This is a genomic window from Flavobacterium sp. MEB061 (assembly GCF_000834715.1).
Lineage (GTDB): Bacteria > Bacteroidota > Bacteroidia > Flavobacteriales > Flavobacteriaceae > Flavobacterium > Flavobacterium pectinovorum.
This window is the reverse complement of sequence record NZ_JXQR01000074.1, coordinates 173,014-403,699: the sequence shown is the minus strand read 5'-3', so window position 1 is coordinate 403,699 and position 230,686 is coordinate 173,014. Positions and strand designations below refer to the sequence as shown.

Sequence of the window (230,686 nt, the reverse complement as noted above, 5' to 3'; positions counted from 1 at the left end):
AGTAATTTAAATGTGTTGGGACTAATTAATTTGGTAGAGTTTGATTGTTCCGACAATCAATTGATGAGTTTAGATCTAAAGGGTTTGAATGTTTTGCAAAGTTTAATGTGTGCAGACAATCCATTAACAAAATTAGAATTTACTGCCACTTCCACTTTATTGGCTATTGATTGCTCAAATGCCAAATTAACAAATTTAGATGTTAAAAACTCTACAAATCTGATTGGGCTTTATTGTTCAAATAACGAATTAAGTTCTTTGGATTTGAAAGGTATGGTTAATTTAGAACAAATATTTTGCAGTTCGAATAAGTTAACAAATTTGGATTTAACCGATCAAATAAATCTAAGCTGGATTTTATGCATGAATAATCTTCTAACTAACATAAAACTACCTAAAAAGGTAGATGTAGTCAATCTAGACACCAATCCTCTTACAAATTTGGACTTAACTAACTCAAATATTAAATTTATAGTGATTTCTAATACTCTATTAAAATCAATAGATTTAAGTAGCTCTCCATCTAAATTTTTCATAGATAATAATCCTTTTTTAGAATCTTTATTCATTAAAAATGGTGATATAACTGTTAGGGATGGTAATAGTTCTATATGGGGAAATCAGAATCTAAAATATATTTGTGCAGATGAAGAAGAGATATCACTAATTGAACAGTTGATGGATGAAGAAGATTTGAAATGTATTATAAATTCGTATTGTTCTTTTATTTCGGGAGGAGAAAATTTTACAATTACAGGAAAAAGTATTGTTGATGCCAATAATAATGGTTGTGATATTTTAGATAATCTTGCTCCAAACATTAAGTTTACAGTAAATGATGGTGTTAAAAGCGGAAGTATAATCGATGATTCAGGAAATTATTCACTTAAACTGCCAGCGGGAAATTATACTATTACGCCAACGATCGAAAAATCAGCTTATTTTAGCATTTCACCAACCTTTGTTCAGGTCGAATTGCCTAATACTGTAAATCCTTATGTTCAGAATTTTTGCATTACGCCATTAGGTATTCATAAAGATTTAGAAGTTACCATAATTCCTATTCAAAATGCGATACCAGGCTTTGATACACAATATAAATTAGTTTATAAAAACAAAGGAAATAGTATAGAATCCGGAACAGTAAACCTTAGTTTTAATGATGCTGTTTTAGATTTTTTAAACTCAAATCCAGTGATTTCTTCTCAATCTTTAAACAGTTTATCATGGGAATTTATCGACTTAAAACCTTTTGAAACCAGAGAAATTTCATTTGTATTCAATTTGAATTCCCCTACAGAAACTCCTGCCGTAAATATCAGCGACATTTTAAAATATAAAGCTTCTGTAAATTTTTCAGGAACTGATGAAACACCAGTTGATAACACTTTTAGCCTCAACCAAACAGTTGTAGGTTCTTATGATCCAAACGATAAAACGTGTCTGGAAGGAAATGTGATTAAACCGGAATTAATTGGACAATATGTTCATTATATGATTCGTTTTGAAAATACCGGAAATTATCCTGCTGAAAATATTGTGGTAAAAGATATGATCGATTTATCAAAATTTGATATTGCAACTTTGGTTCCCACAAGTTCAAGTCATTCGTACACCACTAAAATTTCTGATGGAAATAAAGTAGAATTCATTTTCGAAAAAATAAAACTTCCATTCGACGATGCTAATAATGATGGTTATATTGCTTTTAAAATTAAAACATTACCAACGTTATCTGTAGGTGATTCGTTTACAAATGAGGCGAATATTTATTTTGATTATAATTTTCCAATCTTAACTAATAAAGCAACTTCTACATTCAAAACTCTTGGCACTAAGGATTTCGATTTTTCTAATTATTTTAATATATATCCAAATCCTGCAAAAGACGTTTTGAATATTTCCTTAAAAAATAATATTGAAATAAATTCGGTGTCAGTTTATGATGTATTAGGACAATTGATAATTGCTGTTCCAAATGGTAAAAACGTTTCTACCATTGATGTTTCAAGATTGAGAGCAGGAAATTATTTATTGAAAATTAAAACAGACAAAGGATCTTCTGTTGCAAAATTTATTAAGGAATAAACTTATAGAACTATCTGTAAAATCTCACAATTGTAAGGTTCTTCAAATAAAAATATTTTTTAACATTTATTTAAGAACCCTGATATAATCAAAGGTAAGGAGCGGTTTCTAGATTAAGAAACCGCTCCTTTTTTGTAAATAAATTGCTTTTATATTTTTGCTTTTATATATTTATCGAACAATACGAAAGAATAATGTTAAAATACTATTCTGTTTGTATTAAGAAAAGCCTGTTTTGATAATTCCCACGCCTCGATAAATATGAAAAGCCAAACTTTAAACAATAAGTTTTTAGATGATAATACTCTTTGGAGTAATTTAAAAGCCGGTGATGAAAAATCTTTTTCCCAACTTTTTGAAAGATATTATAAGGATTTAGTTAGTTATGGAAATTCTCTTTCTCCTTTTGAAGAAAAGGTGCAGGACTGCGTTCAGGATGTTTTTGCAGACGTCTGGGTATATAGGACTACATTGCAGGAAAATGTTGTTGTAAAGGCGTATTTATTATCGAGCGTAAGAAAAAGAATTGCCCGTTTATTTCAAAGAGATCATATTTTTCGCAAAACAACTTCGACGGAAGCAATCGAATTTCTTTTTGACTTTTCTATAGAAAATGAACTCGTTGAAGATGAAGTGACTGCAGAACGTGTTTTATATTTAAATAAATTACTTAACGATTTGCCCCCTCGTCAAAAAGAAGCTTTATATCTGCGATATCATCAGGGATTTGTTGTAGAACAAATTGCAGAATTATTAGATGTTAATTATCAATCGGCAAATAACTTATTATACCGCGGATTATTGAGCCTCCGTAAGGAATGGAAAGGCAATTTGTCCTATATTTTACTGCTATCTTCAGGGCTTTTTTAAATTTCTTAAAAAAAACTTAAAAAAAATCATAATTAAGTGAGTATACAATAAGAAAAGTGTCCTCTATGTTTTTGTAACCCTAATTCTAAGATGCAAAAACGTAATACTTATACCGAAATCGAAGATCTTTTAGCTGATCAGTCATTTCAATTGTGGATTTTATCGAAAATTGATGAACAAGGCTGGGAGGAATGGACTTTAGAAAATCGTCAACGAGCCAAATTAGTTGAAGATGCCAGACTTTTATTGTTAGCAATGAAAGTTACCGATGTTAATTTGTCTCAAAATGAGATTCATGAGGCATTGGAATCTACCTGGAAAAAAATCGAAGAAAAAGAAGATTTTAATAATACGAGATCAAAAATTTTCTATCTAAGAAAATATTGGCTAAGCGGCGTAGCTGCTCTTTTAATCATTTCATTATCATCAGTTTTGGCTTTTAGAAATAACAGCCTGATTAACAATACTGTTGTTACATATAATGAATTAATAGAAGAAAATAATGAGGGATTAGTGGAACAGACTAATAATTCATATATTTCTCAAACTATCACATTATCTGATGGAAGTTCGGTTTTATTACAGCCAAAAAGTAAATTAAGTTATCCTAAAATCTTTACCGGGAATGAAAGAAAGGTCTATTTATCCGGCGAAGGTTTCTTTGAAATTAGTAAAAATCCCAAAAAGCCTTTTTTTGTTTACGCAAACGAAATTGTAACAAGAGTTGTTGGTACTAGTTTTAGAATTAAAGCTTATCAGGACCAGCAAAATGTTGAAGTTCTTGTTCGCACCGGTAAAGTAAGGGTAAAATCAAATAGTTTAATTTCGAATGCTACAGATCATGAAGTCGTACTTCTTCCAAATCAGGCACTTCGGTTTATTCGTAAAGATTTGGTTTTTAATAAAATAACCAATATTACAAAAGATGAAGCTTTGGTTCGTAGTGTAGGAAACATTGAACAATTAAGTTTTGAGTTTAACGATATTCCGATTGCTCAAATTTTCGAAACTATAGAACAAGCCTATTTAGTTGATATTGATTATCCTAAAGATAAATTAAATGATTGCCATTTGACTACATCACTTAGCGATCAGCCACTGCCGGAGAAACTTAAAATTATTTGTAAAAGCATTGGTAACGATACGAGTTTTGAAATGAATGGAAATCAAATTACCATAATATCAAAAGGCTGTAACTAAAAAATATTATTCAAGAAATTTAATTAAAACCCCTTAAACTAAAAATTTATAAATGCCTATGTAAGAATAAAATACATAAAAAAAGTGCCGAAATGCTGTAACATTATCGACACTTAAATTAATTGAATTGCTTTCTGTAAAAAGTAATTCACAGTGTTTCTTAAAATACACTCGAACAGTATTAATCAAAACAAACCAAAATTATGAAAAAACCAGTTGTTAAACAACGATTACTCCACCGAATCATGAAAATAACGCTATTTCAGTTTGTCTTAGCACTTGTATTTTCAAGTGTTACAATGGCGAACAGTGTAAATGGACAAAGAAAACTAGATACAAAAGTTACGATTACTGTTTCAGATTTAACTTTAGATAATGCTTTATCTAAATTGCAAAAATCTGCACATGTAAAGTTTTCGTACAATTCAAGATTGCCGCAATTAAACCAAAAAGTTACAATTGAGGCCAATCAGGAAGTTTTGTCTAGTGTACTTAATCGAATTTTAAAACCCTTTAATATTACTTTCTCTGAGGTAAGTAATCAGATTATTTTACAGAAGGACAATTCATTAGAACCTTTTTCGAACTTAGATAGTAATAATTCTTTATTTGATGTGCTAATGGCAGGGCCTATCATTAAAGGAAAAGTTACTGATCCGTCTGGTGTGCCGCTTCCTGGCGCAACAGTTATGGCTAAAGGAACTAAAATTGCTGTATTAACAGATTTTGACGGAAATTTTTCTATCGAAATGCCTGCAAATAGTACTGCTTTGGTGATTTCTTATGTTGGAATGGAAACTAAAGAAATTGGTATTGAAAATACTTCGCCTACAGTAATTTTGAACGAATCAGGCCAAAACCTGAAAGAAGTGATAGTTACAACAGGTTACGAAAAAACTTCAAAAAGAACTTTTACAGGAGCAATCAGTAAAATTTCGGGAGCAGAATTAAAAGTAGACGGGGTTGTAGATGTAAGCAGAATGATTGAAGGTAAAGCTGCCGGTGTAACAGTACAAAACGTAACGGGTACATTTGGTACAGCTCCAAAAATCACAGTTCGTGGATCTTCTTCAATTTTTGGAGATACAAAACCTTTATGGGTAATTGACGGGGTTGTGCAGGAAGATATTATCAATATCTCATTTGCTGACTTAGCTTCCGGGAATTCATCTACTTTATTAAGTTCTTCTGTAGCTGGTTTAAATTCTAATGATATCCAAAGTATTGAGGTTCTTAAAGATGCATCGGCTACCTCAATTTATGGTTCAAGATCGTTAAACGGAGTTGTGGTTGTTACTACAAAACAAGGACGTAGAGATGCACCTTTAAAAGTAACTTATTCTGTAGAAAACACAGTAAGAACAGTTCCGAGTTATACACAATATGATATCTTGAATTCTCAGGAATCAATGAGTGTTTTTCAGGAAATGAAAGCTAAAGGTTACCTTGACTTAAGCTCATCTTATACAGGAAGATTTGGTGGAGCATATAATATTTTGGCTAAAGAAATTAACCGCTATAATGATTCAAACGGTCAGTTTGGTGTTAAAAACGAGCAGCCTTATATCAACAATTTTCTAAAAAAATATGAATTAGCCAATACAGATTGGTTCAGTGTTTTATTTAGACCATCTATTACTCAAAACCACTCATTAAGTTTTTCCGGGGGTGGTAAAAATAATACTTTTTATGCTTCTTTGGGTTATTATACAGATCCGGGATGGACTATTGCTGATAATGTTAAACAATTATCATCTAACATTAAAGGAACTTTTTATGTTAATGACAGATTAAATATTACTTTATCAACACTGGGTTCTATTCGTAATCAAATGGCTCCTGGAGCTTATGAAAGTAAAGAAGATGTAGTTTTTGGAAAAACTACCAGAGATTTTGATATCAATCCATTTAATTATGTTTTAAGTACAAGTAGAACTTTAAGACCTTATGATGATAATGGAAATTTAGAATATTATCAAAATAACTGGGCACCAATGAATATTATCAATGAATTAGAGAATAATACTCTGGACATTAAAGTAAATGATATTCGTTTTCAATTGGACTTAGATTATAAAATCAATAAAAATTTAACTTATAATCTTACTGGTTCTGCACGTTATGCAAATACTTCAAGAGAGCACAAAATATATGAAGGATCAAATGTAGTTGGAGCTTACAATGCCGGTGTGGGAGATAATGTAAATACTCAAATACAAGAAGATAACGTGTTTTTATATCAAAATCCAAATGATTTAACGGCACCAAAAGTTTCTGTATTGCCAAGTGGTGGATTTTTGAGAAAATATACCAACGACATGACTTCTTATAATATTAGAAATAGTGTTACTTACAGAAATACAATTAATGAAAAGCATGAATTAGAAGGCTTTTTTGGTACAGAACTTAGATCGGTAGACAGAAACAACGATAATTTTACTGCCGTAGGTCTTCAATATGATAAAGGTCTTACTTCTTTTATAGATCCTAGAATTATTGAGAAAATTGTAAATGGGGGAGATTCTTATTATGAATTTGGAGAAGAAAGAGAAAGAACAGTTGGTTTCTTTGGAAAAGTAGGATATACTTACGATCGTCGTTATACAGGATCTATAACAGGCCGTTATGATGGATCAAACAGACAAGGAAACAGTGGTTCGTCAAGATGGCTGCCTACTTATACTTTTAGTGGAAAATGGAATGTTAAGGAAGAAAGCTTTATGCAAAATGTTGAGTCTGTAAATAATTTGGCTTTAAGAGCTTCTTATGGACTTACTGCAACAGCTGGACCTGCAACAAATTCATTGGCAATTTATAAAAGTTTTATAACAGATCGTTTTAATCTTTCTGATAGAGAAAATGCAATTAGAATTGAAGATTTACAAAATCAGGACTTAACATGGGAAAAACAATTTGAGACTAACATTGGTATAGACTTAGGTTTGTTTAACAATAGAGTGCAATTAACTACTGATGTTTATAGCCGTAAAGCATTTGATTTAATTGATTATGTAATTACTTCGGGTGTTGGCGGTGAATCTGTTAAACAAGGTAATAATGCAGATATGGAAACAAAAGGTATCGAACTTGGGTTTACAACTCAAAACATTGTTACTGATAGTTTTAAATGGTCAACAACATTGAATTTTTCAGTTTATGATCAAAAAGTAACAAAATTGCAAAATAAACCATCAGCTTTTGATTTGGTTGACTCAAATGGAGGTAACACAGTTGGACATCCTAGAAATTCAATTTATTCATACCAATTTCAAGGATTGAACAATCAGGGACTACCAACGTTTCTTTTACAAGACGGGGCAAGCAGCAACATAACAGGAGCTGATTTTCAGGATACAAACGATGTTACCAAATATTTGAAATATGAAGGATCTATTGAACCAAATAAATCAATTGGTTTAGCCAATACATTTACTTATAAAAGTTGGTCATTGTACGTTTTTGTTGTAGGATCAGGAGGAAACAAAGTTCGTTTAAATCCGGTTTACAGTAATCAATATAATGATTTAACGGTTTTTACAAAAGAATTTACAAACAGATGGATCAATCCTGGAGATGAAAATGTTACTAATGTGCCTGTAATTGCAGATAGATTATTAAACCGAAATTATGGTGAAAGTGATCTTCAAATTGCGTACAACACTTATAATTTCTCTGATGTGAGAGTTGCAGATGGTGATTTTGTAAGATTGAAAAATGTATCTCTTAGCTGGGAATTTCCTAAAGATTATAAAAGAAAATTAGGACTTAGCGCTTTTACTTTAAAAGGATCAGCTGTAAACCCATGGTTGATCTATTCAGACAAGGCTTTACATGGTCAGGATCCTGAATTTCGTAATACAGGAGGTGTAGCTTTCCCAATTACGTCACAATATACTTTTGCAATAAATATTTCATTTTAATATAAATTGATCATGAAAAATATAAAAATAACACTCGCATTATTAGTACTGATTAGTACAAGTAGCTGTGATGAATTTCTTTCAGAAATACCAGATAATAGAACTCAAATTGATACACCCGAAAAAATATCAGAACTATTAGTTACTGCTTATCCTAACAGAACTTACATGGTGATTGCAGAAACAATGTCTGATAATGTATTTGATAGCCAGATGCAGGATTCGAATATTGATAACAGACAGAGTTTTAACTGGGAAATGCAAACTCAGTTTGGAATTGATACAGAAGCAGATTTTTGGAACGCATCTTACGAAGCTATTGCTGCGGCAAATCAGGCTCTGGTAGCAATTGAAGAATTAGGTAATCCTGCAAGTTTAAATCCTCAAAAAGGAGAAGCACTGTTTGCAAGAGCTTATTCTCATTTTATGCTGGTTCAATTTTGGTCAAACCGATACAATCCTGCAACTGCTGCGACAGATTTAGGTATACCATACGTAACAAAACCTGAAGGGGCTTTATTGCAGCAATACAAACGTAATACTGTTAAAGAAGTATTTGATTTTATTGAACAGGATATTACAGAAGGAATGAAATATGTAACAAATGACTTTAAAGAACCAAAATATCATTTTAACATTGATGCAGCAAAAGCTTTTGCAAGTCGTTTTTATTTAATAAAAGGAGATTGGGATAAAGTAATTGAATATTCAGAAGCATTAGGATCTAAACCAACCACAATTAGAGATTATGTTGCTTTTAATGCAGCAACTTCTGCTCAAAAACCTTTAGAATATTCAAAAGTAGAGCAGCCGGCAAATTTATTGGTAGACTATCCAAACTCAATTGCCCGAAGAGGATATGTAAACAGATATTATCTTTCGGCTAATAGAGAGGATGAGATTTTAGGATCTGAAACTAATATTTTTGGTAAAAGCTGGTTAATCTTTACATCATCTTTTTATGAAAATAACGTGTTGATTCCTAAATTTTATGAATACTTTAAATATACCAATGTAACAGCAGGTATTGGTGAACCATACACAGGAACAGTTCTTTTAAGTAACGATGAGTTTTTCTTAAACAGAATTGAAGCTCATGTTATGAACAACCAAATTGCTGAAGCTACTGAAGAATTAGAATATTTTCTAGGATCAAGAACATCAGGATATAATCCTGCAACAGATCATTTGACAGAGCAGGACATAGTTGATTTTTACCCTGTAATTGCAGATGAGTTTACACCATTTTATGCTTTAACACCTGTACAGACTTCTTATATCAAAGCTATTGCAGAGGCAAGAAGAAGAGAATTTGTCCATGAAGGAATGAGATGGTTTGACATTAAGCGTTTTAATCTTGTGGTAGAACATGATACTTACGAATTTGGTCAAGTAGTAAGAAATAATGTTTTAGTTAAAGATGATAAACGAAGAGCGCTTCAAATACCACAAAGAGCATCAGATAACGGAATCGAAAAAAATCCTAGATAAAAATTTAATTTTAAATAGTATGAAAACATTAAAAATATATAAAATGATAGTAATGCTTACAGGGGTGATTTTATTTACCGCCTGTGCTCATGAAGATCAGCCTGCAGAAAGTCAATTAGATTATACAGTTCCTAACAGAACAGAATTAGATACATGGCTAGCTACAAGTTTTTTAGATCCATACAATATAAAAGTTTATTATGAATGGAATCAGAATCTTGTAGATAACAACCGTTATTTATATCCGCCAGCTGTTGAAAATGTAGAATCGGCAATGGAAGTTGTAAAATCAATCTGGATCGATAGCTATTCTACCATTGGTGGAAAAGATTTCGTTAAGAAAATTGCCCCGAGAGAATTTGTTTTGGTAGGAGGTACAAACCTAAATACAACAGGAACTCAAACACTTGGATTGGCAGAAGGCGGACAAAGAGTTACACTTTTTAAAATAGATTATTTAAATAGAAATAGCAGAGCGGCTGTAACAGAATTTATTCATACAATTCAGCACGAATATGTTCATATTTTAAATCAGACAAAACCTTTTGACGTACAGGCCTGGGCCAAATTAACGCCATCTGGTTATACATCAAGCTGGTACATTCAACAAACAGCAACTTCAAGATCATTAGGTTTCATAACAAATTATGCAAGGCTAAATGTATATGAAGATTTTGCAGAAACTGCAGCAACAATATTAACAAGTTCAAAAGCAGAATACGATGCAATTTTGGCCAGCGTAACAGATGCAACAGGAAAAGCAAATCTTAAAAAGAAAGAAGCCATTGTAGTTCAATATTATAAAGATGCGTTTAATATAAATTTTTATGCTTTAAGAGATGAAGCACAAAAAAATACAACTGACGTTGTTAACAACTAAAAACCATCAATAATAATGAGCGTTAATTAATGTAAAAGTCAATATTATGAAAATAAAAAATATATTTAAGTACCTGATTGTTGTTTTTGCAGCAATACTTTGGGGTGCATGTACAAGTACAGAAGCTGAAGATAAATTTGATCAGACTCCGGCAGAGCGATTAAATACTCAGAAAAAAGAATTGAACGATTTACTTCTGTCATCAGAATTTGGATGGAAAGCCGTTTATTATACAGATAGTACACAATTAGGTGGCTGGACACATGTTTTTAAATTTTTGCCCGATGGAAAAGTAGACATGGCATCTGATTATGATGCAGATACTGATATTTACAGAAGCCAGTATGAAATTCAATTAGGCAGTGCAGTAAGTTTAGTTTTTACAACAGCCAATAGAATCCATCTTTTATCCGAATCTGATAATTATCCTACCGCAGCTCTTGTTGGTAAAGGACATCTCGGTGACTTTCAGTTTTTTTACTACGGACAGGAAAACGGAGAAATTATTTTTAGAACTAACAGAAATTTTCAGGAACTACGATTCGTAAAAGCAACTGCCGCAGACTGGACAGATTTGGCTGGAAATATAGAAACTATAGACCATCTTTCTGGAGGAATAAACACTCCTTTGTTTAAAATTTTAGAAATAAATGATGGTTCAGCAATACATCAGTATGACTTTGATTACAACATATATGCACGTTTTGGTGTCGCAACTCCGCTAGACGGAACATCTACGCAAAGCTATAATATGGCGCTTTCTTTTACGCCTACAAGTGCTATTGTAAAACCTGCAATAGATGTTAAAGGTCAAAAATTATCAGACTTTGTTTATGATAGCGTAAGTGATAGTTTTATAGCAACAGGAACCGGCGGAGTTAGCGCTGCCATTAAGTTTACGTTCCAGCCTTCTATAATAACAAATGATTTTATACGTCTATTATCTCCTACGGCAAACGTAGTGTATGGACACGACAGATCTATTTTAACAGCTGCGCCTACAAATTCACGTTTGTTTGTTCAACTATTTAGAGATATAGAAGCTGCTTTACCTGCAGGTACAACACTGGCAAGAGTTCAGCCTTATTTTAACACACCAACAGGTAGTTATATTGAGTACAGGCTTCTAGCTGCAAATGGTGCTGTAACAAGAGTGTATCACTTTTTTACTTTAACTGTAGACCAGCAAACAGGTATTATTTATTTAAACCCTACAGCTTCATGGAAGGCAGGAAGCACATTTGCAAATGCTGTGGCTATTGCACCGCCTGCATTTTTAAAGGATATGGATGATCAGTTAACGAACCCGGATGGTTTATATTTTAAAAGAGAAGACTTTACAGTAGGAGCTTCAAACACCGTATTTACTTTTACAGCGGTATCAAGTCCTTTTAGAATGACAACCTGGGCTTTCCAATAATAGTTTTAGTTTTGAATTTTATTTTGAAGAGGAGCAGCTCAAATTTTGAGCTGCTTTTTTTAAACGATATGAATAACATAAATAATTTCTACAAATGAAAAAATATATTACACCAATAAATATTGCAATGTTCTTATGGGGATTAATCCTTATAACGATATCAGAAGTTTACAGAGATTATACAAGATACTTTTTATATCTCTCCATAATTATAGTTATTCCGCTAATAATTGTGAATATGATAAAGCAGAGAAAAGAAGATAAAATCAATAATACAAAAGAGCTTCAGGCATCAATTTATAGAATGTTGATTATGGCAGTAATGCTGGCAGTTTTCTTTTTTATTACAAAACAATATTATATTTAAGCATTTTGTTTTTATTTTATTTAAAGAACACAGCTCAAATTGAATTGCTTTTTTTGGATTAAATCTTACGTTTATTGCTTTAAAACAGAATATTATTCCTATATTTAGTTCCTGAAAAACAGATGATTAACTTATTTTGATGTCTGAAACTCAACGGACACAAAACGATTGAGGAACCAAAAAAACAAACAACCTAATTATTATGTTAAAATCACTTTTAAATTTTAGAGGAGTAGAAGTTCTTGGAAAAGAAGAGCAAAAAAACATTATTGGAAAAGGACCAATTAAACCTCAATGCAAAACCTGGGCTCCAATTGGTGCAAATGCAGCTAATTATCCTAATTATCCATGTGCAGAAATATATGCTCCAGTACCAGAACCTTGTTGGCCAACATTGTTAGAAGATGGTACTGTTCTTGAATGTTAATAAAAATATTAAAAGCATAAAAATAGCCTTTTCATTCTGAGAAGGTTTTTTTATGCTTTAAGTTATACAATAGATTTGAAAATTTGCAGATTCTAATTTTTATTGAAGCTTGAAATGTTTTTCATTTTTAAACACTTTTTAAACTTCAAACTTACTGTCCCGAAACCTTTGTTGCTATGAACCTTTGCAACTTTGTACCTTTTTTGCAATTGTTATTTTTTTAAAAAGGGAATTATCATATATTTGACGTATCATTCAAAGACCCCGAATGATTCAGATTTTTCTGTAATATATAATTACAGAAATAACTAAAATAAATATTAATATTAATTTTGAATATGAAATTACTAGAAGGAAAAGTTGCCATCATTACAGGCGCTAGTCGTGGAATTGGAAAAGGAATTGCAGAAGTTTTCGCTAAACATGGTGCAAACGTCGCTTTTACATACAGTTCATCTGTAGAGTCAGCTCAGGCTTTAGAAGCAGAATTGAACGGTTTAGGAGTTAAAGCAAAAGGTTACCAATCAAATGCAGCTGATTTTAATGAAGCGCAAACTTTTGTTGACGCTGTTTTGGCAGATTTTGGAACAGTTGATATTTTAATTAACAACGCCGGAATCACAAAAGATAATTTATTGATGCGTATGTCAGAAGCTGATTTTGATCAGGTTATAGCTGTAAATCTAAAGTCAGTATTTAATATGACAAAGGCAATTCAAAAAACATTCTTAAAACAACGCGCAGGTTCTATTATCAATATTAGTTCAGTAGTTGGAGTTTCTGGAAACGCGGGACAAACAAATTATGCAGCCTCAAAAGCCGGTGCAATTGGTTTTACAAAATCTGTAGCATTAGAGTTGGGTTCACGTAACATTCGTTGCAATGCAATTGCTCCGGGATTTATCGAAACCGAAATGACTGCAAAATTACCTGAAGATGTAGTAAAAGGATGGAGAGACGGAATTCCGTTAAAACGTGGCGGAACTACAGAAGATGTAGCAAACGCATGTCTTTTCTTAGCTTCAGATTTAAGTGCTTATGTTACAGGACAAGTACTTAATGTTTGTGGAGGAATGCTTACTTAATATGTTAATTGTTAATGGTTTGTTGTTTATTGTTCTTCAACCAAAAACTATAAACTCAAAACTATAAACTTAAAATATATATGACTACAAATACGATTCTATTAATATTGCTATCTTTAGTAATGGCTGGTGGCTTGTCGTATTTTCAATATTTTTTCAAAGCCAAAAACAAATCCAATGTGATTTGGTTTTTGGCTTTTTTACGTTTTTTAGCCATTTTCGGATTATTGCTTTTATTAATAAATCCAATAATGACCAAGAATTCCCTTGAAATTACCAAAACACCTTTGGCAATTGCTGTTGATAATTCAAGTTCGATAGTTGCCTTAAAATCAGACGAAAAAACTGCCGAATTATATAAAGCCTTGATTTCGAATCCGGCGCTTAAAGAAAAATTTGAAATTCAGTCCTATCAATTCGACGCAGATTTTAAACCTTCAGATAAATTTGATTTTAAAGGAAAACAAACCAACTTAGATGAAGTTGCCAAAAACTTAAAAAGCATCAACAAAAACCTGATTTTTCCAACCGTTATAATTACTGACGGAAATCAAACTACAGGAAACGATTATGTATATCGTTTTGATCCTGTCAATAAAGTTTATCCTTTGGTTGTGGGAGATACAACCACATTTTTAGATTTAAAAATCAATCAGTTAAACGTAAACAAATACGCTTTTCACAAAAATAAATTTCCGGTTGAAGTTTTTCTGCAATATGCCGGAGATAAAACAATAAATGCAGATTTTACCATTTCGCAAGGAAATTCGGTTGTAGCAAAAGAAAAAGTTTCTTTTTCACCATCTAAAAAAACAGCCACTTTAAATTTACTTTTACCAGCAGATAAAGTGGGCTTGCAAATTTTTAAAGCAACCGTTTCTGCCAATACAAAAGAGAAAAACAGTTACAATAACGTCAAGAATTTTGCTGTTGAAATTATCGATCAAAAGTCAACAATTGCAATAGTTTCCGCTATAAATCATCCTGATATTGCAGCTTTAAAACGTTCGATAGAAGTTAATGCACAGCGTAAAGTGATTTTGGTTAAACCAAATGATATTAATCAGTTACAAGATGTTTCTGTTTTAGTTTTGTACCAGCCAACAACAGCTTTTAAGGCGATTTTCGACAACAATAAATTAGCCGGAACAAATACCTTTATCATCACCGGAAACAATACCGATTTTAATTTTTTAAACCAACAACAAAACAATTTGGTTTTTAAAATGAGCAATCAAAGAGAAGATTATTTAAACGAATTTCAATCGCAATTTAATTTATTTGCAATAGATAATATCGGATTCGAAAATTTTCCGCCGTTGCAAAATCCATTCGGGACGATTACAACAAACGGAAATGTTTCAGTTTTACTTTCGTCTAAAATTAGAAACGTATCTACAAATGCTCCTTTATTAGCTTTCGCCGAAAATCAGGGAAAACGAACCGCTTTTCTTTTAGGAGAAAATAGCTGGAAATGGCGTATGCAAAGTCATATTGATAATCAATCCTTTGATAAATATGATGTTTTTGTAGATAAGATAATTCAGTTTTTGGCAACATCAACTTCAAGAAAGTCATTAGTTGTAACACATGAAAGTTTTTACAATTCAGGAGAAGCCATTGTGATCAACGCGCAATATTTCAATAAAAACTACGAGTTTGACGAAAAAGCAAGATTAACAATCACCGTTACAAATGCCGAAACCAAACAAGTTAAGAACTACGATTTATTAAAAGGAAATACTTCTTTCTCAGCAAATCTGGCCGGTTTACAAGCCGGTAAATATAATTTTACAGTAAAAGAATTAAACTCAAATACTGTTTATTCAAGTCATTTTGAGATTTTAGATTTTGATATCGAAAAACAATTTGTAAATCCAGATGTTGTAAAACTAAAACAATTAGCGCTACAAACCAACGGAACAGCATTTTTCCAAAACCAGGTTGATGATTTGATTAAAACTTTAATAGAAAACAAAGAATACAAATCAATCGAAAAAAATATCTCAACAAAAACACCGCTTATTGATTGGGTTTGGTTGTTGATTTTGATTGCTGCTTTATTGACAACAGAATGGTTTATTAGGAAATATAATGGGTTGCTTTAATAGTTACAAAATTTCAAAGTTACAAGGAAACAAAGTTTTACTTAACTCCAAACATAATTAAAATGAATGATGTTCAAAGTATTTTAGATGAAATGTTGCCATTTGTGGAGACTTTACTAAAAGAATATGGAGAATTTTATCCAGTATCAGCCGTTGTAAATATTGAACAAAAAGTTGAACATGTTATTCTTGAAGAAGATGAAGAAAATGACAATCCAAAATCAAATTCAGTAATAGCAGAACTAAAAAAAGAATTACGTTGGAGAAAAGATGAATTTCTGGCTATAGCAATTTTTTATGATGTTAAAGTAAAAGAACAACAAACTGATGCTATTGCTGTTTTTGTTGAGCATAAAAAAGAAATGGAAGCTTTTACATTTTATTATCCTTATGAATTGGTAGATAATGATTTAATATTTGGAAAATCTTGGAAAACGATCGAAAAAATGCAAATTTTTGAAAATTAGAAAAGTAATATTTAAAAAGATCAAGTTATTTTTTTGTTTGTAACTGCTTTTTAAAATCATAATGGATTGTTGTAGCTTCGATAAACATTTAAATTAAGTAAAATCTAAAATTTTTAATATATGTTAGATTCATTCAAAAGTAATAGTAAAGAAGATGTTGTTTTTAATAAGTTTAAAATACAACTTGAAAACAAAGGCTTAACTATTGATTCTATTGATAAAGATGGATTTATTCTTATAAATGTAGAAGAATCTGAATTAAAAGTAAGTTTAGATAATATTAGGCGCAATTACGAAAGAGATAATGATGATAGTTATATTACCGATTTAGTTAATACAATTGTTTCACATTCATCAAAAAAAGAAGATTGGGAGAATATAAAAGATAAAATTTACGTACAATTTTTCCCTAATGACTTTGAGTTTGAAAACCTGATATATGAAAAGGTAACAAATGAATTTAGTAAAGTTTTTATGCTAAATACTAATAATAATTTTTCATTTATTTCTGATGATGATTTGATAGATTGGAACTTAGACTTAGAAGAACTAAAAAATCAAGTTGATTTAAATTTAGATACTTTTTTAGATAAAGTTCAGATAGAGATTGAAGATGTTGATAATCATAAACTAGGAATGATTCATATTGAAGAAGTTTGGCTTAAAAGCGCTTGTCTCTTTTCATCAAAAATTAAGGATTTAGTTAAAAATAATATTGGTTTCCCATTTTATGCTGTTATTCCTGTGAGAGATTTTTGTTATATTTTTGGAGAACAAGATTTTGGGTATTTTTCTGAACGTCTTGGTTCTGTCGTAGTTGAAGAATATGAGAAATCAGGATATCCAATTACAACTGAAATTTTGAAATTTTCAGAAACTGGAGTTGAAGCAATGGGAAAATATTAAATAACATGGATTTCCGCCTAAAAGTATTTTACACCGTTGCACTCCGCCTTAATTTTACTAAAGCGGCAACAGAACTGTATATTACACAGCCGGCAGTTTCGAAACACATTCAGGAACTCGAAGAAACCTACAAAACCAAACTCTTTGAACGCAACGGTTCTAAAATAGCGTTAACTCCAGCCGGAGAAATTTTGCTAAAACATACCAAAAATATTTTCGAAGTTTATCGTAAAATCGACTTTGACATGAGTTCGTTTAGTAGCGAACGTCAGGGATTACTGAGGTTAGGAGCAAGTACAACCATTTCACAATATATTATTTCTCCCGTTTTAGCGCGATTTCATCAAAAACAGCAAGACATAAAAGTCAATTTGCTAAACGGAAATACCGAACAAATTGAAAATGCTTTAATCAACAAAGAAATAGAAATTGGCATTGTAGAAGGACAATCAAAAAATCAGTCTATAAAGTATATTCCGTTTTTAAAAGACGAATTGGTTTTGGTTTGCAGTAGTAAAAATCCTTTAGTAAAACAAAATGAAATTACTGTAGATGATTTAAAATCAATGAAATTCATAACCAGAGAACGTGGATCAGGAACACTTGAAGTTATAGAATTTGCTTTAAAACAAGTTGGGGTAAAATTAACTGACTTACAAATCGAAATGCAGTTAGGAAGTACAGAAAGTATCAAATCTTATCTTTTAAATTCAGATTGTTTTGCTTTTATGTCAATTCATGCAGTAGATAAGGAGTTGAAAAATAAAGAGTTGATTGTTTTGGATGTTGAAAAATTATCTGTTGAAAGATATTTTTATATCATCACATTACTCGGAAAATCAGATGCCTTGTCTGAATTATTCATTCAAAATATTTCTTCTTACTATAACCTGAAGTTATAGCCGATTGTATTTTACGATTGGCGTTTTCAATATAAAGGGCAGACCTTTGTAAGGTAAAATATCAAGTACCTTATTTTGAAAACGAAACAACATACAGCAGCACATTTATTTGAAGTTAACCTTTATATCCAACAAGCCGTTTTTGCCTTGGTGATTATTTTGTGTTTGTTTTCGATTATTTCTCCGGCAATTGCTTTGCTGTTGGGCGTTTTGATCGTAAATGTTTTCGGAAATCCATTTATTGCCTTCAATCATAAAGCGATTACTTATTTATTGCAATTTTCTGTGGTTGGTTTAGGTTTCGGGATGAATGCAGCATCTGCCATTTCAGCCGGAAAAGAAGGTTTTTTATTGACTATACTTTCTATTTTCAGCACTTTAGTTTTTGGAACGCTCTTAGGGAAATGGTTAAAAACAGATAGAAAAACATCACATCTAATTTCATGCGGAACTGCAATTTGTGGCGGAAGTGCCATCGCAGCAATTTCTCCGGTAATTAAATCAAACGAAAATCAGACTTCAATTGCGCTCGGCGTTATTTTTATTCTGAATTCTATTGCGTTATTTGCCTTCCCATTTATTGGACATCAGCTGGATTTGTCACAAAAAGAATTTGGTTTATGGTGTGCGATTGCCATTCATGACACAAGTTCTGTAGTTGGTGCTGCCAATAAATATGGCATTGAAGCTTTACAAATTGCAACAACTGTAAAGTTAGCCAGAGCCTTATGGATTATTCCAATTTCGCTTTTGACAGCTTTACTTTTTAACAAAAAATCTGAAAATAGCGGAACAAAAATCAAGATTCCTTATTTTATTGGTTTGTTTATTCTGGCAATGCTTTTTAATACTTATGTACCCGCAACAGGAATCATTGCGCCTCAAATTGTGGGTATTGCTAAAATTGGTTTAACAATAACTTTGTTTCTAATAGGTGCAACATTAAATATAAACACATTAAAATCAGTAGGAGTGAAGCCTTTATTTCAGGGGATATTTTTATGGATTTTTATTGCAGGTTTAAGTTTAACCGCAATTCTATATCTGAATTAATTTTTTATTTCACCATATAAGTTATATAAGTTCATTTAATATATTATTATTTACTGCTTTTATTAAAAAAAGAATTCAAAAAACAAATAAAGCTTTAATATGAACTTATATAACTTATATGGTAAAAAAAGATTATTTTATTTTCACAACAGGTTTACCAACAACCTTATAACGTTTGCCGCTAAAAGTATATCGTTTTTCGATAGTAAATGTAAATTGCTTTTTTGTTTTAGCCATTTGTGCCACTTCTTCCGGTAAACTCACTTCAAATTCAGCGTCAGCTCCCGGTTTATGATAGGTACCATTTGTAGTGATAAGAATATCTCTGAAATATTTTTTATTGTTATCATTTATAACCTTATACGAACTTGACCAGCTTATGTCTTCAACATTTGTAAGCTGATATTGGAAAGCTTCCATGATGGGTTGGTATTTCCCATCCAAACCAACAACGAGATACAAAGTTCCGTCAAACGGACCACCGCCGCCGCCATTTACATGCAACAACGTAAAAGCGTATTGATCTTCTCCAATTTCTAAAAGTTTAGGTTTAGGAGATTGTGCAAAAGCCCCGAATGCAGCAACAGCCGGTTGAAAAGATCTCATTTCCCACAGTTTATCATTTTTGGCAAATTTAGCAACGCCTAAAAGACCACCAGTAAATCTGCTGGTTTGTAAACCATCTTCATCATAAACAGAATGATTAAAAAACAATAATTTAAATTGATTTCCTTTAGAATCCGTATAATCAATATCAGAAAGAAGCCTGGTCGCAACACCTTGGCTATAAGGGAATAATGGATCGGCTTCTTCACCATTAACATCGATATAAGACGTAGGTTTACAGTTTTTGCATTTCCAGCTTAAAAAAGTATTATGATCAGAAAGATTGTATAGTTTTCCGGGAAATAATTTTTGCATTGCTTTTGCAGGATCCAGCGGATCAGCAATAGACAAAGTTCTTTTGGGATTTAAAATGGTATCGCTAACACTTTTCAATTGCACAATATCATCTTGTGCCGAACAAATAGAGGTAAATATCAAAAAAAGAAAACTCAGGCGAATAAGGCGCATATATTTAATTTAGAATAAAAAGAAAACGAAGTTACAAAGAAACTTTTAATATGAACTTATATCATTTATAGGGTTCAAAAAATTATAAAAATTAAATTTACACAATATTTGCAAGTATTCTTTTGAATTATATTTAAATGAGATAAATTTGCCCCCTCAAACAAATTTACAAATGAAAAACTTTAAAATGAAATCAAAACTAATCGCTTTTTTTGCATTAGGGATTGGATTTTTGACATTATCATGGGGAATCGTTGGCCATGAACGTATTAACAAAGCTGCAGTTATGGCTTTGCCTCATCCACTGCAAGTATTCTTTTATAATCATATTGATTTTATTACACAGGAAGCTTCGGTTCCGGACATTCGTAAATACGCCCTGAATTATAAAGACGAGAATCCGAGACATTATTTTGATATGGAAAATTTTGGTTCGGCTGATACCTGGCCACAAACTATGGAAGAGGCAAAGAAAAAATACGATGCCAAATTCCTGAACGACAACGGAATATTGCCTTGGTATATTGAAGATTTAATGGTTAAATTAACCAAAGCTTTTAAAGATAAAAACAGAGCAGAAATTTTATTTCTTGCTGCAGATTTAGGTCATTATGTAGGTGATGCACACATGCCATTACACACATCTGCAAATCACGACGGACAATTGAGTGACCAAAAAGGGATTCATTCACTTTGGGAAAGCAGATTGCCGGAATTGTTCGCAAAAAATTATAAATTAAATGTTCCTCAGGCGCAATATTATGAAGATGTTCATAAAGCAACCTGGGATATGATTAATGATACACATAGTCTAGCTCAGCCTTTATTGGATATTGATAAAAAACTAAGAACTGCAACTCCTGAAAATGAAGTTTTTAAAATGGATGCAGATGGAAAAGTATTGAAAACCAAATACAATACGGCTGTTTTTTCTGATGAATATGCTAAGAAACTGCATAAAGATTTAAACGGAATGGTTGAAAGCCAAATGAGAAAAGCCATCACAGCAACTGCAAGTTATTGGTATACGGCTTGGGTAAACGCCGGAAAACCAGATTTAAGCGATTTAGATTCACCAGCGGTTACACAAAGAAATAATCAGGCATTAAAAGACGATTTAAAACTATATCAACAAGGAGATCTTTTTGGTATGAAAAATCAGAACGACTAAAAAAAAAATTTTTTAGTTTCAGGTTTCAGGTTGAAATGCGAATAATAAATGCTGAAAATTCTATCTAATAAAAAGAGCCTCAAATTCATTAGAATTTGAGGCTCTTTGTTTTAACTCTCTTTCCGTTTGTCAGAAATGACAAAATTATACGGTTAAATTGGAATTTGGAATTTTAAAAAATTGGAATTTAAAATTTTTGATATTTTTTATTCTTCAACAGGTAGGATGCCGATTGATAAAAAGAAACCGCATTATTTACTAAATCAGTTCTTTCTGTTTTCAACGGAATTTCGTCATAATAAATTTGATAATCATCCTGAACACCAGCTTTTGGCTTTAATTTTAAATTGAATTGCCTTACTACTTTTTTCGGAGATAAAATGGTCAGAACATTATCTTTTATCAAACCTAAATCCTGATAAGTTGCAATAAATGCACGTGGTTTATAATCAGGTTTTAAAACATCCTGACCGAAAAATTCACTTTCATAATTAAAATGTAAAAGTCCGAAAAGCGTTGGCATTAAATCAATCTGCGACATTAGTTTATTGCATTTTTCCGGTTTTATATCAGCATTGTATATAAAAGCCGGAATTCTGTATTTGTCTAACGGAAGTTGTGTTTTTCCGGCACTTGAAGCACAATGATCTGCAACAATTACAAAAACGGTATTCTTAAACCACGGTTGCTTACTGGCCATTTCAAAGAATTTTTTCAAAGCAAAATCTGTATATTTTACACCACCATCACGCGATTTAATATCACCCGGAATATCAATTTTATTATTCGGATAAGTAAACGGCCTGTGATTACTCACCGTCATAATATGATTGAAGAAAGGCTTATTTTCTTTCGCCTCGGCATTCATTACTTTTACAGCCTTATTGTACATGTCTTCATCACAAACGCCCCAAACGTTTGAAAATGTGATTTCTTCGGGTAAAAAACTCGATTGATCTACAATTGTATAACCATTTCCGGAATAGAAATCCTGCATATTATCAAAAAAAGCATCTCCACCGTACATGAATTTTACGTCGTATCCTTTTTGTTTAAAAATAGAACCTGTAGAAAATTTATTTTTATTGTCTTCTCTTTTTACAACACTTTCGCCGGCGGTAGGTGGTAAACATAAAGTGACAGCCTCAAGTCCTCGTACAGTTCTGTTTCCGGCTGCATACAAATTCGTAAACTGTAAACTTTTTTGGGATAAACTATCCAAAAATGGTGTTATATTTTGTTCATTTCCATATGATTTCATGAAATCGGCACTCAAACTTTCTATTGTAATTAATACTACATTTTTATGATTTTCAATAGAATCACTGCTTATGGTTTGCTTTGTGTTTTCTTCGATAATATTAGGAAATTGCTGTTTTAAAACAGAAAAAGCTTCTTTTTCGGGAAGTGTTTTATAAAATTTAAAATAATCTAATTTGTTATTCTCAAATGCGAGATAAAATTTATATAACCCATTTGCTTGTAATTCATTAACAAAAATATTTTTTGAATTTTCAGTTTTGGCGAAAGTGGGAATAGCAATTAGTGAAAGTGAAAACAAACCAAAATAAAGGACTGTAAGTTTTATTTTTTCGTTTAATGTTGGAATCTCATTGATGAAATTTTTAGAATTTTTGAGAATGAAATAGGTAACAATTCCAGTAATCAGAAATAAAGCTGAAAATAGAGGAATGACAGGATAAGACTGCATAATATTTCCAATAACTTCATTGGTATAGATAAGATAATTTACAGCAATGAAATTGTATTTTACTCCAAATTCGTTCCAAAAGAAATATTCGCTTAAACCATTTTGAAGAATCAGAAAAACATATAAAAAGATCACAAAAGCAAAGAGACAAAATCTTATTTTTGCTCTTAGTTTTGGCAAAAAAAGCAAAAGGGCAAAAAGTATTGTTTTAATTCCGATAAAAATTAAAACAATTTTAGGCAAGGCACCTCCATATTCATCAAAAATACTTTTGCCCGAAGCCACATATAGAAATAATGCAATAAAAATTCCAAGAATAATATATCCAGAAGGTTTGTTGTATTTTAAATTTGAGATAAAAATCAAATACATCCATAAAAATATACTGGCAACAATAAAAACAAAAACATCAGATATTAATCCTAAAGTAAAGATTTTCAGGCTTTCAAAAATTGTAAATGAGCTTTGTGTTATCGGATGGAAAAACAAAACAATTCGCAACACAAAACTAATAATGAAATAAAACAAAGCAAGGCTGCAAAAGGGAGAAAGCTTCTTATATAAAGTCATGATACTATAATTTGTGCAAAATTAATTTCGGTAAATTAATTCAGGATTAAGCTGGCTTTTACCTTACTTAGTATTATCTTAATATTTGCTTAAGATCATTGAATTTGGTGTATCAGGGTGAATTTTAGGTATTTCTGAATTATCTTTGGTTATAAAAAAAGGAATACATTATAATCTTAATTAAAAATTGGATGCATATTTTAATAGTTGAAGATGAGTTAGGAATTGTTCAGTTCCTGCAACAGGGTTTACAAGAAGAAGGCTATCAGATTACTACGGCAAATGATGGCTCAAAAGGCTTTGAATTAGTTCAAAATCAAAAGTTTGATTTAATTCTTCTTGATTGGATGCTGCCCAAAATTAATGGTCTGGATTTATGCAAAGCCATTCGATTTAAAGATCAAAAAACACCCATTATTTTTCTGACCGCAAAAGATACTGTTCAGGAAACAATAGAAGGTTTAAAAGCCGGTGCCAACGATTATATTAAAAAACCTTTTAGTTTTGAAGAATTGGTAGAACGAATTAAAATTCATTTTAGAAATCCTAAAGAAGCTGAAATTCTGACTTTAGGCACAATAAAAATCGATTTATCAAAACATATTGTTTTTAAAAATGAAGAAGAAATTTCGCTAACCCAAAGAGAATTTGAGTTACTGACTTATTTAATTAGGAATAAAGGAAAAGTTTGTAGCAGAAATCAGATTTTGAAAGATGTTTGGGATATTAATTTTGAATATGACACTGGTGTAATTGATGTTTTTATGAATGCTATTCGCAAAAAACTCAATTTAAAAATTGAAGAAGATTATATAAAAACAATTCGCGGTATTGGTTATATCGCCAACGATTTGTAAATGAAACAACTTTCTTTTAAAAATAGAATAGCATTAAATTATATTATTACAACTGGTTTGCTGATTTTAGTAGTTTTCTCAGTCATTTATTCTATTGTAAAACATACTGTTTACAGCGATATTGATGAAAATCTAAAAGCTGAAATTAAAAACCATCTAGCTGAAATTAAAGTCGAAGGAAACAAAGTAATCCTAATTGATAAAGAAGAGTGGGATGAACGTGAACACAATAGTGTTGATGTAAATCCTGTTTTTGTTGAATTTCTGGATTTAAATAAAAAAATTATTGAAAAAGCACCCAATTTAAAGTCTCAGGCACTTGAATTTAATGATTCTGTAGAAGATTACGAACTTTTTGATACCAAAATGGGAGATCACGCGATCAGGCAAATTCAGGTTCCGCTACATGTAAAAAACAAAAAAATAGGATATATAATTGTAGCTATGTCATTGGCCGATTCAAAATCGGTGCTTAATAACTTGTTTGACATTATGTGCTTGTCGTTTCTGGCAATTTTATTATTGCTGTTTTTTATAGCGAGATTCTTCGCTGGCAGAAGTATAAAACCCATAAATTCGATAATTAATACTTCGAGAATTATTACAAAAGATAATTTAAAAATACGAATTCCGCTGCCTAAAACGCGGGATGAATTATATACACTTTCAGGAACCATAAACAATTTATTAGAGCGGATTGAAGACACAATTGAACGCGAAAAACAATTCACATCTGATGCTTCACATGAATTAAGAACGCCTTTAACTGTTATTAAAGGAACACTTGAGGTATTAATTCGTAAACCTCGTGATAATAAAGAATACGAAGAGAAAATAAACTATTGTATTAAAGAAGTAGATCATTTAAATACGCTCGTAGATCAGCTTTTATTGATGGCTCGTTACGAAAATCAAAAGCAGAATATACAAACAGAATCGGTATATCTGAATGCTCTTATTCTGGATGTTTTAACCTTAAATGCAGAGAAAATAAAGGTTAAAAATCTCAACATTAAATTTGATGCCCAACAGGATTTTTATGTAAAATCAGATAATTTTTTAGTAATTACTATTTTAAGAAACTTATTATCGAATGCTTTAAAATATACGAATGATGATGGCGAAGTTTCGATTTTACTTTCGGAACAGAATAACAAAACAGTTTGTAAAATTTCTGATAACGGAATTGGGATTGAAAAAACAGATTTAGAATCGGTCTTTAGTCCTTTCTTTAGATCTGGTTCTACTGAACATCCGGAAATTAAGGGAACTGGATTGGGACTGTCTATCGTAAAAAGAATTACAGAATTGCTTCAGGTAGAGTTTAAAATTGATAGTAAAATAGGAGAGGGAACCACGGTAATTTTGATATTCAGCTAAATTTTGAAAACGTTATAGTAAATTGAAAAAATGTAATAAAACTAGTAGCTGTGAACTTTTTTAACAATAAACTATCGTTAAGTTAAATTAAAAATTGCTTTTTTATGAAATTATCTTTTATATTTGCAACCGAATCAAAGAATAAAACAAAACACAAATCATGATTTCAATTCAATTACATCATCATCATTTTCATTATTGCTCTCAGGCGATGTGTTAATGGTATGCATGTAAATCATCATATTTTAAAACCCGTTTGAGTACATCAAACGGGTTTTTTAATTCTTATCCTTTGTACTCAAACTATTAATTCAACAAAAACTAAAAAAATGAGTACTTTAAAAATTGCAATTCAAAAATCAGGTCGTTTAAACGAAGACAGCATTCAGATTCTAAAAGATTGCGGAATTTCGATCAATAACGGAAACGATCAGTTAAAAGCAGAAGCTTCCAATTTTCCTTTAGAAGTTTTATACTTGAGAAACTCAGACATTCCTCAGTATTTAATTGATGGAGTAGTAGATCTTGCCATTGTTGGTGATAATTTATTAGTAGAAAAAGGAAAACATATTGAAGTAATCCAAAAACTGGGATTCTCAAAATGTAAAGTTTCTGTAGCTGTTCCTAAAACTTTTGAGTACAATTCGATTCAGGATTTAGCAGGTTTACGTATTGCAACTTCCTATCCAAATACGGTAAACGAATACTTTAATTCTTTTGGTTTAAGTGTTGATATTCACCAAATTTCAGGTTCTGTAGAAATCGCACCAAACATTGGTCTTGCAGATGCTATTGTTGATATTGTTTCAAGCGGAAGCACTTTATTCAAAAATAATTTGAGAGAAGTCGAAGTGATTTTGAAAAGTGAAGCTGTTTTAGCCGTTTCACCAAAAGTTTCTCCTGAGATTCAAAAACACATCGATACTTTAAAATTCAGAATACAATCTGTTTTAAGAGCCCGAAATTCAAAATACATTTTAATGAACGTACCAAACGATAAAATCGATGAAATTGGAAAAATTTTACCGGTTTTACGAAGCTTAACCGTTCTGCCATTGGCACAAGAAGGCTGGAGCAGTGTACATTCTGTAATTGATAAAGACACTTTTTGGGACGTAATTGATAAATTAAAAGAAGCCGGAGCCGAAGGAATTTTAGTTTGCCCAATTGAGAAAATGGTTCTTTAGGGCTTTGCCCGCTTTAGGCTTTAGGCAATATGCTTTAAGCCAAAAAAATATAAAGTTAATAAAGCTTAAAGCCTACAGCTTATAGCTTAAAGCAAAAAATAAATGAATAAAATAGACAATCCAAAACCAGAAACCTGGTCAGAAATATTAAAAAGACCAACCAAAACAATCGATGATATCGAAGTTACGGTAAAAGAAATCTTCAAAGAAGTACAGAAAAAAGGCGATGAAGCTGTTGCAAAATACACTTCAATTTTCGACGGAATTACTTTGGAAAACTACGCAGTTACTCCGGCAGAAATTGAAGAAGCTATTAGTTTAATTTCAAACGAATTAAAAGAAGCGATTCAGTTAGCAAAAGACAATATTTATAAATTTCATGCGGCTCAAAAAACAGACAGAATTTCTATTGAAACAATTGAAGGAGTAAATTGCTGGCAGGAAAAACGTCCAATTCAGAAAATAGGATTGTATATTCCGGGTGGAACGGCGCCTTTGTTTTCGACCGTTTTAATGCTTGCCGTTCCTGCAGAAATTGCAGGTTCTAAAGAAATTGTATTATGTTCGCCACCGGATAAAAACGGAAAAATTAATCCGGCAATTTTATACGCAGCCAATTTGTGCGGCGTTACCAAAATATTAAAAGTAGGCGGGATTCAGGCGATTGCCGGAATGACATTTGGAACGAAATCAATCCCAAAAGTATACAAGATTTTTGGACCGGGAAATCAGTTTGTAACCGTGGCAAAACAATTGGCAACCCAGTTTGGTGTTGCGATTGATATGCCTGCAGGGCCATCAGAATTGTTAGTTGTGGCCGATGATACTGCCGTTCCTGCATTTGTGGCTTCAGATTTATTATCTCAGGCAGAACACGGAACAGACAGTCAGGTTATTTTGGTTTCGACTTCGAAAAGATTAATTGATGCTGTCGAAAACGAAATTCAAATTCAAATTGAAGAACTTCCCAGAAAAGAAATTGCCAAAAAAGCAATTGAAAATTCAAAATTGATTTATGTGCAAAACGATCAGATCGCTTTGGATTTAATCAACGAATATGGACCGGAACACTTTATTATTTGTTCAGAATTTGATGATTTCTATTGCAACGGAATCGTAAATGCCGGTTCGGTTTTTATTGGGAATTATACGCCTGAAAGTGCAGGAGATTATGCTTCCGGAACGAATCATACTTTGCCAACAAACGGATATGCAAAGAATTACAGCGGTGTTAATCTGGATAGTTTTATGAAATCAATGACTTTTCAGAAAATAACAGAAAAAGGAATTCAAAATATCGGGAAAGCCATTGAAGTTATGGCAGAAGCCGAAGGTTTGCAGGCGCATAAAAATGCTGTTACCTTGAGATTACAATCGTTGAAGTAATCGTTATCCTGCAAGGTTTTCAAAACCTTGTAGGTATAGCATACCAGACTTATAATTTTGATTCCTATAATAAACATACCTACAAGGTTTGAGCAACCTTGCAGGAGTAAAACTTAAAATATGAGCACTTTTGATATAAATACAATAACACGTGAAAACGTAAAAACATTAAAACCGTATTCTTCTGCGCGAGATGAGTTTGAAGACTTTGATACGGCACAAATGATTTTTTTGGACGCCAATGAAAATCCGTTTCAAAATGGTGTAAACCGCTATCCTGATCCGCAGCAGAGTTCTGTTAAGGCGATTTTGGCAAAGAATAAAATGGTAAAATCAAGTCAGATTTTATTAGGAAACGGAAGTGATGAAGTTTTAGATTTACTTTTCAGAGCTTTTTGTGAGCCAAAAACAGATAATATTATCTCACTACCGCCAACTTACGGAATGTACAGTGTTTTGGCAAATATTAATGCGGTAGAAAATAGAGAAATTTTGCTTTCGACAGATTTTCAGCCACAAGTAGAGAAAATTTTAGAAGCTGTAGATGAAAATACAAAAATCATTTTTTTATGTTCGCCAAATAACCCAACAGGAAATTCTTTTTCTGATGAAAGCGTGGTAAAATTGCTTCAGAATTTTAAAGGTTTGGTTGTAATTGATGAAGCTTATATTGATTTTTCGGGCAAGGAAAGCTGGTTAACAGAAATTGATGAATATCCAAATTTGGTCATTACACAAACGCTTTCAAAAGCATACGGTTTGGCAGGAATTCGTCTGGGAATTTGTTATGCATCAGAAGCTGTAATTGCAGTTTTAAACAAAATAAAACCGCCGTATAATGTAAACGAATTAACGCAGCAAAGAGCAATTGAGCGTTTAAAATATTCAGATAAAATAAAAAAAGAAATAGCTTCTATTATTGAGCAAAGAGAAGAGTTGCTTAAAGTTTTACTTGAAGTAAGTTTTGTTGAAAAAGTGTACCCAACAGAAGCTAATTTTGTCTTGGTGAAAGTAGACAATGCCAACAAAAGATACGATGAATTAATTGCAAAAGGAATTGTAATTCGTAACAGAACTACACAGCCTTTATGCGAAAACTGTCTGCGTTTTACGATTGGAATTCCTGAGGAAAATGCTATTTTGATTAAAGAATTAAAGTTATTAAGCTAGAAAAAATATTAGCCACAGATTTCACAGATTAAAATGATTTTTTTTCACGCAGATTTGGCAGATTAAAGTAGATTTATTTTGATCTTTAATTATAAATAATCTGTGTGCATCTGCTCAAATCTTTTAAAATGTGCGTGAAATAAAATTTTGCGTAATTAGTGGTAAAAAAATTGAATTGATAAATATCCCGAAAACCGTTTTGCGTGAGGGATAGAGGCGGTATCCTTTTGTGAAGTGGAACGGAACAAAAGATATAGCCGAAAGCCCGACCCGGAGGGACACGCCCAAAATAATAAAATATGAAAAAAGTACTTTTTATCGATCGTGATGGAACGATTGTTTTAGAACCAGAAAATTATCAGTTAGATGCTTTGGATAAACTAGAATTTTATCCAAAAGCTTTTCAATATTTGGCTAAAATTGCCAATGAATTAGATTACGAATTGGCAATGGTAACCAATCAGGACGGTTTGGGAACGGATAGTTTTCCGGAAGATACGTTTTGGCCGACACAAAATTTTATTTTAAAAGCCTTTGAAAATGAAGGAGTTTTGTTTGATGAGATTTTTGTAGACCGATCTTTTCCGGAAGATAACTTGCCAACACGCAAGCCAAGAACGGGAATGTTGACAAAATATCTTAATAATCCGCAATACGATTTGGCGAATTCTTTTGTTTTGGGAGACCGTTTAACGGATGTTGAATTGGCGAAAAACCTTGGCGCAAAAGCGATTTTCATGAATATGACTGACGGAATTGGAAGTAATGAAATTTCGTTGAAAAGAGAGGAACTGAACGATACAATTATCTTGCAGACAACAGATTGGAAGAGAATTTATGAGTTTTTGAAACTAGAAGCGCGTTCAGCATCGATTACGCGTAAAACCAATGAAACGGATATTTTTATCGATTTGAATCTGGACGGAACCGGAAAAAGTAAAATCGAAACCGGAATCGCTTTTTTTGATCATATGTTAGATCAGATTTCGCGTCACGGTCAAATGGATTTGGAAATTTTGGTAAAAGGTGATTTGGAGGTTGATGAACACCACACGATTGAAGATACCGCAATTGCTTTAGGCGAAGTTTTTGCCAAAGCATTAGGGAATAAATTAGGAATCGAACGTTACGGATTTTGCCTTCCGATGGATGATTGTTTAGCGCAGGTTGCGATTGATTTTGGCGGTAGAAACTGGCTGGTTTGGGAAACGGAATTTAAACGCGAAATGGTAGGTAAAATGCCAACAGAGATGTTCTATCACTTCTTTAAGTCCTTCTCTGACGGTGCAAAAGCAAACATCAACATCAAAGCCGAAGGAACAAACGAACATCACAAAATTGAAGCGATTTTTAAAGCTTTTGCGAAAGCGATAAAAGTAGCGGTGAAAAGAGATACAGAAAAAATGATTTTGCCTTCGACAAAGGGAATGCTTTAGGTTAAAAATTGTTTCAAGTTTCAAGTTTCAAGTTCTGCAGAGCAACCTGAAACCTGAAACTTGAAACCTGAAACAAAAGATAATGAAAATAGTAATTATAAATTACGGGGCAGGAAATATTCAGAGCATTATGTTTGCTATTGAAAGACTGGGTTTTAAGGCGGTTTTGAGTAATAATCCCGAAGAAATTCTGGCCGCTGATAAAGTTATTTTTCCTGGTGTTGGTGAGGCAAGTTCGGCTATGGCTAAACTTAGAGAAAGCGGTTTGGATAATTTGATTCCGAAATTGACACAACCGGTTTTGGGAATCTGTCTTGGCATGCAATTGATGTGTAATTCGTCTGAAGAAGGAAATACCAAAGGTCTGGGGATTTTTGATGTTGATGTTATTAAATTTACTTCAAAAGTAAAAGTGCCACAAATGGGATGGAACCAGATTTATGATTTAAAATCGGATTTATTTAAAGGAATTTCTGAGAATGAATTCATGTATTTGGTGCATAGTTTTTACGCCCCAAATTGCGATGAAGCCATTGCTACTACGGATTATGAACTGGAATATGCTTCGGCTTTGCAAAAAGATAATTTCTACGGAACTCAGTTTCACCCGGAAAAAAGCGGAGCGGTTGGGGAGAAAATACTTGATAATTTTCTTAAGTTGTAAGTTATGGCTAAATCATTTATTGATAATTCAACAAAAAAACTAAAAGAATTAATACTCGAATATGAAGATTTTCTGAAAGACGATTTGATCGAATATAAAGCAAATAATTTATGTACTAATGCTTGGCATATTTTTGATTGGATCCTTGTCGAATTTAGAAATATTCATGGCTATTATAATATTGGAGATTTAAGAAATTCATTATATCCAAGATGCAACTCTTTGAAAATCATGCATGATATCGCAAATGCTTCAAAACATAATAACCTTGATAGACCTAAAGCATCAATACGAACAACTAATATGCATGAAGGTGATTTTTGTAAAGCTGACTTTTCAAGTGATGATTTTGATGTTTCAAGATTAGAAATAGAATTGGAAGATGGAATGATATTGAATTTCAATGAAGAAATTAAAAATGTTATTGAATTTTGGAAAAGTTACTTCAATAATGATTTAGAAATAGATTTGAATTAAAAAAGAATAAAAAAAACAATAGTTTTCAGAAAATCTAAAATCTGAACTCTAAAATCTAAAATATCAAAAATGAGAATAATACCAGCCATAGATATCATCGACGGAAAATGTGTTCGCTTATCAAAAGGGGATTACGATACCAAAATAATTTACAATGAAAATCCGCTTGAAGTAGCGAAATCATTTGAAGCGCACGGAATAGAATATTTACATTTAGTAGATCTTGACGGAGCAAAATCGAGCAAAATTGTTAATTATAAAATATTAGAACAAATTGCGAATCAAACCAGTTTGAAAATTGATTTTGGCGGAGGCTTAAAATCAGATGACGATTTGAGAATTGCTTTTGAAAGCGGAGCAAATCAAATAACCGGTGGAAGTATTGCCGTAAAAAACAGAGCGATTTTCGAAAAATGGATTTCAGAATACGGATCGGATAAAATTATTTTGGGCGCTGATGCAAAAGACGAAAAAATAGCGGTTTCAGGTTGGTTAGAAGATTCAAATGAAGATTTGATTCCGTTTATTCAGGATTATCAGACTAAAGGAATTCAGTACGTTATTTGTACCGATATTGCAAAAGACGGAATGCTGGAAGGCCCAAGTTTTGATTTGTACGAGAAAATTTTAGCAGAAGCCAAAGGTGTAAAACTAATCGCTTCGGGTGGAATTTCAACTTTTGACGAATTGCCTAAATTAGCTGAATTAGGATGTGAAGGAACAATCATTGGGAAAGCAATTTATGAAGGTAGAATTACTCTTAAACAATTGGAGAACTACATAATTAGAAAATGAGAATTAATTAGATAATTAGTCAATTAGATAATTATTTAAATACGCTTAAAATTATCTAATTGACTAATTATCTCATTGTCACATTAAAAATATATTATGATAACTTGTCACTTAAAATACGTTATAGATCCTTATCAATTAGAAGCTTTTGAGGATTACGGCAAAAGATGGATTAAGATTGTAAATCGTTTGGGAGGGCAGCATCATGGTTATTTTATGCCTTCGGAAGGAGCAAATAATATTGCTTATGCATTGTTTTCTTTTCCGAGTTTAACAGCTTATGAAAATTACCGAAAGCAAATGTTTTCAAAAGATGATAAAGAATGCGTAGAAGCTTTTAAACTTGCAGAAGATACCAGATGTATTATCAGTTACGAGAGAACTTTCTTGAGTCCTGTATTCGAGTAAAGAAAATTAGATAATGAGAAAATTAGATAATTAGATAATTTTATGCGTTTCGTGAAAAATTATCTAATTATCTAATTCTCAAATTAACACATTAAATTAATGTTAGCAAAAAGAATCATTCCTTGTTTGGATATAAAAAACGGAAGAACCGTAAAAGGCGTTAATTTCGTTGACCTGCGCGATGCAGGAGATCCTGTAGAACTGGCAGAAATTTATTCGGCTGAAGGAGCCGATGAATTGGTTTTTCTCGATATTTCTGCAACAGAAGAACGTCGAAAAACGTTGGTGAATATGGTGCGAAGTGTGGCCGAAAAAATTAATATTCCGTTTACGGTTGGCGGTGGAATTTCATCTGTTGAAGATGTTGAAATCCTGCTAAATAACGGTGCTGATAAAGTCTCTATTAATTCATCGGCAGTAAAAAATCCGCAATTGATTAATGATTTGGCTCAGAAGTTTGGAAGCCAATGTGTTGTCGTCGCTATAGATGCTAAACAAATTGACGGACAATGGATTGTGCATTTGGTTGGCGGAAAAGTTCCAACTGAATTAAATCTATTCGATTGGGCGGTAGAAGTGGCAGAACGTGGTGCAGGTGAAATTTTATTCACTTCAATGGATAATGACGGCACTAAAAACGGTTTTGCAAACGAAGCTTTGGCTAAATTATCAACTTTAATTAATATCCCGATTATTGCTTCTGGCGGAGCAGGAAATATTCAGCATTTTGTTGATTCTTTTAAAGAAGGAAAAGCAGATGCGGCTTTGGCGGCGAGTGTTTTTCACTTTAAGGAGATTGAAATTAAGGCGTTGAAAGAAGAACTTAGGAAGAATGATATTGAGGTAAGGATTTAGAAGCAAGAAGCAAGAGAATAAAATAAAGAGAATAGAATAAAGAATTTAGCTGGGAGATTTAAAGCCGAAAGTCGAATTCTAAAAGAAATAATCATAGAGTGTAGAAATCTAAAATCTGAACTCTAAAATCTAAAATAATTATGAACATAGATATAAAAAGCTCACACGGATTGATTCCGGCAATTATCCAGGATTCTGAAACAAAGAATGTTTTGATGCTGGGTTATATGAACGAAGAATCGATTCAAAAAACAATTGAAACTCAAAAAGTAACTTTCTTTAGCCGTTCTAAGCAAAGACTTTGGACAAAAGGCGAGGAGAGTGGCAATTTTTTGAATCTGGTAAGTATCAAAAATGACTGTGACGGCGACACACTTTTAATTCAGGCAAAACCTGTTGGACCAACCTGTCACACTGGCGCTGATACTTGTTGGCAGGAAGAAAACAAAGAAAACTACGGTTTTATTTCTCAATTAGAAGACACAATTAAAATTAGAAGAGAAAACGCTGATTCAGAGAAAAGTTATGTAGCTTCCTTATTCGAAAAAGGAATCAATAAAATTGCTCAAAAAGTGGGCGAAGAAGCTGTAGAAGTTGTGATTGAAGCCAAAGATGATAACGACGATTTATTTCTTAGCGAAAGTGCTGATTTATTGTTTCACTATTTGATTTTATTGCAGGCCAAAGGTTTTCAGTTGAATGATGTTGTGGATGTTTTGAAAAAGCGTCAGAAGTAGTTTAAAGAAAGTAATTAATCTTTGTCATGGTACGCAGATTACACGGATTTGCTATGCAAAGACGCGGATTCATACGGATTTTTTATTTTAATTGTCATTGGTAGCGAAGTTGAGTATCAGACTGAGCGAAAAGTCGAAGCCCGTTTGCTGAATAACTTTGCGGGACTTCGACTCCGCTCAGTCTGACAATAATAAAAAGAAAAATCCGTGTTAATCTGCGTTTTCGCTTTAGCGAATCCGCGTCATCCGCGTCCCATTTCATCGCTATTCCACAAACTCAAAAACCGCAAATTCCTGCGGTTGATGAAAACCAAATTTTAAACTCTTATAATATTGTAATGCAAGATATTCTGTTGTGTTACCGTAATCAATTCTAAAAGTATTTCCTTTCCACTTTGTGCCGATTTTCGGTTGAATAAAATTGCCGTTTTTTATCTTTTCTAAACTCGAAAAGGGAATTTTAATTTCGGTACAAAAACCTTCGGGAGTTGTTTTACTTACAGCTTCCATTTCTGAAATATCAAAAGCCATTGAAGCTTTCCAGCCACCACAATTTGATGATGGGCATTTGATTAGCATATCGTAATTTGCAGAAAAAGCGTTTACTCCAATTTCCAGATAATTTTGCCCGTTTCCGTCGGGATCCAGAAAAATTTCAACCAAATCATCCGTTTCATATATTTTAGAATCTTTCTTTTGTGAACTTCCAATTATTTTAGAATCTTCAGTACGATAGGCAATATAAAGGTTTTCGTCATTCCACGAAAGTGAAACCATTGTGTTTTGAGTAGCTTTTTCTCCGGAATTATGAATTACAAAAGGCCCTAGAAATGGGGTTTTCCAATCAATTAAATCACCGTCAATTGTTATTTTATCATTTTTTTTATGAATAGGAAATGTCTGGGAATAATTATTTACTGAATATAGGAATGTTAAAAGGTATAAAAATGAGCTAAATTTCATAAAACTGGTAAATTTTAGCTAAAATAAAAAACAATACTGTATATGAATACAAATCTGTAACATAAATTAAAAAAATATACTAATATTATAACTAATTCAAAAACTTAATTTATAATGAAAAAATACGTTGGGAGTGTTATAATAGCTTTTCTAATTGGTTTTGCTGCCAATGCTCAAGGACTTATGAATAAGTCCGAAACGATTTTCACACATCAGGATACTTTACGCGGAAGCATCACAAAAGAAAGAGCCTGGTGGGATTTGAAATATTATCATCTTGATATTAAAGTAAATCCGGCTGAGAAAGCCATTACAGGATCTAACACAGTTCGTTATACGGTTTTAGCAGAAAATAGTACGATGCAGATTGATTTGCAGGAACCAATGGAAATTTATAAAGTGCTTCAAAATGGAAAAGAATTAAAATTTGAAAGAAATGGAAATGCATTTTTCATCAATTTAATTGAAAATCAAAAAGTTGGAGAAACAAAAGAGGTTGTAATATTTTACGGAGGAAAACCAAAAGAAGCCGTTCGCCCGCCGTGGGATGGAGGACTTACGTGGAAAAAAGATAAAAACGGAAAAGATTTTATTGCTTCAACTTGTCAGGGATTGGGCGCGAGTGTTTGGTGGCCGTGCAAAGACCATATGTATGATGAAGTGGAAAATATGCTGATTAGCGTAAATGTTCCCGGAGATTTAACGGATGTTTCTAACGGAAGATTACAAAGTGTGAAAAAACAAAAAGACGGAACTAAAACTTTTAATTGGTATGTTTCGAACCCGATTAATAATTATGGTGTAAACATTAATATTGGAGATTACGTAAATTTTTCTGAAAAATATAAAGGCGAAAAAGGCGATTTAGACTGTAGTTATTATGTTTTACGTGATAATTTGGCTGTAGCCAAAGAACATTTTAAGGATGCGCCAAGAATGCTAAAAGCCTTTGAAAACTGGTTTGGGCCTTATCCTTTTTATGAAGACAGTTACAAGTTGGTAGAAGCGCCGTATTTAGGAATGGAGCACCAAAGTAGTGTGACTTATGGAAACAACTTTACAAAAGGATATAATGGCAACGATATGAGCGGAAGCGGCTGGGGATTGAAGTATGATTATATCATTATTCACGAATCCGGTCATGAATGGTTTGCCAATAATATTACGTATAAAGATATTGCTGATATGTGGATTCATGAGAGTTTTACAACTTATTCTGAAGCGCTTTTTGTGGAATATTATTATGGAAAAGAAGCTGCGAATGAGTATATAAGAGGAATCAGGAAAATAATAACCAATAAAAAACCAATTATTGGTTATTATGATGTCAACGTCGAAGGATCTGGAGATATGTACCCAAAAGGAGCAAATATGATTCATACGATACGTCAGGTCATAAACGATGATGCAAAATGGAAATCGATTTTAAGAGGCCTGAATAGTACATTTTATCACCAAACGGTTACTACAAAACAAATTGAAGATTACATTAGTACACAAGCAGGAATTGATTTTAGTAATGTCTTTAATCAATATTTAAGAACGCCAAATGTGCCTACTTTTGAATATTATTTTAAAGATCAAAAACTAGTTTATCATTGGATAAACTGTGTCGAAAACTTTGATTTACCATTAAAAGTAACTTTAAACGGAGTTGAAACCTGGCTAAAACCAACATCAGACTGGAATGTAGTGGATGCAAAAGGAGATAAACCAACTTTAGTCGCTGATAAAAACTTTTATATCACAGAATTTAATATTACAAATTAGGTTTCTAATATATTTAGAAAGAAACCCAACAAATATTAAACTTATTGGGTTTCTTTTTTATCCCTAAATCATAAAATTTGAGAAAACTTAATTCGAATGTTTACTTTTGTGAAGATTAAGTTCTATAAATACGTTATTATTTCAATTTCTACCATTATGAAAAATTACTTTGGAGGCTTTTTTATTGCCTTTTTGGTTTGTTTTACTACAAATGCACAAGGGCTTTTAAACAAGTCTGAAACGGTTTTTACACATCAGGATACACTTCGCGGAAGCATTACAAAAGAAAGAGCCTGGTGGGATTTAAAATACTATCATCTTGATGTTAAGGTAAATCCTTCTGAAAAAACGATTACAGGTTCAAATACCGTTCGTTATACAGTTTTGACTTCCTACAACAAAATGCAGATTGATTTGCAGGAACCAATGCAAATTTACAAAGTAACGCAGGATGGAAAAGAATTGAAGTTTAAAAGAGACGGAAATGCTTTTTTTATAGATTTAGTAGCTGCTCAAAAAGTAGGTGAAACGAAAGAAATCGTAATTTCATTTGGCGGAAAACCTAAAGAAGCCATTAAACCACCTTGGGATGGAGGAATTACATGGAAAAAAGATAAAAATGGAAAAGATTTTATCGCTTCATCTTGTCAGGGTTTAGGCGCAAGTATTTGGTGGCCAAACAAAGATCATATGTATGATGAAGTCGAAAATATGTTGATTAGCGTAAATGTTCCGGGAGATTTAACGGATGTTTCTAATGGAAGATTACAAAGCGTTAAAAAACAAAAAGACGGAACTAAAACCTTTAATTGGTATGTTTCGAACCCAATTAATAACTATGGTGTAAACATCAATATCGGTGATTACGTTAATTTTTCTGAGAAATATAAAGGCGAAAAAGGTGATTTAGATTGTAATTATTATGTTTTGCGTGATAATTTGGCTGTAGCCAAAGAACAATTTAAAGATGCACCAAGAATGCTAAAAGCGTTTGAAAACTGGTTTGGACCTTATCCGTTTTACGAAGACAGTTACAAGTTGGTAGAAGCGCCCTATTTAGGTATGGAGCACCAAAGTAGCGTAACTTACGGAAATGAATATAAAAACGGTTATTTAGGTCGTGATTTAAGCGGAACAGGCTGGGGATTAAAATTTGATTTTATCATTATTCACGAATCAGGTCACGAATGGTTTGCGAACAATATTACGTATAAAGACATTGCTGATATGTGGATTCACGAGAGTTTCACAAACTATTCTGAAAGTCTTTTTGTGGAATATTATTATGGTAAAGAAGCCGGAGCTGAATATGTAAGAGGATGCAGAAAAAACATTCATAACGACACGCCAATTATTGGACATTATGATGTAAATAATGAAGGATCTGGCGATATGTATCCAAAAGGTGCAAATATGCTGCACACGATTCGTCAGATTATAAATGATGATGCAAAATGGAAATCGATTTTGAGAGGTTTAAACAGTACGTTTTATCATCAAACGGTAACTTCTAAACAAATTGAAGATTATATCAATACACAATCTGGAATTAATTTCAACAGAGTTTTTGCACAATATTTGACTACAACTCAAATTCCGGTTTTTGAATATATTTTTAAGAATGGAACATTGGGCTATCATTGGACAAATTGTGTTTCGAAGTTTGATATGCCAGTAAAAGTGAAAATTAACGGCGTAGAAACATGGTTGAAACCAACTACAGAATGGCAATCTGAGAAAACTACTAATGAAAACAGAACTTTAGAAGTTGATAAAGATTTTTATGTAACGAGTTCTAATATAGTGGAATAAACTTTTTTTAAATTCCAATATTTCAAAATCCCAAATTCCAATTGATGGAGTTTGGGATTTTTTATGCAATAATTTTGCGCAAAGACCTTTGCGCAAATCATTTGGAATTTGGGATTTAAATATTGGAATTTTTATTAAGATTTCTTCATTGTGTTAATTATATTATTTGTACGAATATTACCGTTTTATTTTTCTACTTTAGATTGTAATAATCTGAAAATGAATAAATAAAGCGTAATCCGAAAAGCTTAAGAGTAGGAAATCAAAATCAAATCAAACAAATTATGAAAACTTTAAAAAACCTAAAAAACATTGAAATTTTAAGTAAAAATGCTCAAAAATCTATTTCTGGAGGAATTCCTTTATGCGTTATATTATGCGGCGAAGCGGGAGGAGTTATTTCGAATACGCCGGGCAGAGGAGATGTATGTCAGCCTGGAACTACGGTTTGTTGCTATTGCAGATAAAACGCCTTAAAAGTTAAACCCGACAGGTTTTAAAACCTGTCGGGTTTCTCATATGCGTTGGAATTTGGAATTTAAAAAATTGGAATTTTATGGATCAACGGCTATTCAACTTCGCCTTTTCCTTAATAATATCAGCAATTTTTCTATTCTCGATTTTGCTTTCCAGCCAGGAAATAATGTCTAAATAAAGGAAAGCCCTTTTTTCGTAAGTATTTTTTTCAAGTTCTACAAAACGGGTATGCATTTTTTTGAATTCCTTTTTAATATCGGCAGGATAAAGGTTATTTAGACTTCTCAGGAACTTAATAATCTCTTTTTGAACTTCGTGTAAGTCGTTCATTTTTATTAGAAACTTATAAGTGTTTTTTATATTATTTTCTAAATAATAATCTTTTCCTAATTCATAATGTGCGATCAACGACAAAAGTCTGGCGAAACACATTAAGTCTTCGCGCATGGTTAAGTTTTTGTTATTGATGATTTTATCTAAATAATAAATGCATTCTGTGTATTTCTCGTTTCCAAAATAAATAGAAGCAATTTTATAGAAAAACAACATTTCGTGATGTTCATCGAGATGTTCGCTGTGAATTTTTAATTTTTCTAAAATCTCCGGAATCAAATATTCGCTTTCGGCAAAAGTACCTTCGAGAATATGTAAATTGAGCTTGTTATTGTAAATATATAAAAATGATAGTGACGCAATGTTGTCATTTACAGGAAATTTAGGATCCTCAATGGTTTCTTCCATAAGAGTTAAATATTTCTTGAAATTCGATTTGTATTTCAACATATATAAAGACTCTAAAAAGTAATGATTTCCTTTTAGAAAGAATACCGGATTTTGATAAATCATATTCGGATTATCATAAAACAAGGTAACCCATTTATAAGCGTATTTGTAACTCGCCAGAAAATCCTGAACAAGGAAACTGCGCCAAAGATTGGCATTGTAAAACCAGTATTTCTCACGGAAACCGAATTTGCTTTCGTCAAGTTTTGCAATATGTTTATTGAAATAATCGTCAATATATTTATATTCTTCATCGCTTTTTACGTAACCAGTTTTCAGCATGATTCCGTACAATTGCAGTGATAAATTTGATAATTTGCTTGAGATTGTATTTCTGTAATTCAATTCTTTTGCCTGAATCACCAATTCATCGGCGCGACCCTGAATACTTCGTGTAATATATTGAGATTCTATTAGTTTTTCGAATTCAACAATTTCATACGCCATATATTTTTCATCATTTTCAAGCGCAATGATTTTTGTTTTATCCAGAATTTTCAAACTCTGTTTGTATAATCCTTTATTATAAAGAATAACGGCAAAATCTATTTGTTCACGCAATTGATACCGAATATTCTGGCTGGGAATATTCAGTCGAATACTGACTAAAATTTGTTTGTACAAATATGATTTTAAGTTAGATAGCTGTACTTTTTTGATGATTCCGCTTTTTAAAATAAGCTTTTCATCGTAGGTTTCAGATTTATCTAAAATGTTGAATAATTCGATGAATTTGGTGTTCGAACTTGTTTCTAATCGGCTTGCAAAAATTTTAAACTGTCTTTTTTCAGATTTCGAAAGCGATTTTATTAATACAAATAAGAAATCTTTTTGATGGTTAGCCATTGTAAAATATAATAGTGTAACTTATTGGTTTTTAGTTATTTAATGCGTTATAAATTGTGTTATAAACAGTATAATTTCATTAAAATGAATTTCGTACTGTAGAAGTACAATATATATTTGTTATCAAGATGTGAAATTACATTAAATAAATGAATATGAATAGAGAGAAAGTTCAAATTTTTGACACCACTTTGCGCGATGGTGAACAAGTTCCAGGATGTAAGTTAGATACTAAACAAAAATTAGTTATCGCAGAACGACTTGACAAAATGGGAGTTGACGTTATCGAAGCGGGTTTTCCTGTGTCAAGTCCGGGCGATTTTTTATCGGTCTCTGAGATTTGTAAAATTGTAGAAAATGCAACCGTCTGCGGACTAACAAGAGCCGTAAAAAACGACATTGATGTTGCTGCAGCAGCTTTAAAGCATGCTAAAAGACCTAGAATCCACACCGGAATCGGAACATCGCAATCTCATATACTCCACAAATTAAATACCACACCAGAAGATATTATTGCAAGAGCAAAATATGCTGTAGCACACGCAAAATCTTATGTAGAAGATGTTGAGTTTTATGCAGAAGATGCCGGAAGGACAGATAATGCTTTCCTTGCAAAGGTTTGTGAAGAAGTAATTAAATCGGGTGCAACCGTATTAAATATTCCTGATACCACAGGATATTGCTTACCTGAAGAATACGGTGCAAAGATTAAATATTTAAAAGAAAACGTAAAAGGAATCGAAAACGTAATCCTTTCCTGTCACTGTCATAATGATTTAGGAATGGCAACTGCAAACTCTATTGCAGGTGCGATAAATGGAGCTAGACAAATAGAATGTACTATTAATGGTATTGGTGAAAGAGCCGGAAACACTGCACTTGAAGAAGTGGTAATGATTTTCAAACAGCATCCTTACCTTAATTTAGATACAAACATCAATACAAGAGAATTGAACGAAATGAGTCGTTTGGTTTCTGAAAGTATGGGAATGATCGTTCAGCCAAACAAAGCAATTGTTGGTGCAAATGCTTTTGCACATAGTTCAGGAATTCATCAGGATGGTGTTATTAAAAACAGAGCAACTTACGAAATCATGGACCCGCTTGATGTGGGTGTAAATGAATCGTCAATTATCCTTACAGCAAGAAGTGGAAGAGCTGCTTTGGCTTACCGCGCTAAAAAAGTAGGTTACGAGCTTACAAAAGTACAATTAGACATTGTATACATCGAGTTTTTGAAATTTGCCGATATCAAAAAAGAAGTTTTAGATGCTGATATTCATCAGATTATCGAAGCTGCTAAGATTCAGGATGAATTAGTTAGAAGCTAGTTGGGAAGAATATAGAATATAGAAGAAAGAGAATAGAAGAAAGAGAATAGAAGAAAGAGAATAGAAGAAAGAGAATAGAAGAAAGACGAAAGAACAAAGACAAAAAAATAAAAAATTTAAATACATAAAGAACGAGGCGTTATGAATTTGAAAATAGCTGTTTTACCTGGAGACGGAATTGGACCGGAAGTAATTTTACAAGCCAAAAAAGCATTATACGCTATTGGCGAGGTGTACAATCATGAATTTGTTTTTGAAGAAGCGCTCATGGGAGCAATCGCAATTGATAAAACAGGAAATCCGTTGCCGGAGCAAACGCTAAATCTTTGTTTAAATACTGATGCTGTTTTATTTGGCGCTATTGGCGATCCTAAATATGACAATAATCCAAATGCAAAAGTTCGTCCGGAGCAGGGATTATTAAAGCTTCGTAAAGAATTGGGGTTGTTTGCCAACATTCGTCCTATAAAACCTTATAAATCATTACTTGATGCTTCTCCTTTAAAAAGAGAAATTATCGAAGGAGCTGATTTTACTATTTTCAGAGAATTAACAGGTGGAGCTTATTTTGGAGCAAAAACATTAAATGAAGAAGGAACACACGCTTCAGATTTATGTGAATATTCAGAAGAAGAAATCACAAGAATTGCACATTTAGCTTTTAAATCGGCACAAAACCGACGCAAAAAGCTGACAATGGTAGACAAAGCGAATGTTTTGGAAACCTCAAGATTATGGAGAAAAGTGGTTCAAAAAGTGAGCGCGAATTATCCTGATGTTGCTTTAGACTTTTTATTTGTGGATAACGCAGCCATGCAGATTATTTTAAATCCGAGACAATTTGATGTGATTTTGACAGAGAATTTATTTGGAGATATTTTATCAGATGAAGCCAGCGTTATTACAGGTTCTATTGGCTTATTGGCTTCGGCATCTTTAGGAGAAAAAAATGCTTTGTTTGAGCCAATTCATGGTTCTTATCCTCAGGCAAAAGGAAAAAATATTGCCAATCCAATTGCTTCTATTTTATCAGCAGCGATGTTGTTAGAGCATTTCGGATTATTTAAAGAAGCTAATGTGATTTATAAAGCTATTGAAAAAGCAATTGAATATAAAGTAGTTACTGTTGATTTAAAACCAGATTCAAAATTCGGCACAAATGAAGTAGGGGAGTTTGTTTCTAATTTTATTTTCAGCAAGGATGATCTGTTATATTTTAGAAATGACAACGTTCATATCGGACAATCGACGATTGTTTAATTTTTTTATTAAAAAATTGAAATAAATAACAAGAAGTACTGTAAATGTTGAGATTTTATTTTTTTAGTTCTTAAAGTTTTCATACTTTTGTAACACTAAAAAATAAATGATGCAAATCTCAATTATTATTACTTCTGTCATTGTTGTCAATGTGTTTAGCACATCTGCATCGGGAATGGTATAAATATAATTGAAAAACTATATTAGAAACCTTCCAAATACTGGAAGGTTTTTTTTTGAATAAAAATTAAAAAAATAATACAATAATGGAATTAAATAAGTACAGCAAAACCATCACTCAAGATCAAACACAACCTGCAGCGCAAGCCATGTTGTACGGGATTGGTTTAACTGAAGAAGATTTGAAAAAAGCACAAGTTGGTATTGTTAGCATGGGCTACGATGGAAATACTTGTAACATGCACCTGAATGATTTGGCAAAAGATGTCAAAAAAGGTGTCTGGGATGCAGATCTGGTCGGACTTATTTTTAATACCATTGGTGTAAGTGACGGAATTTCAAACGGTACCGAAGGAATGCGTTATTCATTGGTTTCTCGTGATGTTATTGCAGATTCTATTGAAACTGTTGTGGGAGCGCAATGGTACGATGGTGTAATTGCAATTCCGGGTTGTGATAAAAATATGCCAGGAGCCTTAATCGCAATGGGAAGATTAAATCGCCCGGCAATGATGGTTTACGGAGGATCAATTCACTCTGGAAAATGGAAAGGTGAATCTTTGAATATTGTATCTGCTTTTGAGGCATTAGGAAAAAGAGTGAAAAACGAAATTACTCCCGAAGATTTTAAAGGAGTTATTCAAAATGCATGCCCTGGTGCTGGTGCTTGCGGCGGAATGTATACAGCAAATACTATGTCTTCTGCAATTGAAGCATTAGGAATGAGTTTGCCTTACAGTTCTTCAAACCCGGCTTTGAGTCAGGAAAAAAGAGACGAGTGTCTAGCTGCAGGAGAAGCAATCAAAATTTTATTAGAAAAAGATATTAAGCCAAGAGATATCATGACTCGTAAGGCTTTTGAAAATGCTATTACAATTGTAGCAGTTTTAGGAGGTTCTACAAATGCAGTTATGCACTTAATTGCAATGGCGCATGCGGTTGATATCAAAATTACTTTGGATGATTTTCAGGCAATTAACGACAGAACACCAGTTCTGGCTGATATGAAACCAAGTGGTAAATATATGATGGAAGATATTCATGAGGTTGGAGGAATTCCTTCTGTAATGAAATATTTATTGAAAGTAGGATTGATTCATGGAGATTGTTTAACAGTAACCGGAAAAACAGTTGCTGAAAATTTAGCTTCAACTCCGGATTTACAAGATGGACAAGAAGTAATTCACGAAATTCAAAAAGCATTAAAACCAACAGGAAATATTCAGATTTTATACGGAAATCTTGCTTCTGAAGGTGCTGTAGCAAAAATCAGCGGAAAAGAAGGAGAATATTTTGAAGGTCCGGCTGTAGTTTTTGAAGGAGAATTTGAAGTAATTCCAGGTTTACAAGCCGGAAAAATAAAACCGGGTAATGTAGTCGTCATCAGGTATTGTGGACCAAAAGGTGGTCCGGGGATGCCTGAGATGCTAAAACCAACATCGGCAATTATTGGTGCCGGATTAGGAAGCAGCTGCGCTCTTATTACAGACGGCAGGTTCTCTGGAGGTTCACATGGCTTTGTCGTAGGACACGTTACACCAGAAGCTTTTGATGGTGGTGGTATTGCACTTGTAAAAGATGGTGATTTGATTGCGATCGATGCAGTAAAAAATACTATCGACCTGAAAATATCTGACGAAGAATTTGCAGCGAGAAAAGCGGCTTGGGTACAACCGCCGTTAAAAGTTACAAAAGGAGTTTTACTTAAATATGCCAGATCGGTTTCAAGCGCTTCAACAGGTTGCGTTACCGATAATTAATTAAATAACAATATCAAATCAATGACAATTACAATATCAAAAATCAAATAGCAATAAATCAAAAATCAATTTAAAATTTATAATTAAAATTGAATTTTGCCATTGCCATTGAATTTTGAAATTGATTTTTGACATTGATAAAACAAAATATACTATGAAAATATCAGGGGCAGAAGCCGTTATAAGATGTTTATTAGCAGAAGGAGTAGACTTGGTTTATGGATATCCGGGAGGAGCAATCATGCCGGTTTACGACGAATTATATAAATTTCAGGACCAATTACACCACGTATTGGTTCGTCACGAACAAGGCGCAACACACGCAGCTCAGGGATTTGCAAGAGCTACAGGAAAAGTAGGAGTAGCAATTGCGACTTCTGGTCCGGGAGCTACAAATTTAGTAACCGGAATTGCAGATGCGCAAATCGATTCTACACCAATGGTTTGTATTACAGGTCAGGTAGGGAAACATTTATTGGGTTCTGATGCTTTTCAGGAAACGGATATTATCGGAATTTCAACTCCGGTAACCAAATGGAATTACCAAATTACGGAGGCTTCAGAAATTCCGGAAATCATTGCAAAAGCATTTTACATAGCACGTTCTGGACGCCCAGGACCAGTTTTGATTGATATTACTAAAAATGCTCAATTTGATGAGTTTGAATTTAGTTACGAAAAATGTACTTCAATCAGAAGCTATATTCCGGTTCCGAAATTGAAATTAGATAAAGTTGCCGAAGCTGCAGCCATAATCAATAGTGCAAAAAAACCTTTTATTGTTTTTGGTCAGGGAATTATTTTGGGTCAGGCCGAAGAACAATTAAAAGCTTTTATTGAGAAATCAGGAATTCCGGCAGGATGGACAATTTTAGGACTTTCGGCTTTGCCAACAGATCATCCTTTAAACGTAGGGATGTTGGGAATGCACGGAAATTACGGCCCAAATTTATTGACTAACGAATGTGATGTTTTAATCGCTTTGGGAATGCGTTTTGACGATCGTGTAACTGGAAATTTAAAAACATATGCAAAACAGGCCAAGGTAATTCACTTTGAAATTGATCCTGCAGAAGTTGATAAAAATGTAAAAACAGAAGTTGCTGTTTTAGGAGATGTAAAAGAAGCTTTAAATGCTTTATTACCTTTAATTGATGCGAAATCTCATGATTTATGGCATAATGAATTTAAGGAATTACATAAAATAGAAGTTGAAACGGTTATTAACGAAGAGTTAAATCCAACGAATAACAAAGGAATTTCTATGGGAGAAGCCATGGAAATGATTAACAAACACTCAAAAGGTGACGCAATTATTGTTTCAGATGTTGGTCAGCACCAGATGTTTGCCTGTCGTTATGCTAAATTCAATACTACTAAAAGTAATATTACTTCAGGTGGATTAGGAACAATGGGATTTGCACTTCCGGCTGCAATTGGAGCCAAAATGGGAAGACCAGATCGTGAAGTTGTAGCGATTATTGGCGATGGAGGATTCCAGATGACGATTCAGGAACTAGGAACGATTTTCCAGACTAAAGTTCCGGTAAAAATTGTGGTTCTAAACAACGAGTTTTTAGGAATGGTACGTCAATGGCAGGAATTGTTTTTTGATAACCGATATGCATCAACAAATATGATTAATCCAAATTTTGTTGCTATTGCTGAAGGATATTATATCAAATCTAAAAAAGTAACCCAAAGAGAAGATCTTGACGCAGCCGTTGCAGAAATGCTGGCGTCAAAAGATTCTTATTTCCTTGAAGTCATGGTAGAAAAAGAAAACAACGTTTTCCCAATGATTCCAACAGGAGCTTGTGTTTCAGAAATTAGATTAAGCTAGGAAAAAGTTTCAGGTTTCAGGTTTTTTTTGTTTCAGGTTGTAGAACTTGAAACCTGAAACCTGAAACAAAAAAAACTAAAAAACAACATGGAAGATAAAACATTTACCATATCGGTATATTCAGAAAATAACGTGGGTTTGTTGAATAGAATATCAGGAATATTCTTAAAGCGTCACATTAATATATTAAGTCTAAACGTTTCAGAATCAGAAATAGAGAATGTTTCAAGATTTATCATTGTAGTAAATACAACAGAAAAATGGGTTCAGAATATTGTTGGGCAAATTGAAAAACAAATTGAGGTTATAAAAGCATTTTATCATACAGATGAAGAGACTATTTATTTAGAAAATGCTTTATTTAAAATCGCTTCAAGTTTGTTGTTTGATGAGAAACAGATTCAGAATATAATTAAAGACAGTCAGTCTACAATTGTAACGGTTTCGCGAGATTTCTTCGTGATTTCAAAATCCGGAAGACGTTCTGAAATTGAAGAATTATACGAAAAATTCAAACCTTACGGAATCATGCAATTTGTGCGTTCGGGAAGAATATCTGTTTCGAAAGAAAAAATGGAAATTTCAACATTATTAGAAGCCCTAAAATAGTATCAATTATAAATTACACTTATTAAATATTTAAAAGAAAATGGCAAATTATTTCAACACACTACCACTTAGATTACAATTAGAACAATTAGGCGTTTGCGAATTTATGGAGCAATCAGAATTTGCAGACGGAATTGCTGCATTAGCCGGAAAAAAAGTTGTTATTGTAGGTTGTGGTGCACAAGGTTTGAACCAGGGATTGAACATGAGAGACTCTGGTTTGGATATTTCATATGCATTACGTGCAGATGCAATTGCTGAAAAAAGAGCATCTTACAAAAACGCTACAGAAAACGGATTTAAAGTGGGGACTTATGAAGAATTAATTCCAACTGCTGATTTAGTTTGTAACTTAACTCCTGATAAACAACATACTGCAGTTGTTACTGCAATTATGCCATTAATGAAACAAGGTTCGACTTTAGCTTATTCTCACGGATTTAATATTGTTGAAGAAGGAATGCAGATTCGTAAAGATATTACTGTAATTATGTGTGCTCCTAAATGTCCTGGTTCTGAAGTTCGTGAAGAATACAAAAGAGGATTTGGTGTACCAACTTTAATTGCAGTTCACCCTGAAAATGATCCAAATGGTGCTGGTTTAGATCAGGCAAAAGCATATGCTGTTGCAACTGGGGGACATAAAGCCGGAGTTTTAAAATCATCTTTCGTAGCAGAAGTAAAATCAGATTTAATGGGTGAGCAAACTATCCTTTGCGGATTGTTGCAAACTGGATCTATTTTATGTTTTGATAAAATGGTAGAAAAAGGAATCGAACCTGGATATGCTTCAAAATTAATTCAATACGGATGGGAAACTATCACAGAAGCTTTAAAACATGGTGGTATTACAAATATGATGGATCGTTTGTCTAATCCTGCAAAAATTGAAGCTTACGAAATTGCTGAGGAATTAAAAGACATTATGCGTCCGTTATTTCAAAAACACCAGGACGATATCATTTCTGGAGAATTCTCTAGAACAATGATGATTGACTGGGCTAATGACGATAAAAATTTATTGACATGGAGAGCTGCAACCGGAGAAACTAACTTCGAAAAAACACCTCCAACTGATGCTCAAATATCTGAACAAGAGTATTTTGACAATGGAGTTTTAATGATTGCAATGGTAAAAGCCGGAGTTGAATTGGCTTTTGAAACAATGACAGAAGCTGGAATTATCGAAGAATCAGCTTATTATGAATCATTACACGAATTACCTTTGATTGCTAATACAATTGCAAGAAAGAAATTGTTTGAAATGAACCGCGTTATTTCGGATACAGCTGAGTACGGATGTTATTTGTTCGATCACGCTTGTAAACCGTTATTGGCTGAATACATGAAAAATGTTGAAACAAACATAATTGGAAAACCATTTTCAACTTCAAACGGAGTAGATAATGCTATTTTAATTGCTGTAAACAAAGAAATCCGCCAACACCCTATCGAAGAAGTAGGAGCATGGTTGAGAGAGTCTATGACAGCAATGAAAAAAATTGGATAATAAATTGGGAATTACCACACAGTCGAATGTGATGGGATTTGCACTGTATCATTATTTTATGTAATATTTTGAATTAGTAAGCACTTATTAAAGAAAATTAGATATAGATGCATATTGCATTCACTTAACTTCGGTGAGAAAGTTAAGTGAGGCTAATCCCTAAATGAAGGGGCATGTTTAAAACTAAATATGCTTGTTGAAATTTCTGTTTTAATTAATAAAGCTGCTGCTATTTTCAAAATGAAGCAGAGTATTGTAATACAGAATTACAAAATTAATTGTTATTGAAATTGTTAAAATCAAAAGGCATGATATTTATTTATCGTGCCTTTTTTGTAAAATGCATTTTTAGTTCAAAACACATATTTTTATATTAAACACATAAAAAAGCTCTATTTTTTTTAATATGTGTTTTTAATTGATAAAATTTATGAATTAAATAATTTTAAGAATACGTCGATATTTAATACATTTATAAAAAAATTCCAAAAACATATGAGTTATTATAAAATTGAAAATTTAGAACAATATTTTAAACATTACAATAAGTCAATAAGGGAGCCGAGGAAGTTTTGGGGAAAAATAGCTGAAGAAAATTTTACCTGGTACCAACAATGGGATAAAGTAGTAGATTTTAATATGGCCGAAGCCGAAGTAAAGTGGTTTACTGAAGCTAAAGTTAACATTACCAAAAACTGTATTGACAGACATTTAAGCAAAAGAGGTGAAAAAACGGCAATTATATTTGAACCAAATGATCCCTCAGAAACTGCTTTACATATAACGTATAACGAATTATACGAAAGAGTATCAAGAATGGCGAATGTTTTGCGCGAGCAAGGTGTTCGTAAAGGAGATCGTGTTTGTATTTATTTACCAATGATTCCTGAATTGGCAGTTGCCGTATTGGCTTGTGCCAGAATTGGCGCAATTCATTCTGTTATTTTTGCAGGTTTTTCAGCATCTGCTGTTACTGCAAGAATTAATGATTGCGAATGTAAAATGGTAATTACTTCTGACGGTGGATACAGAGGAAACAAAACAATTGATCTTAAAGGAATTGTAGATGAAGCATTAGATACTTGTCCTACGGTTGAAAAAGTTTTGGTTGTAAAAAGAACCCAGACCGAAGTTAAAATGAAAGACGGTCGTGATGTTTGGTTACAGCCATTATTGGATGCAGCTATTGATAATAGTGTTGCAGAAATTATGGATGCCGAAGATCCTTTATTTATTTTGTATACTTCAGGATCTACAGGAAAACCAAAAGGTATGGTTCATACTACAGCTGGTTATATGGTTTATACAGCTTATACCTTTAAAAACGTATTTAGCCACGAAGAAAATGATATTTTCTGGTGTACTGCAGATATTGGATGGATCACAGGTCACTCATACATTTTGTACGGACCTTTATTAAACGGAGGAACAACCGTAATTTTTGAAGGAGTACCATCTTATCCTGATTTCAGCCGTTTTTGGGATATTATCGAAAAACATAAAATCACACAATTCTATACTGCACCAACTGCAATACGTTCATTAGCAAAAGAAAGTTTAGATTATATTCAAAAATATCCTCTAAAATCACTTAAAGTTATTGGATCTGTTGGAGAGCCTATCAACGAAGAAGCCTGGCACTGGTTTAATGACCACGTTGGAGATAAAAGATGTCCGGTTGTTGATACCTGGTGGCAAACTGAAACCGGTGGAATCATGATTTCTCCGATTGCTTTTGTAACACCAACAAAACCAACATACGCAACTTTGCCATTACCGGGAATTCAGCCAGTTTTGATGGATGAAAAACGTAACGAAATTGAAGGAAATCAAGTTGTTGGTAGTTTATGTATTAAATTTCCGTGGCCGGGAATCGCCAGAACAATCTGGGGAGATCACCAGCGATACAAAGACACTTATTTCTCTTCTTTCCCTGGAAAATATTTTACAGGAGACGGAGCATTAAGAGACGAAGTTGGATATTACAGAATTACAGGTAGAGTTGATGATGTAGTAATTGTTTCAGGTCATAATTTAGGAACAGCTCCTATCGAAGATGCAATCAACGAGCATCCTGCAGTTGCCGAATCTGCAATTGTTGGTTTCCCTCACGATATAAAAGGAAATGCGTTGTATGGTTATGTAATTTTGAAAGAAACCGGAGAAGTTAGAAATAAAGAGAATCTGTCTAGAGAAATCAACCAATATATTTCAGACCATATTGGACCAATTGCGAAGCTAGATAAAATTCAGTTTGTTTCTGGTTTACCAAAAACACGTTCAGGAAAAATTATGCGTAGAATTTTACGTAAAATTGCAGAAGGAGATTTCTCTAATTTCGGAGATACTTCAACATTATTGAATCCTGAAATTGTAGAAGAAATTTCAAAAGAAAGAATTTCTTAATTCTGATCTTACTATAAAATAAAAAATGCCTCTTAAATTTAAGAGGCATTTTTTATGTGTATATTTTTTGTTAGACTGAGTAAAGTCGATGTTCAAAACTTTGATAAAGATTAAAGTAAAAAAAAAGTAAACTATACCTTTTTTGTCAGACTGAGCGGAGTCGAAGTCCCGCAAAGTGATTCTGCATGACAGGCTTCGACTCCGCTCAGGCTGACAATCTTATAACAGCTAAGTTTGTATTTTCAAAACTTATATTTTCTTATATAAACTTATATGGTTCAAAAAAAAACTACTTAATTCCCAATCGAGATTTCAGCTTCAAAAACAAAAGTGCAATTCGATAAGCATCTTCAGAAGAAGAATTTCTGTCGCTTTTCGGAATTTTAAAAATTTCGCCTAAATCGTCTAAAGAAAATTGTTTGTCATTAATGTCCGTTAATTTACGATACATCATATCAACATCTAGTGCTTCATTTTTTAATCTTCCACAATCCAAACGTTCAAGAGCGCTGTTAAGCATTTCGATATCAAAATTAATATGATGGCCAACTAAAACAGCATTGCCTATAAAATTAATAAAAGCTTCGAGAGCAGCAGGCTCTTCCATTTTTATCATTTTACTGTCAATAATAAATTCATTAGAAAGACCATTATCATGCAGGAATTTATATTGCAGCAAAACAGATTCAAAACTGTCCTTGATGACAACACCGTCGTCAACAACCGCAAAAGCTCCCAAAGACAGAATTACATCCTTATTCGGATTTAAGCCTGAGGTTTCAGTAGATAAAACTACAAAACGGTTAGGCTTTGTTTCGAATTTGGTTAAATAATCCTTCCAGAAATCAGGATATTCTTTATTAATATTTTTAATCCAGTCTAACATACTTTATGAAAATTGCGTAAGTTGAAATTTGCTCTTGATTAATTCTTCAAGATCTTTCATTGGTGTTAGAGCATTTTTTAATTTCTCTCTATCCGTTTTTGACATTTCTTTTATATTGATATATTGCCCAGAATCATCATTTTTTAATCCTTCAACAGTTCTAAATTTTGATAAAGTTAGAAAAGCTTCGGCACAGCTTAAATATATTTCTGCATTTTTAGAATCTGTGATTGCTAATTGCTTGAATCTTAAATAAGTATTTTGAATTCCTTTTATGTTAGAATTTAAAATAAGTAAACGCGCGCCATCAATTAAAGGCATTAAAGCACGGGTTTTAATATCAAATTTTCCTTTTTGCGGACCTTCTTCTTCAACAATGAATTTTTTGAAGAAACTCAAAGGAGAATTTCTTTTTAAAGCATCATTTCCTAAGAAATCAAAGAATAAAGTATTGTTAACTGCATTTTTGAAAATTACACCTTCAATGGCTTCTTCAATTTTTGGTTCACCAAAAACGATCTCATAATCAAAGAAAATACTACTCAAGTCATTACTGTTTTCACCTGGAGTATTCATCCAACTGTTGTATTGTTTTGTCCAGTCAGTCAATGATTTACACCATAACATGTTGCTTCCCATATGTCCGTTAGGGCAAAGTTCATAACCCACTTTTTCAAGTATCGCAGTTGTTCTTTTCGCCAGTCTTAAAAAATAATCTTTTACATCTCTGTATTTCTCAGGCGTTACATCCTCAAAAACTAGAATACTATCCTGATCTGTTAGTAAAAGTTGCTCTTTACGTCCTTGACTACCAATACTTAACCACGCAAATCGAGCAGGAGGTGAGCCTAAATCTAAAATAGACAATTCTACCGCACGTTTAATTATTGCTAAATTAATTTCGCTGGCAATATTGCTGACATGTGAAAGCGGAATATTTTTTTGAATCGAATTCTGAATCAAATCAGACAAACGATCACGAATTTGTTTTAAATCTTTTGGAAGCTGCGAACGTTTGATTTCTTTAATCAAAACCCCTGGATTACTGGCTTGAGCTACAATTAAATCATGTTCAGAAATAATTCCCTTAACGGCAGATTTACTCGTTCCGTCTTTGGTAACGCATAAATGGGTTACATTATGTTTTAGCATAAGTAATTGTGCCTCAGCAAGAGACACGTTTTCTAAAACTGTAACAACCGGCGACGACATGATTTTGTCGATAGTTTCAGTAATAGGATAGCGGCCTGTAGCAATTTTCGAAGATAAATCGGCATCAGTAACAATACCAATTGGGTTATTTTTTTCAGTAACTACAATATTATCTACCATAGATTCTGTCATTAAAATAGCCACATCTTTTACAATGCGGTTTGCTTCTGTTTTTAATGGCGAATTATTATAGGTAAGTGTCTGCAAATATTGCATTTCTGATTGCTGATCAACATAAAATGAAGTTTCAGAAGTCATTTTTCCGTTAGAACCCGAACTTTCTTTTGTATGTCTGGAATTTACAGCAAAATTTTCAAGTAAGAAATTTAGAACATCAGAATTATTGGCCACAAAAGGTCTGAAAACAGCGATTGGAATAGCATAAATAATACTTTCTTCACGTGCTTTTGCAGTCATCATGTAGTTATTTTTGGCAAAAAACGGACGTAATCCAAAAATATTTCCCTCATGGCATTTATTAATAATAGTTTCCTCGGCATCTGCAATTGTAGTCAGATTTATAACGCCCGAAGCGACAACATAAAAACTATCATGCAAAGGATCGTTATTTTCAAACAATACTGCGTGTTTCTCTAAATTGATAACGCGAATATTACTTGCAATATCAGCTAATTCCTGAAAAGTTAAGTTGTTAAATGGCGGGTATTCTTTTAAAAAATCTGCAATATGCTCAGCAATTGTATTCATATGTTTGATAATTTTTTTAAAGTATCGAATGTAAAAATAATAAAATAAAACCTTACAATGAAAGCATCTGGATTAGAATATATTAAATATTAAAAATATGTTAATTTTTATTGATTTAAAGGGTTTTAAACGGTATTTTTTGTTTTTAATCGATAAAATTTAATGAGATTTTTTGGGCAGTATTGAAAAGAAAATAATGCGCCAAAATTTAAATTGTAATTTTTGAAGTTTTAAAACCTTGAAATGGTTTTTGTAATTTCTGATTTGTTTTAAATCTAATTTTAAAAACTTACATTATTGTGAATTTACAAGAAGCAGAGTTTTTTTATGCAAAGAAGTTTCTATAATAATTTGATATAGAGTGGTTCTTGAAAAAGTCTATTTTACATAATATAAATTATAGGTCAAAATGGATTAAGGCAATAATAGCCTTTAATCGTATAATTTGCTTAAAATCAATTCTCTTGGAACTAAGTCAGATCCGCCTCTTTTTGCGAATTGAATACGTTCTTCACTCACAAAAAGAACTGCACTGGCCGATGAACCATTTTTAGTTTTCATACTAATTTGAGCTTTTTCACCAAGCACATAAACATATCCGGTAACTTCCATAACGCCGCTACTCAAATTTGCATCATCACTAATCACTTCGGCAGTTCCATAAATCTTGTTATTAGATTGCGCCAGATTAATTTTAAAAATATATTTTTTGCTGCAGTCTTTGCAATTTTCAGTGCTCCAGGTTCCGGTGAATTGATTTGATTGTGAAAATGCTGAAAAAGAAATAAATAATATAAAAAGGATAATTTTTTTCATAAGAATAAAAACTTTTAAATAATCATTTTCAAATATATAAAAAAAGCATCCACAATTGTGGATGCTTTAGATTGTTGTGAAGAAAAATTTTATTTAAGCTTTTTCAAATAAACTGATTTTCCGTTTAAAGAAACTTCAATTTGATTCGTTTTTTCAGAAAAAGTTGTTCTTAAAGCATTTCCTTTAAAAATTTGAACATCACCATAAACTTTTCCGGTTTCATCAGAAATGTATTCAAATAATAATTTTTTATTATCTGGCTCAATTCCTAATCTGTAGCTTGAAAATTTAGATGTTGTTAAATTGAATTCTTGTTGTGTATCAATAATTTTTCCATCAGCATAAAAATTGGTAACTGATTTATTTAAAGTGATATCAGGATAATATTTATTTACTTGTTCAAGTAATGCATACTGCGCTGGATTTGCATCTTCAATTTTTGTTGTAATAGATTGTGCAAATGACATTGTTGTAAAAATTAAAGCAAATAATAAGGAGATTTTTTTCATAATTTTAGTTTTTAATAGTTATTGTTTCAAAACAATTTTGAAACCTTACATAATAACCACTTTTTTCATAAAAAGTAATTAATATCTATAACAAGGTAGTAAATATTTATCTTTGCACGAAATTAAAAGCAACATTTTAAGAAAATGACAACAAAAAAATATATTAAGCTCATTCTGATTTTAGGTTCTCTAACTGCACTTGGTCCTTTTTCGATCGATATGTATTTACCTGGATTTTCAGGTATTGCAAAAGACTTACATACAACTGTAGCTAAAGTTTCAATGAGTTTATCCAGTTATTTTATTGGAATTTCTGCCGGACAATTGCTTTACGGTCCATTATTGGATCGTTTTGGGCGTAAAAAGCCTTTATTTATTGGTTTACTCGTTTATATTATAGCTTCTTTAGGATGCGTTTATGTAACAGATATTGATGCTTTTATATTTTTACGTTTTATTCAGGCAATTGGTAGTTGTGCTGCAACTGTGGCTTCAGTTGCTATGGTGCGCGATTTGTTTCCTGTAAAAGACATTCCAAAGGTTTTTTCATTATTAATGTTAGTTCTCGGGCTTTCGCCGATGTTAGCGCCAACAATTGGAGGTTATGTTACCGAAGATTATGGCTGGCATACTGTATTTTTTATCCTAATGTGTATGGGAATTGCTATTTTAATAGCTGCACAAGTTGGTTTACCAAATAGTTTTAAACCAGATACTTCGATTTCATTAAAACCTAAACCAATTATAAATAACTTTTTAAAAGTGCTTAAAGAACCGCAATTTTATACTTACGCATTTACAGGTTCCATCGCTTTTTCGGGCTTATTTACTTATGTAGCGGCCTCTCCTATAATTTTTATGGATATTTATCATGTGGACGCTAAAACATACGGATGGATTTTTGCTTTTATGTCAGTAAGTTTTATTGGTTCAAGTCAATTGAATTCTGTTTTATTAAAGAGATTTTCGAGCGAACAAATGATTTTTGGAGCTTTAATTGCTCAATCTGTAATAAGTATTGTTTTCCTGATACTGGCATTAAATAATCTTTTAGGGCTTTATGAAACTAGTATAATGTTATTTTTATTCTTGGGTTGTCTGGGAATTTCAAACCCAAATACTGCCGGACTTACAATGGCGCCATTTGCCAAAAATGCCGGAAGCGCTTCAGCCTTAATGGGTGCTATTCAATTAGGATTGGGAGCTTTAGCTTCTTTTGCAGTTGGTGTTTTTGTAAAAAATTCTGTTGCACCAATGGTTATTATCATGACTGCAACTACAATTATAGCCTTTATCGTTTTAAATATAGGAAAACGTTTTATAAAAGAAAAAGTACAAGTTTCTACTGAAGATGATATTGTTGTTGGACATTAAATTTTTTAAAATTCCAATTTTAAAATTCCAAATTCCAATTGTAGGTGTGATAAAAATGACAAAATGAAACTAAATAAAAAGGCCAGAATCTTAGATTCTGACCTTTTTATTGGGATTTGGAATTTCAAAAATTTGGAATTTAATTCAAATTTATTGTCTTTTCTCTGGTCTGATAATCATTCTAAGAGATTGATCTCTTGCAAAATAAGCTACCATCCAATTCCAAAATGTATTAATTCTGTTTCTGTAAGTTATCAAAGAAATTAAATGGATAAACAACCAAATAACCCAGGCAAAAAATCCATTGAAATGCCATTTCGGACTTGGTAAATCTACCACGGCTTTGTTTTTTCCAATAATTGCCATAGAACCTTTATCATTGTAAACAAACGGTTTAAGCGGTTTATTTTTAACTGTTGCTTTAAAATTCTTGGCTAAATTTAAACCTTGCTGAATCGCAACCTGCGCCACTTGCGGATGTCCGTCAGGGAAATTTTTATCTCCGGCCAAAATTGCGGTATCACCAATAGCATAAATATTTTCGAGTCCGTTTACTTTATTGTATTGATCTGTGGCCATACGACGACCACGTCCATAACTTTCTTTCGGAATTCCGTCAAAAATTTTAGCAGAAACTCCCGCTGCCCAAATTAAATTTTTGGTTTTGATGGTGTCTCCATTTTCAAAATGAACCGTGTCATCCACATAATCAACAACTCGGGTGTTTAGTTTTACTACAACGCCTAGTTTTGTAAGTGCTTCAAGAGTATCTTTTTGAGAATCTTTACTCATTGGCGCCAACAAAGCATCTCCTCCATCAACTAAATAAACATTACTGGCAGAAGTCTCTAATTCAGGGTATTCCTTAAGCAGGATGTTTTTTCGCATTTCGGCAAACATTCCCGAAACCTCTACTCCTGTAGGTCCTCCTCCGGCAACCACAATTGTTAATAATTTACGACGCTTGCGAATATCTTTGGTAATAGCAGCTTTTTCAAGATTTTTAAGCAATGCATTTCGCATTTCGATGGCATCATTTAAGGTTTTCATCGGAATGGCATTTTTCATTACGTTTTCCATACCAAAATAACTTGTTTCAGCGCCTGTGGCAAAAACCAGATAATCGTATGTTAATTCGCCATTATTTAAAATTATTTTATTTTCGGCAGGAACTACAGAAAGCAGTTCTCCCAAACGAAATTGTAGATTTTTTTTACCGGCAAAAAACTTTCTGAAAGGATAACTAATACTTGATGGTTCTAAAAAAGCAGTAGCAACCTGATATATTAATGGTGGAAAAAAATTATAGTTATTTTTATCTACAAGCGTTACTTGTATTTCAGGCTGATTAACAAGTTCTTTTGCAAGATTTATCCCTGCAAAACCGCCTCCTATTATGACTATATTCATATGTATTTTTATTTAAGTAGGATTTATGAGTAAAACTGTTTCTGCTTATAGCAGTTATATAAATTTAACATTATAATTCCAAATACAAAAACCAATTTTGAGTTTTCTGTTAAAAAAATATGGAATTAATTGGTCAATTTAAGTTTCATCATAAGGTCGGTTTGCTCATCATCACCTAGTTTAAAAATGTGTTTGTCAAATTCTACAAAACCATTTTTTTGGTAAAAATTTAAGGCTCTCCCGTTTTCCTCCCAAACGCCAAGCCACACGTATTCAGCGCTTTTTTCTTTTGCAATTTCAATGGCTTTGTCGTAAAGTATTTGTCCGACTTTTTTTCCGTGAAATTCTTTTGAAACATAGATTCTCTCAATTTCAAGAGCTTTGTTATCTTTCAATTCTGTTTGAGAATCTCCAAAGTTGACTTTTAAATAGCCAATTACTTCATTTTCAAGTATAGCGAAGTAAAATTCAGAATCTTCATTGGTAAGTTCGGCAGTTAGTTTTTCATATGAAAACCCTTCATCCAAATAGGCTTCTAAGTTTTCTTTAGAATTATGTTCAGAAAATGTTTCCTCAAAAGTTTGTCGGCCAATCTTTTGTAAATCATCAATTTCGCTAATCGAAATTTTTTTTATAATAATATTTACTGCCATTTCCAGTCGTATTTAAAGTTCAAATTGTCATTTGCTCATAAAAATACAACATAAAATGGCTAAATCAAGTTATCGAAATATTACTTTTTGAATTTTTTAACAGGTTTTTCTGCGACTTCAACTTTGTTCTGTAAAACGTAATTTGCCATTAGTTTTTCAATTAATTCATCCTTAGTAAGATGGTGAAAAACTGTTTTTACATTCGTTTTTAAATCTGCTGAAAGATCGTGATTTGGTTTTGTTTTGAAGATTTGTTTTGCCCACAAAAGCATGTTATTTTCTTCTAAACTTACTGCTGAAGGTTTTTGGAATTTAGTAAATTTAATTCCTAATTCTTTTTCAAATTCCGGAATTTCAACTGTTTCTTCCTCTTGTAAAACGGTTAAAGAAAGTCCCTTTGCTCCTGCCCTTGCGGTTCTTCCACTTCTGTGAACGTAGTTTTCATAAGTATCAGGCAAGTGGTAATTTACCACATAAGAGATTTCTTTTACATCTATTCCTCTCGCAGCCAAATCGGTAGCAACCAGGATATTAATATGTCCTTCACGAAATTGTTCCATAATTCTATCACGAATTCCCTGAGATAAACTACCGTGAAGCGCTCCGGATGAAAAACGATTTATAGCCAGATTTTTAGCTAATTTATTTACTGCAGCTTTGGTTTTACAGAAAATGATTCCGCGCTCACCATCTTTTGAGTTTAAAAAATGCATTAAAACATCTAATTTTTCAATTGGGTCAACCACAATATATTCGTGATCAATTCCTTGGTTACCAACAGTCTCCATATTGGCACTAACCTGAACTACATTTTTATTTAAGTAATTCTGAACCAATTGTTTGATTGTTCCCGGTAAAGTTGCTGAAAACAATAAAGTGCGGTGTTTTTTAGGAAGTTCAGCAACAATTTCATCTAAACTTTCTTTTAAGATTGAAACCATTTCATCGGCTTCATCCAAAACTAAATATTCTGTTTGTTTTAAATCAATTGCTTTACGCTGAATCAAATCGATTAAACGTCCCGGTGTTGCAACAACAATATGTGTTGGTTTTGTAAGGCGTTCAATTTGTGGCTTAATGGGGATTCCACCACAAGTTGAAGCTATAGAGATATTCGGAATATGTTTTCCGAAATCTTCTAAATTTCTAAAAATCTGTTGTCCAAGTTCTCTGGTTGGCACCAAAATAACAGCCTGGACAATTGGTAATTCTGTATTGATTAATTGCAACAAAGGCAATCCGAATGCGGCTGTTTTCCCCGTTCCGGTTTTGGCTAAACCTACAACATCGTGAATTTCATTTAAAAGAAGCGGAATTGTTTTTTGTTGAATTTCTGTTGGTTCAACAATGTTCAACTCGTTTAGAGCTTTTAAAATTGGTGCTGAAACTCCTAATGATGAGAATTGTTTAGACATTTTTTATTTTAGATTTTAGAGTTCTGATTTTAGATTTTCTGCCACAGATTACTCATATTAAAATGATTTTTTATTTTTTTGTTTCAAGTTTACTTAACCGCAAAGTTCGCAAAGATTTATGCTAGGAGCGCAAAGTTAATCCTTGCGTGCTTTGCGAAAAAACTTTGCGAACTTTGCGGTAAAAATTATGTTCAAAGTTAACAACCTGAAACTTGAAACCTGAAACTTTTTTTAAACCTTTTCCAGATCAATCCGGTTCGTTCATGATTTTTTCACGGTATTTTTTACCGATTAATAAAGTCATATTCTTTTTGTAATCTTCAACCAGCCATTCGCGGTAGTTTTTACTGCATTGGCTTAAGCATTTTGCATAACGTTTGATACGGCATTCAATATCATCATCCAATTCTTTTCCTAAAGATTTTGCTTCTTGTAAAGTTTCGGTATTATCAACACACATCGCCGCATGTTGTTCTAACGATTTGTCTAATACTACTTTAGAACGTAAATTTTGTTTGATAATAAGTTTATGTTCTTCATCAACATCAAAAGTAACTTCAGCAGTTTTACTGAATTTAGCTCTTAATTCAGGAGGCATTGTATATTTAAAATATAATTCGATTTCTGTATCGTCACGTAAATTCTCTAAATAAAATTCAGGTGATTTAAAGATATGCTGCCAGTTTACCGGTTCGCTCCACAAACCAAAACGCGCTGCATTATTTCCCAGATCAATAACCGTAAATTCATCTTTACCAGGTAATTTACGAGATCCACGACCAATCATCTGGTAGTATAAAGTCAACGATTTTGTTGCTCTGTTTAATATAATAGTTTCTACAGTTGGCTCATCAAAACCAGTTGTTAAAATTCCAACCGAAGTTAAAATTGCATCCGGAGTTTTCTTAAACCAGGCCAAAATATCTTTACGTTCTTCAGAACTGCTTGTATTATCAAGGTGTCTGATGTCGTAGCCTGCTTCTCTAAAAGTTTCATATACATATAATGAAGTATGAATACCATTGTTGAAAATCAGGGTTTTTTTACCTAATGAACGCTCTGTATAAGCGTGCAGTAATTTTTCCTGCATGATCGTATTGGTATACAAATCATCAGACGATTTTACGGTATAATCTCCATTAATACCTACTTTTAATGATGTTAATCCCACATCATAGCTGTAAGTAGTAGCGCGCGCCAAAAATCCTTTGTCAATTAATGAGCTAATTGTGTCTCCCACAATAAGTTCATCATAACTCTGGTGCATTGGTAATTTTATATTCGAACTCAAAGGAGTTGCTGTTACTCCAAGAATAAAAGCATTTTTGAATGAGTTTAATAATTTTCTAAATGAGTTGTAATGCGCCTCGTCAATAATAACCAAACCAATATTGTCAAGATGTAATTTCTCGTCATTGATACGGTTTTTTAAAGTTTCAACCATCGCCACAAAACATGAATAATCGTTTTGATCAGGCAGTTCTTTTACTTTACTATTGATGATTTTATTAGAAACACCAAAGCCTTTCAACATTTTTGAAGTTTGCTTACAAAGTTCTATACGGTGCGTTAAAACAACTACTTTTTTATCATTATTCGCTAAATAACGACGAACGATTTCAGAAAAAATTACAGTTTTTCCTCCACCTGTTGGCAGTTGATACAATAAATGATGTTGAGCTGGAGCATTGTCTAAACGTTCAAAAATGGCGTCGATATCGCCTTTTTGGTATGCATAAAGTTCTTTTTTCTCTTCTCTTTCTATTTCTAAAGTGTTTTGAGACATTGTTTATTTTTGGATTTTTGCAAAAATACATCTAAAAAACAGTTATCCATCCTATTTTAATTTAAAATAAATGATTTTTTTTAATAAGATTTTTTATGAGAAGTGTTTTTATAAGTCGATTTTGTCTAAAATTATCTCAAAATCGTATTTGTTTTTCCATTTTTGTTGAATAGTTTGCTGTTGGATCGCAATTATTCTTGTTTTAAATTCATTCAAAATTCCATTCGAAATAACAAAATTTAACGCTTGCTCAAAAGAATTAAACATACTTTTGTAAAACAATTCCTGCTTAATAAAGTTATTAGATGAGAAAGTTTGCGCTATTTCGATATTATACAACATCAAATCGGCAATAATAAACGAATCAACACCCAAAGAAATGAAATGTTTGATGATTTTTTGCGCAACAGATCGCCTCATTTTTGCTTTAGGACGCCATTTTGCATTTGGCTTTTTTACAGGGAAATATTCGTGCGAAATTTTGACCTTGCTTTCCTGCAATAATTTGTCTTCTTTTGGATTAAAAGCAAAATCATAATAGACTTTTACCGGACTAAATTTCTCGTACAATTCGATGATTTGTTCCTCAAGTTGTTCTTTATTTAAATCTGCTAAATATTTTTTTAAATCGCGCTTGCTCATTATCAAAGTTTAAGGTTACAAAGTTAAATTACTTTTAGCATTCATGCTCTAATAATCAACCATAATACTTAATTTTGACGGATTAAATTTAAAAACCAAATATATGCTCAAGATTTTTAAGGTTACCGCAATTTTAGAAGGAATTTCCTATTTAGTTTTATTCGCCAATATGCTTATCATTAAAACAAACAATCCTGAACTTTATCATACATTATTACGTCCTTTAGGAATGACTCACGGCGTATTATTTATCGGATATATAGTGTTGGCTTTTTTACTGAAAAAATCTCAAAACTGGGATTTAAAAACTTTCGGAATTATATTGATTGCTTCACTTATTCCGTTTGGAACTTTCTATATCGAGAAAAAATATTTAGCAAATAATGCATAAACCTTTGGATAAAATATTTAACTTTTTATATCCGCTTTTTCGAGATTGGGGAATGAGCCGCAATTTTGCGTCCTACACCAGTCTTGTTTTTAATATTGCCATTATGGTGGCTTTGGCGTATGCCATATATTATCTTGCCAAGTTCGTTTTGGTTACGCTTACGGCGGTTTTTGCCCAGCGTACCAAAACCAAGTTTGATGATTATTTGGTTCACAATAAAACCACAAAATATACCGCTTATTTAATTCCGTTTTTCTTTATTTATAAAGCTGTTCCGATTATTTTAGATAAATACGATTATTGGGAAGGTCTTTTTGGAAAAATAGTTGGTGTTTACATCGTTTTGATCACTTTATGGATTATCAGAACGATTTTTAATTCGTTACGGGATTATTTAAAACAAAAACCGGAATACAGCGATAAACCTATCGACAGTTTTGTACAGGTTATCATGATTGTGCTCTGGATTTTTGGTGTTGCGCTTATTATTTCGACTTTATTCGGAATTAAAAAAGGCGAATTACTGACTATTTTAGGGACACTTTCGGCAATTATTATCTTGATTTTCAGAGATACTATTTTAGGATTTGTTTCCAGTGTTCAGGTTGCTATAAACGACATGGTTCGTATTGGCGACTGGATTACGATGGATAAATTTGGAGCAGATGGTGATGTAATCGAAATTAATTTAACGACTGTAAAAGTCCGAAATTTTGATAATACCATTACCACGATTCCAACATATGCCTTGAGTTCAGATTCGTTTCAGAACTGGCGAGGCATGCAAAAATCTGACGGAAGACGTATTAAAAGGCATATTTTGATAAAAAGCAGCAGCATTCGTTTTGTTCATAATGAAGATTTGAATCAGATGAAAAAAGTACAGCTCATTTCATCTTATATAGAAACCAGACAGGCCGAAATTGAGAAATACAATGCTTTGCACGGTGTTGATAAAAGCCTTGCGCTAAACGGTAGAAACATGACTAATTTAGGTTTGTTCCGAAAATACATCATGCAATATCTGGTAACGCATCCTGGTTTAAACAAAGACATGCATATTATGTGTCGCCAATTACAATCGAGTGCGCATGGAGTTCCGTTAGAAATTTATGCTTTTTCGAGCGACAAACGCTGGGCAAATTACGAATATATTATGGCCGATATTTTTGATCACATTATGGCTTCGGTCATTTATTTTGATTTGGAAATTTTTGAATTGCCATCGCAGATTGGACCTTTAGATTAAATAAAAGTTTCAGGTTTCAAGTTTCAGGTTGCTTTACTTTGAACTAAGGTCTATACGTATATAGTAAACCCGACAGGTTTTTAAAACCTGTCGGGTTTGTCATTTATAGAACTTGAAACCTGAAACGTGACACCTGAAACTACTCTTTTTTCACTTCTTCAAAAACAAATTTTGGATCATTAAAACTCAGGGTTCCCTGAATAAAGCAAGGAAGATTCATGAAAGTGCCAATGACACCATTTCCAAGTAGTAATTTATTTTCTTTTTTAAGCAAAGCCAATGGAACTCTTTTCCAGCTTCCTCCGTTAGAAATATAATGAAAATCACCGGTTAAGGTATTTCCTTTTATATCTCCCCTTACATCGCCGGAATCTTTCCCTGTTTTGTAATATGATATTTCATAACGTCCGTAAAAACGTTTATCACTTATATTAACGTCTAAAATTGCCGTATCCTTGTTGTTGACAGCGCGATAAATAAGATGATTGTATTTGTCCTTTTGTTCTTTAGAATTACAGGAAATTAGAAAAGCGAACAATAAGAAAACAATTAAAAGTTTTTGAAACATTTTGAGTATTCTTTTTTTTGGTTAAAAATCCTATAACAAGTTAAAGTTAAGCTTAAATAAACTTATGTGACTTATATGGTAAAAATTTAATTATAATGAGTTTCGTGTTTTATTTTTTTCTAAATTTAAAGAAAAAACATGGCAGATAGAGACACTTTTTTAAAAGAATTAAGAGGCGAAACTTTAGGAACTGTAAGTGCTCAATCTTCGGCAGATGAGTTGTTTCAAAATCAAACGATTAGACCTATTTTAAAACTTCAAAACGATTTGTTTGTAGCCGTTTTTATCAACTACGTAAACAAAAACAAAGCTGATTTTTATTCGTATACAGTCGAAAAGAAATTACAAACCATTGAAAATTCCATTCAAAAAGATATTAAGTTCCGTAATTCTTTAAAAGGAATTGTAATGGCACTTTTTACGATTGAAGAATACGATACTTACATTCAAAATTCATCGAGTTTAAACAAAAGAATGATGAATTTATTAATTGACCGATTGAAAAGTCAGGTGCAATTGTTTGAGTTAGAATCGAATTCGAAGTAATTACTATTTATTATGACCTTAACAGATAAGCATATCGCTTATGAGAACGATTGTCGAAAAATGTTTCTTGGAGAGACAATTAGTGGAATCATTTACGGAGAAATAAACTATCATAATTTTGAAGATGTAAATATAATAGTTTCTCTTGAGCCTTTTTATAAAACAAAATACCCAGATATAGATACTTTAGATTATTCAATATATTTTAAAACAAATAATAAAACCATTTATGTTTTTTGGGATAGTACATTTTTTAGTTATGGACTTTTATCGCAAGAAATTGATTTTAACGAAACAACCAATGATTATGAACAAAAATGGGACGTTTCTAACGATGAAAAATGGATCAAAGTGATTGGAAGTGAAATTATTGATTTTAAAATCAATTGGGAGAAGCTTGTTGATTCTGATATTATATATCCACAATCTTTTACTTTAAAAATAGAAAATAACATAACTATAATTTTAAGCGCGTCAGAATTTAAAGGATCTGAAGAAGATAATATTTATGGTATGAGCGATAACCTACTTGTTACAACAAATGTTGATTTAGCAAAAGAACTTAAAATGATATAAAGACTTTAAAATTCAAACTAAATTTTCAATGTTCACCAAATTCCGAAATAAATTCCCAATAAGCGACGAACGCTGGATCGAATACACCAATTATTTCAATCGTATTGAAGTTCCTGCAAAAACAACACTTTTGGAAGAAGGTGAAGTTTCAAAGAAGCTTTTTATAATTGAAAAAGGTTGTGTCAGAGTTTGGTTTAACAATAACGGAAAAGATCTTACGACGCAGTTTTTCTTTGAAAATCAAAGTGTAGCTTCAATTGAAAGTTTCATAAAACAATTCCCAAGTCCGGTTGTTATCGAAACCATTGAGCCATCTGTAATTTGGTGGATATCTAAAAACGATATGGATAAAATTCTGGAAGAAGTAAAAGAAATTCCGGAGTTAAGAGATCGTTTCATCGATATGATTTTTCAGCGTACATTTGATTATATCAGACATTTTGTTTCATTTATAAAAGACTCCCCTACTCAGCGTTACCTTACTTTAATTGAAGAAAAACCTCAAATTATACAACGCGTTCCTCAACATTATATAGCTTCTTATCTTGGTGTAACTACGGTTCATTTAAGCCGAATAAAAAGCAAATTGGTTCATAAAAAATAGAGAATTTCAACATATCATTTTACCATATAAGTTATATAAGTTCATTTAAGCTTGACTTATAATTACTTATATAACTTATATGGTTTAAAAACATAGCACTTGTATTTATTTGATAACAAATGTTATCGTCGGCACATAAACTGCTGTCTAATTTTGCATCATAAAATTAAATAATTATGAAAGCAGCAGTAGTTTATAAAAAAGGCGAAATGCCAAAATATGCAGAAATTGCAAAGCCAATTGTACAAAATGAAAATCAAATTCTAATGTCGGTTAAAGCCGTTGCAATTACCAATCTTGATAAAGGAAAAGCTAGCGGAGCACATTATTCATCTGAAAATGAGAGTCAAAACGGTTTTGTAGTTGGTAGTGACGCAATTGGTTTACTGGAAGACGGAACAAGAGTTTATGCCCGTGGAATTAGCGGTACAATGGCTGAAAAGGCTATTATTGATAAAAATTTATCTGTGCCTCTACCGGACGGAATTAGTAATGCAATTGCGGCTTCAATGCCTAATGCGGTTGCAGGTTCAGCAATGGCCTTAAAATTTAGAGCTCAAATTAAACAAGGAGAAACGGTTTTGATAAACGGCGCAACCGGATTTACTGGTCAAATGGCAATTCAGATTGCGAAACATTATGGAGCGAAAAAAATTATTGTTACCGGTAGAAATGAAAAAACACTTCAAAGTCTTTTAGAATTAGGCGCTGACGAAGCTATTTCGCTTAAACAAAATGATGAAAATTTTATTGCTCAGCTAAAAGCAATTCACTTAAATACGCCTATAGATATCATTCTGGATTATTTGTGGGGACATCCGGCAGAATTAATTCTTTCTATTTTAAAAGGAAATGGAGCATTCACAAACAAAGTAAGATATGTAACTATTGGAGGAATGGCCGGTGATACAATTCAACTCTCATCAGGAATTTTAAGAAGCGTCGATCTACAGTTATCAGGTTCAGGCTTAGGAAGCTGGGCAAAAGAAGAAATCAAATTATTGTTTTCAGAAATTCTTCCGGAAATGTTTCTTCTGGCAGCTCAAAATAAACTTAAAGTAAATATTGAAGAAGTAAGTTTGGTTGATATTGAGAAAATATGGAATGCAGAAAATATTGATGGCCAGCGATTTGTAGTTATTGTTTAAAGGTTCTGAGATGCTAAGTAGCTAAGGTTCTAAGGTTTTTTTAGAAGGTTAATAAAGGGACTAAGGTTCTGAGATACTAGTTTTTTTAAACCTTAGTACCTCAGAACCTTAGCAGCTTAGAAACTTAATATCTTAGAAGCTCAATTAAAACCTCTTCAAAACGATTTTTAGGTAAAAATTGATCTTCAAGTGCTTTTGTAAACGGAATTGGAGAATCTAAACTTGCTACTCTTTTTACCGGAGCGTCAAGATATTCAAAACATTCTTCCATGATTAAGGCCGAAATATCGCTGGCAATTCCACCAAACAAGGTATCTTCCTGATATATAATCACTTTTCCGGTCTTTTTAACCGATGCAAAAATAGTTTCTGTGTCTAAAGGCTGTAAAGTTCTTAAATCAATTAAATCAGCTTCAATTTCAGGATTATTTGCCAAAGTTTCCAAAGCCCAGTGAACAGGCGCTCCAAAAGAGATAATCGTAACTGATTTTCCTTCTTTTAAAAGAGCCGCTTTTCCTAACGGAATTGTATAATAATCTATTGGAACATCCTGATAAACACTTCTATATAATTGTTTGTGTTCAAAAAATAATATCGGATTCGGATCGTTAATAGAAGTATTTAATAATCCTTTTGCATCATACGGAAAAGCTGGATAAACCACTTTTAACCCCGGAGTTTTTGTAAACCAGGCTTCGTTTGTCTGCGAATGAAAAGGTCCCGCCTGAGTCCCGCCGCCGCAAGGCATACGAATTACAACATCGGCTTTTTCGCCCCAGCGGTAATGTGATTTTGCCAATAAGTTTACAATTGGATTAAATCCTGTTGAAACGAAATCAGCAAACTGCATCTCGACAACAGCTTTATAGCCATTAATTGACAATCCCATTCCGGCAGAAACTACTGCGCTTTCGCAAATTGGAGTGTTGCGTATTCTGTCTTTTCCAAAAAGATCAACAAAACCTTCTGTTATTTTAAATGCACCACCATATTCTGCAATATCCTGCCCCATTAAAATAAGACGATAATGTTGTTGTAATGATTGTTCAAGACTGTTTCTGATGGCATCTATAAAACGAATATTTCTGGTTTCAGATTTTGATTTAACTTCTTCATATTCAAATGGTGCGTAAACATCATTTAATTCTCCGCTGTAAGTAGGCACAATCTCAGGTTCAGCATTTGCAATAGCCAATTGCTCGTCAATTTCCTGCTTAATTTCGGCTCTCAATGTGTTATCATATTCTTCCGTTAGAACTCCTTCATCCAATAAAAACATTCTGTAATTATCTACAGGATCTTTTGTAGCCCATTCCTTCATCATTTCTTCAGGCACATATTTAGTTCCGCTTGCCTCTTCATGACCACGCATTCTAAAGGTTTTAAACTCTAATAAAACCGGATGCGGATCTTCCTGCATTTCTTTTTTTAACTGTGTTATTTTGTTATAAACTTCAATAATATTATTTCCGTCAATAATATGGCTCTCTATACCATAGCCAATACCTTTATCGGCCAGATTTTCGCATAAATACTGCTCATTTGTTGGAGTCGAAAGTCCGTAGCCATTATTTTCGATAACAAACATTACAGGCAATTTCCAGACAGCGGCAATATTCAGCGCTTCGTGAAAATCACCTTCACTTGTTGCGCCTTCACCAGTAAATACAGCTGTTACTTTTTTATTTTTTTGAAGTTTATCTGCAAGGGCAATTCCATCTGCAATTCCTAACTGCGGCCCCAAATGCGAAATCATTCCTATTATATTATATTCCTGGGTTCCAAAATGAAAACTACGATCCCTTCCTTTTGTAAAACCATTTGCTTTTCCCTGCCATTGCGAAAAAAGTCTGTGCAACGGAATATTTCTTGTAGTAAAAACTCCAAGATTCCTGTGCATTGGTAATACATATTCTGTTTCATCCAAAGCCGCAGTAATCCCTACAGAGATTGCTTCCTGCCCTATTCCTGAAAACCATTTGGATACTTTTCCCTGTCGGATTAAGATTAGCATCTTCTCCTCGATTAATCTGGGTTTTAGTATTTTTTTGTATAAATCAAGTAATTGAGGATTGGTGAGATTTTGTCTGTAAAAAATCATTTAGGTTTTGTTTTTGTAGTTGCTTTTGAATTTATAAAAATATAAAAAAATTAACATTATTAGTTAAATAATTAAATGCTATGAATGTAATTTTTTTGACCGGTCAAAAGTAGGAAAATTATTCATAATAATTATTTGCATTAAAATAAAATTTAAAGGGCAAAATAAGGCGCTAATATATCTTCAAAATTAAATAAACCTTCTTTTTTGTCGGTTAGATTTTCGGCAACAAAGACAACGCCGCTTCCAAAAGCTTCGCGCGAAATACTTTCATGAATTAGTCTGACAGTTTGAAAAGGAAATCCGAAAACCACTTCATGTTTACCCACAATTCCACCGGCTCTTACAGAGTTAATATCTTCTTTTTCCAGATCCAGAGTTTCTGCAATTTTAAGGGCAGTTCCTGAAATTCCGTCTTTACCTTTAAAATGTTCTTCAATGATTTCAATATCAACCCAGGGAGCAATTTTCTTTAGAAATTTAGAAGCAAATAAGAGATAATTTACGCCAAGAGTAATGTTCGGACTCCAGAATACGGTTGTAAGTTTTGAAAGCGATTTTAAAAAATCCTTCTCTTTATTACTATAATGAGAAATAGCTGAAATTATTTTGATTTTTCGCTCACTTGCCGCTTCTCCGTAAGTATAAATTCCTGATGCAGACGAAAAGTCAATTATGACATCAACAGGCTGATTATCCAAAAGTTCTGGTATTGAAGTTGTCGAACTCGAATATATTTTTCCTGCTTGATCAGAATCAATTCCGAGATATTCAGCTGTATTGCGATTTTCTAAAGCGGTATTTCTTTTTAAAACCCATTCGAGAGAAAATTTTTTGTTTTGCAATAATACTGATGCCACTGCTTTTCCTGTTTTTCCAAATCCTATTAATCCTATTTTCATAATATTATTTTTTATAAAAATAGATTTTTTAATTAGAAAATACAGGTATTATCTCTATTATTAACATGTTTTTATCGTCTAAAGACGGTTAAAATGCATTATAATCAAAAATAGATTTTACTGTTTAATGGTTAAATTATTACGTTTAAATTCAATTTTATATTAATTTTTAAAATTCAAATCTAAAATATTATCTACCTTTGTTATTGTAAGGAATTACCGTTCCTTATTCTTTTTAAATAAAAAATGTAAAGTATGCAAAACATTCCTAGTGTAGACTTACGTGATTTCCTTTCGGACGACCCGAAACGTAAACAAAAATTTGTAAATGAAATCGGCAGTGCATTTGAAAACATTGGCTTCGTAGCCCTAAAAGGTCATTTCTTAGATGATCAGTTGGTAGACGAACTTTATGGCGAGATTAGAAAATTTTTCGCTTTGCCAATAGAAACTAAGCATAATTATGAAATTCCCGGAATAGGCGGACAAAGAGGTTATGTTTCTTTTGGAAAAGAACATGCTAAAGGACGTAAAGAGGGAGATTTAAAAGAGTTTTGGCATTTTGGGCAGTATGTTGATGCAGCTTCAAAATATGCTGCAGAATACCCTGACAATGTTGAAGTTAAAGAGTTACCACGTTTTAATGCTGTTGGTAAAGAGGCCTATCAAATGCTTGAAAAAACAGGCGTTTATGTATTAAGAGCCCTTGCTCTGCATTTAGGTTTAGATGAGTTTTATTTTGATCAATATGCAAAAGAAGGAAACTCTATTTTAAGACCAATACATTATCCACCAATTACTTCTGAGCCAGAAAACGCAATTCGTGCAGCAGCTCACGGAGATATTAACCTGATTACGCTTTTAATGGGAGCGCAGGGAAAAGGATTACAGGTTCAAAATCATGATGGCGAATGGATTGACGCCATTGCACAAGATGATGAATTAGTAATTAATGTGGGTGATATGTTGTCAAGACATACCAATAATAAATTAAAATCAACGATACATCAAGTAGTTAACCCGCCAAGAGAATTATGGGGAACTTCTCGTTATTCTATCCCGTTTTTTATGCATCCCGTAAGCGATATGCGTCTGGATTGTTTAGAGAATTGTATTGATGCAGAGAACCCTAAGAAATTTGAGGATATCACTGCAGGAGATTATTTATACGAACGTTTAGTTGACTTAGGTTTAATTAAAAAATAACATTTTTAAATCTCAATTTTTAAATTCCAAATTCCAAAAATAGTAATCTATTGGAATTTGGAATTTAATTTTTAAAAACTATAATTTGGAATTTAATAAAGTATGGACTTACAAGACCAATTAAAAAATTTATTTCCGGATCACGTACAATCAAATGAACCTGAAGAAGTTCAGCAGGAAGATCATGTTCTTTACGTTCAGAAAGAACCTATGATTTGTAAATTTGAAAAACGAAAAGGAAAAGCAACTACCATAATTGAAGGCTACGAAGGAAGCGATGAAGATTTTAAAATCCTGGCCAAGGAAATTAAAACAAAGCTTAGCGTAGGCGGAACTTTTAAAGACGATTCAATCATCATTCAAGGCGATTATCGGGATAAAATTATGGCAATTTTAAAAGAAAAAGGATTTAAAACAAAAAGAGTTGGGGGATAAAATTAAATTCCATTTTTTTTAAATCCCAAATTCCAATAATTTAAGCGTGAAAATTTAACCGCAAAGTTCGCTAGGAATATTTCTAAGCTTTGTAAAAAGGCAAAGATCGCAAAGCTTTGTCATGAATATTTAGATTTTTAAAAATTGGAATTTGGAATTTGAAAATTGAAAATTGGTATTTTAGAAAAAACCTAGAACCTTAGCCACTCAGAACCTTAGTACCTCAAAAAAAATGATAAAATCATCAGAATTAATACTTAATCCAGACGGAAGCGTTTATCACTTAAACCTTCTTCCTGAACATATTGCACACGATATAATATTTGTTGGAGACCAAAACAGAGTAGAAAAAATTACTCAGTTTTTTGATTCGATTGAATATTCAACCCAAAAAAGAGAATTTAAAACCCAAACGGGAATTTATAAAGGAAAAAGAATCTCAGTAATGTCAACAGGAATCGGCCCTGACAATATTGATATTGTTTTAAACGAATTGGATGCTTTGGTAAACATCGATTTAAAAACGCGTTTGCCAAAAGAAAATCTAACTTCTTTAAATATCATCAGAATTGGAACTTCGGGTTCGCTGCAGGCTGATATTCCGGTGGATAGTTTTGTAATGTCAAAATTCGCACTTGGATTAGACAACATGCTTCGCTCCTATTTAATTGATGATGTTTCAAACATTGCTCTTGAAGATGCTTTTGTAACGCATACCAATTGGGACATTCGCAAAGGAAAACCATATGCGATTGCCTGTTCAGAAAAACTGGAAAAAGTAATTGAATCTGATAAAATTTTTAAAGGAATTACAGCAACTGCCGGAGGATTTTACGGTCCGCAAGGACGTGTTTTACGTTTGAATATTCAGGACGAAGAATTAAATAATAAAATGGATAATTTTACTTTTAATGAGGAAAGAATCACTAATTTAGAGATGGAAACTGCGGCTATTTACGGACTTTCGGCTCTTTTAGGTCATAATGCTTTGTCATTGAATGCTATTATTGCCAATCGTGCGTCGGGAACTTTTAGTGAAGATCCGTATAAAGCTGTTGACGAGCTAATTACTTATACATTAAACAAATTAGCTCAGAAATAATTAGATAATTTATGGAAGAAGCTATTTCTAGATTTGAGAAATTATTGGACGAAAATGCACCTTATTTTCCAACAATTGATCGGGGTATTTTAGAAGAAAAAAAAACCGGAAAATGGTCTAAAAAAGAAATATTAGGGCATTTGGTTGATTCTGCAATTCATAATTTGGTTCGTTTTACAGAGATTAATTATGTAGAAAAACCTTATCGTCACAGGCCATATAATCAGATAGATTTAGTAAATTTAAATCAATATCAAATAATGGATATTCATGATTTAACAGAGCTCTGGCTTTCAATAAACAAACAAATTCTAAGACTTATGAAATCTGTAGATGAAAAGGCTTTAGATTATAAAATTATCCTAAGTGATGAATCTGTAATTGATCTAAGGTTTTTAATGACAGATTATGTCGATCATTTAGAGCATCATATCAGGCAATTACGATCTTAAAATTAGAGAATTAGAAAATTAGATAATGCTTGAATTTTTGAATTATCTAATTTTCTAATTGACACATTTTCTAATTATAAACGGTTACAACATTAATAATGACAGAAACACATAAAAAAATACTATTCAAATATTACAGCACTTACTTAGAAGAAATTGTTTCAGAAACCATGTGGGCTGAAATTATTGATTCTGAAAAAGGGTATTACAAACTGGATAACATTCCGTTTTTTGGACCTTTGATTGCAACAGATGATATTTTTCGTGCTGAATATGATGAGGATGAAAAATGTTTTATCCATAAAGAAACTATAGAAAATTCAGGAAATTCAATTATTCAGATTTTAATTTTACAAGAAGGTTTTGACAAAGAAATCATCAGAGAGAAATTAAAAACGATTAATTGTGTTTCAGAAGCTTTAAACGATACGTTTCTGGCTGCGGAAATTGTAAAAAGTGTAGATTATTCTATTGTAAAAAGCCTTTTGGATGAATACGAATCGCTTTCGGTAATAGAATACGCAGAACCTTGTATATCAGAGAAACACAGAGCAGATTTAATGAAAAACTAATAAACGACAAACAAACTTATAATACGCATACCAAACAACTTAACTTAAACTTAAACCTAATGAAAACTGTAAAAATTGTAGGTGTTCCTGAACACTTCAATTTGCCATGGCGTATATGCATCGAAAATGGCGAATTTGAAGCTGAAAACATTGATTTGCAATGGACAAATATTCCCGAAGGAACCGGTAAAATGTGTCAGATGCTTCGTGACGGAGAGGCTGATATTGCGGTTATTTTAACAGAAGGAATTGTAAAAGACATTATTGCAGGAAACCCAAGCAAAATTGTTCAGATCTATGTGCAATCGCCTTTAATTTGGGGGATTCACGTTGGCGCAAAATCTGATTTCCACACTATAAAAGATCTTGAAAATAAAAAAGTTGCTATTTCCAGAAAAGGTTCCGGATCAGAATTAATGGCGTATGTAAATGCCAATAATCAAGGCTGGGAAACCGATAACTTACAATTTGAAATCGTAAATACTATTGATGGTGCTGTTGAAGCTTTGACAAACGGAACTGCCGATTATTTTATGTGGGAACATTTTATGACAAAACCTCTTGTAGATCAGGGAGTTTTTAGACGTGTTGGTGACTGCCCTACTCCATGGCCTTCTTTTGTAATTACGGTTCGTGACGAATTTTTGAAGAAAAATTCAAAAGCGGTCGAAAAAATTCTGGAAGTAATTAATAAAACTACACACGATTTTGCGCAGATTCCGGATATTGATAAAACTCTGGCCGAACTTTTTAACCAACAACTTGAAGATATTCAGGAATGGTTAAAGCTAACACAATGGTCGCAAAAACATTTAAATGAAAAAGCATTCGATAAAATTCAAAATCAATTATTTGATCTCGGAATTATTGATAAAAAAAGTACTTTTGTTGAAACTGTAAAAGCGCTGTAAATACTGCTTTTGATTCTTATGATAAAATTTCCTAAAATTGACTTTCCGCAATTAAAATCCAAATTACAGGTGAAATCACCCTGGGACAGGATTATTATTAGCGTTTTGAGTCTTTTGATAACGATACCCATTTTTATCATTCTGCATCAAAACCTGATCGAGTTAGAATGGGCCTTTAATCTGGATCGCGTTTTTATGTTTTTGTTTGTTTTTGCTGCAGTATTTTTTCTTTTGATGTATTTGCGAACAATTATAATTGCCTGTATTGCAATATATTTATTAGTATTGGTTTATGGTTCGATAATAGGAAATTACGGTTTTAATGAGATTTCAGAAGATTATAACTCCATGATTTATACAATGTCAGACAATCCGTATCCTCAGGATATTATTGTCGCAAAACTACTTCCATTTCCAAACAAATCATTGATTATTAGTGCTATAGAATATCAAAATCCGAAAGTTCGAAACTTTGCCATTATGGCTACTACAAAGCATTTTAAAGGCATAAGAGGCTATTCTGATTATAGAACAACGATTCAGTGCTTTGCTGTTTTTAAAGAAATAAACAGCCGCTGGAATTACGTAAACGACCCAAAAGAAGGCGATTATATTGCAACGGCCAGCGAATCGTTAGAATATTTTTCGGGAGATTGTGATGATCATTCTATTTTGATGGCGGCGGCGATTCGGTCAATTGGCGGAACTCCAAGATTAATACATACCAAAGGACATATTTACCCTGAAATACTAATTGGTTCTTCGATCGATTTAGAAAAGGTCAATTATTTGATAAAAAATGTACTTTTCCCCAAAGAAAGTTACAAGCAAAAACTACATTACCATATCGATGAGCGTGGCCAGGTTTGGCTAAATCTTGATTATACTGCCAAATACCCGGGCGGACCATTTATGTATGAGGAAATTTTGGGAGCTTTAACGCTTAATTAAGGCGCTAAGGTTCTAAGAGGATAAGTTGCTAAGTTTATTTGTAGATTCGATCTGCGAGCCTTTTTTTGATTATATGATTTTGTTAATTGTAAGTTTAATCTTTTGATTGTTTTTGTAAATATTTGATTTTTAGATTTTTAATTGAAATTATTTTTGTAATTTCATATTATCTAACTTTAATCACAAAATCATGAAAAAATCTAACTTATTTATCTTTGGGATTGCATTATTAACTATCATAATGGTTTCATGCAAAGGGCGAAACAAACTGGTAAATTCCTGGAAAATTACCGCTGTTGAAGCAAAAATGCCTCTTTCTGATTCTCTGAAAAATGTAATTTTAACTAACGGAACTTTAACGTTTACAAAAGACGGGCATGTGACGGGGTTTTTACAGGGAGAAATAAATAATGGTACTTACGCACTAACAAATGGAGGTAAAAAACTCGTAATTAAAGACGAAACCGGAACCCCATATCCTTGTGAAAGTATTATTACAGATGATAAATTGATTTTGGACAGTAAAGAAATGAAATTAACACTGGACAAAATTTAAGCAAAAGAAATACTTTACTAAACCATACAAAATCTTCTTAACATCATTGTGTTAAGGAGATTTTTTTTAAAATAGCTTTTAAAATATTCTTTGTTATCTGCACCAATAAAAATTTCGATACTTCAAATTTCTAGAGACGGAATGTAATAATGATTTAATGTATTTGTAAATTATCGAATTGAAAAAAAGAGTAATTTGTTGCCTTAAATAATTAACGACAAATGATTCAAATTTTTGAAAAGAACAAAAATCATATTCCCGATTTAAAAAGAATATTTCTTGAAGTTCGTCAAAAAACATTTTATTGGCTAGAGGATATTATCGAGTACAATCTTGATGATTTTGACCGTGAAACTGCAGGAGAATTTGTTTTAGTTGCTGTATTAAATAATAAAGCCGTTGGATTTATTTCGTTATGGCTTCCCGATAATTTCGTTCATCATTTATATATTGATGAAGAACATCAGCATAAAAATATTGGAACAATTTTGCTCAACGAAGCCATTAAAACTATGAATTCGCCTGTTACATTAAAATGCCTGATACAAAATACCAAAGCCGTCGAGTTTTATAAAAAGAAAGGATTTATCGAGAAAGAAAAAGGTTTTTCTAATCATGGCGAATATATTTTGTTTCTGCTTGAAAAATAAAAGCAGGATTAGTTTTTACTGTTGACATAGGGTTGTCATTCAGCCCTTTTAGTTTTGTAGTATAACTTTTAAAAATGATAAAATCAATCAATTACCAAATTACGATTAATCACAATGCGATAAATAAAAACAAAATGGAACAGAATGATTTAGAAACTTTTTGTCCGGCCAGCCAAAAAGACTGGAGAGAATGGCTGATTGAAAACCATAACTCAAAACAATCTATTTGGCTAGTTTGTTATAAAAAACAAGCCAATAAACCCACGATTAACTGGAGCGATGCCGTAGACGTAGCGCTTTGTTTTGGCTGGATTGACAGCACTAGAAAATCTATCGGGAATGATACTTTTATCCAGTTTTTTACCCGAAGAAAACCCAATAGCGCATGGTCTAAAATAAATAAAGCAAAAGTAGAACGCCTTATTAAAGACGGATTAATGCAGAAAGCGGGCTACGAAAGCATTGAAAGAGCAAAAGAAAATGGTTCGTGTAATATTCTTGATGAAGTTGAAGAATTAACGATTCCTGAAGAACTGGAAATCGCATTTGAAGAAAATCCGGGTTCAAAAGATTTTTTTATGAGTTTAAGCAAATCAGTAAAAAAAATGATTTTACAATGGGTCACTGTCGCTAAAAGACCCGAAACCAAACAAAACAGGGTTAATGAAGTTGCAACGCTTGCTGCTAAAAATTTAAAACCCAAACAGTTCTAAAGATTATTATGTAACATTTTATGAAATTAGTTACTAATACTAAAATGTTTCACTAAAACAGTAATTTTTATGGAAAAAATATCAAGACGTTCTTTTGTGAATAAATTTGGCGTTGGCGTTGGAGCTTCAGTTGTGTTGACTACGCTTCCCTCCTTTTTAGAATTGCCTGGAAATCAGCAGGAAATTTATACAGGCAAAAAAATTAACATAGCCCTTTGCGGATTAGGAATTTACGCTGGTCTGCTGGCTCAGGGAATTCAGGTTTCTGAATATTGCACTCTTGCAGGAATTGTTACCGGAACACCTTCTAAGGCTGAAAAATGGAAAAAACAATATAATATTCCTGAAAAGAACATTTACAACTATCAAAATTTTGATGAAATAATTAATAACAAAGATATTGATTTGGTGTATGTTGTTTTACCAAATGGTTTGCATAAAGAATTTGTTATTCGTGCTGCAAAAGCCGGTAAACATGTCATAACCGAAAAACCAATGGCGGTAACTGTAAAAGATTGCGACGAAATGATCAAAGCCTGTAATGATGCAAATGTTCAACTAGCCATGGGTTATCGCTTGCATTATGAGCCTTATCATTTAGAAATTAAACGATTAGGACAAAATAAGATATTCGGACAAGTTCGTTTTATTGAAGCTTCACTGGGGTATAAAACTTACGATACAATTAGTAAAGTTAAAGTAGATAAAAAAGACCGCAACGAATGGCGATTGACAAAAGCACTTGGTGGCGGCCCATTGATGGATTTGGGAATTTACTGTATTCAAAGTGCGCGTTATGTTCTGGGCGAAGAACCAATTGCTGTAACAGCCCAATTTGGAACTGTAAATGATAAAGACAGATTTTCTGAAACTGAAGAAAGCATCAGCTGGCAAATGGAATTTCCGAGTGGCGCGGTTGCCAATTGTAATACTTCCTGCGGTTTTTATGTAGACAGATTTTACGCTTCTGCAGATGAAGGTTTCTTCGAAATGAGTCCTGCGCTTAGTTATGGTCCGTTTGTAGGGAAAACTTCAGAAAAAGAATTAAAATTTCCTGTAATAAACCAACAAAAAACGCAGTTGGATGGAATCTGTAAGGTATTAGCAGAAAATAAAAAATTACCGGATCATATTACGGGCGAAGAAGGCAAGAAAGACATCAAAGTCATTAATGCGATATATAAAGCTGCCCAGGAAGGAAAGAAAATATTTTTATAATTCCCAGAAATAGAATAATAAAGAAATAATTGTAGCTAAAAATAAATAACCTCCAGAGTAATCAGTTCTGGAGGTTAAAGAATGGGCGCAAATAAAAATAAATAAGGAAAACACCCATTCGACAAAAATGAACCAACTAAAAATTAATGGATCTTATGAGCTTCACCATTAAAGCCTTCCTTATCAGAGTTTCCCCATGATTTTGCAAACTTTTTAAAAGCTTCTTTTTCTGTTCTTGAAAGTTCGCATTGACATTGCCAATTACCGAATTGATCTTTATAGACTAGTTTTTCGTTAATCTCGTATTTTTCCTGATGTTCTATTTCTTTTATTTCAACAATCATTTTACTGCGATTTATAGTTTTGGCTTATAATAGAATTACATTGTTTTTAAAAGCTCTGTAATAGCAATTTCCATTTTTTTATAATCTTTTCTAATTTTATCAGTCATTTCACTTTTTCGGTCGCCTGAAAGACTCATTGTGATAAATCTTTTTGATATACCATATTTTTCTTTGATACGATTAAGGATTTCTTTATTGTAAGTATTTTTCTTTTTCGTTTCTTTGTCCATTGCTTTGTTTGTTCCCGTTGTAAGAACAAATATATAGACAATTGTTTATTAAAGCAAATAAAAAAGTAAACTATTTCCTATATTTTTATGAAAGCCATTGAAAGATTTTATCAATACCTTGAATATAAAGGTATTAAACCAACTAGATTTGAAAAAGATTGCGGACTCTCTAATGGTTATTTAGGGACGCAATTAAAACGAAACGGCACCTTGGGTGAAGATGTTCTCAATAAAATAATAGACAATTGTCGAGATATTAACCCTGTTTGGCTACTTTCAGGGCAAGAAACTATGCTCAAAAACATACCTTATGAAACAAATTCTGATATAAATTTTGTAAGTGAAGAGCCTGCAGAATACAATAAACAGCTCGTTCCGCTTTATGATATAAAAACGTTATCATCTGCCGAAGCATTATTTAAAGACACTAATAAAGAAACACCACTTGGGCATATAACAATTCCGAACCTGCCAAAATGCGATGGCGCAATTTATGCCAGCAGCGACAGTATGTATCCCCTTCTAAAATCGGGCGATATAATTTTGTATAAAAAAATTGCAGCCACAATCGAAAACATTTATTGGGGCGAAATGTATCTTGTTTCTTTAATAAATGATGATCAGGATGAATTTATAATGCTAAAATGGATTCATAAATCTGAAAAAGGAGATGAATTCATTACCCTTTCTTCAGAAAATAAGCATCATCAGCCAAAGGATTTCAACATTACTGCTATTAAAGGCCTGGCATTGGTAAAAGCCAGTATTAGAATAAATGAGGTCTATTGATTTATTTAAACTTATAGTTTTCATGTAGTTAAACAAACGAGTTTAAAGATTTTTTTAAACATTTTAAGTAAAATATTTTGCGCAGTCAAATAACTGCATTATATTTGCAGTCAAATAACTGCACAATGGAAATCCGAAGAGATGTATTTCAGGCAATTGCCGATCCCACACGTAGGGCAATATTAAGTCTGGTCGCCATACAAGCAATGACGCCGGGCGCTATTGCCGAGAACTTTGAATCGTCAAGACAAACGATTTCAAAACACATTCAGATATTAAGTGAATGCGAATTGTTAAGCCAGACGCAAACAGGCCGGGAAATTTATTATCATTTAAATCCTGAAAAAATGAAAGAAATAGACCAATTTATTGAACCATTCCGCAAAATGTGGGACGACCGATTTAATAAACTCGAAGCTATCATGAAAAACTACCAACCTAAAAAGTAGCATAGTATGGAACAAAAAACAAAAATTGCAGCAGAAGATGACAAACAGGAATTAATAATTACCAGAGAATTTGATTTGTCTTTGGAATTACTTTTTAAAGCTTATGAAGAACCGGAAATTGTGGCACAATGGATGGGAACAAAAGTAATTAAACTGGAAAATAAAAAACATGGCGGTTATCAGTTTGAAACTTCTGATCCCAACGGAAATGTGGTTTTTAAAGCAAATGGAACCATTCATGAGTTTAGTGTAAACGAAAGAATTATTAGAACTTTTGAAATGGAAAACTCTCCTTTTGCAGTTCAGCTTGAATTTTTAGAATTCGAAAAAATTACAGAACAAACTAGTAAACTTACTATGCAAATTGTTTACAAAAGTATAGAATTGAGAAATCAAATGTTGAAATTACCATTTGCACAAGGATTAAATATGGCACATAACCGTTTGCAGGAAGTGGTGAACAAATTAAAATAAAGGGTAATTATTTGACATTTAAAGTTTTAAATTATTTTTTAAGTTAATTTAAAACCTCCATTCACATTTGTAAATTTTGATGTTTAAAACAGTAAACTTAACCGATTAAAATAAAATATTATGACAAAAAGAAATAAAATTATCTATTGGATTACAACAATTTGGCTTGCTCTGGGAATGACATCAACAGGAATTGTACAAATAATAAAATTAAAAGAAGAAGTTGATATGATGACACATTTGGGTTATCCGCTTTATTTTTTGACGCTTCTTGGTGTGTGGAAAATTTTGGGTATTATTGCAATTCTAATTCCTAAATTTCCGTTATTGAAAGAATGGACTTATGCAGGTTTCTTTTTTGCAATGTCGGGTGCTATTTTTTCTCATTTATCTGTAGGCGATGATGCTATTGCACTTTTTGGACCAACATTATTAATTGTTTTGACAATAATATCCTGGTATTTCAGACCTGCAGACAGAAAAGTTATTTCGGCTTAATTTAAAACAGTTAAAATGAATCCTAAAGTTGATTTTTATTTTGATCAGGAAAAAAAATGGCAAAAAGAACAAGAACAATTAAGAGAAATTGTTCTTGAATGCGGTCTTGCAGAAGAATTAAAATGGGGCGTTCCCTGTTATATGCATCAAAAAAGCAATATTGTTTTAATTCATTCCTTTAAAGAATATTGTGCGCTTTTGTTTTTTAAAGGAGCGTTGTTGAAAGATACAGACGATATTTTAATTCAGCAATCTGCAAACGTTCAGGCAGCACGCCAAATCAGATTTACAAATCTGCAGGAAATAATAGATTTAAAATCAGTTCTTAAAACTTACATTTTTGAAGCTGTTGAAATTGAAAAAGCAGGTTTGAAAGTGAATTTGAAAAAGACAGCAGAATTTCCGGTTTCTGACGAATTTCAGCAGAAATTAGATGAAAACCCAGACTTAAAAAAAGCTTTTGAAGCTTTAACTCCCGGCAGACAAAGAGCTTATTTACTTCATTTTTCACAGCCTAAACAAGCAAAAACCAGAGAATCAAGAGTAGAAAAATACATACCTGCAATTTTTGAAGGAAAAGGATTAAATGATTAATATTTCTTACTTTTAATCAAAAAAAGAATATGAAAATTCAGGAAATACTTGAGCAGCTTAAAATGCTGAGCAACGAAAAAATGATTGCTCATAATAAAAAGTTTGGTGCCGGCGATAATCAGTTTGGTGTTAAAATGGGTGATATTCGCGCATTGGCAAAAAAAATAAAAACCAATCATGAACTTGCTCTCGAACTTTGGGATACTGAAAATGTTGATGCCCGATTTTTGGCAACTTTGCTTATTGATCCAAAAAAAATAGCAAAAGAAGAGATAAACAGACTGGTAAAATCTGAAAAATTCGCACATGTTGCCGATTGGCTCTATACGAATGTTATAAAACCATATCCGGATAATGAAGCGTTAAGAGTCGAATGGATGCAGACTAAAGATATCATGCAGGCCCGCGCAGGATGGAGTCTTACGAGTGGAGCTGTGGTTAGAAATCCTGATGTTCTGGACTTGCCTGCCCTTCTCGACCGCATAGAATCTGAAATGCCAAAAGCGGCTCCCGAAGTACAATGGACGATGAACAATACTTTGGCAAATATCGGAATCAACCATCCGCAATATCGGGAACGTGCGCTTAGTATTGGTGAAAAATTAGGTATTTATAAAGATTATCCTGTTTCTAAAGGTTGTACTTCGCCTTTTGCACCTATTTGGATAAACGAAATGGTGAGCAGACAAAAGTAAAAATCGTCCACTCGCCTATTTATCATAACTTTTAAGGAAAAGTAAAATGGAAAAAACGAATCATGCAGAAAATAAAGAACTCCGAAGTACAAAAATATTTAATGCTCCGGCAGATATAGTTTGGGAAGTCTGGACAAATCCTGAACATATAACAAATTGGTGGGGACCAAATGGTTTTACCAATACGATTCATAAAATGGATTTTGAAGAAAATGGCGAATGGAATTTAACTATGCATGGCCCGGACGGTACTAATTATCCAAACAGAAGTATTTTTAAAGAAATCATTCCGTTTAAGAAAATTGTTTTTGAACATTTCAATCCGCATTTTATCACAACCGTTTTATTTAAATCTAAAAGCAAGGAAACCTTACTAGACTGGTCGCTTTTGTTTGATTCTGAAGAAATGCATGACATTATCGTAAAAGCGCATAAAGCTGATGAAGGGCAAAAACAAAATTTAGAAAAACTGGAAAAATATTTAGCAGAAATGCTTAATAAATAAAATATAACATCATGAAAAACAAACTATCAGAGACAGCAACTGAAGAATTACTTAAACTGCTTAAAAAACGTTTTGAAGATAATATGAACCGCCATCAAGATTTGGTTTGGGATAAAATTCAATTAAAATTAGAAGCAAATCCTGAAAAATTGTGGTCACTTGACGAAATGGAAAGAACTGAAGGAGAACCGGATGTTGTGGGGTATGATAAAAAAACAGACGAATACATTTTTTATGATTGTTCAGCAGAAAGTCCCAAAGGCCGCAGAAGCCTTTGTTACGATCATGAAGCTCTCGAAAAAAGAAAGGAAAACAAGCCCAACGACAGCGCATTAAATATGGCCGAAAATATGGGAATAGAACTTTTGACCGAAGAACAATATCGCGAACTGCAAAAACTTGGAAAGTTTGATACTAAAACATCAAGCTGGATTGTTACGCCTTCAAACATTAGAAAATTGGGCGGGGCTTTATTTTCAGATTTTCGTTATGATACTGTTTTTGTGTATCATAATGGTGCAGAATCGTATTATGCAGCCAGAGGATTTCGTGGCTCTTTGAGAGTTTAAAAAACAAAACGGCTTCATTAAACATGAAGCCGTTTTTATAATGATCTAATCTTTTTTATCCTTTAGAATTTTACCTTCTTTCGTAAATTCCAAATCAATTTTATTGGTTAAATCGACATCCAGATCTTTGTGACCATAATCTATGTGCGTAATTTTTTCGTTTGGATGATTTTTTGCCACATAATCTTTTACAGCTTGCGGAATAAAATCGGTTGGAATTGGTTTATCGTCTCCATCAACTTCACGATATGAACCATCTTTCCAGAACTCTACCTCTGTTCCGTCTTTTAGTTTTACTTCGTAGCCTTTTTCGCCGTGTTCAGCATCTTTTTTAGCGATATCAACAGTTGTATTGTTAAAATGCTTTTTTAGAAACTCTTGTGCCGGTTGTGGCAGTTCAGAAACTTCTATTTTCTTTTGGGCGTTTGCCGATATTATAAAGCCAAATAATGATACGGCCAATATGATTTTATTTTTCATGATTTGTGTGTTAAAATTATAGTAATCACTAATTTACGATAAGAAAAAATGCATTCAAATCACTTTAAGAAATTTTTAGATTTTTTTTTTAACGATTATTTATTCCGATTTCCTGCAAGGTTTTCAAAACCTTGTAGGTATTTGAATTTCGATCATATTATTTTGCAGTTCTAAAATTATACCTATAAGGTTTTGAAAACCTTGCAGGATTAAAAAACCTATTTTTTTTACCAAATGACAAATTCAGAAAAAATAACTTTGATTATCTTGCAGTATGAAAGAATTTATAGATTATATATTGCAGTTTGGCACATTAAATCAACAGCAGATTGATTTAATTTTAAAGAAAATCACAACCTTAGAACTTCAAAAAGACGACTATTTTTCTGAAGCCGGAAAGATTTCCAATCAGGTTGGTTTTGTTTTAGATGGAATTGTTCGGGTTTGCTATTACAATAACAAAGGCGAAGAAATTACCAAATATTTCATTGACGAGAATAATCTTGTAGTCGATTTAGAAAGTTTTGAAACCGAAACCCCTTCATCTGCCTACGTTCAGGCCGTAAATGATTGCAAAATTCTTGTCTTTTCAAGAAAGGACTGGAGAGAACTTTCGGATACTATTGTGGGCTGGGATGCGATTGTACACAAACTTATTTCGAAAGCATTACGACAAAAAGTAGAAAGACGAAGCCCGCTAATATCTGAAGATGCTACAACGCGTTATTTAATGTTTTTAGAAATTTATCCTAATATCGTAAATCGTGTTCCGCTTTCGTATGTTGCTTCGTATCTTGGAATTACACAATCTTCGTTAAGCCGAATTAGAAAAAACATACGTTAAATTTGCTTTTTGCCATTTGGCAAATGATTCTATTTTTAAACGATTGAAATTTGCCTTATTAATTTTAAAATAAGAAAAATGAAAACAGCATTAATTACAGGAGCCAATAGAAGCATCGGATTAGAAATGACCAAACAACTTTCAAAAAAAGGATTATTTGTTTATTTAGGATCCCGCGACCTGGCAAAAGGGAAAGCAGTTGTAGCCGAATTAAATCAAAACGGATTTGAAAACATCAAAGCCATCGAAATTGATGTTACAAAACCGGAATCGATTTTAGCTGCTCAAAAAATAGTTGAAAACGAGAAAGGAAAACTGGACATTTTAATAAACAATGCAGGAATTAGCGGCGAGTTTCCTCAAAGTGCTTTAGATACTTCTATAAATGATATTCAGAATGTGTTTGATACCAACTTTTTTGGAGTAATAAGTGTTACGCAGGCATTTTTAGAATTGCTGAAAAAATCAGAAAGTCCAAGAATCAGCAATATCACTTCGGGGCTTGGATCATTGACTTTACATAGCGATCCTAATTGGAAATATTACAATTTTAAAGCCACGAGTTATATTACTTCAAAAGCCGCTTTAAACGCTTACACCATTACATTGGCTTACGAACTAAAGGATTTGCCGTTTAAAGTTAATGCAATTGACCCAGGTTATACGGCGACAGATTTTAACCATCATTCTGGTCCCGGAACTGTAGAAAGTGCAGCAACTTTTATCATCAAACACACTTTGACAGATGAAAATGCGCCAACAGGGAAATTTTTCAGCAATGATATTGAGGATAGTTCAGAAATGAGTCCGTGGTAAAAAATAGCTCTATTGTTTTAAATAAGAAAAACTTCATTATTTTTAATGGAGTTTTTTTGTGGGCTGATGTCTGCGAATTAATTTTATGTTTTATAAGTTTTACATTTTCAATTGAATATAAAATCAGATAAATATGGAAGATAAAAATAATCAAACAGACACGACACCAAAAGTAACCGGAATTGGAGGTATTTTCTTTTTTACAGAAAACCCAAAAGAAACCAGAGAATGGTATGCGCAAAATTTAGGACTTGACGTTAATGATTGGGGTTCGACCTTTGAGTCCAGAAACTTTAATAATCCTGACGTGATAGATTCTCTCCAGTGGAGTCCTTTCAAAAAAGATGATGCATATTTTTCTCCATCAAAAAAAGAATTTATGATTAATTACCGTGTTCAGAATATTGAAGGTCTTGTAGCTAAACTTAAGCAAAATGGTGTCACTGTTTTGGATGATATTGCAAGTTATGATTACGGAAAATTTGTTCATATTATGGACGCTGAAGGCAACAAAATAGAGCTTTGGGAACCTTGAATTACAAAAATTGAAGCTCCATTAGAAATAATGGAGCTTTTTTTATTCTTTAAACCAGCTTTTTAATGACTTTTTTTTTAGAATTGGAAATCATACATTTAATTGAATTATCTATTCGAATTTTGATATGATTATTAATTTATATAATTTGCGACTGCTTCAAATCTGGCACTATCGCCTTATTTCACTTAATCTGAAAGGATATATAAAAGAATGAATTCCAATAATACCTCCGCAGCAATTCTGCCAACAAAACAACATTTTGAAATTCTTGACGGATTAAGAGGTATTGCCGCTTTTGCTGTTGTACTATTTCATTTTATGGAATGGATTTACACTGATCCCAGTAAAAACTTTATCGGACATGGTTTTCTGGCTGTGGATTTTTTCTTTTGTCTTTCCGGTTTTGTAATTGGATATGCTTATGACGATCGTATAGCAAAAATGGGACTTCGTAAGTTCTTTATTTCAAGAATCATCAGACTGCATCCATTGGTTGTAGCAGGATCAATTTTAGGATTGCTGGCTTTTTTGTTTGATCCTTTTGGAGGTCATCCTGAATTGTACAGCAACGGAAAAATTATTTTGACATTTATTTGCTCATTATTCATGATTCCATTACCGATAATAGCCGATCGTGGTTTTAATCTTTTTAGTTTTAATGCTCCTGCATGGTCATTATTTTGGGAATATATTGCTAATATTGTTTACGCGTTTGTGCTTTATCGAATAAGCCGTAATTATTTGCTGTTGCTAACAATAATAGCTGCTATTGCTATTTGTTATGTAAGTTATAGCTCCGGTAATTTGTTAGGCGGCTGGAGCGGCCCTACTTTTTGGGACGGCTGTGCCAGGATATCTTATTCTTTTTTAGCTGGATTACTTATTTATCGTTCTAATTGGATCATCAAAAATAAACTTGGATTTACGGGATTGTCAATATTATTATTGCTGGCTTTTATAATGCCATTTTCAAGCTGGAACTGGTTATCTGAGCCTTTAGTTGTCCTGTTTTATTTTCCTTTACTCATAGCTTTAGGTGCAGGAGCAACATTATCTCCTAAATTTAAAAAGATTTGTGTGTTTTCAGGGAATATCTCCTACCCTTTGTACATGACGCATTACGCCGCTTTATGGATGTTTGGCAATTATTACACAAATTATAAACCTGATCATACACAACTTACACTAATTGTTATTTCCGGACTTATTTTGTTGGTTGGATTTGCTTATTTGGTAATGACAATTTATGATATTCCCGTAAGGAAATATTTAAATGAAAAGTTTGTCAAACGAAAAGTTTAAAATATTTAAAAATACATTTTGCGAAAAACTCCATTAGAAATAGTGGAGTTTTTTTGTTTCTTACCAATTCAACTACAAGATTCTCCAATCTAACTACATAAGACAAAAAACGGCAACCGAATTTTGTACTTCATTATAAAAAGAAAAAAAATGAATAGTGCAGAAAAAAAATTGAGCGGTAAAGTTGTCGTTATTACCGGAGCAAGCAGTGGAATTGGTAAAGCGATTGCATTGAAACTTGCAGAAAATGGTGCCAATGTTGTATTGGGCGCCCGAAGAAATGAAAAGCTTTCGGCATTAGCAAATCAAATAAAAAAGGCAAATGGAAAAGTAGAATATGCTGTAACTGATGTTAAGAAAAAACAAGATTTAATTAATCTGGTTCAAACCGCAATCACTGCCTATGGCAAATTGGATGTAATAATAAATAATGCCGGTATTAGCGAACTTAGCCGAATTGATGATTTGGATATTGAAGGCTGGGATGAAATGATTGATGTAAATATTAAAGGTGTTTTATATGGAATTGCCGCTGCTGTTCCGTTTTTTAAACAGCAAAAATCCGGACATATTATCAATATAATCTCCACTTCGGGAATAAAAATTGTACCAATGCAAGGTGTTTATGCAGGAACTAAAAATGCAATACGCACTATTGCAGAAGCATTTAGACAAGAGTCGAATGGAGAAATACGCATTACAGGAATTTCTCCCGGAGTGGTGAATACAGAATTTGTAGATAACATTAAAAACGACACAATGAAATCTGTAGTAAAAGAAAACATGAAAAAAATGGCAATTAGTCCGGATGCAATTGCAAATGCTGTTTTATACGCTATTGAACAGCCTTTGGATGTTGAAATTGGAGATATTGTTATTCGTCCTTCGGTACAAAATTAGCTTTCGCTAGTGTATATTAAAGTATTATTGTAAATTTATTTTTTAAGATGAAACAAGATAATTCAAACATACAAACTTTTAAAAGTATCTCTCAGTTGCTGTCTTATCTTCAACTGCCGGGACCAATGCACCCTCTTGTTGCTCTGGTCAATTATGATGATGTAGTGTTGAGTTCGTTTGAAAAAAATCAAAAGATTTGTCTGGATTTTTATAAAATTTCATTCAAAACCAATTTTAAAGGACAAATAAAGTACGGACACGGATATTATGATTTTGAAGAAGGAGGTTTAGCATTTTTAAAACCAAACCAAATTGTAGTTTCTTCAGAAAATTTAGAAAGCTACGAAGGATATTCATTATACTTTCACCCCGATTTTATTAGAAATTACCCTTTAGGCACGGCTATAAATCAATATGGTTTTTTTTCGTATGCAGTTTCAGAAGGATTATTTTTATCTGCAAAAGAAAAGAAAATCATTCGAAATTTATTCAATACAATAGCAGACGAATTAGAGAATAGTATTGATCAATTCAGTCAGGATGTTCTGGTTTCTCAAATAGAATTATTATTAAATTACAGTAATCGTTTTTACAATCGGCAATTCATTACCCGAAAAACAGTGAATCACGAAATTGTAAATGCTTTGGATAATCTTTTGCAGGAATATTTTATAAAAGAAAGCAGTTTAGAAAAAGGTTTGCCATCTGTACAATTTGTTAGTAATCATCTCAATTTATCGCCTCGTTATTTAAGCGACATGCTGCGCTCGCTCACAGGTCAAAACACGCAACAATACATTCAAAATAAGTTAATCGAGCAATCTAAAGATTTACTTAGCTCAACTTCATTGTCTGTAACAGAGATTGCCTACAAACTAGGTTTTGAACATCCACAATCATTCAGCAAACTTTTCAAGATAAAAACAAACCAATCTCCTTTACAATTTAGACAGTCCTTTAACTGAAATATTTTAAATATAAAACTTTTGCCAATTGAGAAAATACCAGAAAAACAAGAAGATACTCCAGTTGAAACTAACCTATATAATAGTAATAACTTTTCTTTTTAATTGCAGTAATCTTCTTTACTCACAAAGAAAACATGTAATGGAAAGAAAAGAAAATGATGTTACTATTAGCGAATATATAAAAACAGGAAAATATATTTTAAAAGATAGTAATGGACAAGTTTTATTGCAAGATTTAAGAGGCATGCGAAACTTAGGTGGCGGATATCAGGCGATTAACTCAAATAATGAATTAATTTACTTTTCTATAAATAAAGGCACTATAGAGTTAAAATCAGATGTTAATGAAATTAAATATATTGATTTTACTTGTGGCACAGTTCCTAATTATCAAGTCTCTGTAAAAGAAACTTTAAATCACTTTGAAATTATATTAAAGACTGATAATGCTATGGTTAACCAAGAAGATACAGTGGACATAATAGGTCAAATATCAAAAAATGATGCAGATGATTGTTTCTTTATAAATTATGAAAAAGTATTTTCTTACGAGAATTATCCGGAAACAAATAGACTTTTAAATATTAAAAATGAGAATGCGAATTCTGTTATATTCAAGAAAAATAATCTTTATGGAATTTTTCAAAAAACAGAAGCAATATACAGTGAAATAAAAATTGTTAATCTTATTACTAAAATCAAGAAAGACAATTTATATTCCTATTACGAAATAAATAACACTCCAAAATACAAGGAATTAGGTAATTTTGTGGGTGTATATGCGCGATTTGAATTGCCTAATGGCAAAAAAGGATACTTGACAGGATCCGGTTATGAGTATATGGATGAATAATACTGTCCTAAATTTGTAATTCACAGTTTCTTAAGTCTGTGAAAACAACCAAAATATAAAAAAATAAGCCGTCTAATGGACAGCTTATTTGTATGTTATCGAATTATTTTTAGATAGGCACTATAAGGGTCATCTTTAATAGTAGTTCGCAGATAAACTTCGTTTTCGTCCTTTGTTTTTAAGTCAAATTGAATTAAAGCTGCATCCGAATAATAAAACAGGGAATCATCAACAGGAAATTCAAAGTTTGAAATAGGATTGGTTGTTAATTTTGCTTCGGATGCAATTTCCCCGTTTGATAAATCTATCTGAAAAAGTTTTTTCTTGCGGGTATATCCCCAAAGATTATCACTTTCCTCAGTAATGTACTCAACATTGTCACCTTTAAAATCAGTTTTCCATAACTGCGTTCCTGTTTTTGAATCAACAGCATATATAGAAGAAACCTCCTCGCCTTGTGCTGCCAAATATATTTTTTTGTCTTTGCAAACTATACGTTCTTTGACACTGTGTTGGTTTTCATCCAATTTAAATTCCCATAAAATATCAAGTTTATCAGGACTTAAGGCAAAAAGGGTATTTTTTTCGTTTGCGATAAATATATTTTCACCGTCTGTTACAGGTTTTCCGTAAATAGCTTCCTGAAAGGTTTTTTGATTAAGAAGTTTTCCTGTATTTGCATCAAAACTGTAGAAACTAGTTCCGCTTTGCGTAAAAATTTTATTGTCAAAAAAGAGAACCGGAATATCATTATTAGGAGAATCTAACTTGTAATTCCAGATTAAACTGCCATTTTTTATATTAAGAGCATAAATGTTATTATTTTGAGCCGTTATATAAAGCTTTCCATTATTTATTGTTGGAATTTGATTTTTTAGTACAATTTGATCTGTAATAGTACCTATTCTTGTTTTCCAAAAAACATCACCGCTTTGATTATCCACTGCAAAAATCTCACCATTAATAAACGGAATATAAACAACTCCATCTTGCAGTGTTATTTTATTAGCGCACATTTCAGTATAAGCATCTGTTGCTTTTACAGTCCAGTTGATACGTTCGGCTTCTAAATCAAATGATATAAGAGAGCCGTCGTAATCATAAATTAGGATTGATGTTTCGTCTAATGGAACTTTTGTAATCGGATTTATGACTTTATTAGTAACCACATCATTAGGTTTTTCAGGTGCTGAGATGGTTGGCGTTTGCCCAAATATATTTATAAGACTAAATACAAATAAAAGAGTTATTAGTGTTTTTTTCATTTTAAAATTTGGCGTTTATGATTTGATTTCTTTCTCAGCAATAAATTTGCCAAATAAATAATATCTCTGTCAAATGTAGTAAAAAAAATATTATAGCATTTTAGAAGATATATGCCTTTGAATTGTAATATAAAATGAAATATTTGGTAAAATTGAGTTTGTAATTGATCTAAAACTTTCTTTCAAAAGAAATACCATTGAATACATATACACCACTTGGACTTGCTCCTCCAAACCACAATTCTCCTTGTTTACTTCTGTATATAGTCCAAATATGTTTACTGTCAAGTCCGTCATCTTTGGCAAAATTTTTCACAGAAGTGCCATTATATTTCCATACACCAGATCCTACAGTCCCAAACCAAATATTTCCTGAAATATCCTCTCCAATGGAGAAAACTCTCTCAAGAGAATTGCCTTTGGTGTCTTCCTTCTTTAATTTTTGTTGTGCTGTAAAATTGATTGTTTCTTTTCCATCATACTTAAGAACGCCAATCCCATTATTAGCAATCCAAAGATTCCCTTTACTGTCTTCCATTATACTACGTATATGCAAAGAACCAGTTTGTCCGTTTAGTCCCAGATATTGATTGTCTATTATTTTAAAATTGGAGCAATTATAACCAATTACGGCACCGTACATTCCAAACCAAATTGTTCCATTTTTAGCTTTCACGAAAGGCGTTGAAATGTAATATTTAAAGCCATCTCCAGGTTTAGGCGTCACAGGAAACAAGCGATAGGAAAGCTTTCGTCCTTCATATTGATACACCCCTGGATTCTTTTCAAGTTTATTGTAGCCCTCAATTTCATCTCCCTTAAACCAAAGATCACTATCGTTTAATTGCCATTCGTTTTTTGAATTGTAATTTCTTTGTTTGTAGATACTCAATTTTTTCCCCTCATAAGTACTTAGCCCTCTCCCACATTCAAACCAAATTATGCCATTTTTATCTTCATAAATATTCCTGACCTGATTGTGACTTAATCCGTTTTCTGTCGTGAAATATTGGAGCTTGCCATTGTTAAGCAAACATACTCCTTCGTTGTAACTGCCAAACCAAATATTTCCTTTGCTATCTTCTAAAATTGAACGGACTCCCGAGGTATATTTCAATCTTATATCACTGATTTTACTTTCAATTGGTTGAGTATTATTTTTAGCCTTATTTGATTGACTTTGATTATTACAAGAAATTGTTACAATAATCAAAAATGTGTAGTAAATGTTAAGTATGTATTTCCTGTTTAATTTTACTTTCATCTTAGGGATATTTTTCATAATTGACAATTTGTATATACCAGATAATGCATATCATACTTATTATATTCAGTTTGCAATGTACCATAAAGTTTTAAGAAAGAATATTTGGGATTTATATATTTTTTGAGCTAACAAAAATATAATCTAGTGAGGTTTGCAAGAGATATAAATAAACAACGCCACTGTCTTCCAATGGCGTTGTTTGTCTTTATGTGGAGTGTATGGGATTGCATTCGAACACTTAATCCCTATGTCATTTTATCAGAATGTTACTTTTTAATTTGTAGGTACTGCTCCAATTTGTTGCAACAATGCTAATAAATCAGGTTGCCCATATTCTTCTATAATTTGATTATCAGTAAGACGATAAAAATTAGTAGCTTGTATTTTAATACTATTTCCTGTTGGAGGGACTCCAAAAAAAGTTCCTTTATGCGTACCAGTCATTGTAAAACGAATAGCAGATTTATCGTTTTCGGAAATTATTTCTTCTAAATACCATTGGATATCAGGAAATCCTTTGCGCATCATCAAGATAGTTTCCAAATACCCTACCGGACCAATAAGAGGTTCTGCTTGACCTGGTACATGAAATTTTGCTGTGGGATTAATAAGCTGTTGTGCTAAATTTTCATCAGCAGTATTAATAAATTCAACAAATTGCTTAAAGAAATTTTTGTGATTAGTCATTTTTTCATTTTTAAAATTTATAAGTAAATGTACAATGGCAATTTGCAGTCAGCTATTAAACAATCTTAAGAAATTGTCTTAATATAAGTTAAGAGTAAGAACTATTTAATATGTGTTTCACTACGAATTTTACTAAGAAATTCAGGTGTAATACCAAGATAAGAAGCTATTTGAGTATTAGGCAGTCGTAATGCAAGTTGTGGATATTGTTCTAAAAAATCTAAGTAACGTTGATTTGCATTTGAGCTAATATTTTGTAATAAACGATTTTGAAGCTCAATGAACTTTTCTTCAATAATAACCCTGAAATTTCGATCAAATTTCGGTACATTAACGAATAAGTAAAGTAAGTCTTGTTTTTCAATTTGCAGGATAAGAGAAGGTTCAACTGCTTCAATAAATAGTTTGCTTGGTTTTTCTGAGTAAAAGCTTCCTAAATCTGCTAACCACTCATTTTCGACCGCAAAACTAATATTGTGTTCAGAGCCTTTTTCATCTACGCTATACATTTTAAAACAGCCCTTAACTACAAAAGTATAATGTTTGCAAACAAAATTTTCCTGCAAAATCATTTGTCTGCGCTTGATTTGTCGCTGCGTCGTCCTTTTGTCTAATAATGAACTTTCTTCTTTATTTAACGGAAGATAATTTTTAAAATTTTCGATAATAGGCTGTGCAGTCAATTTCTATTTTTTTCGTTTTGATCTTTGCTTGTCAATAATTCAATCAAATTTACAGATAAATATTTTATTTCAATGAATTGGATAAACTTTGCAGGGGCATTTACAATAACCGATAGCGCGGATTTATAATCCATGCTCACAACGGAAAGATAGCAAAATAAAACTCCTTAATTTCTTAAGGAGTTTCTTGGTGGTCTGTCAGGGATTGAAATCGAACACCTTGTTCCAATTTTGACGTTTTTAGAAAATATAAAATAAAGTATTTGGTAACGTTTTTCAGCTTTGCTTTAACAAATACTATGTTGGGTGATGTGCTTTTGGATTGGTATGTTCCTAAAACATAGGATGAGCATTTGCAGATTTTTTTGGTACTTCTTGCACTACGTCCCAATGTTCTACAACTTTTCCGTTTTCAACTTTGAAGATGTCAATAGTAGAAGTGGTTGTTTTGCCTTGTTTTGATTTGGTATGAATGTAAACTAAATCGCCTTCTGCACTTAAATGCTGAATGTCAATTTTTTCTTTTTGCGCTCCTTTGAACCATACAGTAACTGCTTGCCTTAAAGCCTCCTTACCGTCAGCTACCGATGGGTTATGTTGTATATAAGTGTCACCAATATATTTGTCAATTACGGTAACATCTTTGTTGCCAAACAATTCCTGATATAAATTAGCAACCAATTTTTTATTAACTTCTAACTGTTTTTGATTGGCAGAGAAGGTTTGAATTTTCTTATTTAACGAGTCAATATTCGTCTGTGTCGTTGTGCTCTTCTCTTTTGTATTACAAGATAAGAGTAACAACGTTAAAGATATCAATGACAATAATGTGAGTTTTGCTTTCTTCATTTTTTTATCTTAGTTAATTTGAAAATCTTGAACTGTTTTTGGTCGTCGGTCGCATAGTACCCCAACGCATTAATACCCGCTATTTTACAGCACATATCTACCTGTTGATGGATGTATATACGCTACTGAATTAAGCGTAAAGTTTTACAATACTACAAAAAACAGCGATATGATTGGCTTTTTGGGCAAGCAAATTGAAATTTATTTTTTTAGATAGGGGAAAATTAAGCTAAGCAAATTGTGAAGTATTGTTAACAAAAAACAACGCCATTGGATTCCAATGGCGTTGTTTGTCTTTGTGTGGGCGATGAGGGGTTCGAACCCCCGACCCCCTCGGTGTAAACGAGGTGCTCTGAACCAGCTGAGCTAATCGCCCTATTTTACTAGGCTGCTATCATTTCGTGATTGCGAGTGCAAATATACAGCTAGAATTTGTATTTGCAAGCATATTTATAAAAAAAATGAAATATTTTTTCATATTAATATTTATCAATCTGTTATTCAGTTTTTTAAAAAGTAAAGAAAATTTATCTTTTTATTATTTATTTAGTTAAAAAACAAAATCTTAAACGGAATCGATAATATTCTTTTGTATTCATTTGCCAGAGTCATACATTTGCATACCTTAATTGTATTCAAATGGCAAGATTTCAAGAAAATGATTTACCTAAAGCTAAATTAGACTCTAATTCAATTCAAAAAGCACTTAAAATTTTTAAATACGGTAAAAATCACAAATGGAAATTTTTTCTGGGTTTGATTTTTTTATTATTAACCAGCGCTACTGCCCTCGCCTTTCCAAAATTAATGGGAATGCTGGTAGATTGTGTTACCAATAAAAATCTTGCGAGAGCTAATGAAATAGCTGTTGGCCTTATGGTAATTTTGGTTCTGCAAGCTGTTTTTTCTTTTTTTAGGATTTCTCTTTTTGTAAATTTTACTGAAAACTCATTATCCAATATTCGTTTTGCATTGTATGAGAATCTGGTAAAACTTCCAATGTCTTTTTATTCTCAAAAACGTGTTGGAGAACTTAACAGCAGAATCAGTGCTGATATTTCTCAGTTGCAAGACACTTTTACAACTACAATTGCCGAGTTTTTGCGTCAGTTAATCTTAATTATTGGAGGTTTTGTGATTTTAGGAAATATTAGCCCAAAATTAACCTTAATGATGTTGGCTATTGTGCCGATTGTGGCTGTTGCTGCAGTAGTTTTTGGAAGATTTATTCGTAAATACGGAAAAAAAACACAAGATAAAGTAGCCGAAAGCCAGGTAATTGTTGAAGAAACATTACAAGGAATCAGTAATGTAAAAGCTTTTGCCAATGAATGGTACGAAATTCAGCGTTATAAAAATAAGATTAAGGAAATAGTAAAAATTGCAATTAAAGGCGGTCAATACCGTGGTTATTTTGCTTCGTTTATTATTCTTTGTCTTTTTGGATGCGTTGTAGCCGTTGTTTGGTACGGAATTACCCTTACCATCAAAGGCGAAGTTGAAGGCGTTGGAGATTTAATTTCTTTTGTTCTCTATACTACTTTTATTGGAGCTTCTTTTGGAGGAATTGCCGAAATGTATGCTCAAATTCAAAAAGCGGTTGGAGCAACAGAACGTGTTTTTGAATTATTGGAAGAAACTCCGGAAGATATTAAAGCAAGTCCCAAAGATTCTTCTTTAGAAAAAATACAGGGAAATGTAAGTTTCAACAATGTAGCTTTCAGTTATCCTTCCCGTAAGGAAGTTCAGGTGCTGAAAGAGGTAAATTTTAAAGCCGAATTTGGTCAAAAGATCGCAATTGTTGGCCCAAGTGGAGCCGGAAAATCCACCATATCTTCTCTTTTGCTTCGCTTTTACGATATTACATCGGGAGAAATCCTTGTAGACGGAAAAAATATCTACGATTATGATTTGGAGAATCTTAGAGGGAATATGAGTATTGTTCCGCAGGATGTAATTTTATTTGGAGGAACAATTAGAGAAAATATTGCTTACGGAAAACCGGATGCAACAAATGAAGAAATCATGCTGGCGGCAAAACAAGCCAATGCCTTAAATTTTGTGGAAGGTTTCCCGGAAAAATTCGAAACCCTAGTGGGAGAACGAGGCGTAAAATTATCAGGCGGTCAACGCCAGCGTATTGCAATTGCACGTGCGCTGCTTAAAAACCCAAGTATTTTAATTTTGGACGAAGCTACATCATCATTAGACAGTGAAAGCGAAAAACTGGTTCAGGAAGCCTTAGAAGTTTTAATGGAAGGAAGAACAAGCATTATTATTGCGCATCGCCTTTCGACCATTAGAAATGCTGATAAAATTTTAGTTCTCGATAACGGAAAAATTACGGAAGAAGGAACGCACCAGGAATTAATAAATCTTGAAAACGGAATCTACAAAAACTTAAGCAATCTTCAGTTTAGTAATTCTTAAACTGGAAATTCCAATTTTTTATCCCGAAGCTTCGGGACCAAATTCCAATACAAAAAAAATCCATTTGCAAAACAAATGGATTTTTTTGTAAAATCTAAAATCTAAAATCTAAAATCTAAAATCTAAAATCTAAAATCTAAAAGTCAGAAAGATTATTTTCCTTTTCTTCTATTACGTTCTGCTTTAATCATAGATAATTCGCGGCTTGTTTGCCCAGCAACTGAAGTGTTTTCTTCAGCACGACGAATTAAATAGGGCATAACATCTTTTACAGGTCCAAACGGAAGATATTTTGCTACGTTATAACCGTTTTCAGCCAAATTATAGCTGATATTATCACTCATTCCGTACAATTGTCCAAACCAGATTCTGTTATCGTTTTTCGCAATACCTTTTTCCTGCATCATTTCCATCAATTTATAAGAACTTAATTCGTTATGAGTTCCTGCAAAAATTGACATTGTTTCTAAATGGTCTAACATATAATGCACAGCAGCATCATAATTAACATCTGTTGCTTCTTTCGAAATACAAATTGGCGAAACATAATTTTTCTCTTCTGCTCTTTTGTTTTCTTTTTCCATGTAAGCGCCGCGAACCAATTTCATTCCAATAAAAAATCCTTCGTTTTTGGCAACTTCATGTAATTTTTTCAAATAATCCAAACGATCCCAACGGTACATTTGTAACGTATTAAAAACAATTGCTTTTTCTTTATTGTATTTGCGCATCATTTCGGTAACCAAATCATCTGCAGCATCCTGCATCCAGCTTTCTTCACCATCAATCAATAAAGCAACATCTTTTTTATGTGCCTCGCTGCAAACATGATCAAAACGAGCTACTACTCTATCCCATTCTGCTTGTTCTGCAGGAGTTAACGTTTGTTTTTCTCCTAATTTTTCATACAATTCAAAACGACCAAAACCTGTTGGTTTAAAAACTGCAAACGGAATTGCCAAACGTTCTTTAGCAAATTCAATAGTTTTTAAAGTCATTTGTAAAGCAGCATCAAATTGCTCTTCTTCTTCTTTTCCTTCAACTGAATAATCTAAAACAGACGAAACGCCTTTTGTAAACATTTTGTCTACCACTGTAATACAATCGTTTTCGTTTACACCACCACAAAAATGGTCAAAAACAGTTGCACGGATTAATCCTTCTACCGGAAGATTTGCTTTTATGGCAAAATTGGTAACAGCAGTTCCTATCCTTACTAAAGGCTGACTGTCAATCATTTTAAAAAGAAAATAAGCTCTATCGAGTTCTGTATCACTTTTCAACGAAAATGCAACTTGGGTGTTGTCGAATATTTTTTCCATTAAGTTTATTTTTTGTGCAAATATAGATAGAGTTTTGATTATTGTTCAGTTATAGAGGTGTTTTTTTGGTTTTAGTTATGTTAAAACTCAATTAAAACTTAGATAATTAATTTAATGCAAATTTTCAATGCATTGAGCATGATTAATAAATTGATTCCTTCAAATTATTATTATTTTATTGTTGTAAGATATTTTTTAGAAAATAAAATGTAAGTTTTTATTTATAAATGTATCTTTGTGAAAATTTATTACGATGGAAAAAAGTATCAATCTAAAATCAATTCTAAACAAAGGTTCATTAGTTCCAAATTATATTGTGTTACTATTTATAGGAGCAATTTTAGTTATTGATTTTTTACCCCATTCTAAAACTATAGACATACTTTACCCTCAATTTTTATATCTGTCTATATTAAATTTCGTAATGTCTATTTATTTGTATTTCAATGTAAAAGAAATAACAATAGATGTAATTTCTTCCATTAAAAGATCTTATTTGTTTTGGGCCTATTTTACATTTATAATTATTTGCGGATTATCAGTTCTTGCAGCAAAAAACACGACTTTGGTAATAGAAAAATTCATAGAATTGATAATTGCTTTTTGTCTCCTTATAAATTTGACAATCCTTTTAAAAAACAAACTTCACCTACTGCCTAAAATTATCCTCATAATTGGCATTTCCGCTTTTTTTCAATCTGTTTTAGAACTTTATTACTTAAAACAAAAAGCAAATCAAACTACAATAGTGACAGCACTTGGCTTAATGGCTGAAAGAGCAGGAAATATCAATATTTTGGCAGCAAGTTTAATGATTAAAATACCCTTTTTGCTAATTGGGATAACGCATTTTTTGGGGCTTAAAAGAATCTTTTTAGTAATTACCCTTTTATTCGCAACAACTACTATATTTTTAACGGGAGCAAGAACAGCGCTTCTTAGTATTATTTTAATTTATATTCTATATGTTATTTATTATTTTAAAACATATTCTTTTAATAAATCATCATTTTACAGTTGTCTTACATTTATAATTCCGCTTATATTCTCTATCGGAATAACAAATGCTATTTTTAAAAAATCTGAAAATAATGATCGTTATACTTCTATAAATAACAGAATAAAACAAATTAATACTTCAGATGCTTCAGCAAACCTTAGGCTTTTGTTTTGGAATAATACGCTGCAATTAATTGAAAAACATCCAATAAACGGCGTTGGTTTAGGAAATTATAAAGTAGAATCTATTCCTTATGAGAAAACTCAAATGGATGATTCATCTATTTCCCTTCATTCTCACAATGATTTTTTAGAAATAACTTCTGAAACAGGAATCATTAATGGTTTGCTTTATATTTCCATTTTTGCATTTGTTTTTTTTGTAAACGCAAAACGAATTTTAAAAGCAGAGGATATCGAGACAAAAACAATAGCCATTTTAGTATTGATGCTAACCGTAGTGTATGTAATGGACTCGCTTTTGAATTTTCCAATGTTTAGACCTACAATGCTGATTTTTCTATGCTTGTTATTGGTTCTGACGCTAGTAAATACGCCAGAAATAAAAAGCTTCGAATATCATTCAAGTAAAAATAAAATTTATCTGGCTTTGCTTCTTGTTAGTGCGGTTACAACTTATTTCACATTTTTAGGATATAAAGCATCAAACTTAGAATATGTAATACAAAAGGACAATCAAAATTCTTTTGTAAATAGTGTTCTTACCGGAGATGAATTAATTAAAGAATTGCCTAAATACAAAACAACACTTAGTACTGCTGAATCATTTTATGAATATGCCGGGATTTATTATATGAATGAAAAAAAATATAACGAGGCTTTGAAGTATCTCTCTAAAGCAAATAAAATAAATCCGCATTTTGGGCGTATAGATTTTTATAAAATGCTTATTTCTAATGCAAAAGAAAACAGAGACAGCGCCTATATTTATGCCAAAGAAGCATTTTATTTGCGTCCAAGAAATTTAAACTTCTTTAAAATGTCAGCACAATTTGCCCGTGCAAAAAAGGATACACAGGAAATATTAAAAGAGCATAAATTAATTACTCAATACAGAAAAATTCCCCAAGCCTGGCAAATAGCGGCAGAAGAACTTCAAAAAGCAAATTATGACAATAATAAAACACTAAATTTTATAGATCTTGGACTGAAAGAATTTCCTGGAGACAGTATTTTGACAAAGCAAAAAAATGATATTTTGGTTAGTAATTATATTAAAGAAGGACGAGCTCTTGTAGATAAAGGTAATTCGGATAAAGAATTAAGTTTCTATACAAAAGCTCTCGAGTTAGATCCTAAAAATGCTGAAGTAATGCAAAATATGGCCTTCTACTATTATAATAAAGCAAATTATAAACAATCATTATCTTATTTTTTGGATGCATTAAAATACAAAAAGTTTAATTCGGGAAGAACAGAATTTTTTATAGGGAATTGTTACTTAAAGCTTAATGACAAAGAAAATGCCTGTCAGTATTTCAATTTGTCCAATTCTAAAAACTTTCCCGATGCAAAACAGCAAATAGTTCAAAATTGTAAATAATAAATCTCATCTGTACTAATACACGTGCAAATTCAAGTTTTATGCTATCTATACTAATTCTTTTTAGGGATTATTTTGTTTAAATTATAGAAAAACTTTGGACATTATTTAGTTAAAAATGCCTTATTTTGTGGTTTCAATTAACCAAAGAAATATGCAATCTATTCAAGCCAATAATTATTTAGTGCATTTCAACCAAAATGCATATGAAGCTTTAAATAAACATTTAAAAGACAATAAATATTCAAATTTGTTTATCATCGTTGATAATGAGACAAATGAGCATTGTTTACCAAAATTTTTGCCTTTACTTGAAACCGATTTAACGATTGAAATAATTGAATTTGAATCTGGCGAGGTTAATAAAAATATTGAAACTTGTATTGAAATCTGGAACGTTTTAACAGAACTTGGTGCCGATAGAAAATCTCTTGTAATTAATCTTGGCGGCGGCGTTGTCACAGATTTAGGCGGATTTGTAGCTTCGACTTTCAAACGCGGAGTTGATTTTATTAATATTCCAACTACCTTATTATCTATGGTTGATGCTTCTGTTGGAGGAAAAACCGGTGTTGACTTAGGAAATCTTAAAAACCAAATTGGAGTTATTAATGTGCCTCAAATGGTTTTGATTGATACAAATTATCTTGAAACTTTACCACAAAGTGAAATGCGCTCTGGTTTGGCAGAAATGCTGAAACACGGCTTAATCTACGATGCTCCATACTGGAAACAATTTTTAGATTTAAAATCTATTGATTATGCTGATTTTGATGAATTAATTTATCGTTCTGTAGAAATCAAAAATGAAATTGTAATACAAGATCCAACAGAAAAAAACATCCGTAAAGCCTTAAATTTTGGACATACTTTAGGTCATGCCATAGAAAGTTATTTTCTGGAAAGTGAAACTAAAAAAACATTATTACACGGTGAAGCAATTGCCGTTGGAATGATTCTTGAAAGTTATATTTCATGGCAGAAAAATTTAATTACAGAAGCAGAATATACTGAAATCAAAAACGCAATTAAAAACATTTATGATCATGTAGTGTTTGAAGAAAATGACATCGATCCTATCTTAGAATTACTTATTCATGATAAAAAAAATGAGTACGGATTGATTCAATTTGCACTTATTGAAGGAATCGGAAAAATAAAAATTAACCAATCCGTTGAAAATAAATTGATTCTGAATGCGTTTCAAGATTATAAATCTTAAACTTTTTTTAATTAAAACCATTGCTTTAGGTATATATTATTTTTTACATTTGCCACGATGAAAACAAACAATAAACAGAGAAATTTTAGTTCTTATAGAAACCGACTCAATAGTTCTTTACTAAGGATGTTGAACCGTTTTTATAATAGTAAAAGTCCGTTTTGTTTTGATGTTTTCTCATGCTCAAAAGCAGAACACGAAAAACTGCAAATTATATTTGCCAATATCAGGGTTTGAATTTAAGATTATTATCGTATCTTAAATTAAAAAATTACAATCCTAAAATATTGAAAAATAAATGAATACAAAATATTCTGACCTAATAAATCAAACTTACTATTTTCCACAAGAGGAATTTAAATTAAATAAAGACAACTTGCAATTTCACAATATCGATTTGATGAAATTAGTTGAGCAGTATGGCACGCCATTAAAATTTACTTATTTACCTCAAATTTCTGAAAATATCAATAAGGCAAAAGCCTGGTTCAGAAAATCAATGGAAAAAAATAAGTACGAAGCAAAATATTACTATTGTTATTGCACAAAAAGCTCTCATTTTGAATACATTATGAATGAAGCTTTTAAAAACAACATTCATATTGAAACATCATCAGCGTTTGATGTTAATATTGTTGAGAATTTGTTAGAAAATGGTAAAATCAACAAAAGTACTTATGTTATTTGCAATGGTTTTAAAAGAGATGAATATATCAGCAATATTGCGAGATTAATCAATAACGGACATAAAAATACTATTCCGATCATTGACAACTATGAAGAACTTGATTTGCTTCAGGGAGAAATCAAAGGAAAATTCAAAATTGGAATTCGTATTGCAGCTGAAGAAGAGCCTAAATTTGAGTTTTATACTTCAAGATTAGGAATTGGATATAAAAACATTGTTTCGTTTTACAAGAAACAAATTCAGGAAAATGAAAAGTTAGAGCTTAAAATGCTTCACTTTTTTATTAATACCGGAATAAATGATACAGCATATTACTGGAATGAGTTAGTAAAATGTATTAAAGTATACATTGCGCTTAAAAAGGAATGCCCTACTCTGGACGGATTAAACATTGGAGGCGGTTTCCCAATTAAAAATTCACTTGCATTTGAATATGATTATCAATATATGATTGATGAAATTATCAATCAAATTAAAATCGCTTGTGATGAAGCTGAAGTTGATGTTCCAAATATTTTTACAGAATTTGGATCGTTTACAGTAGGTGAAAGCGGTGGTGCTATCTATCAGATATTGTATCAAAAACAACAAAATGATAGAGAAAAATGGAATATGATTGATTCGTCATTTATTACTACTTTGCCGGATACTTGGGCTATAAACAAACGTTTTATCATGCTGGCGGTTAATCGCTGGAATGATACTTACGAGCGGGTTTTATTAGGAGGATTGACTTGTGATAGTGACGATTATTACAATTCAGAACAAAATATGAACGCTATTTATTTGCCTAAATACAACAAAGAAAAACCATTATATATTGGTTTCTTTAATACTGGTGCGTATCAGGAAACTATTGGAGGATATGGAGGTTTACACCACTGTTTGATTCCGCAGCCTAAACATATTTTAATAGATCGTGACGAAAACGGAATTTTAGCTACCGAAGTTTTCTCAGAACAACAAACTTCTGACGATGTATTGAAAATTTTAGGATATACAAAAAAAATATAAAAAAAAACCTGCAAATTAAATGTTAATATATATAAAATTGTTAATTTGCAGTATCATGTAAAAGGTCAAACTTTTAATTCAAAAAAAAACAAAAAAACAAAAAAAAATGAAAGGACCTATCAGTCAGTTTATTGAAAAACATTATTTACACTTTAACTCTGCTTCTCTTGTGGATGCTGCAAAAGCATACGAACAACAATTAGCAAACGGTGCTAAAATGATGGTAAGTATGGCTGGCGCTATGAGTACAGCAGAAATTGGTAAAATTTTTGCCGAAATAATTAGACAAGATAAAGTACAGATTATTTCTTGTACCGGAGCCAATCTAGAAGAAGACATCATGAATTTGGTGGCACACTCTCATTACGAAAGAGTGCCTAACTATCGTGATTTGACACCAGAAGACGAATGGGCTTTGCTTGAAAGAGGATTAAATCGTGTTACAGACACTTGTATTCCTGAGCATGAAGCATTTCGTCGTTTGCAAAAACACATTTATAAAATCTGGAAAGATGCTGATGATAAAGGTGAACGTTATTTTCCGCATGAATTCATGTATAAAATGCTATTATCAGGTGTCTTAGAAGAATATTATGAAATAGATTTAAAAGATAGCTGGATGTATGCAGCAGCAGAGAAAAATTTACCTATTATTGTTCCGGGTTGGGAAGACAGTACAATGGGAAATATCTTCGCTTCTTACGTAATCAAAGGAGATTTGAAAGCTTCTACCATGAAATCCGGAATTGAATATATGACATTCCTTGCTGATTGGTATCCAAAAAATAGTACTAACGGAATTGGATTTTTTCAAATTGGTGGTGGTATTGCAGGAGATTTTCCTATTTGTGTTGTTCCAATGTTGTACCAGGATATGGAAATGCATGATATACCGTTTTGGTCTTATTTCTGCCAAATTTCAGATTCAACAACTAGTTACGGATCTTATTCCGGAGCAGTTCCAAACGAGAAAATCACTTGGGGTAAATTAGATATTAAAACCCCTAAATTTATTATTGAGTCGGATGCTACAATTGTTGCTCCATTAATTTTTGCTTACTTATTAGATTTATAGGATATTTATGAAAAGAGTTATAGTAGACTACGCTAAACTTACCAATGAAATTTTAAACCTTTTGGTAGAAAAATTTCCTGATGGTTATGATGATTCGGATGTTATCCGTTTTAGAAATGCTAAAAACGAATTGATCGAAGCTGTTGAAGTACGTACTGAAGACACTATTTATTTAGTAAAAATTAGTACTAAACTTGCTGACAGAATTGAGAATTACGATGAAGACGATGATATTGACGTTGATGTTGATACAATCGAACCAGTAAAAGGTCTTGATCTTGACGATGATATTGATGACGACGATGATGACGATGCAGTAGACAAACCAGATACAGATGGCGGAGATGACGACGACGACGATGACAGAGACCCAGATGATATTGCTGATGACGATGATGATGAAGACGACGAAGATTAATTTATCTCCTTCAAAATAAAAGTAAAGGAACTCTATACGGAGTTCCTTTTTTATTTTGAATACTAAAATCATGTATTTTTTTATAAGTAAAATCTTATATTTATAATTTCTTTAATATATTTACTTTCGCAAATAAAAGCCCAATGAATTCAGATATATTACACGCCAAACTAAAAGAAAATTTTGGTTTTGAAAAATTCAGACCTAATCAGGAAACCATAATTAACACTATTCTTTCGGGTCAGGATACTTTGGCTATTATGCCAACAGGTGGCGGAAAATCGATTTGTTTTCAATTACCGGCTTTGGTTTTACCAGGAATTACAATTGTAATTTCTCCTTTAATTGCCTTAATGAAGGATCAGGTAGATAGTTTAAAAACCAACGGAATTTCAGCTTGTTACATAAATAGTAGTCAATCCAGCGAAGAGCAACAGTTTTATATAGATAATTTAAAATCGAATACTTTTAAGCTTGTTTATATTGCTCCGGAGAGTTTATCGTACTTAGATGTGGTTTTTAACGAATTGACAATCAGTTTAATTGCTATAGATGAAGCACATTGTATTTCATCCTGGGGACATGATTTTAGACCGGCATATACTAATTTAGGATATTTAAAAAGCCGCTTCCCTTCTACTCCTGTATTGGCTTTAACAGCTACTGCAGATAAAGCGACCCGTACTGATATTACAAAACAACTAAAATTAAGAAATCCGAAAACTTTTGTAGCATCCTTTGATAGAAAAAATTTAAGCCTTGAAGGTCGTCCTGCATTAGACCGTGTTAAACAAATTATTGATTTTGTAGAAAGCAAACCCAATGAATGCGGAATTATTTATTGTCTGAGCCGAAAAACTACAGAAGAACTTGCCGAGAAACTGCGAAATAAAGGAATTACGGCAAAGGCATATCATGCGGGTCTGGATAATAAAGTTCGTGCACAAACACAAGATGAGTTTATTAATGATGATTGTCAGGTTGTTTGCGCAACGATTGCTTTTGGAATGGGAATTGATAAATCGAATGTGCGCTGGGTCATTCATTATAATTTGCCTAAAAATATTGAAGGCTATTATCAGGAAATTGGCCGTGCCGGTCGTGACGGACTGCCGGCAGAAACAGTTTTATTTGAAAGTTATGCCGATGTAATCCAACTGCAGAAATTTGCTTCAGAAGGATTAAATTCTGATGTTCAGCTGGCAAAACTGGAGAGAATGAAACAATATGCAGATGCTTTAAGCTGCAGAAGAAAAATTTTGCTTTCCTATTTTGGTGAATTGGTTAATGAAAATTGTGGTAATTGTGACATTTGTAAAAAACCACCCGTATTTTTTGATGGGACTATTCTAGCTCAAAAAGCATTATCGGCCATTACTCGTTTGCAGGAATCTGAGCCTTTGGCAGTAATTGTAGACTTTTTAAGAGGCTCGAAAAACGCATATATCTACGAAAAAAATTATCAAAGCTTAAAAACGTATGGAATTGGCGCTGACATTTCGTGGTATGATTGGAATCAATACCTTATTCAGTTGATTAATCTGGGATACCTTGAAATTGCCTTTCATCAGCACAATAAAATTTTGCTTACTCCTTTTGCCAAAAAAGTTTTATTTGAAGGTGAAAAAGTAAAATTGACTACGGTTGTTAAAAAAGTAATAGACAAAAACGAAATCAAAGAAACAAAAGCTAAAACTGCTAAAAATTCGCTTTTTGAAATACTTCGAAAATTACGCTACGAAATTGCAAAGGACGAAGAAGTTCCTGCTTATGTAATTTTTAGTGATGCTGTATTAAGACAAATGGAAACCTTGCGCCCAATGAGTGATGAAGAATTTCTTGCCATTGATGGTGTTGGTAAAGCTAAACTTGAAAAATATGGTCAGGAATTTATAGATGCAATTGTTTATTATGAAAAAGTAAAAAAGACAAATGCTAAAGCTAAAAAAGAAGGTAACACGTATAAAACAACTTTAGAACTTTTCAAAAATGGAAACAGTATTGAAGAAATTGCAGGAAAACGAAATTTAGGGCAAACAACGATTGTGTCGCATTTGGCAAAACTATATGTAGATGGAGAAGATATAGATTTAAGTTCATTTGTTACAGATAGCGAAGTTCAACAATTACACAAAGCACAAATTGAACTGGAATATCCAACAGCATTAAGGTCATATTATGATCACTTTGAAGAAAAATTATCTTATGATAAAATTCGTTTTGGTCTCGCTATTGTGGAGAGAAATAAATAGTCTTTTATAAAACAAAAAAATCCTGTGAAGTTATTTCACAGGATTTTTTTAAGCTAAATATTTAATACTATAAATACCTTTCTTCGAAAACTTTTTGATGATGTTTTTGATGACCAATAATTACAAAACCTAAAGCACGAACAGAAATCTGAATGTTAGAAGCAGTTCCAATTCGTTTAAGTTGTTCTTCAGATAAACTCTTATAAAACAATAAATTTGAATGTCTTAGTGCAGATAATTCTGTTAGTAAATCCTGAATACTTCTCCCATTTGCATTGGTATTGTTTGCATAATCATCTTCTTCAAAACTTGCCAAAGCAGTTTTATCATTTCTTGAAAAACGTAAAGCACGATAAGCAAAAATACGTTCACAATCAATTAGATGCTGAATAATATCTTTAATTGTCCATTTTCCTTCTGCGTAGCGATAATCAAATTTATCCATCGGGATATTTTGAACAAACCGGATAAAATCATGCAGAGAAATCTCTAATTCTTCTATTAGGTTTACATCACCGGCTTCACGAATATACGTTGCAAAACCACCTGAATATTCATTTTCTAATAATTGGTTTGAATTCATTTCTATTACTTTTTGTTATAAAATAAATTAAAATTCTAGTCTTAGGCTGAGTTTCTACTCGCGTTTGTATTTCCGAAAAGAGATCTTGTTACGATTTTTTCGTAAACTTTAATCAGCTCTTCATTATTGCCATTTTCTTTGTTTAGTTCATTAATTCTCAACAAAGCATATTGCTGTATTGTCAACAACGGCATAACGATACGTTCTCTTATTTGAATAGAAGCTATACCATCAGGATAATTTTCCATCAATGTTTTATGACCTGCAATTTTAAGTAAAAGACGTTTTGTTTCTAAAAACTCGTCGTAGATAATTTGCCAGAATTCACCAAATTCAGGATCTTTTTTCATGTAAGCTGTAAGAGGGAAAAATGATTTTGCCAATGACATCATACTATTTTCAAGCAATGTTCTAAAGAATAATGAATTATGATACAAATCACTCACCTTATCCCATTGATTATTGTCTTCAAAATATTTTAAGGCAGTTCCTACTCCAAAAAATCCCGGTACATTTTGTTTCAATTGACTCCATGAACCTACAAACGGAATTGCTCTTAAATCAGCAAAATCCAATTGTTCAGATTTACTTCTTTTAGAAGGACGGCTTCCAATATTTGTTTTAGAATAATACTTTAACGTACTCATCTTTTCTAAATACGGAATAAACTTTGGATGATTTTTAAAACTTAGGTATTTATCATATCCTAAACCAGCCAATTGTGTTAAAATCTCAGTTTCTGTAGCAGTTAACTCGTTTTTCTCTTTGCTAAAAACCTGATTCGTTACACCGGCACTTAATAAGTTTTCGATGTTATAACGGCAAGAATCCAGAGTTCCAAAATTTGAACTAATCGTTTGCCCCTGAACTGTAATTTGAATTTCGTTATTTTCAATTTTTGGTCCTAAAGACGCATAAAATTTATGTGTTTTTCCACCACCACGAGCAGGAGGTCCGCCACGGCCATCAAAGAAAATAGCTTTAATGCCATATTTTCTTGAAATTTCCGTCAATGCAATTTTAGCCTGGTAAATACTCCAGTTTGCCATTAAATAACCACCATCTTTAGTTCCGTCAGAGAAACCAAGCATAATTGTTTGTTTATTGCCCCTCGCTTGTAAATGTTTAGAATATTCAGGATTTGTATACAACTGCTCCATGATTTCATGCGCATTCTGTAAATCATCAACTGATTCAAAAAGCGGAATAATATCAACGGTAGGATTTTCCCAATTGTTCAAACGAATCATGGCAAAAGTTTCCATAACATTCAGCGCGCTTTCGTTATTGCTAATAATATAACGGTTGGCACCAAACTCTCCATTATTTTGCTGAATCGTTTTTATAGCCTGAACAGATTCTAAAGTAGATCTGGTAATTTCATCTTCAAAATGTTCAGGATTCAATTCTCCTTTTACTTTTGATAAAACAACCAGTTTTTCTTCTTCAGATAATTCATAATAGTTTTCAGGGAAAATTTTCGAACCAGAATTCAAATAATAATTTACAACATCTTTGAATACTGCATTATGAATCTTACTATTCTGACGAATATCCAAAGTCGCAAAATGGAATCCGAATAAATTAATTTTTACTAAAAACGCATCCAATTCATCTAAATACAATGATTGGTGTTTTTCAATAATAATGTTTCGAATTACATTAAGCTGAGATAATAATTCGTCTAAAGTAATGTAGATTTCTCCTTTTGAATAAAAAACAGAACGATAAAGTTTTTGTTCAAGATCAGACACTAAAGTATCTACTCCTAAGAAAGTTAGCTTTCTTTTTAAACTTCTCATTTCAACATAATAACACTTCAAAATTGAAGTACGCAAACGTTCAGCAACTTTCAAAGTAATTTCAGTTGTCACAAAAGGATTTCCGTCGCGGTCTCCTCCCGGCCAAAAACCAAGTTTGATTAATTGGTTTTGAATAGCATTTCCGTGAAGGATATTTTTCTGCAGATAATGTACAATTTCTCCAGATGTAGCATAGAAAACATTCTCCAGATACCAAATCAAACTTACCGCTTCATCGTAAGGATTTGGTTTTTCATTCTGAATAAATGGAGTTTTTCCTAACTGAGCTAGTAATTGTTTAATCTGCAATAAATTATTCAATCGAATTGCTTCGGTTAAATCATTTATAATTCCAAGTACCGGACCTGGATAAAATTGCGTAGGATGCGCCGTTAAAACCGTTCTTACATTGAAATTTTCAAGAAATTCAATAAGATCGTCGTCTTTTTCCTTTGCATCCGATTTTTCTTTGATATCACGAAGAGAACCACGCCCTTCCATATTATTTACAACCGGAAAAGCAGCATCTTCAATGGCATCAAATAACACAATCTGACGTTCTATGTATTGAATAAATCGAAACATTAAATCGATTTTTTCAGTCTCAGTTGCGTTATTTAAATATTTATTAGAAAAGAAATCAAAAATTTCTTTTGGTGTTTCCTGTTTTTTAAAGCCCGTTTCGCAAGTTTCTGTAAATAAAGGAAGTAGAACTCCTGTATTATCTATAGAATCAAAAGGTAATGTTATAAAAACACTATTATAAATGTGGTATTTTGAGAGAACGTCTTGATTAAAGCGCTCAATTTTGGGTAACGTATACATAATCGTGTTATAGTTGGTTGGTTAATTGGTCATAAAAAAACCCCAAGAATAAACTTGAGGTTATATTTTAATATAGCATTCAAGAAAATATTACATATTTTTAAATATAGTATGCATCAAACGCTTCTTATCGTTTATACTTTCTTCTAATGAAATCATTGTTTCTGTTCTGTAAACGCCTTCGATATCGTCGATCATGAAAATAACTTCCTTCGCGTGTTTCGTATCTTTCGCTCTAATTTTACAGAAAATATTGAATTTTCCGGTAGTTACAGAAGCCACAGTTACGAAAGGAATTTGGTTTATTCGCTCTAATACAAATTTAGTTTGAGAGGTATTATTAAGAAACACACCTACATAAGCAATAAATGAATACCCTAATTTATCGTAATCTAAGGCTAGTGAAGATCCCATTATAATTCCTGCGTCTTCCATTTTTTTTACTCTAACATGTACTGTTCCAGCAGATATCAATAATTTTTTTGCAATGTCAGTAAACGGAACTCTCGTATTGTCTATTAACATATCTAAAATCTGGTGATCTACTTCATCTAAACGAAATTTACTCATAATTCTTTAATTAATATTACTAATTGCTATAACAAAGTATAAAAATATGTATAAAAAATAACAAATTCACATAAAAATTAACTTTTTGTCAATCCGTTAACAAATTTAACATTTTTATTTAAATAAAAATTTGCTTTTTGATTCAATTTCGGAATGTTATTAAAGTCATCTGTATAATCTGCACCTTGAGCATCATATTCATAATGACCAAAATAATTTTCCAAGTCGCCTACTTCAACTATGTAAGCGTTAAACTGAATCTTATTTTCAATCAATTCTTCTTTGTATTGTGCGACAAAATTCGTAATAATTTCGATACCATCATAATTTATTTTGATGTTTTTATACATAAAATCATAAAAAACGACTTTATTTTGTGAAATATTCAAATAATCATTAATTCGATTGTCAACTAAATCGTTTTCGGAAAGGAGTTTAAAACTCGAAATTAGTGAGAAAAATATTAGTTTTCGGGTAATTTCTCTTTGATAATCGTTCGGAAAATGACCAGCTTCAAATAAAATAGTTGGAACTCCTAAGAACTGAAAGGTATCTCCAATACAATTAATATTGAATGAATCATCAAAACGTCCCACCTGTCCCGGAATATACTCCTGTAATACATCATTAAGGCCTGCAATAAGGTTTATGGCTTTTAATCTGTTATCATTTATATCACGAGCTTCGTTATAAGATGGTGCCAAAAAAGAAACAGTTGCCGGTTTACCACTATCTCCTGCGCCAAAAATTGTGCGCTGATCATGAAGATTAAAACAATAATGAGGTTTAAAATCTTCGAATACTTTCCTTAAAATAATACTCTCTGGCTGAGTCAGATTCTGTGAATCTCGGTTTAAGTCAATTTTATTGGCATTTTCACGAGTATAAAGCGCCGCCCCGTCAGGATTTAGAATTGGAATAGCGTAAAAAGTAAACGTTTTTAGCATTTTATCTGCAAAATCCGACTTACTGTTTAATACATTAATAAAATCAAAAAGCGCTTTGGTTGTAGTGCTTTCATTTCCGTGCATTTGAGACCATAAATAAATACGAGTTTCTCCTGTACCAATTTCATAACTATATATAGGTTTGTTTAAAACCGAATGTCCAATAATTTTTACCTCATTATTAGTATTTAGTTTATCTAATAATGGCTGAATATGATCTAAAGTTAGATAACGTCCCGCAATAGATTGCTCTTTGTATTGATTAAATAATTCTTCTAAATTCATTGTAATTTGATTAGTTTACAAAAGTAAACATCTTTATTTTTACAATTGTAAACATGGGGAATTTGAAATTATTTAGAAATGTAAACAGTTTTTAAGCTCTGAGAATTGTTTTTTAAGACTTCATTGTTAACATTTGTTACTTCTGTTAATAAAACGTATTATATTATTGAATTTCAATTAATTAAATACTATTACTTACAGTAAAATCGAGTGTTTTTTGATCTTAACTATCTGATTTACTATTGTAAAATTGCTTATTTCATTTATTATAGTTACATTTGTAAACATCATTTTTTAAATATAGAATTTACAATGGTAAACATCGATGATTTTGTAAAAAGGCTTGAAATAATACTCGATTATTATGCTCTAAACGCCTCTTCTTTTGCTGATAAAATTGGCGTGCAGCGATCTAGTATGTCTCACCTACTTTCTGGCAGAAACAAGCCAAGTCTTGATTTTGTTCTTAAAATTTTGGATGTTTTTCCGGATGTTGACTTGTATTGGATTTTAAATGGCAAAGGAAGTTTTCCTAAAAATGAGGAAGAAACTGTAAATTCTAAAATTGAAAATACCGTTGAAACAGAAAAACCTTCTGCCCCTATTCCATATAATGAAAATGAAGTTTCGAAAGATTTATTTTCAGGAATGAATAAAAAAGAGGAAAGTCAGGAAAAAAGATATTTTTCAGAATCTAAAAACTCAAATCTAAATTTAGAAGAAGGTGAAATCGAAAAAATTGTATTTTTTTATAAAAACGGAACATTTAAGGTGTATAACCCATAATCTGAATTTTCGCGTATTTAAATTTTTTTAAAAATATTTTTCAAATAAGGGATTCTCACGGAATCAAAAAAACAAACTAAAATTTAGATTTGAACACCATTCTCCGGAATTTTTCCTAAGACTCCTGTAAAATGTAATTTCAAAATTTCCAGATCGGCTTCATAATTCCCAGTTGGCTGAAGAGGTTTTCCAAAATTCACTTCTTTCTTTCCCCAGTTAAAAGTTACCGGAACAATAGGTACATTTGCTTTAAGAGCAATATAGTAAAATCCGGTTTTAATTTCCTTCACTCCTTTTCGGGTTCCCTCTGGAGCAACGGCAAGACGAAAAACTTCTTTTCTGTTAAAAATAGCAGCAATAGAATCTACCTTATTTAAACCACCGGTGCGATCTAAAGGTTCTCCGCCCATATATTTAAAATAATAACCAAACGGAAAAGTAAACAATTCCTTCTTTCCTACCCAGTTCATTTGCAGTCCGGAGATTCCGCGGGTTAAAACTCCCAAATAAAAATCATGATTGCTTGTATGAGGCATAACCATCAAGACACATTTTTTTACTTCAGCATTTTCGATACCCACTATTTTCCAGCCCATTAGCTTAAAAAAAAGGAATTTGTATAATTTTTTCTTCATTAAAGTCAATTATTTCGTGCAAATTAAAAGATTTTAATGGTAAATTTGAGTTAAAGCGCAATAAAATGATTCAAAAAATATTCAGTTATCTGATTCCTATAAAAATATTCAAAAAAAAATCAGCCAGAAGCAAAGTGATCGAAGTTACCTGGGCAAATGGCGAATTAGTTTTAGATTCTGAAAACACCAATTATTCTTATGGAAGTCTGCAGCGTATATTAAGGTACGGATTACGAAATATTGGTTATGAAACCATTCTTAAGATGGAACATATTTTGCTGTTGGGCGTTGCCGGCGGAAGTGTTATAAAAACTCTCGTAGACGAAGTTGAATATAAAGGTAAAATTACCGGAGTCGAAATTGACCCTGATATGATTCAGATCGCCAATCAATACTTTAATCTTGACCAAATCAAACAACTCGAAATTATTATCGACGATGCTTTTGAGTTTGTTTTAAAAACAAAAGACAAATATGACTTGATTATTATTGATGTTTTTGAAGATATAAAAATGCCCAATTTTTTATTTGAAAGTTTTTTTGCAAACCGTGTTTTTTCATTATTAAAAAACAAAGGAGTTGTCCTTTTTAACACCATGATTTTGGATGAGGCACATAATGTTAGAAATAGAAAGTATATTTCAGAAATAAATAGTAAATTGTTTTCCTCAAAAATGTTACCTCGTGTAGAGGTTCACAACGAATTAATTATCATCGAAAAAGTCGCCTAATTTGCTATTTTATGAAGACCTTAGTTTCTATTTTAAAATCCTTGCCGCCTACTAAAGTTATTGATTCAAGTATAGATTTCTCAAAATATGTAGCATTAGATTTATCAGTTACCAACAAAGGACTAGTCGAAAGTAAACCTTTGACTGCCGCTGATTTTGAAAATTTTATAACCAATTATTTAAAAAAGAATAATGCCGAAATAGCTTTTGGCGGTTATATTGAAGGACGGAACTTATATCAAAGAAGTACTATTTTTAAAAATGAAAATCTTCCCGAACGTAATATCCATATAGGTTTGGATTTATGGGGAAAAGTTGGAACATCCATTCTGGCTCCGCTTGATGGTAAAATTCACAGTTTTAAAAATAATGAAGGTTTTGGGGATTATGGCCCTACTATTATTTTGGAACATGAAGTTGAAAATGAAAAATTTTATACTTTATATGGACATTTATCGTTAGAAAGTATAGAAAATATTACCGTTGGAACAGTTTTTAAAAAAGGAGATCGTTTGGCAACCTTTGGAAATTCTACAGTTAATGGAGATTATGCGCCTCATTTGCATTTTCAGATTATAAATAATATTGAAAATTATTACGGTGATTATCCAGGAGTTTGTAACATAAATGACTTAAACTTTTATATAGAAAACTGTCCCGACCCTAACTTATTATTAAAAATAACATAAATAGTTATGAAGAAAGCAGGATTGATTATATGTTTGTTATTGCTAATTGGTTGTAAATCGAAAACCATAAGCAGAGACACCGAAGATTTAAAAATTAAAAAAGTTGTTTCGTCCGAAATTAGTTCGGCGCAGCAACAAAAAGCGTATGATTTAGGTAAACGGGTTTTAGAAACCTGCAACACATCAAAATTTAAACCTTTTAACGAAACCGAAGTCACACAATCTGTAATGGAAAATACGACAGAAGAACGTTTGACAAAAACCTGCCAAAAGTTTCGACAATATTATGGCAGTTTTATTGATTTGAAATTGGATGGTGTTTACAAAACAAAACAAGAAACGATTTATCGCTATCATGCATTATACACCAAAAAAGTGGCAAACAAAGAATTGCGTGTTTTTGTAAATGAAGATAATTTAGTTTCTGCTATAAAATCAATGGATTGGGATGAAAAATTCGAATCTCAAATAACAGACTAAAAATTAACTTATGAATTTAAAATTCCCTCTTTTTGTGTTATTGTTTCTTTCGACTTTGGTCAATGCTCAGGAAACCATGATTGTAAATGGCTCTAAACCTTTTTCGGCAACACAAAATTATACTTTTATCTGCGAAAAATACGCCTACACAGGAGAAGCTAATGTTCAGATTGCAAAAACAGAAAAAGGAGGAATTTTAAAATTAACAATTGCCACAGCAAACGACAAAGCCCGAATTGCCGGAGGAGTTTATGTCGATTTGGCAAACGCCGATGTAATAGCCTGTGTTGACAAAAATGTAAAAGAATATGCAGATGGCAAAACGACTTCCTATTATTATTTTACACCGGCAGAAATGAACAAGCTTAAAAATACTGATATAAAAGGAATTAGGTTTATCATTACCGGAAACTCAAACACCTTTGGCAATCAAACTGGATATTTTACAGCGGTAAACAAAACCAATTATTTTTCTACAGTTTTCGACCAATCAAAAAAAACATTCAATACAGCAAAAGAAATTAGCGTTTTATAAAGATTTTTTCTTCTAATAAATCTTATATTTATGCCCTAAATGTATTTTATGAGCCCAAACGAAAACTTAATCACCAAATTCTACACAGCTTTTGCCAACGCTGATTATAAAACAATGAGTGAATGCTATCATCCAAAAATTCATTTCATTGACCCCGCTTTTGGCTTACTAAAAGAAGAGCAGGTTTCTGCCATGTGGCAAATGTTACTTTTAAAAAGTAAAGGCAATTTAAAAATTGAGTTCTCAAATGTTAAGGCTGATGATTTTACAGGATCGGCAAATTGGGTTGCCACTTACAATTTTAGTAAAACCAACCGAAATGTTATTAATAAAATTTCTGCCGAATTTATTTTTCAGGATGGTTTGATTATTAAACACACAGATAATTTTGATGTTTGGAAATGGTCAAAACAAGCTTTCGGAATTAAAGGGCTTTTATTGGGCTGGACAGGCTTTTTTCAGGATAAAGTAAAAGAGCAGGCCTTATTATCACTCAAAAAATTTCAACAGGCAAAATAATTTTGATAATATTATTTAATATAAAAACCCGACTTGTTTTGAAAAACTTGTCGGGTTTGTTTTTTAGAAGCAGCAATATCGAATTTTAAAGACGACCAGTCCCGCTTTCTATCGGGGCTAGATTAGAAATATAGTAATTCATTAGAAATTTATTTTTAAAAAATTCCCTGTACATTATTTCATTTATAAATCTTCAAAACATTTACCGAAATATTTACCGCAATATTTTATTGGCAACGTATATCGTAGAGACGCACAGCAGTGCGTCTAACAGATTGTTCTGGTCAATTAAATATAGTAAATTGGAACGTACACGCACTGCTGTGCGTCTCTACGGTCAATCTTTGTAAAAAAAAAATTATGATTTAAACCACTTTTCTACCAACTCATCTTCAAATGAATTTGCATTTTTATGGATAAATTCGTTTGTATTTTTTTCATAAGAATAATCTAAAGCCCAGGTTTCATGGTTTTTAGACAATTCTTTTATGCTATCACAAACAAATTTAATTTCTTCATCAGTAGTAGTTGGGTGAATAGACATTCTGATCCATCCCGGTTTTTTGATCAAATCACCAATCGTAATTTCGTTCACCAATTTATTTGAAGTTTCCTGATCTACGTGAAGTAAAAAGTGACCGTAAGTTCCGGCGCAGCTACATCCTCCTCTGGTTTGAATTCCGAATTTGTCATTCAATAATTTTACACCTAAATTAAAATGTAAATTTTCTATAAAAAAAGAAACAACACCCAAACGATTTTTATGTTGGCCAGCTAGAATTTTGATATTTTCAACAGATCCTAATTCGCTAAAAACATAATCAACAATTTCGTGTTCACGCTGTAAAATGTTTTCAATTCCCATTTCTTCCTTTAGCTCAATTGCCAAAGCAGTTTTTATAACCTGCAGGAAACCAGGAGTTCCGCCATCTTCACGATCCTCAATATTGTCAACATATTTATGCTCACCCCATGGATTTGTCCAGCTTACAGTTCCCCCACCCGGACAATCGGGAATCATATTATTGTATAATTTTTTATTAAAAATCAAAACACCCGAAGTTCCTGGCCCGCCTAAAAATTTATGTGGCGAAAAGAAAATCGCGTCCAGATAAGCTTCAGGATCAGCAGGGTGCATATCAATTTCTACATAAGGTCCTGAACAGGCAAAATCTACAAAACAAACGCCATTATGTTTGTGCATCAATTTTGCAGCTTCATGAAAAGGAGTTTTCAAACCTGTAACATTTGAGCATGAAGTAATCGAAGCGATTTTAATTGTTCTATCAGTATATTTTTCTAATAATTGCTCAAGATTATCCAGGCAAAAAAGTCCTTTTTCGCAAGAAGGAATAATTTCAACATCTGCAATTGTCTCTAACCATGATGTTTGATTAGAATGATGCTCCATATGTGAAATGAAAACAACAGGTTTTTTTTCGGCAGGAACCGTAATAAAATCCTTTAAGTTTTCTGGAATTTTTAAACCCAGAATACGCTGGAATTTATTGATAACGCCCGTCATTCCTGTTCCATCAGTAATCAAAACATCATCCTGATTTGCATTAGTATGACGCTTGATAATATGTCTGGCATGATGATACGCTTTTGTCATGGCAGTACCTGACACAGTAGTTTCAGTATGTGTGTTCGCCACAAAAGGCCCGAATTCATTAAGAAGTTTCTCTTCAATTGGGCGATATAATCTTCCACTTGCAGTCCAATCAGTATAAATAATCTGTTTTTTACCGTATGGAGACATAAATTCCTGATTTATTCCAACAATATTTTTTCTAAAATCCTGAAAATATGTTTCTAAGCTGATGGTATTATTTTTGCTATTCATTATTGTGCCTGAGTTTGATTGCAAATATATTGCTTTTTTATAGAATTGTGAATTTATCAATTATAAACTTCAAACATTAAATAACCTTTTAGTATCTTTAATTAAATAGTCTTTTTTTGAATAAATTATCATAATATTCTATCGGATTAATAGGGCATATAAAACTTTAACTATAACATTTATGGGAAATTTATCAGTAGCCACTTTTGGTGGAGGATGTTTTTGGTGTATAGAAGCTGTAATTCAGCGTTTAAAAGGAATAGAATCTTTAAAATCAGGATATTCAGGAGGTTTTATCAAAAATCCTCCGTATCGTGAAGTTTGTACTGGCAGAACGGGTCATGCCGAAGTCATACAAGTTACATTTGATCCTGACATAATTTCATATCATGATTTGATTTTTATATTTATGACAAGTCATGATCCAACAACATTAAACCGTCAGGGAGCAGATGTTGGAACACAATACCGTTCTGTAATTTTGTATCATGATGCAGAACAAAAAGCAATTGCTGAACAGGTTTTTGAAGAAGTAAAAGGCTTTTATGATGATCCAATTGTAACGCAATTAGTTGAATTTGAGATTTTTTACGAAGCCGAAGAAGATCATCAAAATTATTACAATAACAATCAGGATGCACGTTACTGCCAAATCGTAATTGATCCGAAAGTGCAGAAATTAAAAAAAATGTACGCGGATAAACTTGTTTAAAAAGAAGTTTTTGTCTCAGATTTTATTGTAACAATCTAAAAAATAGCCACGAATTCACGAATTTATTTAAAAATTATGCGCAATCATTCGTGAATTCGTGGCTTTTTTTCTAGATATTAGAATTATTTAATTTGTGGCAAAAAAAATAAAATTATAATGAAAAATTTAAAAATAAATAATCGATTTACTGTTGAACTACCCGCAGATCCGGACGAAACAAATGAAATTCGTCAGGTTAAAAATGCGTTATTTTCATACGTAAATCCAACAAAACCTACTGAACCAAAACTAATTCATGCCTCTGAAGAAGTTGCTGAATTGGTTGGAATTTCTGCAGATGAAATTCAGTCAGAAGCCTTTTTGAATGCATTTTCGGGAAAAGAAATTTTGCCGGAAACAAAACCTTACGCCATGTGTTATGCCGGACATCAATTCGGGAACTGGGCTGGACAATTGGGTGATGGACGTGCGATTAACCTAACTGAAGTTGAACATAATAATGAGTTTTTTACCCTTCAGCTAAAAGGTGCAGGAAAAACTCCATATTCCAGAACCGCTGATGGTTTGGCCGTTTTGCGCTCTTCGATAAGAGAATATTTATGTGCCGAAGCCATGCATTATTTGGGAGTTCCCACTACCCGATCACTTTCGCTAATGTTGTCTGGAGATCAGGTTTTGCGTGATATCTTGTATAACGGAAACCCCGCTTACGAAAAAGGCGCCATTGTTTGTCGTATTGCTCCCTCTTTTATTCGTTTTGGAAGTTTTGAAATGCTTACAGCCCGAAATGAACTTAAAAATTTAAAACAATTTGTTGAATATAATATCAAACATTATTTTCCCGAAATTACAGGTGAGCCAAAGGAACAATATTTACAATTTTTCAAAAAAGTTGTAGATACCACCCGCGAAATGATTTTGCATTGGCAGCGTGTTGGTTTTGTGCATGGTGTAATGAATACCGATAATATGTCAATTCACGGAATCACAATTGATTATGGTCCGTATGGCTGGTTAGAAAATTATGATCCAAACTGGACACCAAATACAACTGATAGTCAAAACAGAAGATATCGTTTTGGCAATCAGCCTCAGGTCGCTCAATGGAATTTGTTTCAATTGGCCAATGCGCTTTATCCTTTAATAAATGAAGCAGAACCTTTAGAAAAGATTTTAGAATCATTTATAAATGATTTTGAATCTGATTATAAAGTGATGTTTTTAAGCAAATTAGGTATTTTTACTTCAACTGATGCTGACGATAAATTAGTTACCGCTTTAGAAACTGTTTTGCAATTATCTGAAACTGATATGACGATCTTTTTTAGAAATTTAAGTAAAATTAAAAAAGAAGATTCTGTAGAAGACGCTATTGAAAAAATTCAGGATGCCTTTTATATTCGTGAAGAAATTTCAGGAGACATTTTAGAATCCTGGAAAAAATGGTTTTCAGTTTACCTCGAAAGATTAAACAATGAAACATTATCGGATGAAGATCGTGCACAAAAAATGAATACAATTAATCCAAAATATGTACTGCGAAATTATATGGCACAATTGGCCATCGATGCTGCAGATCAGGAAGATTATTCGTTGATAAATGAATTGTACTTGCTATTGCAAAAGCCATATGACGAGCAGCCGGAATTAGAAAAATGGTTCGCAAAACGACCAGATTGGGCACGCTCAAAAGTGGGTTGTTCTATGCTTTCTTGTAGTTCTTAAAAGTTTTTTGCCACGGATTAAAAAGATTTAGATTTAAAAAATAGCCACGAATTCACGAATGATTGTGTTTAATATTTCAAACAAATTTGTGAATTCGTGGCAAAAATAATCAATAGAATCTTTTAATCTGTGGCAACTTTTTTTATTTCGAAGTAATAGAATCTACAATCATATTCGCATGAATGCGTGAGTTTTCAATAAACCATTTATGTGTCTGCATTCCACCGCAAACTACTCCTGCCAAAAATAAACCTTCGACATTAGTTTCCATTGTTTCAGGATTATAAGTTGGTATTTTTAGTTCATCATTAGAAAGCTGAATACCCATTTTTTCAAGAAAAGTCAAATCAGGTTTATATCCGGTTAAGGCAAGAACAAAATCATTTTCAATAGTAACTTTACCGTTTAGAGTTTCTATTTCAACTTCATTTTCCCTGATTTCAGTAATATTCGATTGAAAATAGGCTTTTATACTTCCTTCTTCAATTCGATTTTCGATATCTGGTTTTACCCAATATTTTACGCGATTATTGATTTCGTTTTTGCGAATCACCATCGTTACATTAGCTCCTTTTCGCCAACATTCTAAAGCAGCATCAACAGATGAATTATTGGCGCCAACAACTAAAATATTTCTAAAAGCATATTCATGAGCTTCCTTATAATAATGTCTAACTTTGGGCAATTCCTCTCCCTTCACATTCATTTCTATCGGAATATCGTAAAAACCTGTAGCGATAACAACATTCCTGGCTTCATAAGATTTTTTGTCAGAAGTTATTTTGAAAACCGAATTCTCTTGCTTTTCAACACCAATTACTTCTTCAAACAAATTAATGGAAAAATTAAAATAGCGATGAATGTTTCGGTAATATTCTAAAGCTTCCTGACGGCCGGGTTTTGGTGCAAGGCAATTAAATGGGATATTTCCAATTTCAAGTCTTTCGGCCGTTGAAAAAAAAGTCATGTACAACGGATAATTGAAAATACTATTTACAATTGCACCTTTTTCAATAATTAAATAGCGTAAGTTTTTCTTTTGAGCTTCAATTGCGCAGGCTAATCCAATTGGGCCGCCTCCAACAATTATCAAATCGTATTCTGTCATAAATCTATTATTTTTCCCAGTCTTTAAAGGGATTTTTGCTCAAATAAGCGTTGTAATATCTTTTATCATTAGTAACTTCTTCTCCAAGCCACTCCGGTTTTTCAAAAGATTCTGTTTCTGATTCCAATTCAATTTCAGCCATTACCAAACCTTCATTTTCTCCATAAAATTCATCTACTTCAAAAACATGTTTTCCGGCTTTTATTTCAAAACGTGTCTTTTCGATTTTACCTTTTTCGCATAATTTTAGCAGTTCCTGCGCTTCATCAAGCGGAATTTCATTTTCCCACTCAAAGCGTGACATTCCACCGTGATGCCCAATTCCTTTTATTGTAATAAATCCCTTAGCTCCCTTTATTCGCACGCGCACCGTTCTTTCGGGAAGTGAACTCAAATAACCTTGTGCAATTTTATTTTGAGTAAAAGCCTGTTCTTTAAAATCATTTGATTTTACAAGAAACTTTCTTTCTATTTCAATCATTTTAACTCCAAATTAAATTTTTACTGCAAGTTACTCATTTTAATTCAGTTTGAAATTGCATTTTATCAATACATTCTAATCAATTTAATCCTGTAATCATCTAAAAAATAGAATGTTATATTTTAAATAACTGATTATTAAAGCAATTTGTATTTATTTTTTTGTTAATTTTGATAGGATCTAAACTTCATTAACATGTCTAAAAAAGCACTTTATCTATTAGGCATTGCTATAACAATTATTTTAGGCACTTTTTTATACCTCAAATTTTGTTGCAATTGCAGTATGAAAACGCCAACTGTTGCTGTCGAAAAAAAAACCGTAGCTGCCAATGATACTACTATGGTTCGTTTTATTCTTAATGGTTCCGGAATTGATTTTCGCACCGGTGATAACCTTAAATTCCTCAAAAACAGTGCTGTACTACTTACTCCCGTTAGTGATTCTATAGGAATTGGGATTGAAAATCTTAAAACATTTTTAGCTTCAAATTCAAAACAAAAAGTAATAATTACAGGTTATGCTATTTCTGATGAAACCAACAACTCCACTTTTGAAAATCTTGGACTTGCTAGAGCAAATGAGGTTAAAAATTATTTTGTTTCTAAAGGTTTAACGGCAAGTCAGTTTGATACAAAAGGGGAAATTATTAAGAATTGGAAAATGATTTCTGATACTCTTATTGGTCCTGTAGAATATAATTTTCCGGCTTTAGATACCACTACGGTTGTTAATAATGAATGGAATACTTTAAAAGAAAAAATCAATTCTGATCCTTTAATTCTACATTTCAACACCAATAAAGCAAGTGATAATTTAAACGCGGTTGAAAAACAAAAAGTAACTGATATTTTGAAATACCTGAAAAATGTTAAAGACGCTACAGTTTTAATTGTGGGACATTCTGATAATGTTGGAAACCGTGATGCAAATGTAATTTTGGGACAAAAACGGGCTGAATTTTCTAAAGATTATCTGGTGAAAAATGGAATCGATGCCGAACGCATTACAACCGAATCGGAAGGCCCTGATGAGCCAATTGGAGAAAATTCAACTGCCGAAGGCAAAGCCAATAACAGAAGAACTGTAATAACGATCAAATAATAATCAAAAATATACTATTATGAATATACCTTGTATTTTAATACCTGTGCTAGTGGGATTAATCTGTGGAATTTTAGGTTACTTACTAGGGAAAATGAATTCAAAAGGAGATGGTTCTCTTGCAGCTGATTTACAAGCCGATTTGGATGCATGCAAAGCACATACAAAAAGCCTGAATACCAGAATTTCAGCTCTGGAAGCCGATTTAGCGGTAAAACTATCCACATCAAAAACAACTCAATCATTTGCAGCCAGTACAACTCCGGTTTTTCTTTTTGATCAGGATTTGGCGGCATCGGTTTGCAATAAAAAAATAGAAGAGAATGATTTGAAAATTGTAGAAGGAATCGGACCAAAAATTGAAACTCTAATGAATGCTGCCGGAATCAGTACGTGGAAGGAATTATCAGAAGCATCTACCGAAAAACTACAGGCAATTCTAGATGCAGGAGGAGAAAATTATGCGATTCACAATCCTAGTACGTGGGCAAAACAAGCCTTACTTGCCTATGAAGGGAAATGGCAGGATCTAAAAGATTTACAGGAAAACCTAATGGGCGGAAAAGAATAAAACCAAATATTGATTAAACCTTAAAAACTGGTCAAAAGCCAGTTTTTTTTATGCTTTCTCAAGAAAACCAGAATCCCAGTTTTTAGCCTTATTATACCATAATTGACCATTAGAAACTTCAAGCGGACAATCAATATTATTATTGTAAAGTGCTCCTGTACCTAAACCTTGCGGCATATTTGAATTTTGCAGAAAAGTCCATTGTGCAATGGCGTTTAAACCAATATTACTTTCTAATGCCGATGTAATCCACCAGCCAATATTATATTTATCTGCTAATGTTATCCATTCCTGTGTTCCTCTAAAACCTCCAACAAAACTTGGTTTAAGAATGATATATTGCGGTTTAATTTCCTTTAGTAATTTTTCTTTTTCTTCGAATGAAAAAATGCCTATTAATTCTTCGTCTAATGCAATAGGAAATGGTGTTGTTTCACACAAGTCTTTCATCGCTTTAATATTACCTTTTTTTATAGGCTGTTCAATACTATGAAGCTGAAATTGATTTAGTTGATTTAATTTATTTAAAGCTTCATTTAAAGCAAAAGCTCCATTGGCATCCACACGAATTTCTATTTGTTCTGCAGAAAAATGACTTCTTATAAACTGTAATAATTCCAACTCTTTTTGAAAATCGATTGCTCCAATTTTCAATTTTATACAATTAAAACCATCTGCTAATTTCTCTTCAATTTGCTGTTTCATGAATGAAGCCTCTCCCATCCAAACCAATCCGTTTATTGTAATTGATTTAGTAGTATTGGTAAAATCTGAAGGAAATAATAAATACGGATTTTCACTTTTAAAGGATAAAAAAGCCATTTCAATTCCAAATTGTATAGACGGAAATTCTAATAAAGCTTCCCAAAGTGCCGTTTCTCCTAAATGAACATTCTGGCATGCCCAATTTAGTTTTTCTTCATAATCATCACGATCATCAGCACTTAAACCGCGCAAAATACCACACTCGCCTATTCCTTTTTTACCGTCTTTTTCAAGAACAATAAACCAGGTTTCTTTTTCTGTCATAATGCCACGCGACGTTCCCGACGGGCGTTTGAATTCGAGCATGTATTTGTGGTAAGTTGCTTTCAAGTTGGTATGTTTTTTAAACCATATAAGTTATATAAGTTCATTTAAATATTGCGTAGTGGCTAACTTAAATTTACTTATATAACTTATATGATGGAAAAATTTTTAATTATAAAGTTTTAAAACTTTTTCAAAATCTTTTGATGGTAAACCTGCTTTTTGGAAAGCGGCAAAATCCAATTTTGTTTTTTCTGTCCAACTTAAACTGTCAGTAACATTTTGAGTCTGATATTTTTTATAAATCGCTTTTGCTTCGCTATAATCATCACTAACCAAATAAACATGCGCCAGGTTTAATTTGACTAATAGTTCTGTATCGTCTAACTTCTCACCTTCTTTTAATGATTTTATGGCTTTTGCATATTGCTTAGTCAAAATATAACAATAGCCTATAGAACTGTAGTCCAGTGCAGTTGCTTTTCCGTCATTAATTATGGTATTTAATTTAGGAATTGCTTCATTGTATTTTTGTTGCTTTATTAAAACCGAAGCCTGAGTTCTCAAATCATTATAAACATTTTTTGAAATGTCAGCATCTTTGTAGCAAGCGTTACCAAAATCTTTATAAACTTTGTTTTTTTCGATTGGCAATAATTTTTGAAACTCTGAATAACGATATTGTTTTGTTATTTTATCCATAATGCAAACACAAAAATCATCAGAATTGGCCATTTTTTGTGCCATTGTAGATGTTTTGCATAAGCTGATAATTTCATTTTTATTGTCCTGATTCCAGCCTCGATTCAGTTTTGTATCAACCCACGGCACAACTTCCAAAACTATTTTTTGATTTAAAACCCAGTTTTTACTGTGAAAACCAAACCATATTGTATTTACGTTTTGTCCTAAACAAGAAGATTTATCCAGCGATAATCGTTTGGCGTCTTTGCTTACGGCATCAACCTGAGCGTAACAAGCCTTGTCTGTTTTACCGTCTTCAATATACTTTTTTGCATTTTCTCCAGAAGTAAACAATGCATAAGTACAAGTATCGTCTCCGGAAATTTTTGACATTAAAAAAACTGCTCCGGCAGAACCCTGACTTATTCCTGTAGGATCCGGAATTGCTTTTAATACTGAAACTAAACTATTTGCCATTTGTTGGTTTTCGTCCAGAAGAGTAATTCTGTACACGATTTCGGTTGTTCCAACGGGTAAATCTTCAGTTGTCAGAGTGATTCGGTCACGTGCATAAACAATAATTTCTTTTGTCGTGGCGCGTTCTTTGTCCCAATAACCATCTTTTTGTGCAAAAGAGTTATAAGAAACTGTTATTAAAAGAAATAGGGCTATTTGTTTTAAATTCATTTTAGAAAATTTAGTTTAAATATTTCATGCAAATTTCAAGCCTAATTTTTTAGCATTCCCTGAATTCTTTTTTCAGCTTCTTCTTTTGTAATTCCTTCATAATAATCTTTTACAAAAGGATGGTCAAAATCCTGATGAGGAAAAATTTCCGGTCTGTCATTACCACTTTTGGTTACAACGGTTGTAGGAACGCTATTTGAAAATTTATATTGTGGAATATAATTGCAAAGCCATCCAAAATATTGTGTTTCATGATTTTCGTTATCAAAATTTTCGAGATAATCTTTAAAACTTTTTTCGCTTAAGGAAACCCAAAAACCATATTCAAGATCTTCACAATGGTCATTAACTTTCTGAATAAGAACACATCTGACAAATCGATCTACATGATCCGGATACTTAATTACACAAAAATCCTGATCGATTACGGCTATTTCTTCCTGTTCCTGAGGTGAAAGATTGTAATAACTGCTTGGGGTATTATAGGTTAGTGCAGGCCAACTCTCATGTTCTTTACCACAGCAATCACAAATAAACTTAATATTATCCATATTTAATTAACGCAAAATATCTTTTTAAAACTTTGATAAAACATGTTCTTTTGTGGTCCCGGATATTTCGGGAACCACAAAAAAACATAGCTAATAGTGTGGAATCAGTTATTAATTATAATTCAATAGATTCTCCAATCTCTAAAAGCATTAAATCTTTTCCTTTATCGAAAAATTTGCGAATAGATTCTTCTTTATTGATTTCGATGTAACCAAAAGTATCAAAATGATAACCTAAAATTTTATCACATTCTACAAAATCAGAAGCAATTATGGCATCTTCAACATCCATTGTAAAATTATCTCCAATTGGAAGGATTGCCAAATCTAATTTTGTTCTTAACGGAATCAGTTTCATATCCATTGTAAGAGCTGTATCTCCGGCAATGTATATGTTTTTATGTTCGCTTTCTATTACGAAACCACCAGGATTTCCTCCGTAACTGCCGTCAGGAAAAGAACTTGAGTGAATTGCGTTTACATATTTTACTTTTCCAAAATCAAATTTCCAGCTCCCGCCGTGATTCATCGGGTGCGCATTAAGTCCTTGTTTGGCATAATAGCTTGTAATTTCTGCATTAGAAACAATTACTGCATTGGTACGATTTGCAATAGCTTCAACATCAAGAACGTGATCGCCATGTGCATGCGTTAATAAAATATAATCCGCTTTTAGTGTGTTTATATCGATTGCCGCCGCTTGTGGATTTCCTGTAATAAAAGGATCAACAATTATGTGTTTTCCTCCCACTTCGATACCTAAAGAAGCATGTCCGTAAAATGTAATTTTCATTTGATGAGTTTTTAAAATTGAACTTTATTTTATCTTCCGCCTAAGAAGAGATTAACAATGATGTCTGAAATCAGCGAAATCATACATAACGTTAATAATATAGAAAGTAAGAATGTACTAAGTGCTAGTTTTTTTAATTCCGGATCTAACAACTTAGGATTCTGATTTTTATAAACGGTAATTAAATGTTTGGTTAAAGGTATATATGCCAATAAAAATAAATACTGATCAAAACGATAATCACTCAATATCGCAAAAACAAGAACCAAAAGCATAGCTGTTATAATCAATGCAAAATGGTATATTTTTGCTTTTGCCCCGCCCATTTGAACTACAATTGTATTTTTTCCTGATTTTTTGTCTGATTCTTCATCACGCATATTATTAAGGTTTAAAACCCCAACGCTTAATAAACCAATTGAAACTGCAGGTAAAATTAAAATAGGATCTACTTCTTTCGAATACAAAAAGTTTACTCCCAAAGTGCTTACAAGTCCGAAGAATACAAAAACAAAAATATCTCCAAAACCTTTGTATCCGTAAGCAGAATTACCAACTGTGTAACGAATTGCAGAAGCAATTGCAGCAATTCCTAATAGTAGAAAAAATATGGAATATCCGAAATTACTTTCTCCAAAAGCAAAATATATTAAAATAATTGCTGATAAAAAGGTCAATATCGAAGTAATTATAATGGCTTTTTTCATTGCCTGCGGAGTAATTACGCCACTTTGTATCGCGCGTTGCGGACCAACTCTGTCAGCATTATCAGTACCTTTTACACCATCTCCATAATCATTTGCAAAATTGGATAAAATCTGTAAGCCAAGTGTCGTTAAAAGTGAAAAACCAAAAATTTTCCAGCTAAAAACTTCAGTTGGTGTATTGATGGTTTCGGTTGGGTTTGATAGGGCGTATATGCTTCCTACTATTATTCCGGAAACTGATAAAGGCAATGTGCGCAGTCTGGCGGCTTCAATCCAATGTTTCATTTATAATTTGTTTTGTTTAATTTTTGTTTCAAGTTTCAGGTTTCAAGTTTTGGATTTCGCAACTTGAAACCTGAAACTTGAAACAATTTTTAACTTCTTATGGTAACCATTTATTTTCTCCGAAGTTTGGTTTTCTTTTTTCTAAAAAGGCATTTCTTCCTTCTTTTGCTTCTTCGGTCATATAGGCCAAACGTGTTGCTTCTCCTGCAAATACCTGCTGACCAACCATTCCGTCATCGGTTAAATTCATTGCAAATTTTAGCATTTTTATAGAAGTTGGTGATTTTTGAAGAATTTCCTGAGCCCACTCATAAGCAGTATCTTCAAGCTCATCATGCGGAATTACGGCATTTACCATTCCCATATCCATTGCTTCCTGAGCTGAATAGTTTCTTCCTAAAAAGAAAATCTCACGTGCTTTTTTCTGTCCCACCATTTTGGCCAGATATGCAGATCCGTAACCACCATCAAAACTAGTCACATCAGCATCAGTTTGTTTAAAAATAGCATGTTCTTTACTAGCCAAAGTCATGTCGCAAACCACATGTAAACTATGTCCGCCGCCAACTGCCCAACCAGGAACAACGGCAATAACCACTTTAGGCATAAAACGAATTAAACGCTGAACTTCGAGAATATTTAAACGGTGCTGGCCATCTTCGCCAACATAACCCTGATGTCCACGTGCATTTTGATCCCCTCCGCTGCAAAAAGAATAAACGCCATCTTTTGTTGATGGTCCTTCTGCAGAAAGCAAAACTACCCCAATCGAAGTATCTTCTTGTGCATCGTAAAAAGCCTGGTATAATTCTGAAGTTGTTTTTGGGCGAAAAGCATTTCTAACATTTGGTCTGTTAAAAGCAATTCTTGCAACTCCATTACATTTTTTATAAGTTATATCTTCAAATTCTCTGGCAGTAATCCAATCCATTTCTATTTGTATCTTTTAAATAATTATAGTGTAAAAATAAACCATTTTTACATTTTTACCTACTCAATTTACTTTAAGTCTTTACTAAATTGTGGCTGAATGTTAACAAATAGTATTTACTTACAAAAAATAACATTATTTAACATTCGTTTTAAAAAAAAAGAAGTAATTTTACGCCCTAGAAATCAATTAGATACATTTATTTCATTGATTTCAGATTGATTTTCTTTCACTGATTTATTAACCTAAAAAATGATTTTTTTGAGAAAATTTAAAAAATTTGTCGCTCATTTTTTTGGGGTTTTGAATACTAAGACTTTAATTGATGGGCAAATGGTTTATGCATTTGTAAAAACTCAAAGGAGAGATAGTAACACCTAAGGTTAAAAAATAGAATTGTTTACTCAATTTGTCTAACAAGGATTACGATAATGGGGACTTAATTAAAATTGAAGAACTTTCTATAAATATAAATATCAAACAAACCAAATGGTTCTGCCGTGAAATTGATTTTTTGCTTTTGATGCGAATGTTATAAGCTATTTAAAGACATACCAATCACGAAGATGATTTCTAAAATTTTTAAAGTCATTATCTTAATGATTGATTCGAATAATTTTATTTCTGTTTTTTTTTAATTACAATTTTTTTTAAAACTAGAATAAAAAGGGAAAGGCTACTTGTAATGAGTAGCCTTTCTTGTTATAAATGGTTAAAATTCCAAAAAATAAATTCCAAATTCCAATGCAAACCGGATAATTTAACCGCAAAGTTCGCAAAAGCTTTTTATTGTAAGATTTTATAAAAAAGTTCGCAAAGCTATATGTGAACTTCGTTTTAATCTTAAGCTTCAATTATGCGATGCTACATTGGAATTTGGAATTTTATTTTTTTTGGAATTTTAAAGAATCTATTCTTCTTTTACCAGATAAATCCCGTCTTCTTTAATTTCGATAAGTTTATCTTTATATAAAGCTCCAATTGCTTTTTTAAATGTCTTTTTGCTCATTTTCAACACTGTTTTAATATCTTCGGGATGAGAATTGTCATTTAAACGTAAAAAACCTCTATTGGCACGCAATTCATCTAAAATTTTCTCTGCATTTGGCTCAATACTTTGATATCCCTGTACTTGCAAAGCAACATCTATTTTATTGTCAGGACGAATGTTTTTAATATATCCGCGCATTCTGTCGCCTGTTCTAATCGCATCATCATACACTTCATCTTTGTATAACAAACCTTTATGTTGCTCATTGATGATCACATTTATTCCTAATTCGGTAATATGTGAAACAATCAAATCAACTTCTTCTCCCTTTTCAACTGTAAGCTGATCGTTCGACAAAAATTGGTTCAATTTACTTGAAGCTACCAAACGATTAGTTTTTTCGTCCATATAAAGGTAAACCAGGTAACGTTTTCCTTTTTCCATTGGGCGAGCCTGCTCTTTAAACGGAACCAGAATGTCTTTTTCCATTCCCCAATCCATAAAAGCACCAACCTGATTGATGTAATTTACTCGCAAAAGAGCAAATTCATTCAATAATATATAAGGTTCAAGAGTTGTTGCAACTGGACGCTGTTCATGATCTAAATAAACAAAAACGATAAGTTCTTCGCCTATTTCAAATTCATTGGGAACGTATTTATTGGGTAATAAAATGTCGTGAATTCCTTCGGGATCTTTTTCAGGATTCCCTAAAAACAAACCAACTTTGGTATCACGTAATATAGTTAGTGTATTGTATTTTCCTATTTCAATCATATTCTAAGTTTCTAAGCTGATAAGCAACTAAGTTTCTAAGCCGCAAATGTACGAAGTTTGAAAATGGTTCACAGAAAAATATTTCAGATAAAAAGGAAAAAGCGCTATTTGCTTCATAAAGTTTGTTTTATAAAAAGAAAAAGCACCAAATTAATGGTGCTTTTGTATTTGATAGTTTCAATTTATTTGTAAACACTTTCTTTTTTAAAGTGCACTGTCAATAAATAGTAAACTACTGCTCTGTATTTATGTTTGTTTGCTTTGCCATACTTTTCTAAAACTGCATGAATTGCAGTATCTAATTCAGGACCGTTTGGTAAACCTAATTTTTTTATTAAGAAATTTTTCTTAACTGTATCTAATTCTGATTGTTGGCTTCCTGCAACTGTAGATGCATCTGAGTTGTATATAGACGGTCCGCAACCTATTGTTACTTTAGTCAATAAATCCATGTTTGGCGTTACACCACATTTTTCCTTTAAATCTTCTGCATACTTTTTAATTAATTCTTCTCTTGCACTCATAATAAATAGTTATTGATTGTTATTTTAAAAAATCAAACTTACATATTTATTATACAATCACAAAAATTTTAACCCAATTTAACTTACATTTTACAAATTAGATTAATTCCTTGAAAAATTGATTCAAAATAACATTGTTTTCAAAAGTGGGTGTAAAAATTTCCAGAATACTCGCAGCATTATTTTGATTGTATAATGAATCAATACTCTCGTTTAAAGAGTTCAAATCAGTTGCCGTCAAGTAATTCATTTTATACATCTTAGCCAAATGTTCAGCCGTTAATTGATGTGATGTTTCAAAATAAGTATTAAATACAGGTTTTTCTTCATGACCAGGCAAAATCCTGAATATTCCTCCTCCTCCATTATTAATCAATATAATTTTGAAGTTATTTGGAATATAAGAATTCCACAAAGCATTACTGTCATACAAAAAGCTGATATCGCCGGTTATAAAAACATTTTGCTTTTTACTCCCTACCGAAGCTCCAATTGCAGTTGATGTACTTCCATCAATTCCGCTTGTGCCACGATTACAAAATACCTCTATAGAACTATCAATATCAATTAATTGGGCATATCGAATTGCAGAACTATTGCTTATTTGCAATTGACTGTTTTTTGGTAAAGTTTCGATTATTTTTTCAAAAACCTGAAAATCAGAAAATGGTATTTTACTTAGATATTCTTGTTTTCTTACCTTTCGCAAATCGTAAATTTTGTCGATTTTAGAAAAATAATCACTTTCAACAAATGTTGTTTTAGAAAGTAAATCGGTAAAAAAATCATTTGGCTGCATTACAATATGTTTTGTTTTTGCATCAAACGTATCGTAGGCACGCAAAGTATCTATGTGCCAATGTTGTTTTGGTTTGTATTTTCGTAAAAACGCCTTGATTCTTTTCGAAACAATCATTCCGCCAAAAGTCAATAAAATTTCTGGCTGAAAGTCTTCAAAATCACCATTTTCAAATGGAGTAATTAAAGTATCGATACTATTAATAAAACCTGGATGATGAAGATTAGAAGTCGTTTCTGTCAGCACTACAACCGAAGGATCATTTGCTAAATTTTGAACAATTTTATCATCAATAGCATTGGCTTCGTTAACGCCAACCATAATTAATTTTCGCTTGGCAGAGTTCCAGACTGAAACTAATTCTTCGCTGTTTTCTATAGTTTTTGTTCCGATAATCTCTTCAGAAACGGTAATTTTTGGATGGACCGAAAGTGTATCTACGGTTTGATAAAGCGGTTCTTCAAACGGAGCATTGATATGAACAGGACCTTTTTGAAGAATCGCCGTTTCGATCGCTTTATTGATTTTTAAATCATTTTCTTCTGAAGCTTCTTCGGTTAAATTGGCATTAAAAACAGAATGATTCTGAAAAACATTTTCCTGACGAATCGTTTGTCCGTCACCAATATCAATTTTACTTTGCGGGCGATCTGCAGAAATAACGATTAAAGGAATCTGGCTGTAAAATGCTTCGGCAAAAGCAGGATAATAATTTAATAATGCTGATCCTGAAGTACATATAACAGCTGTTGGCTGTTTAATTTGCTGGGCAATTCCCAATGCAAAAAAAGCGGCACTACGCTCGTCTGCAATACTGTAACAGGTAAAATTAGGATTTTGTGCAAAACCTATTGTTAAAGGTGCGTTTCTTGATCCCGGAGAAATTATAATATTGGTGATTCCTTTTGCTAAACAAATTTCGATAATGCTTTGTGCAAGCGGTATTTTGGGGTAAATCATTCTTATAATGTATTATTTTATAAAGAAAATCTTTAAGAGTAAGATTCACTTTTGATAGTACAAAGTTACAAACTTCGTACTGGATTTAACTTATAAATTAGGAAGATATTAAGACTGCTTTTGTAAAAAGAGGATATATTTGTGAAACGAAATTCCTAGTAAAAATTACAACATGCGTTTCTTATATATACTTTTTATATTCATTTCAATTCAAACAGTAAAATCTCAAAATCAGTTTATTCCTGATGATGTTCCTTATAAAACAGCTTTGGAAACTGCAAAAAATACAGGAAAACCACTTTTTATAATGCTTTATGCCGATTGGTGCCCGCATTGCAATCAAATGAAAAATGAAGTTTTTAGCGACGCAGCCGTAATGGATTTCCTGAAGAAAAATTATATCTGCGTTTGGAAAAATATTGAAAAGGAAGAAGGTATTGCGCTAAAAGACAAATTCAATACCAAATCATTACCCACTTTTTTATTTTTGGATGATAATGAAACGCTTTTGTATGCTTTAAAAGGCGAAATGAAAAAAGCTGATTTTATTAGCGAGGCCAATTTTGCTTTGAATCCTAAAATGCAATTGCCTTATCTGGAAAAAGAGTTTTTAGCCGATAAAAGCAATTCAACTAAGTTTTTTGCTTATTTGAACACTTTGAAAAAGGGAAAAGACCGAACTGAATTATCGATTCCGACACATATTTATCTTGAAACACAATCAGATGCTCAACTTGTTAGCGAAACAAACTGGCGCGTTATTGCCAATGGTGTAACTGATATTAATTCGAGGGAATTTCAATATGTTTTAAAACACCAAAAGGAGTTTGCCGCCGTAGCTTCGCAAAATCGCGTTGATCGAAAAATAGAAAGTATTGTAACAGAGTTGTTACGACCTTATGTAGATAATTTGGATACGATAAACTATTATAAACAAAGAGAAATTGCAAAGTCAATTCGTTTGCAAAAAACAGATTCACTCGTTTTTAAATTTGATTTAACTCTGGCCGAAAGAACCGAAAAATGGCAGTTTTATAAAAAAGTTACACTTGAGGATACTCAAAAATTAGTTTGGAATGATGCCAGTTTCCTAAAAGATATTGGACAAACTTATCTGAAACATATTACTGACGAGGAAAGCCTTAAAAAATCAATTTTGTGGGTAAAACATTCTTTAGAATTAAATGATTCTTATGATGGTAATTTGCTGACAGCAAGGTTGTATAATAAAATAAAAGATAAAAAATCAGCTTTAAAATACGCCAAAGATGCCAAAACAATTGCAAAGGAAATGAATTGGAATTCTAAAGATGTTGATGTTTTACTGGCAGAATTAAATAACAAATAAAATTCCAAAATATAAATTCCAATTATAAACATCATGAACATAATACTCAGATCCGCAACTACAGACGACTTAGATAAAATTCTTGAAATTGTAAATCATTCTATTTTACATACAACGGCAAATTATAGTTATGATATTCAGACTCTTGAAGTGCAAACAAAATGGTTTGAGGATAAAAAAACTAAAAACCTGCCTGTTGTTGTAGCCGATTTAGATGGCGAAGTAGTTGGTTTTGGCAGTTACGGACAGTTTCGCGAAAAAATTGGTTATCAATATACTGTTGAACATTCTGTTTATGTTGTAGATCATGTAATAGGAAAAGGCATTGGTTCTAAATTACTTAAGGAACTAATTCGTTTAGCAAAAGAACAAGGATATCATGTAATGATTGGCGCCATCGATGCTGATAATGCCGGAAGTATTGCTTTTCATGAAAAATTTGGTTTTGTAGCTACAGGAACGATTCGTGAAGTCGGATTTAAGTTTGATCACTGGCTTGACTTGGTATTTATGCAGTTGATATTAGTTTAAACCGCAAAGCTTTTTACTAATGTAATTTTGAACGCGGATGACGCGGATTCGCAAGCGAAGACGCAGATGTTCGCGGATTTTTCTCATAGTTAGTCAAATTTCTACGAAAGAGAATCACATCCAGAGAATGACATACTTTATGTTCATTTATATGATTTCTCTTTTGTCAAAATAGCGCGCTTTTGAAAACATTTTTCAACATACTATTGTTATTATTTACCCTACCAGAAAAAAATCCGCAATAATCCGTGTCTTCGCTTGCGAATCCGTGTCATCCGCGTTCAATATCTCTCCAATATAAACTTTTGTCGATGTCGCACGTGAGATTGCTTCGTTCCTCTCAAAGACGTACTTTTGTCGTAAAAAAAATCCACAAACTTGAAAAATTCAAATTTGCGGACTTTTAGGTTTGATAGTTTTCTAATTAACTCTTTATCCAGTTGATAACTTCAGGATCAGTTGGTAAAGTTCTAGGTTTGATAACTTTAACCAATTCACCTTTTTCGTTGATTAAATATTTTTGAAAATTCCATTCTACTTCAGAATCCTGTAAGCCATTTTTAGATTTCTGAGTAAGGAATTTATATACTTCGCACATATCATCTCCTTTTACAGAAACTTTGTCCATCATCGGAAAAGTTACTCCATAATTTTGTTGGCAAAAAGCACCAATTTCTTCATTTGTACCTGGTTCCTGAGATGCAAAATTATTTGCCGGAAAACCTACAATTACAAAACCTTTGTCTTTATATTCTTTGTAAATTGCTTCAAGATCTTTGTATTGAGGCGTTAATCCGCACTTTGAAGCGGTATTTACAATCATTACTTTTTTACCTTTTAAAGAAGCAAAATCAAATGAATTTCCTGATAAATCTTCTACTTTAAATTGATAAATAGTTTCTTTTGTCATGACTTTATCCGTTTTAGGCGTTTTTGTTTTATTAGTTTGCGCTTGGTTTTGGCAACTAAATAAAAGTAGTGCGCCATACGCCATTATTATAATTTTTTTCATGTTTATATTTTTTATAAAATTAATCAAAATCAGTTTCTTAAAGAGATTTTGGCTGCTTATTTTTTCTTAATCATAAGTTAAATAAAAAAATGAAGCCTAACGTTAATCACTCGTTAGGCTTCTCCCCATACAAACAAATCAAACCATGAAATTAATTTTATATATCTTTTTATTTAAATTATAGCTGATGCACTGCGGTTATGATGAAAATTCTTTGTTCCTGAATTGTTAAACTTCCAAATACTTTCTGATTGGTGTTTACAATTTTTACATGGCTTATTTTCCTGGTCGTTTTGTAATTCAGGAAAATTTTCAGTCTGGAAGTCCGAGTAGCATCAACTATAAAATTTTATAAATCCTGACTTATAACTTTCTTATAAGAACTGTTATTTTCTAAATTTTCTATTTGATGTATTGTTGAAGAACTATTTCTAACAATACCTTTGCGAAGAATAGTATCTGTGGAATTTGAATACTGCAAAACACTAGTTAAGGCAATGATCAATATTTTTAATTTATTTATACTCATGATGTTTTTTTTGATTATTAAATTTCTTTTTTAATACTCTTAAAAGGCTCATACTAATCTTATATAAATCAAATTTTTAACCGGCTTTTATCTTTATTTTTTCAATCTGTATTATTTCACTTACTTTTATAATGATATATACGAAAGAGATTAAATTTTGGTTTTAAAAAAAGTAAAAAAAAAGTAAAAAAATCATTATTTTTCGTAAACCCCTTATTTTTAAAGACCTGACAACAATTTAAAAAAAATGTTTTTTCATAAAAAAAATAAATTATCTTTATCTGATTGTAATAAAATATTTCCTAAAATTTTTGTTTAAGCTTAAAAAAACCAAAACGTATGAGTCAAGAAGAATTATTAGTTTTAATTTACAAAAAAGACGAAAGAGCTTTTACCCATTTGTATGATATGTATTCTAAGAGTTTGTTTTCGGTCATCAATGTTCTCATAAAAAACCGTGAAGAAGCTGAAGATGTTTTGCAGGAAGTTTTTGTAAAAATCTGGAAAAATATAGATTCGTATAACGAAAGTAAAGGTCGTTTTTATACCTGGATCCTTAATATAGCTCGTAATACGAGCATAGATAAGTTAAGATCTAAAAATTTTAATAATAGCCAAAAAAACCTTTCTTCGGATAATTTCGTAAATCTGTTAGATGACAGTAATAAACTCACTAATAAAATTGACACCATTGGTATTCAGGAATTTGTAAAAAAATTGAAACCAAAGTGTATTGAAATTATTGACTTATTATTTTTCAAAGGATATACTCAACAAGAGGCGTCAGAAGAACTGGCAATTCCGTTGGGGACTATCAAAACGCAAAACAGAAACTGTATTAACGATTTACGTAATTATTTAAAAATATAATGGAAGCACAAGAATATATAGAATCAGGAATTTTAGAACTTTATGTTTACGGTTTATTAACCGAAACAGAAAATCTGGAGATAGCCGAAATGGCAAAGAAAAATCCCGAGGTTGAACAGGAGATTCTTGAGATAGAAAGAGCTATTATAGCTTTATCATCAAGTTTTTCACCTTTTCATTCTGTAGCTAATTTCGAAAAGATAAAAGCACGCCTAGAACTGAAACATGGCAAAGTAGTAGATATGAAACCGGCATCAAACTGGTCTCAATATGTGGGCTGGGCTGCTGCAGTTTTAATGCTTTTGGGGCTTGGATATCAAACTTTAGAATTAACAAAAACCAAAGAAGCTATTGCAACTGTTGGTAACGAAAAGAATAAAATTCAGAGAGAATTTGCTTATTTAGATCAGCAAAATAAAGAAACAGAGAAAAACCTAACTATTGTAAGAGATATCAAAAACACTGGTGTAACACTTGGTGGTCAGGCGGTTTCTCCAACATCTTTTGCCAAAGTATACTGGAACAAAGACACCAAAACGACTTATATTGATGCTGCAGGTTTGCCAAAACCTCCAAAGGGCATGGTTTATCAGGTATGGTCTTTAAAATTAAGTCCGGTTCTTACGCCTACAAGTATTGGTTTACTGGATAATTTTGAAGAAAATGATCAAAAAATCTTTGCTGTAGAGCAAACAGATTCTGCAGAAGCATTTGGAATTACACTTGAGCCGGCCGGAGGAAGTGCAACACCTACAATGGAACAATTATATACTTTAGGAAAAGTTTAAAATACAATTTAAAACAAAAACTTAAAACGCATATTAATTTATTTAATGTGCGTTTTTTTATTATTTTTAATTCAAAACACTAATAATCAAATATATGAACGGAAATTTACTTTTAAGAATCGCAACTGCAATCATACTTCTCTCCCACTCTGTTTTTGGAATTTTTAATAATGGTATAAACGATTTTGGAAATCTATATCTTAATCAGATTGGTTTTGCACCGTTTGGTGTTTTTCTGGCATGGTCAATAAAAATTTCGCACATCATTGCTGCTATATTGTTACTACTAAACAAATATATTAAGCCTGCAGGTTTTGTTACTATTTTCATTTTGATAATGGGCATAATTTTAGTTCATTTTCAGGAAGGCTGGTTTGTTGTTGGAGGCGGAAGAAATGGTGTAGAATATAACTTTTTGCTGATTTTTGTTTTATTAGCCATTATGTATCCAAACGGTTTTAAGAAATCTTAATAATTTAAAAGTTAAAGTATGGAAATAACCTGTAAAAACTGCAATCAGACTTTTAAAGGACATTACTGCAATAATTGCGGACAACCTGCCGATACGCACAGAATAAATGCACATTTTTTATGGCATGATATCCAACACGGATTATTGCATTTTGATAATGGAATTCCTTATTCAATTAAACAATTGTTTATAAGACCAGGACATTCAATTCGGGAGTTTATTGAGGGAAAACGAGTTAAACATTTCAAACCATTGTCTTTAGTTGCAGTTTTGGGAGCGCTTTATGGTTTTTTGTATCATTATTTTCATATCAATTTATTTCAGGCTTCTACAGATTTAGAGATTGATTTTAATGATTATAATGAGTGGATGGCAACTCATTTTGCCTGGGTTACGATTGCTACAATTCCTATTTATACTATTGGAACTTATATTGTTTTTAGAAAACAAGGCTATAATTTTGTCGAATTATTTGTATTGAACACTTTTAAGGCTTCACAAAGACTTTCTGTGCAAATTTTGACATTTCCAATACTTTTATATTTAAATAGTATACATCATGCTGAGAGGTTTTCATCTTTGACTTATCTTCTTGGTATTATATTGATATTTTGGACAAACATTCAGTTTTTTAATAAAATGTCAAGAACAAGAGCTTTCTTTTTAACGATTTTAAGTCACTTGATTTTTTTAGTTACTTTTTTTATCCTAATTATTATAGTGCTTGCTATTATTGGGAAATTGCCTAAATAAGAAATTATAAATGATTACTATTTAAATGTTCTAATGAAACTAAGTGCCCTAGCCCTGATGGGAACGGCATCCTTTTATGGTGGTCCCGATAGCTATCGGGAACCATAAAAGATACAGTGGACAGCAGGAAACAGCTTCTAATTCTGCTAATGATCAAAAAAAAGGTTCAACTTTACGCTGAACCTTTTAGGAGAATTAATAATTTGCTTTCTGAAATTATTTATTTTTTTGCTTTTACAGCTTTTTTGCTTTTATAATACTTATTGTATTTTGGATATGTTATAAGTGCAATTAAGGAAATAGTCCCTAGTGAATAATAAACCCAGCTTAATGAATGCGCTTCTCCACTTGCATAAGAGTGCAGACCAACCAAATGGAAATTCACTCCATAATACGTAAATAAAATCGATACAAAGGCGTACATGCTCATTACATTGAAAAACCATTTACTACGAAGCGATGGTACAAAACGAGCATGAATTACGAATGCATAAATCATGATTGAAATTAATGCCCAGGTTTCTTTTGGATCCCATCCCCAGTAACGTCCCCAGCTTTCGTTGGCCCATTGTCCTCCAAGAAAGTTTCCTATTGTTAACATAATCAAACCAATAGTCAAAGCCATTTCGTTGATATAAGTTATTTCTTTGATATTCAATTCCATTTTGGTTTTGTTTTTCTCATTGGTAAAGAAAATCAAAATCAGGGCTACAAAACCTAAAATCATTCCAAGTGCGGTTGGTCCGTAACTTGCCACAATAACAGCAACGTGAATCATTAACCAATATGAATTCAGAACAGGTTGTAAATTGGCAATTTCCGGATCAATCCAGTTGGCGTTTGATGCCATGAAAATCATCGCCGTCACAAACGCTGCAGATGCCACAGTAAGTTTCGATTTTCTGTCAAAAGCCAATCCAAAGAACATTGTTGACCAAGCTACATACACAATGGCTTCATAAGCATTACTCCACGGTGCGTGACCCGAAATATACCAACGGGCAATTAATGCAACTGTGTGAAGTGCAAAGATTAACCCAATTAATATATGAAAACCATTTACAGTAATTCGTAACCATTTTTTATCGAAAAAGATACTGAAAAGTGTAAAAATCAACATGAAAATTCCTGAAAGAGAATACCAGTAAAACATTTTTGGTAAAATATTATAAGTATTGTACGCGATTTCAAGATCAATTTTTTGTTCGCTTGGGCGTACTTTACTTCCAAATTTCTTCTGAAAACCATTAATACTTTCAACCAACTGATCTGCAGTACCAAAGTTTTTAGAAATAGAACCGTTGTTTAATGCACTAAAATACATTGGCAGAATTTGTTTTACATATGTAGAATCCATTCCTTTTAAACCTGCATTATTCAATTCTAAATAAGAGATCCATTTATTGTTTGGGTCATTCGGAATAGGAAATATTCTTAAAATACTTCCGCTTAATGCCGACTCCATTAAATTTACTTTTTTATCAGCTTCGATAAAATCTTTCTCAAAACTATTTGGATTTCCAGCTTTATAGGCAGCATCTAAATAAGGTGCAAGTTTATAATTTCCGTTTTCGTCAAAAAACTTTACAAACGGAGCTAATTTTGCTTTTCTGTCAACACCAATAATTTTACGGATACTATCATCTTTTGTATTCAGGTAAATAATAGGAACCTGAATCCAAACCTGGGCGTATTGCGTCATAGACAAAAATACCTGATCAGAATTCATTCCGTTATAGGTATCGCTCTGGCTCACTTTTCTCAATAATTCAGATGAAAAAGTATTGATAGGTTTCATTCTACCGCCAGCATCCTGAATAATCAAGCGCCCAAATTTTGCAGCATGCTCTTTAGGAGCTTTATAAATTGTCAATAAAGAGTCAATTTGTTTTTGACTTGGCGGAGCTGTAACGTGATTGGCGTGATCGTTTGGATCTTCGTTATGCGAGTGATTGTGTTCATGAACATGAGGCGCTTGCGCAAAGCCATTCAAACTAAATAATAAAACGAAAATTGTGATTAGTTTTTCTTTTTTCTTTTTCACTGCTTCTAATTTGCGTTTCAAATCTGCAAAACGAGAATGTTTGGTAAACATAATAGCCATCAAACCGAAGAACAACATAAAATATCCTAAATAAGTAATTGAAGTTCCCCAGAAATCGTGGTTTACAGACAATACAGTTCCTTTTTCGTCGGGATCAAATGATGATTGAAAAAATCTGTATCCTTTATAATCTAAAACGTGGTTCATATAAATATCAGCATCAAAAGTTTCTGCAGAATCCTGAACGGTTACTTTACTTTCAAAAGAAGAATAACTTTTCTCAGTTCCAGGATATTTGGTTGCTATAAAGTCGTTTAATTTTACTTTAAATGGCAAAACATAGGCTTTACTTCCGTAGAATAAAGTGTATTCAATTTTTCCTATTTTAACTGTTTGCGGTTCACCAATACTACCTTTAGAACCTAAAAGTCTTACTTGTTTTTCTTCACCATCAGCTTTAACTTTTACAATTAAAGCATCGTTATGAGATTTTGCTTTATAGTCATTATTTGACTCATAATCAACGATTCCTCTAACAGCAGGATCTGGAAAAACGATTCTAATATCACCAATACTATATAAAGATCGCATCATTAACGGCTGTACATTATCTTTCGTAACATCACCTTCAAGCTTATCAGCCATTCTCATGAAACGTCCTTCAAAAGGTGTTTGAATGGTGTATTTTTCGCCGGTTGTATTGATATTTATGGCACCATCTGTTGGTTTATTTAAAGCAAATAAAACGTTGTGAATGTTCTGAACTTCACCTTCTTTCAGGAAATGTTCTTCACGTCCGCCTGCTCCTGCTTCTACCAATTTAAGGTATAAAGTTCCGTTTGCACTTGGTTTTATAGTTTCTTTAGCGCCCATGATATATTTGTCGAAAGTCACTTCAAAAGTAGTTTCGTCAAATTTTCCTGAAATACTAAAATCATTATTGGTAACGGGCGATAACAAAAGGCTTTTTTCAAAAACCCTGCGTTTCATTTCACCTTTATATTCACCATCAGCAAGAATGGTTATAAATGTTTTATCAGAATAGATTTGGTTTTCGGCTGCGCCTTCGCGAATTGGCATCATACCTTCGTAACTAATATAACGTGTAATAAAAGCTCCTAAAAGAATAAAAATAAAGGCAATATGAAGCAATAAAGTTGCCCACTTTTCTTTTTTTAATAATTGATAACGTTTGATGTTTCCGAAGAAATTGATCAGGAAGAAAACCATTATGGCTTCAAACCACCAGGTATTGTAAATTAAAATTCTAGCTGTATCGGTATTGTACTTACTTTCGATAAAAGTTCCAACACCCATTGCGATTGCAAATGTTAAAAAAAGAACGGCCATTAATCGTGTAGAAAACAAAAAAGAGAATATTTTTTTATCCATTTTTGAGGAATTACATTGTATAAAAGTGCCACAAAAGTACTTAAAAATGTTGAGTATCGATATTTGCCATTTGTTAATTAAAACCAAAAATAGGCTTAATTTAATTTGATGTTTTCATCTTAAACAAGTTAAATACTACAATTAAACTGTTTTAGAATTTCTTTGAAAATGAAAAAATTTTATTAGATTTGTGTAATCGATTACATTTTTAATTTATATTTGAAAATCCAGAATTATTTTAGAATTGATAAAAATCGCGATTTAAAATAAGAATTACAGCTATTAATAACCACACTCATATAATTTCAAAATGAAAACTAACTCAACTAACTTATTGTGCATTCTCGCAGCTTTTTTAGCAACCTGCTTTTCAGGAAGTATTCAGGCTCAAAAATCCAAAACAACTGATGCTTACGCTGGTATCGAATTTAAAATGTCGAAAGTTCAGGAACCAAAAATCCCTAATAACTCCGTCAATATAAAAGATTTTGGAGCTGTAAACGGCGGTTACACTCTTAATACAAAGGCCTTCGCCGATGCTATTGATGCGGTTTCAAAAAAAGGCGGCGGAAAAGTTGTTATTCCGCCCGGAATATGGCTTACGGGACCAATTATTCTGAAAAGTAATATTGAATTGCATGCAGAAACCGGAGCATTAATCAAATTTTCGACCGATAAAAGTTTATATCCTATTATAGAAACCAGTTTTGAAGGTTTAAATACCTGGCGATGCATCTCTCCTATTTATGGTAAGAATCTCGAGAATGTCGCTTTTACCGGAAATGGCGTTTGGGATGGTTCAGGTGAAGTTTGGAGACAAGTAAAAAAGAGCAAACTAACAGAAAGCCAATGGAAAAAAGTGATTGCTTCCGGAGGGGTTTTAAATGAGAAAAAAGAAAGCTGGTATCCATCTGAAACTTTTATGAAGGCTTCGATTGGTGCCGATCAAAATGTGCGTCTTGATTTAAAAACAAAAGAAGAATTTGAAGCCATTCATGATTTTCTTCGTCCGGTAATGGTCAGTATTCAAAACAGTAAAAGAGTTCTTTTTGACGGACCGGTTTTTCAAAATTCCCCGGCATGGAATATTCATCCTTTAATGGTTGAAGATTTGATTGTGAGAAATGTAACGGTTAGAAATCCGTGGTATTCTCAAAACGGAGACGGTCTTGATGTTGAATCCTGTAAAAATGTATTGATTGAAAATTCCAGTTTTGATGTTGGTGATGATGCTATTTGTATTAAATCAGGAAAAGATAAAGACGGTCGCGATCGTGGCGTTCCCTGCGAAAATATCATTGTACGAAATAATATCGTATATCACGGACACGGCGGCGTAACAGTTGGAAGTGAAATGTCCGGAGGTGTAAAAAACCTTCACGTATCTAATTGTACTTTTATGGGAACGGATGTTGGATTGCGTTTTAAAAGTACACGCGGTCGTGGCGGAATTGTGGAGAATATCTATATTTCGGATATTTTTATGACCGATATTCCATCGCAAGCCATTTCTTTTGACCTTTATTATGGAGGAAAATCTATCGCAGAAACTTTGGCCGAAGGCGGAAATAAAATCAATACAAAAGCAATTCCCGTAAATGAAGAAACGCCGCAATTCAAAAATATTTCGATTAAAAACATCACAATTTCAGGAGCTTATCAGGCTGTATTTTTGCAGGGTTTGCCTGAAATGAATCTTGAAAATATTGAGATTTCAAATTTAATTGCAAAAGCAGAAAAAGGCTTTTCAATCATCGATGCAAACGGAATTAAAATAACAAATGCCAAATTAGATATCAAAAGTCCAACCATTTTTGAAATCTATAACGGAAAAAATATGTCTTTAAAAAATGTTGAATTCAACTCAACTTCTGCAAAAGCCGTTACTATTGATGGTGCCGCAAGTGAGAAAATTGAATTGGTTTCTTCTAAAGATGTAAATTATTCTAAAACAACGACTATTGGTGAAACTGTTTCTAAAGGAGCGGTGAAAATGTAAAAGAATAAAAAAATATAACCCAGCTTATTGATACTAATTACGCTGGGTTATATCTTTAAAATTATTTAGATAATGTGTTTTTCTTCAAAGCTATTATTTCTTCATTTTGCTTTTTATTTTCTTCTATCAAACTTTGAATATTCTTGTTTTGATCAATCATATAAAGTGTCAATTCCTCTATTTTCTGCAAAAGCCTGGCATTCATTTCTCCCAAATTAATTCCATTTTTAAGAACTTCTTCTTCATTAGGAATATTTTCTAAATGTCCTTTTTCATTAATATGTTTTTCAACTTCTGCAAGCGTTGGCAAATTATACTCTTTTTTAAAAACAAAGTCAGACCAGTCTTTCATATCAACTTTTACTTCCTGAGAATGTATTGTGCCTTTTACATCTAATTTATTATTTGGGTTTGTAATTCCAATACCTATATTTCCTTTATCTATTGTTAAATAAGTATCCACTCCATTGCCCCACGATTGGATATTATCATTTGGATCTCTTTCCCACCATGTTCTTGTATCAACATGGGGTGTCTTAAATGATACATCTATTGAAATACCATCATGTAGTCGAGTTGTCCACCAATTATCTGATGTAGCGTCTCTATATAACCATACTCTATTATAAACTGTATTTGAAATTACAGATCCACTACTTTCATTTATTAATTGATAAGAACCCGTTCCAGAATTTAATGGCACTTCTACATAATTTTCTAATGTACCTTTAATTATTTGATTTCCAACAAATGTATTTGTTCCCCGAGTTGCAAGTTCTATCCAGATAGGGTTTTTAGGAGTTAAATCACCAACAATTTTCCTGAAAAATAATCTATCATTTTCTGCAAATGAAGAAGCAATTTGCAATTGATGATTATTGTTTGAATTTTCGTGTCTTACTACAAATAGATGTTGGTGTCCATAATAAGATAAATCAGGAACTCCTCCAGTATGATTTACACCTCCAAATACACCTGATTTTAACAGACCCCCAAAGTCATTTGTCATTGGAGCATATCCGTCCCCAATTTGTTGAGCAGATGCTGTAACTGTCAAAAATAATACAATGAGTAGTGTTGTAATTTTTTTCATTAATTTGCTATTTATATAATTAATTTTATTTAAGTTTTTGTTCCAATTTTTCAAGTCTTTCAGATAACAATTTAAAAGATTTATTCTCTTCTTTTAAATCTTGAATTTCTTTTGATTGCTGAATTGTATATAATGTCAACTCTTCAATTTTCTGCAAAAGCTTGGCATTCATTTCTCCTAAATTAATACCATTTTTAAGAACTTCTTCTTCATTAGGAATATTTTCTAAATGTCCTTTTTCATTAATATGTTTTTCAACTTCCGCGAGTGTAGGCAAATTGTATTCTTTTTTAAAGACAAAATCAGACCAGCCTAACATATCTACTTTTACTTCTTTTGAATGAATTGTGCCGTTTACATCTAGTTTATTACTTGGGTTTATTTTTCCAATACCAACGTTGCCATAATGATCAATTCTCATTTGCTCTTGGTTATTATTAGTATTAAAAGATATCCCTCCTCCACTAGTACCGCTACCTCTAAAAAAATTAATAGAACTATTTGTAATATTATAAAAACTATGTTCAATTGAGAAAGATTTACCGTTTACAATTGAAGTATTATATCCTCGTACTCCTAGAAAAGTCCCATCACCAACAAAATCACCTTCTGGCAATCTGGCAAATACTGCTGATAAAATACCATTTCCAGTATTTTTTGCTACATCTAAAACGGCTCTTGGAGTATTAGTTCCAATACCTACATTTCCATCATAGTTCCATGTCATAACGTGTTGATCTGGTATTGAATTTGTATTTGCATTTCCATTAATATACAAATCAAGCTTACTTCCATACAATCCACTTCCACCATGTCCTATACGAAATTCAGCATTTTCATTATATGAATAATTTACCGTACCATTTCTAGAAAGTTTTAAAATTGATTGAGTTGGAGAGATTTGTCCTGCTGGTACACTTGTATTTACAGTTTCTCTTATTTCTAAATTACTAGTTGGGTTTAAGGTTCCTATACCAACATTACCTCCATCAGTTGGGAAAAAATTTTGAGCAAAACTTATTTGAGATAAGACTAATGTAAGTAGTAATATTTTTTTCATTATCTTGATTTATTTTTTAAGTTCCTTAACTATATTTTCCAATTCTAATTGTCTCATTTTTACTTCAGCATTCTCTTTCTTCATTTCAATATTCTCTTTTTTCATTTCAATCATGTAAAGCGTCAATTCCTCTATCTTCTGCAAAAGTTTAGCGTTCATTTCTCCCAAATTAATTCCATTTTTAAGAACTTCTTCTTCATTAGGAATATTTTCTAAATGCCCTTTTTCATTAATATGTTTTTCAACTTCTGCAAGCGTTGGCAAATTATATTCTTTTTTAAAAACAAAGTCAGACCAGCCAAGCAAATCTACTTTTACTTCTTTGGAATGGATTGTTCCGTTTACATCTAGTTTATTGGTTGGGTTTGCCTTCCCTATACCTACGTTACCTGCAAAAAACACAAGTGACTTATAATCCACTCCAGCATAACGTTGAATAAATTCTTGATTAATACCACTAGTATTCCAAATTGTTTGAAGTTTTAATTCATAATCTAAATTTCCTGATGACCATTTTTGAGTATTATAAATTTGTTGTGCCAAAACTGGTGTGTAAACTTCTAAATAAGCTGAAGGCGATGGAGTACCAATACCTACATTTCCATTAAAAGTTTGATTTCCATTAAAAGTATTAGATCCTCTTGTCGCAAATTCAGACCATGCAGTATTTGTCGGTGTTAAATCGAAATTATTGGCAATCTTTCTAAAAAAAATCCTATCATTCTCTGTGTACAATGAGGCAATTTGTAATTGATAATTATTTGTTTGATTTACATGTCTAATAACAAACAAATGACTCCAGTCATGACTTACATCCGGAATCGTACCACGCGTAATCAAACCACTATATACTCCCGACTTTAAAGGTGTTGCAAAATCATTTATGACTGGTGAAAATCCATCCCCTATTTGTTGAGAAAAAGAAAATGAGGTAATAAATATAAAAGCAATTATTACGGTTGTTTTTTTCATTAGTTAATTTTATTTTTAAGTTGGGTAATTGTATTCTCTAATTCGGATTGTTTATTCTTCATTTGAATATTCTCTTTTTTCATTTCAATCATATAAAGCGTCAATTCCTCTATTTTCTGCAAAAGCTTAGCATTCATTTCTCCCAAATTAATACCATTTTTAAGCACTTCTTCTTCGCTTGGAATATTTTCGAGATGCCCTTTCTCATTAATATGTTTTTCAACTTCTGCAAGAGTTGGCAAATTATATTCTTTTTTGAAAACAAAATCTGGCCAAGTCCACCCTAGCATATCTACTTTTACTTCTTTGGAGTGGATTGTACCGTTCACGTCTAGTTTATTGGTTGGGTTTGCTTTCCCTATACCTACGTTGCCATCTGTAAGAAAAAGTTCATCCATATATCCTTTTGAATAAGAACTTAATACTAATCCCATCCGTGAATCATTTCCAGAAGCAAAAGTTAAATAACTTCTTATTTGAGGTCCTTGTAAGTCATTCCCGTAAGCAGTAAAAATAATTTTATTACCCTTTCCTGCAATGTTTTCATAATTTTTTAAGATTAAATCTTTATTAATCCCTAGATTACCATTAATACTTTGGTCTCCAGTAAAAGTATTATTACTTCTTGTGGCAAGCTCAATCCACGCAGAATTTGTGGATGTTAAATCATGTGCAATTTTTCTAAAAAACAACCTGTCATTTTCATTGTATGATGAAGCAATTTGCAATTGATAATTATTATTTGGATCAATATGTCTTATCGCAAATAAATGTTGCCATCCAGTACCTGCATCGGGAGTCTGTCCTATGGCATTTTGACCACTATAAACACCGGATAAAAGAGGAATGTTAAAATTATTTATTATAGGAGCATAACCATTCTCTCCAATAGATTGAGAAAATGATATTTGTATAACACAGAATATTGCCAAAAATGTAATTGTACTTTTCATTTATATTTTTTAAAATTATTAGAGTCAAAAATAGGGTAAAGAAAATATTTATTTAAACTTATTAAAAATATTTTTCTTACTATTTTTTAAGATAATAAAAAGATGATTTTAATTTTATGCGTGTTGATTAATAGGTTATATCCATTCAAAAAATAATGCTAATTTTGCGTTATGATTAAAATAACGTTAATTGGTTCCGGAAATGTTGCGCAGCATTTGATAAAAGCTTTCGCTAAAAGTGAGCTTGTTGAAATTGCACAGGTTTTTTCCAGAAAAAAAGAAACTCTGGCTTCTTTAATTGAATTTGATAAAATTGTAGACGATTTTCAGGATTTAAAAGAAGCACATCTATATATTATCGCTGTTACAGATAACGCAATTTCCGAAGTTTCAGCACAATTACCTTTTAACAATCAACTTGTTGTTCATACTTCAGGAACTGCATCAATTGATACTTTAGACGCTAAAAATCGTAAAGGCGTTTTTTATCCCTTACAAACTTTTTCTAAAAATAAAGAAGTTGATTTTTCAGTGATTCCGATTTGTCTGGAAGCTGAAAACACATTTGACTTTCGTGTTTTAGACACCGTAGCAAAAAGTATTTCAAAAGCTGTTTTTCCTATAAATTCAGAGCAGCGTAAGGCACTTCATGTTGCTGCCGTTTTTGTGAATAATTTCACCAATCATTTATATCAGATTGGTCAGGAAATTTGTGAAGAGAATAAGGTTCCTTTTGAAATATTGAAGCCTTTAATTCAGGAAACAGCTGATAAAATCAATACTTTAAATCCAACCGAGGCTCAAACCGGACCTGCAAAACGCAATGATTCGACTACAATTGAGGCACATTTGGAATATTTAACCAATGAAAATCAAAAGAATATTTATAAAATACTAACACAATCTATACAAAATAATGGCAAAGAGTTATAAAGAAATAATGAACGATATTACAACATTTGTTTTTGATGTTGATGGAGTACTTACAGACAGTTCTGTTTTTGTAACCAGCGAAGGCGAAATTCTTCGTACGATGAATATTCGTGATGGTTTTGCAATGAAAGCAGCTGTCGAAAGTGGCTATCATGTTTGTGTTATTTCTGGTGGAAGTAATGAGGGTGTTCGCGTTAGGCTTCAAAATTTAGGTATTAAAGACATTCATTTAGGAACTCCTAACAAAGTTGAAACTTTTAAGGAATACACTGATACTTATAATATTAAACCAGAACAAGTTTTATACATGGGCGATGATATTCCAGATTTTCATGTTATGAAATTAGTAGGATTACCAACTTGTCCGCAAGATGCAAGTCCTGAAATCAAAAATATCTCCCGTTATATCTCTCACGTAAAAGGCGGACGGGGCGCTGCACGAGATGTAATCGAACAAGTGATGAAAGTACAGGGAAAATGGATGGAGTATTTTAATGGTCAACACGACTAATAATTATGAATTATTAATTATAAATTATTAATGATTTTCGTTGTGGTGAAAAGCCTTTGAACCTTTGTCCCTCAGAACCTTAGAACCTTCAAAAAAAAATGAAATACCTTAAACTCATTCGTTACCAAAACCTGTTAATGCTGGCTTTTATGCAGCTTTTATTTCGTTATGCTTTTTTAAAACAGCAGGATATTCCTTTGGCTTTGGCCGACTGGCAATATGGATTATTGGTTTTAAGTACCGTTTTATTAGCGGCAGCGGGATATGTAATTAACAATATTCTCGATGTTGCGACGGATAGAATTAATAAACCAAATGACGTAGTAATTGGCAAAGGCATTTCTGAAACCCGTGGTTACAATATTTACATTGGGTTAAATATTACGGGAGTTGCCATAGGCTGTTATTTATCAAATGTGATCATGAGACCAACTTTTGCCGTGATTTTTATATTGATTGCGTCTGTGCTTTATTTTTATTCTACAAGCTTAAAACAAATTATGGTTTTAGGAAATTTTGTAGTAGCAGCAGTATTATCATTTAGTGTTATAATTATTGGTGTTTTTGATCTTTTTCCGGCTACAAATGCTGAAAATCAGGCACAAATGGCGAGTATGTTTTCTATATTAATTGATTATGCCTTGTTTGCATTTATGATTAATTTTATTCGCGAAATAGTAAAAGATATCGAAGATGTAAATGGTGATTATAATCAGGGAATGAACACTTTACCAATTGCAATTGGAAATAGCAGAGCTGCAAAAATAGCCTTGGGATTTGCTATTATTCCTTTCATATTGTGTTTACTTTACATTAATAAATACTTTTTAGAAAACAATTTATATATCGTTACTCTGTATGCTTTTGCTTTTGTTTTGGCACCGCTTTTATACTTTATAGTAAAAATATTTGGTGCAAAATCACAAAAAGAATTCCATCATTTAAGTAATGTTTTAAAACTGATTTTGCTTTTCGGAATTTTATCAATTTTGGTTATTACCTTAAATATCAAGTACAATGCTTAAAGAAAAATTAAAAAAATATACTTTAATCCTGGCTTCGGGATCACCACGCAGACAACAGTTTTTTAAAGATTTAGACCTTGATTTCGAAATCAGGTTAAAAGATATCGAAGAGATTTATCCTCCAGAATTAAAAGCTGTTGAAATAACCGATTATTTGGCCGAATTAAAAGCCAGCGCATTTGAAGGTGAACTAAAACCAAACGAAATTTTAGTAACCAGCGACACCATTGTCTGGCATCAAAATAAAGCTTTAGGAAAACCTAAAAGTGCCGAAGAAGCTTTTGAAATGATAAAATCAATGTCGAATACTACACACGAAGTATTTACATCGGTTTGTTTTAAAACCAACTCTACTTCTACCCTAATTAATGATGTAACAAAAGTAACCTTCAAAGATTTGTCTGACGAAGCTATTTTATATTACATCGAAAACTACAAACCTTATGATAAAGCCGGAGCTTATGGTATTCAGGAATGGTTTGGTTTTATGGCAGTTGCAAAAGTTGAAGGCTCTTATACCAATGTTATGGGCTTGCCAACAGCTAAAGTTTACGAATATTTGAGTACTTTAGTGTAAAAATTTATTTATGTTTTCTTTCAAAGAATATAGCCAGGAGATCTTAACCACCGTCATTCTACTTTTAGCCTTAATGGCATTACGCGTTATTATTGCAAAATTAATTCGTCGTTATGCACATTCAAGTCAATTATTAGAACATCGAACTAATTTGGTTATAAAGTATATTCACATACTAATGAATATATTGGTAACCATTAGTTTAATTGTTATTTGGGGTGTTGATACCAAAGATATTTTTATTACCGTTTCTTCAATTGCTACTGTTATTGGCGTAGCCATGTTTGCACAATGGTCTATTTTGAGTAATATAACTTCGGGAATGATTTTGTTTTTTTCATTTCCCTTCAGAATTGGCGATACTATTAAAATCCATGACAAAGATTTTCCCATCGAGGCAGAAATAGAAGACATTAGTGCTTTTCATGTTAATCTTCGAACAAGAGACGGCGAAAGAATCATTTTTCCGAATAATTTACTGCTTCAAAAGGGGATTTCAATCATGCCAAGCCATTATGAAGATAAAGAGTTTTTTGACTAAAATTTATAATGGGAATCTTGTAAAGTAATATAAAAAACGTACAACACAATTTTGTGAGAAATTAAGGAATTTTGTTTAGATCAATTTTCGATCCATGTAACTTAATTTCCATACCAATGATTCGAACAATAAAATTGCCATTTTACGCTAAACTTTCCTTCATTCTTATAACTTTAATTTGTTTTGCATTTATATTTTGTGTCGGAAAAGATATCATTACACCCGTATTGATGGCCTTTTTATTTGCCGTTTTATTACTTCCTATTTTTACTCTTTTAAACGTAAGACTTAAATTTCCCAGACATCTAGCCGCCATAATTTGTGTTTTAATATTTGCTGCATTTATTGTGGGCATATTAGTCTTTATATCTTATCAGGTCAAAGATATCGCCAACGATTTTGATGCCATAAAGAAAAACGTAAATGTCTTTATAATTGAGGTTCATAAGTTTGTAAAAGATAATTTTCATATAAGCATTGGTGAACAAAAAAAATATCTTGATACAGTCACCAAAGATTCTGTTAAAAACGGAGGTGTCGTTACTTTAGGTTCAGCAATACTATCGATCACCGATCTTTTAATAGATTGTACTATTATTCCAATTTATACGTTTTTGTTCTTGTTGTATAAAGATCATTTTATTCTTTTTCTGGCAAAATTAGTCAACAAAGAAGACCATTCTGCTTTAAAAGATATATTAGGGCAAATACGGGTTTCTATAAATAATTATATTGTTAGTTTATTGTTAGAAATGATCGTCGTTTCCATTTTGACTGGTTTAGGACTTTGGATTGTAGGTGTGAAATATTTTATTCTATTAGGATTAATAACCGGAATTTTAAACCTAATTCCTTATATAGGTATTACAATTGCGGGTATAATAACTCTTTTGGCATCTTTATCCGGAACGCCCGAAACATCTGTGTTTTTAAGTATTCTGTTGGTAAATCTCGTTGTTCAGTTAATTGATAATAATTTACTTGTGCCTTTAATTATTAATTCTAAAGTAGAAATTAATGCTTTTGTATCTATTTTGGGAATCATTATAGGAGGAGCCGCTGCAGGAATTTCGGGAATGTTTTTAGCGATTCCGCTTTTAGCTATTTTGAAAATTATTTTTGAAAGAATAGAATCGTTAGAACCATGGGGATATTTAATGGGAAATCATATGCCGAGAAAATTTACGTGGAGAATCAGAAAACTCAAAATTGAAAATTAAATAATAAATGGTTCTTTTAAAAAATATGAGGTTTATTTATCTTATATTCATGTAAAAATTATCTGTAAAAAGCCCACTATACTTAATGTTCCGAAACTTTAAAATAATACTATCTATTTCACTATGCTTTTTTTTGCAGAGCATTTGTGCGCAGGTAGATAAGCCAAAACCGGAAACCAAAAAAGATAGTGCGGCAATGTATAAAAAAATCCAAAATTATTCTAAAAAACACAAGTTTACCAAAACTTTGCACAAATTACTTTTTAGAGCCAATAAACCTAAAAAGAAAGAAGCTGAAATTATAGAAAAAGATACGGCCAATTACGATGGTAAAATTATTAGAAATATAACTGTAGTAACCTTAGATCCGTTTGGGCATTCGATAGCAGATACTACGGCAAGACCTCGAAATTGGGGAGAACGAACAGGTAATAAACTTCATCTTAAAACAAAAAAAATAGCGATTTACAATTTATTGCTATTTAAAAGAAATGTTCCGTACGATTCTTATAAAGTGCAGGAATCTGAGCGTCTTATACGTGCGCAGCGATATGTAACTGCGGTTCGAATTACAAAGCAATTAGCGAGTCCGGCATCAGATTCTGTAGATGTTACCATTCGCGTTTTAGATTCCTGGAGTACCATTCCAAAATTCTCCATATCAAGCAGCCGGGTTTCTGTGGGATTTAAGGAAAAAGATTTTTTTGGTTCAGGCCAGGAACTTGAATATCGCTTTACCAATCGTTTTGATGACGGTCAAAATGCCAATGACGTTATCTACACAATACCAAATATCAAAAACACCTATATTAGTACCAAACTAAGATACAATATGGATTTGGATAATAATTATTCTAAAAGTATTGATATTGAACGTGATTTCTACTCGCCATTGACCAAATGGGCAGGCGGAATGTTTTTTGCCCAAAACTTTAGAAGAGATACACTTCAGGCGCCTTTACCTGATACCACATATGCTTTTCAGCCTTTTAAAAATAATGTACAGGATTTCTGGGTGGGAAAAGCATCAAAAGTTTTTGAAGATGATAATAATGGCGTTACCAATTTAATTGTATCTGCCCGTTTTCTGAATGTTGATTATACGGAAACGCCATCCGATTTATATGATCCAACACATTTTTATTCAGATGAAAAACTACTTTTAAGCGGTATCGGAATCAATACCAGAAAATTCGTCAAAGACAGTTATATTTTTAGGAACGGTGTAACAGAGGACGTTCCTATTGGTAGAATTTATGGCATTACGCTTGGTTATCAGTATAAAAATAAATATTGGCGGCCCTATGTAGGAGCTCAGTTTTCTTTTGGAAATTACTATGACTGGGGATTTTTAAGTACCAATTTTGAAGCCGGAACTTTTTTCCATCAATCAAAAACATATCAGACTTCGTTTTTATTTGAGTCGAATTATTTTACCAAATTATATAGTATAGGAAATTGGAAATTAAGACAATTCGTAAATCCAAAACTGGTTTTGGGTGTAAATCGTGAGGAAATTATTGGAGACGAACTTAATTTAAATGAGCAAAATGGTCTTGCCGGATTTAATGCTGCATTATATGGCACCAGTAAAGCAGTTTTGTCATTGCAAACACAAACTTATTCTCCTCATGCAATATGGGGATTTCGTATGAATCCGTTTTTTAATTACTCCATCGCCGTGTTAGGAAGTCCGAATGATGCCATGTTCAACAACAAAGCTTATCAAAAAGTAACAATTGGCTTATTGATCAGTAATGACTATTTAGTTTTCAGTTCCTTTCAATTATCCCTGTCATACTATCCAAGTATACCGTTACAGGGTGATAATGTATTTAAAACCAATACTTTTGAAACTACAGATTTTGGTTTACAAAATTTTGAACTTGCAAAACCAAGAATTGTTGAATATAAATAATCGATTTTGTCTTTTTATTTTTTGCGAAAAAAACGAAAAAAAAGTGCTTTTTTAAAATTTTAGTAACTTTTTAAAAATCAATACATTCCCAGTACCGTAGCGGTTTTACATCGACGAAACCTGTATTTTATTCGTCAAAATACAAGCTGTTTTCATTTTTGGCACAGTATATGAATATCGTTAAATAACATTACGATTAATATAAAAAACTAAACAAAATGAAAACAATTAAAATAGCAATCGCGGGATTATTTCTTTTGGTTGCAAATGCCACACAAGCCCAGGTATCAGTTAATGTAAATATAGGATCGCCTCCAGCTTGGGGACCATCGGGTTATTCTGAAATGGAATATTATTATTTGCCGGATGTTGAAGCGTATTATGATGTTAGAGCTTCACAATTTATTTATTTTGGAGGAGGAAGATGGGTTAGAGCAACCCGTTTACCAAGACAATATCGTAATTATGATTTGTACGGAGGATATAAAGTAGTTTTAAATGATTATCATGGAAGAACGCCTTATACGTATTTTGACAGACACAGAGTAAAATATTACAAAGGATATCATGGTGCACCACAAAGACCATACAGACCAAGACCAGTTTATGGTTACAATGATCGTCATGACCACAGAGATGACAGACGCCACGATAACAGACATCATGATAAACATGATAAACATGATAGACACGACAGACACGATCATGATGATCACGATGATCACCGTGGAAGAAGATAATTAATAGCCAATTTTTTTAAAGGAGAGTATCAAAATAATGATACTCTCCTTTTTATTTTTGTTTTTTTCTATATTTTCATCTTAAAAATCGGATCGATTTTTGAGCATTAACATTTCATTTAAATACTGTTCCATAAAATAATTAGTATTTTTGAAGCTATTTCAAAAAACAATCAAATCACACCATGCGAAAAATACAGGTTCAATTAATTCTTTTATTTTTTATAGGTTTTCAAATCTCATTTGCACAACAACCACAAAAACCAAGTTCTGTAGAAATCTACAATCAAATCAAAAAACTAAACTTTTTAGGTTCTGTATTATATATTGCTGCACATCCGGATGATGAGAATACCCGTTTAATCTCTTATATGGCAAATGAAATGAATGCCAGAACAGGCTATTTATCATTAACACGAGGCGATGGAGGACAAAACCTAATTGGACCGCAATTGCGTGAATTATTAGGCGTAATAAGAACTCAGGAATTAATCGAGGCCAGAAAAATTGATGGTGGAGAACAGTTTTTTTCTCGTGCCAATGATTTTGGTTTTTCTAAAAATCCAGATGAAACTTTACAAATTTGGGATAAAGATAAAGTACTTGCAGATGTTGTCTGGACAATCAGAAAATTTCAGCCAGACGTTATTATTAATAGATTTGACCATCGTTCGCCGGGAACCACTCACGGGCATCACACATCATCAGCAATGCTGAGCATTGAAAGTTATAAACTAACAAATGATCCTAAAATATATCCGGAGCAATTAAAATATGTTAAACCATGGCAGGTAAAACGACAGTTTTTTAATCCTTCGTGGTGGTTTTACGGAAGTCAGGAAAAATTTGATGCCGCTAATAAATCGAAGTTTACCAAACTGGAAACAGGTGTTTATTATACCGGAATTGGAAAATCGAATCAGGAAATTGCCGCTTTAAGCCGCAGCCGTCACCAATCGCAAGGTTTTGGAAGCACAGGTGTTCGTGGAAACGAAACCGAATATCTGGAACTTATAAATGGAGAAAATCCAAAAGATCGTGATAATTTATTCGACGGAATCGACACAACATGGAACCGTGTTAAAGGAGGTAAACCTGTTGGAGAATTAATTTCTAAAATTATTTCAAACTATAACTTTAGTAACCCATCTGCCAGTATTCCCGATCTGGTAAAAGCCTATTCGATGATTCTGTCTTTAGAAGATGATCATTGGAAAGAACTAAAAACTAATGCAATAAAAAACATTATTGCCTCTTGTTCCGGACTTTATCTGGAAGCTGTTGCCAGCGAACAGGAAGCAACTCCGGGAAGCACTGTTAAATTAAGTCTCGAAGCCATAAACAGATGTTCTGTTTCAATGGAATTAACGAGCGTAACAACATTACCGGACAATAAAACTACAGTTCAAAACAGTATTTTACAAAACAACAACGATCAGAAAATCAATCTTCAGATTCAGCTTCCAAATACAATTGAATACACGCAGCCCTATTGGCTAAAAGAAAAAGCAAGCATAGGAATGTACACGGTTTCGAATCAGGAAAATATTGGAATTCCTGATATTATCAGAGAAGTAAAAGTTGTTTTTAATGTAAAAATTAATGGCGTTGAAATTCCGTTTGAGCGCATTGTTGTTTACAAATACAACGATGGTGTAAAAGGTGAAATGTATAATTTTCTGGATATAGTTCCAGAAGTTACGACTTCAATTTTAGAAAAAGTTTTACTTTTTGGAAGTACAAAAAGCAAAATGATTCCTGTAAAAGTTCGTGCAGGAAAAGACGATATAAAAGGCATTTTACAACTTGAATTACCAAAAAGCTGGGCCGTTTCTCCAAAAGAAATTCCGTTTACATTAGCAAAAAAAGGAACAGAACAAATTTTTTATTTTGAAGTTACACCGCCAACACTGCCGGAAGAAGCCGTTGCAAAAAGTGTAGTCACTGTGGATAATAAACGTTTTGATAAAGATGAAATTGTCATTGATTTTAATCACATTACCAAACAAATGGTTTTAAAATCGGCAGAATCAAAATGTATTCGAATTGATCTGAAAACTTCAGGAGATGCCATTGCCTATATTATGGGCGCCGGCGACGAAGTTCCCGAAAGTTTGACGCAAATGGGTTATAAAGTTACGATTGTAAAACCGGAAGAAATTACGCCTGAAAAATTAGATTCATTTAGTACCGTTATTACCGGAATTCGTGCTTACAACACCGTAAATGCATTAGCAAACAAACAAAAAATACTCTTTGATTTTGTAAAAAGCGGTAAAAACATGATTGTTCAGTACAATACTTTTGGCAGAATTGTAACCGATCAGATTGCACCATATCCTTTAAAAATATCAAATGATCGTGTTACCGAAGAAAATGCAAAAGTTACTTTTTTAGCACCAAATCACCCTGTCTTAAACACGCCAAACAAAATTACGACAAAAGATTTTGAAGGCTGGACACAAGAACAAGGTTTGTATTATCCTAATGATTATGATGCTGCCTTCACTCCTATTTTATCATCACACGACAAAGGCGAATCTGCTAAAGATGGCGCTTTATTAGTAGCACCATACGGAAAAGGATATTACATTTACACAGGCTTAAGCTTTTTTAGGGAATTGCCGGAGGGCGTGGCCGGAGCTTATAGGTTATTGTCGAATATTATTTCGCTGAAACAGCCAATCGAAGCGCCTAAACAAGAACTAAAAAAATAGAGATTTCAAGAATATGGAAGCTAAAAAAACAAAAAAATGGAAAAAAAGCTACACCTACGTTTTGGTAGCCAACGCAATTTACATTGTGATTTTTTTCTTAATCATGCAATTATACTCATAACCTATGCAATTATTTGATTGGATCGTACTGATCGTTACGCTTTTATTTATTGTTGGTTATGGATCCTGGAAAACCAAAGGAAGTAAAAACGTCGAAGATTTTATTTTAGGAAACAACGAAACTCCCTGGTATACAGTTGGACTTTCGGTAATGGCGACACAAGCCAGCGCAATTACCTTTTTATCAACTCCCGGGCAAGCCTATCATGACGGAATGGGTTTTGTGCAATTCTATTTTGGATTGCCAATTGCAATGATTGTGATTTGTTTGACATTTATTCCGCTTTATCATAAAAATAAAGTTTTTACCGCTTATGAATTTCTCGAAAAACGATTCGATTTAAAAACGCGTTCTCTTGCTGCTATTCTTTTTTTAGTACAAAGAGGTTTAGGAACAGGTCTTACCATTTATGCTCCTGCAATTATTTTATCGGCTCTTTTGGGTTGGAATTTAACTTTTATGAACATCATGATTGGTGTTCTTGTAATTATTTATACATTTTCGGGAGGAACAAAAGCTGTAAACGTAACCCAGAAACAGCAAATGTTTGTAATTATGTCTGGAATGTTTATCACATTTTTCCTGATTTTACATTACTTGCCAAACGATATGACTTTTAACAGTGCAATGCATATTGCCGGTGCAAATGATAAAATGAATATTGTTGACTTCTCTTTTGATCCCGAAGAAAAATATACTTTTTGGAGCGGTATCACAGGTGGATTTTTCCTGGCCCTTGCCTATTTTGGAACAGATCAGTCGCAAGTTGGACGTTATTTATCAGGAAAATCAATTCGCGAAAGCCAAATGGGATTAATCATGAACGGACTTTTAAAAGTTCCGATGCAATTCTTTATTCTGTTAACCGGAGTTATGGTTTTTGTGTTTTTTCAATTCAATCCTGTTCCGTTAAATTTTAATCCGAATAATAAAATTGTCATTGAAAAATCGGCTTTTAAGGAAGAATATCACGCCTTAGAAAAGAAATTAAGCAAACTTTCTGAAGACAAAAAAGTAATCAATTTATTGTATATCGATCAGCTGAATCAGGATTATGACAATCCGATTTTACGTAAAGAGTTAGTTGCTTTATCCAATAAAGAAAAAGATTTACGCGACCGTGCCAAAGAAATTATTTCAAAAGCCGATAGTAATAGTGAAACCAATGATAAAGATTATGTGTTTTTTCATTTCATTTTACATTATTTACCAAAAGGTTTAATTGGTTTATTATTAGCTGTAATTCTTTCGGCAGCGATGTCGTCAACGGCTTCAGGATTGAATGCATTGGCGTCTACAACAGCAATTGACATTTACAAACGAAATCTGAAAACCGAAAAATCAGAGAAACATTATTTGAATGCAACCAAATTCTTTACCCTTTTCTGGGGAATTGTAGCCATACTTTTTGCCTGTGTCGGAACTTTGTTTGAGAACTTAATTCAGCTTGTAAACATAATTGGTTCTATTTTTTACGGAACTGTTTTAGGAATCTTTTTAGTTGGATTTTATTTGCGCCGTGTACGAGCAAAAGCAATGTTCATCAGCGCTATTATTAGCCAGACTACTATATTTTTCATTTATTATTTTATGATCTACAGCCAGGAAAAACTGGGTTATTTGTGGCTGAATTTTATTGGGGCCATTTTAACAATTGTATTGTCATTGTTGATACAATTTTTCTTTTTTAGAGGAGAGAAAGATGTTGATCAAATAGTTCTGGAGTAATTATTTAAATACACATAAAAAGAATAATGAAATTGTATGGAATATTTAAAAAACACACTCTTTTTCTATTCTTCTTTTTCTGGAAAATCTGGAAGAATCGAGTATGGAATTTATTGCATAGTTAATATTTTAATGTATTATTTTGCTTTAGATCTATACCATGATGTTAATTTAGATAATGAAAAGATTCTTAATTTATTTTATGTATGTCTCATTATTCTAATAATATTTGTTCCAACGCAGGCAGCAACGACAAGAAGGCTTAGGGATTTAGATGCGAATCCGACATTTATTATTTTTAATTTTATTCCTATCCTGAATTTAGCTTTTATATTTTTTTTATTAATAGCAAAGAGAAATATTAAATTACAAACTAATTAATATTTAGTAGCTATGAAAAAGAAATACCAAATCCTAAAAATCATAAAAAGAGTATGGTTTACCATTGCTATTTTGTTTACGATTTGGTTGTTTTATTCTTATCAGGCTAAAGATGTTCCAGATTCCTATTTCGAAAGCAGTTCTAAAATATCAGTAAAAGACAGCGATGATTATTTTCTGTTTGAACCAAAGCAGAAATTTGATAAAATCTTTATTTTCTATCCCGGCGCAATGGTCGATCCAAAAGCGTATGTGCCATTATGCAGAAAAATTTCAGAAAACGGAATCAAAGTTTATCTGATAAAAATGCCCTGGAGATTAGCTACGAAAGGTTATGAAATTCCAAAACAGCTTGATTTATTTGCCGATAAAACCAAAACCTATATTTTATCGGGACATTCGCAAGGCGGAAAGATGGCTGCTCAGTTTGTAAAAGAAAATCCGGATTTAATTCAAAAACTGATTTTAATTGGAACAACACATCCGCGAGATATTTCATTGGCAGAAAGTAAAATTCCCATATTGAAGATATACGGTTCAAATGACGGGATTGCCGATGAAAAAACAATTTTTAAGAATAAATCTAAACTTCCTGCGGATACAAAATTTATAAAGATTGAAGGTGCCAATCACGGACAATTTGGCTATTATGGTTTTCAATTGGGAGATGATTCTGCAACAATTTCCCGTGAAAAACAACAGGAAGAAACACTCCGTCATATACTTAATTTTATCAGTAAATAATTACGTAATAATTGTAATAAAAAGACTATTTTAGTATTTCCAAAATCTAGCCTTAAACAAAAGAAGAGTTTAAAATACTGATTATCAATTCGCAATTAGTTACTAAAGTAATTTAACTATAAAATTAGTAAATGAAATTTTCAGACGATATAGAGAAATTGCTTCCGCTGGGTTATATCTTCCTTGTAATAATGGGAATACTAAAGGACAGTTTTTTCTATTATCAATTAGGAATAAACATTTTAAAATATTCTACAATAATGGACATCTTAATGAGTCCAATTGCTGAATTTACTTCAAATCCTATAATCTTAACCGCCATAATTCTATTATTTGGTTTGCATTATTATTTGCCTTCACTATTATTAAAATATAATAACATTAAATTCATACAAAAAGCATTTGAATTAAAACCTACCGAAGGTTTGTCAATAAATGAAACTAAAAGTTATTTCAATAGTATCGCAATAAAATCTCTGGCAATTTTTTTATGCTCTTTTTTTCTTGGTTATGGGGTTGCAGGAGGATATTTTACATCAAAAAAAATTAAAAATGATAAGATAAAATACAACTATAAATTAAACTATAACAGCGGAGAATCGGAAGAAATTTATTTGATAAATACAAACTCATTATATTATTTCTACATAAGCAAAGGAAGTAAAACCATAGAAATAGCTCCATTGGCATCTATTAAGAACATAGAGTTGACAGATAACAAAATGCTTGGATTAAATTCTATAAAATAATTCGGATTTTACATGCTGTTATATTTTAAAAAAATACATAGAATTAAATATTTATAAATCAAACCTAAAACAAAATGAAAGACCTACATAAAATCAGCAATAAAACCAAAGCTGCTTTCATTTTGTTGATTGTGATGCTGATTATTATTTTAAGCAATTTCAATACGCTGCAAAACTCTAAAAAGGTAAATGAAAATATCAATGGGATTTATAAAGATCGTTTGGTGGTGGCACACTATATTTTTCAATATTCAAAAGAACTTCATTTTATAAAAGCCGAAGCAGAGAAATTGAACCTGAGCGATACTATTAAAACGGATGAAATTATCAGCACATTAAAAGTAATTCATTCGATAGACCAATTATACGAAAAAACAGTTTTGACACCAACAGAAAGAATATTTTTCCAAAATTTTCTAAATTCTTGTAATACAATTAATAAGCAAACCCAAAATAAAAATTGGGATCAAATTGCAAAATCGAGCGAAAAAGCTTTAAAAACTTTAGAACAATTATCCCAAATTCAAATTACAGAAGGAAAAGTAAAATTAGCCAGCGCAAATGCTATGTATAATGACAATAACAGTCTAGGCCAGCTTGAGATCGCTTTGCTTATTGTTTTGGGCGGAATTACTTTTTATTTATTAATTGTCAAAAAAACGAAGCGAACTATCAAGATTCCGGAACCACCGAGCATGAATTAGTTTATTATTTCAGTTTTCTGTCTTCTTCTTTAATAGCAAGATCGTTTATACTGGCAAATCTTTTTTGCATTAATCCGTTTGAATCAAATTCCCAATTTTCATTTCCGTATGCTCTAAACCAGTTTCCGTCAAGATTTTGGTATTCATATTCAAAACGAACCGCAATTCGATTTTCTGTATGTGCCCAATATTCTTTTTTTAGTTTATAGTTTCTTTCTTTATTCCATTTTTGCGTTAGAAAGGAAACGATTTCCTCTCTCCCATTTACAAACTGATCTCTGTTTCGCCACTCACTATCAACAGTATAAGCTTTTGAAACACGTTCTGGATCCTGGCTATTCCAGGCATCTTCTGCCAATTGAATTTTTTCTAATGCCGTTTCGTATGTGAAAGGTGGCAATGGTAGTTTCTGTTCCATTTTTATAAAATTAAAGTTTTAATTATTTTTTTAGATTGTTCTATAAGATGGTTTGATTTAAACAACTGACTTTCGATAAGACAGCTTTCAAAAAGCAAATAAACATGATCTGCAATAAGATCGTTATGTATAAGGTTCTTAAAATAATTCCGTAAATCTGATTTATGACTTTGAATTACATTGAGCACTTTTGTATTATCTGAGGGAATTTCAGAAAGCAGGTTTAAAAAACTACAGCCTCTAAAATTTTCTTTATGATTCATATAAATCAAAAAATCAAACGAAGCCTGAATTTTTAATTTTGGATCTTCTGTGTTTAAGGTGAAATTTTCCAATTCATTAAACCAATATTCATGACGCTGATTTAAAAAAGCAACACACAAGTCTTCTTTTGATTTAAAGTGTTGATAAAAGCTTGCTTTTGCCACTTTCGCCTCTTCAATAATCTGATTGATGCCAGTGGCATTATATCCTTGTTTGTGAAATAAAACAAAAGCTTTGTCTAAAATTCGTTCTTTGGGTAACATTTCTGTGATAAATTAGAAATACAAATGTATATAAAATTGAACACAAACAGACAAGTCTGTCTATTTATTTTTAAATATGCTAACACTGTAATTTCGAACGAAATGACAAAAAAAAGATGTTAATTCGTTTCTAATTAAAAAAAGAACCCAAAAAAATCCCAAATTCCAAAGTCAAAGCTTTTGGAATTTGGGATTTATCCCGAGACTTCGGGGTTGGAATTTTACAGCATTATCTGCTCCACTCCGCAATACTATCTTTGTTTAATTTTACATAATCCTGATTATTAGCAGTTTCAGCAGCAGCCAATGAAGCTTTTGCGGTTTCAACTGCACCTTTTTTATCTCCTTGTTTTGCCTGGATCAACGATTTTAATCTTAAAATAAAATAAGGTTTTTCAGTACTCATATCTAGAGATTTATCAACATAAGTTCTTGCTGTTTCGATATTTCCGTTTGATTGAAATAAATATTGAGATGCAGCAAAATAATCATTTGCTGTTGGTCCGCCTAAAGTTTTTTCAATACTTGCAATCGCATTTTTTGCAGTTGGAACTTCAAATTTTAAAGCAACGTGAGAGTTTTCCCAAGCCATTTCTAAATACCCGAAGTTTGGATCTAAACCATTAATTCCAATTGTAAATGTCTCAACAGGAGTTGGTAAAGCATCTTCTTTTACTGTAGTTCTTAAAACAACATACGATTCATTCCAGTTTTCAGGTAATCCCCAGTTATCTGTAGAAAGGTAAAAAATTACTTCCCAGCTTTCGATTTTAGGAATTGTATATATTGCATATTTTCCCTTTTTTAATGTTTTACCATCAATAATAACATCATCGCTAAAATTAATGATTGTATTTTCGTTAGCTCCGGTTCTCCATAATTTACCAAACGGAACTAAATTTCCAAATACAGCTCTTCCTCTGGCACCTGGTCTTGAATAAGTAACTTCAACATCAGTTAAACCTACAGTTTGTTTTATATAACCCTTCGGACTCGCTTGTGGTGTTTTTATTTGTGCTTCTGTAGCAAAAGGAGCCAAAATAATGGCTAATGCAATAAGTAGTTTTTTCATTTCTTGTTTATTTTGTTTTGCCCAAATTTACAAATTCAATCAGGGAACAAATGTTAAATATTATATAATTCAAACGCCTAACTGTGATATTTTTTGTGCGTTTAATTCATTAAAATGATTGATAATTAAATCGGCAGCAGATAAATCCTGCATTTTAGAATGATGACTGTTATAACCTACACAAAACAAGTTTGCTGCTTTTGCCGCTTTCACTCCGTTTGTACTGTCTTCAATTACAATACAATTTTCTGCCGGCGCCACAGACAATGATGCTGCATGAAGAAAGATTGCCGGATTAGGTTTTGATTGCGGAAAATCTTCTCCGCTTACAATATGTGTAAAATATTGATGCAAATTAAATCTTGTAAAAACACGATCAATCGTTACTTTTGATGCTGATGAAGCTAATATCAACTGTATTCCATTGGCATACAAATCTTTGATTAAATCTTCTACACCTTCTAACAGATACAAATCTTCTTTGGTATCAAAAGCATCATTAAAAATATTTCTTTTTCTCTGAATCAAATCTTCAACTTCATGTTCAATCGTTGGAAAAAAGCCTTTTAAGGTTTGAAAAGTATTTCGGGTCGAAAACCCTGTAAATGAAGTATACATTTCTTCGGTTACTTCGATATTCAATTCTGTAAATTGTTTATAATAAGCATAACGATGAACGGGTTCTGTATCCACAATTACGCCGTCCATATCAAATATTACTGTTTTAATCATTTTTTTCTTTTTAAGGTGCTAAGGTTCTGAGTCGCTAAGGTTTTTTTCTAAGATTTTGAGTTACTAAGGTTCTAAGTTGCTAAGGTTTTTAGCTTTAAATTTAAAACTTAGTATCTCAGAATCTTAGCATCTTAGCTACTCTTTCTTCAACAAATATCTAATTACGGTTTCGGCAGCGTGAAGTCCGAATAATCCTGGCATATAACTGTTTGTTCCGTAAAATGACTTTTTGAAGTTTTTTCCGTCGGTTAATTTTAAGCTTTTTTCGTCTTGGATTTCAGAAGAGAAAACCACTTTTAATTTGTTGATTTTGACTTCTTTCAGACGTTTTCTGATAGTTTTAGAAAAATAACAGTTTATTGTTTTAGAAATATCACTCACTTTTACTTTCGAAGCCAGCATTTTTCCACCAGCGCCCATACTGCTTATAATTTTTACTCTTTTGCGTTTGGCTGCAATAATCAAATTTAATTTTGGAGTGATACTGTCAATACAATCCAAAACATAATCAAATTCTGGAGAAACAATCTCAAAAGCACGTTCAGGAGATAGAAATTCCTGTACACGGGTTAGTTTCAATTCCGGGTTAATATCCATCAATCGGTCGCCAACAATTTTTATTTTTGGCTCACCAACTGTCGAATGCAATGCCGGCAATTGTCTGTTTATATTGGTTATATCAACTACATCGCCATCTACAATTGTCATACTCCCTACTCCTGCTCTTGCCAAAAATTCTGCTGCAAATGAGCCAACTCCTCCTAAACCAACTACTAAAACATTCGAGTTTTGCAAGTTCTGTAATCCTTCTTTTGTAAATAAAAGCTCGGCTCTTTCTGTCCACTCTGCCATATGATATTCTTTTGTTTATTTTGTTTTTTCTTGTTTAATGTTTCAGGTTCTGGATTGCGATTATCTTTGTCAAAGTTTTAAACTTTGACAAAGATCTCAATCTTCATTACTGAAAACTTCTTTAAAATTACTTGAGATAATGTCTTGTAATTCTTTTATATTCAAATTTTTATAATCTGCTGCTAAATTATAAACCTGTTTGATACTTTCTTCAACCGTATCAGTTTCCAGAAAAAAACGATCGTTTGGAATTTGCTCAAAAACCGTTTTCAATTCCGGATTTCTCAATAAATATTTTCCAAACGAAAGATAAAATCCATCCTTAATAAGCTGATTTGCAACTTGGGCATTTTTTGAAAAACCATGTATAATCATCGGAACTGAAATTTTCATTTCTTTCTTGATTGCAGTTATTTCCTGAAAAGCTGCAACACAATGAATTACAATGGGTTTCTTATATTTTTCGGCTAAAGCCAATTGTTTTTTAAAAACTATAATTTGCTGTTCTAACGAAATCTCAATGCGTTTATCTAAACCACATTCACCAATAGCCAGACAATTATCGGTTTGCAATTTCTCTTCAATAATTTTCAAATCGGCATCAACTCTGTCTTCCACAATATACCAGGGGTGAATTCCAACAGAATAAAACGGAATTGCAGCATTAAATTCCTGCGGATATTGATTAACCAGTTCTAAAATATCAGGCTGGTTTGTAAATTGATGCGTATGAAAATTAAAGAATTCCATTAATGAAATGTTTTAACTCCGGCTTTAACTTCTACTTTCAAATCATTTTCTAAAGGAACCAACGGACATGAATACTTGTGATTATAAGCACAATACGGATTATAAGCCTGATTAAAATCGACTGCAATTGTATTTCCTTTCGGAATTTTCAAATCAATATACCTTCCTCCTATATAGCTTTCTTTACCGCTTGTTAAGTCCGAAAATGGCAAAAACAAATGATCTTTATATTCTGCCGTTTTAGAAAGTTCAATATTTCTATAAACGTTCAATTGCAGGGCAACACCGTTTAAGGTAAAATATAAAGTTCCGTATTTGATATATTTTGGAGTTCTTGTTCCTGTAGTTTTCATTTCAAAGACTTTTTCATTCTTTGCTTTTACAAACTTTGCGTTCACAAAATATTTTGAATCTATAGGATAAAAATCTAAAGCTTTAAAAGTCTTTAAATCTTCTTCCATAAGCGGACTAGTCTTAGGATCAGCATATTCAGCATTTATTGTTTTCTGAAATTTTTCTGTTTCTTTCTGATCAAATTTTTTCTGACCAAAACAAAAGTTAACCAGTAACAATACTAAAAAAGCAATTACATTTTTCATCTTTGAAATTTTAAGCAAAAATAGTTTAAAAGTAACAAAGCTCCAACCGCAGGAAGTGACAAAGTTTCCTAACTTTGTTGCAAATACATATTTATAATGCTCAGAACTGCTTTTACCCACTACATCAATAATTTTAGAGGATTTTCAAGAGAAATTTGGATTCTTACCCTAATCACTTTTATCAATCGTGCCGGTACAATGGTGCTTCCTTTTTTGTCAAAATATTTAAAGGAAGATTTACATTTTACTTACAATCAGGTGGGTTGGATTATGGTTTCTTTTGGATTAGGATCGATGTTGGGTTCCTGGTTAGGAGGAAAACTATCAGATAAAATCGGGTTTTACAAAATCATGATATTTAGTTTATTTACAAGTGGGGTTTCGCTGTTTCTTGTACAATATATTACCACATTTTGGGCTTTATGTGGTGCTATGTTTGTTTTAATGACTATTGCAGACATGTTTCGACCTGCAATGTTTGTTTCTTTGGGCGCTTATGCAAAACCCGAAAATCGTACTCGCGCATTGACTTTGGTACGTTTAGCAGTAAATCTTGGTTTTGCTGCAGGACCTGCTTTGGGAGGTTTGATTATTATGGGAATTGGTTATCAGGGACTTTTTTGGGTTGATGGTGCATCTTGTATTATTTCGATTTCCATTTTTGCTTTATTGGTTAAGGAAAAGAAAAAAGTAGATCACGGTGATAAAATGGAAATTTCGACAGAAATCAAATCGGTTTTTCATGATCGTATCTTTTGGGTTTTCTTGTTTGTGAGTTTTATTACGGCAATGATTTTCTTTCAATTATTTACGACTTTACCTTTATATCATAATGAAAAGTTTGGCTTAAGCGAATTTCAAACGGGATTGTTGATGACTTTAAATGGACTCTTGATCTTTGCTCTCGAAATGCCAACTGTTGGTTTTATGGAGAGAAAAGCTTTCCCGAAAATTAAAATCATTATCCTGGGATCGTTTATTATGGCTTTGAGTTTCTTCTTACTACTTATCAATGTGTGGGCCGGAGTTTTGGTTATAAGCATGATTTGTATTTCGATTGGAGAAATTCTAACGTTTCCTTTTTCGAATGCTTTTGCTTTAAGTCGTGCGCCACGTGGTCAGGAAGGTCGATATATGGCACTTTATACTATGAGTTTTAGTTTGGCTCATATTATAAGTTCAAAAGTTGGTTTCGAAATAATTTCTCGTTTGGGTTATCAAATCAATTGGTTGTTTATGGCTTGTATTGGTGTTGTTGCAACTTTTTGCTGTTTCTGGATTAGAAAAGCTTTAGTCGACGAGAAAATTAATTAAACATCGGTTTGTGTGATTTTACCGCAAAGTGCGCGATCCCGATAGCTATCGGGATACGCAAAGTTCGCTAAGTTATTTTTAAGGTGATGTGTTAATAAACACAAAGTTCGCAAAGCTTTTTCAATACAAAGCTTTGCGAACTTTTTTATTTAATAAAATCATACTTAAAAAAAAACCTTTGCGCACTTTGCGGTAAAATTTTTATTCTCGTTTTCGCTTTACTGGAAATCGCGCAATCCCGATAGCTATCGGGATACGCAAAGTTCGCAAAGCTTTTTCAACACAAAGCTTTGCGAACTTTTTTTTATTTTATAAAAAACACTTGTAAATAAAAACTTTGCGTACTTTACGGTAAAACCACACTAAACACTGAAAATCAAATAATTAAACCATTATTTCTTTTACTTCAAACACAACTAAACTTCTTTTTTAGTTAAATAACTACTTTTATAGTTGCGTAACTAAAAAAATAGTTGTAGGTTTGAATTAAAATTAGAAAACATGCAAAAGTTAACCAATAAAGAAGAAGAGATCATGCACATTTTATGGAAGCTCAAAAAAGCTTTTGTAAAAGAGGTTCAGGCAGAAATTACTGAAGATCAACCACATTACAACACACTTTCGACAATTGTGCGTAATTTGGAAGAAAAGGGATATGTGGCGCATAATGCTTTTGGAAACACACATCAATATTATCCAATTGTGAGTATTGAAGATTACAGAAAAGGATTTATGAGTACTGCAATCGACAACTATTTTAATAGCTCTTACAAAAGTATGGTTTCGTTTTTTGCTAAGGAAGAAAAAATTTCGGCAGATGAATTAAGAGAAATCCTTAATATGATCGAAAATCCTAAAGAAAAGTAAGAAAAAAAAATCAACCAAAATAAAATAACCTTTTTATGGAAGCACTTTTCATATTTGTCGCAAAATCAAGTGGATTATTAATCTTGTTTTATCTTGCTTATCATTTTTTATTACGCAAGGAAACATTCTTTAATAGTAACAGATGGTTTTTACTAATTGGTTTGATAACTTCGGTTGCATTGCCCTTTTTAGTTTACACAAAAGTTGTCTGGGTTGATCCTACTCCACTGCCAAATTTTAATTATTCACCAACTTACGTTCCACAAAGTAGTGAAAAAGAATCATTTGTGATAGACTGGAATTTGGTTTCTCTTGCTATTTATGCCATCGGATTTTTGGCTTTTATGCTAAAGTTTGCTCTTGATTTTTACAGTTTAAACTCGGTTTTAAAAGGTAAAAAAGTACACCAACAAGCTGATTTTAAATTTGTTGACATCAAAGAAAATATTGCGCCTTTTTCTTATTTCGATTATATCGTGTACAACTCATCAATGTACAGCGAATCTGAATTAGAAAATATTCTGGAACATGAAAAAGTGCATAGTGATCAAAATCATACTATTGACGTTCTAATTTCGAGAATCTTTTGTGTGCTTTTTTGGTTCAATCCAATCATCTGGCTGTACAAAAAAGCGATTTTACAAAATCTTGAATTTATTGCTGACAGCGAAGCTACCAAAAATATATCCGACAAAAAGGCGTATCAATACACGCTTTTAAAAATAACAACACACGAATCATGTGTTGCAATCACCAATCATTTTTATCAATCATTAATCAAAAAACGAATTGTCATGTTAAACAAAAATCAATCAAAAAAATGGAATTATTGGAAGTATTATACCATTATTCCCGCACTTGTAGCCTTTGTATTTTTATTTCAAATCAAAGTTATTGCACAAGAAAAAGAAAGTAAAGAAAAAACAGAAGTTGTTGAGAAAACAGATCCTGTTGATGTTTACAAAATTAATAAACACACAACAGATCAGGATTTAAAGGAAATCGCCGAAGAGTTAAAGGAAAATTACAATGCTGATGTTGTTATTTCTAATGTAAAAAGAAATTCAAAAGAAGAATTGACTTCTATTAGAATCGATATCAAAAAAGAAAATGAAGAAACCCAAACTCTTCAGATTGAAGGAGATCAAGCTATCAAGAAATGCGGAATTGTGGTGTCTGTTGAAAATGATGGCTCTAATAAAATAGGTATACTTACAGATGATGCCATTGAAAAACCAATAAGTATTGAAAATCGCAAAATTGAAGTTAGGGAAATCAGAAATCAAGTGGGTGAAGTAACTCCGCCTATCCCTCCTACACCGCCAACAATGCCAGTGTTTCCAAACGGGCCAATGCCTCCCGCTCCGCCTATTGACATGTCTAAAATGCCAAAAGCACCAAAAGCGCCAACAAACCATAATGATAAAGCAGCCATGAAAATTTTTGAAAAAGAATTGGCTGAATTTGAGAAAAAAATGGATGCATTTGAACCGGATATGTCTGCTTACGAAAAACAAGTAGAAGAAATCATGGCAAAACGTGAAGCCATTTATGACAAAGAAATGGCAAAATATGATCTTGCTATGGAAAAGTTTGATGCTGATATGGAAAAATTCAATCAGTACGTAGAAAAAACATACGGCTCAAGCAGCGACGAATATGCTAAAAACATGGGAGAGTATGAAAAAGGCATGAGAACTTATGAAAAATATATGAGACAGCAAGAAAGGGATATGAGAAAAGCTGAGAAAAATAAAAAATCATAAGATTTATTAAAATGAAAGAAACATTTTTTATTGCAACAATATTGTTCATTTTAAATTTATGTTTTAGTCAGAAAGAAATGAACGGAACAAAACTGAATATTGATCATTGTATCAAAAAAGTAATAGAAATAAAATTAAAATAAATAATATATGGAACCAGTGAACAAAACACTGGTTCTTTTTTTAGTTTTTATTTTCCAATTCAAAATTTTAACCCAATATTTCTTTAAAAAGTGAAACAAATATTTAGTACAGGAGTCTTTTAGTTACACTAGTACAAATCTGTTAAATAGAACATTAAGTCGAAATCAGATGAAAAAAATAATTTTAATAATATTGATAAGTTCGGGTTTGTCTTGTCTGGCACAGAAACAATTAAATAACTTATCCGAAAAAGAAATCCTGGCATCAATGGATAAAAATGCCACAATTTTGTTAGAAAATTCCAAAGCCAATTCTGTTTCAATTGGTATTGTAAAAGATGGTAAAACATACACCAAACACTATGGCGAAATAGATAAAGGAAAAGGAAATCAAGCTACCAACAATACCGTTTTTGAAGTTGCTTCGATAACCAAATTATTTACCGGATTATTAATGGCTCAAGCCGTTACAGAAGGAAAAATAAGTCTGGATGACGATATTAGAAAATACATAACAGGTTCATATCCTAATTTGGAATATCAGGGAAATCCAATCAAAATAAAAGACTTGGTTTCATTTAGAACCGGGTTTAATAAAGATTTACCCGATAATTCGAAATTCAGAAATAATCCGAGCGATACCAGTTATCTTGGTTTTAAAAGAATGGATGAATCCTATTCGAGAGAAAAATTCTTTGAAGATTTAAAAACAATAAAGTTGGATACTTTACCGGGAACTAAATTTAAATATAGTAATGGAAGTGTACAACTGGCTGCGCATATGCTGGAGAATATCTTTCATAAAAGTTACGAAACACTTTTGAAAGAAAATATTCTGTCTAAACTCAATATGACATCGACATTTTTGCATCCTGATAAAAATACCATTATTGCAAATGGATATAACGGTAAAATACAAATGCCAATGCTGTCTGATAATCTTTGGGGAGCGGCAGGATATTTAAAATCTACTTTAGGTGATTTAACCAAATTTCTTGCTTTTGAAATAAATACCAAAAATAAAATAGTTCTCGAATCTCAAAGAAACCTATTAAATTCTGATAGTGATTTTAACGGTTATTTTTGGGATGGCATACAAGTTGACGACAAGGGAAAAAATTGCTGGAAACACGGAGGAGCTTTTGGAACACAAAATATGTTTTTGGCTTATCCTGAACGTGGTTTAGGAATTTCTATTATTGTAAATATCAGTAATGAAAAAACAGCAAATGCATTAGGAAATGCCATAGTAAGCTTGTCACACGATTTATTGGTTAATGAAAACAGGAAAAAGGAAATTTACGGCTATAAAATCAGTAACAATAATGTTGTTTTTACTTATCAGCATGATAAGGCGCTTGATGCTAGTTTAGTAAAAAGTGTATCAATTGCCGGCTCTTTCGACAATTGGAACCCAAAGGATCAAAAGTATCAAATGGTTCGAAAAAACAAAGATACTTTTGAACTTTCAATTCCAAAAAGCCAATTTGAAAATGATAAAGTACGTATGTTTAAATTTGTTATCAATAAAACAGGTTGGATTGAAGCTCCGCAAAATGCTTTAAATATTGAAAATGGGCCAGATAAAAATTTGCTTTTGAAGATTGAATAAAATGTCAATTTGAATCTTTAGAAAAAAAATCCCAAATAAAATTAACTTTTTACAATCTTAAAAATGAAAGAAACTTTTATTATAGCAACACTCCTATTGACTATTAATTTCTGTTCTGGTCAAACAAAGGAAACGGCTACAAAACAAAAAATAGATGCATACATTAAGGATGTAATAGCAATCAATGAAATTCCGGGTGCAGCTTTGGCGGTCATAAAAGACGGCAAAATTGTTTATGAAAACTATTATGGAAAAGCTTCTTTAGAAGAAAATAAACCAGTAGATCAAAATACAATATTCAAAATTTTCTCGACATCAAAACTAATTACGAATGTTGGCATTTTTCAACTTATAGAAAACGGAAAATTATCTTTAGAAGATGAAATCTCTACATATTTAGACAATTTACCCAAAGAATGGCAAACCATAAAAGTCAAGAATTTATTAACTCACTCTTCTGGCTTACCGGATATTATAAAATTTGATGACATACCAATTACATTACCATATGATAAAAGAATAGAATTATTGGCAAAAAAACCAATGGAATTTTCTACCGGAAATCAATACAGTTATAACCAGACAAATTACTTGTTTTTGGCAAAAATTATAGAAAAAATCACTAGTTTAACGTTTGATCAATATATTTTGCAAAACCAATTTTCGAATGTAAAATCGGGTGTTTATCTTTCTTCTAACTTTGGAGAAGTGTTTCCAAATAGTGCTTATAGATACTTTTTTAACAGGCAAACCAATACATATGAAAAAAGTGTTACAGACAGCGGCAAAGATTCTCATTCCTCAAACGGAATAAATATTTCTCTTCCGGAATTTATTCGATGGAATCAAAACCTGGATAATAATAGTTATTTGAAAAGCGAAACAAAGGACTTAATGTGGGAGCCTTTTCAATTTAAAAACAAATACAATTTTGGATATGGATGGGGAATTTATCCTGTAAATAATATTTTTACTTATGGATTTAGTGGCGGAAATGAAACTGCTTTCAGAAAATTTACCAAGAACAATTTGACTGTTATCTTTTTATCAAACGGACATAAATATTCTGGTGTTCAGGATCAGGTTGTTACTCATGTTGCCGGAATTGTAGATCAGGCTTTATTTGACGAATATGCCATTACAGATGAAAAAATAACCTTCGATTTTTTAAAACTGGATTTTAATAAAGCAGAACAAAATTATATTGCTATCAAAAAAGAACATCCTGAATGGAATTTTGAAGAGAGATTAAATACCATTGGTTATGCATTAATGACTTGTAAAAGAATTAATGATGCCATAAGAGTTTTTGAATTAAATACTAAAGAGAATCCACAATCCGGAAACGCTTATGATAGTCTGGCGGAGAGTTATTTTACAGATAATCAATTTGAAATTTCTAAGCAAAATTACCTGAAATCATTAAAATTAGCACCTGACAATAATAATGCAAAAGAGATGCTGAAAAAAATAGATACTATTTTAACTAAAAAATCTTAAACGTATAACTCAAAAAGACTTTGCCGAAACGCAAAGTCTTTTTTTATATCTTTGACGAAAATTAACCCACCATGTATAAAATTTTAGCCAAAATAAATAAACTACTTTTACCAAGCTTCACTAAGCAGGGTTTGGATATTGCTAAAGCAAAAAAATGGCAAATGGCAATTATTGGTTACCGTGCTTATGTAACAAAACGTGCTTTGGGATAGTTTATAATCCAATATTTTTGTAAATGTTGATTTATTTTCAACACAATTTTCTATTTGAATAAATTAGAAAAATACATCTTCTTAAGCTTACTACAAGTTTGCCTTCATCATAATTTTCATGAAAAATAAAGAATTCAACATTCCTCCTGTTCCGGCGGTACTTTTAGCTATTATTAGTGTACAATGCGGTGCAGCAATTGCTAAATCCCTTTTTCCAGCAATAGGCGCAGCAGGAACGGCATCTATACGAATTGGGGTTTCGGCTTTGATTTTATTATTGGCTTACAGACCAAATTTAAAAGCAATTACACGTGAGCAATGGAAAATTGTAGTTCCGTATGGTTTAGCATTGGGAGCCATGAATTTGATTTTTTATTTAGCTATAGAAAGAATTCCAATTGGTTTAGCGGTAACTTTAGAATTCATCGGACCATTATTGGTCGCCATAATTGGCTCAAGACGTTTAATAGACTATTGTTGGATATTATTGGCCGCGGCAGGAATCGTTTTAATTGCTCCATGGTCAAATGAACGAATCGATCCACTGGGTGTTTTGTTTGCCCTTATCGCCGGAGGTCTTTGGGCAGCTTATATTGTTTTGGGCGGAAAAATATCCCGAATAATGAATGATGGTCAGGCTGTTTCTACCGGAATGTTATTTGCAGCGATTTTAATATTACCATTCGGTTTTTACGAAAACGGATTGGCAAATCTTACTCCAAAACTTTTCGGAATGGGTGTTGCGCTTGCTCTTCTGTCGAGTGCTATTCCGTTTACTTTGGAGATGAAAGCTTTAGGTCAGCTTCCTCCACGAACTTTCAGTATTTTAATGAGTTTAGAACCGGCAGCAGCCTCTGTTTGTGCTTTTATCTTTCTGCAGGAAAATTTAAATTTTTACGAAATTCTGGCTGTTTTTTGTGTTGTTGCTGCTTCTGTAGGATCTACATTAACCGCTAAGAAATAGATCTTTTAAATTCCAATATTTTAAATTCCAAATTCCAATTTTCTTTGTAGAATATTATCAAATAAAAAATTCCAAATCTCAATTTGCAAATTGGAATTTGGAATTTTTTAAATTTGGAATTTAAAATTATTACATTTTTGGTAATAAAACTGTATCTACAACATGAATTACACCATTAGATTGGTTTACGTCTGCAATAGTAACTTTAGCTTTACTTCCACTTTCGTCGCTAATGTATAAATCTTTTCCATCCATCCAGGCAGTTAAAGTTCCGCCACTTACAGTTTTAAGAGTTGCTTTTCCTTTACCCGCTTTAATTGCTTTTGCAATATCAGATGCGTTCATTTTTCCGGCAACAACATGATAGGTTAAAACAGTTTGCAATGTTTTGATGTTTTCTGGTTTCAATAATGTCTCAACAGTTCCAGCCGGCAATTTGTCAAACGCGGCATTTGTTGGGGCAAAAACGGTGAATGGTCCTTTACTTTGTAATGTTTCTACTAATCCTGCAGCTTTTACAGCGGCAACAAGTGTTGTATGGTCTTTTGAATTAACTGCGTTTTCGACAATATTTTTATTTGGATACATTGCTGCTCCACCAACCATTACTGTTTTTTGTGCGAAAGATGTAAATCCAAATCCTAATGTTAAGATTGCTACGGCTAAAAATTTTCTAGTTTTCATAATTAATATTTTAAGTTATAAGCTCATTTACGCCGTAACAATGGTTTTGGTTTTGCTAAAAAAATAAAAAAGATAAAATATTATTGTAAAATCCTCAAAATATACTGTAAAACAAGACTTTAATAGATTAAATTATTTTTGAAATATTTTAAAAACCAACTCTGTTTTGCTTCAATTTTATTATTAACTTTCATAAAAAATTAATCATTTATGGAAAATCTATCTAAAAAAGTAAGAAGTAAAAAGTTAAATACACGAGTTGATTTAACGGCAATGGTTAGCGTTTCTTTTTTATTGATTATATTTTTTATGGTAACAATTGAGTTGGCGAAACCGAAAATGATGAACTATTACTTGCCTAATTGCTATGATGAAGTTCATGATATTGGTTGCAATAAACCAGATGAAAATCGTATTTTAACTTTGTTATTGGACGAAAACGATAAAATGATATCTTATATGGGAATTTTAGAATCTCCTATACAAATGCCCAAACAAATTAAATATGGGAAAAGTGGAATTCGACAAGAACTATTAGATAAAAATCGTAAAGTTCATGAGTATTCGGCAAATATGGGAAGACCTCAGATTGGTGTTACAGTTATCATAAAACCAAGTAATAAATGTAATTTTAAAAATTTAGTTGATATTTTAGATGAATTACAAATTACGGGTATAAAGTCATTTTCAATTGTAGATTATTATACACCTGAAGAAACAAAATTATTAGCTTTAAAATAATCTAAACTCTACATTCTAAAATCTAAACTTATATCACTCCCATTTTTTGCATTAAAAAAGTAGCACTTTTATTTTTGCAAATTCCCGGGCGCAATTTATAATCAAAATGGAGTTCATTATTTTGAATTTCGACTTCAAAACATTGGTTCGTTAAAGTAGCAGGATATTCATTGGTTGTTAAGCAAACTTCGATATCGTGAGTGGCGATCGCCCCTATTGCTTTTTTTGCAATAATCTTTTTTACGACTTCAATAGTTCCGTTACGTTTATCATCAGAGTTTGTTCCTCTTAAAATTTCATCTAATAAAACAAAAGCCGGTTTATCTTCAAGCGCATCCATAATTTGCTTCAAACGCTTTATTTCGGCAAAAAAATACGATTCGCTATCCGCCAAAGAATCTGACAATCGCATTGAAACTAAAACTGGAAGTGGATGAATGTTAGCCTTTGAAGCACAGACAACAGAACCTATTCCGCCTAAAACCATATTAATACCTAAACTTCTCAAAAAAGTACTTTTTCCGGACATGTTTGAACCTGTCAGAATCATGAAAGATTGCGGATAAAAATGAGTGTCATTCCCTACTCTGGTCGCAGGATTTAATAAAGGATGGCTCAAATCTGAAAATTCAATTTTGTATTCAGAATTAATTTCCGGAAAAACAAAATCAGAGTTATTATATGCCAAATTTGCCAAACTATTTAAAGCTTCAAATTCACCAATAATAGCAATCCATTTTTCCAGTTCCTCAGAATAGTTTTCTTTCCATTTTAAAAGTGCTTTTAAAACATGGAGATTAAACAGAAAAATTCCGTTGAATAAAATAGCGGTAACAAAGTTGCTAATTGTATCCATTCTCGAAAACAGTTCTGATAAATCTTTTAGATGTTTGCTTGCAGTTGCATTTTTAAAAATAAGCTTTTGCTGCAAGTCAATTATTTTTTTAGACTGAAATTTTTCCGTTTCAATTTTCTCCACCAATAAACTGTATTGTTTGATGATTTTATCAACATTATCTGCTTTGGCAATTTCTGATTGAATTCGTTTTAATGATCTTCCCAAAACAATCATATTTGCTATAAAAATATAAGTCAGATACGATAATAAAATTGTTTTTGAAGTGATAAAATAGGCAATTAACGTTCCAAAAAACAAAGTTGGAATAATAATTGAAAGTGCAAGTAAAACTTTAGATAAGGAATTATTTTTAAATGAATTCCAATGAATTATAGAATCATAAGAGTTTTTAGAATCATTGCTCACCATTGCCAAAGCTAAAAACTCCTGCCTCCAGTCTATTTTTGTTTTAAGCTCATTAACGGCTTCCTGATTTTCTAAAATAGTTGCATTAGAAAACTGTTGCAACAAGTTATTCGCCAATGTTTTTTTACCGATAAAAGTCGCTGTTCTGTTTAGATTCTGAAACAAGGAATGTTCTCCAAAAATATCTAAATCGTATGCATAAGGATGATGAAAATCATTGAATTCTATTCCGTTTTCAAAAGGAATTTTTTCTCTTTTTAAGAAAGAGATTTCATTTTTATTAATTTTTAAAAGTGCCGTTGTAAGCTGTTTTTGAAAAGACAAACGCGAATGAATTCTCATTAAAAAGATAAAACCAACAAAAGATAGAAAAGCAAAAGCAACGTACAGGATTTCATTTGTTTTGATGTAATAAAACAACAGAAACAAACAAGCAAAAATGCTTAAAAGCCTTAGTAAACTTAAACTGTTATATCTTTTATTGATTTTATTAAGAAGTTCCAAATAATGCGCAACTTTGTCTTGATATGAATTCATTTTATTGATTTGATGAAATACAAATATAGGTCTTACATCATAAAATCAATACTAAAAAAAGACTGAATTTAATCTTCATGCATAATTAAAACGGGTACAGAAACCTCTTTGGTTATTTTTTTTGAAAAACTGGATTCGAAAATACTTTCAAAAAAAGATCTTTTATGCGTTATGGTTGTCAATATATCTATGTCTTTATAAAGTATAAAATCAAGAATTGTTTCTTTTACTTCATCACTCGGTAAAACCAGAAATTCGACGTTTTCGCCAGCAAATTCTTTTTCCCATTCTTTAACAGTAACATCAGTAACATCTGAATTTGAAGTTTTAACGTATAAACTTTTTACTTTGGCATTTGTTTTTTTAGCAATTTTTAATACTTTTTTCAGTTCTTTTTTATCTTTATCACGGTAGCGGGTCGTAAATCCAATTGTTTTAATTTTCTTGAAATTAGCATTTTCAGGAATGCATAAAACAGGAACATCTACTCCTGAAATTACAGAACTTGTGTTTGACCCGAGAAAGAATTTTGTCCAGTCAGAAACACCGGTTGTTCCCATAATTACAAAATCAATTTGGTCTTCTTCAACGGCATTTTTCAAATTGTATAATAAATCGCCATCCATCAGGCGGTGTTTTATCACTATGTCACTCAAATTTCGTTCGGTCGCAATAGCTCTTAATTTTGGAATTTCATCTTTGAACATTTCAAATTTTGCTAATTCTATGGAGCTGTAAATTGTGGCATAATTTTCAGGGAAAAATTGACTATCATATACCGGAATCTCAAAAGTATGTAACAAAATAAGCTCGGCATTCACAATTTTTGCAAATTCTAATGCATGTACAAACGCATTTGTTGCTGCGTCAGAAAAATCGGTTGGAAATAATATCTTTTTCATTTTGTTTCAGTTTTATAAAGTTCTTCTCTCAAATTTAATCATTCTAAAAACAAAACACCCTGATAATTATCAGTATTTTAACATTAAGATATGGGTTAAATAGCGCTTTTGCAAATGAGTTCCGGTTTCGGAAATTTGTGCCTTTTTTTATACCTTTGCACCATGATAAATCAAGATTCTATAGTTGCATTGGCAACACCATCCGGAGCCGGGGCTATTGCTATAATCCGAATTTCAGGTTCTGAAGCAATCACTATTGGAAATTCTGTTTTTAAATCGATTAAAAACAAAGATTTAACCAAACAAAAAACACATACCCTGCATTTGGGTCATATTGTTGATGATGTAAAAACGCTGGACGAAGTTTTGGTTTCTGTTTTTAAAGGCCCAAATTCTTATACCGGAGAAGATACTATCGAAATATCCTGTCACGGATCTACTTATATTCAGCAGCAAATTATTCAGTTATTATTGAGAAAAGGCTGCAGAATGGCCGATGCAGGAGAATTTACATTAAGGGCTTTCCTGAACGGAAAACTGGATTTATCACAAGCAGAAGCTGTTGCCGATTTGATTTCATCAGACAATGAAGCTTCTCATCAAATCGCCATGCAGCAAATGCGTGGTGGTTTTAGTAATGAAATTGCCAAATTGCGTGAAGAACTTTTAAATTTTGCGTCTTTAATTGAGCTAGAATTAGACTTTGCCGAAGAAGATGTTGAATTTGCAGACAGAACTCAGTTTTATGAATTATTAAACAGAATTGAATTTGTTTTAAAACGTTTAATCGATTCATTTGCTGTTGGGAATGTTATTAAAAACGGAATTCCAGTTGCAATTGTTGGTGAACCAAATGTTGGGAAATCGACTTTGTTAAACGCTTTGTTAAACGAGGAACGCGCTATTGTTTCTGACATTGCCGGAACAACCCGCGACACGATTGAAGATGAATTGGTTATTGGCGGAATTGGTTTTAGATTTATTGATACAGCGGGAATTCGCGAAACTAAAGATGTTGTAGAAAGCATCGGGATCAAAAAAACTTTCGAAAAAATCGATCAGGCGCAGGTTGTGATTTATTTGTTTGATGGTTTAAAATTTCAGGTTTCAAGTTCTGAATTTGTTTCTGAAATTGAACAAATCAAGAATAAATATCCACTAAAACCTTTGGTAATTGTAGTAAATAAAAAAGATATATTATCTGATGATGAAGTTTCGAACATCACCACTAAGCTTGAAAATTTAAATGCAAAACTTTTATTAATTTCAGCTAAAGAAAAAATTGGTGTTGACGAATTAAAAAATGAATTACTTTCTTTTGTAAATACAGGAGCATTGCGAAATAATGAAACTATCGTAACAAATACAAGACATTACGATTCTTTACTTAAAGCTCTGGATGAAATTACAAAAGTAAAATTTGGTCTTGAAACAAATCTTTCAAGTGACTTAATTGCCCTTGATATTCGTGAAGCTTTATACCAATTTGGACTTATTACAGGCCAGGTTTCTAATGATGAATTGCTGGGTAATATTTTTGCTAATTTCTGCATCGGAAAATAGCAGGACAAAATAACGCAAAACAACGATAAGCAAACGAGTTAAAGTATTGATAAACAATATTTTAACTCGTTTTTTAATTCCTTTTTCTTTTGGATATTATGTGATGTTTTGATTAAATTTGTACCTTATTTGTACCTCGGGATTGTGAGGTACAAATAATATTTTTTTTTGGCCAAATTATGGCACGCGTAGACACACATAGTCACAGTGGGACACTTAAAGTCACATTTCTATGAGTACAAACATTAAGATTACCCGCATCTGTGAATTCTGCCAAAATGAGTTCATAGCCAAGACAACAAAAACACAGTATTGCTCGCTAAAATGCAGCAGCAGAGCCTACAAAGCAAGGACAAGAAAGGCTAAAATTGAAGAAAGCAACAGGCAGACAGAAATTGCCATACACCCGCAACCTGAAGCTGTAAAAACAAAAGATTTTCTAAGTGTAAATCAGGCCAGTCTATTGTTTGGTATAAGTAGAAGGACGATCTATAGGATCATTTCCAAAGGGGAGCTTGATATAGCCAAATTTGGAGCAAGGACCGTTATTCGAAAATGCGATATGGATGCTTTCTTTTCCATTCCTCTGGAAGAGTCATTACTGCGCCCTGTTCAGGAATTTCCCGGATTAGAGAACTGTTATACTATAACACAGATACAGCAGAAGTTCGGCATATCGCCAGGAGCTCTGTATATGCTAATTCAACGTCAGGGAATAGCAAAATATTCCATAGGGAAATTTAATTATGTTGCAAAGAAAGATATTGATATTATATTTAATGTAAGAGAAAAATGAAAAAGGGAAATGTAAGATTGAGAAAAAAACTTTTGGTAAACGGAATGATATCACTTTATTTGGATTTTTATCCGCCAATACTAAATATAGAAACTAATAAGTACACAAGACGTGAATTCTTAAAATTGTACCTTTTTGAACGTCCAAAAAATCCAATTCAAAAAATCTCTAATATTGAGACTTTGCATACAGCAGAGCTGATTCAGATTCGAAGACAAAACGAACTGCGAAAGCATGATGTCTATAGCGAATTTGAAAAAGAGCAACTTGAAATTCAACGGATTGGACGTGGCTCATTTTTAGATTATTTTAAAAATTTAGCAGATAAAAAGCAGGGAAAGAATTATCAGATTTGGACTTGTGCCATTATTCATTTTGAAACCTTTCTTTCGGGCAGAGACATTTGTTTCAAAGATATAACAGTGACTTTGATGGAAGATTATAAAGAATATTTATTAAAGGCCAAAAACAGAAGAGAAACCGGGAATACTCTGGCACAAAATACAGCCCTCTCCTATCACAACAAGCTTAAGTCTACACTTAAAAGAGCGTATAAAGAAGGGAAACTACGAACCGATATAAATGCCGGAATTGATTCCATTAAAGAAAAGGAATCACAACGAAATTTTCTAACTTTAAATGAAGCAAAAAAATTATTTACGACTCCTTGCTCAAAAGATATAGTTTTTAGAATTTCTATGTTTTCAACCCTCACTGGAATTAGATATTCAGATATAGCTAAATTAACTTGGTCAGAAGTTCAGTATAGAGAAGATGATGGACATTATACTAGGTTTAAACAAAAGAAAACTGAAGGCTTACAGACTATGCCGATATCAACTGAGGCATTTGAAACTCTTGGTGAAAGGACAAATGATAATGACAAAGTCTTTATTGGTCTAAAAAAGTGGGATGTGGATAGAGTTTTACCAGTCTGGGTTGCCCAATCCGGAATTACAAAACACATAACTTTCCATTGTTTTCGGCACACCTATGCTACATTGCAAATTTTCTCTGGAACAGACATTTTTACCATTTCAAAAATGCTTGGTCATAAAAGTGTGAAAACCACCCAGATTTACACTAAAATAATTGATGAGAAGAAAAGAGGGTTCTGTCGCATCTGTCAGAATCAAATATATGAATTTAAGTAATTTAAAATTTAGGCCGCCAATTTACAGAATGATTTAAACATAGTTATCCCTGGTCTAACCATTTGATTCTTTCTCAGCATATGCACAACTTCAATTCCGCTCAATGTTCGTCTAGCCGATTCAAAACTTTTAAAACCTAATCCGTTTTGTATACGCCACTTTATAAAACGATGATCCTGTTCTACAATATTGTTGAGATATTTACACTGCCGGATTTTAATCTTTGAGAATGAGCGTTTGTTATAGACTTTGATAGCGGCAGTATTAGAACCGCTTTTATCAATGTTTACTACTCTTGGTCTGTAGTTATTACTAATTGCTTTAATTAGAAATGACTGCGCACTCATTCTCTGTCTTTTTCTGGTCAAAAGAAAGTCAACCGTATTGCCTAATTTATCTACTGCCCTATATAAATAACACCAAATACCTTTTACTTTGATGTAGGTCTCATCCAATCTCCAACTCGCCCCCACTCTGCCTTTTCTCTTCTTCATCTCTGCCTCAAGCAAAGGTGCAAACTTATAAACCCAACGCTGAATCGTGGCATGATCCACAATGACTCCTCTAATCTTCATTAGTTCTTCAACATCCCGGTAACTAAGTGTAAATCTTAGCTTGAAATATACTGCCTGAAGAATTATGTATTTTGGATAACAATGACCTTTAGTATTCATCTTTTGATCGGTTTAAAATTCTAAAGATAAAAGTTATTCCCAGATGCGACAGAACCTATGAGAAAGATAAATAATTAAGGTTGTTGGAACATTCTATTATTTATTTAAAAAATTACAAAATATCCACAAACCATTAATGGTATCTAACAATGTTATATCTACTAACTTCTCAATGGACGCCATTTTTTCTATAACCTTCTTATTTTTATTGGTCTAAAGAACCGGGCTGCTCGAGCAGCCCTAGCCCCGATAGCAGTGGAAATCCTTTTGTGCCGGGGCTTGGCACAAAAGATTGCAGCGTATAGCGGGAAAAGCTCCTAAAAAAAATATTAAACCTACAGATAATATTATATGCAATTGACGATGCTGATCACTCCAACTCAGGCAACAAATGCAATATTGGTAAAATTATATATATTTGTCTTTTGTCACCGCAAAGTATCTTTTTATTGTCCTTTACTAAATATTAAAACTATGTTGCAAAATCAATTCATTGATATCTTAAATCTTATCAAACAGTCTAGATCTAAGGCTATTAAAGCAGTTAATACCGAATTAATAGAACTGTATTGGAACATCGGAAAATATATCAATCACAGAGTCGAATCTGAACAATGGGGCATGGCAGTTGTCGATGAATTGGCTAACTATCTACAGCTAAATGACCCATCATTAAAGGGATTTTCAAATAAGAATCTTTGGCGCATGAAACAATTTTATCAAGAATATAAAGATCATCCAAATCTCTCAACACTGTTGAGAGAAATTAGCTGGTCCCACAACCTGGCAATTTTCTCCAGATGCAAAACCATAGAAGAAAAAGAGTTCTATCTTAAGATTACCAAACAGGAAAACTATAGTTTCAGGGAACTCGAACGACAAATCTCTTCAGGTCTTTTTGAACGTACTATACTTGGAAATGTCAAACTCTCAACAACGTTGAGAGAAATTCATCCTAAAATAATCAATACAATAAGAGACAGTTATATATTTGATTTTCTAAATCTTTCTGAACCTCATAATGAAAGTGATCTGCAGAATGGACTAATCAAGCAGATGAAAAATTTCATTCTTGAACTTGGCAGAGATTTTCTGTTTGTGGGCGAAGAATACAAAGTGCAGGTAGGAAACAGCGATTTTTATATTGATTTACTTTTCTATCACAGAGCCTTGCAGTGTCTTGTTGCTTTTGAACTTAAAGCAGACAAGTTTAAGCCAGAGCATTTAGGCCAAATTAATTTTTATCTTGAAGCACTTGACAGGGATGTAAAAAAAGAGAATGAAAATGCGAGTATAGGAATTCTGCTTTGCAAAGACAAGGACAGTGAGGTAGTAGAATATGCTTTGAGTAGAAGCCTTTCTCCAACTATGGTAGCTGAATATAAAATGCATCTACCCGATAAAAAAGTGCTCCAACAAAAAATCCATGAATTATTCAACAGCAATACAGAAATTGGATAAATCTTATCTTTAATTCGTACCGAAACCGGTTCTGTCGCATCTGTCAGAATAAAATATAAGTTTTTAAATGATTTAAAAGTTAAACTGCCAATTTACAAAATGATTTAAACATAGTTATCCCTGGTCTAACCATTTGATTCTTTCTCAGCATATGCACAACTTCAATTCCGCTCAATGTTCGTCTGGCCGATTCAAAACTTTTAAAACCTAATCGGTTTTATATACGCCACTTTATAAAACGATGATCCTGCTCTACAATATTGTTGAGATATTTACATTGCCGGATTTTAATCTTTGAGAATGAACGTTTATTATATACTTTGATCGCTGCGGTATTAGAACCGCTTTTATCAATGTTTATTACTCTTGGCCGGTAATTATTAGCAATTGCTTTAATTAGAAATGACTGAGCACTCATTCTTTGTCTTTTTCTGGTCAAAAGAAAGTCAACCGTATTGCCTAATTTATCTACTGCTCGATATAAATAACACCAAATACCTTTTAATTTGATATAGGTCTCATCCAATCTCCAACTCGTCCCCACTCTGCCTTTTCTCTTCTTCATCTCTGCCTCAAGCAAAGGTGCAAACTTATAAACCCAACGCTGAATCGTGGCATGATCCACAATGACTCCTCTAATCTTCATTAGTTCTTCAACATCCCGGTAACTAAGTGTAAATCTTAGCTTGAAATATACTGCCTGAAGAATTATGTATTTTGGATAACAATGACCTTTAGTATTCATCTTTTGATCGGTTTAAAATTCTAAAGATAAAAGTTATTCCCAGATGCGACAGAACCATATCCTGAACAATAGTAATAGCATGTTATATATGAGATACTGCTTAAGATTTTATTGCCAGCTCAATACTTTAAATATAGGGAGCTGATGTCTTTTTTGATACAGAACCATAACCTGCAACGACTATCGGATCAGGTGCAAAAGTTGGGGGATTTAACCAAAAGATTAGATAATCTAACTAGAAATAGTAAATGTAATATTCTATGCTCTTATTTTAGATTTATCTAGCCCAGTCATTAATCCAATTACTCACGGTCTGACACCATTCATCATCATCATTCAAACACGGAATCGCTAAGAAATTCTCTCCTCCTTTTGCTTCAAAATCTTCTTTGGCTCGCATTGCGATTTCTTCCAACGTTTCTAAACAATCTGAAACAAAAGCCGGAGTTACAACTGCCAATTTCTTGATCCCTTTTGCTGGCATTTTATCAACTTCAACATCGGTATAAGGTTCTAACCATTTGTCTCCCGCTAAACGCGATTGAAAAGTTAAACTGTATTTATCAGCTGGAAGTCCTAATAATTTCACCACTTGTTTTGTGGTTTCATAACATTGATGACGATAGCAGAAATCGTGTGCCGGCGAAGGTGTGTTACAGCAAGAGCCGTCAATTTTACAATGTGATTTGGTTACATCGGTTTTGCGAATGTGACGCTCCGGAATTCCGTGATAAGAGAATAACAGATGATCGTAGTCGAATCCAACTAGATGTTTCTGGATAGAATTAGCCAGATTCTTGATGTAATCCGGTTTGTTATAAAACGCAGGAACATCGGTAAAAGTCATTTGTGGAAATTTCTTTTTACGAATTTCTTCCGCTTTAACCAAAATTGTCAATGTTGAAGCCATTGCATATTGCGGATACAAAGGGAAAAGTAATACTTCTGTGACTCCTTTATCATGCAATTCCTGTAGCCCTTTTTCAATTGTCATGCTTCCATAGCGCATTGCTAACGAAACCGGAACATTTACTAAAGACTGCACTTTTTTCTGCATTCTTTCAGATAGCACCACTAACGGAGAACCTTCTTCCCACCAAATTTTAGCATAAGCATGTGCAGATTCTTCCGGTCTTTTTCTCAGGATAATGCCACGAACTAAAAAAGCTCGCAACAAATACGGAACATCGATCACGTGTTTGTCCATTAAAAACTCGTCTAAATATGGTTTTACATCTTTTGTAGTTGGACTTTCCGGTGATCCTAGGTTTACTAATAGTATGCCTTTCATTATTTTTTTCTTTATGTTTTAAGCACTGGGCTTTAATCAATATAATCTATGTCTTTTAAAAATTCGTATTAATCGACATCAAATATTTTTTCGGAGTTGTGGCAAATTTTTTCTTGAATCCAGCAATGAAGTGGCTTCCGGTACTGTAACCTATCTTCAACCCCACTTCATTTACATTATAAGAGCCACTATCCAATAACTTTCTGGCGAAATCCATTTTGTAATCAAATAGAAAGCCATATACAGTATCGCCATAAATTTGTTTGAAACCCATTTTTAGTTTCTTCAAATTCAGGCCAATTTCATCAGCCAATTCCTGTAAACCAGGTGGTTCAGCCATATTCTCAATAATGATTTCTTTTGCTTTTCTTATTTTTAAAACATTATCGCCATCAATCAAAAATGGACATTGTTCTGCATTTGGATCTTCGTTTCGGTTAAAATACAGACTTAGCAATTCATATCCTTTTCCTTTATAATAAAGTTTTTTTATAGAGGGATGAAGGTTATAATGAAAAAGCTGACTTAAAACAATTGCCATTGAAGGACTGATATTTGCTTTTTTGTAATAATTATTAACTTTATTGTCAGGGCTTAAAAAAGTAATTAAACTTGTGTCAACAGAAAACAGCGCATGAAATTTGTTGATCGAAACAATAACAGAAACGACCCACGAATTTGGAGAAAGCTCTAAATGCAGTGGCAAATCCCATTGTGCATTGTACAACAGCAATGATTTTTCTTCATTCAATTCCAAATCATAATTAACATCATTGGACGAAAATTTGGCATTACCCTTCAGTACGAAATGAAACTGTATTAGAGCACTGTTTAATTGACAGCGCGTAAAAAAAGGTTCTGAACTGTCATTCTGAAAACAGACAATAGTAAAGTCCTCTTCAACTTTTATTTCTTCTTTCATCTTAGATCTTTTATTTTAAAACTGCATCGATTAAGATGTTAACCTTATTGGATAGCTTACCTTTAACCAGACTTGGAATTTCTATATTAAAATCACTGGCTAGTACGGTAAAATTTGATAGAATACTAATTCCTGATATTGACTTGCTTACCTTTGCCTGGATGTTTATGTCTTTCAATTTTCCGTGAAGTTCTAATTTACCTTTTATGATAAAATCTTTAGGATTTGCGCTAAGGTTATCCAGGTCAAAGGCCTCTATTTTTCCTTTGAATGTTGCTTTTGGATACTGATCGCTCTCCATATAATTTTCATTAAAATGTTCTTCCATTAAGGCTACTTTAAAGCGAAATCCTTTCATTAGGGCTAAAGCTGCAATTTCCCCTGTTTTCGGATTTAAGACAAAAGTGACGTTAGTATTCACTGCCTTTACTTCTTCAAAAGAAGCAACAGATGCTTCAAAAGTTATTTTACCTGCTTTACTGATCATTTTTTCTTGCGCGAGACCAATAGAGCAAACATAAAGCATTGCAAAGAGTATAATTTTTTTCATGGTTTTCTTTTATATTATGTTAGTTTAAAAATCCTTTTAATTTTTTTGCTTATTTTAAAACAGCAATAATTTGAACTTTTACTCTATCATCAAGTTTATACTTAATAAGTGATGGAATTGGAATGCCAAAATCACTAGCATTAACAGCAAAATCTGAAATAATAGTAATTCGGGAACCTGTCCTGGTGATTTTTGCACTGGCATTTATATCTCTTGATTTCCCATGAAGTTCTAAATTTCCTTTTATTAGGTAATCTTTATAATCTTCAGTTAAATTATTCGAATCAAACTTTTCTATTTTCCCTCTAAAAATAGCTTTTGGATATTTATCGCTCTCCATGTAATTTTCATTGAAATGTTCTTCCATCAAAGGCATTTCAAACTGAAATCCTTTTATCAGGGCTAAGGATGCAATTTCACCTGTTGCCGGATTTAAAACAAAAGTTACACTGGTATTGGTTCCTAAAACCGGCTGAAAAAACGGGACCGAAGCTTCAAAAGTGATTGTTGATGATTTAGTTAAGATTTTTTCCTGCGAAAAAACAAGGAACGAAGCCAATATCATTGGCATTACTATGATTTTTTTCATGTTTTTTACTATGGATTATTGCTCTAATAATCCATCTTGTTCCCATTTTTTAATAACATCAATTGTGGTTTGAGGCAATCTTGGCCCTCCCTGTGGCATTAATGAACTATTTCCATTTTCTAAAGAAATCCGGTTACGCAGCCCGCGATTTAAGACTGCATTTTTAACCTGGTCATAAGTAACCAGGGACATAGGTGCCCCATTTTTGGGAACAGCTGCATGGCAGACAACACAATTATTATCAATGATGGATTTCACATTCTGATTGTATGTGGCAACGCCGGTAATTGGTGGAGTGTCAATTAAAGTACTGGGATTATCATCTGTACAACTTACTAGTAGTAAAGCAAATGATGGAATAAGCAAACGAGTTTTTAAATTCATGGGATTGGTTTTTAGTTTTAGAAAGGCTAAATGATTTTAATATTTAAAGCATTTTGAAATCATATACGGTGAAATGGATCATACAGATTTAATAACAGTCATATTTGATCATTTAAATCCAATAGGTATTTTTTAACGTAGATAATCCAAATACTAAAAACCAGCCATGAGAAAAAAAATACTTATTATTATTCCCCTCTTCCTGATAACTGGGATCTCAATTTACCTCTACAGTTACAAAGGTCATAGGAATATCGAATCAGAAACTGCAGATTATACTGTAACGGTTAAAGGACTCGAAAAAGAATTTACTTTCAATGACAGCCTTGCTACTGTCAAATACCAGGACAAAACAATTGAAGTAACTGCAATTGTAACGGCTGTTGAACCCGCGAGTAAGGGAATCGTTATTGGCGAAAAGATATTTGCAACCTTCAAAGACAGTTTGCCCAAAGACATTGCAATTGGCAGAATGCTAAAAATTAAAGGACGGTTTTTAGGATATGATGAGCTCTTACAAGAATTTAAAATAGATCAATCCTCCCTTGTACACCAAAACAAATAACAATTAAAATTAACCACATGAAAAAGCTCATTCTATTATTGTTTTTATTTCCACTACTAACCTATTCGCAAGACGACCTATTATCCGGAGTTGAAGCGCCAATCACAAAAGAAAAGGTGACATCTGCATTTAAAGCCCTGAAGATTGTCAATCTCGAATCGACCAAACTGGCGGCAAAAGGAGATTTGTATTTTGTTGTAGCACACCGGTTTGGTTCTATAAAAGACGGCTTTGAGGGATTCTATGGACTGGATAACGCCAACACACAAATAAAATTCATATACGGATTGACCCCGGGGATTAATATAAGCGCGGCCAGAAGTGAATTTGCTTATGACTTTGCAACAAAATATATGTTATTGCCGCAAATAAAAGACGGATTTCCGGTGACTATTGCAGGGTTTAATAGCTTGTCTATCAACAACACGCTAAAGGAAAGTCTATATCCTAAACTTGAATTTAAAAATAGGCTTACCTATGTAGCCCAACTTTTAATTTCCAGAAAATTCTCTGAAAAATTATCTTTAGAAATAGTTCCATCATTTTTCCATGAAAATTTTGTGCTCGACCCCGAACAGAGCAATTCACAATATGCCATTGGCTTTGGTGGTAGATACAAGTTTGCAAAACGCTGGTCATTGAATATGGATTATGCGGCACACTTAAACAGGGCGTCAAATTCTATTTATAAAAATCCATTATCCATTGGTTTTGACCTGGAAACCGGCGGACACGTTTTTCAAATGCATTTTACCAGTTCTCAAGCCATTGATGAAGCCGGATATCTTGGAAGAACTACAGGGGACTGGACCAAGGGAGATGTTTTCTTTGGGTTTAATTTGGCGAGAGTTTTCTAAAAAACCCTGTAATTCAGCGTGTTGTTATTTAAAATAAATCTAAACTACTATTTTATCGATTTAAATAAAACCAAGCCAAAAAAGGGTTCGTATATGATCTTGAAAACCTAAAATCATTTTAAAAATCAGCTGTATGAAAATTAACAAATTTATAAAAAAAGGCCTGTGGACGGGATTGATCATTATGGTACTATTTTTTGCCATTTTTCTATTCCACATTATTACCGCTAAGCCTGCTGTTTATGAAAGCCCAAATCTGCAGGTAAGCCGAATCGATTTTAAAACAAATATAGATTCGGTGCAAGCCAAACAAATATGTTCAGATTTGAGATCTATCAAAGGATTAACCTCTGATTCTATAATCGTAAAAAGAAATGTGGTTGTTTACTTCCACAACAACAAAATCACTAATTCTAAAAAAGTATTTGACCAGTTGATAGCCATAGGACATTATGACGCTAAGCGATATATTTTACCAGAAAATTTGGCTGGTAAAGAAGTTTGTCCAGTGAATCAAAATAGTTTGAGCTACAGATTGTCTCAAAAACTAAACCGTTTTTTTAATTAACCTTTAATATTTTTATTATGAAAATTTATTCCAAAATTACACTTAGTGTATTATTCGCAGCTTCTGCAACCCTGGCTTCGTGCAGTAGTAATGATGATGACGCCCCGGTAACTCCTCCTGTAAAGGCATCTATTTACGAGAGATTAGGCGGAACTAAAATGGTTTCAGATCCAGATAACGCTGGCCAAATGATCGAGCAGGGGCGTTTGAGTTTCCGCAAGGTGGTAAATTCAACTATAGGATTAATTGTTGCCGATGTTCAGTCGAATGCAGCGGGGAATCTACAAGCGCATTTTGCTCCGGTATTAGCCGAAACAGGAACTACCCAGTCTACAAATATTGCTAAACTATCAGACAATCTGACTGATTTCTTTTCGTTTAACACTGGTGGTACAAATGCCGTAAATACCTATTCTGGTTTGAATATGGTAGCTGCGCATGATCCTGCGAAAAATCCTCGTATGGGAACAAAATCAAGTACTGCGGATTATACAAAATTTGAAGGATATGTAGGGGCCGCTGCAAATGCAAATGGTGTGGCTTCTAATACAGAGCTTTATACAGATATTGTTGCGGTCTTAGAATCACTTAGAACTCCAATAGTTCAAAAATAATTTCTCTTAAACGCTACCTGTTTTTCAGGTAGCGTTTTATATTTAAATCCTACTGGCAACTTATATACAATTATGTCTGGATCCATTATTCTTTAGGATTAAAGGAAGTTTCATCGTGTTTTACAATAACCTACTAATATTTTTTTGAACTTTAAGAAAAGCATAATATGGAAAAATATAACATGTCCAAAAATACCACCTTTTATGCTTTAGGCTTAAGTTATAAAAAAGCAGATGCAACAATTAGAGGCAAGTTTAGTTTGGATACTAAAGCACAATCTGATGTTTTGCTGCAGGCAAAGGCAGAAGGGATCGAATCATTAATTGTCACTTCTACTTGTAATAGAACCGAAATATATGGTTTTGCCAATCATCCATATGAATTAATCAAATTACTTTGCCAAAACAGCGAGGGCTCCGTAGAAGAATTTCAAGAGGTCGCTTACATATACAAGAATCAGGAAGCTGTTAACCATATGTTTCGTGTGGGAACGGGTTTGGATAGTCAGATTTTAGGTGATTTTGAAATCATTAGTCAAATTAAAATCGCTTTTAATAATAGCAAACGCGAGGACTTAATCAATACATTCCTGGATCGTTTAATAAACGCGGTTATACAGGCTAGCAAAAAAGTCAAAACAGATACTGAAATTTCATCCGGTGCCACATCTGTTTCATTTGCATCTGTTCAATATATTATCAGAAATGTAGAAGATATTAGAAATAAAAATATCTTACTATTCGGAACAGGGAAAATTGGCAGGAATACGTGCGAAAATTTAGTAAAACATACAAAGAATACCCATATTACCCTTATAAACAGAACAAAGAACAAGGCCATAGAATTAGCTGGAAAACTAAACGTTATTGTAAAGGATTTTCTGAATTTACAAGAAGAAATAAAACAGACAGATGTGTTGATAGTCGCAACAGGTGCACAAAATCCAACTATAGACAAAACACTACTTAACAGAAAAAAACCGCTATTGATATTGGACTTATCGATTCCACGAAATGTAAATCCAGATGTAGCGCAAATTCCAGGTGTAACTTTAATACATCTCGATTATTTGTCTCAGATTACAGATTACACGCTTGATAGAAGAAAACAACATATTCCTGCTGCAGAAGCAATTATTGAAGACATGAAATTAGAATTCAATACATGGATAAATGGTCGAAAATATGCGCCAACTATCCATGCGTTAAAAGCTAAACTAAATGATATTGCGGCAAGCGAATTGGCTTTTCAGAGAAAGAAAACAAGCAATTTTGATGTCGCTCAGGTTGATTTAATCAGCGCCAGGATTATTCAAAAAATAACAAACCACTTTGCAAGCCACTTGAAAAATGAAAATACTTGCGTGGATGAAAGTATAGAATTTATTGAAAAAGTATTTCAAATTGGACAGCTTTCACCGACACACACTTCTTCCCAAATTGAAAAAACATATAAGATCAATCTTTCATAGACGTCATTAGCTTTTGAAAACAATTTTCGAACTGTATCTGAAATACCCAGATAATTTAGCAAATTTGATCCTGAAACTTGCTGTTACTAACAACTGATCTAATACAGTTCAATCCCCAACAGGACATCCAAACCAAAATACTGAAGACATATAAAGACAACCCCTACATGTAGTACGCCAATATCTTCAAATCGTCCATAAATTTTATAGAAATTTGTCCTGTTCCTGTCACTACACAGCCAAATGGCGCCAATTGAAGTCAATTGGCGCCATTTTTTTATTTAACAAAACTATTAATCATTATATTACTGATTTTTTTATTTTCGTTTCCTTTTTTTTAGACATAAAAATCAGAAAATTGTTTGAAAAAAAAATACATCTTCCAATAAAAAATAATAGAAATTTTAAATTTAATGTGCGATAGCTTAAGAGGATTCGAACACCAAGAGCGAACCAAAAATTAAGTTTTATACTCTCTAGATTGTTTTAAATGAATTTTCAAAGACTATACGGATTTATAAGTATTTATTATTTAAAACAAAATACTAGTTTTGGGTATAATTGAAGTTAAAACCTGCTCGCTCATATTGAATCCAAGCCGAAACCTATATTTTTTAAAAACATCTCCGACTGAATTCTAGAGATTGATTTCTTTTTTTTCATCATCCTTTTATGAGGTGACTATTTTACTTAATATTTCTTCGAATCCTGCTCAGGGATTGTGGTGTTATTTCAAGATATGCTGCGATATCACTTAGCGATACACGAGATGCAATATCGGGCTGCTGCTCCATGAATTTTCGATATTTAGTTGTTGAATCCTGTCCCAGATAACTATTCCGGATCAGAATCTTGTCTAAAAGAGTTTGCTGAATAGTTTGTGCTACAATAGATTCAATGGCAGGAATCTTTAAATAGAGTACTTCCAGTTGTTTTTTTGAAATTCTAAAAACCTGGGTATTACAAGCTGCCTGGATGCTTTCTGTAGCAACTGTCCCATTCTTAAAATTGTTTAAAATGGTGCAAAATTGATTTTCTTTTAAAAAGAAGTGGGTAACATTATTACCTTTTTCATTTTGCACTAAAATTCTGAGGACACCCGAACTGATAAAAAATAATTCATCTGGTACATGCCCACAATAAAAAAGATAATCTCCTTCCTTATGGCTGCTTTCCATAAAATATTCTGAAATTAATTCTTTTTCATTTTCTTCAAATATATGATACTGCTGCAAAAAAGAAATGAGGTTGTTAGTGATGACATGCATTTTGATCTCAATTAGTTAGGCAATCAAAATTATAACTTAATTTTGAATAATACCTGACAAAAAACCCGATTCGTTTTTACCATTTGTTAAGTGTCACAAGTTTTATTTTCAGGAGATTTGCAATCATAATTAAATAATGGGAATTGAGAAATATCGATAATGCCAATTGCTCTTTTTAATTATTACTAATCACCATTTATCTAAATTTAATTTTATGAATACAAATTTAAAAACCCTTTCGGGTAAGAAGATCATTTTATTGGGTGCCAGTTCCGGCATTGGATTAGCTACCGCTATCGCTGCTGCGCAAGAAGGAGCAAAAGTTATTATAGTGTCCAGTAACATAGATCGCATCAATAATGCTCTACGTCAGCTGCCTGAAAATTCAGAAGGCTTTGCGATAGATTTAAGCAAGGAGAGTAATATCGGGAGCTTCTTTAAGAAAATTGGAAATTTTGACCATCTTATTTATACAGCTGGTGAGAATCTTCAATTAAGCCTTATTAGTGAAACCGATATTGATGCTACAAAATCTTTTTTTGACCTGCGTTTCTGGAGTGCTGTTGCGGCGGTAAAATATGCTACGTCTTTTATAAATCCGGGTGGTTCTATTTCCCTGACCAGCGGAACTGCCAATGCACGTCCGGCAGCGGGATGGTCAGTAGCTTCCGCTATATGCGGGGCAATGGAGGCTTTTGTAAGGGCTATGGCTGTTGAATTAGCTCCTATTCGGGTTAATTGTGTAGTGCCGGGTGTTTTAAAAAGCAATTTGTGGGATACAATGCCCGAAGCCGATCGCGAGGATATGTATAAGTATTATGCAGATACTCTCCTCCTGAAAAGAGTGGGCGAAACTGAAGATGTTGCCGACGGATTCTTATATCTGATGAAACAGCAACACGGGACAGGACAAAGCCTGGTTATCGATGGTGGGACATTGTTAATATGAAGCAAAAAAGTGAATTAAAAGCCGGTATCGGCTTTTTGTTGATAATAACATAAAGAGGAAACCAAAACTAAAAATTCTAGTTTGAAATAAGAAAAAGCTACCATTCTTTAAACTTATAAAAAACAAAAAGAATACCCAACCGTATAGGATTAATTTTAATAATTTTCCATCAATCCCCGACAGGACATCCAAACCAGATTCATAAAGCCAATCAAAGACAGGGCCTACATGTAGTAAGCCAATCTCTTTAAATCTTCTATAAAATTTACAGAAATTTGTCCAGTCGAGGTGACAAACAAGCCAAATGGCGCCAATTGAAGACAATTGACGCCATTTTTTTTATTTGTACTACTAAAGAAATTAACTTTGAATCATTTTTATCTTTCTTCTGTCTTTCTTTAGCCCGATTGCTTCGCCAGTTCGCTTCGCTCGTGTGCAGTAAGATCCGTTTGTGCCGGTGTTCGGCACAAGCGATTGGAACGTATAGCGGGAAGAGCTCTCACAAATAATATTAAAAGCAACTGCGCTAATCTAAATCGCATTTCAATTGCAGGAAATTTTATGAAGGTCCATATCTTCGATTCCTATCTGCTGCTAGATTTAGGTAAAAAATTGGTTGATTACCGTTGCTGCACTTTTAATTATCATTACTAAACCATTTGGCACAGCTGATGATAGAAATTGGTTTTTCTGTTGCCTTAAAATCTTTTTTTTTGCGACGCTGAATTTCCGCGTTCAACTGGTTCATTTTAAAAGTTAACGGCAAAAGGCAATGGGTAAACAGCACAATTACAGAGAGCAGTATAAAGTCGTGCGTGCTGTATAGTAAACGAATTAAAAACAGTATTGTCAGAAACATCAGAACACTGATAGCCATCACTATATAAAATATTCCTCTGCGCCTGCATTTAAGTTCCTGCAGTGTTAAAATTGATAAATCCCTACCTTTCATAAAAACCGCTTTGTTTTAAACAGACATGTATTATTAACATTGAAGGACATGTCAAAGAACTCCTGAAAATGTATTGATGTAGTATATGCAGCGACAATCCTTTTAATGTCCTAAAGAATTTTCCTTTCCTAATATAACTTTTGTAAATCCTAAATTATCTACTGCTTTACCTTGCCAATAATGCTGCGTAAAGCCGGATCGTTTGTCATCAAACTCCAAAACCAGTTCGATAATAACTTTAGTCGGTTACGTACTCCTGTTAAAGGTACCAAATGCACGAGCAGCCAAACCAGCCAAGCAGCTAATCCCCCAAAATACATTTTTGGCAAATCAACAACTGCCTTAAATTTTGATATTATGGCCATGCTGCCTTTGTTCTTGTAAAGAAAGGGTTTCGTCTTAATACCGAGGATCTCGCGCTGTAAGTTTTCTGCAAGTTGTTTTCCCTGCTGTATGGCTACCTGAGCTAATTGTGGATGGCCTTGAGGGTATCGGGTATCATGAAGAGCCAACGCCTGATCCCCGATACAGAAAAGATTAGAATAACCATCTACCTGATTAATGTCATTAACCAATATCCTGTCTCCCCTTCCTATACAAGCGGCAGCAATACCATCAACTTTTCGAGCTTTTACCCCTGAGGTCCATAACAAAGTTTCTGCTATAATTATCTCCCCGCTGGAGAGTTTCACCTCGCTGTTTTGGTAATCGTTGACCAAAGTGTTCAGCATAATAATTACTCCCAGTTTTTCAAGTACACGGTAAGCCTCTTGCTGTGCATTAATGCTCATCGTATTGAGAAGATTTGGTGCTCCCTCAATAAGATATATTTTTGCTTTTAGACCTAAAGCCTCCGGATAATCTTTGTCTGCAATGTTTCTGCCCAATTCCGCTATCTTTCCAGCAAGCTCGACCCCAGTCGGTCCTCCACCAGCAATTACAATAGTTGAAAATTTTTGCTTTTCTTCTAGAATTACACTTCTCATGCTCTTCTCCATAGAAAAAAGTATATGATTACGTATCATAAGGGCATCCTCTATACTCTTCATCGCAATTGCATTTTTCTTTATGTTTTCATTTCCAAAATAATTAGGTTCTGTTCCCATAGCAAGTACCAGGTAATCATATGAGAGTGTACCCTGGTCTGTCACAAGCTTATTAAATTCAGGAAGTACCTTATCTAGTTTGCCCATATGGAAACGGATATTAGATGCCTTTTGAAAAAGCTTGCGAAAAGGATAAATTATATTGGATGGCTCAATAAAAGCAGTAGAAACCTCATATAGAAGCGGCGGAAAAAAATGATAATTGTGTTGATCTAACACTATAACATCCAGCTTAGGATTATTTGCAAACTTTTTAGCCAGACGAATCCCGGCAAAACCACCGCCAACTATAACAACCTTTTTTTTATTATCCATTTTACTGGTATTAATTTTAAATATTATAACCTCCTGCCTTCAATTTGCTTTATATAAAGCTATTGAAACAAAAACTACTATTCTCCGGGCAAAGGTAGCTGTCCAAAAGCAATAGAAAAAGGTCAATAAATAGCCAAAATTGGTCTAAATGAAGCTTTTTTACTTTAAAATCGTAAGCATTAATTTATCCCAAAATTTCTAATTAAACCGTATCAGCATGAAATATCATTTTTATGATTCAGTAAAAACGGTGAAATGTCGGTTTCAAAATAAATCCTGCCCGGAGCATTCCCCTTTCAGATTTAAAATCTATCAGACTCTCACTATAACCCTGCCACCACTGCAAGGTAATGAGCTGATTAGCCTTTTTTGACAGTTTATAGCTGATCCCTGCATTCAAACTTCCCTTGAAATCCCAGCTGGCGCCTTTTCTTAGCGTTAAGTCAAAAAACAATCTGTCATTGCAGGTGATCCACTGAAGCTGCCCCTCGCCGTATCCGATGTATTTTGGAAGAGATGGATTGTTATCTATCAAAAAAGGCAGCCATGCCTTGACCGAAACAAAAAGTTCGGGAGAAAATACTCTAATAAATCCTATCGAAATCATATTTATGCTTCTTGAATAGATACTGTCGCGTCCATTGGATTCGTGTTCTATTCCATAGGTCAGAGCACCAACAAAATGATTATTTCTAAATACAGGCCTGAGCATCATCAATCCCGGATTATAATTGCTTTCCTCAAAAGGGCTTGATGCTTTATATATCTTCCAAAAGGATTTTTGTGTGTAAGTTAGATAAGCATAAGAATCAAACAGCAAAGGTTTGTCTGATAATCGCTGCTTGAAGCTAAACTGAAACTTAGCATCCATGCTGTTTCTCGTAGGTGTTTTATCTAAATTCACACCCGTTACAAAATAATTATCTTTATAGATCGAAAAGGCAGGAAGCTGGGTAATTATTTTATGAATTGAATCTCTATCCAAGGAAAATTGCGCATAGCTGAAGGTATAAAACATTAATAACAGTAAGAAATAGTTATTTTTTATGTACCGAGAAAATAGATTGCATTTCATATAATTTTTTATTAGTAAGCATCAGCCATTTATTCTAAATTCAACTCAATAGCAGATTTAAAAATTTATTTGCAGAGAGATCACAATAAATTATGCGCCTCACAAATAGATTATTTAAGATTGTATAAAATAGTCGTCAGTAAATTGACACTACTTCTTTTTGACTTCTTTTTGCTGTATCAGCATTTTTTTTGTCTCGCATTACACCCCATTTTATACAAGCTGCTCCCCAAGAGAAGCCAGCCCCGAAGGTTGTGACTAATAGGTTTTCTCCTGTCTTAAAATCATCTTTGAAATCCCAAAGACAAAGAGGAATTGTTGCAGAGGTCGTATTTCCGTATTTCTGGATATTAATTTTTATTCTGGATTTATCGATACCTAAATTTGAACCCACCGCCTCAATTATCCGCAGATTGGCCTGATGCGGTATTACCCAGTCAATATCATCCGTGCTAAAGCCGCAGCTTGTTAAAACTTCCCCGCTTACAGAACTCATTGCTGCAACTGCCTTTTTAAAAACATAAGCCCCATCCTGTTTTATGTAATGATCTCTATGAAGTAAACTCTGCATACCAGCAGGTATTTTAGAACCTCCTGCCGGAACTAAAAGCGAAGAAGTACCACTCCCGTCAGTATGAAGAATCGATTTCAATAATCCAAAATCAGATTCTGATGCTTCAAGCAATACAGCTCCTGCTCCATCGCCAAACAAAATACAGGTAGAGCGATCTTCATAATCTACAAGAGAACTCATTTTGTCTGCCCCTGCCACCATAACTTTCTTGTAACGCCCGCTTTCGATCAGGCAGCCCGCTAATTCAAGTGCATATAAAAAACCGCTGCATGCTGCATTGATATCAAGTCCAAAGGCATTTTGTAAATTGCTTTTTTCACATACCAGAGATGCTGCCGGCGCCAGCATATGATCGGGAGTAGCAGTAGCAAGTATCAAGACTTCAATCTCATACGGGTCAACCTCATAGTTTTCGATAAGATTATTAATCGCACCAGATGCAAGATCAGATACAGCAGTATCATCGTCGGCTATTCTGCGCTCTTTAATTCCTGTTCTTTTTTCAATCCATTGTTCTGAAGTATCTACTGTTTTAGAAATTTTTTTATTATCTAAAATTGAAGGCGGCACATAGCCACCGACAGCTGTTATGACGGCATTCATTGTCTATTTTTTTTTAAGCGTAGCTTTTTCATATCGTTATAATGCACTTAATTGAAAAAAGATTAAACAGATGTTTTTTAATCTTTTTTCAATTAAAATAATGGTCACCGAGAGTCTCGGCAACATATTTATTTAATGAAGTTTTTCTTGATATTTTCGATAAGGTAGTAACCCTAAATAAAGGCAGCGAAATTGCCTCCTGAATAATAAGCAAGTACTATGAAATACTAGCCCATTGGTTATAAACGTTTTAAACACCCCGCTTTTTAATACTGCGGAAATGACAATAAAGGGACATCTAAACCCGATGCCATTATTCTTGTTTTGCTTTTGTGGACCAGAGAATCCCAAAAACCATATTTTTTGGGCACCATGACCAGTATATCTGCCTGATAGCGCTTGATTTCTTTTTCTATTTCATTAATAACGGCATTTGACCGCACTGTCTTGTAAATGTACTTCACATCCTCAAACTCTTTTCCCAGTGTGCCATCCCTTACTGCTGCCTCATCCCGTTTCCTTATTTCAGCAACACTTTCCTCGACACTGAAAAGTTCAATCTCAATATCAGGATTTCCTATTACCTTGATAATCCAGCTGAATCTCCTAGCGGCCGAAAAACTCAGCGTATCACAGGCATATAATACTTTTCTTAATTTTTTAAATCGGGCATTGAGAGGCACTGCCAAAACAGGGATATCAATATTTTTAATGACTGATGTTGTGGTGTTGCCCTGCAGATCCTGCTCAAAAGAACGTTCTGCCATACCCATTACAACCAATTCAGCACCTGTGCTTTCAAGTACAGCTGCCAGTTCGTCTTTCAGAAAGGAATAGCTGCAGCAACATTGGACTTCAATTTTAAACAATTGGGCTATTTCTTTACCCAGGGTTTCCAGTCTTAAAATAGCCCTGTCTAATTCTTTCTGCATTTCTTCTGCGCTGATAAGCGCATTTGCGCTGTGCACATTTAAGCTAAAAGAGTTAAATAGAACAAGTTTCGCATTTGCGGCTTGGGCAATTCCTGCCGCATAGGTAACGGCATTTCTGGCTGTATCGGAATAATTTGTAGCAGCGATGATGGTTAGCGGTGTGATCATAGTTGTATGTTTTTAGATGCTTTTGCAAGCCATCAGATATTTTGATTATAAGCAGAAGAGAAAATGCTTCTGCTTATAAAATTATTTAGTATTCGCCAATTGCTTTTTTGTATTTGGCTTCGCTGATTTTGTATCCTGCCTTTGCATCGATAAGATCAGCGTAGGCTTTCTGCCAAAGCACCTGGGCTTCCAAAACGTCTTCTCCCAGAACGGTTCCGGCATCAAAACGATCCTGATTTAAACGAAGATTTTCCTCAGCCTGTTTTAGTGACTTTTTATTCAGATCTATTTGTGTTGCAGCCTGATTAAGCATCAGCCATGCGTTCTGAACCTCAATGCTCAAAAGTTCTTTTGTTTCCTCAAGTTCCAACTTTTGCGCTTCGGTTACAAAATGCTGTTCTTTTACCTTCTGTTTCCTCGCTCCCCAATCCAGAATAGGAACAGAAACTGTTACCAGTCCCACAAATGCCTTCATATCATCGCTCCCGTTAGAAAAATTAATCTTTTTACCGTAAGATGCCAGGCCGTTTGCACTTAAGGCAACAGTGGGTTTTTGGTCTCCTTCCAGTAACTTGGCCTGGTACTCGTTGACCTCGACTGACTTGCTGAGCGCATAGATCTCAGGACGGTTATTTACAGCCGACGCAACATCGGCTTTGCTTATCAGCCGCATATCATCTGAAAAATTGCCTGCTACATCGTATTGAGCTGCACTTAAACCTGTAATCTGAGACAGAGCCAGTTTGGTTATCGTTAAACCGTCTTTAGCTTTTGTCAGGTTAAGGATCGCTTCGTTTTGCTGCACTTCCACTTTAAGCAGATCATTTTTATAGATCAAACCTGCATTAAAAGAGTTCTCAAGGTCTTTTTTCAATTCGCCTAAAAGGCTTAGGTATTTTTCTGCCAGAACTACTTTTTCCTTTAGGTTGACAGCCTGCCAATACGCAGTTTCAGCGTTCAGCAGCACCTCGTCTTCGGTTAAATTTTTCTGGGCGCTCTGCAGGTCAACCAATGAACTTGTCATTTTTTTTGCCGTCTGGATTTTGTTTCCTGCATAGACAACCTGGGTCACGGCTACAGATCCATTAGCACTGTATTCCGGCAGTAAGGTCCTGAAAGGATCCGAGAGATAGAGCCCGAAAACGCTTGCCTCTACGGTGGGTTTTGTCGCTGCATTGGCCGCCTGATTGGCCGCTTTGGCTGCACTAATGCTGCTTTGGGCCTTCTTGAGTTTTTTGTTGTTTTCCAAAGCCATGCTTCTGATCTGATCCAGAGAGACAGTCTGCTGCCCGTGAACAATTCCTGAGAAAAAAATCAGGAACAAAAAATATATAGTGTTTTGTTTACTTTTCATGTCAATTCATTTTTAAACAATCCTGCCGAAATTTTATTACAAATCGACAGGAGGTTTGAAGAATTATTATTATTTATCAATGCTGGTGAACCGGCTTATACAGTACATCCTCTTCTCCATCAGGCTGCTCTTGAGGCGCTTCATCTTCGATTATAGGGTTCTTCAGTAACTTATAGTACATGACAGGCACCACAAAAAGGGTTAGGATCATCGAAAAGATCAAACCAAAAGCCAGCACGCTTCCCAGCGGACCCCACATAGGCGATTTACCTATAATCATAGGCACTACGCCGACTGCGGCAGCGGCAGAAGTCAGGAAGATAGGTCTCATTCTACGTTTAGCAGCGGCAATTGCAGCAGCTTTGTGTTTGTATCCATGATCTCTGATAAGCTCATCTGCATAATCGACCAGTATGATTCCGTTTCGCACCACGATGCCTATCAAACTTATGATTCCCATAAACCCAGTCATCCCAAGTGGATTACCTGTTACAAGAAGTCCTAGGAAGGCTCCAAAAAGACTCAGTAAAAAGGTGCACAATACGATAAGCGCCTTTCCAAGACTTTTGAACTGAAACAAAAGTGTCAGGAAAATCAAAATAAGGCTGACTCCTAAAGATATTCCCATACTTGGCGCATTCTCCCCGCTTGATTCAGCGTCTCCTCCGTATTGAATAGTAGTTCCGGCAGGAAGTTTAAGAGCATCTATTTCCGGCTTTACTTCTTGAAGAATACGCGAGGGTTTTTTACCCAGCTGCGCCTCTGAATATACACTCAGCATCTTTAATCCGTTTCTTCTCAGTAGCATTCCGGTGTGCCATTCAGGATCTAGAGTTGCTACAGCTTTAAGCGGCACTTTCTTCCCGTAACGTGTTGTAATGTGAAGATTCTGCAAGGCAACGAGATCTTTACGGCTGTCTTCGTCATAACGAAGGAAAATGTCTACCGTCTTATCTCCTTCCCATAAGGTGGAAATAGAATATCCTTTTAAACCGGCTCCTAAAGTCTGCGTAATGGCTTGTGTGCTTATACCTAAGCGGCTTGCTTTCGCATTATCTATATTGAGTTTGACCCCCATATAATCGTACTCGCTGCTCAATCGGACATAGTTGACCCCCTCAGCTTTTTCCAGAATTTTTTTGACTTCTATAGCTGTACGTTTCTGATCGGCTTCATTTTCGCTTACCACCCTGATATCAATCGGAGCACCCTCCTGAAAACTCAGCTGTTTGATTTTAACCGCTCCGTCCTGCATAAAACCTTTTAGCTTGTCCAGATACTCTTTGGCCATTTCATTTGTTGCATCAATGTCGGTTGTTGTAATAAATACCTGCGCAAATTGCTTTCTTGGAGTTTCCGGTGCGTATGACGTATGAAAACGAGGTGAACTCATTCCTATGAAACTCGTTACGTCAACAACCCGTTTGTCTTGTTTTAGGATATTTTCCAATTCTTTTACTTTCGCTTCGGTTTTCTCCAAAGACGTGCCGTTTGGCATCCAGACTTCCATATTAAACTGATTGCGCTCACTTAAAGGGAAAAATTCAGAATCGACTTTTGTAGCAATAAAGAGAGCTGCAACAACAGAAAGCAATCCCAATCCCATAGTTGTTTTAGGATTTCTAAAAGCTGCTTCTACTCCTTTATCAAAAGCGGACTGAAGGTGATCCAGCAGGTTTTTCTTTATGGGTCTGTCGCTTATTTTGTGTTTTAATCCTTTCTTTATAAACACATAACAAGTGTACGGGGTAAAAAGAAGCGCAATAAGCATGGAAACAATAAGAGCTATGGCAACAGTTACCGGAAGATAAAACATAAAATCCTTAGCAATTCCGTCCATAAAAATGGCCAGCGGCAAAAATGCGAATATAATGGCGAGTGTTGCCGTAAATATTGGAACCATCAATTGTTTGGCAGCCTGCCAGGCACCTGTCCAAGGCTCTACGCCTTCGTCGAGTTTCTCGATATAATTGTCGACCACCACGATGGCATTATCGACTACCATTCCTAGTACAATAATAAGAGCGGCCAGTGTTACCTGATGAAGCTCCACCCCGAACATGCTCATAAAGGCAAAAGTAATCAGCATAGAAATCGGAGCTGCCGCGGAAGCCACTACTGCTATACGAAAAGGCAGTAAAAGCATGACCACCAAAAGCACCGATCCGATTGCCAGACCAAATTCTTTCATAAAATGACTGATACTGTGCTCCACATCTTTTGGCTGGTTCACAATGGTTTTCATTTTAATATCCGGAGGAAATGTTTTTTGGATAGCCGCAATTTTTGCTTCAACTTCTTCACCAAATGCTACAATATTGTTCCCCGGAAGCATATCGACAGACAAGACCATAGCTTTGTCTTCCCCTACACGTACAAATGATGATTTTTCTTCGAAACGGCGTTCAATCTCAGCCACATCTTTTAACCGGACAATTGTTCCAGATGGTGTCGTGTAGACAATCTGGCTGGCAATATCATTTTCATCCTTGTAACGGCTGTTGGCATAAATAGGCACAATATTATTAGATCCTACTGATACTTCTCCAGTATAGCCTGTAATATTCTGCTGTTGCAGGATCCCCATTAAAGCGCCGGCATCCAAGCCATACTGCTGAAGTTTTTTATCGTTTATTTTAATATAGATCTGCTGTCTTTGCCCCCCCGAACGATTGATCTTAGAAACCATCGGAATGACTTTTAGCCCGTCTTCCAGTTTGTCAAGGTATTTTTCGATCTCAGCATACGAACGCTCTTTTGACGATACAGAAATAATCATTGCCGTAACATCGGCAAAATTACTGTTGATAAAGGGCCCTATAACACCCTGAGGCAATTTTGAACGCAAATTGGCATCCATATCCAGTTGCAGAGTATGCCAGAATTTCTTTCTGTCTTTTACATTTGTGTAAATTTCGGTAGTAATAAAAACCTGTCCTTCACGAACTTCTGACTTTACTTTCTTCTTTTTGATTTCTTCAAATGAGAATAAGTACTGTTCTATTTTCTTTGCCACTTCTTCTTGTACCTGATGTTCATCAGCACCGGGATAAATAGCATATACCAGAGCTGTAGGCATATCAATTCTAGGGTTTTCGCTTCGGGGCATGTTCACTAAGGAATTGATTCCCATCAGCATCAGCAGGACAACCAGTACAATGACAACCTGCTTGTGCTTCATTGCGGCTTCTAAAAAGTGTATTTTTCGCTTTGTCATCTTTTAATTGAATTTTAGAAAATTAGAATTTGACAGGCGTACCGTCTATTAAGTTGGTTTGTCCCTTTACAATGATTTTGTCGCCCGCCTGAAGTCCTTCTTTTACCACAACATCATTCGTTCCGGTTATTTTAGATATATTGACTCTCTTTTTAAAAGCAGTATTTCCTTCTTTGGCGATATACACGTAGTTTATATTATCTGGATCTCGCACTAGGGCTTGCGCCGGAATAATTATTGTATTTTGAATCTGTCCGGAGTTGATGCTGATATCGGCAATCATTCCAGGAAGCAGCTGTCCATTGACATTCTCCAGACGCACCTTAACGGTGTAAGTTTTCGAAAGATCATCGCCCTGCGGATTTATTATGGTGATTTTTCCTTTGATTTCCCTATTCAGGGATGGAATTGTAATATTGGCGTCTGCACCTATTTTCAATGAAGTGATTTCATTTTCATTAATAGCTGCCACAGCATATACTTTGTCTGTTTTTACAATGGTAAAAGCTGGAATTCCAGGCGCTGCGCTGGCACCTGCCTCGGTTAGTTTATGGGTTACGATTCCTGAAAAAGACGCATACAATTTGGTGTCGTGCATGTTTTTTGATGCCGTTTCCTTATTGGCTTTTGCTTGCGCCAGACCAGTCTTTCCAGCGATGTAGTCACGCTGTGGAAGGCTTCCTTTTTTGTACAGCTGATCCAGACGGTTAAAGTTGTCCTGTGACTGTTCCAAAGCTGCATTTGCGACGATAAGATTGTTCTGATATGCATTCTGCTCTATGGACGCCAGAAGCTGTCCTTTGACCACACGCTGTCCCTCCTGCACCAGAACAGCAGTCACCCTTCCCGGAACACTAAAGCCGATAGAGACTGTATTGTCAGCCTCGATAGTACCGCTGTAATCCAAAACCTCTGCCTGGGATGACAGCTCTATTTCCTTCACACTGACTTTTACGGGTTCAGCGGTCTGGTTTTGGTCTGTTTCCTTTTTAGCGCACCCGGCGGTTAATAAAATAACACTCAGAATAAACAAGATATTCCTCTTAAACATTACCATATAATTTGCTTTTTAATTTGTTATTAAAATTCCATCCAGTTATTCCAAACTGATGGTGCAAATTTCCATAGAATGTTTAGTCCTTAAAAGGTCTGTTCCGAGCCATTTTTGGTCTAAAACCGTTATTTTAGACAATAGAGTTTTGCCTCACTTGCATAAGAGAGGTAGTTTTTAAAGAAAAATATCGCGAAAATTTAAAGGCTATTTGTATTTGTCGCGAAATGATTTTGGGGTAACTTTCATTTTCTTCTTAAAGAATTTTCCGAAAAAAGACTGATCACTGAAATGAAGTATTTCAGCAATTTCTGCCAGCGAATGAGAGGTTTCCATCAGCAGGTTTCGCGCCTCCATGACTACTGCTTCCTCAATAATTTCGCGCGAAGTGTTTCCCGTAACCTCTTTGGTTAGTTTAGACAAATGCCCAGCAGTTATAAATAGTTTATCGGCATAAAACTTGACATTTCTATTATTGCGAACATGAATCGAAAGCAGGGATAAAAACTCATGAATGATCTCTTTCTTTCTATTGGTTTTCAAATCGGCCTGATTTACTCCGCTTCGGTGCATTTCCATCATTTCAAGCGCCAGCAGATTGAAATAGTGAAATATTTTTGCCTTCTTATAGAGATTATGTTCTGATTGTGACAAATTCAGTGTATACATTTTTGTCATGATATCGAAAATAATACTATACTGATCTTCTGTAAGTGATAATATTGGGGTTTGGTTAAGCTCTGTTAATCTAAAAAGTCTTATATCCTCATAATTAAGCATATTGGTCATAGCAAATTCGTCCGTAAATACACAACCTATATTCTGAACAGGTTCTATAATTTCCAAAATATGTATCATCGACTGTGACGATAGTACCATCGTATCCATTGGACCAACAATATAGGTCTGCAAATCAATCTGTACTTTTATCCTTCCTTCCAGCATGAGCAATACAGCGGTATTGCAGCTTCTAAAAGGAAAAGGAAATGGATTTCCTTCAATAACCTCTTTATTGTAATGCACATGAAACTCTGTTCCGTGTGCTGCTTCTTCCCCCAGCATATTAATAATATCCCGCAGGCTGTAATTTCGAATTTCTGTATATCTGCCCACTTTTATTAATTATGACAAAGCAAAGTTAAAATATTAACTTTTAAACTTAAGGCAATTTTTTAAAATCCAGCATTTGGAGTTGATGTTTTTTTGCTGCAAAAAATTAAAGTGAATTTTACAGGTGTTTCGCTTGATTAATATGTATGGTAATTAAAAGGCACAGTACATTTTTTTCAAAGCTTCAAGTTCCATTCTATATAAATGCTAGAGCTTTATGCAACAAATCTGGAACTCAAGTTATTTTTTTTTACTTTTAAACTGCATTTTAGCTTAACGGATTGCTCTATTGACTTCTTGTTCAATTCATGCAAGAAATTGGCTTATTTCTGACTTAATCTTTTTTCTCGCACAAAAAGCAAAGACGAATAATATTTGTAGAGTTGTATATTAGTTTACCGCCATAAACCAATTGAGTTTTTATATTTTTTTGCATCAATCCCCAACAGGACGTCTAAACCAAATTTACAAAGCCAATGAAAGACAGACGCTATATGTAGTAAGCCAATTTCTTCAAATCATCCATAAATGATGTTGAAATTTGTCCTGTTCCTGTCACTCTTAAAAAAACGTTAAAACATCAGTTTTAGCGTTTTTTTTATGCCTTTTTTACAGAATTTAACCCACTTTAACTTATAAAAATAAACGGTTTGTAAATCCAGTAAGGTCAACTTGACCGGATTCAAACCATTCATAAAATACTAAAAAACAACACATTAAAACAAATTCACTACCTTTATCTTAACAAAATTTTAGCAATGGAATCTGAAAAAGAATTTAAAAGTAAAATTACGCCTCAAAAAGTGCAGCAAATACTTAATGAGGAAGGAATGAATTTAACACTAGAAGAAGCTGCAGATATCTTGAGCTTTCTACAAGAAATGGCATGTATAACAGTGAGAAAATTTTTAAGTGAAAAAGAAGTAACAAAATAGTTTTAGTGGCATCATTATACCAAAAAAAATTAAAGCTTTGATTTTTTTATAATATTCTTCTTTTTAAAGCTTACAAAGTATATTTCAAAATAACTCTCGCATTAAACGGCGTACGAGCAGTAAAATTAATTTCCTCATCAGAACCGGTTTCATTTGCCAGCACAACTAGATTTGAAATATTTTGCTAATTACAACTCCAGAAATTAACTGTACAGTATTGAGTAGAACAAAATGTATTTGAGGTACAAGTAAGATACAATGTAAAGAAGTAAAATTAGAGCCTTAAAATTAAAAGAATTCTATGAAAAGTTTTAAAAATTTATTAATCAAAGTTTTGTAGCATAATCGTGGCACAAAATGTTTTTAAAAACTAAAACCCTTTTGAGTAAAGACCTTCTGAATTTAGGTTCGAAACTTTTAGACACTGTTTATTATAGTCCTTTTTTGTTAACAGGTTTAAGTCCTTTTCCCGTTTCCAAAAAAAAGCTTCAGAGAAATCTGAAGCTTTTTTTTGGTTCGATAAATTTTATTCAGTTTCTTGAAAATTTAAAACCCTGTGGTTTGAGTCCCGTTAAACTCTTCCATCACTAACTCGCTATTTTTGATAAAATTATGAAAAACAAAAATAGATCAATAATTTAGAGATTGCTTAGATACGCCAAGCATCCGTTGATTCCCTTAAGCCCCTACCTGAATTCTGATGGCATAGTCCTATCGTTTTTGATTGAACTTTAGTCGTAAAGGCAATTTATGAGATAACACCTGGAGAAACGTAGGAAACAGATCCTGTTGGTTTAGCGTTATTCTTTGTTGGCGAGCTGTCATTGCCGTTTTGTGCAGAGAAAGTATAATAGCCTACTAGTCCCGCTTCATTTCCTGCAAGTGGCTTATTCATATTCGCTACAATTTCAGCAGCAGATAGCGAACGATTCCACACTCTTACCTCGTCCAGACTTCCTGTGAACTGACGGAATGGCTCCTGTGACTGGGCAACATTACCAATCATCAACGGAAGATTATTGCTTACATTAATTGAAGGGGAAGTATTAGAACGCGGATTAGACGGGATCAGCTTACCATCTACATAAAGTTCTAATACATTAGAACGTCTTACGGCGGTCAGGAAATGCCAGTTGTCATCATTTATTCCGGAAGGAACAGAATTTATTTCATAAAATCCAAAACCATTGTCGGTCGCAAATTTAATACTGGCATCATTTTTTATCACCACAAGAAATCCGCCGTTTCCGGGGCCACCCTGAGTTGATTTTCTTGAAATCACTGTACCTGATCCTTTTGTTCTTACCCATGCCTGAAGAGAAAAATCGGATGTTCCGAAATTATAAACCGGATTGGGCGGTGCACTCAGGTACGATGAATTGCCTGTAAGATTCAATGCATAACTTGCTGTTATATTATATAATATTGCAATAGCAGCATTTATGACATCGGGAGTAAAATTTACTGCGGTGAGCACCACAACCATATTTTCTTTGGAAAGGTTGGGGAAGATTGTTGGATCCAACAATATCTTTCCTAGCTGCAAGGCCGTCAGGTCTGGAAATCCCTTATCTGACATCAGCCCTTCAGCAACGAATTTCGGATCATTTTCGAACGCTTTTAGCCCCTGAGCCATTTCCAAAGGTGTTATTCCCTGCCATATTGCACTTAAAGCAGAGGCCAGCATTTGTGAACTTATTCCAAGGTCTACTACCGGTGCGGCACCAGCAGCTATACCGCCGGATTTTAATTTTTCTACAGCTTTTTGAAGTGCCAGACCGCTCTCTTTGTAAGCGAGCAATTGTTGCTCTAAAATTTTAAGATTTTCCATAATTGATTGGTTTTAATGATTTATTTATAACTCTGGTGAAAAATATTAGCTACTTCCGCAGGGGAGAGTTTCGGGAAATATTGTTTTAGGGCCGGGCCAAGCTGTTCAGTACTATAGCCTGCCTGTCCAAGAGAAACACCAAAATCCATAGCGCTTATTCCTGGAAATTGAGATACAAGATTTCCTCCTGCTTCGATAGCTGTCAGACCTTTCTCTTTATCTGATCTCGCAAGGTCAGCGGGTGTTGTCTTCCCAAAGGCGGCCGAAAGTGCCGCAGCAACCTGTGCTGGCGTAAGCTTAGGAAATCCAATTTTTAGAGCTCCAGCTGTCTCAGTGGATTTATAACCCGCTTTTGCCAATGCTATAGCCGAATCATTAGCAGTGACCGTTGGGAACTGGTTTAAGATAAGGGAAATGCAATCGTTGGCAGATTTATTATTTGCAAACTGCAGCCGGGCGAGTTCAAGCAAGGCGAATACGGTAATCGTTAGTTGTTTTTGGCCTACTATGACACCCTTTATCAAAGCCGTAAGGGTAAATGTTGTAGTCGCTAGAATAGTGTAAGGAAAACTTGCATCTGTAAGTTTTATAGCATTATTTCCTGTGCTAAGATTGTTGATCCCAACTTCTGAAAAATAAGACAGTGAGAGACTGTCAACGCCTTTATCTGTAATCCAGGAGAACTGAATTTTAGCCCCTTCACCCACCACTGCCTGATTGACAAAAAAAGTAAGATACTCTTTAGTTCCAACTATATCCGGCGGCAATTGCCCCACAGTAAGCTGTCCCTGCAGTTCTTGAATTTGAGGTACCTGCCCAGGATTTAGCTTTCCTGTCATCTCCCCCAGACCCGGTAGTTGTATTATGGCGACCTTACCCTTCAAATCCTTAATATCAGGCAGGATATCAGGAGTAAGCTCAGGTAATCTGTCTGTTTTAAGTTGTACACTTTCCCTATCGTTACTACTTACTACAGGCATTCCTGCGGTAACCCTGACTGTAGCTAGAATAACCTTCTCTTTAGTTTTGTTTTCTGCAAATTCCAGAATTGGTGATCCTGAATCGGCTGTGTTTGGAGAAATCAGAAGCAACCAGGTTTTATCCTGAAAAACTGCATCACTCATATCCAGCGAAAAAATTCCTTTTTGGGCTGTTATAGTGCTGTTATTATAGGTTGCAGTATTGTCAAGAACAATCTGGTTTCCCGAAGCATCTACAGCAATTCCACTTGTCAATTGTGCGATCTTATCTGTATTGCTGGCGGTTAATCCGGTAAGTACTCCCGCTGTAAAAGCGTTTTGTACTATTGCATTGTCCTTATTAGGCAGGAAAGGAAGTTGTGATAGAGTTAATTTTCCATTCAGGTTCTGAAGATCAGGAATACGATTTTTATCAAAAATACCTTTTGTTATTACTGAAGCATCAAGATTCTGAATCGATTGTTCGGGGATTCTTGAAGAAAGAATCTCTACTGCCAATGCAGCACTTTCAAGTTTAGATACAACTTTATTGCTGATGGTTACATTGGCAAGCAGTATACCATCATTTATTGGTTTTCCGGCAGCAATCAGGCTTAATACCGGATTACTTTTCAGTTGATTCTTCGTGTCTGGTACAGGAATGGTCTGATGACTTATAACAAACTGATAATCTCCATCAGCCGAAGTTACTGCATAGGATTTGTCCGCTGTCAGTAATATGTAAACTCCATTTATATCAATCGCCGCACCAGAGCTTACGTTAATAGCTGAACCACTTTTATCTACTGTCAGACCCGAAAGCACACCCGAAGAGAGCAACTGCTGATTGCCAAAATTGCGGTACTGGATATGAAAATCCCGCTCCCGGTTGAAATCCTCAACCTGAAGCAGCTGTCCCGCGTAATACTTTTGTTCGATGATAGATGGTATAATATCAGCCATGATTTCTATATTTTAATGATGCACTTATCTTTGGTCGCGCATGATGATAATTTTTATGTAATTCTGGTATTTATGCCTATGACTGCCTGTCCAATCCTCAATCGGGTATTCTCACCGGTCTGGGTAGCATATACTACCTCTGAAGTCAAACCATTTTTATTGTAGCCTTTCATTTTGGCTACAAATGCTTGCAGCTCCTTATTGAATGCTACTGCCCCGTCGAGGCTGTCACCAATCTGGTTTAATGTGTTTATAGTACTTTGAAGATTATTTTCTGCCTCTTGGGTCAAGAAGGTATAACCGGTTATAGAAGTTTGGATGGATGCATTCATCCTGAAATCAGGGTCCTCCTGTAACATTTCTGACCATTCTCTGTTATATGTAGTGCTTGTCATCGCTTTGAAGCCTGTCGGCGGTATTTTTGAAGGTATACCTCTGGAACCTATTTCTCCTCCTAAAAAATTTAACTGATAGACGATATGCAGGTTTTCTCCTAAATTCTTTGAAGGAGCCGGAAAATTCCAATTCAGCATATAATTGCCCTGATCGTTAATGCCTGCTTCTAAAGATGTTACCTGTATTGTAGCAGCCATTTTCTCAAGACTGGAATCGAGAGATGATATAAGCTGCTGTACAGGTGCTTTGATGGCGTTCAGTTTATCCTGAGCCTCCTGCTTTCCATCGTCACCTCCAAATATTTTTTTGATGGCATCCCACACTTTTTCAAGAATACCCAGAAGTCCTCCTACAGCCCCGGCAATACCTGCGGCGAATACTGCGGTAATTACTGCACCAAGTTCAACCAATCCCTCGAGTCCTGCTGTTATAAGTCCTTCTGCTAAAGCTTTTGAAAGCGCCTGAGCCAGGTCCTTTGCAACTTCTTCAGCAGCTCTGCAAAGCATCCTTGCTGCCAGCTTAGCTGCTCCTTTTTTAGCCATCTCAAGAGCAATAGCTTTGTAAAATGTAGGGCTTTTTAGCAGCTGTTCAACGATGCCTCCCATATTGAAAACAAGCGTTTCGATCATCGCCCCTGGCAAGCCGCCAATTGATGTGGGTATTGTCACATTTAAATCCATCCTGATACTGTCGCTCATGATGGTTGTATCGCCAACAGAAAAAGTGTATTTTATTTTCAACGGCATAAGCATAGTTCCATTACCATTGTCAGTAGGACTTTTTCCTTCCTGCAATGCAGGACTGAAACTGGATTCTAGTCCTTCAAACATATTATCTACAATGCTTTCGCAACCTCCGCTGCCTGTCATGCTGTTCAATTTTTGAACCAACGCAGCGATAGATTCTAATTCCTTAATATCGATCCCGTCAATTCTCGTAATTGAAAATCCTCCAGAACCTTGTTTTTTAGTCCATTGCCATTCAAATCCAAATTTTGGATTGTTAAGACTATAGATTCCTGTAAAAATTCCATTTTGATATTTGGCGATGATTTTGTCGCCAATCGTAGTTCCAAAGAGTTTGAGATTACTTATACTTATTTCAAAATTGTTTCCTCCTACTGTACCTATTGAAAGTACCGGAGATTCCAACGATATAAAAAAGGCTGTTATTACTGTAGCACTTGTAATCTTGCCATTCTCATAAGTACCTCCATAAGAACCTGAAAGAGTAATTCCATCAGTTTGTACAGACAGATCAATTACAAACACATATTTTTCAAACAGCAATAAATCCGCATGTATATGATAGCCGGGTTTAAATACGGTTAATGCATTAGCAATTCCTCCACCAGTAGAACCATCTAAATTTTGAGGTTGGTCGAGCTGTATGGGATTAGTATAGGAAAAAGTATAATTTTTTTTGTCTTTTACGGATTCCGGCACACTCAGATAATACATCGTACCGGAAATAAATCCGATCTGTTTAGTGACCTGATCAACCCATTCCCAAGGTTTTTGTATTACCTCTCTAACAAATTGATTAAGGGTTAATACCGGTTTAGCATTGAGAGATACCAGTACCAGGCGGGCTTCTTTATCTTCAAACACCACGTTCCCCTGCAGCTGAAGTTTTACCTCGCTGAAATTAAAATCGATATAGCCGCCTATAGCCAGATCCAATTTTTCTTTAACTTCCTGTTGTGTGCCTTCGGCTTTCTTAGCAAATGTTTTATTGATGCACAGATATAATCTCCCGAAATTGATTCCGGTCATGCCCAAGGGCTTATTGATGCTTTGATTTGGCGAACCTATAGTAATATCGACCGTCGCAACGAGCTTGTCATCATTGACCAATAAGTCGCCACCAAATACAAATGATTTTTCAAAAGCAGTAAAGGTTATGCTGCCGCTCAGTTCATATTGGTTTTTATTTGAAGTATATTTAAAAAGTATTCCCTGTCTGCCCTTCAGCCCTTCTAATGTTAGAAAATTGAGAAATGTTATGGCTGGAAGCTGCGCATAAAAATAGGCATCTGTAACGGGTTCGGGAGTACCACTTTTTTTGTTTTCCGTTTTAAATCCATATAGAATTAATGAATTTACCTGCTCGTTTTTGTATCCAATCGTAATCAGGGACCCGAATAAAGATATCTGGTTGAAATTAATCATTACCCAGAAGCAAATACCAGTAATATCTTCGCCTGAAAATGCTTCGGTAAACTGAGCCGTAAAATCAGTATCTATTTCATTGCCGGCACGTATGCCAACTTTTGTTATTGATGTTCCGTTTTCATTTATTGTTTTTTCAGCCAGCGGAAACGTAGATGGCATGTACCTTCTCACATCTGAATCGCCTGCAGGTCCTTCAGATTTATTTTGAAGACTTGCAATCTGGCGCAATGCGTCGAGGTAAGTAACCTCAGGAGCAGTTGTATCAGGTGCTCCTTCCTTACCGGGAATCGTTTTTTGAGCAGCTGTTTTGGCTACCCTGAATATTCCTGCACTTTCAACATCAATCGTCAGGTTTAGTGTGGTAACACCAAATATTGCTTCTATAATTTTGCCTACATTAATTTTTCCGGAAAAAGCAAAGTATATGACTGATGCATTGTTGGATAAGAAATAAGCTGCTTTTAGAGTAGCATCTTTGAGTACCTGAGAAAGTTTTGTGTTTTGTTTTATCGAAAGATTACAGCCAAGAAATATGATCTGATCTTTAAAATTGGACTGGCTGTTTGCAGCACTTGGGCTAAGATACAGATAATAGAAAAAAGCCTTATCTATACTAATGTCACTCAAAATGGGAATAGGAATCGTTATTTCCTCCATTTCCCCCGCAAATTTTATCAGTCGGTATTCTCCATTTGTATTGGGTTTCTTATGCTGATCTGTTCTGGATATCGCACCGCTAAATTTAGCAACCGAAAGTTTACTGGAACCCTCAGGTATGATGACGTTAAGGCTATTAAACCTTTCTTTTACAGTCTCAGCAAGGTCAAATTTACAGCTCTTTACCTCAATAGATAAAGTAGTACTATTAAACGATGCCTGAAAAACTATAGGAATATCATCAGCTATGATTGTGGTGCCAATTCCGATATTTTGCGTATCTGAATTCATAACTAGAGATTAAATCAAATAAAAATGGATAAATCAATCATTAATAAAAAGGATTTCCAAAAAGTGACTTGCTATGATTAGAAAAACAAGCAGCCTTTCGGTTCACTTTTTGGAAATCCTTACGAAACAGTAACCCGCTTATGCTTTGGTACCCTTTACTGAGCCAGGTATTTCCTTTGCATTTACATAAGCACCTGTAGCAAACTGAATTGCAATATTTTTAATTGCAAATGTAGTCTTCGCAGGGTCAGTGCTGTCTTTGATATTGGGCAGGATGGATGCCGGCGGACTAAGCTCCAGATAAAAATTATCAGGAAATGTCTCTTTGGAGTCCACATTGTAAGATGCTGCAACATGGGCTAACATAGCCACGTTCTCTGTTGTTGGGGTCAGAGCAACTTCTGCTTCATTATAAATTGTTAAAGTGTAAGCGTTAACGTCCACAATTGGTTTGCTTGTCGGAATCGCAACGGACACGTCATAAGTGTCATCCAGGATAATGACGTCGGTCTGAATTTTACCATTAATGTTTGCCATTTTTTATAAATTTAGTTTGTTAATAATTGATTTTACTTTATAATTGGCTTACTTGGTTCTGTCGCATTTACCAGAATCAAATGTAAGTATTTAAGTATTTTTAAAGTTAGCCCGCTTATTTACAGAATGATTTAATCATAGAAATCCCTTGTCTAACCATCTAATCCTTTTTAAGCATATGAACAACTTCAATAATGCTTAGAGTTCTCTTTGCAGATTCAAAATTTTTAAAGCCGAATCCGTTTTGTATGCACCACTAAATAAAATGATAATACTGTTCTACTATTAAGATATTTACACTGTCGGATTTTATCTTTTAGAACAAACGCTTGTTATAAACTTTGATCGCTGCAGTATCAGAACCACTTTTATCAATGTTTATTACTCTTTGGCTGCAGTTGTTACTAATTGCTTTAATTAGAAAAGACTGAGCACTCATTCTCTGTCTTTTCAGGTCAAAAAAAGTCCACGTATTAACTAATATTTATATACTGCAGATAATAGCCTTCGAATAGCAATGACCTTTCGTATTCATTTTTCGATTAGTTTAAAATTCTAAAAAATAAAGTCACCCCCAGATCAGAACCGGAACGTTTGGATATGACATTTTTTTTATGTTTTTAGAAATTAATAAAAACTAATATTTAGAAATAAATCTGCTTTATTATAATTTAAAGTAAATCTAATTTATCATAGTACTATGTCATCATAAAATGTCATGAGCAAGCTTTTTTTAGACACAAGACAGATAAAATAGGCTATGAGTTTTTGTATAAAGAAATATTAAGGTGCTAAAATTTAAATTAGCTATTTATATATTTGATATGTTATATTTCTGCGCGTTCATTCTTTGTTTTTTTCTGGTCAAAAGAAAGTCAATTGTATTGCCTAATTTATCTACTGTCCTATCTAAATAACACCAAATACCTTTTACTTTGATATAGGTTTTATCCAAGCTCCAACTTGCCCCTGCTTTGCCCTTTCTCTTCTTCATCTCTGACTCAATCAAAGGATTAAACTTATAAACCCAGCGTTGGATTATGGCGTAATCGACAATCACCCTACCTAATCTTCATTAGGTGACGGAGCCCCATACTCCGCCGATAAATTTTAACTATAAAAATCACCTTGAAAATAATTAAAATATTGACGTTTTAAGCTTTGTGGCAACATCCTGGCACATGGTGTTTTTGAAAACTATAAACCCCCGTAAAATCAAAGCTTAAGAACTTTATATTCGAAACTATTATAACACATAAAGACAAACAACGCCATTGAATTCCAATGGTGTTGTTTGTCTTTATAAATCCGTTCTAATGTCTTGTATCCTCCTCAGTACTTATCGAATCTGAAAGATTTTCTTTTGCTCTAAAGGCATTAATAAATTCCAATACTTTCACTCTTTGTTTCAAAATAGTTGATATGAAATTCCTCATCCTGATCTATCTCCGAATATCCTTTAGCTACCAGGCTCTCTTTTAATTTAATTATATGCTGCTGTTTGCAGACATCTAACTCCTACAGATCTGCTGTAAGCCTTGTCCTGAAGTCTTAAAAAAAGATTAAATGTTCGATTGACTACCTGTCATTCTCCGAATGCAAAATGGCGGCAACTATTAGCTGTCATAAAAAAGATACCCTTTAACATTGCCTAATATATTAATCTGTACGGAAAAATAACATAAACGTGCCCTCGAACCACAAAAAAGCCTGCAAAAGTACTTTTGCAGGCTTTTTATTTTTCTTATAGCATTTATAGTAAGTAATTCGAATCTTTTATTGAAAGATGTAAAACTTTAATTATTTATAAAAAATCTATTACAATTTTTGTTTGCCATCCGTAACCTGAATGAAAACTTTAATTATTCTACCAATTCAAAATCTCCCTGATCTACATATTTTAGAACTGCTTTATAATTGCTACCTACTATTTGTGCCTCATTATTGCCATTAATCAAAGTAATGGGATTAACCTGAGAAGTTTTAACTGTAAAAGTCATGGTATAAACCACTCCGTTTACAGAATAATCTACTCTAAAAGGTCTATTTTGATCCACATAATTAGTTTCTATCTTTATTCCGTATTTTACGTTAGGACTTATACATTCATTTTCTGTTATTTTTGATCCATCTGCATGTACAAAAGAAATGCTTAGCGGCACAATTGTTATCTCGCTTTCATGATCTGAACAACTAAAAGAGACAATCATAACTAATAGTAAAATATAGTATTGCTTTATTTTCATTGTTATTGTTTTTGATTTATTACTATTTCTTTATTAATTCCGCCTATGCTCACATTGTATTTCCCTGCTTCCAGATTGTTAAAAACAGTTTCTCCATTCTGAATGGTTTGAGCCGTAATTTTAACACCTCCTTTTGTCAAAGTTGCCAGCGTATCATTTTCATCGTATAAAACTTTAACGACACCTCCGGCATAACATACGGCATCTTTTTTATAAAATAGTGCACTGCCTAATTTAACTATCACAGTCCATTGTTTCAAGACTGACTGATCTTCTGAAAGTACTTGAAATTGAACCGGGCTATTAAAATCTATCGTATTTGATCCTGAAATTTTATTCGCAGTTCCTATAAATAATCCGGCTCCGGCACTTAATTCGAATAAAGCATTTAATGCCGAAACATTTGTTCCTTTAGCCACATAAAGCGTTATTTGTGAACCGTCAACAATCTTAGTTGCTGTTTTTAAATCCTTAAAACTAAAATCTATAATTTCGGCATCACTTTTCAATGACGGGCTTGCAAAACTGTAAGACTGAAATAAATCTCCATAGTGTTTATTGTTTTCAAATACTTTTGTCTTTGCTACCTCTTTAATAACATTATTGGCAGAATCGTAGATTTTGAAATTGATTATTTCGCCATCTGTATTGGAAAAAACCGTTAAATAAACAACATACTTTTTCTCGCTTGCTACGTACAGCACATTGGCACTTCCACGACATTCTCCATTTACAAAAGCGGCTACTTTATCATTGGTACTTGTTAAGTTTTTTCCATCAACAGTCAAAAAACCTTCAAATGACATGGTGTATTGAAATTTATTTTCATTTACTGACCAGTCCGGAGATTGGGCAAATACACTACTGCTTATTATAAAAAACAGCAATATTATATGTTTATAATTTCTCATTTTTAATTGATTATAAACTCCTAAAACAAACTTAAAAAGATGTTTTAGGAGCTCAATTATTTGTTCTTAATTTTTTATAGCTTTCGTTTTTACCAGCTTTCCATCTACTCCAACTTCTACTATGTAGACACCTTCGGCTATATTTGGCGAAATTGAAATCACATTGTTACCGCTTTCAATAACCATCTTTTGGCTAAATACCAATTGACCGTGTGCGGAATAAAGCTGCACTTTTACTTCCTGTTTTTTAGCGGCATTAAGTTCTATGTTCAAAGCCGTTTTAAAAGGATTTGGATAAATGCTGTTTTCTCTTTTTGAAGCTTCTTCCAAAATAATCGGATTCGCAATTGTTCCAAGTACTTCATTGCCTTTAAAGACAAATGATTTTGAAGTTCCTTTTTTCGTAAATCCATCTCCCAGAGTAAAGGAAAGTTCTTCTGCATCTTCACCAAAAACGGTGATGAAACTTAGTTCTTTTCCTTCCACTATCTGATTTCTTGTAACACCTTTTAAAACACCTTTTGCATCATATACAAACAATTCATCAAATCCTTTCGGAAGTAAAACAACTGCATTCATGTTTTGCGAATACATTTTAAACTCTGATGCTATTGCTTCCTGTTCATTATTTGAAGCATTCTTAGATGTAGCATTTTTGCTTTTCTCTAAATTATCAGGATATTTAAAAGTCTGCTCTTTGGTAGACTTAATCATGTACCCTTTTCCGGCTTCCAGATACTTTAAAGTTCCGTTCCATCCGATGATCGGATCGTATATCGCAAACAAATTTTGAGATTTAATAACATCTCCATCATTGGCATCAAAATAAGCCAAAGCTTCGTTTGTAGTTTGATTAGATGCTAAAGGATAGGCAAGCCAGTTCCAGTTTTCCTTAATAGGGAAACTCCATGTAGCAACATCAACGCTTTTTCCTTTAATTTTTAAAGTCTGCTCTTCAGTGATGTTTACTTTATACATTTTAGAAGGAGAAAGACCTCCGTTTGCACTTATCGTACCAGACCATCCGCTGTTTGAAGGATTTGACTGATCTTTAAAATAAGTATCTAACTGCGCAGGAGAATGACTTAAAATACGGTTAGACGTTTCTAATGTTAGATTTTTTGTCAATGCATTTAAATCTGAAAAATTTGGATCATTTGCATTTAAAGAAACCCAGGTCCAGCCTTTATTAAGCTTAATTTCCTGTTCGATTAAACCTGAATTTACAAAAATGTAAGGTTTGCTCATAGTTCCCAGTACTTCGTTATCCATAAAATTAACAGATGGAACAGACTCGATACTTGCTTCTAAAATTTTACCCTGAGAAGCATCCCAGATTTTAAATTTTAGGTTTTCACCCGAATTTTTATTGCTGTAAACCGTTAAAAAGGCAAAATATTCCTTGTAAGCTTCATTATATACCAGCTTCACAGATCCTCTTGGTTCTTCATTATAAAAAGCAGCAATTTTATCGTAAGAATCTGCAGACAACACGCCATCTACTTTTATTTTTCCTATGATATTCATGCTATAATCAAAATGAGTCGGATCAACATTCCAGTTAGGTTCCGGAGCTAATACTCTTAATTTGATCTGTAATTTTTGATCATAACCAAAATCGGTTTGTAAATACAGATTCTCCAGATATTCGCCAACGGCAACATCCTGATCAATTACAGCTTTAATGGTCGTTTTAGTGTTAGGATCAATAGAACCTGTTGTTTTGCTTAAACTTAACCAGCTTGGTACATTGTTAATCGTAAAAGGCTGTTGTTTTCCTCCTTTATTCACTAATGTAATTTCAAAAGTTTTAGTTTCACCGCTATTTTTGGTAAGGTCTACAATTTCATTGTATCCTTCTGCAAACCAGCTTACTTCATTACGATTCACATAGGCTGTCCAGGTAACCGGAGATTCCTGCATGTTATTCGCACTGTCAAACATTCTGTGTACGGTTATATCTAAGATTTGTCCTTCTAATGAAGCCCAATCTGTAATAACCGGTGCAATAATCATTTCGCCATCTTTAATCACATTCGTCGTTACAAATTTAATCAGTTGTCGCTCTGGCTGAATTGCCGGAGTATCATTTGAATAATTTAAACTTCCGCTGCTTAAATTGGCATTGTTTACCACTACGGTTTGATTGGCATCTGCATGGTAATATCTTGGTCCGTTTGTCGTAACCGGATCCGGAACGTTCAGCCTTGTATATAATAACAGACCAATACTTTCCACATCAACCTCATTGTAACTATCCCTGTTTATTTGTTCTACGTTACGAAGTGTGTTCCATAAACGGAATTCATCCATCTTACCTTTAAAAGTACGATCAACGGTTTCTTTGCCTGACAAATCGCGTGTACCTCTGGCTCCAAGCCAAATTTTATTTCCAGAGAAACCTCCAATAGCTGTCATTTCATTTGAAGAAACTAATTTAGTATCTACATAAGTTCTCAATGATCCGGCTCTGTTGAACAATAATGTTACATGATGCCATGTATTATCAGTAAGTCCTTTTGATGTTAAAACATAAGAACGTCCTTCGCTTTTCAGCTGAAGATTTCCTGAATTATCCATATCAACAGACCATTTGTTTGATAATCCATTGCTTTGAATAACATCTGTACCGTCGCCTCTTCCATTTGAAAATAAAGTTGCTTCCTGTTGTGTATCGGTTTTAAGCCAAAACTCCATTGTAGCGTCCATTTCTTTCGTTAACTGAACAAAATTTACATTGTCCATCGTAAGATACTGTCCGTTATTAAAATCATATGAATTTCCTTTTGGCTTGATATCCCATGAAGCATTTACTGTTGCATGTTTAAATCGTACCAAATCTTTGGCTAAGGCATCTCTTCCTTCAGTCATCGGCCAATAGCCAATTAAATTCGCTTCATTTCCAATTAATTTAGCATACATTTTTGAATAAGAATCTTCTCTGGTCAAGGCTTTATTCCATAAACGAAGATCATGCATGTTTCCAACAAAGGTGTTTCCTCCTACTACCAAAGCATTGTTATTGGCAAATTGTGCATTGGCTTTGCCTGTTTTAGAAGCAATTTCAGTATCATCTTCAAAAATTCTATAATCACCGTTACTGTTGTTATACGTAAAGGCATAATGATGGAATAGATTATCGTTTTTCAATTCTCCCTGTAGGGTAACATCTGCCAATGTAAACGAAATATTTCCGTTATTTAGTCCGATATTTAATCCTTCTTCTTGTGAAATTACAGAACCTGCAGAGGCCGTTTGATTATTCATCCAGAATTCTAAACTTAAATTTCCGGATGCGATTTTAGGATTATTGATTACAGCTGTATTGTTAGCTCCTTCAAAATGCAGGCTTACGTTATGATCAATTTTTAACTGATTCGTTTGCCCTTTTATTTCGATTGTACTTACAGCAGGATTATAGAAAATATTTTCGTTAAAGCTTATTTTCAAATCTTCTCCGGCGCTTAAAATACCGTTGGTTGGCAATGGTGTACCAAATAACTGAGGCGCACTTAAGTCTACAAGTCCTGTAATAATATCAGATATAAATTCTGTATCATTAGTACATGTACTTCTGGCTCTAATTTGATAATTTCCATTGGACAGTTTTAAAGCTGCAATATCAAAATTGTACGTTAAACTCACCGCTGCACCAATAGATGTAATTTCGGTTTCGTTGTTTTTTACTGCCTCATCATAAAAGTCAGTAGTTCCGTAATACGTATGAAGACGAACCCAGTTAGGACTTGTCGCTAATCTGTATTCCAGGTCAATTTTTTTGAAGCTCTTGAACTTGGTGTTGTAACCCGTCAAATTTATTGACAATGGTTTTGTTGTACCATCTGTATTATAAGCTTTCTCTCTATTGTAAACCCAGTTGTTAAGCGGTGCGCTTACCGTTACGCTGGAACATGATGGAACGAAGCTTGCCGAAACAAGTACTTCTGAACTTACATCTGCGCCGTCACATAATGACTGCAATCTGATTTTTATGTCCTTATAATCATAAATATCTGAAATAGATTTACCTAAAGTCAGTTTATAAACAACTTGTTTTCCGTAAGGAACATTGACAATCGTACCGTTTGGTTCGATATTAAGTAAAGCATTGTTTGGATTCGTAGTATTGTCTACCACTAATAAAAAGTCAGCATCAGATCCTGAAGCACTGTTGTTTTCTAATTTTAATTCAAATTCTGCTTTTTTAGTTTCTACTACATTACTAACATTGTTGTTTGTTACCGTAAGTAATGGAACTTCTACTTTTTGAGTAGCAAAACTCAACATCTCACGCTTGTCATCAGCCAGTTCATTAATGACTGTAGCTGTATCGCTGTAAGTTGTTTTATTATAGAAATGAGTTTTTTCTGCATCTTCATAAGGACATGAAGTTCTTCCGCCCTGCGTAATAAATACAGGACCATTACCGTCAAAAGAATTTACTACATCTATGCTTAAAAAGTTGGCCTTATCATTGTCTTTAAAGGTATAGCTTATTTTGGTAGTCGTTGTTTTTTCTGTAGATAATGATGAATTAAAATCTTGTTGAAAAAATGCTTTTGTGTTAAATTCCAGACCAACTTTATTTACTGAAGTACCAAGTATCGCTGCTACCGACTGATCAATAACTACATTATATGAAGTAGATGCTGCCGATACTACACTTGTTTCTATACCACGGGAATACGCTCCCAAACCTGAATCAAAAGAAATATTTTTCTCAAATTCAGAGTCAAGCATACTTTTAATCAGATTAGACTGATTAAGCTGATTAGACAATTTTTCTTTAGATGCTGCAAAGCTAATGTCGTCATAAGCTTCTTTAACTCCTTTAGTAAAGTTTGCTATAACACCTGCCAGACCTGTTTTATAGGCAGCACGATCATTTTTAGCGGTATATTTAATTTTTTCATTATC

At 32.9% G+C, this 230,686-nt stretch carries 211 protein-coding genes, 1 tRNA gene and 1 pseudogene (2 of these 213 running past the window's edge); 128 read left to right on the top strand and 85 right to left on the bottom strand.

Going from position 1 to position 230,686, the window contains the following annotated elements:
- The 15 genes from RT99_RS22865 to RT99_RS22795 form a co-directional block, all read left to right on the top strand.
- Nucleotides 1-2,088, top strand: partial view of a T9SS type A sorting domain-containing protein gene (locus tag RT99_RS22865; protein WP_042567038.1) — the 3' portion only. Its footprint begins 366 nt before the window's first position; 2,088 of the gene's 2,454 nt are visible here — the last part of the coding sequence; its start codon lies beyond the left edge, outside the window; it ends in the stop codon at nt 2,086-2,088.
- 261 nt (nt 2,089-2,349) lie between these two features.
- Entirely contained in the window at nt 2,350-2,958 is a 609-nt protein-coding gene (locus tag RT99_RS22860; protein WP_042567037.1) for an RNA polymerase sigma factor, read from the top strand.
- Between the two features lie 90 nt (nt 2,959-3,048).
- Nucleotides 3,049-4,158 carry a FecR family protein gene (locus RT99_RS22855; protein WP_042567036.1) on the top strand — a complete coding sequence of 370 codons (1,110 nt, stop codon included), beginning with the start codon at nt 3,049-3,051 and terminating at the stop codon, nt 4,156-4,158.
- Nucleotides 4,159-4,361: 203 nt separating this feature from the next.
- The gene (locus RT99_RS22850; protein ID WP_052483774.1) at nt 4,362-8,078 is read left to right on the top strand and encodes a SusC/RagA family TonB-linked outer membrane protein; all 3,717 of its coding nucleotides are present in this window, start codon (nt 4,362-4,364) and stop codon (nt 8,076-8,078) included.
- 12 nt (nt 8,079-8,090) lie between these two features.
- Nucleotides 8,091-9,569: a RagB/SusD family nutrient uptake outer membrane protein gene (locus RT99_RS22845; protein ID WP_052483773.1), complete on the top strand. Its 1,479-nt coding sequence runs from the start codon at nt 8,091-8,093 to the stop codon at nt 9,567-9,569.
- Between the two features lie 19 nt (nt 9,570-9,588).
- Nucleotides 9,589-10,449 (top strand): putative zinc-binding metallopeptidase, encoded by an 861-nt coding sequence (locus RT99_RS22840; protein ID WP_042567035.1) that lies wholly within the window; start codon nt 9,589-9,591, stop codon nt 10,447-10,449.
- 46 nt (nt 10,450-10,495) lie between these two features.
- Complete coding sequence (locus RT99_RS22835; protein ID WP_042567034.1) at nt 10,496-11,869, top strand: DUF4302 domain-containing protein; 1,374 nt, start codon at nt 10,496-10,498, stop codon at nt 11,867-11,869.
- A 238-nt stretch (nt 11,870-12,107) separates the two neighbouring features.
- Complete coding sequence (locus RT99_RS25845; protein ID WP_256365495.1) at nt 12,108-12,236, top strand: hypothetical protein; 129 nt, start codon at nt 12,108-12,110, stop codon at nt 12,234-12,236.
- Nucleotides 12,237-12,438: 202 nt separating this feature from the next.
- The gene (locus tag RT99_RS22825; RefSeq protein ID WP_042567032.1) at nt 12,439-12,663 is read left to right on the top strand and encodes a hypothetical protein; all 225 of its coding nucleotides are present in this window, start codon (nt 12,439-12,441) and stop codon (nt 12,661-12,663) included.
- A gap of 338 nt (nt 12,664-13,001) precedes the next feature.
- Nucleotides 13,002-13,748 carry a 3-oxoacyl-[acyl-carrier-protein] reductase gene (gene fabG / locus RT99_RS22820; RefSeq protein WP_042567031.1) on the top strand — a complete coding sequence of 249 codons (747 nt, stop codon included), beginning with the start codon at nt 13,002-13,004 and terminating at the stop codon, nt 13,746-13,748.
- A gap of 80 nt (nt 13,749-13,828) precedes the next feature.
- Nucleotides 13,829-15,856 (top strand): hypothetical protein, encoded by a 2,028-nt coding sequence (locus tag RT99_RS22815; protein ID WP_042567030.1) that lies wholly within the window; start codon nt 13,829-13,831, stop codon nt 15,854-15,856.
- Nucleotides 15,857-15,918: 62 nt separating this feature from the next.
- Nucleotides 15,919-16,323 (top strand): hypothetical protein, encoded by a 405-nt coding sequence (locus RT99_RS22810; protein WP_042567029.1) that lies wholly within the window; start codon nt 15,919-15,921, stop codon nt 16,321-16,323.
- Between the two features lie 120 nt (nt 16,324-16,443).
- Nucleotides 16,444-17,229 carry a hypothetical protein gene (locus RT99_RS22805; protein ID WP_042567028.1) on the top strand — a complete coding sequence of 262 codons (786 nt, stop codon included), beginning with the start codon at nt 16,444-16,446 and terminating at the stop codon, nt 17,227-17,229.
- Nucleotides 17,230-17,234: 5 nt separating this feature from the next.
- Entirely contained in the window at nt 17,235-18,131 is an 897-nt protein-coding gene (locus RT99_RS22800; protein ID WP_042567027.1) for a LysR family transcriptional regulator, read from the top strand.
- A 75-nt stretch (nt 18,132-18,206) separates the two neighbouring features.
- Nucleotides 18,207-19,184: a YeiH family protein gene (locus RT99_RS22795; RefSeq protein WP_042567026.1), complete on the top strand. Its 978-nt coding sequence runs from the start codon at nt 18,207-18,209 to the stop codon at nt 19,182-19,184.
- 132 nt (nt 19,185-19,316) lie between these two features.
- On the opposite strand, the gene RT99_RS22790 is transcribed toward RT99_RS22795, so the two are convergent.
- A complete protein-coding gene (locus RT99_RS22790) occupies nt 19,317-20,228 on the bottom strand; it encodes a hypothetical protein (RefSeq protein WP_242607245.1) in 912 nt (303 codons plus the stop codon).
- 202 nt (nt 20,229-20,430) lie between these two features.
- On the opposite strand from RT99_RS22790, the gene RT99_RS22785 reads away from it, so the two are divergent.
- Complete coding sequence (locus RT99_RS22785; RefSeq protein ID WP_042567024.1) at nt 20,431-21,429, top strand: zinc dependent phospholipase C family protein; 999 nt, start codon at nt 20,431-20,433, stop codon at nt 21,427-21,429.
- Between the two features lie 187 nt (nt 21,430-21,616).
- Here the strand turns inward: RT99_RS22785 and RT99_RS22780 are convergent, their stop codons facing one another.
- Entirely contained in the window at nt 21,617-23,710 is a 2,094-nt protein-coding gene (locus RT99_RS22780; protein ID WP_042567023.1) for an LTA synthase family protein, read from the bottom strand.
- A 191-nt stretch (nt 23,711-23,901) separates the two neighbouring features.
- On the opposite strand from RT99_RS22780, the gene RT99_RS22775 reads away from it, so the two are divergent.
- From RT99_RS22775 to hisIE, 12 genes are all read left to right on the top strand, one after another.
- A complete protein-coding gene (locus RT99_RS22775) occupies nt 23,902-24,567 on the top strand; it encodes a response regulator transcription factor (protein WP_042567022.1) in 666 nt (221 codons plus the stop codon).
- The gene (locus RT99_RS22770) at nt 24,568-25,947 is read left to right on the top strand and encodes a HAMP domain-containing sensor histidine kinase (protein WP_042567021.1); all 1,380 of its coding nucleotides are present in this window, start codon (nt 24,568-24,570) and stop codon (nt 25,945-25,947) included.
- A 329-nt stretch (nt 25,948-26,276) separates the two neighbouring features.
- Nucleotides 26,277-27,134, top strand: a complete 858-nt coding sequence (gene hisG / locus RT99_RS22765) for an ATP phosphoribosyltransferase (protein WP_042567020.1) — start codon at nt 26,277-26,279, stop codon at nt 27,132-27,134.
- Between the two features lie 102 nt (nt 27,135-27,236).
- The gene (hisD, locus tag RT99_RS22760; RefSeq protein WP_042567019.1) at nt 27,237-28,520 is read left to right on the top strand and encodes a histidinol dehydrogenase; all 1,284 of its coding nucleotides are present in this window, start codon (nt 27,237-27,239) and stop codon (nt 28,518-28,520) included.
- Between the two features lie 120 nt (nt 28,521-28,640).
- Entirely contained in the window at nt 28,641-29,690 is a 1,050-nt protein-coding gene (gene hisC, locus RT99_RS22755) for a histidinol-phosphate transaminase (protein ID WP_042567018.1), read from the top strand.
- 299 nt (nt 29,691-29,989) lie between these two features.
- A complete protein-coding gene (hisB, locus tag RT99_RS22750; RefSeq protein ID WP_042567017.1) occupies nt 29,990-31,126 on the top strand; it encodes a bifunctional histidinol-phosphatase/imidazoleglycerol-phosphate dehydratase HisB in 1,137 nt (378 codons plus the stop codon).
- An 82-nt stretch (nt 31,127-31,208) separates the two neighbouring features.
- Complete coding sequence (gene hisH, locus RT99_RS22745) at nt 31,209-31,790, top strand: imidazole glycerol phosphate synthase subunit HisH (RefSeq protein ID WP_042567016.1); 582 nt, start codon at nt 31,209-31,211, stop codon at nt 31,788-31,790.
- A 3-nt stretch (nt 31,791-31,793) separates the two neighbouring features.
- The gene (locus tag RT99_RS22740; protein ID WP_042567015.1) at nt 31,794-32,267 is read left to right on the top strand and encodes a hypothetical protein; all 474 of its coding nucleotides are present in this window, start codon (nt 31,794-31,796) and stop codon (nt 32,265-32,267) included.
- 69 nt (nt 32,268-32,336) lie between these two features.
- The gene (gene hisA, locus RT99_RS22735) at nt 32,337-33,062 is read left to right on the top strand and encodes a 1-(5-phosphoribosyl)-5-[(5-phosphoribosylamino)methylideneamino]imidazole-4-carboxamide isomerase (RefSeq protein ID WP_042567014.1); all 726 of its coding nucleotides are present in this window, start codon (nt 32,337-32,339) and stop codon (nt 33,060-33,062) included.
- Between the two features lie 96 nt (nt 33,063-33,158).
- Entirely contained in the window at nt 33,159-33,470 is a 312-nt protein-coding gene (locus RT99_RS22730; protein ID WP_042567013.1) for an NIPSNAP family protein, read from the top strand.
- A gap of 99 nt (nt 33,471-33,569) precedes the next feature.
- Nucleotides 33,570-34,325 carry an imidazole glycerol phosphate synthase subunit HisF gene (gene hisF / locus RT99_RS22725; RefSeq protein ID WP_042567012.1) on the top strand — a complete coding sequence of 252 codons (756 nt, stop codon included), beginning with the start codon at nt 33,570-33,572 and terminating at the stop codon, nt 34,323-34,325.
- A 137-nt stretch (nt 34,326-34,462) separates the two neighbouring features.
- Entirely contained in the window at nt 34,463-35,062 is a 600-nt protein-coding gene (gene hisIE, locus RT99_RS22720) for a bifunctional phosphoribosyl-AMP cyclohydrolase/phosphoribosyl-ATP diphosphatase HisIE (protein ID WP_305809598.1), read from the top strand.
- Nucleotides 35,063-35,326: 264 nt separating this feature from the next.
- Here hisIE and RT99_RS22715 read toward each other — a convergent pair whose 3' ends face one another.
- Nucleotides 35,327-36,025 (bottom strand): carbohydrate-binding family 9-like protein, encoded by a 699-nt coding sequence (locus RT99_RS22715; RefSeq protein ID WP_042567010.1) that lies wholly within the window; start codon nt 36,023-36,025, stop codon nt 35,327-35,329.
- A gap of 114 nt (nt 36,026-36,139) precedes the next feature.
- Between RT99_RS22715 and RT99_RS22710 the strand changes: the two genes are divergently transcribed.
- From RT99_RS22710 to RT99_RS22700, 3 genes are all read left to right on the top strand, one after another.
- Entirely contained in the window at nt 36,140-37,795 is a 1,656-nt protein-coding gene (locus RT99_RS22710) for a M1 family metallopeptidase (RefSeq protein ID WP_042567009.1), read from the top strand.
- Nucleotides 37,796-37,951: 156 nt separating this feature from the next.
- A complete protein-coding gene (locus RT99_RS22705; protein ID WP_042567224.1) occupies nt 37,952-39,607 on the top strand; it encodes a M1 family metallopeptidase in 1,656 nt (551 codons plus the stop codon).
- A 284-nt stretch (nt 39,608-39,891) separates the two neighbouring features.
- Entirely contained in the window at nt 39,892-40,074 is a 183-nt protein-coding gene (locus RT99_RS22700) for a hypothetical protein (protein WP_042567008.1), read from the top strand.
- A 94-nt stretch (nt 40,075-40,168) separates the two neighbouring features.
- On the opposite strand, the gene RT99_RS22695 is transcribed toward RT99_RS22700, so the two are convergent.
- Nucleotides 40,169-41,713: a hypothetical protein gene (locus RT99_RS22695; protein ID WP_042567007.1), complete on the bottom strand. Its 1,545-nt coding sequence runs from the start codon at nt 41,711-41,713 to the stop codon at nt 40,169-40,171.
- Between the two features lie 155 nt (nt 41,714-41,868).
- On the opposite strand from RT99_RS22695, the gene RT99_RS22690 reads away from it, so the two are divergent.
- The 7 genes from RT99_RS22690 to acs all read left to right on the top strand — a co-directional run bounded on the left by RT99_RS22690 (nt 41,869) and on the right by acs (nt 52,612).
- The gene (locus RT99_RS22690) at nt 41,869-43,044 is read left to right on the top strand and encodes a 2-isopropylmalate synthase (protein ID WP_073394292.1); all 1,176 of its coding nucleotides are present in this window, start codon (nt 41,869-41,871) and stop codon (nt 43,042-43,044) included.
- Nucleotides 43,045-43,185: 141 nt separating this feature from the next.
- Nucleotides 43,186-44,304 carry a 3-isopropylmalate dehydrogenase gene (leuB, locus tag RT99_RS22685; RefSeq protein WP_042567006.1) on the top strand — a complete coding sequence of 373 codons (1,119 nt, stop codon included), beginning with the start codon at nt 43,186-43,188 and terminating at the stop codon, nt 44,302-44,304.
- 266 nt (nt 44,305-44,570) lie between these two features.
- Nucleotides 44,571-46,244: a dihydroxy-acid dehydratase gene (gene ilvD / locus RT99_RS22680; RefSeq protein WP_042567005.1), complete on the top strand. Its 1,674-nt coding sequence runs from the start codon at nt 44,571-44,573 to the stop codon at nt 46,242-46,244.
- Nucleotides 46,245-46,398: 154 nt separating this feature from the next.
- A complete protein-coding gene (ilvB, locus tag RT99_RS22675; protein WP_042567222.1) occupies nt 46,399-48,087 on the top strand; it encodes a biosynthetic-type acetolactate synthase large subunit in 1,689 nt (562 codons plus the stop codon).
- Nucleotides 48,088-48,174: 87 nt separating this feature from the next.
- Nucleotides 48,175-48,696: an acetolactate synthase small subunit gene (gene ilvN / locus RT99_RS22670; RefSeq protein WP_042567004.1), complete on the top strand. Its 522-nt coding sequence runs from the start codon at nt 48,175-48,177 to the stop codon at nt 48,694-48,696.
- Between the two features lie 40 nt (nt 48,697-48,736).
- Nucleotides 48,737-50,206, top strand: a complete 1,470-nt coding sequence (gene ilvC, locus RT99_RS22665) for a ketol-acid reductoisomerase (protein WP_042567003.1) — start codon at nt 48,737-48,739, stop codon at nt 50,204-50,206.
- A gap of 495 nt (nt 50,207-50,701) precedes the next feature.
- Nucleotides 50,702-52,612: an acetate--CoA ligase gene (gene acs / locus RT99_RS22660; RefSeq protein WP_042567002.1), complete on the top strand. Its 1,911-nt coding sequence runs from the start codon at nt 50,702-50,704 to the stop codon at nt 52,610-52,612.
- Nucleotides 52,613-52,901: 289 nt separating this feature from the next.
- Here acs and RT99_RS22655 read toward each other — a convergent pair whose 3' ends face one another.
- The 4 genes from RT99_RS22655 to RT99_RS22640 all read right to left on the bottom strand — a co-directional run bounded on the left by RT99_RS22655 (nt 52,902) and on the right by RT99_RS22640 (nt 56,743).
- On the bottom strand, nt 52,902-53,498 hold the full coding sequence (locus tag RT99_RS22655; protein ID WP_042567001.1) for a PolC-type DNA polymerase III: 597 nt from the start codon (nt 53,496-53,498) through the stop codon (nt 52,902-52,904).
- A gap of 3 nt (nt 53,499-53,501) precedes the next feature.
- Nucleotides 53,502-55,418, bottom strand: coding sequence for a DUF294 nucleotidyltransferase-like domain-containing protein (locus RT99_RS22650; RefSeq protein WP_042567000.1), 1,917 nt, complete (start codon nt 55,416-55,418; stop codon nt 53,502-53,504).
- 432 nt (nt 55,419-55,850) lie between these two features.
- Nucleotides 55,851-56,234: a hypothetical protein gene (locus RT99_RS22645; RefSeq protein WP_042566999.1), complete on the bottom strand. Its 384-nt coding sequence runs from the start codon at nt 56,232-56,234 to the stop codon at nt 55,851-55,853.
- Nucleotides 56,235-56,323: 89 nt separating this feature from the next.
- Nucleotides 56,324-56,743, bottom strand: a complete 420-nt coding sequence (locus tag RT99_RS22640) for a hypothetical protein (protein WP_042566998.1) — start codon at nt 56,741-56,743, stop codon at nt 56,324-56,326.
- A 144-nt stretch (nt 56,744-56,887) separates the two neighbouring features.
- Between RT99_RS22640 and RT99_RS22635 the strand changes: the two genes are divergently transcribed.
- On the top strand, nt 56,888-58,117 hold the full coding sequence (locus RT99_RS22635; RefSeq protein ID WP_042566997.1) for a multidrug effflux MFS transporter: 1,230 nt from the start codon (nt 56,888-56,890) through the stop codon (nt 58,115-58,117).
- A 150-nt stretch (nt 58,118-58,267) separates the two neighbouring features.
- On the opposite strand, the gene RT99_RS22630 is transcribed toward RT99_RS22635, so the two are convergent.
- The 5 genes from RT99_RS22630 to RT99_RS22610 all read right to left on the bottom strand — a co-directional run bounded on the left by RT99_RS22630 (nt 58,268) and on the right by RT99_RS22610 (nt 64,023).
- Nucleotides 58,268-59,527 (bottom strand): NAD(P)/FAD-dependent oxidoreductase, encoded by a 1,260-nt coding sequence (locus RT99_RS22630; protein ID WP_042566996.1) that lies wholly within the window; start codon nt 59,525-59,527, stop codon nt 58,268-58,270.
- Between the two features lie 125 nt (nt 59,528-59,652).
- Complete coding sequence (locus RT99_RS22625; protein ID WP_042566995.1) at nt 59,653-60,180, bottom strand: GNAT family N-acetyltransferase; 528 nt, start codon at nt 60,178-60,180, stop codon at nt 59,653-59,655.
- Nucleotides 60,181-60,260: 80 nt separating this feature from the next.
- Entirely contained in the window at nt 60,261-61,595 is a 1,335-nt protein-coding gene (locus tag RT99_RS22620; RefSeq protein ID WP_042566994.1) for a DEAD/DEAH box helicase, read from the bottom strand.
- A gap of 247 nt (nt 61,596-61,842) precedes the next feature.
- Nucleotides 61,843-63,381, bottom strand: a complete 1,539-nt coding sequence (locus RT99_RS22615) for a DEAD/DEAH box helicase (protein ID WP_042566993.1) — start codon at nt 63,379-63,381, stop codon at nt 61,843-61,845.
- Between the two features lie 108 nt (nt 63,382-63,489).
- Entirely contained in the window at nt 63,490-64,023 is a 534-nt protein-coding gene (locus RT99_RS22610) for a DUF6155 family protein (RefSeq protein WP_042566992.1), read from the bottom strand.
- Between the two features lie 103 nt (nt 64,024-64,126).
- On the opposite strand from RT99_RS22610, the gene RT99_RS22605 reads away from it, so the two are divergent.
- Nucleotides 64,127-64,414 carry a DUF3817 domain-containing protein gene (locus tag RT99_RS22605; RefSeq protein WP_042566991.1) on the top strand — a complete coding sequence of 96 codons (288 nt, stop codon included), beginning with the start codon at nt 64,127-64,129 and terminating at the stop codon, nt 64,412-64,414.
- Complete coding sequence (locus RT99_RS22600) at nt 64,407-65,663, top strand: mechanosensitive ion channel family protein (protein WP_042566990.1); 1,257 nt, start codon at nt 64,407-64,409, stop codon at nt 65,661-65,663. Before RT99_RS22605 ends, RT99_RS22600 begins: the two co-directional genes overlap by 8 nt.
- Nucleotides 65,664-65,802: 139 nt before the next feature.
- On the opposite strand, the gene RT99_RS22595 is transcribed toward RT99_RS22600, so the two are convergent.
- Nucleotides 65,803-66,231 (bottom strand): hypothetical protein, encoded by a 429-nt coding sequence (locus RT99_RS22595; protein ID WP_042566989.1) that lies wholly within the window; start codon nt 66,229-66,231, stop codon nt 65,803-65,805.
- Between the two features lie 138 nt (nt 66,232-66,369).
- Here RT99_RS22595 and RT99_RS22590 point away from each other — a divergent pair, with 138 nt between their 5' ends.
- From RT99_RS22590 to RT99_RS22575, 4 genes are all read left to right on the top strand, one after another.
- On the top strand, nt 66,370-66,777 hold the full coding sequence (locus RT99_RS22590) for a hypothetical protein (protein ID WP_042566988.1): 408 nt from the start codon (nt 66,370-66,372) through the stop codon (nt 66,775-66,777).
- Nucleotides 66,778-66,789: 12 nt separating this feature from the next.
- A complete protein-coding gene (locus tag RT99_RS22585) occupies nt 66,790-67,353 on the top strand; it encodes a hypothetical protein (protein ID WP_042566987.1) in 564 nt (187 codons plus the stop codon).
- Nucleotides 67,354-67,381: 28 nt separating this feature from the next.
- A complete protein-coding gene (locus RT99_RS22580; protein WP_042566986.1) occupies nt 67,382-67,957 on the top strand; it encodes a Crp/Fnr family transcriptional regulator in 576 nt (191 codons plus the stop codon).
- A gap of 176 nt (nt 67,958-68,133) precedes the next feature.
- Nucleotides 68,134-69,105, top strand: a complete 972-nt coding sequence (locus tag RT99_RS22575) for a zinc-binding alcohol dehydrogenase family protein (protein WP_042566985.1) — start codon at nt 68,134-68,136, stop codon at nt 69,103-69,105.
- 124 nt (nt 69,106-69,229) lie between these two features.
- Here RT99_RS22575 and RT99_RS22570 read toward each other — a convergent pair whose 3' ends face one another.
- Together RT99_RS22570 and RT99_RS22565 are read right to left on the bottom strand one after the other, a co-directional pair.
- Nucleotides 69,230-71,206 (bottom strand): thiamine pyrophosphate-dependent enzyme, encoded by a 1,977-nt coding sequence (locus RT99_RS22570; RefSeq protein ID WP_042566984.1) that lies wholly within the window; start codon nt 71,204-71,206, stop codon nt 69,230-69,232.
- Nucleotides 71,207-71,358: 152 nt separating this feature from the next.
- A complete protein-coding gene (locus RT99_RS22565) occupies nt 71,359-72,108 on the bottom strand; it encodes a 4-hydroxy-tetrahydrodipicolinate reductase (RefSeq protein WP_042566983.1) in 750 nt (249 codons plus the stop codon).
- Nucleotides 72,109-72,363: 255 nt separating this feature from the next.
- On the opposite strand from RT99_RS22565, the gene RT99_RS22560 reads away from it, so the two are divergent.
- The 11 genes from RT99_RS22560 to RT99_RS22510 all read left to right on the top strand — a co-directional run bounded on the left by RT99_RS22560 (nt 72,364) and on the right by RT99_RS22510 (nt 80,874).
- Nucleotides 72,364-73,314: an isopenicillin N synthase family oxygenase gene (locus RT99_RS22560; RefSeq protein ID WP_042566982.1), complete on the top strand. Its 951-nt coding sequence runs from the start codon at nt 72,364-72,366 to the stop codon at nt 73,312-73,314.
- Between the two features lie 102 nt (nt 73,315-73,416).
- Nucleotides 73,417-73,749, top strand: a complete 333-nt coding sequence (locus tag RT99_RS22555) for a translation initiation factor (RefSeq protein ID WP_042566981.1) — start codon at nt 73,417-73,419, stop codon at nt 73,747-73,749.
- Between the two features lie 232 nt (nt 73,750-73,981).
- Nucleotides 73,982-74,851: a nucleoside phosphorylase gene (locus RT99_RS22550; RefSeq protein ID WP_042566980.1), complete on the top strand. Its 870-nt coding sequence runs from the start codon at nt 73,982-73,984 to the stop codon at nt 74,849-74,851.
- Nucleotides 74,852-74,862: 11 nt separating this feature from the next.
- The gene (locus RT99_RS22545) at nt 74,863-75,303 is read left to right on the top strand and encodes a DinB family protein (RefSeq protein WP_052483771.1); all 441 of its coding nucleotides are present in this window, start codon (nt 74,863-74,865) and stop codon (nt 75,301-75,303) included.
- A 98-nt stretch (nt 75,304-75,401) separates the two neighbouring features.
- Nucleotides 75,402-75,875 (top strand): DUF4265 domain-containing protein, encoded by a 474-nt coding sequence (locus RT99_RS22540; RefSeq protein ID WP_042566979.1) that lies wholly within the window; start codon nt 75,402-75,404, stop codon nt 75,873-75,875.
- A 59-nt stretch (nt 75,876-75,934) separates the two neighbouring features.
- On the top strand, nt 75,935-76,786 hold the full coding sequence (locus tag RT99_RS22535; protein WP_042567220.1) for a substrate-binding domain-containing protein: 852 nt from the start codon (nt 75,935-75,937) through the stop codon (nt 76,784-76,786).
- An 18-nt stretch (nt 76,787-76,804) separates the two neighbouring features.
- Nucleotides 76,805-77,737: a transglutaminase family protein gene (locus RT99_RS22530; protein ID WP_042566978.1), complete on the top strand. Its 933-nt coding sequence runs from the start codon at nt 76,805-76,807 to the stop codon at nt 77,735-77,737.
- 190 nt (nt 77,738-77,927) lie between these two features.
- Complete coding sequence (locus RT99_RS22525) at nt 77,928-78,293, top strand: hypothetical protein (protein WP_042566977.1); 366 nt, start codon at nt 77,928-77,930, stop codon at nt 78,291-78,293.
- A gap of 221 nt (nt 78,294-78,514) precedes the next feature.
- Entirely contained in the window at nt 78,515-78,943 is a 429-nt protein-coding gene (locus tag RT99_RS22520; protein ID WP_052483770.1) for a GNAT family N-acetyltransferase, read from the top strand.
- A 74-nt stretch (nt 78,944-79,017) separates the two neighbouring features.
- Nucleotides 79,018-79,656, top strand: coding sequence for a YdeI family protein (locus tag RT99_RS22515; protein WP_242607244.1), 639 nt, complete (start codon nt 79,018-79,020; stop codon nt 79,654-79,656).
- A 69-nt stretch (nt 79,657-79,725) separates the two neighbouring features.
- Entirely contained in the window at nt 79,726-80,874 is a 1,149-nt protein-coding gene (locus RT99_RS22510) for a Gfo/Idh/MocA family protein (protein WP_042566976.1), read from the top strand.
- Nucleotides 80,875-81,017: 143 nt separating this feature from the next.
- Here RT99_RS22510 and RT99_RS22505 read toward each other — a convergent pair whose 3' ends face one another.
- Both RT99_RS22505 and RT99_RS22500 read right to left on the bottom strand, forming a co-directional pair.
- Nucleotides 81,018-81,218 (bottom strand): hypothetical protein, encoded by a 201-nt coding sequence (locus tag RT99_RS22505; RefSeq protein ID WP_042566975.1) that lies wholly within the window; start codon nt 81,216-81,218, stop codon nt 81,018-81,020.
- Nucleotides 81,219-81,253: 35 nt separating this feature from the next.
- Nucleotides 81,254-81,448 (bottom strand): hypothetical protein, encoded by a 195-nt coding sequence (locus RT99_RS22500; RefSeq protein WP_042566974.1) that lies wholly within the window; start codon nt 81,446-81,448, stop codon nt 81,254-81,256.
- An 87-nt stretch (nt 81,449-81,535) separates the two neighbouring features.
- On the opposite strand from RT99_RS22500, the gene RT99_RS22495 reads away from it, so the two are divergent.
- The 8 genes from RT99_RS22495 (at nt 81,536) to RT99_RS22460 (ending at nt 86,021) form a co-directional block, all read left to right on the top strand.
- On the top strand, nt 81,536-82,237 hold the full coding sequence (locus tag RT99_RS22495; protein WP_042566973.1) for a S24 family peptidase: 702 nt from the start codon (nt 81,536-81,538) through the stop codon (nt 82,235-82,237).
- Nucleotides 82,238-82,362: 125 nt separating this feature from the next.
- Nucleotides 82,363-82,686, top strand: a complete 324-nt coding sequence (locus RT99_RS22490; protein ID WP_042566972.1) for a helix-turn-helix transcriptional regulator — start codon at nt 82,363-82,365, stop codon at nt 82,684-82,686.
- A 6-nt stretch (nt 82,687-82,692) separates the two neighbouring features.
- Nucleotides 82,693-83,160, top strand: coding sequence for an SRPBCC domain-containing protein (locus RT99_RS22485; RefSeq protein WP_042566971.1), 468 nt, complete (start codon nt 82,693-82,695; stop codon nt 83,158-83,160).
- A 120-nt stretch (nt 83,161-83,280) separates the two neighbouring features.
- Nucleotides 83,281-83,658, top strand: coding sequence for a DoxX family protein (locus RT99_RS22480; RefSeq protein WP_042566970.1), 378 nt, complete (start codon nt 83,281-83,283; stop codon nt 83,656-83,658).
- A 15-nt stretch (nt 83,659-83,673) separates the two neighbouring features.
- Nucleotides 83,674-84,252, top strand: coding sequence for a YdeI family protein (locus RT99_RS22475; protein ID WP_042566969.1), 579 nt, complete (start codon nt 83,674-83,676; stop codon nt 84,250-84,252).
- A 29-nt stretch (nt 84,253-84,281) separates the two neighbouring features.
- Nucleotides 84,282-84,947 (top strand): DNA alkylation repair protein, encoded by a 666-nt coding sequence (locus RT99_RS22470; RefSeq protein ID WP_042566968.1) that lies wholly within the window; start codon nt 84,282-84,284, stop codon nt 84,945-84,947.
- 46 nt (nt 84,948-84,993) lie between these two features.
- The gene (locus RT99_RS22465; protein WP_042566967.1) at nt 84,994-85,452 is read left to right on the top strand and encodes an SRPBCC domain-containing protein; all 459 of its coding nucleotides are present in this window, start codon (nt 84,994-84,996) and stop codon (nt 85,450-85,452) included.
- An 11-nt stretch (nt 85,453-85,463) separates the two neighbouring features.
- The gene (locus RT99_RS22460) at nt 85,464-86,021 is read left to right on the top strand and encodes a DUF4256 domain-containing protein (RefSeq protein WP_042566966.1); all 558 of its coding nucleotides are present in this window, start codon (nt 85,464-85,466) and stop codon (nt 86,019-86,021) included.
- Between the two features lie 45 nt (nt 86,022-86,066).
- On the opposite strand, the gene RT99_RS22455 is transcribed toward RT99_RS22460, so the two are convergent.
- Nucleotides 86,067-86,501 (bottom strand): PepSY-like domain-containing protein, encoded by a 435-nt coding sequence (locus RT99_RS22455; RefSeq protein ID WP_042566965.1) that lies wholly within the window; start codon nt 86,499-86,501, stop codon nt 86,067-86,069.
- 274 nt (nt 86,502-86,775) lie between these two features.
- Between RT99_RS22455 and RT99_RS22450 the strand changes: the two genes are divergently transcribed.
- The 7 genes from RT99_RS22450 to RT99_RS22420 all read left to right on the top strand — a co-directional run bounded on the left by RT99_RS22450 (nt 86,776) and on the right by RT99_RS22420 (nt 92,722).
- A complete protein-coding gene (locus RT99_RS22450) occupies nt 86,776-87,345 on the top strand; it encodes a Crp/Fnr family transcriptional regulator (protein ID WP_042566964.1) in 570 nt (189 codons plus the stop codon).
- Nucleotides 87,346-87,423: 78 nt separating this feature from the next.
- Nucleotides 87,424-88,161 (top strand): SDR family NAD(P)-dependent oxidoreductase, encoded by a 738-nt coding sequence (locus RT99_RS22445; RefSeq protein ID WP_042566963.1) that lies wholly within the window; start codon nt 87,424-87,426, stop codon nt 88,159-88,161.
- Between the two features lie 133 nt (nt 88,162-88,294).
- On the top strand, nt 88,295-88,696 hold the full coding sequence (locus RT99_RS22440) for a VOC family protein (protein ID WP_042566962.1): 402 nt from the start codon (nt 88,295-88,297) through the stop codon (nt 88,694-88,696).
- 213 nt (nt 88,697-88,909) lie between these two features.
- A complete protein-coding gene (locus RT99_RS22435) occupies nt 88,910-90,001 on the top strand; it encodes an acyltransferase (protein WP_042566961.1) in 1,092 nt (363 codons plus the stop codon).
- A gap of 150 nt (nt 90,002-90,151) precedes the next feature.
- Nucleotides 90,152-90,901 carry an SDR family oxidoreductase gene (locus tag RT99_RS22430; protein WP_042566960.1) on the top strand — a complete coding sequence of 250 codons (750 nt, stop codon included), beginning with the start codon at nt 90,152-90,154 and terminating at the stop codon, nt 90,899-90,901.
- Between the two features lie 47 nt (nt 90,902-90,948).
- Nucleotides 90,949-91,866 carry an AraC family transcriptional regulator gene (locus RT99_RS22425; protein WP_042566959.1) on the top strand — a complete coding sequence of 306 codons (918 nt, stop codon included), beginning with the start codon at nt 90,949-90,951 and terminating at the stop codon, nt 91,864-91,866.
- Between the two features lie 142 nt (nt 91,867-92,008).
- Nucleotides 92,009-92,722: a hypothetical protein gene (locus RT99_RS22420; protein ID WP_042566958.1), complete on the top strand. Its 714-nt coding sequence runs from the start codon at nt 92,009-92,011 to the stop codon at nt 92,720-92,722.
- 95 nt (nt 92,723-92,817) lie between these two features.
- Here RT99_RS22420 and RT99_RS22415 read toward each other — a convergent pair whose 3' ends face one another.
- From RT99_RS22415 to RT99_RS22390, 6 genes are all read right to left on the bottom strand, one after another.
- Nucleotides 92,818-93,987, bottom strand: a complete 1,170-nt coding sequence (locus RT99_RS22415; RefSeq protein ID WP_042566957.1) for a PQQ-binding-like beta-propeller repeat protein — start codon at nt 93,985-93,987, stop codon at nt 92,818-92,820.
- Between the two features lie 169 nt (nt 93,988-94,156).
- Nucleotides 94,157-95,269, bottom strand: a complete 1,113-nt coding sequence (locus RT99_RS22410; RefSeq protein ID WP_052483769.1) for a two-component regulator propeller domain-containing protein — start codon at nt 95,267-95,269, stop codon at nt 94,157-94,159.
- A gap of 258 nt (nt 95,270-95,527) precedes the next feature.
- Nucleotides 95,528-95,941, bottom strand: coding sequence for an ester cyclase (locus tag RT99_RS22405; RefSeq protein ID WP_042566956.1), 414 nt, complete (start codon nt 95,939-95,941; stop codon nt 95,528-95,530).
- 101 nt (nt 95,942-96,042) lie between these two features.
- The gene (locus RT99_RS22400) at nt 96,043-96,624 is read right to left on the bottom strand and encodes a Crp/Fnr family transcriptional regulator (protein ID WP_042566955.1); all 582 of its coding nucleotides are present in this window, start codon (nt 96,622-96,624) and stop codon (nt 96,043-96,045) included.
- 333 nt (nt 96,625-96,957) lie between these two features.
- Entirely contained in the window at nt 96,958-97,473 is a 516-nt protein-coding gene (locus tag RT99_RS22395) for an ester cyclase (protein ID WP_042566954.1), read from the bottom strand.
- A gap of 301 nt (nt 97,474-97,774) precedes the next feature.
- A tRNA-Val gene (locus tag RT99_RS22390) sits at nt 97,775-97,849 on the bottom strand.
- A 263-nt stretch (nt 97,850-98,112) separates the two neighbouring features.
- Between RT99_RS22390 and RT99_RS22385 the strand changes: the two genes are divergently transcribed.
- Nucleotides 98,113-99,903: an ABC transporter ATP-binding protein gene (locus tag RT99_RS22385; RefSeq protein ID WP_042566953.1), complete on the top strand. Its 1,791-nt coding sequence runs from the start codon at nt 98,113-98,115 to the stop codon at nt 99,901-99,903.
- 152 nt (nt 99,904-100,055) lie between these two features.
- Here RT99_RS22385 and RT99_RS22380 read toward each other — a convergent pair whose 3' ends face one another.
- Nucleotides 100,056-101,225 (bottom strand): proline dehydrogenase family protein, encoded by a 1,170-nt coding sequence (locus RT99_RS22380; RefSeq protein ID WP_042566952.1) that lies wholly within the window; start codon nt 101,223-101,225, stop codon nt 100,056-100,058.
- A gap of 253 nt (nt 101,226-101,478) precedes the next feature.
- On the opposite strand from RT99_RS22380, the gene RT99_RS22375 reads away from it, so the two are divergent.
- From RT99_RS22375 to recQ, 6 genes are all read left to right on the top strand, one after another.
- Nucleotides 101,479-103,788, top strand: a complete 2,310-nt coding sequence (locus tag RT99_RS22375) for an O-antigen ligase family protein (protein WP_042566951.1) — start codon at nt 101,479-101,481, stop codon at nt 103,786-103,788.
- A 154-nt stretch (nt 103,789-103,942) separates the two neighbouring features.
- Entirely contained in the window at nt 103,943-105,010 is a 1,068-nt protein-coding gene (gene aroB / locus RT99_RS22370) for a 3-dehydroquinate synthase (protein ID WP_042567216.1), read from the top strand.
- A 298-nt stretch (nt 105,011-105,308) separates the two neighbouring features.
- The gene (locus tag RT99_RS22365; protein WP_042566950.1) at nt 105,309-106,712 is read left to right on the top strand and encodes a decarboxylase; all 1,404 of its coding nucleotides are present in this window, start codon (nt 105,309-105,311) and stop codon (nt 106,710-106,712) included.
- Nucleotides 106,713-106,818: 106 nt separating this feature from the next.
- On the top strand, nt 106,819-107,787 hold the full coding sequence (locus RT99_RS22360) for a deoxyhypusine synthase family protein (RefSeq protein WP_007811609.1): 969 nt from the start codon (nt 106,819-106,821) through the stop codon (nt 107,785-107,787).
- Nucleotides 107,788-107,794: 7 nt separating this feature from the next.
- The gene (locus tag RT99_RS22355) at nt 107,795-108,205 is read left to right on the top strand and encodes a hypothetical protein (RefSeq protein WP_042566949.1); all 411 of its coding nucleotides are present in this window, start codon (nt 107,795-107,797) and stop codon (nt 108,203-108,205) included.
- Nucleotides 108,206-108,348: 143 nt separating this feature from the next.
- Complete coding sequence (gene recQ, locus RT99_RS22350; RefSeq protein WP_042566948.1) at nt 108,349-110,457, top strand: DNA helicase RecQ; 2,109 nt, start codon at nt 108,349-108,351, stop codon at nt 110,455-110,457.
- 67 nt (nt 110,458-110,524) lie between these two features.
- Here the strand turns inward: recQ and RT99_RS22345 are convergent, their stop codons facing one another.
- The 4 genes from RT99_RS22345 to RT99_RS22330 all read right to left on the bottom strand — a co-directional run bounded on the left by RT99_RS22345 (nt 110,525) and on the right by RT99_RS22330 (nt 115,469).
- Nucleotides 110,525-111,040, bottom strand: a complete 516-nt coding sequence (locus tag RT99_RS22345) for a DinB family protein (protein WP_042566947.1) — start codon at nt 111,038-111,040, stop codon at nt 110,525-110,527.
- A gap of 41 nt (nt 111,041-111,081) precedes the next feature.
- Entirely contained in the window at nt 111,082-113,667 is a 2,586-nt protein-coding gene (locus RT99_RS22340) for a phosphoenolpyruvate carboxylase (RefSeq protein WP_042566946.1), read from the bottom strand.
- 90 nt (nt 113,668-113,757) lie between these two features.
- Nucleotides 113,758-114,237: an Lrp/AsnC family transcriptional regulator gene (locus RT99_RS22335; protein ID WP_007805990.1), complete on the bottom strand. Its 480-nt coding sequence runs from the start codon at nt 114,235-114,237 to the stop codon at nt 113,758-113,760.
- A gap of 77 nt (nt 114,238-114,314) precedes the next feature.
- Nucleotides 114,315-115,469 carry a M14 metallopeptidase family protein gene (locus tag RT99_RS22330; protein ID WP_042566945.1) on the bottom strand — a complete coding sequence of 385 codons (1,155 nt, stop codon included), beginning with the start codon at nt 115,467-115,469 and terminating at the stop codon, nt 114,315-114,317.
- Between the two features lie 312 nt (nt 115,470-115,781).
- On the opposite strand from RT99_RS22330, the gene RT99_RS22325 reads away from it, so the two are divergent.
- Nucleotides 115,782-116,255, top strand: a complete 474-nt coding sequence (locus tag RT99_RS22325; RefSeq protein WP_042566944.1) for a helix-turn-helix transcriptional regulator — start codon at nt 115,782-115,784, stop codon at nt 116,253-116,255.
- An 83-nt stretch (nt 116,256-116,338) separates the two neighbouring features.
- On the opposite strand, the gene RT99_RS22320 is transcribed toward RT99_RS22325, so the two are convergent.
- The gene (locus RT99_RS22320) at nt 116,339-116,890 is read right to left on the bottom strand and encodes a 1-acyl-sn-glycerol-3-phosphate acyltransferase (protein ID WP_042566943.1); all 552 of its coding nucleotides are present in this window, start codon (nt 116,888-116,890) and stop codon (nt 116,339-116,341) included.
- Between the two features lie 65 nt (nt 116,891-116,955).
- Between RT99_RS22320 and RT99_RS22315 the strand changes: the two genes are divergently transcribed.
- The 5 genes from RT99_RS22315 to RT99_RS22295 are packed head-to-tail and all read left to right on the top strand — an operon-like array spanning nt 116,956 to nt 119,844.
- Nucleotides 116,956-117,621 carry a spermidine synthase gene (locus tag RT99_RS22315; protein WP_042566942.1) on the top strand — a complete coding sequence of 222 codons (666 nt, stop codon included), beginning with the start codon at nt 116,956-116,958 and terminating at the stop codon, nt 117,619-117,621.
- Between the two features lie 11 nt (nt 117,622-117,632).
- Nucleotides 117,633-118,310, top strand: coding sequence for a peptidoglycan DD-metalloendopeptidase family protein (locus RT99_RS22310; protein WP_042566941.1), 678 nt, complete (start codon nt 117,633-117,635; stop codon nt 118,308-118,310).
- A 6-nt stretch (nt 118,311-118,316) separates the two neighbouring features.
- Nucleotides 118,317-118,790: a hypothetical protein gene (locus RT99_RS22305; protein ID WP_042566940.1), complete on the top strand. Its 474-nt coding sequence runs from the start codon at nt 118,317-118,319 to the stop codon at nt 118,788-118,790.
- A 10-nt stretch (nt 118,791-118,800) separates the two neighbouring features.
- Nucleotides 118,801-119,325 carry a hypothetical protein gene (locus RT99_RS22300; protein ID WP_042566939.1) on the top strand — a complete coding sequence of 175 codons (525 nt, stop codon included), beginning with the start codon at nt 118,801-118,803 and terminating at the stop codon, nt 119,323-119,325.
- A gap of 48 nt (nt 119,326-119,373) precedes the next feature.
- Complete coding sequence (locus RT99_RS22295) at nt 119,374-119,844, top strand: nuclear transport factor 2 family protein (protein ID WP_042567215.1); 471 nt, start codon at nt 119,374-119,376, stop codon at nt 119,842-119,844.
- Between the two features lie 358 nt (nt 119,845-120,202).
- On the opposite strand, the gene RT99_RS22290 is transcribed toward RT99_RS22295, so the two are convergent.
- On the bottom strand, nt 120,203-121,690 hold the full coding sequence (locus RT99_RS22290; protein WP_042566938.1) for an aminotransferase class V-fold PLP-dependent enzyme: 1,488 nt from the start codon (nt 121,688-121,690) through the stop codon (nt 120,203-120,205).
- Nucleotides 121,691-121,871: 181 nt separating this feature from the next.
- Between RT99_RS22290 and msrA the strand changes: the two genes are divergently transcribed.
- Both msrA and RT99_RS22280 read left to right on the top strand, forming a co-directional pair.
- Nucleotides 121,872-122,402 (top strand): peptide-methionine (S)-S-oxide reductase MsrA, encoded by a 531-nt coding sequence (msrA, locus tag RT99_RS22285; protein ID WP_042566937.1) that lies wholly within the window; start codon nt 121,872-121,874, stop codon nt 122,400-122,402.
- A gap of 156 nt (nt 122,403-122,558) precedes the next feature.
- Nucleotides 122,559-124,127: a YdiU family protein gene (locus RT99_RS22280; protein ID WP_042566936.1), complete on the top strand. Its 1,569-nt coding sequence runs from the start codon at nt 122,559-122,561 to the stop codon at nt 124,125-124,127.
- Between the two features lie 142 nt (nt 124,128-124,269).
- Here the strand turns inward: RT99_RS22280 and RT99_RS22275 are convergent, their stop codons facing one another.
- Together RT99_RS22275 and RT99_RS22270 are read right to left on the bottom strand one after the other, a co-directional pair.
- Nucleotides 124,270-125,235 (bottom strand): YpdA family putative bacillithiol disulfide reductase, encoded by a 966-nt coding sequence (locus RT99_RS22275; RefSeq protein ID WP_042566935.1) that lies wholly within the window; start codon nt 125,233-125,235, stop codon nt 124,270-124,272.
- 7 nt (nt 125,236-125,242) lie between these two features.
- Complete coding sequence (locus RT99_RS22270) at nt 125,243-125,716, bottom strand: CYTH domain-containing protein (protein ID WP_042566934.1); 474 nt, start codon at nt 125,714-125,716, stop codon at nt 125,243-125,245.
- Nucleotides 125,717-125,911: 195 nt separating this feature from the next.
- Between RT99_RS22270 and RT99_RS22265 the strand changes: the two genes are divergently transcribed.
- Both RT99_RS22265 and RT99_RS22260 read left to right on the top strand, forming a co-directional pair.
- Complete coding sequence (locus tag RT99_RS22265) at nt 125,912-126,820, top strand: OmpA family protein (RefSeq protein WP_042566933.1); 909 nt, start codon at nt 125,912-125,914, stop codon at nt 126,818-126,820.
- 19 nt (nt 126,821-126,839) lie between these two features.
- Nucleotides 126,840-127,391: a hypothetical protein gene (locus RT99_RS22260; RefSeq protein ID WP_042566932.1), complete on the top strand. Its 552-nt coding sequence runs from the start codon at nt 126,840-126,842 to the stop codon at nt 127,389-127,391.
- 48 nt (nt 127,392-127,439) lie between these two features.
- Here RT99_RS22260 and RT99_RS22255 read toward each other — a convergent pair whose 3' ends face one another.
- The 9 genes from RT99_RS22255 to menD form a co-directional block, all read right to left on the bottom strand.
- Nucleotides 127,440-128,486: an o-succinylbenzoate synthase gene (locus tag RT99_RS22255; RefSeq protein WP_042566931.1), complete on the bottom strand. Its 1,047-nt coding sequence runs from the start codon at nt 128,484-128,486 to the stop codon at nt 127,440-127,442.
- A 102-nt stretch (nt 128,487-128,588) separates the two neighbouring features.
- Nucleotides 128,589-129,791, bottom strand: coding sequence for a M48 family metallopeptidase (locus RT99_RS22250; protein ID WP_042566930.1), 1,203 nt, complete (start codon nt 129,789-129,791; stop codon nt 128,589-128,591).
- A 41-nt stretch (nt 129,792-129,832) separates the two neighbouring features.
- Nucleotides 129,833-130,342, bottom strand: coding sequence for a DUF2199 domain-containing protein (locus RT99_RS22245; RefSeq protein ID WP_052483768.1), 510 nt, complete (start codon nt 130,340-130,342; stop codon nt 129,833-129,835).
- A gap of 115 nt (nt 130,343-130,457) precedes the next feature.
- On the bottom strand, nt 130,458-131,135 hold the full coding sequence (locus RT99_RS22240) for a metal-dependent hydrolase (RefSeq protein WP_042566929.1): 678 nt from the start codon (nt 131,133-131,135) through the stop codon (nt 130,458-130,460).
- 29 nt (nt 131,136-131,164) lie between these two features.
- Nucleotides 131,165-132,127 carry a 1,4-dihydroxy-2-naphthoate octaprenyltransferase gene (gene menA, locus RT99_RS22235; RefSeq protein WP_042566928.1) on the bottom strand — a complete coding sequence of 321 codons (963 nt, stop codon included), beginning with the start codon at nt 132,125-132,127 and terminating at the stop codon, nt 131,165-131,167.
- A 97-nt stretch (nt 132,128-132,224) separates the two neighbouring features.
- The gene (locus RT99_RS22230) at nt 132,225-133,058 is read right to left on the bottom strand and encodes a 1,4-dihydroxy-2-naphthoyl-CoA synthase (RefSeq protein WP_035681238.1); all 834 of its coding nucleotides are present in this window, start codon (nt 133,056-133,058) and stop codon (nt 132,225-132,227) included.
- Between the two features lie 910 nt (nt 133,059-133,968).
- Nucleotides 133,969-134,826: a S1 RNA-binding domain-containing protein gene (locus RT99_RS22225; RefSeq protein ID WP_042566927.1), complete on the bottom strand. Its 858-nt coding sequence runs from the start codon at nt 134,824-134,826 to the stop codon at nt 133,969-133,971.
- Between the two features lie 182 nt (nt 134,827-135,008).
- Nucleotides 135,009-135,350, bottom strand: a complete 342-nt coding sequence (locus tag RT99_RS22220) for a DUF2853 family protein (protein WP_042566926.1) — start codon at nt 135,348-135,350, stop codon at nt 135,009-135,011.
- A gap of 97 nt (nt 135,351-135,447) precedes the next feature.
- Nucleotides 135,448-137,109 carry a 2-succinyl-5-enolpyruvyl-6-hydroxy-3-cyclohexene-1-carboxylic-acid synthase gene (gene menD, locus RT99_RS22215; protein WP_042566925.1) on the bottom strand — a complete coding sequence of 554 codons (1,662 nt, stop codon included), beginning with the start codon at nt 137,107-137,109 and terminating at the stop codon, nt 135,448-135,450.
- Nucleotides 137,110-137,281: 172 nt separating this feature from the next.
- Here menD and RT99_RS22210 point away from each other — a divergent pair, with 172 nt between their 5' ends.
- Both RT99_RS22210 and RT99_RS22205 read left to right on the top strand, forming a co-directional pair.
- Nucleotides 137,282-138,457: a thioredoxin fold domain-containing protein gene (locus RT99_RS22210; protein WP_042566924.1), complete on the top strand. Its 1,176-nt coding sequence runs from the start codon at nt 137,282-137,284 to the stop codon at nt 138,455-138,457.
- A 33-nt stretch (nt 138,458-138,490) separates the two neighbouring features.
- Nucleotides 138,491-138,988, top strand: coding sequence for a GNAT family N-acetyltransferase (locus RT99_RS22205; RefSeq protein WP_042566923.1), 498 nt, complete (start codon nt 138,491-138,493; stop codon nt 138,986-138,988).
- Nucleotides 138,989-139,412: 424 nt separating this feature from the next.
- On the opposite strand, the gene RT99_RS22200 is transcribed toward RT99_RS22205, so the two are convergent.
- Together RT99_RS22200 and RT99_RS22195 are read right to left on the bottom strand one after the other, a co-directional pair.
- A complete protein-coding gene (locus tag RT99_RS22200) occupies nt 139,413-140,000 on the bottom strand; it encodes a glutathione peroxidase (protein WP_042566922.1) in 588 nt (195 codons plus the stop codon).
- A 349-nt stretch (nt 140,001-140,349) separates the two neighbouring features.
- Entirely contained in the window at nt 140,350-140,529 is a 180-nt protein-coding gene (locus tag RT99_RS22195) for a hypothetical protein (RefSeq protein ID WP_042566921.1), read from the bottom strand.
- A 339-nt stretch (nt 140,530-140,868) separates the two neighbouring features.
- Here RT99_RS22195 and RT99_RS22190 point away from each other — a divergent pair, with 339 nt between their 5' ends.
- The 4 genes from RT99_RS22190 to RT99_RS24875 all read left to right on the top strand — a co-directional run bounded on the left by RT99_RS22190 (nt 140,869) and on the right by RT99_RS24875 (nt 143,412).
- The gene (locus RT99_RS22190; protein WP_042566920.1) at nt 140,869-141,399 is read left to right on the top strand and encodes an RNA polymerase sigma factor; all 531 of its coding nucleotides are present in this window, start codon (nt 140,869-140,871) and stop codon (nt 141,397-141,399) included.
- On the top strand, nt 141,399-142,187 hold the full coding sequence (locus RT99_RS22185; RefSeq protein ID WP_042566919.1) for an anti-sigma factor domain-containing protein: 789 nt from the start codon (nt 141,399-141,401) through the stop codon (nt 142,185-142,187). Before RT99_RS22190 ends, RT99_RS22185 begins: the two co-directional genes overlap by 1 nt.
- 94 nt (nt 142,188-142,281) lie before the next feature.
- Nucleotides 142,282-142,659 carry a DoxX family protein gene (locus tag RT99_RS22180; RefSeq protein ID WP_042566918.1) on the top strand — a complete coding sequence of 126 codons (378 nt, stop codon included), beginning with the start codon at nt 142,282-142,284 and terminating at the stop codon, nt 142,657-142,659.
- An 18-nt stretch (nt 142,660-142,677) separates the two neighbouring features.
- Nucleotides 142,678-143,412 carry a DUF3667 domain-containing protein gene (locus tag RT99_RS24875; RefSeq protein WP_052483767.1) on the top strand — a complete coding sequence of 245 codons (735 nt, stop codon included), beginning with the start codon at nt 142,678-142,680 and terminating at the stop codon, nt 143,410-143,412.
- Between the two features lie 220 nt (nt 143,413-143,632).
- Here the strand turns inward: RT99_RS24875 and ccsA are convergent, their stop codons facing one another.
- Entirely contained in the window at nt 143,633-146,848 is a 3,216-nt protein-coding gene (gene ccsA / locus RT99_RS22170) for a cytochrome c biogenesis protein CcsA (protein WP_042566917.1), read from the bottom strand.
- Between the two features lie 310 nt (nt 146,849-147,158).
- Here ccsA and RT99_RS22165 point away from each other — a divergent pair, with 310 nt between their 5' ends.
- Nucleotides 147,159-148,847 carry a glycoside hydrolase family 28 protein gene (locus tag RT99_RS22165; RefSeq protein ID WP_042566916.1) on the top strand — a complete coding sequence of 563 codons (1,689 nt, stop codon included), beginning with the start codon at nt 147,159-147,161 and terminating at the stop codon, nt 148,845-148,847.
- Between the two features lie 61 nt (nt 148,848-148,908).
- Here the strand turns inward: RT99_RS22165 and RT99_RS24870 are convergent, their stop codons facing one another.
- Genes RT99_RS24870 through RT99_RS25760 form a run of 4 tightly spaced genes read right to left on the bottom strand, consistent with a single transcriptional unit; the run spans nt 148,909 to nt 152,925 of the window.
- Complete coding sequence (locus tag RT99_RS24870) at nt 148,909-149,940, bottom strand: hypothetical protein (RefSeq protein ID WP_131494945.1); 1,032 nt, start codon at nt 149,938-149,940, stop codon at nt 148,909-148,911.
- A gap of 25 nt (nt 149,941-149,965) precedes the next feature.
- On the bottom strand, nt 149,966-151,000 hold the full coding sequence (locus RT99_RS24865) for a hypothetical protein (protein ID WP_052483765.1): 1,035 nt from the start codon (nt 150,998-151,000) through the stop codon (nt 149,966-149,968).
- A 9-nt stretch (nt 151,001-151,009) separates the two neighbouring features.
- Nucleotides 151,010-151,972: a hypothetical protein gene (locus RT99_RS24860; protein WP_052483764.1), complete on the bottom strand. Its 963-nt coding sequence runs from the start codon at nt 151,970-151,972 to the stop codon at nt 151,010-151,012.
- Nucleotides 151,972-152,925, bottom strand: a complete 954-nt coding sequence (locus RT99_RS25760) for a hypothetical protein (RefSeq protein ID WP_052483763.1) — start codon at nt 152,923-152,925, stop codon at nt 151,972-151,974. The genes RT99_RS24860 and RT99_RS25760 overlap by 1 nt, the downstream gene beginning before the upstream one ends.
- A 171-nt stretch (nt 152,926-153,096) precedes the next feature.
- Here RT99_RS25760 and RT99_RS22140 point away from each other — a divergent pair, with 171 nt between their 5' ends.
- The 14 genes from RT99_RS22140 to RT99_RS22075 all read left to right on the top strand — a co-directional run bounded on the left by RT99_RS22140 (nt 153,097) and on the right by RT99_RS22075 (nt 167,534).
- A complete protein-coding gene (locus RT99_RS22140; RefSeq protein WP_042566915.1) occupies nt 153,097-153,858 on the top strand; it encodes a Rossmann-like and DUF2520 domain-containing protein in 762 nt (253 codons plus the stop codon).
- The gene (locus RT99_RS22135) at nt 153,842-154,369 is read left to right on the top strand and encodes an HAD family hydrolase (RefSeq protein WP_042566914.1); all 528 of its coding nucleotides are present in this window, start codon (nt 153,842-153,844) and stop codon (nt 154,367-154,369) included. The genes RT99_RS22140 and RT99_RS22135 overlap by 17 nt, the downstream gene beginning before the upstream one ends.
- A gap of 98 nt (nt 154,370-154,467) precedes the next feature.
- Nucleotides 154,468-155,394, top strand: coding sequence for a geranylgeranylglycerol-phosphate geranylgeranyltransferase (locus RT99_RS22130; protein ID WP_082037002.1), 927 nt, complete (start codon nt 154,468-154,470; stop codon nt 155,392-155,394).
- A complete protein-coding gene (locus RT99_RS22125; RefSeq protein WP_042566913.1) occupies nt 155,387-155,971 on the top strand; it encodes a Maf-like protein in 585 nt (194 codons plus the stop codon). The genes RT99_RS22130 and RT99_RS22125 overlap by 8 nt, the downstream gene beginning before the upstream one ends.
- A gap of 10 nt (nt 155,972-155,981) precedes the next feature.
- Nucleotides 155,982-156,512, top strand: a complete 531-nt coding sequence (locus RT99_RS22120) for a mechanosensitive ion channel family protein (protein WP_042566912.1) — start codon at nt 155,982-155,984, stop codon at nt 156,510-156,512.
- Nucleotides 156,513-156,628: 116 nt separating this feature from the next.
- Nucleotides 156,629-157,732: an AI-2E family transporter gene (locus tag RT99_RS22115; protein ID WP_042566911.1), complete on the top strand. Its 1,104-nt coding sequence runs from the start codon at nt 156,629-156,631 to the stop codon at nt 157,730-157,732.
- 196 nt (nt 157,733-157,928) lie between these two features.
- Nucleotides 157,929-159,650 (top strand): hypothetical protein, encoded by a 1,722-nt coding sequence (locus RT99_RS22110; protein WP_371198254.1) that lies wholly within the window; start codon nt 157,929-157,931, stop codon nt 159,648-159,650.
- A gap of 218 nt (nt 159,651-159,868) precedes the next feature.
- A complete protein-coding gene (locus tag RT99_RS22105; RefSeq protein ID WP_042566909.1) occupies nt 159,869-160,390 on the top strand; it encodes a hypothetical protein in 522 nt (173 codons plus the stop codon).
- 185 nt (nt 160,391-160,575) lie between these two features.
- Complete coding sequence (locus RT99_RS22100; RefSeq protein WP_042566908.1) at nt 160,576-163,107, top strand: PIG-L family deacetylase; 2,532 nt, start codon at nt 160,576-160,578, stop codon at nt 163,105-163,107.
- Between the two features lie 124 nt (nt 163,108-163,231).
- A complete protein-coding gene (locus RT99_RS22095) occupies nt 163,232-164,956 on the top strand; it encodes a sodium:solute symporter (RefSeq protein WP_042566907.1) in 1,725 nt (574 codons plus the stop codon).
- A 36-nt stretch (nt 164,957-164,992) separates the two neighbouring features.
- The gene (locus tag RT99_RS22090) at nt 164,993-165,337 is read left to right on the top strand and encodes a DUF805 domain-containing protein (protein ID WP_042566906.1); all 345 of its coding nucleotides are present in this window, start codon (nt 164,993-164,995) and stop codon (nt 165,335-165,337) included.
- A 12-nt stretch (nt 165,338-165,349) separates the two neighbouring features.
- Nucleotides 165,350-166,081 (top strand): alpha/beta hydrolase, encoded by a 732-nt coding sequence (locus RT99_RS22085; protein WP_042566905.1) that lies wholly within the window; start codon nt 165,350-165,352, stop codon nt 166,079-166,081.
- Nucleotides 166,082-166,212: 131 nt separating this feature from the next.
- Nucleotides 166,213-166,830, top strand: coding sequence for a hypothetical protein (locus RT99_RS22080; RefSeq protein WP_042566904.1), 618 nt, complete (start codon nt 166,213-166,215; stop codon nt 166,828-166,830).
- A gap of 74 nt (nt 166,831-166,904) precedes the next feature.
- Entirely contained in the window at nt 166,905-167,534 is a 630-nt protein-coding gene (locus RT99_RS22075; RefSeq protein WP_042566903.1) for an MCP four helix bundle domain-containing protein, read from the top strand.
- Between the two features lie 4 nt (nt 167,535-167,538).
- Here the strand turns inward: RT99_RS22075 and RT99_RS22070 are convergent, their stop codons facing one another.
- From RT99_RS22070 to RT99_RS22040, 7 genes are all read right to left on the bottom strand, one after another.
- The gene (locus tag RT99_RS22070; protein WP_042566902.1) at nt 167,539-167,952 is read right to left on the bottom strand and encodes a nuclear transport factor 2 family protein; all 414 of its coding nucleotides are present in this window, start codon (nt 167,950-167,952) and stop codon (nt 167,539-167,541) included.
- Nucleotides 167,953-167,954: 2 nt separating this feature from the next.
- The gene (locus RT99_RS22065; RefSeq protein WP_042566901.1) at nt 167,955-168,479 is read right to left on the bottom strand and encodes a TetR/AcrR family transcriptional regulator; all 525 of its coding nucleotides are present in this window, start codon (nt 168,477-168,479) and stop codon (nt 167,955-167,957) included.
- A 229-nt stretch (nt 168,480-168,708) separates the two neighbouring features.
- Nucleotides 168,709-169,551 (bottom strand): DUF2911 domain-containing protein, encoded by an 843-nt coding sequence (locus RT99_RS22060; protein ID WP_042566900.1) that lies wholly within the window; start codon nt 169,549-169,551, stop codon nt 168,709-168,711.
- Between the two features lie 69 nt (nt 169,552-169,620).
- The gene (locus RT99_RS22055) at nt 169,621-170,283 is read right to left on the bottom strand and encodes an HAD family phosphatase (protein ID WP_042566899.1); all 663 of its coding nucleotides are present in this window, start codon (nt 170,281-170,283) and stop codon (nt 169,621-169,623) included.
- Between the two features lie 135 nt (nt 170,284-170,418).
- Nucleotides 170,419-171,135 (bottom strand): ThiF family adenylyltransferase, encoded by a 717-nt coding sequence (locus tag RT99_RS22050; RefSeq protein WP_042566898.1) that lies wholly within the window; start codon nt 171,133-171,135, stop codon nt 170,419-170,421.
- 96 nt (nt 171,136-171,231) lie between these two features.
- Nucleotides 171,232-171,885: a TatD family hydrolase gene (locus tag RT99_RS22045; protein WP_042566897.1), complete on the bottom strand. Its 654-nt coding sequence runs from the start codon at nt 171,883-171,885 to the stop codon at nt 171,232-171,234.
- Nucleotides 171,885-172,484 carry a DUF1684 domain-containing protein gene (locus tag RT99_RS22040; protein WP_042566896.1) on the bottom strand — a complete coding sequence of 200 codons (600 nt, stop codon included), beginning with the start codon at nt 172,482-172,484 and terminating at the stop codon, nt 171,885-171,887. Before RT99_RS22040 ends, RT99_RS22045 begins: the two co-directional genes overlap by 1 nt.
- A 96-nt stretch (nt 172,485-172,580) precedes the next feature.
- Here RT99_RS22040 and RT99_RS22035 point away from each other — a divergent pair, with 96 nt between their 5' ends.
- From RT99_RS22035 to RT99_RS22005, 7 genes are all read left to right on the top strand, one after another.
- The gene (locus tag RT99_RS22035) at nt 172,581-173,798 is read left to right on the top strand and encodes an MFS transporter (protein WP_042566895.1); all 1,218 of its coding nucleotides are present in this window, start codon (nt 172,581-172,583) and stop codon (nt 173,796-173,798) included.
- A 501-nt stretch (nt 173,799-174,299) separates the two neighbouring features.
- Nucleotides 174,300-174,665, top strand: coding sequence for a BlaI/MecI/CopY family transcriptional regulator (locus RT99_RS22030; RefSeq protein ID WP_042566894.1), 366 nt, complete (start codon nt 174,300-174,302; stop codon nt 174,663-174,665).
- A gap of 35 nt (nt 174,666-174,700) precedes the next feature.
- Nucleotides 174,701-176,431: a M56 family metallopeptidase gene (locus RT99_RS22025; protein ID WP_042566893.1), complete on the top strand. Its 1,731-nt coding sequence runs from the start codon at nt 174,701-174,703 to the stop codon at nt 176,429-176,431.
- Between the two features lie 312 nt (nt 176,432-176,743).
- Nucleotides 176,744-178,186 (top strand): serine hydrolase, encoded by a 1,443-nt coding sequence (locus RT99_RS22020; RefSeq protein ID WP_042566892.1) that lies wholly within the window; start codon nt 176,744-176,746, stop codon nt 178,184-178,186.
- Between the two features lie 63 nt (nt 178,187-178,249).
- Nucleotides 178,250-179,686, top strand: a complete 1,437-nt coding sequence (locus tag RT99_RS22015) for a serine hydrolase domain-containing protein (protein WP_042566891.1) — start codon at nt 178,250-178,252, stop codon at nt 179,684-179,686.
- 71 nt (nt 179,687-179,757) lie between these two features.
- On the top strand, nt 179,758-179,898 hold the full coding sequence (locus RT99_RS22010) for a hypothetical protein (protein WP_042566890.1): 141 nt from the start codon (nt 179,758-179,760) through the stop codon (nt 179,896-179,898).
- A 118-nt stretch (nt 179,899-180,016) separates the two neighbouring features.
- Complete coding sequence (locus RT99_RS22005; protein ID WP_042566889.1) at nt 180,017-180,862, top strand: DMT family transporter; 846 nt, start codon at nt 180,017-180,019, stop codon at nt 180,860-180,862.
- 129 nt (nt 180,863-180,991) lie between these two features.
- Here RT99_RS22005 and RT99_RS22000 read toward each other — a convergent pair whose 3' ends face one another.
- A complete protein-coding gene (locus tag RT99_RS22000; RefSeq protein WP_042566888.1) occupies nt 180,992-181,546 on the bottom strand; it encodes a fasciclin domain-containing protein in 555 nt (184 codons plus the stop codon).
- Between the two features lie 210 nt (nt 181,547-181,756).
- Between RT99_RS22000 and RT99_RS21995 the strand changes: the two genes are divergently transcribed.
- Nucleotides 181,757-182,287, top strand: a complete 531-nt coding sequence (locus RT99_RS21995; protein ID WP_042566887.1) for a biopolymer transporter ExbD — start codon at nt 181,757-181,759, stop codon at nt 182,285-182,287.
- A gap of 28 nt (nt 182,288-182,315) precedes the next feature.
- Here RT99_RS21995 and RT99_RS21990 read toward each other — a convergent pair whose 3' ends face one another.
- Both RT99_RS21990 and RT99_RS21985 read right to left on the bottom strand, forming a co-directional pair.
- Nucleotides 182,316-184,088 carry a DNA mismatch repair protein gene (locus tag RT99_RS21990; RefSeq protein ID WP_042566886.1) on the bottom strand — a complete coding sequence of 591 codons (1,773 nt, stop codon included), beginning with the start codon at nt 184,086-184,088 and terminating at the stop codon, nt 182,316-182,318.
- Nucleotides 184,089-184,156: 68 nt separating this feature from the next.
- Nucleotides 184,157-184,990 carry a universal stress protein gene (locus RT99_RS21985; RefSeq protein ID WP_042566885.1) on the bottom strand — a complete coding sequence of 278 codons (834 nt, stop codon included), beginning with the start codon at nt 184,988-184,990 and terminating at the stop codon, nt 184,157-184,159.
- Nucleotides 184,991-185,152: 162 nt separating this feature from the next.
- Here RT99_RS21985 and mnmE point away from each other — a divergent pair, with 162 nt between their 5' ends.
- The 3 genes from mnmE (at nt 185,153) to RT99_RS21970 (ending at nt 188,503) form a co-directional block, all read left to right on the top strand.
- Entirely contained in the window at nt 185,153-186,553 is a 1,401-nt protein-coding gene (gene mnmE, locus RT99_RS21980) for a tRNA uridine-5-carboxymethylaminomethyl(34) synthesis GTPase MnmE (protein ID WP_042566884.1), read from the top strand.
- A 232-nt stretch (nt 186,554-186,785) separates the two neighbouring features.
- Nucleotides 186,786-187,349, top strand: a complete 564-nt coding sequence (locus RT99_RS21975; protein ID WP_042566883.1) for a helix-turn-helix domain-containing protein — start codon at nt 186,786-186,788, stop codon at nt 187,347-187,349.
- Nucleotides 187,346-188,503 (top strand): site-specific integrase, encoded by a 1,158-nt coding sequence (locus RT99_RS21970; RefSeq protein ID WP_042566882.1) that lies wholly within the window; start codon nt 187,346-187,348, stop codon nt 188,501-188,503. Before RT99_RS21975 ends, RT99_RS21970 begins: the two co-directional genes overlap by 4 nt.
- A gap of 8 nt (nt 188,504-188,511) precedes the next feature.
- Here the strand turns inward: RT99_RS21970 and RT99_RS21965 are convergent, their stop codons facing one another.
- Entirely contained in the window at nt 188,512-189,177 is a 666-nt protein-coding gene (locus RT99_RS21965) for an IS6 family transposase (protein ID WP_042566881.1), read from the bottom strand.
- A 474-nt stretch (nt 189,178-189,651) separates the two neighbouring features.
- On the opposite strand from RT99_RS21965, the gene RT99_RS21960 reads away from it, so the two are divergent.
- Nucleotides 189,652-190,638 carry a YhcG family protein gene (locus RT99_RS21960; protein WP_042566880.1) on the top strand — a complete coding sequence of 329 codons (987 nt, stop codon included), beginning with the start codon at nt 189,652-189,654 and terminating at the stop codon, nt 190,636-190,638.
- 79 nt (nt 190,639-190,717) lie between these two features.
- Here RT99_RS21960 and RT99_RS21955 read toward each other — a convergent pair.
- The 6 genes and pseudogenes from RT99_RS21955 to RT99_RS21930 form a co-directional block, all read right to left on the bottom strand.
- A pseudogene (locus RT99_RS21955) lies at nt 190,718-191,383 on the bottom strand (IS6 family transposase).
- A 277-nt stretch (nt 191,384-191,660) separates the two neighbouring features.
- Nucleotides 191,661-192,674, bottom strand: a complete 1,014-nt coding sequence (hemH, locus tag RT99_RS21950; RefSeq protein ID WP_042566879.1) for a ferrochelatase — start codon at nt 192,672-192,674, stop codon at nt 191,661-191,663.
- 55 nt (nt 192,675-192,729) lie between these two features.
- Nucleotides 192,730-193,596 carry a helix-turn-helix transcriptional regulator gene (locus RT99_RS21945; protein ID WP_042566878.1) on the bottom strand — a complete coding sequence of 289 codons (867 nt, stop codon included), beginning with the start codon at nt 193,594-193,596 and terminating at the stop codon, nt 192,730-192,732.
- Nucleotides 193,597-193,606: 10 nt separating this feature from the next.
- Complete coding sequence (locus tag RT99_RS21940; RefSeq protein ID WP_042566877.1) at nt 193,607-194,146, bottom strand: YceI family protein; 540 nt, start codon at nt 194,144-194,146, stop codon at nt 193,607-193,609.
- Between the two features lie 49 nt (nt 194,147-194,195).
- Nucleotides 194,196-194,735 (bottom strand): YceI family protein, encoded by a 540-nt coding sequence (locus RT99_RS21935; protein WP_042566876.1) that lies wholly within the window; start codon nt 194,733-194,735, stop codon nt 194,196-194,198.
- A gap of 15 nt (nt 194,736-194,750) precedes the next feature.
- Nucleotides 194,751-195,101: a hypothetical protein gene (locus tag RT99_RS21930; protein WP_242607243.1), complete on the bottom strand. Its 351-nt coding sequence runs from the start codon at nt 195,099-195,101 to the stop codon at nt 194,751-194,753.
- A gap of 184 nt (nt 195,102-195,285) precedes the next feature.
- Between RT99_RS21930 and RT99_RS21925 the strand changes: the two genes are divergently transcribed.
- The 5 genes from RT99_RS21925 to hemA all read left to right on the top strand — a co-directional run bounded on the left by RT99_RS21925 (nt 195,286) and on the right by hemA (nt 199,195).
- Nucleotides 195,286-195,684: a hypothetical protein gene (locus tag RT99_RS21925; protein WP_042566874.1), complete on the top strand. Its 399-nt coding sequence runs from the start codon at nt 195,286-195,288 to the stop codon at nt 195,682-195,684.
- 17 nt (nt 195,685-195,701) lie between these two features.
- Nucleotides 195,702-196,541, top strand: coding sequence for a DUF5777 family beta-barrel protein (locus RT99_RS21920; protein ID WP_042566873.1), 840 nt, complete (start codon nt 195,702-195,704; stop codon nt 196,539-196,541).
- Nucleotides 196,542-196,674: 133 nt separating this feature from the next.
- A complete protein-coding gene (locus RT99_RS21915; RefSeq protein WP_042566872.1) occupies nt 196,675-197,109 on the top strand; it encodes a hypothetical protein in 435 nt (144 codons plus the stop codon).
- Between the two features lie 17 nt (nt 197,110-197,126).
- Entirely contained in the window at nt 197,127-197,723 is a 597-nt protein-coding gene (locus RT99_RS21910; RefSeq protein ID WP_042566871.1) for a hypothetical protein, read from the top strand.
- Between the two features lie 167 nt (nt 197,724-197,890).
- Nucleotides 197,891-199,195 (top strand): glutamyl-tRNA reductase, encoded by a 1,305-nt coding sequence (hemA, locus tag RT99_RS21905; protein ID WP_042566870.1) that lies wholly within the window; start codon nt 197,891-197,893, stop codon nt 199,193-199,195.
- A gap of 686 nt (nt 199,196-199,881) precedes the next feature.
- Here hemA and RT99_RS21900 read toward each other — a convergent pair.
- Entirely contained in the window at nt 199,882-200,463 is a 582-nt protein-coding gene (locus tag RT99_RS21900) for a Crp/Fnr family transcriptional regulator (protein ID WP_117614833.1), read from the bottom strand.
- Nucleotides 200,464-200,677: 214 nt separating this feature from the next.
- Here RT99_RS21900 and RT99_RS21895 point away from each other — a divergent pair, with 214 nt between their 5' ends.
- Nucleotides 200,678-201,412, top strand: coding sequence for an SDR family oxidoreductase (locus tag RT99_RS21895; protein ID WP_042566869.1), 735 nt, complete (start codon nt 200,678-200,680; stop codon nt 201,410-201,412).
- Nucleotides 201,413-202,049: 637 nt separating this feature from the next.
- Here RT99_RS21895 and RT99_RS25495 read toward each other — a convergent pair.
- The 9 genes from RT99_RS25495 to RT99_RS21855 form a co-directional block, all read right to left on the bottom strand.
- Nucleotides 202,050-202,364, bottom strand: coding sequence for a hypothetical protein (locus RT99_RS25495; RefSeq protein ID WP_165587224.1), 315 nt, complete (start codon nt 202,362-202,364; stop codon nt 202,050-202,052).
- A 158-nt stretch (nt 202,365-202,522) separates the two neighbouring features.
- Nucleotides 202,523-203,785, bottom strand: coding sequence for an NAD(P)/FAD-dependent oxidoreductase (locus RT99_RS21890; RefSeq protein ID WP_042566868.1), 1,263 nt, complete (start codon nt 203,783-203,785; stop codon nt 202,523-202,525).
- 238 nt (nt 203,786-204,023) lie between these two features.
- Nucleotides 204,024-204,860 carry a phospholipase A gene (locus RT99_RS21885; RefSeq protein ID WP_082037001.1) on the bottom strand — a complete coding sequence of 279 codons (837 nt, stop codon included), beginning with the start codon at nt 204,858-204,860 and terminating at the stop codon, nt 204,024-204,026.
- Nucleotides 204,861-204,996: 136 nt separating this feature from the next.
- The gene (locus RT99_RS21880; RefSeq protein ID WP_042566866.1) at nt 204,997-206,037 is read right to left on the bottom strand and encodes a beta-ketoacyl-ACP synthase III; all 1,041 of its coding nucleotides are present in this window, start codon (nt 206,035-206,037) and stop codon (nt 204,997-204,999) included.
- Nucleotides 206,038-206,303: 266 nt separating this feature from the next.
- Nucleotides 206,304-207,137 carry a universal stress protein gene (locus tag RT99_RS21875; RefSeq protein WP_042566865.1) on the bottom strand — a complete coding sequence of 278 codons (834 nt, stop codon included), beginning with the start codon at nt 207,135-207,137 and terminating at the stop codon, nt 206,304-206,306.
- An 85-nt stretch (nt 207,138-207,222) separates the two neighbouring features.
- Nucleotides 207,223-208,491, bottom strand: a complete 1,269-nt coding sequence (locus RT99_RS21870) for a TolC family protein (RefSeq protein WP_052483762.1) — start codon at nt 208,489-208,491, stop codon at nt 207,223-207,225.
- A gap of 76 nt (nt 208,492-208,567) precedes the next feature.
- On the bottom strand, nt 208,568-211,708 hold the full coding sequence (locus RT99_RS21865) for an efflux RND transporter permease subunit (RefSeq protein ID WP_052483761.1): 3,141 nt from the start codon (nt 211,706-211,708) through the stop codon (nt 208,568-208,570).
- Between the two features lie 22 nt (nt 211,709-211,730).
- On the bottom strand, nt 211,731-212,759 hold the full coding sequence (locus RT99_RS21860; RefSeq protein WP_165587223.1) for an efflux RND transporter periplasmic adaptor subunit: 1,029 nt from the start codon (nt 212,757-212,759) through the stop codon (nt 211,731-211,733).
- Nucleotides 212,760-212,966: 207 nt separating this feature from the next.
- Nucleotides 212,967-213,872, bottom strand: a complete 906-nt coding sequence (locus tag RT99_RS21855; protein WP_131494944.1) for an AraC family transcriptional regulator — start codon at nt 213,870-213,872, stop codon at nt 212,967-212,969.
- Between the two features lie 755 nt (nt 213,873-214,627).
- Between RT99_RS21855 and RT99_RS25490 the strand changes: the two genes are divergently transcribed.
- The gene (locus RT99_RS25490; RefSeq protein WP_165587222.1) at nt 214,628-214,804 is read left to right on the top strand and encodes a hypothetical protein; all 177 of its coding nucleotides are present in this window, start codon (nt 214,628-214,630) and stop codon (nt 214,802-214,804) included.
- Between the two features lie 748 nt (nt 214,805-215,552).
- Here the strand turns inward: RT99_RS25490 and RT99_RS21845 are convergent.
- The 8 genes from RT99_RS21845 to RT99_RS21810 all read right to left on the bottom strand — a co-directional run.
- Nucleotides 215,553-216,635, bottom strand: coding sequence for a LamG domain-containing protein (locus tag RT99_RS21845; protein WP_042566861.1), 1,083 nt, complete (start codon nt 216,633-216,635; stop codon nt 215,553-215,555).
- Nucleotides 216,636-216,655: 20 nt separating this feature from the next.
- Nucleotides 216,656-218,557: a hypothetical protein gene (locus RT99_RS21840; RefSeq protein ID WP_042566860.1), complete on the bottom strand. Its 1,902-nt coding sequence runs from the start codon at nt 218,555-218,557 to the stop codon at nt 216,656-216,658.
- Nucleotides 218,558-218,610: 53 nt separating this feature from the next.
- A complete protein-coding gene (locus RT99_RS21835) occupies nt 218,611-221,754 on the bottom strand; it encodes a hypothetical protein (RefSeq protein WP_131494943.1) in 3,144 nt (1,047 codons plus the stop codon).
- A 459-nt stretch (nt 221,755-222,213) separates the two neighbouring features.
- Nucleotides 222,214-222,612, bottom strand: coding sequence for a hypothetical protein (locus RT99_RS21830; protein ID WP_042566858.1), 399 nt, complete (start codon nt 222,610-222,612; stop codon nt 222,214-222,216).
- Between the two features lie 811 nt (nt 222,613-223,423).
- A complete protein-coding gene (locus tag RT99_RS25955) occupies nt 223,424-223,606 on the bottom strand; it encodes a DDE-type integrase/transposase/recombinase (protein WP_052483760.1) in 183 nt (60 codons plus the stop codon).
- An 868-nt stretch (nt 223,607-224,474) separates the two neighbouring features.
- On the bottom strand, nt 224,475-224,858 hold the full coding sequence (locus RT99_RS21820; protein WP_131494942.1) for a hypothetical protein: 384 nt from the start codon (nt 224,856-224,858) through the stop codon (nt 224,475-224,477).
- A 2-nt stretch (nt 224,859-224,860) separates the two neighbouring features.
- Nucleotides 224,861-225,769, bottom strand: coding sequence for a hypothetical protein (locus RT99_RS21815; protein ID WP_042566856.1), 909 nt, complete (start codon nt 225,767-225,769; stop codon nt 224,861-224,863).
- 66 nt (nt 225,770-225,835) lie between these two features.
- On the bottom strand, nt 225,836-230,686 hold the 3' portion of the coding sequence (locus RT99_RS21810; RefSeq protein ID WP_242607242.1) for a LamG-like jellyroll fold domain-containing protein. It continues 3,714 nt past the right edge of the window; 4,851 of the gene's 8,565 nt are visible here — the last part of the coding sequence; the start codon falls outside the window, past its right edge; the stop codon is at nt 225,836-225,838.

Coding starts and splice junctions, on each gene's coding strand:
- RT99_RS22860 (WP_042567037.1), top strand. CDS start 2,350: ATGAAAAGCCAAACTTTAAACAATAAGTTTTTAGATGATAATACTCTT.
- RT99_RS22855 (WP_042567036.1), top strand. CDS start 3,049: ATGCAAAAACGTAATACTTATACCGAAATCGAAGATCTTTTAGCTGAT.
- RT99_RS22850 (WP_052483774.1), top strand. CDS start 4,362: ATGAAAAAACCAGTTGTTAAACAACGATTACTCCACCGAATCATGAAA.
- RT99_RS22845 (WP_052483773.1), top strand. CDS start 8,091: ATGAAAAATATAAAAATAACACTCGCATTATTAGTACTGATTAGTACA.
- RT99_RS22840 (WP_042567035.1), top strand. CDS start 9,589: ATGAAAACATTAAAAATATATAAAATGATAGTAATGCTTACAGGGGTG.
- RT99_RS22835 (WP_042567034.1), top strand. CDS start 10,496: ATGAAAATAAAAAATATATTTAAGTACCTGATTGTTGTTTTTGCAGCA.
- RT99_RS25845 (WP_256365495.1), top strand. CDS start 12,108: ATGATAAAGCAGAGAAAAGAAGATAAAATCAATAATACAAAAGAGCTT.
- RT99_RS22825 (WP_042567032.1), top strand. CDS start 12,439: ATGTTAAAATCACTTTTAAATTTTAGAGGAGTAGAAGTTCTTGGAAAA.
- fabG (WP_042567031.1), top strand. CDS start 13,002: ATGAAATTACTAGAAGGAAAAGTTGCCATCATTACAGGCGCTAGTCGT.
- RT99_RS22815 (WP_042567030.1), top strand. CDS start 13,829: ATGACTACAAATACGATTCTATTAATATTGCTATCTTTAGTAATGGCT.
- RT99_RS22810 (WP_042567029.1), top strand. CDS start 15,919: ATGAATGATGTTCAAAGTATTTTAGATGAAATGTTGCCATTTGTGGAG.
- RT99_RS22805 (WP_042567028.1), top strand. CDS start 16,444: ATGTTAGATTCATTCAAAAGTAATAGTAAAGAAGATGTTGTTTTTAAT.
- RT99_RS22800 (WP_042567027.1), top strand. CDS start 17,235: ATGGATTTCCGCCTAAAAGTATTTTACACCGTTGCACTCCGCCTTAAT.
- RT99_RS22785 (WP_042567024.1), top strand. CDS start 20,431: ATGAAAAACTTTAAAATGAAATCAAAACTAATCGCTTTTTTTGCATTA.
- RT99_RS22780 (WP_042567023.1), bottom strand. CDS start 23,710: ATGACTTTATATAAGAAGCTTTCTCCCTTTTGCAGCCTTGCTTTGTTT.
- RT99_RS22775 (WP_042567022.1), top strand. CDS start 23,902: ATGCATATTTTAATAGTTGAAGATGAGTTAGGAATTGTTCAGTTCCTG.
- RT99_RS22770 (WP_042567021.1), top strand. CDS start 24,568: ATGAAACAACTTTCTTTTAAAAATAGAATAGCATTAAATTATATTATT.
- hisG (WP_042567020.1), top strand. CDS start 26,277: ATGAGTACTTTAAAAATTGCAATTCAAAAATCAGGTCGTTTAAACGAA.
- hisD (WP_042567019.1), top strand. CDS start 27,237: ATGAATAAAATAGACAATCCAAAACCAGAAACCTGGTCAGAAATATTA.
- hisC (WP_042567018.1), top strand. CDS start 28,641: ATGAGCACTTTTGATATAAATACAATAACACGTGAAAACGTAAAAACA.
- hisB (WP_042567017.1), top strand. CDS start 29,990: ATGAAAAAAGTACTTTTTATCGATCGTGATGGAACGATTGTTTTAGAA.
- hisH (WP_042567016.1), top strand. CDS start 31,209: ATGAAAATAGTAATTATAAATTACGGGGCAGGAAATATTCAGAGCATT.
- RT99_RS22740 (WP_042567015.1), top strand. CDS start 31,794: ATGGCTAAATCATTTATTGATAATTCAACAAAAAAACTAAAAGAATTA.
- hisA (WP_042567014.1), top strand. CDS start 32,337: ATGAGAATAATACCAGCCATAGATATCATCGACGGAAAATGTGTTCGC.
- RT99_RS22730 (WP_042567013.1), top strand. CDS start 33,159: ATGATAACTTGTCACTTAAAATACGTTATAGATCCTTATCAATTAGAA.
- hisF (WP_042567012.1), top strand. CDS start 33,570: ATGTTAGCAAAAAGAATCATTCCTTGTTTGGATATAAAAAACGGAAGA.
- RT99_RS22715 (WP_042567010.1), bottom strand. CDS start 36,025: ATGAAATTTAGCTCATTTTTATACCTTTTAACATTCCTATATTCAGTA.
- RT99_RS22710 (WP_042567009.1), top strand. CDS start 36,140: ATGAAAAAATACGTTGGGAGTGTTATAATAGCTTTTCTAATTGGTTTT.
- RT99_RS22705 (WP_042567224.1), top strand. CDS start 37,952: ATGAAAAATTACTTTGGAGGCTTTTTTATTGCCTTTTTGGTTTGTTTT.
- RT99_RS22700 (WP_042567008.1), top strand. CDS start 39,892: ATGAAAACTTTAAAAAACCTAAAAAACATTGAAATTTTAAGTAAAAAT.
- RT99_RS22695 (WP_042567007.1), bottom strand. CDS start 41,713: ATGGCTAACCATCAAAAAGATTTCTTATTTGTATTAATAAAATCGCTT.
- RT99_RS22690 (WP_073394292.1), top strand. CDS start 41,869: ATGAATAGAGAGAAAGTTCAAATTTTTGACACCACTTTGCGCGATGGT.
- leuB (WP_042567006.1), top strand. CDS start 43,186: ATGAATTTGAAAATAGCTGTTTTACCTGGAGACGGAATTGGACCGGAA.
- ilvD (WP_042567005.1), top strand. CDS start 44,571: ATGGAATTAAATAAGTACAGCAAAACCATCACTCAAGATCAAACACAA.
- ilvB (WP_042567222.1), top strand. CDS start 46,399: ATGAAAATATCAGGGGCAGAAGCCGTTATAAGATGTTTATTAGCAGAA.
- ilvN (WP_042567004.1), top strand. CDS start 48,175: ATGGAAGATAAAACATTTACCATATCGGTATATTCAGAAAATAACGTG.
- ilvC (WP_042567003.1), top strand. CDS start 48,737: ATGGCAAATTATTTCAACACACTACCACTTAGATTACAATTAGAACAA.
- acs (WP_042567002.1), top strand. CDS start 50,702: ATGAGTTATTATAAAATTGAAAATTTAGAACAATATTTTAAACATTAC.
- RT99_RS22655 (WP_042567001.1), bottom strand. CDS start 53,498: ATGTTAGACTGGATTAAAAATATTAATAAAGAATATCCTGATTTCTGG.
- RT99_RS22650 (WP_042567000.1), bottom strand. CDS start 55,418: ATGAATACAATTGCTGAGCATATTGCAGATTTTTTAAAAGAATACCCG.
- RT99_RS22645 (WP_042566999.1), bottom strand. CDS start 56,234: ATGAAAAAAATTATCCTTTTTATATTATTTATTTCTTTTTCAGCATTT.
- RT99_RS22640 (WP_042566998.1), bottom strand. CDS start 56,743: ATGAAAAAAATCTCCTTATTATTTGCTTTAATTTTTACAACAATGTCA.
- RT99_RS22635 (WP_042566997.1), top strand. CDS start 56,888: ATGACAACAAAAAAATATATTAAGCTCATTCTGATTTTAGGTTCTCTA.
- RT99_RS22630 (WP_042566996.1), bottom strand. CDS start 59,527: ATGAATATAGTCATAATAGGAGGCGGTTTTGCAGGGATAAATCTTGCA.
- RT99_RS22625 (WP_042566995.1), bottom strand. CDS start 60,180: ATGGCAGTAAATATTATTATAAAAAAAATTTCGATTAGCGAAATTGAT.
- RT99_RS22620 (WP_042566994.1), bottom strand. CDS start 61,595: ATGTCTAAACAATTCTCATCATTAGGAGTTTCAGCACCAATTTTAAAA.
- RT99_RS22615 (WP_042566993.1), bottom strand. CDS start 63,381: ATGTCTCAAAACACTTTAGAAATAGAAAGAGAAGAGAAAAAAGAACTT.
- RT99_RS22610 (WP_042566992.1), bottom strand. CDS start 64,023: ATGAGCAAGCGCGATTTAAAAAAATATTTAGCAGATTTAAATAAAGAA.
- RT99_RS22605 (WP_042566991.1), top strand. CDS start 64,127: ATGCTCAAGATTTTTAAGGTTACCGCAATTTTAGAAGGAATTTCCTAT.
- RT99_RS22600 (WP_042566990.1), top strand. CDS start 64,407: ATGCATAAACCTTTGGATAAAATATTTAACTTTTTATATCCGCTTTTT.
- RT99_RS22595 (WP_042566989.1), bottom strand. CDS start 66,231: ATGTTTCAAAAACTTTTAATTGTTTTCTTATTGTTCGCTTTTCTAATT.
- RT99_RS22590 (WP_042566988.1), top strand. CDS start 66,370: ATGGCAGATAGAGACACTTTTTTAAAAGAATTAAGAGGCGAAACTTTA.
- RT99_RS22585 (WP_042566987.1), top strand. CDS start 66,790: ATGACCTTAACAGATAAGCATATCGCTTATGAGAACGATTGTCGAAAA.
- RT99_RS22580 (WP_042566986.1), top strand. CDS start 67,382: ATGTTCACCAAATTCCGAAATAAATTCCCAATAAGCGACGAACGCTGG.
- RT99_RS22575 (WP_042566985.1), top strand. CDS start 68,134: ATGAAAGCAGCAGTAGTTTATAAAAAAGGCGAAATGCCAAAATATGCA.
- RT99_RS22570 (WP_042566984.1), bottom strand. CDS start 71,206: ATGATTTTTTACAGACAAAATCTCACCAATCCTCAATTACTTGATTTA.
- RT99_RS22565 (WP_042566983.1), bottom strand. CDS start 72,108: ATGAAAATAGGATTAATAGGATTTGGAAAAACAGGAAAAGCAGTGGCA.
- RT99_RS22560 (WP_042566982.1), top strand. CDS start 72,364: ATGCAAAACATTCCTAGTGTAGACTTACGTGATTTCCTTTCGGACGAC.
- RT99_RS22555 (WP_042566981.1), top strand. CDS start 73,417: ATGGACTTACAAGACCAATTAAAAAATTTATTTCCGGATCACGTACAA.
- RT99_RS22550 (WP_042566980.1), top strand. CDS start 73,982: ATGATAAAATCATCAGAATTAATACTTAATCCAGACGGAAGCGTTTAT.
- RT99_RS22545 (WP_052483771.1), top strand. CDS start 74,863: ATGGAAGAAGCTATTTCTAGATTTGAGAAATTATTGGACGAAAATGCA.
- RT99_RS22540 (WP_042566979.1), top strand. CDS start 75,402: ATGACAGAAACACATAAAAAAATACTATTCAAATATTACAGCACTTAC.
- RT99_RS22535 (WP_042567220.1), top strand. CDS start 75,935: ATGAAAACTGTAAAAATTGTAGGTGTTCCTGAACACTTCAATTTGCCA.
- RT99_RS22530 (WP_042566978.1), top strand. CDS start 76,805: ATGATAAAATTTCCTAAAATTGACTTTCCGCAATTAAAATCCAAATTA.
- RT99_RS22525 (WP_042566977.1), top strand. CDS start 77,928: ATGAAAAAATCTAACTTATTTATCTTTGGGATTGCATTATTAACTATC.
- RT99_RS22520 (WP_052483770.1), top strand. CDS start 78,515: ATGATTCAAATTTTTGAAAAGAACAAAAATCATATTCCCGATTTAAAA.
- RT99_RS22515 (WP_242607244.1), top strand. CDS start 79,018: ATGATAAAATCAATCAATTACCAAATTACGATTAATCACAATGCGATA.
- RT99_RS22510 (WP_042566976.1), top strand. CDS start 79,726: ATGGAAAAAATATCAAGACGTTCTTTTGTGAATAAATTTGGCGTTGGC.
- RT99_RS22505 (WP_042566975.1), bottom strand. CDS start 81,218: ATGATTGTTGAAATAAAAGAAATAGAACATCAGGAAAAATACGAGATT.
- RT99_RS22500 (WP_042566974.1), bottom strand. CDS start 81,448: ATGGACAAAGAAACGAAAAAGAAAAATACTTACAATAAAGAAATCCTT.
- RT99_RS22495 (WP_042566973.1), top strand. CDS start 81,536: ATGAAAGCCATTGAAAGATTTTATCAATACCTTGAATATAAAGGTATT.
- RT99_RS22490 (WP_042566972.1), top strand. CDS start 82,363: ATGGAAATCCGAAGAGATGTATTTCAGGCAATTGCCGATCCCACACGT.
- RT99_RS22485 (WP_042566971.1), top strand. CDS start 82,693: ATGGAACAAAAAACAAAAATTGCAGCAGAAGATGACAAACAGGAATTA.
- RT99_RS22480 (WP_042566970.1), top strand. CDS start 83,281: ATGACAAAAAGAAATAAAATTATCTATTGGATTACAACAATTTGGCTT.
- RT99_RS22475 (WP_042566969.1), top strand. CDS start 83,674: ATGAATCCTAAAGTTGATTTTTATTTTGATCAGGAAAAAAAATGGCAA.
- RT99_RS22470 (WP_042566968.1), top strand. CDS start 84,282: ATGAAAATTCAGGAAATACTTGAGCAGCTTAAAATGCTGAGCAACGAA.
- RT99_RS22465 (WP_042566967.1), top strand. CDS start 84,994: ATGGAAAAAACGAATCATGCAGAAAATAAAGAACTCCGAAGTACAAAA.
- RT99_RS22460 (WP_042566966.1), top strand. CDS start 85,464: ATGAAAAACAAACTATCAGAGACAGCAACTGAAGAATTACTTAAACTG.
- RT99_RS22455 (WP_042566965.1), bottom strand. CDS start 86,501: ATGAAAAATAAAATCATATTGGCCGTATCATTATTTGGCTTTATAATA.
- RT99_RS22450 (WP_042566964.1), top strand. CDS start 86,776: ATGAAAGAATTTATAGATTATATATTGCAGTTTGGCACATTAAATCAA.
- RT99_RS22445 (WP_042566963.1), top strand. CDS start 87,424: ATGAAAACAGCATTAATTACAGGAGCCAATAGAAGCATCGGATTAGAA.
- RT99_RS22440 (WP_042566962.1), top strand. CDS start 88,295: ATGGAAGATAAAAATAATCAAACAGACACGACACCAAAAGTAACCGGA.
- RT99_RS22435 (WP_042566961.1), top strand. CDS start 88,910: ATGAATTCCAATAATACCTCCGCAGCAATTCTGCCAACAAAACAACAT.
- RT99_RS22430 (WP_042566960.1), top strand. CDS start 90,152: ATGAATAGTGCAGAAAAAAAATTGAGCGGTAAAGTTGTCGTTATTACC.
- RT99_RS22425 (WP_042566959.1), top strand. CDS start 90,949: ATGAAACAAGATAATTCAAACATACAAACTTTTAAAAGTATCTCTCAG.
- RT99_RS22420 (WP_042566958.1), top strand. CDS start 92,009: ATGGAAAGAAAAGAAAATGATGTTACTATTAGCGAATATATAAAAACA.
- RT99_RS22415 (WP_042566957.1), bottom strand. CDS start 93,987: ATGAAAAAAACACTAATAACTCTTTTATTTGTATTTAGTCTTATAAAT.
- RT99_RS22410 (WP_052483769.1), bottom strand. CDS start 95,269: ATGAAAAATATCCCTAAGATGAAAGTAAAATTAAACAGGAAATACATA.
- RT99_RS22405 (WP_042566956.1), bottom strand. CDS start 95,941: ATGACTAATCACAAAAATTTCTTTAAGCAATTTGTTGAATTTATTAAT.
- RT99_RS22395 (WP_042566954.1), bottom strand. CDS start 97,473: ATGAAGAAAGCAAAACTCACATTATTGTCATTGATATCTTTAACGTTG.
- RT99_RS22385 (WP_042566953.1), top strand. CDS start 98,113: ATGGCAAGATTTCAAGAAAATGATTTACCTAAAGCTAAATTAGACTCT.
- RT99_RS22380 (WP_042566952.1), bottom strand. CDS start 101,225: ATGGAAAAAATATTCGACAACACCCAAGTTGCATTTTCGTTGAAAAGT.
- RT99_RS22375 (WP_042566951.1), top strand. CDS start 101,479: ATGGAAAAAAGTATCAATCTAAAATCAATTCTAAACAAAGGTTCATTA.
- aroB (WP_042567216.1), top strand. CDS start 103,943: ATGCAATCTATTCAAGCCAATAATTATTTAGTGCATTTCAACCAAAAT.
- RT99_RS22365 (WP_042566950.1), top strand. CDS start 105,309: ATGAATACAAAATATTCTGACCTAATAAATCAAACTTACTATTTTCCA.
- RT99_RS22360 (WP_007811609.1), top strand. CDS start 106,819: ATGAAAGGACCTATCAGTCAGTTTATTGAAAAACATTATTTACACTTT.
- RT99_RS22355 (WP_042566949.1), top strand. CDS start 107,795: ATGAAAAGAGTTATAGTAGACTACGCTAAACTTACCAATGAAATTTTA.
- recQ (WP_042566948.1), top strand. CDS start 108,349: ATGAATTCAGATATATTACACGCCAAACTAAAAGAAAATTTTGGTTTT.
- RT99_RS22345 (WP_042566947.1), bottom strand. CDS start 111,040: ATGAATTCAAACCAATTATTAGAAAATGAATATTCAGGTGGTTTTGCA.
- RT99_RS22340 (WP_042566946.1), bottom strand. CDS start 113,667: ATGTATACGTTACCCAAAATTGAGCGCTTTAATCAAGACGTTCTCTCA.
- RT99_RS22335 (WP_007805990.1), bottom strand. CDS start 114,237: ATGAGTAAATTTCGTTTAGATGAAGTAGATCACCAGATTTTAGATATG.
- RT99_RS22330 (WP_042566945.1), bottom strand. CDS start 115,469: ATGAATTTAGAAGAATTATTTAATCAATACAAAGAGCAATCTATTGCG.
- RT99_RS22325 (WP_042566944.1), top strand. CDS start 115,782: ATGGTAAACATCGATGATTTTGTAAAAAGGCTTGAAATAATACTCGAT.
- RT99_RS22320 (WP_042566943.1), bottom strand. CDS start 116,890: ATGAAGAAAAAATTATACAAATTCCTTTTTTTTAAGCTAATGGGCTGG.
- RT99_RS22315 (WP_042566942.1), top strand. CDS start 116,956: ATGATTCAAAAAATATTCAGTTATCTGATTCCTATAAAAATATTCAAA.
- RT99_RS22310 (WP_042566941.1), top strand. CDS start 117,633: ATGAAGACCTTAGTTTCTATTTTAAAATCCTTGCCGCCTACTAAAGTT.
- RT99_RS22305 (WP_042566940.1), top strand. CDS start 118,317: ATGAAGAAAGCAGGATTGATTATATGTTTGTTATTGCTAATTGGTTGT.
- RT99_RS22300 (WP_042566939.1), top strand. CDS start 118,801: ATGAATTTAAAATTCCCTCTTTTTGTGTTATTGTTTCTTTCGACTTTG.
- RT99_RS22295 (WP_042567215.1), top strand. CDS start 119,374: ATGAGCCCAAACGAAAACTTAATCACCAAATTCTACACAGCTTTTGCC.
- RT99_RS22290 (WP_042566938.1), bottom strand. CDS start 121,690: ATGAATAGCAAAAATAATACCATCAGCTTAGAAACATATTTTCAGGAT.
- msrA (WP_042566937.1), top strand. CDS start 121,872: ATGGGAAATTTATCAGTAGCCACTTTTGGTGGAGGATGTTTTTGGTGT.
- RT99_RS22280 (WP_042566936.1), top strand. CDS start 122,559: ATGAAAAATTTAAAAATAAATAATCGATTTACTGTTGAACTACCCGCA.
- RT99_RS22275 (WP_042566935.1), bottom strand. CDS start 125,235: ATGACAGAATACGATTTGATAATTGTTGGAGGCGGCCCAATTGGATTA.
- RT99_RS22270 (WP_042566934.1), bottom strand. CDS start 125,716: ATGATTGAAATAGAAAGAAAGTTTCTTGTAAAATCAAATGATTTTAAA.
- RT99_RS22265 (WP_042566933.1), top strand. CDS start 125,912: ATGTCTAAAAAAGCACTTTATCTATTAGGCATTGCTATAACAATTATT.
- RT99_RS22260 (WP_042566932.1), top strand. CDS start 126,840: ATGAATATACCTTGTATTTTAATACCTGTGCTAGTGGGATTAATCTGT.
- RT99_RS22250 (WP_042566930.1), bottom strand. CDS start 129,791: ATGAATTTAAAACAAATAGCCCTATTTCTTTTAATAACAGTTTCTTAT.
- RT99_RS22245 (WP_052483768.1), bottom strand. CDS start 130,342: ATGGATAATATTAAGTTTATTTGTGATTGCTGTGGTAAAGAACATGAG.
- RT99_RS22240 (WP_042566929.1), bottom strand. CDS start 131,135: ATGAAAATTACATTTTACGGACATGCTTCTTTAGGTATCGAAGTGGGA.
- menA (WP_042566928.1), bottom strand. CDS start 132,127: ATGAAACATTGGATTGAAGCCGCCAGACTGCGCACATTGCCTTTATCA.
- RT99_RS22230 (WP_035681238.1), bottom strand. CDS start 133,058: ATGGATTGGATTACTGCCAGAGAATTTGAAGATATAACTTATAAAAAA.
- RT99_RS22225 (WP_042566927.1), bottom strand. CDS start 134,826: ATGATTGAAATAGGAAAATACAATACACTAACTATATTACGTGATACC.
- RT99_RS22220 (WP_042566926.1), bottom strand. CDS start 135,350: ATGAGTGCAAGAGAAGAATTAATTAAAAAGTATGCAGAAGATTTAAAG.
- menD (WP_042566925.1), bottom strand. CDS start 137,109: ATGATTTACCCCAAAATACCGCTTGCACAAAGCATTATCGAAATTTGT.
- RT99_RS22210 (WP_042566924.1), top strand. CDS start 137,282: ATGCGTTTCTTATATATACTTTTTATATTCATTTCAATTCAAACAGTA.
- RT99_RS22205 (WP_042566923.1), top strand. CDS start 138,491: ATGAACATAATACTCAGATCCGCAACTACAGACGACTTAGATAAAATT.
- RT99_RS22200 (WP_042566922.1), bottom strand. CDS start 140,000: ATGAAAAAAATTATAATAATGGCGTATGGCGCACTACTTTTATTTAGT.
- RT99_RS22195 (WP_042566921.1), bottom strand. CDS start 140,529: ATGAGTATAAATAAATTAAAAATATTGATCATTGCCTTAACTAGTGTT.
- RT99_RS22190 (WP_042566920.1), top strand. CDS start 140,869: ATGAGTCAAGAAGAATTATTAGTTTTAATTTACAAAAAAGACGAAAGA.
- RT99_RS22185 (WP_042566919.1), top strand. CDS start 141,399: ATGGAAGCACAAGAATATATAGAATCAGGAATTTTAGAACTTTATGTT.
- RT99_RS22180 (WP_042566918.1), top strand. CDS start 142,282: ATGAACGGAAATTTACTTTTAAGAATCGCAACTGCAATCATACTTCTC.
- RT99_RS24875 (WP_052483767.1), top strand. CDS start 142,678: ATGGAAATAACCTGTAAAAACTGCAATCAGACTTTTAAAGGACATTAC.
- ccsA (WP_042566917.1), bottom strand. CDS start 146,848: ATGGATAAAAAAATATTCTCTTTTTTGTTTTCTACACGATTAATGGCC.
- RT99_RS22165 (WP_042566916.1), top strand. CDS start 147,159: ATGAAAACTAACTCAACTAACTTATTGTGCATTCTCGCAGCTTTTTTA.
- RT99_RS24870 (WP_131494945.1), bottom strand. CDS start 149,940: ATGAAAAAAATTACAACACTACTCATTGTATTATTTTTGACAGTTACA.
- RT99_RS24865 (WP_052483765.1), bottom strand. CDS start 151,000: ATGAAAAAAATATTACTACTTACATTAGTCTTATCTCAAATAAGTTTT.
- RT99_RS24860 (WP_052483764.1), bottom strand. CDS start 151,972: ATGAAAAAAACAACCGTAATAATTGCTTTTATATTTATTACCTCATTT.
- RT99_RS25760 (WP_052483763.1), bottom strand. CDS start 152,925: ATGAAAAGTACAATTACATTTTTGGCAATATTCTGTGTTATACAAATA.
- RT99_RS22140 (WP_042566915.1), top strand. CDS start 153,097: ATGATTAAAATAACGTTAATTGGTTCCGGAAATGTTGCGCAGCATTTG.
- RT99_RS22135 (WP_042566914.1), top strand. CDS start 153,842: ATGGCAAAGAGTTATAAAGAAATAATGAACGATATTACAACATTTGTT.
- RT99_RS22130 (WP_082037002.1), top strand. CDS start 154,468: ATGAAATACCTTAAACTCATTCGTTACCAAAACCTGTTAATGCTGGCT.
- RT99_RS22125 (WP_042566913.1), top strand. CDS start 155,387: ATGCTTAAAGAAAAATTAAAAAAATATACTTTAATCCTGGCTTCGGGA.
- RT99_RS22120 (WP_042566912.1), top strand. CDS start 155,982: ATGTTTTCTTTCAAAGAATATAGCCAGGAGATCTTAACCACCGTCATT.
- RT99_RS22115 (WP_042566911.1), top strand. CDS start 156,629: ATGATTCGAACAATAAAATTGCCATTTTACGCTAAACTTTCCTTCATT.
- RT99_RS22110 (WP_371198254.1), top strand. CDS start 157,929: ATGTATAAAAAAATCCAAAATTATTCTAAAAAACACAAGTTTACCAAA.
- RT99_RS22105 (WP_042566909.1), top strand. CDS start 159,869: ATGAAAACAATTAAAATAGCAATCGCGGGATTATTTCTTTTGGTTGCA.
- RT99_RS22100 (WP_042566908.1), top strand. CDS start 160,576: ATGCGAAAAATACAGGTTCAATTAATTCTTTTATTTTTTATAGGTTTT.
- RT99_RS22095 (WP_042566907.1), top strand. CDS start 163,232: ATGCAATTATTTGATTGGATCGTACTGATCGTTACGCTTTTATTTATT.
- RT99_RS22090 (WP_042566906.1), top strand. CDS start 164,993: ATGGAATATTTAAAAAACACACTCTTTTTCTATTCTTCTTTTTCTGGA.
- RT99_RS22085 (WP_042566905.1), top strand. CDS start 165,350: ATGAAAAAGAAATACCAAATCCTAAAAATCATAAAAAGAGTATGGTTT.
- RT99_RS22080 (WP_042566904.1), top strand. CDS start 166,213: ATGAAATTTTCAGACGATATAGAGAAATTGCTTCCGCTGGGTTATATC.
- RT99_RS22075 (WP_042566903.1), top strand. CDS start 166,905: ATGAAAGACCTACATAAAATCAGCAATAAAACCAAAGCTGCTTTCATT.
- RT99_RS22070 (WP_042566902.1), bottom strand. CDS start 167,952: ATGGAACAGAAACTACCATTGCCACCTTTCACATACGAAACGGCATTA.
- RT99_RS22065 (WP_042566901.1), bottom strand. CDS start 168,479: ATGTTACCCAAAGAACGAATTTTAGACAAAGCTTTTGTTTTATTTCAC.
- RT99_RS22060 (WP_042566900.1), bottom strand. CDS start 169,551: ATGAAAAAACTACTTATTGCATTAGCCATTATTTTGGCTCCTTTTGCT.
- RT99_RS22055 (WP_042566899.1), bottom strand. CDS start 170,283: ATGATTAAAACAGTAATATTTGATATGGACGGCGTAATTGTGGATACA.
- RT99_RS22050 (WP_042566898.1), bottom strand. CDS start 171,135: ATGGCAGAGTGGACAGAAAGAGCCGAGCTTTTATTTACAAAAGAAGGA.
- RT99_RS22045 (WP_042566897.1), bottom strand. CDS start 171,885: ATGGAATTCTTTAATTTTCATACGCATCAATTTACAAACCAGCCTGAT.
- RT99_RS22040 (WP_042566896.1), bottom strand. CDS start 172,484: ATGAAAAATGTAATTGCTTTTTTAGTATTGTTACTGGTTAACTTTTGT.
- RT99_RS22035 (WP_042566895.1), top strand. CDS start 172,581: ATGCTCAGAACTGCTTTTACCCACTACATCAATAATTTTAGAGGATTT.
- RT99_RS22030 (WP_042566894.1), top strand. CDS start 174,300: ATGCAAAAGTTAACCAATAAAGAAGAAGAGATCATGCACATTTTATGG.
- RT99_RS22025 (WP_042566893.1), top strand. CDS start 174,701: ATGGAAGCACTTTTCATATTTGTCGCAAAATCAAGTGGATTATTAATC.
- RT99_RS22020 (WP_042566892.1), top strand. CDS start 176,744: ATGAAAAAAATAATTTTAATAATATTGATAAGTTCGGGTTTGTCTTGT.
- RT99_RS22015 (WP_042566891.1), top strand. CDS start 178,250: ATGAAAGAAACTTTTATTATAGCAACACTCCTATTGACTATTAATTTC.
- RT99_RS22010 (WP_042566890.1), top strand. CDS start 179,758: ATGTATAAAATTTTAGCCAAAATAAATAAACTACTTTTACCAAGCTTC.
- RT99_RS22005 (WP_042566889.1), top strand. CDS start 180,017: ATGAAAAATAAAGAATTCAACATTCCTCCTGTTCCGGCGGTACTTTTA.
- RT99_RS22000 (WP_042566888.1), bottom strand. CDS start 181,546: ATGAAAACTAGAAAATTTTTAGCCGTAGCAATCTTAACATTAGGATTT.
- RT99_RS21995 (WP_042566887.1), top strand. CDS start 181,757: ATGGAAAATCTATCTAAAAAAGTAAGAAGTAAAAAGTTAAATACACGA.
- RT99_RS21990 (WP_042566886.1), bottom strand. CDS start 184,088: ATGAATTCATATCAAGACAAAGTTGCGCATTATTTGGAACTTCTTAAT.
- RT99_RS21985 (WP_042566885.1), bottom strand. CDS start 184,990: ATGAAAAAGATATTATTTCCAACCGATTTTTCTGACGCAGCAACAAAT.
- mnmE (WP_042566884.1), top strand. CDS start 185,153: ATGATAAATCAAGATTCTATAGTTGCATTGGCAACACCATCCGGAGCC.
- RT99_RS21975 (WP_042566883.1), top strand. CDS start 186,786: ATGAGTACAAACATTAAGATTACCCGCATCTGTGAATTCTGCCAAAAT.
- RT99_RS21970 (WP_042566882.1), top strand. CDS start 187,346: ATGAAAAAGGGAAATGTAAGATTGAGAAAAAAACTTTTGGTAAACGGA.
- RT99_RS21965 (WP_042566881.1), bottom strand. CDS start 189,177: ATGAATACTAAAGGTCATTGTTATCCAAAATACATAATTCTTCAGGCA.
- RT99_RS21960 (WP_042566880.1), top strand. CDS start 189,652: ATGTTGCAAAATCAATTCATTGATATCTTAAATCTTATCAAACAGTCT.
- hemH (WP_042566879.1), bottom strand. CDS start 192,674: ATGAAAGGCATACTATTAGTAAACCTAGGATCACCGGAAAGTCCAACT.
- RT99_RS21945 (WP_042566878.1), bottom strand. CDS start 193,596: ATGAAAGAAGAAATAAAAGTTGAAGAGGACTTTACTATTGTCTGTTTT.
- RT99_RS21940 (WP_042566877.1), bottom strand. CDS start 194,146: ATGAAAAAAATTATACTCTTTGCAATGCTTTATGTTTGCTCTATTGGT.
- RT99_RS21935 (WP_042566876.1), bottom strand. CDS start 194,735: ATGAAAAAAATCATAGTAATGCCAATGATATTGGCTTCGTTCCTTGTT.
- RT99_RS21925 (WP_042566874.1), top strand. CDS start 195,286: ATGAGAAAAAAAATACTTATTATTATTCCCCTCTTCCTGATAACTGGG.
- RT99_RS21920 (WP_042566873.1), top strand. CDS start 195,702: ATGAAAAAGCTCATTCTATTATTGTTTTTATTTCCACTACTAACCTAT.
- RT99_RS21915 (WP_042566872.1), top strand. CDS start 196,675: ATGAAAATTAACAAATTTATAAAAAAAGGCCTGTGGACGGGATTGATC.
- RT99_RS21910 (WP_042566871.1), top strand. CDS start 197,127: ATGAAAATTTATTCCAAAATTACACTTAGTGTATTATTCGCAGCTTCT.
- hemA (WP_042566870.1), top strand. CDS start 197,891: ATGGAAAAATATAACATGTCCAAAAATACCACCTTTTATGCTTTAGGC.
- RT99_RS21900 (WP_117614833.1), bottom strand. CDS start 200,463: ATGCATGTCATCACTAACAACCTCATTTCTTTTTTGCAGCAGTATCAT.
- RT99_RS21895 (WP_042566869.1), top strand. CDS start 200,678: ATGAATACAAATTTAAAAACCCTTTCGGGTAAGAAGATCATTTTATTG.
- RT99_RS25495 (WP_165587224.1), bottom strand. CDS start 202,364: ATGAAAGGTAGGGATTTATCAATTTTAACACTGCAGGAACTTAAATGC.
- RT99_RS21890 (WP_042566868.1), bottom strand. CDS start 203,785: ATGGATAATAAAAAAAAGGTTGTTATAGTTGGCGGTGGTTTTGCCGGG.
- RT99_RS21885 (WP_082037001.1), bottom strand. CDS start 204,860: ATGAAATGCAATCTATTTTCTCGGTACATAAAAAATAACTATTTCTTA.
- RT99_RS21880 (WP_042566866.1), bottom strand. CDS start 206,037: ATGAATGCCGTCATAACAGCTGTCGGTGGCTATGTGCCGCCTTCAATT.
- RT99_RS21875 (WP_042566865.1), bottom strand. CDS start 207,137: ATGATCACACCGCTAACCATCATCGCTGCTACAAATTATTCCGATACA.
- RT99_RS21870 (WP_052483762.1), bottom strand. CDS start 208,491: ATGAAAAGTAAACAAAACACTATATATTTTTTGTTCCTGATTTTTTTC.
- RT99_RS21865 (WP_052483761.1), bottom strand. CDS start 211,708: ATGACAAAGCGAAAAATACACTTTTTAGAAGCCGCAATGAAGCACAAG.
- RT99_RS21860 (WP_165587223.1), bottom strand. CDS start 212,759: ATGTTTAAGAGGAATATCTTGTTTATTCTGAGTGTTATTTTATTAACC.
- RT99_RS25490 (WP_165587222.1), top strand. CDS start 214,628: ATGGAATCTGAAAAAGAATTTAAAAGTAAAATTACGCCTCAAAAAGTG.
- RT99_RS21845 (WP_042566861.1), bottom strand. CDS start 216,635: ATGGAAAATCTTAAAATTTTAGAGCAACAATTGCTCGCTTACAAAGAG.
- RT99_RS21840 (WP_042566860.1), bottom strand. CDS start 218,557: ATGGCTGATATTATACCATCTATCATCGAACAAAAGTATTACGCGGGA.
- RT99_RS21830 (WP_042566858.1), bottom strand. CDS start 222,612: ATGGCAAACATTAATGGTAAAATTCAGACCGACGTCATTATCCTGGAT.
- RT99_RS25955 (WP_052483760.1), bottom strand. CDS start 223,606: ATGAAGAAGAGAAAGGGCAAAGCAGGGGCAAGTTGGAGCTTGGATAAA.
- RT99_RS21820 (WP_131494942.1), bottom strand. CDS start 224,858: ATGAAAATAAAGCAATACTATATTTTACTATTAGTTATGATTGTCTCT.
- RT99_RS21815 (WP_042566856.1), bottom strand. CDS start 225,769: ATGAGAAATTATAAACATATAATATTGCTGTTTTTTATAATAAGCAGT.